Annotated in this window: 195 protein-coding genes, 10 tRNA genes, 6 rRNA genes, 4 pseudogenes and 4 riboswitches (2 of these 219 only partly in view); of the genes and pseudogenes, 153 read left to right on the forward strand and 62 right to left on the reverse strand. The window is 61.1% G+C overall.

What is annotated here, in order from left to right:
- From trpB to nadA, 5 genes are all read right to left on the reverse strand, one after another.
- Positions 1-1,016 carry the 5' portion of a tryptophan synthase subunit beta gene (gene trpB / locus THEVEDRAFT_RS00510; RefSeq protein WP_006582779.1) on the reverse strand. Its footprint begins 193 nt before the window's first position, so 1,016 of the gene's 1,209 nt are visible here — the first part of the coding sequence; the start codon lies at positions 1,014-1,016; the stop codon falls past the left edge of the window.
- 305 nt (positions 1,017-1,321) lie between these two features.
- A complete protein-coding gene (locus THEVEDRAFT_RS09070; RefSeq protein WP_006582780.1) occupies positions 1,322-1,795 on the reverse strand; it encodes a YbjN domain-containing protein in 474 nt (157 codons plus the stop codon).
- 137 nt (positions 1,796-1,932) lie between these two features.
- Positions 1,933-2,796 carry a carboxylating nicotinate-nucleotide diphosphorylase gene (nadC, locus tag THEVEDRAFT_RS00520; protein WP_245522681.1) on the reverse strand — a complete coding sequence of 288 codons (864 nt, stop codon included), beginning with the start codon at positions 2,794-2,796 and terminating at the stop codon, positions 1,933-1,935.
- Positions 2,797-2,803: 7 nt separating this feature from the next.
- Positions 2,804-4,327, reverse strand: a complete 1,524-nt coding sequence (gene nadB / locus THEVEDRAFT_RS00525) for an L-aspartate oxidase (protein WP_006582782.1) — start codon at positions 4,325-4,327, stop codon at positions 2,804-2,806.
- Position 4,328: 1 nt separating this feature from the next.
- Positions 4,329-5,285, reverse strand: a complete 957-nt coding sequence (gene nadA / locus THEVEDRAFT_RS00530) for a quinolinate synthase NadA (protein ID WP_281054555.1) — start codon at positions 5,283-5,285, stop codon at positions 4,329-4,331.
- A gap of 232 nt (positions 5,286-5,517) precedes the next feature.
- Here nadA and THEVEDRAFT_RS00535 point away from each other — a divergent pair, with 232 nt between their 5' ends.
- Positions 5,518-6,744 (forward strand): iron-containing alcohol dehydrogenase, encoded by a 1,227-nt coding sequence (locus THEVEDRAFT_RS00535; RefSeq protein ID WP_006582784.1) that lies wholly within the window; start codon positions 5,518-5,520, stop codon positions 6,742-6,744.
- 106 nt (positions 6,745-6,850) lie between these two features.
- Here THEVEDRAFT_RS00535 and THEVEDRAFT_RS00540 read toward each other — a convergent pair whose 3' ends face one another.
- From THEVEDRAFT_RS00540 to thiD, 10 genes are all read right to left on the reverse strand, one after another.
- Complete coding sequence (locus tag THEVEDRAFT_RS00540) at positions 6,851-8,236, reverse strand: PTS fructose transporter subunit IIC (RefSeq protein WP_006582785.1); 1,386 nt, start codon at positions 8,234-8,236, stop codon at positions 6,851-6,853.
- 138 nt (positions 8,237-8,374) lie between these two features.
- Positions 8,375-8,836, reverse strand: a complete 462-nt coding sequence (locus THEVEDRAFT_RS00545) for a PTS sugar transporter subunit IIA (protein WP_006582786.1) — start codon at positions 8,834-8,836, stop codon at positions 8,375-8,377.
- Positions 8,833-9,774, reverse strand: a complete 942-nt coding sequence (locus THEVEDRAFT_RS00550; RefSeq protein ID WP_006582787.1) for a 1-phosphofructokinase family hexose kinase — start codon at positions 9,772-9,774, stop codon at positions 8,833-8,835. The genes THEVEDRAFT_RS00545 and THEVEDRAFT_RS00550 overlap by 4 nt, the downstream gene beginning before the upstream one ends.
- Entirely contained in the window at positions 9,756-10,535 is a 780-nt protein-coding gene (locus THEVEDRAFT_RS00555; RefSeq protein WP_006582788.1) for a DeoR/GlpR family DNA-binding transcription regulator, read from the reverse strand. The genes THEVEDRAFT_RS00550 and THEVEDRAFT_RS00555 overlap by 19 nt, the downstream gene beginning before the upstream one ends.
- A 171-nt stretch (positions 10,536-10,706) precedes the next feature.
- Positions 10,707-11,570: a DMT family transporter gene (locus THEVEDRAFT_RS00560; protein WP_006582789.1), complete on the reverse strand. Its 864-nt coding sequence runs from the start codon at positions 11,568-11,570 to the stop codon at positions 10,707-10,709.
- Positions 11,571-11,654: 84 nt separating this feature from the next.
- Complete coding sequence (locus tag THEVEDRAFT_RS00565; protein ID WP_156787169.1) at positions 11,655-12,824, reverse strand: putative DNA modification/repair radical SAM protein; 1,170 nt, start codon at positions 12,822-12,824, stop codon at positions 11,655-11,657.
- A 72-nt stretch (positions 12,825-12,896) separates the two neighbouring features.
- Positions 12,897-13,430, reverse strand: coding sequence for an energy coupling factor transporter S component ThiW (gene thiW, locus THEVEDRAFT_RS00570; protein ID WP_006582791.1), 534 nt, complete (start codon positions 13,428-13,430; stop codon positions 12,897-12,899).
- A gap of 38 nt (positions 13,431-13,468) precedes the next feature.
- A complete protein-coding gene (thiE, locus tag THEVEDRAFT_RS00575; RefSeq protein ID WP_006582792.1) occupies positions 13,469-14,113 on the reverse strand; it encodes a thiamine phosphate synthase in 645 nt (214 codons plus the stop codon).
- On the reverse strand, positions 14,107-14,961 hold the full coding sequence (locus tag THEVEDRAFT_RS00580) for a hydroxyethylthiazole kinase (protein ID WP_156787070.1): 855 nt from the start codon (positions 14,959-14,961) through the stop codon (positions 14,107-14,109). The genes thiE and THEVEDRAFT_RS00580 overlap by 7 nt, the downstream gene beginning before the upstream one ends.
- Positions 14,907-15,725, reverse strand: coding sequence for a bifunctional hydroxymethylpyrimidine kinase/phosphomethylpyrimidine kinase (gene thiD / locus THEVEDRAFT_RS00585; protein WP_006582794.1), 819 nt, complete (start codon positions 15,723-15,725; stop codon positions 14,907-14,909). The genes THEVEDRAFT_RS00580 and thiD overlap by 55 nt, the downstream gene beginning before the upstream one ends.
- Before the next feature lie 123 nt (positions 15,726-15,848).
- Positions 15,849-15,954: riboswitch (TPP riboswitch) on the reverse strand.
- Between the two features lie 194 nt (positions 15,955-16,148).
- Between thiD and gmd the strand changes: the two genes are divergently transcribed.
- From gmd to THEVEDRAFT_RS00615, 7 genes are all read left to right on the forward strand, one after another.
- Entirely contained in the window at positions 16,149-17,258 is a 1,110-nt protein-coding gene (gmd, locus tag THEVEDRAFT_RS00590; protein WP_006582795.1) for a GDP-mannose 4,6-dehydratase, read from the forward strand.
- Positions 17,255-18,211, forward strand: a complete 957-nt coding sequence (fcl, locus tag THEVEDRAFT_RS00595) for a GDP-L-fucose synthase (protein WP_006582796.1) — start codon at positions 17,255-17,257, stop codon at positions 18,209-18,211. Before gmd ends, fcl begins: the two co-directional genes overlap by 4 nt.
- Positions 18,208-18,564, forward strand: coding sequence for a hypothetical protein (locus THEVEDRAFT_RS09075; RefSeq protein WP_172634013.1), 357 nt, complete (start codon positions 18,208-18,210; stop codon positions 18,562-18,564). The genes fcl and THEVEDRAFT_RS09075 overlap by 4 nt, the downstream gene beginning before the upstream one ends.
- A gap of 14 nt (positions 18,565-18,578) precedes the next feature.
- Positions 18,579-19,211, forward strand: coding sequence for a glycosyltransferase family 10 domain-containing protein (locus THEVEDRAFT_RS09080; protein ID WP_083830677.1), 633 nt, complete (start codon positions 18,579-18,581; stop codon positions 19,209-19,211).
- Positions 19,208-20,233: a glycosyltransferase family 4 protein gene (locus tag THEVEDRAFT_RS00605; protein WP_006582797.1), complete on the forward strand. Its 1,026-nt coding sequence runs from the start codon at positions 19,208-19,210 to the stop codon at positions 20,231-20,233. Before THEVEDRAFT_RS09080 ends, THEVEDRAFT_RS00605 begins: the two co-directional genes overlap by 4 nt.
- 69 nt (positions 20,234-20,302) lie before the next feature.
- Complete coding sequence (locus tag THEVEDRAFT_RS00610; protein WP_006582798.1) at positions 20,303-21,241, forward strand: glycosyltransferase family 9 protein; 939 nt, start codon at positions 20,303-20,305, stop codon at positions 21,239-21,241.
- A 7-nt stretch (positions 21,242-21,248) separates the two neighbouring features.
- The gene (locus THEVEDRAFT_RS00615) at positions 21,249-21,809 is read left to right on the forward strand and encodes a D-glycero-alpha-D-manno-heptose-1,7-bisphosphate 7-phosphatase (protein ID WP_006582799.1); all 561 of its coding nucleotides are present in this window, start codon (positions 21,249-21,251) and stop codon (positions 21,807-21,809) included.
- Here THEVEDRAFT_RS00615 and rfaD read toward each other — a convergent pair.
- On the reverse strand, positions 21,806-22,774 hold the full coding sequence (gene rfaD / locus THEVEDRAFT_RS00620) for an ADP-glyceromanno-heptose 6-epimerase (protein ID WP_006582800.1): 969 nt from the start codon (positions 22,772-22,774) through the stop codon (positions 21,806-21,808). The genes THEVEDRAFT_RS00615 and rfaD overlap by 4 nt on opposite strands.
- A 123-nt stretch (positions 22,775-22,897) precedes the next feature.
- Between rfaD and THEVEDRAFT_RS00625 the strand changes: the two genes are divergently transcribed.
- From THEVEDRAFT_RS00625 to THEVEDRAFT_RS00635, 3 genes are read left to right on the forward strand one after another with little or no spacing between them, the layout of a single operon-like run.
- A complete protein-coding gene (locus THEVEDRAFT_RS00625) occupies positions 22,898-23,500 on the forward strand; it encodes a D-sedoheptulose-7-phosphate isomerase (RefSeq protein ID WP_006582801.1) in 603 nt (200 codons plus the stop codon).
- On the forward strand, positions 23,497-24,960 hold the full coding sequence (gene rfaE2, locus THEVEDRAFT_RS00630) for a D-glycero-beta-D-manno-heptose 1-phosphate adenylyltransferase (protein ID WP_006582802.1): 1,464 nt from the start codon (positions 23,497-23,499) through the stop codon (positions 24,958-24,960). Before THEVEDRAFT_RS00625 ends, rfaE2 begins: the two co-directional genes overlap by 4 nt.
- Positions 24,953-25,933 carry a glycosyltransferase family 9 protein gene (locus tag THEVEDRAFT_RS00635; protein WP_006582803.1) on the forward strand — a complete coding sequence of 327 codons (981 nt, stop codon included), beginning with the start codon at positions 24,953-24,955 and terminating at the stop codon, positions 25,931-25,933. The genes rfaE2 and THEVEDRAFT_RS00635 overlap by 8 nt, the downstream gene beginning before the upstream one ends.
- An 84-nt stretch (positions 25,934-26,017) precedes the next feature.
- Here the strand turns inward: THEVEDRAFT_RS00635 and THEVEDRAFT_RS00640 are convergent, their stop codons facing one another.
- Both THEVEDRAFT_RS00640 and THEVEDRAFT_RS00645 read right to left on the reverse strand, forming a co-directional pair.
- The gene (locus THEVEDRAFT_RS00640; protein ID WP_006582804.1) at positions 26,018-27,106 is read right to left on the reverse strand and encodes a pyridoxal-phosphate-dependent aminotransferase family protein; all 1,089 of its coding nucleotides are present in this window, start codon (positions 27,104-27,106) and stop codon (positions 26,018-26,020) included.
- A gap of 227 nt (positions 27,107-27,333) precedes the next feature.
- On the reverse strand, positions 27,334-28,767 hold the full coding sequence (locus tag THEVEDRAFT_RS00645; RefSeq protein WP_006582805.1) for a hypothetical protein: 1,434 nt from the start codon (positions 28,765-28,767) through the stop codon (positions 27,334-27,336).
- Positions 28,768-28,884: 117 nt separating this feature from the next.
- On the opposite strand from THEVEDRAFT_RS00645, the gene THEVEDRAFT_RS00650 reads away from it, so the two are divergent.
- From THEVEDRAFT_RS00650 to THEVEDRAFT_RS00670, 5 genes are all read left to right on the forward strand, one after another.
- Positions 28,885-31,638 (forward strand): UPF0182 family protein, encoded by a 2,754-nt coding sequence (locus tag THEVEDRAFT_RS00650; RefSeq protein ID WP_006582806.1) that lies wholly within the window; start codon positions 28,885-28,887, stop codon positions 31,636-31,638.
- A 20-nt stretch (positions 31,639-31,658) separates the two neighbouring features.
- The gene (locus tag THEVEDRAFT_RS00655) at positions 31,659-32,324 is read left to right on the forward strand and encodes a PP2C family protein-serine/threonine phosphatase (RefSeq protein WP_040825068.1); all 666 of its coding nucleotides are present in this window, start codon (positions 31,659-31,661) and stop codon (positions 32,322-32,324) included.
- 48 nt (positions 32,325-32,372) lie between these two features.
- The gene (locus tag THEVEDRAFT_RS00660; RefSeq protein WP_006582808.1) at positions 32,373-33,749 is read left to right on the forward strand and encodes a serine/threonine protein kinase; all 1,377 of its coding nucleotides are present in this window, start codon (positions 32,373-32,375) and stop codon (positions 33,747-33,749) included.
- Positions 33,750-33,793: 44 nt separating this feature from the next.
- Positions 33,794-34,981 carry a hypothetical protein gene (locus tag THEVEDRAFT_RS00665; protein WP_156787072.1) on the forward strand — a complete coding sequence of 396 codons (1,188 nt, stop codon included), beginning with the start codon at positions 33,794-33,796 and terminating at the stop codon, positions 34,979-34,981.
- 100 nt (positions 34,982-35,081) lie between these two features.
- Positions 35,082-35,954, forward strand: coding sequence for a hypothetical protein (locus THEVEDRAFT_RS00670; RefSeq protein ID WP_006582810.1), 873 nt, complete (start codon positions 35,082-35,084; stop codon positions 35,952-35,954).
- A gap of 199 nt (positions 35,955-36,153) precedes the next feature.
- Here THEVEDRAFT_RS00670 and THEVEDRAFT_RS00675 read toward each other — a convergent pair whose 3' ends face one another.
- From THEVEDRAFT_RS00675 to THEVEDRAFT_RS09675, 5 genes are read right to left on the reverse strand one after another with little or no spacing between them, the layout of a single operon-like run.
- Positions 36,154-37,074: a hypothetical protein gene (locus THEVEDRAFT_RS00675; protein WP_006582811.1), complete on the reverse strand. Its 921-nt coding sequence runs from the start codon at positions 37,072-37,074 to the stop codon at positions 36,154-36,156.
- A gap of 35 nt (positions 37,075-37,109) precedes the next feature.
- On the reverse strand, positions 37,110-38,849 hold the full coding sequence (locus THEVEDRAFT_RS00680; RefSeq protein ID WP_006582812.1) for a sensor domain-containing diguanylate cyclase/phosphohydrolase: 1,740 nt from the start codon (positions 38,847-38,849) through the stop codon (positions 37,110-37,112).
- Between the two features lie 33 nt (positions 38,850-38,882).
- Positions 38,883-42,311: a UvrD-helicase domain-containing protein gene (locus tag THEVEDRAFT_RS00685; protein WP_156787073.1), complete on the reverse strand. Its 3,429-nt coding sequence runs from the start codon at positions 42,309-42,311 to the stop codon at positions 38,883-38,885.
- On the reverse strand, positions 42,301-44,331 hold the full coding sequence (locus tag THEVEDRAFT_RS10200; RefSeq protein ID WP_156787074.1) for a PD-(D/E)XK nuclease family protein: 2,031 nt from the start codon (positions 44,329-44,331) through the stop codon (positions 42,301-42,303). The genes THEVEDRAFT_RS00685 and THEVEDRAFT_RS10200 overlap by 11 nt, the downstream gene beginning before the upstream one ends.
- Positions 44,240-45,328 (reverse strand): hypothetical protein, encoded by a 1,089-nt coding sequence (locus tag THEVEDRAFT_RS09675; protein ID WP_156787075.1) that lies wholly within the window; start codon positions 45,326-45,328, stop codon positions 44,240-44,242. The genes THEVEDRAFT_RS10200 and THEVEDRAFT_RS09675 overlap by 92 nt, the downstream gene beginning before the upstream one ends.
- Before the next feature lie 89 nt (positions 45,329-45,417).
- Between THEVEDRAFT_RS09675 and THEVEDRAFT_RS00700 the strand changes: the two genes are divergently transcribed.
- From THEVEDRAFT_RS00700 to THEVEDRAFT_RS00730, 7 genes are all read left to right on the forward strand, one after another.
- On the forward strand, positions 45,418-46,188 hold the full coding sequence (locus tag THEVEDRAFT_RS00700) for a metal ABC transporter ATP-binding protein (RefSeq protein WP_245522682.1): 771 nt from the start codon (positions 45,418-45,420) through the stop codon (positions 46,186-46,188).
- On the forward strand, positions 46,169-46,972 hold the full coding sequence (locus THEVEDRAFT_RS00705) for a metal ABC transporter permease (protein ID WP_006582816.1): 804 nt from the start codon (positions 46,169-46,171) through the stop codon (positions 46,970-46,972). The genes THEVEDRAFT_RS00700 and THEVEDRAFT_RS00705 overlap by 20 nt, the downstream gene beginning before the upstream one ends.
- Positions 46,969-48,021 carry a hypothetical protein gene (locus tag THEVEDRAFT_RS00710; RefSeq protein ID WP_006582817.1) on the forward strand — a complete coding sequence of 351 codons (1,053 nt, stop codon included), beginning with the start codon at positions 46,969-46,971 and terminating at the stop codon, positions 48,019-48,021. Before THEVEDRAFT_RS00705 ends, THEVEDRAFT_RS00710 begins: the two co-directional genes overlap by 4 nt.
- Before the next feature lie 211 nt (positions 48,022-48,232).
- Positions 48,233-49,627 carry a PTS fructose transporter subunit IIC gene (locus THEVEDRAFT_RS00715; protein WP_006582818.1) on the forward strand — a complete coding sequence of 465 codons (1,395 nt, stop codon included), beginning with the start codon at positions 48,233-48,235 and terminating at the stop codon, positions 49,625-49,627.
- A 58-nt stretch (positions 49,628-49,685) separates the two neighbouring features.
- Positions 49,686-51,626, forward strand: a complete 1,941-nt coding sequence (locus tag THEVEDRAFT_RS00720) for a BglG family transcription antiterminator (protein ID WP_006582819.1) — start codon at positions 49,686-49,688, stop codon at positions 51,624-51,626.
- Between the two features lie 2 nt (positions 51,627-51,628).
- Positions 51,629-52,084 (forward strand): PTS sugar transporter subunit IIA, encoded by a 456-nt coding sequence (locus tag THEVEDRAFT_RS00725; protein ID WP_040825526.1) that lies wholly within the window; start codon positions 51,629-51,631, stop codon positions 52,082-52,084.
- 5 nt (positions 52,085-52,089) lie between these two features.
- Complete coding sequence (locus THEVEDRAFT_RS00730) at positions 52,090-53,076, forward strand: type I phosphomannose isomerase catalytic subunit (protein WP_172634014.1); 987 nt, start codon at positions 52,090-52,092, stop codon at positions 53,074-53,076.
- A gap of 124 nt (positions 53,077-53,200) precedes the next feature.
- On the opposite strand, the gene THEVEDRAFT_RS00735 is transcribed toward THEVEDRAFT_RS00730, so the two are convergent.
- The 4 genes from THEVEDRAFT_RS00735 to asnS form a co-directional block, all read right to left on the reverse strand.
- Positions 53,201-54,040 (reverse strand): methyl-accepting chemotaxis protein, encoded by an 840-nt coding sequence (locus THEVEDRAFT_RS00735; protein ID WP_006582823.1) that lies wholly within the window; start codon positions 54,038-54,040, stop codon positions 53,201-53,203.
- Positions 54,041-54,052: 12 nt separating this feature from the next.
- Positions 54,053-54,844, reverse strand: a complete 792-nt coding sequence (locus THEVEDRAFT_RS00740) for an oxygen-binding di-iron domain-containing protein (protein ID WP_006582824.1) — start codon at positions 54,842-54,844, stop codon at positions 54,053-54,055.
- Positions 54,845-54,917: 73 nt separating this feature from the next.
- Positions 54,918-56,660 (reverse strand): PEP/pyruvate-binding domain-containing protein, encoded by a 1,743-nt coding sequence (locus THEVEDRAFT_RS00745; RefSeq protein ID WP_006582825.1) that lies wholly within the window; start codon positions 56,658-56,660, stop codon positions 54,918-54,920.
- Positions 56,627-57,934: an asparagine--tRNA ligase gene (gene asnS, locus THEVEDRAFT_RS00750; protein ID WP_006582826.1), complete on the reverse strand. Its 1,308-nt coding sequence runs from the start codon at positions 57,932-57,934 to the stop codon at positions 56,627-56,629. Before asnS ends, THEVEDRAFT_RS00745 begins: the two co-directional genes overlap by 34 nt.
- 128 nt (positions 57,935-58,062) lie before the next feature.
- On the opposite strand from asnS, the gene THEVEDRAFT_RS00755 reads away from it, so the two are divergent.
- From THEVEDRAFT_RS00755 to THEVEDRAFT_RS00780, 6 genes are all read left to right on the forward strand, one after another.
- Positions 58,063-59,409 (forward strand): hypothetical protein, encoded by a 1,347-nt coding sequence (locus tag THEVEDRAFT_RS00755; RefSeq protein WP_006582827.1) that lies wholly within the window; start codon positions 58,063-58,065, stop codon positions 59,407-59,409.
- A gap of 42 nt (positions 59,410-59,451) precedes the next feature.
- Entirely contained in the window at positions 59,452-60,642 is a 1,191-nt protein-coding gene (locus THEVEDRAFT_RS00760; RefSeq protein ID WP_006582828.1) for a M20 metallopeptidase family protein, read from the forward strand.
- 67 nt (positions 60,643-60,709) lie between these two features.
- Positions 60,710-62,167, forward strand: a complete 1,458-nt coding sequence (locus THEVEDRAFT_RS00765) for an AMP-binding protein (protein WP_006582829.1) — start codon at positions 60,710-60,712, stop codon at positions 62,165-62,167.
- Positions 62,164-63,216 carry a [citrate (pro-3S)-lyase] ligase gene (gene citC / locus THEVEDRAFT_RS00770; RefSeq protein WP_006582830.1) on the forward strand — a complete coding sequence of 351 codons (1,053 nt, stop codon included), beginning with the start codon at positions 62,164-62,166 and terminating at the stop codon, positions 63,214-63,216. The genes THEVEDRAFT_RS00765 and citC overlap by 4 nt, the downstream gene beginning before the upstream one ends.
- Position 63,217: 1 nt before the next feature.
- The gene (locus THEVEDRAFT_RS00775) at positions 63,218-64,579 is read left to right on the forward strand and encodes an aminotransferase-like domain-containing protein (protein WP_006582831.1); all 1,362 of its coding nucleotides are present in this window, start codon (positions 63,218-63,220) and stop codon (positions 64,577-64,579) included.
- Positions 64,551-65,174 (forward strand): citrate lyase holo-[acyl-carrier protein] synthase, encoded by a 624-nt coding sequence (locus THEVEDRAFT_RS00780; protein WP_006582832.1) that lies wholly within the window; start codon positions 64,551-64,553, stop codon positions 65,172-65,174. Before THEVEDRAFT_RS00775 ends, THEVEDRAFT_RS00780 begins: the two co-directional genes overlap by 29 nt.
- A 113-nt stretch (positions 65,175-65,287) precedes the next feature.
- Here THEVEDRAFT_RS00780 and THEVEDRAFT_RS00785 read toward each other — a convergent pair whose 3' ends face one another.
- Positions 65,288-66,487 carry an aminotransferase-like domain-containing protein gene (locus THEVEDRAFT_RS00785; RefSeq protein ID WP_006582834.1) on the reverse strand — a complete coding sequence of 400 codons (1,200 nt, stop codon included), beginning with the start codon at positions 66,485-66,487 and terminating at the stop codon, positions 65,288-65,290.
- A 133-nt stretch (positions 66,488-66,620) separates the two neighbouring features.
- On the opposite strand from THEVEDRAFT_RS00785, the gene THEVEDRAFT_RS00790 reads away from it, so the two are divergent.
- The 25 genes from THEVEDRAFT_RS00790 to aroQ all read left to right on the forward strand — a co-directional run bounded on the left by THEVEDRAFT_RS00790 (position 66,621) and on the right by aroQ (position 95,048).
- Entirely contained in the window at positions 66,621-67,310 is a 690-nt protein-coding gene (locus THEVEDRAFT_RS00790) for a GntR family transcriptional regulator (RefSeq protein ID WP_006582835.1), read from the forward strand.
- Between the two features lie 153 nt (positions 67,311-67,463).
- Positions 67,464-68,594 carry a DegT/DnrJ/EryC1/StrS family aminotransferase gene (locus THEVEDRAFT_RS00795; protein ID WP_006582836.1) on the forward strand — a complete coding sequence of 377 codons (1,131 nt, stop codon included), beginning with the start codon at positions 67,464-67,466 and terminating at the stop codon, positions 68,592-68,594.
- Positions 68,595-68,755: 161 nt separating this feature from the next.
- Positions 68,756-69,451 (forward strand): zinc metallopeptidase, encoded by a 696-nt coding sequence (locus THEVEDRAFT_RS00800; protein WP_040825533.1) that lies wholly within the window; start codon positions 68,756-68,758, stop codon positions 69,449-69,451.
- A 128-nt stretch (positions 69,452-69,579) separates the two neighbouring features.
- On the forward strand, positions 69,580-70,896 hold the full coding sequence (locus THEVEDRAFT_RS00805; protein WP_006582838.1) for an RsmB/NOP family class I SAM-dependent RNA methyltransferase: 1,317 nt from the start codon (positions 69,580-69,582) through the stop codon (positions 70,894-70,896).
- Positions 70,897-70,913: 17 nt separating this feature from the next.
- The gene (locus THEVEDRAFT_RS00810; RefSeq protein WP_006582839.1) at positions 70,914-72,080 is read left to right on the forward strand and encodes a PASTA domain-containing protein; all 1,167 of its coding nucleotides are present in this window, start codon (positions 70,914-70,916) and stop codon (positions 72,078-72,080) included.
- The gene (gene rpe / locus THEVEDRAFT_RS00815) at positions 72,059-72,757 is read left to right on the forward strand and encodes a ribulose-phosphate 3-epimerase (RefSeq protein WP_006582840.1); all 699 of its coding nucleotides are present in this window, start codon (positions 72,059-72,061) and stop codon (positions 72,755-72,757) included. The genes THEVEDRAFT_RS00810 and rpe overlap by 22 nt, the downstream gene beginning before the upstream one ends.
- A gap of 6 nt (positions 72,758-72,763) precedes the next feature.
- Entirely contained in the window at positions 72,764-73,705 is a 942-nt protein-coding gene (locus THEVEDRAFT_RS00820) for a helix-turn-helix domain-containing protein (protein ID WP_006582841.1), read from the forward strand.
- Between the two features lie 119 nt (positions 73,706-73,824).
- Entirely contained in the window at positions 73,825-75,117 is a 1,293-nt protein-coding gene (locus THEVEDRAFT_RS00825; RefSeq protein WP_006582842.1) for a MiaB/RimO family radical SAM methylthiotransferase, read from the forward strand.
- Positions 75,118-75,120: 3 nt separating this feature from the next.
- Entirely contained in the window at positions 75,121-75,606 is a 486-nt protein-coding gene (locus tag THEVEDRAFT_RS00830) for a phosphatidylglycerophosphatase A family protein (protein WP_006582843.1), read from the forward strand.
- Between the two features lie 120 nt (positions 75,607-75,726).
- Positions 75,727-76,260 (forward strand): CinA family protein, encoded by a 534-nt coding sequence (locus THEVEDRAFT_RS00835; RefSeq protein ID WP_006582844.1) that lies wholly within the window; start codon positions 75,727-75,729, stop codon positions 76,258-76,260.
- Positions 76,257-76,862, forward strand: coding sequence for an RNA 2',3'-cyclic phosphodiesterase (thpR, locus tag THEVEDRAFT_RS00840; protein ID WP_006582845.1), 606 nt, complete (start codon positions 76,257-76,259; stop codon positions 76,860-76,862). Before THEVEDRAFT_RS00835 ends, thpR begins: the two co-directional genes overlap by 4 nt.
- A 39-nt stretch (positions 76,863-76,901) precedes the next feature.
- Positions 76,902-78,032, forward strand: coding sequence for a recombinase RecA (gene recA / locus THEVEDRAFT_RS00845; RefSeq protein ID WP_006582846.1), 1,131 nt, complete (start codon positions 76,902-76,904; stop codon positions 78,030-78,032).
- 279 nt (positions 78,033-78,311) lie between these two features.
- Positions 78,312-79,835 (forward strand): 16S ribosomal RNA (locus THEVEDRAFT_RS00850).
- Positions 79,836-79,936: 101 nt separating this feature from the next.
- Positions 79,937-82,914 (forward strand): 23S ribosomal RNA (locus tag THEVEDRAFT_RS00855).
- Positions 82,915-82,950: 36 nt separating this feature from the next.
- Positions 82,951-83,066 (forward strand): 5S ribosomal RNA (gene rrf, locus THEVEDRAFT_RS00860).
- Together the 16S, 23S and 5S rRNA genes form the textbook arrangement of a ribosomal RNA operon.
- 289 nt (positions 83,067-83,355) lie before the next feature.
- Positions 83,356-84,537: an iron-containing alcohol dehydrogenase gene (locus THEVEDRAFT_RS00865; protein WP_006582847.1), complete on the forward strand. Its 1,182-nt coding sequence runs from the start codon at positions 83,356-83,358 to the stop codon at positions 84,535-84,537.
- Between the two features lie 64 nt (positions 84,538-84,601).
- Positions 84,602-85,462, forward strand: coding sequence for an aldo/keto reductase (locus tag THEVEDRAFT_RS00870; RefSeq protein WP_006582848.1), 861 nt, complete (start codon positions 84,602-84,604; stop codon positions 85,460-85,462).
- A gap of 246 nt (positions 85,463-85,708) precedes the next feature.
- A complete protein-coding gene (locus THEVEDRAFT_RS00875; protein ID WP_006582849.1) occupies positions 85,709-87,301 on the forward strand; it encodes a C69 family dipeptidase in 1,593 nt (530 codons plus the stop codon).
- A gap of 535 nt (positions 87,302-87,836) precedes the next feature.
- Positions 87,837-88,880 (forward strand): 3-deoxy-7-phosphoheptulonate synthase, encoded by a 1,044-nt coding sequence (aroF, locus tag THEVEDRAFT_RS00880; protein WP_006582850.1) that lies wholly within the window; start codon positions 87,837-87,839, stop codon positions 88,878-88,880.
- Complete coding sequence (locus tag THEVEDRAFT_RS00885; RefSeq protein ID WP_006582851.1) at positions 88,862-89,716, forward strand: prephenate dehydrogenase; 855 nt, start codon at positions 88,862-88,864, stop codon at positions 89,714-89,716. The genes aroF and THEVEDRAFT_RS00885 overlap by 19 nt, the downstream gene beginning before the upstream one ends.
- Complete coding sequence (aroA, locus tag THEVEDRAFT_RS00890) at positions 89,713-91,026, forward strand: 3-phosphoshikimate 1-carboxyvinyltransferase (protein ID WP_006582852.1); 1,314 nt, start codon at positions 89,713-89,715, stop codon at positions 91,024-91,026. The genes THEVEDRAFT_RS00885 and aroA overlap by 4 nt, the downstream gene beginning before the upstream one ends.
- Positions 91,023-91,895: a shikimate dehydrogenase gene (locus tag THEVEDRAFT_RS00895; protein ID WP_006582853.1), complete on the forward strand. Its 873-nt coding sequence runs from the start codon at positions 91,023-91,025 to the stop codon at positions 91,893-91,895. The genes aroA and THEVEDRAFT_RS00895 overlap by 4 nt, the downstream gene beginning before the upstream one ends.
- Positions 91,867-93,054 (forward strand): chorismate synthase, encoded by a 1,188-nt coding sequence (gene aroC / locus THEVEDRAFT_RS00900; protein ID WP_006582854.1) that lies wholly within the window; start codon positions 91,867-91,869, stop codon positions 93,052-93,054. The genes THEVEDRAFT_RS00895 and aroC overlap by 29 nt, the downstream gene beginning before the upstream one ends.
- Complete coding sequence (locus tag THEVEDRAFT_RS00905; protein ID WP_006582855.1) at positions 93,038-94,612, forward strand: bifunctional shikimate kinase/3-dehydroquinate synthase; 1,575 nt, start codon at positions 93,038-93,040, stop codon at positions 94,610-94,612. The genes aroC and THEVEDRAFT_RS00905 overlap by 17 nt, the downstream gene beginning before the upstream one ends.
- Positions 94,605-95,048 carry a type II 3-dehydroquinate dehydratase gene (aroQ, locus tag THEVEDRAFT_RS00910; protein WP_006582856.1) on the forward strand — a complete coding sequence of 148 codons (444 nt, stop codon included), beginning with the start codon at positions 94,605-94,607 and terminating at the stop codon, positions 95,046-95,048. The genes THEVEDRAFT_RS00905 and aroQ overlap by 8 nt, the downstream gene beginning before the upstream one ends.
- Positions 95,049-95,065: 17 nt before the next feature.
- Here the strand turns inward: aroQ and ilvE are convergent, their stop codons facing one another.
- The 9 genes and pseudogenes from ilvE to ilvN form a co-directional block, all read right to left on the reverse strand.
- Positions 95,066-95,938 (reverse strand): branched-chain-amino-acid transaminase, encoded by an 873-nt coding sequence (ilvE, locus tag THEVEDRAFT_RS00915; protein WP_006582857.1) that lies wholly within the window; start codon positions 95,936-95,938, stop codon positions 95,066-95,068.
- Between the two features lie 49 nt (positions 95,939-95,987).
- Positions 95,988-97,676, reverse strand: coding sequence for a dihydroxy-acid dehydratase (ilvD, locus tag THEVEDRAFT_RS00920; protein ID WP_040825542.1), 1,689 nt, complete (start codon positions 97,674-97,676; stop codon positions 95,988-95,990).
- Between the two features lie 20 nt (positions 97,677-97,696).
- Positions 97,697-100,468 (reverse strand): biosynthetic-type acetolactate synthase large subunit, encoded by a 2,772-nt coding sequence (gene ilvB, locus THEVEDRAFT_RS09680; RefSeq protein ID WP_006582859.1) that lies wholly within the window; start codon positions 100,466-100,468, stop codon positions 97,697-97,699.
- A 4-nt stretch (positions 100,469-100,472) separates the two neighbouring features.
- The gene (locus tag THEVEDRAFT_RS00930; protein ID WP_006582860.1) at positions 100,473-100,988 is read right to left on the reverse strand and encodes a 3-isopropylmalate dehydratase small subunit; all 516 of its coding nucleotides are present in this window, start codon (positions 100,986-100,988) and stop codon (positions 100,473-100,475) included.
- A 28-nt stretch (positions 100,989-101,016) separates the two neighbouring features.
- Entirely contained in the window at positions 101,017-101,466 is a 450-nt protein-coding gene (locus THEVEDRAFT_RS10040) for an aconitase family protein (protein ID WP_342610165.1), read from the reverse strand.
- A gap of 76 nt (positions 101,467-101,542) precedes the next feature.
- A pseudogene (locus tag THEVEDRAFT_RS10045) lies at positions 101,543-102,259 on the reverse strand (aconitase family protein); the annotation flags it as partial.
- A gap of 4 nt (positions 102,260-102,263) precedes the next feature.
- Entirely contained in the window at positions 102,264-103,784 is a 1,521-nt protein-coding gene (locus tag THEVEDRAFT_RS00940; RefSeq protein ID WP_006582862.1) for a 2-isopropylmalate synthase, read from the reverse strand.
- Positions 103,781-104,815 (reverse strand): ketol-acid reductoisomerase, encoded by a 1,035-nt coding sequence (ilvC, locus tag THEVEDRAFT_RS00945; protein WP_006582863.1) that lies wholly within the window; start codon positions 104,813-104,815, stop codon positions 103,781-103,783. The genes THEVEDRAFT_RS00940 and ilvC overlap by 4 nt, the downstream gene beginning before the upstream one ends.
- A gap of 96 nt (positions 104,816-104,911) precedes the next feature.
- Positions 104,912-105,439: an acetolactate synthase small subunit gene (gene ilvN / locus THEVEDRAFT_RS00950; protein WP_006582864.1), complete on the reverse strand. Its 528-nt coding sequence runs from the start codon at positions 105,437-105,439 to the stop codon at positions 104,912-104,914.
- 575 nt (positions 105,440-106,014) lie between these two features.
- On the opposite strand from ilvN, the gene THEVEDRAFT_RS09685 reads away from it, so the two are divergent.
- The 8 genes from THEVEDRAFT_RS09685 to THEVEDRAFT_RS00990 all read left to right on the forward strand — a co-directional run bounded on the left by THEVEDRAFT_RS09685 (position 106,015) and on the right by THEVEDRAFT_RS00990 (position 111,642).
- Positions 106,015-106,398: a hypothetical protein gene (locus THEVEDRAFT_RS09685; protein ID WP_050802085.1), complete on the forward strand. Its 384-nt coding sequence runs from the start codon at positions 106,015-106,017 to the stop codon at positions 106,396-106,398.
- The gene (locus THEVEDRAFT_RS09690) at positions 106,373-106,720 is read left to right on the forward strand and encodes a hypothetical protein (protein WP_050802086.1); all 348 of its coding nucleotides are present in this window, start codon (positions 106,373-106,375) and stop codon (positions 106,718-106,720) included. Before THEVEDRAFT_RS09685 ends, THEVEDRAFT_RS09690 begins: the two co-directional genes overlap by 26 nt.
- A gap of 117 nt (positions 106,721-106,837) precedes the next feature.
- Positions 106,838-107,284, forward strand: coding sequence for a Fur family transcriptional regulator (locus tag THEVEDRAFT_RS00965; protein ID WP_006582867.1), 447 nt, complete (start codon positions 106,838-106,840; stop codon positions 107,282-107,284).
- A 1-nt stretch (position 107,285) separates the two neighbouring features.
- Positions 107,286-108,023 (forward strand): Rossmann-like domain-containing protein, encoded by a 738-nt coding sequence (locus THEVEDRAFT_RS00970; protein WP_006582868.1) that lies wholly within the window; start codon positions 107,286-107,288, stop codon positions 108,021-108,023.
- A 73-nt stretch (positions 108,024-108,096) separates the two neighbouring features.
- The gene (gene modA / locus THEVEDRAFT_RS00975) at positions 108,097-108,846 is read left to right on the forward strand and encodes a molybdate ABC transporter substrate-binding protein (RefSeq protein WP_006582869.1); all 750 of its coding nucleotides are present in this window, start codon (positions 108,097-108,099) and stop codon (positions 108,844-108,846) included.
- Between the two features lie 6 nt (positions 108,847-108,852).
- Complete coding sequence (locus tag THEVEDRAFT_RS00980) at positions 108,853-109,494, forward strand: molybdate ABC transporter permease subunit (RefSeq protein WP_006582870.1); 642 nt, start codon at positions 108,853-108,855, stop codon at positions 109,492-109,494.
- The gene (locus THEVEDRAFT_RS10285) at positions 109,472-110,563 is read left to right on the forward strand and encodes an ABC transporter ATP-binding protein (protein ID WP_006582871.1); all 1,092 of its coding nucleotides are present in this window, start codon (positions 109,472-109,474) and stop codon (positions 110,561-110,563) included. The genes THEVEDRAFT_RS00980 and THEVEDRAFT_RS10285 overlap by 23 nt, the downstream gene beginning before the upstream one ends.
- 59 nt (positions 110,564-110,622) lie before the next feature.
- Positions 110,623-111,642, forward strand: coding sequence for a molybdopterin-binding protein (locus THEVEDRAFT_RS00990; RefSeq protein WP_006582872.1), 1,020 nt, complete (start codon positions 110,623-110,625; stop codon positions 111,640-111,642).
- Between the two features lie 85 nt (positions 111,643-111,727).
- Here the strand turns inward: THEVEDRAFT_RS00990 and THEVEDRAFT_RS00995 are convergent, their stop codons facing one another.
- The 4 genes from THEVEDRAFT_RS00995 to THEVEDRAFT_RS01010 all read right to left on the reverse strand — a co-directional run bounded on the left by THEVEDRAFT_RS00995 (position 111,728) and on the right by THEVEDRAFT_RS01010 (position 117,333).
- Complete coding sequence (locus THEVEDRAFT_RS00995) at positions 111,728-112,900, reverse strand: dicarboxylate/amino acid:cation symporter (protein ID WP_006582873.1); 1,173 nt, start codon at positions 112,898-112,900, stop codon at positions 111,728-111,730.
- Positions 112,901-113,082: 182 nt separating this feature from the next.
- Positions 113,083-114,729, reverse strand: a complete 1,647-nt coding sequence (locus tag THEVEDRAFT_RS01000; protein ID WP_006582874.1) for an HD domain-containing phosphohydrolase — start codon at positions 114,727-114,729, stop codon at positions 113,083-113,085.
- Positions 114,730-114,874: 145 nt separating this feature from the next.
- Positions 114,875-115,324: a 4Fe-4S binding protein gene (locus THEVEDRAFT_RS01005; RefSeq protein WP_006582875.1), complete on the reverse strand. Its 450-nt coding sequence runs from the start codon at positions 115,322-115,324 to the stop codon at positions 114,875-114,877.
- A gap of 287 nt (positions 115,325-115,611) precedes the next feature.
- On the reverse strand, positions 115,612-117,333 hold the full coding sequence (locus THEVEDRAFT_RS01010) for a glutamine--tRNA ligase/YqeY domain fusion protein (protein WP_040825079.1): 1,722 nt from the start codon (positions 117,331-117,333) through the stop codon (positions 115,612-115,614).
- Positions 117,334-117,546: 213 nt separating this feature from the next.
- On the opposite strand from THEVEDRAFT_RS01010, the gene THEVEDRAFT_RS01015 reads away from it, so the two are divergent.
- From THEVEDRAFT_RS01015 to THEVEDRAFT_RS10290, 6 genes and pseudogenes are all read left to right on the forward strand, one after another.
- Positions 117,547-118,470, forward strand: coding sequence for a helix-turn-helix transcriptional regulator (locus THEVEDRAFT_RS01015; RefSeq protein WP_006582877.1), 924 nt, complete (start codon positions 117,547-117,549; stop codon positions 118,468-118,470).
- A gap of 192 nt (positions 118,471-118,662) precedes the next feature.
- Entirely contained in the window at positions 118,663-119,868 is a 1,206-nt protein-coding gene (locus tag THEVEDRAFT_RS01020) for an HD domain-containing protein (protein WP_006582878.1), read from the forward strand.
- Between the two features lie 70 nt (positions 119,869-119,938).
- A complete protein-coding gene (locus THEVEDRAFT_RS01025) occupies positions 119,939-120,736 on the forward strand; it encodes a 4-hydroxy-tetrahydrodipicolinate reductase (RefSeq protein WP_425358264.1) in 798 nt (265 codons plus the stop codon).
- Between the two features lie 114 nt (positions 120,737-120,850).
- Positions 120,851-121,438, forward strand: a complete 588-nt coding sequence (locus THEVEDRAFT_RS01030; RefSeq protein ID WP_006582880.1) for a flavin reductase family protein — start codon at positions 120,851-120,853, stop codon at positions 121,436-121,438.
- Between the two features lie 140 nt (positions 121,439-121,578).
- Entirely contained in the window at positions 121,579-123,756 is a 2,178-nt protein-coding gene (locus tag THEVEDRAFT_RS09535; protein WP_006582881.1) for a methyl-accepting chemotaxis protein, read from the forward strand.
- Positions 123,757-124,159: 403 nt separating this feature from the next.
- Positions 124,160-125,815, forward strand: a pseudogene (locus THEVEDRAFT_RS10290) (methyl-accepting chemotaxis protein); the annotation flags it as partial.
- A gap of 3 nt (positions 125,816-125,818) precedes the next feature.
- Here the strand turns inward: THEVEDRAFT_RS10290 and mnmA are convergent.
- The gene (gene mnmA, locus THEVEDRAFT_RS09705) at positions 125,819-127,156 is read right to left on the reverse strand and encodes a tRNA 2-thiouridine(34) synthase MnmA (protein WP_083830680.1); all 1,338 of its coding nucleotides are present in this window, start codon (positions 127,154-127,156) and stop codon (positions 125,819-125,821) included.
- Positions 127,157-127,261: 105 nt separating this feature from the next.
- On the opposite strand from mnmA, the gene THEVEDRAFT_RS01050 reads away from it, so the two are divergent.
- Positions 127,262-128,047 (forward strand): HesA/MoeB/ThiF family protein, encoded by a 786-nt coding sequence (locus tag THEVEDRAFT_RS01050; RefSeq protein WP_006582883.1) that lies wholly within the window; start codon positions 127,262-127,264, stop codon positions 128,045-128,047.
- A 6-nt stretch (positions 128,048-128,053) separates the two neighbouring features.
- Here the strand turns inward: THEVEDRAFT_RS01050 and THEVEDRAFT_RS01055 are convergent, their stop codons facing one another.
- On the reverse strand, positions 128,054-128,947 hold the full coding sequence (locus THEVEDRAFT_RS01055) for a sensor domain-containing diguanylate cyclase (protein WP_006582884.1): 894 nt from the start codon (positions 128,945-128,947) through the stop codon (positions 128,054-128,056).
- Between the two features lie 310 nt (positions 128,948-129,257).
- Here THEVEDRAFT_RS01055 and THEVEDRAFT_RS01060 point away from each other — a divergent pair, with 310 nt between their 5' ends.
- From THEVEDRAFT_RS01060 to THEVEDRAFT_RS01215, 33 genes and pseudogenes are all read left to right on the forward strand, one after another.
- The gene (locus THEVEDRAFT_RS01060; protein WP_006582885.1) at positions 129,258-130,151 is read left to right on the forward strand and encodes a hypothetical protein; all 894 of its coding nucleotides are present in this window, start codon (positions 129,258-129,260) and stop codon (positions 130,149-130,151) included.
- Between the two features lie 241 nt (positions 130,152-130,392).
- Complete coding sequence (locus THEVEDRAFT_RS01065; RefSeq protein WP_245522683.1) at positions 130,393-130,974, forward strand: glycerol-3-phosphate responsive antiterminator; 582 nt, start codon at positions 130,393-130,395, stop codon at positions 130,972-130,974.
- A 259-nt stretch (positions 130,975-131,233) separates the two neighbouring features.
- Complete coding sequence (locus THEVEDRAFT_RS01070; RefSeq protein ID WP_006582887.1) at positions 131,234-131,962, forward strand: MIP/aquaporin family protein; 729 nt, start codon at positions 131,234-131,236, stop codon at positions 131,960-131,962.
- A 93-nt stretch (positions 131,963-132,055) separates the two neighbouring features.
- Entirely contained in the window at positions 132,056-133,060 is a 1,005-nt protein-coding gene (gene dhaK, locus THEVEDRAFT_RS01075) for a dihydroxyacetone kinase subunit DhaK (protein ID WP_006582888.1), read from the forward strand.
- A complete protein-coding gene (gene dhaL, locus THEVEDRAFT_RS01080) occupies positions 133,048-133,692 on the forward strand; it encodes a dihydroxyacetone kinase subunit DhaL (RefSeq protein WP_245522684.1) in 645 nt (214 codons plus the stop codon). The genes dhaK and dhaL overlap by 13 nt, the downstream gene beginning before the upstream one ends.
- Positions 133,689-134,087 (forward strand): dihydroxyacetone kinase phosphoryl donor subunit DhaM, encoded by a 399-nt coding sequence (gene dhaM, locus THEVEDRAFT_RS01085; RefSeq protein ID WP_006582890.1) that lies wholly within the window; start codon positions 133,689-133,691, stop codon positions 134,085-134,087. The genes dhaL and dhaM overlap by 4 nt, the downstream gene beginning before the upstream one ends.
- Positions 134,088-134,136: 49 nt before the next feature.
- Entirely contained in the window at positions 134,137-135,666 is a 1,530-nt protein-coding gene (gene glpK, locus THEVEDRAFT_RS01090; protein ID WP_006582891.1) for a glycerol kinase GlpK, read from the forward strand.
- A 174-nt stretch (positions 135,667-135,840) separates the two neighbouring features.
- Positions 135,841-137,325: an NAD(P)/FAD-dependent oxidoreductase gene (locus tag THEVEDRAFT_RS01095; protein WP_040825087.1), complete on the forward strand. Its 1,485-nt coding sequence runs from the start codon at positions 135,841-135,843 to the stop codon at positions 137,323-137,325.
- Positions 137,326-137,328: 3 nt separating this feature from the next.
- Positions 137,329-138,585: an NAD(P)/FAD-dependent oxidoreductase gene (locus tag THEVEDRAFT_RS01100; protein WP_006582893.1), complete on the forward strand. Its 1,257-nt coding sequence runs from the start codon at positions 137,329-137,331 to the stop codon at positions 138,583-138,585.
- A gap of 1 nt (position 138,586) precedes the next feature.
- Positions 138,587-138,958: a DUF1667 domain-containing protein gene (locus THEVEDRAFT_RS01105; RefSeq protein ID WP_040825088.1), complete on the forward strand. Its 372-nt coding sequence runs from the start codon at positions 138,587-138,589 to the stop codon at positions 138,956-138,958.
- Positions 138,959-138,961: 3 nt separating this feature from the next.
- A complete protein-coding gene (locus THEVEDRAFT_RS01110; protein WP_006582895.1) occupies positions 138,962-139,222 on the forward strand; it encodes an HPr family phosphocarrier protein in 261 nt (86 codons plus the stop codon).
- A 225-nt stretch (positions 139,223-139,447) separates the two neighbouring features.
- Positions 139,448-140,971, forward strand: a 16S ribosomal RNA gene (locus THEVEDRAFT_RS01115).
- Between the two features lie 101 nt (positions 140,972-141,072).
- Positions 141,073-144,050, forward strand: a 23S ribosomal RNA gene (locus THEVEDRAFT_RS01120).
- Positions 144,051-144,086: 36 nt separating this feature from the next.
- A 5S ribosomal RNA gene (gene rrf / locus THEVEDRAFT_RS01125) occupies positions 144,087-144,202 on the forward strand.
- Positions 144,203-144,592: 390 nt separating this feature from the next.
- Positions 144,593-146,653, forward strand: a complete 2,061-nt coding sequence (locus tag THEVEDRAFT_RS10050; RefSeq protein WP_006582896.1) for a methyl-accepting chemotaxis protein — start codon at positions 144,593-144,595, stop codon at positions 146,651-146,653.
- A gap of 330 nt (positions 146,654-146,983) precedes the next feature.
- The gene (gene yfcE, locus THEVEDRAFT_RS01135; protein ID WP_245522685.1) at positions 146,984-147,571 is read left to right on the forward strand and encodes a phosphodiesterase; all 588 of its coding nucleotides are present in this window, start codon (positions 146,984-146,986) and stop codon (positions 147,569-147,571) included.
- Positions 147,558-148,064 (forward strand): hypothetical protein, encoded by a 507-nt coding sequence (locus THEVEDRAFT_RS09540; RefSeq protein WP_040825090.1) that lies wholly within the window; start codon positions 147,558-147,560, stop codon positions 148,062-148,064. Before yfcE ends, THEVEDRAFT_RS09540 begins: the two co-directional genes overlap by 14 nt.
- Positions 147,991-149,991: a GAF domain-containing protein gene (locus tag THEVEDRAFT_RS01145; protein WP_006582898.1), complete on the forward strand. Its 2,001-nt coding sequence runs from the start codon at positions 147,991-147,993 to the stop codon at positions 149,989-149,991. The genes THEVEDRAFT_RS09540 and THEVEDRAFT_RS01145 overlap by 74 nt, the downstream gene beginning before the upstream one ends.
- Positions 149,984-150,505, forward strand: coding sequence for a chemotaxis protein CheW (locus tag THEVEDRAFT_RS01150; RefSeq protein WP_006582899.1), 522 nt, complete (start codon positions 149,984-149,986; stop codon positions 150,503-150,505). Before THEVEDRAFT_RS01145 ends, THEVEDRAFT_RS01150 begins: the two co-directional genes overlap by 8 nt.
- Before the next feature lie 82 nt (positions 150,506-150,587).
- Positions 150,588-151,412: a PHP domain-containing protein gene (locus tag THEVEDRAFT_RS01155; RefSeq protein WP_006582900.1), complete on the forward strand. Its 825-nt coding sequence runs from the start codon at positions 150,588-150,590 to the stop codon at positions 151,410-151,412.
- A gap of 14 nt (positions 151,413-151,426) precedes the next feature.
- Positions 151,427-152,458 carry a threonine aldolase family protein gene (locus THEVEDRAFT_RS01160; protein WP_006582901.1) on the forward strand — a complete coding sequence of 344 codons (1,032 nt, stop codon included), beginning with the start codon at positions 151,427-151,429 and terminating at the stop codon, positions 152,456-152,458.
- Entirely contained in the window at positions 152,455-154,161 is a 1,707-nt protein-coding gene (locus THEVEDRAFT_RS01165) for an N-acetylmuramoyl-L-alanine amidase (protein WP_006582902.1), read from the forward strand. The genes THEVEDRAFT_RS01160 and THEVEDRAFT_RS01165 overlap by 4 nt, the downstream gene beginning before the upstream one ends.
- 44 nt (positions 154,162-154,205) lie before the next feature.
- Positions 154,206-154,874 (forward strand): GerMN domain-containing protein, encoded by a 669-nt coding sequence (locus THEVEDRAFT_RS01170; RefSeq protein ID WP_006582903.1) that lies wholly within the window; start codon positions 154,206-154,208, stop codon positions 154,872-154,874.
- Positions 154,875-154,885: 11 nt separating this feature from the next.
- Positions 154,886-155,632: a ribonuclease PH gene (gene rph, locus THEVEDRAFT_RS01175; RefSeq protein WP_006582904.1), complete on the forward strand. Its 747-nt coding sequence runs from the start codon at positions 154,886-154,888 to the stop codon at positions 155,630-155,632.
- Complete coding sequence (locus THEVEDRAFT_RS01180; protein ID WP_006582905.1) at positions 155,610-156,224, forward strand: non-canonical purine NTP pyrophosphatase; 615 nt, start codon at positions 155,610-155,612, stop codon at positions 156,222-156,224. Before rph ends, THEVEDRAFT_RS01180 begins: the two co-directional genes overlap by 23 nt.
- 46 nt (positions 156,225-156,270) lie before the next feature.
- Positions 156,271-156,495: a preprotein translocase subunit SecG gene (gene secG / locus THEVEDRAFT_RS01185; protein ID WP_006582906.1), complete on the forward strand. Its 225-nt coding sequence runs from the start codon at positions 156,271-156,273 to the stop codon at positions 156,493-156,495.
- 79 nt (positions 156,496-156,574) lie between these two features.
- A complete protein-coding gene (locus THEVEDRAFT_RS01190) occupies positions 156,575-157,594 on the forward strand; it encodes a nicotinate phosphoribosyltransferase (RefSeq protein ID WP_040825553.1) in 1,020 nt (339 codons plus the stop codon).
- Between the two features lie 130 nt (positions 157,595-157,724).
- Positions 157,725-158,162 (forward strand): 50S ribosomal protein L13, encoded by a 438-nt coding sequence (gene rplM, locus THEVEDRAFT_RS01195; protein ID WP_006582908.1) that lies wholly within the window; start codon positions 157,725-157,727, stop codon positions 158,160-158,162.
- 20 nt (positions 158,163-158,182) lie between these two features.
- Positions 158,183-158,581, forward strand: a complete 399-nt coding sequence (rpsI, locus tag THEVEDRAFT_RS01200) for a 30S ribosomal protein S9 (RefSeq protein WP_006582909.1) — start codon at positions 158,183-158,185, stop codon at positions 158,579-158,581.
- A gap of 74 nt (positions 158,582-158,655) precedes the next feature.
- Positions 158,656-159,276, forward strand: coding sequence for a TetR/AcrR family transcriptional regulator (locus tag THEVEDRAFT_RS10055; RefSeq protein ID WP_281054548.1), 621 nt, complete (start codon positions 158,656-158,658; stop codon positions 159,274-159,276).
- Positions 159,277-159,428: 152 nt separating this feature from the next.
- A pseudogene (locus THEVEDRAFT_RS09730) lies at positions 159,429-159,866 on the forward strand (TolC family protein); the annotation flags it as partial.
- Between the two features lie 127 nt (positions 159,867-159,993).
- Complete coding sequence (locus tag THEVEDRAFT_RS09735; RefSeq protein WP_245522686.1) at positions 159,994-160,638, forward strand: TolC family protein; 645 nt, start codon at positions 159,994-159,996, stop codon at positions 160,636-160,638.
- Between the two features lie 276 nt (positions 160,639-160,914).
- Positions 160,915-161,066: riboswitch (adenosylcobalamin (AdoCbl) riboswitch) on the forward strand.
- Between the two features lie 170 nt (positions 161,067-161,236).
- Positions 161,237-163,132, forward strand: a complete 1,896-nt coding sequence (locus THEVEDRAFT_RS01215) for a TonB-dependent receptor plug domain-containing protein (RefSeq protein WP_425358265.1) — start codon at positions 161,237-161,239, stop codon at positions 163,130-163,132.
- 53 nt (positions 163,133-163,185) lie between these two features.
- On the opposite strand, the gene THEVEDRAFT_RS09095 is transcribed toward THEVEDRAFT_RS01215, so the two are convergent.
- The 7 genes and pseudogenes from THEVEDRAFT_RS09095 to THEVEDRAFT_RS01245 all read right to left on the reverse strand — a co-directional run bounded on the left by THEVEDRAFT_RS09095 (position 163,186) and on the right by THEVEDRAFT_RS01245 (position 167,533).
- Entirely contained in the window at positions 163,186-163,917 is a 732-nt protein-coding gene (locus THEVEDRAFT_RS09095) for an energy transducer TonB (protein WP_006582913.1), read from the reverse strand.
- Positions 163,914-164,303, reverse strand: a complete 390-nt coding sequence (locus THEVEDRAFT_RS01225) for an ExbD/TolR family protein (protein WP_006582914.1) — start codon at positions 164,301-164,303, stop codon at positions 163,914-163,916. The genes THEVEDRAFT_RS09095 and THEVEDRAFT_RS01225 overlap by 4 nt, the downstream gene beginning before the upstream one ends.
- Entirely contained in the window at positions 164,300-164,962 is a 663-nt protein-coding gene (locus THEVEDRAFT_RS01230) for a MotA/TolQ/ExbB proton channel family protein (RefSeq protein WP_040825093.1), read from the reverse strand. Before THEVEDRAFT_RS01230 ends, THEVEDRAFT_RS01225 begins: the two co-directional genes overlap by 4 nt.
- Before the next feature lie 79 nt (positions 164,963-165,041).
- On the reverse strand, positions 165,042-165,485 hold the full coding sequence (locus THEVEDRAFT_RS09740; protein ID WP_050802088.1) for an iron chelate uptake ABC transporter family permease subunit: 444 nt from the start codon (positions 165,483-165,485) through the stop codon (positions 165,042-165,044).
- Between the two features lie 49 nt (positions 165,486-165,534).
- A pseudogene (locus tag THEVEDRAFT_RS09745) lies at positions 165,535-165,984 on the reverse strand (iron chelate uptake ABC transporter family permease subunit); the annotation flags it as partial.
- The gene (locus tag THEVEDRAFT_RS01240; protein WP_006582917.1) at positions 165,981-166,766 is read right to left on the reverse strand and encodes an ABC transporter ATP-binding protein; all 786 of its coding nucleotides are present in this window, start codon (positions 166,764-166,766) and stop codon (positions 165,981-165,983) included. The gene THEVEDRAFT_RS01240 and the pseudogene THEVEDRAFT_RS09745, both read right to left, overlap by 4 nt.
- Positions 166,763-167,533 (reverse strand): heme/hemin ABC transporter substrate-binding protein, encoded by a 771-nt coding sequence (locus THEVEDRAFT_RS01245; RefSeq protein WP_083830721.1) that lies wholly within the window; start codon positions 167,531-167,533, stop codon positions 166,763-166,765. Before THEVEDRAFT_RS01245 ends, THEVEDRAFT_RS01240 begins: the two co-directional genes overlap by 4 nt.
- Here THEVEDRAFT_RS01245 and THEVEDRAFT_RS10060 point away from each other — a divergent pair.
- A complete protein-coding gene (locus tag THEVEDRAFT_RS10060; protein ID WP_281054549.1) occupies positions 167,520-167,654 on the forward strand; it encodes a hypothetical protein in 135 nt (44 codons plus the stop codon). The genes THEVEDRAFT_RS01245 and THEVEDRAFT_RS10060 overlap by 14 nt on opposite strands.
- A gap of 68 nt (positions 167,655-167,722) precedes the next feature.
- Positions 167,723-167,833, reverse strand: a riboswitch (cobalamin riboswitch).
- 31 nt (positions 167,834-167,864) lie between these two features.
- Here THEVEDRAFT_RS10060 and THEVEDRAFT_RS01250 read toward each other — a convergent pair.
- On the reverse strand, positions 167,865-169,739 hold the full coding sequence (locus tag THEVEDRAFT_RS01250) for a heavy metal translocating P-type ATPase (RefSeq protein ID WP_006582919.1): 1,875 nt from the start codon (positions 169,737-169,739) through the stop codon (positions 167,865-167,867).
- Complete coding sequence (locus THEVEDRAFT_RS01255) at positions 169,723-170,058, reverse strand: ArsR/SmtB family transcription factor (RefSeq protein WP_006582920.1); 336 nt, start codon at positions 170,056-170,058, stop codon at positions 169,723-169,725. Before THEVEDRAFT_RS01255 ends, THEVEDRAFT_RS01250 begins: the two co-directional genes overlap by 17 nt.
- Before the next feature lie 123 nt (positions 170,059-170,181).
- Here THEVEDRAFT_RS01255 and THEVEDRAFT_RS01260 point away from each other — a divergent pair.
- The 37 genes from THEVEDRAFT_RS01260 to ptsG all read left to right on the forward strand — a co-directional run bounded on the left by THEVEDRAFT_RS01260 (position 170,182) and on the right by ptsG (position 202,398).
- Positions 170,182-170,257: transfer RNA gene (locus THEVEDRAFT_RS01260), tRNA-Thr, on the forward strand.
- Between the two features lie 20 nt (positions 170,258-170,277).
- A tRNA-Tyr gene (locus tag THEVEDRAFT_RS01265) sits at positions 170,278-170,363 on the forward strand.
- Positions 170,364-170,373: 10 nt separating this feature from the next.
- A tRNA-Thr gene (locus THEVEDRAFT_RS01270) sits at positions 170,374-170,449 on the forward strand.
- A gap of 149 nt (positions 170,450-170,598) precedes the next feature.
- The gene (gene tuf, locus THEVEDRAFT_RS01275) at positions 170,599-171,792 is read left to right on the forward strand and encodes an elongation factor Tu (protein ID WP_006582921.1); all 1,194 of its coding nucleotides are present in this window, start codon (positions 170,599-170,601) and stop codon (positions 171,790-171,792) included.
- A 129-nt stretch (positions 171,793-171,921) separates the two neighbouring features.
- The gene (gene rpmG, locus THEVEDRAFT_RS01280; protein ID WP_006582922.1) at positions 171,922-172,071 is read left to right on the forward strand and encodes a 50S ribosomal protein L33; all 150 of its coding nucleotides are present in this window, start codon (positions 171,922-171,924) and stop codon (positions 172,069-172,071) included.
- Positions 172,072-172,092: 21 nt separating this feature from the next.
- Positions 172,093-172,170, forward strand: a tRNA-Trp gene (locus tag THEVEDRAFT_RS01285).
- Positions 172,171-172,199: 29 nt separating this feature from the next.
- Entirely contained in the window at positions 172,200-172,382 is a 183-nt protein-coding gene (gene secE / locus THEVEDRAFT_RS01290) for a preprotein translocase subunit SecE (protein ID WP_006582923.1), read from the forward strand.
- Positions 172,383-172,432: 50 nt separating this feature from the next.
- Positions 172,433-172,978, forward strand: a complete 546-nt coding sequence (gene nusG / locus THEVEDRAFT_RS01295) for a transcription termination/antitermination protein NusG (RefSeq protein ID WP_006582924.1) — start codon at positions 172,433-172,435, stop codon at positions 172,976-172,978.
- 78 nt (positions 172,979-173,056) lie between these two features.
- Complete coding sequence (gene rplK / locus THEVEDRAFT_RS01300; protein WP_006582925.1) at positions 173,057-173,482, forward strand: 50S ribosomal protein L11; 426 nt, start codon at positions 173,057-173,059, stop codon at positions 173,480-173,482.
- An 81-nt stretch (positions 173,483-173,563) separates the two neighbouring features.
- A complete protein-coding gene (gene rplA, locus THEVEDRAFT_RS01305) occupies positions 173,564-174,268 on the forward strand; it encodes a 50S ribosomal protein L1 (RefSeq protein WP_006582926.1) in 705 nt (234 codons plus the stop codon).
- A 277-nt stretch (positions 174,269-174,545) separates the two neighbouring features.
- Positions 174,546-175,076: a 50S ribosomal protein L10 gene (rplJ, locus tag THEVEDRAFT_RS01310; RefSeq protein WP_040825557.1), complete on the forward strand. Its 531-nt coding sequence runs from the start codon at positions 174,546-174,548 to the stop codon at positions 175,074-175,076.
- A gap of 120 nt (positions 175,077-175,196) precedes the next feature.
- On the forward strand, positions 175,197-175,580 hold the full coding sequence (gene rplL, locus THEVEDRAFT_RS01315) for a 50S ribosomal protein L7/L12 (protein WP_006582928.1): 384 nt from the start codon (positions 175,197-175,199) through the stop codon (positions 175,578-175,580).
- Positions 175,581-175,718: 138 nt separating this feature from the next.
- Positions 175,719-176,591 carry an amidohydrolase family protein gene (locus tag THEVEDRAFT_RS01320; protein WP_006582929.1) on the forward strand — a complete coding sequence of 291 codons (873 nt, stop codon included), beginning with the start codon at positions 175,719-175,721 and terminating at the stop codon, positions 176,589-176,591.
- 94 nt (positions 176,592-176,685) lie between these two features.
- Positions 176,686-176,790: riboswitch (SAM riboswitch) on the forward strand.
- A gap of 130 nt (positions 176,791-176,920) precedes the next feature.
- Positions 176,921-178,228, forward strand: a complete 1,308-nt coding sequence (locus THEVEDRAFT_RS01325; RefSeq protein WP_156787078.1) for an O-acetylhomoserine aminocarboxypropyltransferase/cysteine synthase family protein — start codon at positions 176,921-176,923, stop codon at positions 178,226-178,228.
- The gene (gene metX / locus THEVEDRAFT_RS01330) at positions 178,228-179,328 is read left to right on the forward strand and encodes a homoserine O-acetyltransferase MetX (RefSeq protein ID WP_006582932.1); all 1,101 of its coding nucleotides are present in this window, start codon (positions 178,228-178,230) and stop codon (positions 179,326-179,328) included. Before THEVEDRAFT_RS01325 ends, metX begins: the two co-directional genes overlap by 1 nt.
- 170 nt (positions 179,329-179,498) lie before the next feature.
- Complete coding sequence (locus THEVEDRAFT_RS01335; protein WP_006582933.1) at positions 179,499-181,091, forward strand: ATP-binding protein; 1,593 nt, start codon at positions 179,499-179,501, stop codon at positions 181,089-181,091.
- A 41-nt stretch (positions 181,092-181,132) separates the two neighbouring features.
- Positions 181,133-181,510 carry a fluoride efflux transporter CrcB gene (gene crcB, locus THEVEDRAFT_RS01340; protein ID WP_006582934.1) on the forward strand — a complete coding sequence of 126 codons (378 nt, stop codon included), beginning with the start codon at positions 181,133-181,135 and terminating at the stop codon, positions 181,508-181,510.
- A 172-nt stretch (positions 181,511-181,682) separates the two neighbouring features.
- Positions 181,683-181,757: transfer RNA gene (locus THEVEDRAFT_RS01345), tRNA-Val, on the forward strand.
- Between the two features lie 30 nt (positions 181,758-181,787).
- Positions 181,788-181,865, forward strand: a tRNA-Asp gene (locus THEVEDRAFT_RS01350).
- A gap of 22 nt (positions 181,866-181,887) precedes the next feature.
- Positions 181,888-181,963, forward strand: a tRNA-Phe gene (locus THEVEDRAFT_RS01355).
- Between the two features lie 20 nt (positions 181,964-181,983).
- Positions 181,984-182,058, forward strand: a tRNA-Gly gene (locus THEVEDRAFT_RS01360).
- An 18-nt stretch (positions 182,059-182,076) separates the two neighbouring features.
- Positions 182,077-182,151: transfer RNA gene (locus tag THEVEDRAFT_RS01365), tRNA-Cys, on the forward strand.
- A 37-nt stretch (positions 182,152-182,188) separates the two neighbouring features.
- Positions 182,189-182,264 (forward strand) — tRNA-Asn (locus THEVEDRAFT_RS01370).
- 395 nt (positions 182,265-182,659) lie between these two features.
- On the forward strand, positions 182,660-182,839 hold the full coding sequence (locus THEVEDRAFT_RS01375) for a helix-turn-helix domain-containing protein (protein ID WP_040825562.1): 180 nt from the start codon (positions 182,660-182,662) through the stop codon (positions 182,837-182,839).
- Positions 182,840-182,871: 32 nt separating this feature from the next.
- Complete coding sequence (gene brxF, locus THEVEDRAFT_RS01380; RefSeq protein WP_006582936.1) at positions 182,872-183,348, forward strand: BREX-3 system P-loop-containing protein BrxF; 477 nt, start codon at positions 182,872-182,874, stop codon at positions 183,346-183,348.
- A gap of 34 nt (positions 183,349-183,382) precedes the next feature.
- Complete coding sequence (locus THEVEDRAFT_RS01385; protein WP_006582937.1) at positions 183,383-184,981, forward strand: DUF6079 family protein; 1,599 nt, start codon at positions 183,383-183,385, stop codon at positions 184,979-184,981.
- A gap of 32 nt (positions 184,982-185,013) precedes the next feature.
- Positions 185,014-187,041 carry a type I restriction-modification system subunit M gene (locus THEVEDRAFT_RS01390; protein WP_006582938.1) on the forward strand — a complete coding sequence of 676 codons (2,028 nt, stop codon included), beginning with the start codon at positions 185,014-185,016 and terminating at the stop codon, positions 187,039-187,041.
- Positions 187,038-188,447: an SIR2 family protein gene (locus THEVEDRAFT_RS01395; RefSeq protein ID WP_006582939.1), complete on the forward strand. Its 1,410-nt coding sequence runs from the start codon at positions 187,038-187,040 to the stop codon at positions 188,445-188,447. Before THEVEDRAFT_RS01390 ends, THEVEDRAFT_RS01395 begins: the two co-directional genes overlap by 4 nt.
- A gap of 44 nt (positions 188,448-188,491) precedes the next feature.
- The gene (locus THEVEDRAFT_RS01400) at positions 188,492-190,537 is read left to right on the forward strand and encodes an ATP-binding protein (protein ID WP_245522687.1); all 2,046 of its coding nucleotides are present in this window, start codon (positions 188,492-188,494) and stop codon (positions 190,535-190,537) included.
- The gene (locus tag THEVEDRAFT_RS09105; RefSeq protein WP_006582941.1) at positions 190,534-191,982 is read left to right on the forward strand and encodes a restriction endonuclease subunit S; all 1,449 of its coding nucleotides are present in this window, start codon (positions 190,534-190,536) and stop codon (positions 191,980-191,982) included. Before THEVEDRAFT_RS01400 ends, THEVEDRAFT_RS09105 begins: the two co-directional genes overlap by 4 nt.
- On the forward strand, positions 191,969-193,006 hold the full coding sequence (locus tag THEVEDRAFT_RS01410; protein ID WP_006582942.1) for a virulence RhuM family protein/type II toxin-antitoxin system death-on-curing family toxin: 1,038 nt from the start codon (positions 191,969-191,971) through the stop codon (positions 193,004-193,006). The genes THEVEDRAFT_RS09105 and THEVEDRAFT_RS01410 overlap by 14 nt, the downstream gene beginning before the upstream one ends.
- Positions 193,003-196,002, forward strand: a complete 3,000-nt coding sequence (locus THEVEDRAFT_RS01415; protein ID WP_006582943.1) for a type I restriction endonuclease subunit R — start codon at positions 193,003-193,005, stop codon at positions 196,000-196,002. Before THEVEDRAFT_RS01410 ends, THEVEDRAFT_RS01415 begins: the two co-directional genes overlap by 4 nt.
- Before the next feature lie 22 nt (positions 196,003-196,024).
- Positions 196,025-196,879 carry a BREX-3 system phosphatase PglZ gene (pglZ, locus tag THEVEDRAFT_RS01420; protein ID WP_006582944.1) on the forward strand — a complete coding sequence of 285 codons (855 nt, stop codon included), beginning with the start codon at positions 196,025-196,027 and terminating at the stop codon, positions 196,877-196,879.
- Positions 196,876-197,340 carry a hypothetical protein gene (locus THEVEDRAFT_RS01425; RefSeq protein WP_006582945.1) on the forward strand — a complete coding sequence of 155 codons (465 nt, stop codon included), beginning with the start codon at positions 196,876-196,878 and terminating at the stop codon, positions 197,338-197,340. Before pglZ ends, THEVEDRAFT_RS01425 begins: the two co-directional genes overlap by 4 nt.
- A 541-nt stretch (positions 197,341-197,881) precedes the next feature.
- Positions 197,882-199,273, forward strand: coding sequence for a magnesium transporter (gene mgtE / locus THEVEDRAFT_RS01435; protein ID WP_006582946.1), 1,392 nt, complete (start codon positions 197,882-197,884; stop codon positions 199,271-199,273).
- A 130-nt stretch (positions 199,274-199,403) separates the two neighbouring features.
- Positions 199,404-200,294 carry a PRD domain-containing protein gene (locus THEVEDRAFT_RS01440; RefSeq protein WP_245522689.1) on the forward strand — a complete coding sequence of 297 codons (891 nt, stop codon included), beginning with the start codon at positions 199,404-199,406 and terminating at the stop codon, positions 200,292-200,294.
- Between the two features lie 121 nt (positions 200,295-200,415).
- Positions 200,416-202,398 carry a glucose-specific PTS transporter subunit IIBC gene (gene ptsG / locus THEVEDRAFT_RS01445; RefSeq protein WP_006582948.1) on the forward strand — a complete coding sequence of 661 codons (1,983 nt, stop codon included), beginning with the start codon at positions 200,416-200,418 and terminating at the stop codon, positions 202,396-202,398.
- 86 nt (positions 202,399-202,484) lie between these two features.
- On the opposite strand, the gene arcD (THEVEDRAFT_RS01450) is transcribed toward ptsG, so the two are convergent.
- From arcD (THEVEDRAFT_RS01450) to THEVEDRAFT_RS09545, 7 genes are all read right to left on the reverse strand, one after another.
- Complete coding sequence (arcD, locus tag THEVEDRAFT_RS01450) at positions 202,485-203,903, reverse strand: arginine-ornithine antiporter (protein WP_006582949.1); 1,419 nt, start codon at positions 203,901-203,903, stop codon at positions 202,485-202,487.
- A gap of 102 nt (positions 203,904-204,005) precedes the next feature.
- Positions 204,006-205,238 (reverse strand): arginine deiminase, encoded by a 1,233-nt coding sequence (gene arcA, locus THEVEDRAFT_RS01455; protein ID WP_006582950.1) that lies wholly within the window; start codon positions 205,236-205,238, stop codon positions 204,006-204,008.
- 315 nt (positions 205,239-205,553) lie between these two features.
- Positions 205,554-206,972 carry an arginine-ornithine antiporter gene (gene arcD, locus THEVEDRAFT_RS01460; protein ID WP_006582951.1) on the reverse strand — a complete coding sequence of 473 codons (1,419 nt, stop codon included), beginning with the start codon at positions 206,970-206,972 and terminating at the stop codon, positions 205,554-205,556.
- Positions 206,973-207,549: 577 nt separating this feature from the next.
- Positions 207,550-208,968: an arginine-ornithine antiporter gene (gene arcD / locus THEVEDRAFT_RS01465; RefSeq protein ID WP_006582952.1), complete on the reverse strand. Its 1,419-nt coding sequence runs from the start codon at positions 208,966-208,968 to the stop codon at positions 207,550-207,552.
- 182 nt (positions 208,969-209,150) lie between these two features.
- Positions 209,151-211,406, reverse strand: coding sequence for an ATP-binding cassette domain-containing protein (locus THEVEDRAFT_RS01470; RefSeq protein WP_006582953.1), 2,256 nt, complete (start codon positions 211,404-211,406; stop codon positions 209,151-209,153).
- Positions 211,393-212,934 (reverse strand): radical SAM protein, encoded by a 1,542-nt coding sequence (locus tag THEVEDRAFT_RS01475; protein WP_040825102.1) that lies wholly within the window; start codon positions 212,932-212,934, stop codon positions 211,393-211,395. The genes THEVEDRAFT_RS01470 and THEVEDRAFT_RS01475 overlap by 14 nt, the downstream gene beginning before the upstream one ends.
- A gap of 92 nt (positions 212,935-213,026) precedes the next feature.
- Positions 213,027-213,194 carry a hypothetical protein gene (locus tag THEVEDRAFT_RS09545; RefSeq protein WP_006582955.1) on the reverse strand — a complete coding sequence of 56 codons (168 nt, stop codon included), beginning with the start codon at positions 213,192-213,194 and terminating at the stop codon, positions 213,027-213,029.
- 560 nt (positions 213,195-213,754) lie between these two features.
- On the opposite strand from THEVEDRAFT_RS09545, the gene THEVEDRAFT_RS01485 reads away from it, so the two are divergent.
- The 6 genes from THEVEDRAFT_RS01485 to THEVEDRAFT_RS01510 all read left to right on the forward strand — a co-directional run bounded on the left by THEVEDRAFT_RS01485 (position 213,755) and on the right by THEVEDRAFT_RS01510 (position 222,228).
- Entirely contained in the window at positions 213,755-214,828 is a 1,074-nt protein-coding gene (locus THEVEDRAFT_RS01485) for a TRAP transporter substrate-binding protein (RefSeq protein ID WP_006582956.1), read from the forward strand.
- A 117-nt stretch (positions 214,829-214,945) separates the two neighbouring features.
- On the forward strand, positions 214,946-215,446 hold the full coding sequence (locus tag THEVEDRAFT_RS01490; protein WP_006582957.1) for a TRAP transporter small permease subunit: 501 nt from the start codon (positions 214,946-214,948) through the stop codon (positions 215,444-215,446).
- 5 nt (positions 215,447-215,451) lie between these two features.
- The gene (locus THEVEDRAFT_RS01495; RefSeq protein ID WP_006582958.1) at positions 215,452-216,759 is read left to right on the forward strand and encodes a TRAP transporter large permease; all 1,308 of its coding nucleotides are present in this window, start codon (positions 215,452-215,454) and stop codon (positions 216,757-216,759) included.
- Between the two features lie 155 nt (positions 216,760-216,914).
- Entirely contained in the window at positions 216,915-218,750 is a 1,836-nt protein-coding gene (locus THEVEDRAFT_RS01500; protein ID WP_006582959.1) for a methyl-accepting chemotaxis protein, read from the forward strand.
- A gap of 54 nt (positions 218,751-218,804) precedes the next feature.
- Positions 218,805-219,518 (forward strand): response regulator, encoded by a 714-nt coding sequence (locus tag THEVEDRAFT_RS01505; protein ID WP_245522690.1) that lies wholly within the window; start codon positions 218,805-218,807, stop codon positions 219,516-219,518.
- 43 nt (positions 219,519-219,561) lie between these two features.
- Complete coding sequence (locus THEVEDRAFT_RS01510) at positions 219,562-222,228, forward strand: PAS domain-containing sensor histidine kinase (protein WP_006582961.1); 2,667 nt, start codon at positions 219,562-219,564, stop codon at positions 222,226-222,228.
- Here THEVEDRAFT_RS01510 and THEVEDRAFT_RS01515 read toward each other — a convergent pair.
- Positions 222,225-222,638: a secondary thiamine-phosphate synthase enzyme YjbQ gene (locus THEVEDRAFT_RS01515; RefSeq protein WP_006582962.1), complete on the reverse strand. Its 414-nt coding sequence runs from the start codon at positions 222,636-222,638 to the stop codon at positions 222,225-222,227. The genes THEVEDRAFT_RS01510 and THEVEDRAFT_RS01515 overlap by 4 nt on opposite strands.
- 132 nt (positions 222,639-222,770) lie before the next feature.
- Here THEVEDRAFT_RS01515 and THEVEDRAFT_RS01520 point away from each other — a divergent pair, with 132 nt between their 5' ends.
- Positions 222,771-223,346 (forward strand): manganese efflux pump MntP, encoded by a 576-nt coding sequence (locus THEVEDRAFT_RS01520; RefSeq protein WP_040825576.1) that lies wholly within the window; start codon positions 222,771-222,773, stop codon positions 223,344-223,346.
- Between the two features lie 157 nt (positions 223,347-223,503).
- Positions 223,504-224,442, forward strand: coding sequence for a hypothetical protein (locus tag THEVEDRAFT_RS01525; RefSeq protein ID WP_156787080.1), 939 nt, complete (start codon positions 223,504-223,506; stop codon positions 224,440-224,442).
- A gap of 104 nt (positions 224,443-224,546) precedes the next feature.
- Here THEVEDRAFT_RS01525 and THEVEDRAFT_RS01530 read toward each other — a convergent pair whose 3' ends face one another.
- Together THEVEDRAFT_RS01530 and pncA are read right to left on the reverse strand one after the other, a co-directional pair.
- Positions 224,547-225,392 (reverse strand): LmeA family phospholipid-binding protein, encoded by an 846-nt coding sequence (locus THEVEDRAFT_RS01530; RefSeq protein ID WP_006582965.1) that lies wholly within the window; start codon positions 225,390-225,392, stop codon positions 224,547-224,549.
- A 129-nt stretch (positions 225,393-225,521) separates the two neighbouring features.
- Positions 225,522-226,133 carry a bifunctional nicotinamidase/pyrazinamidase gene (pncA, locus tag THEVEDRAFT_RS01535; protein ID WP_006582966.1) on the reverse strand — a complete coding sequence of 204 codons (612 nt, stop codon included), beginning with the start codon at positions 226,131-226,133 and terminating at the stop codon, positions 225,522-225,524.
- Positions 226,134-226,675: 542 nt separating this feature from the next.
- Between pncA and dctP the strand changes: the two genes are divergently transcribed.
- The 5 genes from dctP to THEVEDRAFT_RS01555 all read left to right on the forward strand — a co-directional run.
- Positions 226,676-227,665 carry a TRAP transporter substrate-binding protein DctP gene (gene dctP / locus THEVEDRAFT_RS01540; protein WP_040825578.1) on the forward strand — a complete coding sequence of 330 codons (990 nt, stop codon included), beginning with the start codon at positions 226,676-226,678 and terminating at the stop codon, positions 227,663-227,665.
- A 167-nt stretch (positions 227,666-227,832) separates the two neighbouring features.
- Entirely contained in the window at positions 227,833-228,435 is a 603-nt protein-coding gene (locus tag THEVEDRAFT_RS01545) for a TRAP transporter small permease (RefSeq protein WP_245522691.1), read from the forward strand.
- Positions 228,432-229,748 carry a TRAP transporter large permease gene (locus THEVEDRAFT_RS01550; protein WP_006582969.1) on the forward strand — a complete coding sequence of 439 codons (1,317 nt, stop codon included), beginning with the start codon at positions 228,432-228,434 and terminating at the stop codon, positions 229,746-229,748. Before THEVEDRAFT_RS01545 ends, THEVEDRAFT_RS01550 begins: the two co-directional genes overlap by 4 nt.
- Complete coding sequence (locus THEVEDRAFT_RS09455; protein WP_006582970.1) at positions 229,748-229,894, forward strand: hypothetical protein; 147 nt, start codon at positions 229,748-229,750, stop codon at positions 229,892-229,894. Before THEVEDRAFT_RS01550 ends, THEVEDRAFT_RS09455 begins: the two co-directional genes overlap by 1 nt.
- 271 nt (positions 229,895-230,165) lie before the next feature.
- Positions 230,166-230,686, forward strand: partial view of a GntR family transcriptional regulator gene (locus THEVEDRAFT_RS01555; protein WP_006582971.1) — the 5' portion only. The gene runs 187 nt beyond the window's last position; 521 of the gene's 708 nt are visible here — the first part of the coding sequence; the start codon lies at positions 230,166-230,168; the stop codon falls past the right edge of the window.

Below are 230,686 nucleotides of genomic sequence, written 5' to 3' on the forward strand. Positions count from 1 at the left end.
TCGGTCACGCTTTCGCAGCGGATCCTTCCCAGGTCCTTCAGGTGTGCCAGCTCGGGTCCCACGCCAGGGTAGTCCAGCCCGGAGGACACGCTGTGAACCTCCGCGGGGCTGCCGTCATGGTCGGTGAGCACGTAGGTCCTGAAGCCGTGGATCACCGCCTCCCGGCCTTTGAGCAGCGAGGCGGCGTGTTTATCCGTGTGGAGCCCCAGCCCCGCGGGCTCCACCGCCACGAGCTGCACCGACGGGTCGCCGAGAAAGCCGCTGAAGAGTCCCATGGCGTTGCTGCCTCCCCCCACGCAGGCTATGGCGTGGCTGGGAAGACAGCCCTCCACCTGGAGGAACTGCTCCCTTGCCTCTTCTCCTATGATCGACTGGAAGTGCCTCACCATGGTGGGGTATGGATGGGGGCCCACCACGGATCCCAATAGGTAAAACGCCCCGGGGTCCGACACGTAGCGGTCCAGGGCGGCGTCCACCGCCTCCTTGAGGGTGCCCGCCCCTTGGGAGACGCTCACCACCTGTGCCCCCAATGCCCTCATGCGGGCCACGTTCGGGGCCTGCTTCTTAACGTCCTGTTCCCCCATGAAGACCGTGCACTGAAGCCCCAAGAGGGCCGCCACGGTGGCGCAAGCGGTGCCGTGCATCCCCGCCCCGGTCTCGGCTATTATCCTGTCCTTGCCCATCCGCCTGGCCAGAAGCCCCTGACCCAGGGCGTTGTTTATCTTGTGGGCCCCCGTGTGGTTCAGGTCCTCCCGCTTGAGGTACATCCTGGCCCCCTTGGGGGACAGGCTGGACAGGTTCAAACACCGTGTTAGGGCGGAGGGACGCCCCACGTAGTGCCTTAGCAGCTCCCGGTACTCCCTCTCAAACTCCGGATCCCCCAATGCCTCTTGGAACGCCCCTTCCAGCTCGGAAAGCCTCTCCGCCACCGCCGAGTCCACGAAGGCCCCGCCGTAACGGCCGAAGTATCCGTCTCCCAAAACCCTCTTGCCCTCCGCCTGGCTCATCTGTCTCATCTTGCCTTCCTCCTCTCAAATGGCACTCACGTGCCGGGTTTCCGCGAAAGAGAGAGGGGCCGCCTGGATATACCAGCGCGGCCCCTCCTCGAAATAGCTTTCCCAAGTGGCTCAAAAGCGCGAGGGGGACCGCAGGATAGCCGCGGCCCCCCTTTAAGGACTTGCTAGAGCAAAGCCCAAGGCGGACGGCGGCCTCAAGGCCACCGCCACCAAAGGGTGCTGTCGATATTGAGGAACGGTTTGAGAGAACTGTGCAATCTGATCATGGGGTGATGATATGTGCCCCTTAAGGTCATGTCAAGGGGTCACATCAGCACCTCCTTGTACCACGTGACGAAGGACTCCCTGCAGGTCTTGAGGAAGTCCCTTATGCGGTCCCGGGTCACCCCGCCTTCCAGGTCTAGATCAAGCTCAAGGCAGGCTTGCTTCTTCTGGTCCATGTAGCTCCTGGAGTACCGGCGGTTCATGTTCCAATCGTTTATCCTCGCCATGGTGGCCTTGCTCTCCGCGAAGGCTATGTAGAACTCTATGCTGTTGTCGTTCGGGGTGAGCACCAGGGCGTTGTAGCCCTCCAGCTTCCATATGATGTCCCCGTCCTTGTCCAGGTCCGCGGAGTACCCGTCCTCCTTTAGGATCTTGACCAGCTCCTTAGTGGTTATTCGGTTAACCACGCTGTCCTGGGCGTTGCCCCCTGCCAAGGCTATGTTAGGGGTAAGGACTGTGCCTGCGGAAACCAACAGCGCCAGGACCAAGATGAGCGGGTAACTGGTCTTTCTCACGGTGCATCACCCCTTACCGGCGGGGCCCCCTTTAGGGTATCGCCGAGTAGAATTGACTTCCTGTGCGAGATTGTATCACGTCATAGATTTTATTAGGAGTATAGTCCCAATATTCCGTGAGCCACAGAGGTTTGGTGTCAAGGGTTCCCCTGCATTATTTCCGTTATGTTCATGCTTATGTCCAGGGCGGTTGCCGAGTGGGTGAGGGATCCCACGGATATAACGTCCACCCCTGCCATGGCGGCCTGAAGGGCCCGCTGGACCGTCATGTTCCCCGAGGCCTCTATGATCGCCCTGCCCTTGGCCAGCTTGACCGCCTGGGCCATCTCCTCGGGGCTCATGTTGTCCAGCATGATGATGTCCGCCCCGGAATTGAGGGCCTCCTCCACCTGCTGAAGGGTCTTGGTCTCCACCTCTATGGTCATGGTGTGGGGTATCCGTTCCCTCGCCATGCGGACCGCTTTCTCGATCCCCCCTGCCAGGGCTATGTGGTTGTCCTTAAGCATCACCCCGTCGGACAGGGAGAACCGGTGGTTCCGGCCTCCTCCGATGAGCACCGCCGCCTTGTCCAGGGTCCTGAGGCCCGGTGCGGTCTTTCGGGTGTCCGTTATGCGCACCGGGAAGCCCGAGAGGGCGTCTACGAAGCCCCTCACCGCGGTGGCTATGCCGCTCATCCGCTGGAGCAGGTTAAGCGCCGTTCGCTCCGCGGAAAGCATGGCCCCCCCGTCCCCTGTTATCTCCATCAGGTCCTCGCCGGGGGTGACGGTGTCCCCGTCTTGCGCGAGGAAACGGATCTTCACGTCCCGGTCCAGGGTTGAGAATACCCGGGCGGCCACATCGAGCCCCGCCACCACCCCCTGGGCCTTGGCGGTGAGCCGCGCCCTTGCGGTCACCGGGCCGGTCACCACGCAGGCGGTGCTCACGTCCCCGTTGGGCATGTCCTCCATGAGGGCCTGCCGGATTATCCTATCAACCTCAAACCAGTTGTAATGCGGTCTCAAAGCCCAATCACCCCTCAATCCAGTGGCTTCCAAGGGACGAGGGCCTACTCAGGGCCCCGTTCACCACCGAGAGGGCCACCTGGATCATGTTTATCACCTCGAAGTGGTCAATTGATGATAGGTCCGCCCCCCCCGCGGAGCTCAGCATCTCGCCCAGTTCCTCCCGGGCCTTGCGAAGCCCTTCGGCGGTGCGGATCACGAAGGCCCGTTCGGTCATGATCCGCCGTATCCTTTCCATGGCCTCCGTTGGATCCCATGGGAACTCCGCGCCCCGGTGCCTGGGCTCCCCGGCGTAAGAGGGAAGTAGGCCAGGCCTTGGGGTGTCCGGTATCACCCGGGCTATCCGTTTGGCGAACACCAAGGCCTCCAGGAGGGAGTTGCTGGCCAGGCGGTTTGCCCCGTGGACCCCGGTCCTGGCGGCCTCCCCGCAGGCGTAGAGCCCTTCCACCGAGCTCCTGCCCCAAAGGTCCGTGGATATGCCACCCATCAGGTAGTGGGCCACGGGACGCACCGGTATCCAGTCCCTTGCTATGTCCAAACCCTCTTCCAGGCACCGGTGGTAGATGTTTGGGAACCGGGTCCTTAGGAAATCCCCTCCCAGGTGTGTAACGTCCAGGTACACGAAGGGGGAGTTGTGTTTAAGCATCTGCCGGGTCACCGCCCGGGCCACGATGTCCCGTGGGGCCAGGTCTTTTAGGGGGTGTTCGTCCCTCATGAAGGGTTCCCCCTTTGGGGAGCGCAGGATGCCCCCCTCTCCCCGCACCGCCTCGGATATGAGGAAGCTCTGCTGGGAGGAGGGGGAGTAGAGCCCCGTGGGGTGGAACTGGACGAACTCCATGTCCAAGACGGAGGCCCCGGCCCTAATGGCCATGGCGATCCCGTCCCCGGAGGAGTAGCGCATGTTGGTGGTGCGCTCGTAGAGCCTGCCTATGCCGCCGGTGGCCACCACCAGGTGCCTGGCGAACAGGCACCTGGTGGCCCCCCCGAGCACGGCCAGCACCCCGGCGGATCCGAATTGGTCGGTTATTATGTCCACCGCGAAGGCGTTGTCGAAGAAGGTGAGGTTATCTCGCCCCCTCGCCGCCTTGGCCAGGGCTCGTACGATCTCCGCCCCTGTGGAGTCCTTGGTGTGGAGTATGCGGTTCTTGGAGTGTCCCCCCTCCCGGGTTAGCTTCAAGGACCCATCGGGGTTCCGGTCGAACTCCACCCCCAAGGCCATAAGGTCCTGGGCGATGTCTGGGCTTTCTTTGACCATGACCCTGACCGCTTCGGGGTCGTTGTGGCGGCATCCCGCCTCCAAGGTGTCCTCCACGTGGGACTCCTGGTCCTCAGGTCCCTGGCATATGGCTATGCCCCCTTGGGCTAGGCCGCTGTTGGTGTCCTTGGGCAGGGCGCTCATAACCACCGCGGTTTTCATGGAGTGGGGCAGGTTCAGGGCTGCGAAGAGCCCTCCAACCCCGGCTCCTATCACGATGACGTCGAAGCGGTTGTGGTCCGAGGGTTCCCCTGCGAAGGATGTGAGGTATCTCAATTTATATCACCTCCAGCATCCTCTCCAGCGAGGCCCTGGCACGGTCTATCGTGTCCCGGGGAAGGATGATCTCGTGGGTTTCCTCCTGCAGGGAGCGCAGGATGGAGTGGAGGGTGGTGCGCTTCATGTTGGGGCACACCGGGGCGGGGGAGATGGTGTAGAAGGTCTTGTGGGGGCATCGTTTTTTAAGCCCGTGCAGCATCCCCTCCTCGGTGCCCACTATGAACTCCGAGGTGCTCGAGGAGGCCGCGAAGTCCAACATCTGGGAGGTGCTGCCCACGAAGTGGGCCATCTTCACCACCTCCTCCTGGCACTCCGGGTGGGCCATGAAGAGGGCGGAGGGGTGCTCCGCCAGGGCGGAGAGGACCTGATCCGGGTCTATGCGCTCGTGGGTGGGGCAGAAGCCGTCCCAGGGGATTACGCGCACCTCCGGCACCGCCCGCTGGACGAAGCGGGCCAGGTTGCGGTCCGGGGCGAAGATAACCTCCTTTGAGTTAAGGGATCGCACCACCTTTGGGGCGTTGGAGGAGGTGCAGCATATGTGGCACTCCCCCTTGACCTCCGCAGAGGTGTTGACGTAGCAGACCACCGGCACGCCCGGGTGTTCGTCCTTCATGCGCCTTAGGTCCTCCGGTGTCACCATGTCCGCCATGGGGCACCCCGCCTGGGGTTCCGGCAGCAGGACCTTCTTGTCCGGCGAGAGGATCTTCGCGCTCTCCGCCATGAATTTGACGCCGCAGAACACGATCATTCGGTGATCCGTACCAGCGGCAGCGCGGCTCAGCTGGAAGGAGTCCCCCACCAGGTCCGCCACGTCCTGCACCTCCGGGATCTGATAGTTGTGGGCCAGGATTACGGCCCCCTTCGCCTCCTTGAGGCGAAGGATCTCGGACCTTACTTCGTTGAGATCCATTTCCTCCGGTCTCCTTTTGGATTTTTTGAGTTTGAGGCTTTTGATCCCCCGCTGCCTTAGTTACAGCCCCGAGGAGATCGTGATTTGCATTACAAATGCTTAAAAAAGGCCCATTTTTGCTACATAATAGCACACCCGGCGGGATTGTCGGATACCCCGAGGGCCTCCTTGGCGGGGTTGACATCTTAGAGAATCGGAGTAGAGTATGGCCCGAAGAGACAGTGAAAAAAAGACACAAACTTTACGATATCGTCAAAAAAGTTTGGAGGTGTCCGGAGTGTGGGAGAAGAACAACTCCATATACGACGTCAAGGAGATAAGGACCAGGACCACCTGCTACCTGGGGGTGGGAGCCATAGACAAGGTGGATCCCATAATGGAGGCCCTGTCCGACATGGGGCACCGGAGGGTTTTGGTGGTGTCCGGCAGATCGTCCTACAGGACCTGCTGGGGCAAGGTGCTCAAGGCCTTTGAGAAGCACGGCGTTTCCTACGTGCACTACGACCGCATAACCCCTAATCCAACGGTGGACTCGGTGGATGAGGCGGCCCAGATGGCCCGGGAGTTCGGGGCCACCGCGGTGGTGGCCATAGGGGGAGGCAGCCCCATAGACTCCGCCAAGAGCGCCGCCATACTGATGGAGTACCCCGACAAGACCGCCAGGGACCTGTATGAGCTCAAGTTCAGCCCCAAGAAGGCCGCCCCGGTGGTGGCCATCAACCTCACCCACGGGACCGGCACGGAGGTGGACCGTTTCGCGGTGGTGAGCATACCGGAGAAGGAGTACAAGCCCGCCATAGCCTACGACTGCATCTATCCCCTGTTCGCCATCGACGATCCTTCCCTCATGACCGGGCTTCCGGAGGATCAGACCCGGTACGTGTCCGTCGATGCCCTAAACCACGTCATAGAGGCCTGCACCACCGTGGCGGCGAGCCCTTACTCCATCCTGCTGGCCAAGGAGACCGTGAGGCTCATCGCCAAGTACCTGCCTAAGGCCCTTCGGGATCCCAAGGACCTGGAGGCCCGGTACTACCTGCTCTACGCCTCCATGATAGCCGGCGTGGCCTTTGACAACGGCCTTTTGCACTACACCCACGCCCTTGAGCATCCCCTGTCGGCGGTGAAGCCGGAGCTTCCCCACGGCCTTGGGCTTGCCATGATAGTCCCCGGGGTGGTCAAGAACATCTACCCCGCAAGGCCCGAGGTCTTGGCGGACGTGCTGTCCCCGATAATCCCGGGCCTCGAGGGTACCCCCGAGGAGGCCTTGGGGGCCGCGGAGGCCTTGGAGGAGTGGCTGTTCTCCGTGGGCGTGACCCAGAAGCTCTCCGACCAGGGCTTCGGTGAGGAGCACGTGTCCAAACTGGTGCACCTTGCCAAGACCACCCCGTCCCTTGACACCCTGCTGAGCCTCGCCCCGGTCACGGCCACGGACCAGGTCATAGAGGACATCTACAGGTGCTCCCTGAAACCCCTCAAGGCCTCCGCGGCCGTAAGGGGTTAGGCAACAAGCCCTACAGCCCCTCGTCTCCTCCTTAAACGCCGTGGGGCACCGGGATCACCGGTGCCCCACGGGCTTCTGGAGGGTCACATCTTCCCTTGTCCCAGCCCTAATCCCTCCGGGGCTTTAAAAACCCCAGCATTAGGGCCGTGAGCCCTGCCCCCAGGGCTATCGAGAGGGCGTACATCCCAAGGTTCCCCACCGCACCGGGTATGGGGAGCACGAAGATCCCCCCGTGAGGGGCCCGCAGGGTGCAGTGGAACCCCATGGACATGGCCCCCGCCAGGGCGGAACCCGCCACGATGGAGGGTATGACCCTTATGGGGTCCGACGCTGCGAAGGGTATGGCTCCCTCGGTTATGAAGGATATGCCCAGCACCCCCGCCGCCTTGGCGGCCTCGCGCTCCTCCTCGGAGAACTTGCGGGGGAACGCCATGGAAGCCAGGGCTATCCCAAGCGGAGGGGTCATGCCCGCCGCCATAACCGCCGCCATGGGCTCGAAGGAACCGCTGCCCAAAAGCCCCACCGCGAAGGTGTAGGCCGCCTTGTTCACGGGGCCTCCCATGTCGAAGGCCATCATGGCCCCTAGCAGCAGCCCCAACACCGCCGCGTTGGAGGAGCTCATGCCATTTAACGCCCCGGTGGTGGCGTCCATGAGGGCCTTCACCGGGGTCCCCACCACGTAGAGCATGAGGAAACCGGTTATGAGGGAGGAGAGAAGGGGTATCACCAGCACCGGCATCAGCCCCTGCAGCCCCTTGGGCAGCCGTACCTTTTGGGATATGAACAGGGCGCTGTATCCCGCGATGAAGCCCGAGGCGATACCTCCAAGGAACCCGGAGCCTATCTGGCTTGCCAGCATGCCCCCTATGAACCCCGGGGCAAGGCCCGGCCGGTCCGCTATGGAGTAGGCCATGTAGGCGGAGAGCACCGGCACCATGAGGGCGAAAGCGGCTCCCCCGCCGATCTTCATCAGCCCCCATGCCAAGGACCCCTCTTGTTCAAAGGCCTTTATGCCGAAGGCAAAGGACATGGCTATCGACAGCCCCCCCGCCACCACCAGGGGTATCATGTAGGAAACCCCGGTCATCAGGTGCTTGTAGACCCCCCTGCCGGAAGGACCCGCGGGTTTCTCCTTCTGGGCGGGAAAGCCGCTCTTCGCCTCCCCGACGGTCCCGGCGGCCTGATAGACCGGCTCCTGGAGCACCCGCTCTATCAGGGATTTGGAGTCCTTTATGGCCTCCCCGGTGGACACCGACAGCACCCGCTTGCCCTGGAACCGGTCCTTCTCAACCTTGGTGTCCGCCGCTATGATCACCCCGTCCGCAAGGGATATGTCCTCCTGGGTGAGCAGGTTGTCCGCCCCTCCGGCCCCCCGGGTCTCCACCTTTATCTCGTGTCCCATCTCCTTCGCCGCCAGCTTTAACGCCTCCGCCGCCATGTAGGTGTGGGCTATGCCGGTGGGGCAAGAGGTTACCGCCACTATCTTAGCCATGAAAGGCACCTCCTGTTCGTCTGTGGGTACCAAAACGCCGCTACGCCCTTCAACACTTGGGACCCGCGGCGGAACAACCCCTTAGGGAAAGTCAAATGCCTCCGGGGGCCTAAACTCCTCTGGAGCCCCAGGGTCCGCCTAGTCCAGCTGAGATTCCATCTCAACTATCAAACGGTGGGCCTCCTCGGGGGATGAGGCGGAAAGCAGCCCCTCTCGGAAGCGATCGTGCATCAGAAGCCTTGCTATGTTGGACAGGGCCTTGAGGTGCTCCCCGTGCTCCCCCTGGGGTACCGCGATGAGGAAGAATATCCTGGCCTTCGTGCCGTCCATGGAGCCCACCTCCACCCCCTCCCGGGTCCTCCCCATGGCAATCCCAGGCTGCGCCACGTGGGAGGACTTGGCGTGGGGTATTGCCACCCCGTGTCCCACCCCGGTGGTCCCTAAGGCCTCCCGGGACGCAACGTCCGCAAGGTAGCCCTGGAGGTCCGTGACTATCCCGTCCCTCAACAGGGTCTCCCCAAGACGTTCCAGGACCAGCTCCTTCCCGGTCTCCTCCAGGTCAAGCAGGATCCTTCCGGCAGTTAACAGCTCCCCAATCATGCTTCCACCTCCGATATCTTTATCCGTTTCACCAGCTCCGCGACCCTCTCCGGGTCCACCCTCGGGGGGTCCAGCTTGGTTATGGCGCAGATGGCGAAGGCGGCCCCCAGGGATGCCACCTCCCTTAAACTCATCCCCCGCTCCATCCCGAGCGCCATGGCGGCCACCATGGCATCCCCGGCACCCACGGTGGTGAGGGCCTCCACCTTGGGGGGCCTCACGAGGAGAAGCTCCTCCGCGGAGAAGAACAAAGCCCCATCCGCCCCAAGAGACAGGGCCCCCATGATGATCCCCGCCTCCCGGAGGCTCACCGCCGCCTCAACGATTCCCCCGGGCCCCTCCCGGAGCCTTAAAACCTCCGACAGCTCCCGCAGGTTGGGTTTGACCCCGTCCGGACGAGCCTCAATGGCCAGCCTCAAGGGCTCGCCGCTGGTGTCCACGATCACCTTCTTTCCCAGGGCCTTCGCGAAATCCACCAAACGGGCCCAGGTGTCCAGGGGACAACCGGGGGGCAGACTGCCGGACAAGACCACCACCTTGGCCCCGCTCTCCCTTACGGCGTCCTCCACGGATCCCATCATCCAGGGCCTCCAATTTAGCCCCGGGAGGTTGATGTCCGTTACGATGCGGCTTCCAAGGTCGGAGATCTTTATGTTCTCCCTCACCCTGCCAGGGACCGGGGTGAAACATCCCCTTACCCCGCGCCTTCTAAGGGACTCCAGGAAGAACCCCAGGTCCTCCTCCCCGATGATCCCAAGGGCCCTCACGTTTCGATGCCCGTAGTCCCCGAGGAACGAGGCCACGTTTATGCCCTTCCCAGCGGCCCCCACGTGGTCCCCCTGGGCCCGGTTCACATCCCCCACCTTGAACCCCTCCAGGAACACGGTCCTGTCCTTCGCGGGGTTCAAGGTCACGGTGGCTATCCCCATCTCTTCCATGTCAAGTCCTCCGTCGCTTGGATCACCGGCACCAGCTCGGCGATGTCCTTTATGTCCTCATCCCGGGCACCCCAATCGGTTATGAGCCCCGTGAGCTCATCAAGGGGGAACATGCGGCAGGCGGTCTGAACCCTCAGCTTCGTGTGGTCCGCCAACAGGTAAGAACGCCCCGCCGCCTTGAGCATGAGGCGTTTGGTGTTAGCCTCCTCGTGGTTCGGGGTGCTGGCGCCGAAGGAGGGATCCACCCCGTTGGCCCCTATGAGGGCCACGTCGAACCTCAGGTTCTCAAGCCCCAAGTCCGCCAGGAACCCCACCAGCGACCGAGGCCCCTTCCTCATGATCCCCCCTATAACCCAGAGCTCCACCGCCGGGTCCGACATGAAGAGCTGCGCCACGTCCAGGGAGTTGGTGGCCACCGTCACCGGCCGACCTGCAAGGCCGCGGGCCGCCTGAAGGGTGGTGGTGCCGGAATCTATGAAAACCCGCTCCCCGTCCCGAACGAACTCCGCCGCCACCTTCCCTATGGCCCGCTTCTCCTCCAGGTTCCTTATGCGCTTCTCCTTGAAAGACAGCTCCGCCCCGTATCCCGCGGGCAGCGCACCCCCGTGGGTCCGCCTTATGAGCCCCCGCTCCTCGAGCTCCCGGAGGTCCCGCCTCACCGTGGCCTCCGAGGCCCCTATCTCGCTTGCTATCCGGGCCACCGACGTGGTCCCCCGGTTCACCCGGGCCAGCACCGCCGCCCGGCGCTCCTCCGGAAGCATGACACCGCCCCCTTGGTGATTGAATTTGATTGATGTTGAACGGTTTTGATTATTTTATCCTCCCCGGAGGATAAATCAATAGGGGAGGAGGGGTTTTTTAAGGGGCCCCTGGGCCCCTTACTCCCTCCCGGGGTTGCTGAGGCTGCATATGGAGTGAGTAGTCCTTGTCTTTTATTGCCCTTTGTTTGACTCCGGCGCGGTGGCCATTGCGGCGAAGACCAGGACCATGGCCCCCCCTATGGCCTCTCCAAGGGAGGGCATCTGCCCCAATAGGACCATGGCGAGCCCGGTGGCGTACACCGGCTCCAGCCCGGAGACCAGGGCGGCCCTCGAGGGGCTCACGGTTCTCATGGAGGCGATGAAAAGCCCGTGGGCCAGGGCGGTGAAGAGGATCCCCATGGAGACGAGCCCCAGGACCTTTGGGAGCGTAACCGCCGGCATGGGCTGGGTTAGGAACCCAGGCGAGAGGAAGACGAAAGCCCACCACTGCTGTACTAAAGCCACCGAGAAGGGGTTGTTGGCCCTCACCAGCCTGGAGTTTAAGACCGCAAGGCCCGCAAAGGTCGCGCTGGAGACCAGCCCCCATAGGACCCCGGAGAGGCTCAGCCCCCCTAAGCCCCGGCTCATCGTCATTACCCCTATGCCGGCCAGTATCCCCCCTCCCAGTGCCAGATCCCTTAGGGAGGGCCTCTGGATCCTCAGCAGGGCTTCCAACCCCATGGTGAAAAGTGGAAAGGAGGCGAACGCAAAGGTCCCCACCGCCACGGAGGAGACCCGTATGGACTGGAAGAAGCTCCACCAGTGCAGCGCCAAGACCCCGCCGCCCGCCGCGGCGAGGAGATGATCCCGTCCACCCAATGAGGGGATCTTCAATATCTTCAGGGCCGGGAACAGACAGGCGGATGATATAAGGCACCGGCTGGCCGCAACGAACCAGGAGGGCATGTCAAGCCAGGAGGACGCTACGCCGCTCATGCCGAACAGCGCCACCGCTAAGTTCAGCCATAAGATCCCCCGAAGCCCCGACGATCCCACGAGAACACCCCCTTAAACAAAGGTCCCAAGGGTCCATGGGGATTCGATCCCGCCGGACGGCTTGAAGACCCGATTGGGGGAATTCTAAGCCATTTCGGTCTCCCCGGGGAACAGCCTGCCCGAGGACGCCCTGGACTCGATTATGAGCCTCCGGATGGCCTCGGGACGGTCCAACGGGGGGATGCCGCCCCGGCCGTGAAAGGATAGGAAAAACCTGGGAAGCCACGAGCGGATGCCCAGCCTTGGCAGGTCTTCCCAGCGCAGATTCTGCTTGGTCCTTGCCCTTACCATGGCCGTGGCCCCCTTGGGGCCTATGCCGGGGACTTTCATGAGCTCCTCCAGGGACGCCCGGTTGGCGTCCAACGGGAACAGATGGTAGTTCCTCAAGGCCCAGCCGGTCTTGGGGTCCAGATCCCGCTCGAGGAAGTCCTGGTCCCCAAGCATATCCCGGGGGGTGAAACCGTATAGCCGGATGAGAAAGTCCCCCTGATATGCCCTCAGTTCCCGCAGCCTGTCCGGGGGTGACGATGGAAGCCGGGGGTCCTCGTTCACCGGCACGTAGGCGGAGTAGTACACCCGGCGGAGGTTGAAACGGCGGTAAAGGGCGTAGGATACCGACAGCACCTCCCGGTCGGTCTCGTCCCGGGCCCCAAGGATTATCTGGGTGGTATGACCGCCCTTGAGAGCACCCCGGAGGGCCAGCTCCTCCCCCATGGACGCCACCTCCCCCATGGGGCCCAAGATGGCCCGGGCCTCCTTCTGGGGGGCAAGGAGCTTCAACATGTCGTCCCTTGGCACCTCCAGGTTGACGCTCACCCGGGTCGCCAGGGAACATAGCTGCCTTATAAGGCCAGAGGACGCGCCGGGTATAACCTTGGCATGCACGTAACCCTTGAACATCAGCTCGTGCCTTATGATCCTAAGGGCCTCCACCATCCGCTCCATGGTCCTGTCGGGGGATACCTCCACCGCGGAGCTAAGGAACAACCCCTCCGCCAGGTTTGCCCTAAGCATGTCCCCGAAGACCTGGGCGAGCTCCCGGGGCTCAAAGGAGGCCCTTGCGACCGGGGCACTTGCCCGGTTCACGCAGTAGGCGCAGTCGTACATGCAGCGGTTGCTCATCAAAACCTTCAGCAACCGACAGGGACCAGCGATCCAGACCCCGGGAACCGGCCCGGCCGAATGCCTCTCCCGGAAGGGGGCGCAGGAGGCGTCGAACCGGGCGGACTCGCCAAGGATCTTAAGCTTCTCCATCCTGTCCAACCACCGCACCTCCCGCCCCTGTTTGTTATCCCTATGTGATTATATTCCCTTTGTTGCTGTCAATCAATTGTCTTCGCACACCCCATGTGGCCTTCTGAGATCCCCCAGGACCTCCTTTTTGCGGGCCCTATGGGCCGTTAAAGCCCCAAGCAGGGAGCCCGGCACGCTGCTTGCGGCGAACCCTAGGGCAAGGAAGGGGAATGAGACGTCCTTCCCAATGGCGGGCCCCACCACCGCGGAGGCTAAGTAAGCTCCGACCATGCAGGTGCCGATGACCTCCCCCGCCGCGGCCCCCAGGGGCTGCCTTGAGGACGAGAAAAGCCTCGCCCCTAGGCCCGCCATGAGGGCCCCGGGGATGCTCCCCGGAAAGGCGAAAAGCGTTCCAGTCCCCATCGCCACCCTTATGGCGCTCCCGGCGGCGGCGCATCCCGCCGCCCACCAGGGGCCCAGGAGCACCCCCGCCAAAACGTTCACCCCGTGCTGAATCGGGTAGCACTTGGCGGGCCCCAGGGGAAACCAAAACCCCGAAAGCCCCACGGCTATCCCCACCATCAGCCCCGCAAGGGCTAGCTTCTTCGTCGTTTCATGGATCATCATGTCCCGTCCCTCCTCGCAATACACCGATCTTGCCGGCCTCAGCGGTGCCCCAGGACCTCAAGGGCCCCCGCTATGGCCTCTCCCCTCATGCCGCCGGCACCGAAGAGCCCGCCGCACATGGCTATCCCAGCGATGCCCGTTCCCTCGAGGGCTCGCAAGTTATCCTCGTTTATCCCCCCTATGGCCACGCAGGGGATCCTAACCGCCCTGGCCACCCGGGCTATCCCCGAGGGGCCTATTAGCACCGTGTCGTTCTTGGTGGAAGATGGGAATGCGGCGCCGGATCCGATGTAGGACGCCCCGTCCGCCTCTGCCCTTGCGGCCTCCTCCGGGGTCCTCGCGGTGGCCCCTATGATGAAGCCTTCCGGGGCTATCCGCCGGGCCTCCCCTATGGGGATGTCCCTATGCCCCAGGTGTACCCCGTGGGCCTTGGCCGCCAGCGCCACGTCCAACCGGTCGTTCACCAGGATCAGGCACCCGAAGGGACCGCACGCCTCCACCAGATCCCGGGCGATCCGGTACATGTCCATCCCGTCAAACCCCTTGCATCGAAGCTGGAGCGCCTTAACCCCCTTGGCGGCCCCGAGGGCCCCAAGGCGTACCAGCTCTTCCGCCCCCCCTAGGGACGAGTCAAGGATCCCGTAGACCGCAAGCCGCCTCCCAAGGTCGCCGCGGTTCAGCATTCCACCACCTCCAGACAGTCGAAGACATCCCCCATGGGCCTCTTCCGGCAAAGGGAGAGAAAGTCCAGCACGTGCCCTAGGAACCCCTCGGGGCCCAGATCTGGATCCTTCGCCTCAGCCCAAATGGCGGCCCCCTTTAACAGCCCACATCCCCATATGGCCGCCCTGTGGGGTTCAACGCCAGCTCCCATGGCACAGGCCATGATGGATCCAAGGGCACAGCCAAGGCCCGGCACCGCGGCCCCCATGGGGCTGCCTCCGGTTATTGCCGTGGCCCTCCCGTCAAATGCCACCAGGTCCACCCGGCCGGTGGCCACCACGCAGCACCGGAGCTTCTCCGACAGCCCCAAAGCCAGCTTCGCCACCTCCCGGGGCTCCATCTCACCTAGCGCCCCCGCGTCAACCCCAGAGGCCTCCAAACACCTTCTCCACGCCAGGGAAATGACCTCCCCGTAGTTCCCCTTGACCAAATGGGGCCCCATGCCGCATATGCTAAGCCCCCGACGGAGCCGGCCCTCGAAGGAGGAGCACCCCACCGGGTCCAGGAGAAACGGTTTACCCTGGGCGGAGAACAGCTTGGCCATGAGGTCATATGCCCGTTCGGACTGTTCGCCGGGGGTGCCTAGGTTGATAACCCCCGCCTGGGCCATGGCGGAGGCCTCCGGCAGCTCAGACGGGAGATCCGTCATTATGGCCCTCCCGTTGAGGGCGTAACAGGCCTTCGCCTGCAGCGTGCAGGCAACCCGGTTGGTGACGTGATGGACCAAGGGGGACCGTCTGGCTGCCTCTTGGGCTATTCGCTGGATCTCCCGGCCGTCCATGGCATCCTCACATGGTGCCCCAGGCACCCGTGTCCCTTCCCAAGGGCGGCGCCGGACAGTATCGCGTTCCTAACGAACTCCCTACCCCTGGTCACCGCGGTCTTCATGTCGCTACCCGCCGCAAGCTCCGCCGCGATGGCGCTGCTCAAGGCGCAGCCGGTCCCGTGGTCGTTAACGGTGTCTATGCGCAGGTCCTCGAAGAGCACCTCCTCCTGAGATGTCACCAGCACGTCCAGTATCCGGTCCCCGTTTAGATGACCCCCCTTGAGCAGGACCCCCCTTGCCCCCAGCTCCAGAAGGCGCGATGCCGCCTCGGGCATCTCCCGGGCCGTGAGGCTTCCCTTAGGGAGGTTCAGCAGCCGCTCCCCCTCCGGAAGGTTCGGGGTTATGAGCTCCGCCATGGGGATGAGACACCCCTTGAGGGCCTCCTGGGCCCCTTCCTCCATGAGGCTGTGCCCGCTCTGGGAAACCATCACCGGGTCCAGCACTATGGGCCCCCTGAAACCAAGGAGTTCCTCCGCCACCGCCTCTATGATCCCCTTGGATGAGAGCATGCCTATCTTCACCGCCCCCACCGGGAAGTCGTCCAGCACGGCCCGGATCTGCTCCCTTACGGATTTCTCCGACAGGTTCTCCACGTGGAACACCCCGGTGGAGTTCTGGGCGGTCACCGCGGTTACGACGCAGGTTCCGAAAACCCCAAGGGACATGAAGGTCTTAAGGTCCCCCTGGATGCCCGCCCCGCCGCCGGAGTCGCTTCCCGCTATGGTCAAAGCCGTTCCCCTGTACAACTCAAGGCTCCCCCCTTCAGAGAGATTTGCGCCCTAGCTCCCGGGGGACCTGATTGAAAGGCTGGATATGCCATTGGAGGCTGAAGAGGATGGATAAAGGGGCTGCAACACCCCAGCGTGTGAAACACTAAATCCTTCGCTCCCTACGCCGGCATTACCCGGATCAGGTTCATGGGGTCGAGGGCCCTTGCCCTCCTCTCAGCCCCTTGGGGCTCCCCCGGAAAGCTTGCGTCTTAGTGAGAATGAAAGCTCTTCTGCTCATGTAAATTAATACCCCTTAAGGAGTCTAAGGTCAAGGCCCCGGGCCCCGTTCATTCCGATCCCCCTTTTTGCCGCTTTTTCCCGTTGGACAGGGGCTTCGTGGGTATGGACTTGCCCTCCCCACAGGACGTATCATGAGAGAGACTTTAGCAGGAAATTGGAGTGTGGACATTGAACCCTAAGAAGGCTTTGATAACCGGTATAACCGGGCAGGATGGGGCGTACCTGGCGGAGTTCCTCCTCTCCAAGGGGTACCAGGTGCACGGGATCAAACGCCGGTCATCCCTCTTCAACACCGCGAGGATAGACCACCTCTACGAGGATCCCCACGTGGAGAACCGGAATCTCATCCTTCACTACGGGGACCTCACCGATTCTTCCAGCATAATAAGGGTCCTTCAGGAGGTGCAGCCCCATGAGATATACAACCTGGGGGCCCAGAGCCACGTGAAGGTCTCCTTTGAGACCCCGGAGTACACCGCCAACGGCGACGGCATAGGGGTGTTAAGGATACTGGAGGCCATGAGGATACTGGGCATGGAGCGCTCGTGCCGCTTTTACCAGGCCTCCACGAGCGAGCTTTATGGCAAGGCCTGTGAGGTCCCCCAGAGGGAGACCACCCCGTTTTACCCCCGGAGCCCCTATGGGGTGGCCAAGCTTTACGGGTACTGGATAACCGTGAACTACCGGGAGGCCTACGGTATCTTCGCGTGCAACGGGATCCTGTTCAATCACGAATCCCCCTTGAGGGGAGAGACCTTCGTGACCAGGAAGATAACCCGGGGGGCGGCGAGGATAGCCCTTGGGCTCGAGGAGAAGCTGTACCTTGGTAACCTGGAGGCCAAACGGGACTGGGGGCACGCCAGGGACTACGTGGAGGCCATGTGGCTCATGCTCCAGCAGGACCGGCCGGATGATTACGTCATAGCCACCGGTAAGACCTATACGGTTAGGGAGTTCGCCACCCTTGCGTTCGCCGAGGCGGGTATACCCCTAAAGTGGGAGGGCCGGGGCCCGGAGGAGAAGGGGGTTCACGCCAAGACCGGCAGGGTCCTGGTGGAGGTGGATCCAAGGTACTTCCGTCCCACCGAGGTGGACATCCTCCAGGGGGATCCGTCAAAGGCCATGCGGGTCCTTGGATGGCGTCCCCGTACGACCCTTGAGGAGCTCGTCCGGGAGATGGTGGCCCATGACATGGAGGCCGCCCGGCGGGACTTGGTGTGCCGGGACGCGGGCTACTCGGTGAGGCGTTCCGCGGAGGACGTGCTGTGATCGGCTCGAGGATACCGGAACCCATATTCGTGGCAGGCCACCGGGGGTTGGTGGGCTCCGCCATAGTCAGGGCCCTTGCCGCAAGGGGGTACGAGCAGATAATCACCGCAACCCGGGAGGAGCTGGACCTCACAGACCAGGGGGAGGTAAGGCGATTCTTGGAGGCCCAGAGGCCCGCATCGGTCTTCCTGGCCGCCGCCAAGGTTGGGGGTATAATGGCCAACGCCACCCATCCCGCGGAGTTCATATATGAGAACCTGGCCATTGAGGTAAACGTGATCCACCAGGCCTGGGAGGCGGGGGTGAAGAAGCTGCTGTTCCTGGGCAGCTCCTGCATATACCCAAGGCTTGCCCCACAGCCCATCAAGGAGGAGTACCTGCTGACAGGCCCCCTGGAGACCACCAACGAGGCTTATGCGGTGGCCAAGATAGCGGGGCTTAAGATGTGCGAGTACTATAACCGGCAGTACCGGGTGCCCTTCATATCCGTCATGCCCACTAACCTCTACGGACCGGGGGATAACTTCGACCTTGAGACCTCCCACGTGCTCCCCGCCATGATAAGACGGTTCCACGAGGCCAAGGAGTCGGGGCTGACAGAGGTGGTCCTGTGGGGGACCGGCAATCCCAGGAGGGAGTTCCTGCACGTGGATGACCTGGCCGGGGCATGTGTGTTTTTGATGGAAAGGTACGAGGCCCCAGAGACGGTGAACGTGGGTTCCGGGGAGGACATCCCCATATCAGAGCTGGCGGAGATGGTGAAGCGGGTGGTGGGCTTTAGGGGGGCCATATGGTGGGATACCTCCAAGCCGGACGGCACGCCCCGTAAGCTGCTGGACGTGTCCAAGATCCGATCCATGGGTTGGGAACCGTCGATAAAACTTGAAGATGGCCTGAGGGACACCTACAGCTGGTTCTTGGAGAACATCCACGTGATACGGGGGCGCCGATGATGATAGTAAAAGTCAGCACTCAGTTCCCAGACTGGCCCCTGGGGCTTCAAAGTCCATCGGGGCTTTGTGAGTGGGATGGGGTTAAGTTCTTCATAGACGACGACACCTCCGAGGCGGATGCTTGGGTGGTTTTCGATAACGTTAAATCCACATGTTCCGCCCTGTGCCCCCCGGATAGGGTGGTCCTGGTTACCTTTGACGCCCCCGGCGATAAAGTCCTACACCCCCGCGTACGTCAGGCAGTTCTCCCGGGTGGTCACGTGTCATCCGATCGAGCATCCCGGGGTCATCCGCTGGCAGCAGAGCCTCCCCTGGCATTACGGACGCAACCTGGCCGGGGAGGGGACGGATAGGTTCGTTGAGAGCTATGACTCCCTGGTGGCGGACGATCCCTTCCAGGCGAAGGAGAGGCGGGCCTCGGTGGTATGTTCCGCCAAGAGGAGCAGGGATTGCCACAGGGCGAGACACCATTTCGTGTCGCTCCTGGAGGGGGCGGGGGGTAGAGGGGCTGGAATTCTTCGGCCGGGGGCGTCCCGTGGAGGTTTCTTGCAAGAGGGACGCCATACGCCCCTATCGGTACCACGTGGTGCTGGAGAACTCCTCCTGCCGGGACTACTGGTCGGAGAAGCTGGCGGACGCATACCTGGGCGGGGCCTTCCCAATATACTGGGGTTGCCCTAACCTGGCGGACTACTTCCCCGAGGGGTCCTTTGCGATGATAGACATACAAAGGCCCGAGGAGGCGGTGGAGCGCATAAGGCAGATAACCGCAAGCTCCATCTACGAGGAGTCCCTGGATGCCCTTCGGAAGGCCCGGGATCTGGTGCTTAACCGCTACAACTTCTTCCCCGCCGTGGCATCCCTGCTCAAGGGGATCCCCGCCGGGGAGCCCAGGAGGGTGACCATAAAGCCCGAGGAGCTTTTCACCCTGAGGGGCATGATCCGGCGGGTTAGGCTTAACGTGAAGCGGATGTTCGGGGTAGAGTGTGACCTTAGATGAGACTTAAGGTGCTCCAGATCTTGCCGGAGTTTCAGGAGGGAGGGGTTGAACGGCACGTGCTCAACCTCTCCAACGCCCTTCACACCATGGGGCACTCGGTCACCGTGGTGTCTGCGGGGGGGGCCTTGCAGCATCTCCTGGACGGACCGTCTCACATTTCCATGGAGGTTCACCGGAAGAACCCCGTGACGGGCTTCCTCTGCGCCCTAAGGCTCGCCCGGGAGGCGCGGGAGGGTGGATTTCATATCATCCACGCCCACTCCAGGGTCCCTGCTTGGATAGCCTGGTGGGCCTCCGAGATGTCCCGCATCCCCTGGATGGCCACCTGTCACAGTTTCTACAGCAGGAACCTGGGGCTTATCCCCTACAGCAGGGCTGGACGGCTCATCTGCGTGAGCGCTGCGGTGCGGGATTTCTTCGACTCCGTGGCGCCCGGCGTCCCCAAGGACGTGATATACAACGGGCTTCCCAAGTCCCCCTTCTCGTGGACTGGGAGCGGTGAAGATGTGAAGCAGATGGTCTTCGTGGGGCGCCTCACCCCGATCAAGGGCCTTCAGGTCCTGCTGGCCGCCCTGGACAGGGTCCGCGACTTGCCCTGGTTCTTGCACGTCTTGGGGGATGGCCCCAAGATGGGGGAGTACAGGGCCCTGGTGGAGGAGCTCTGTCTAACCGATAGGGTTAGGTTCTGGGGGTTTGTCAAAGAGCCCGAGGAGATCATGGCTCGGTGCGACTGTCTCGTGTTCCCCTCCCTCAGCGAGGGGATGGGGCTTGTCCTCATGAGGGCCGTATCAATGGGCATGCCGGTTTTGGCCTCCGACATACCGGCGGTCCGGGAGCTGGCCCAGGATATCCCCCATCTCGTACCTCCCGGGGACGCTGACGCCTGGGGCAAGGCGCTCCAGGAGTTCCTGCTCCGTCAGCGGGCCTCGGCCCTCCTGCCATCCCGAATACCATCCATGGAGAGGATGGCGGCGGAGGTGGAGGAGTCCTACACGAGGCTTATCCGGGGCCGATGCAGATGAGACTGCGGTTGGCCCGTCCGCTGTATGTGTGTACGTGTTCGATATGGAGTTCGCAGGGGGAGCGGTGATATGAGGATAGACCCTTCAAAGGTCAACAGGGTTTTGGTCATAGGCCTTTCTTGTCTTGGAGACATGTTGCTTGCCTCCGCGGCGCTGTGGAACCTTAGGCTCTTCCTGCCCGGAAGAGACTTCCGCATCCTCGTGGGCCCCAGGGCCCTGGAGGCGGTTAAGGAGGACCCCATGTGGGACCAGGTGGTGGTCTACGACCGCCCGAAGGACTTCCCGGGCCTCCGCGGCAGGATAAAGTTCATCTCCCATATGAGGAGCTTCTCTCCGGATCTTGTGGTGGACCTTAGGTCCGGCCTTAACCCCTTGTTCTCCGGCGCCAAGTACGCCCCCCTTTGGGGGCTCCGGGAGCTCTTGCTTCACAGGGATCTCCATGAGGCGGAGCGTAACCTGTGGTGCATGTCCACCCTGGGGGTGCCATTGGTCACCAGGGGCATGAGGTTCCACGTGACGCCGGACGCCCAAGGGAAGGCAGAGGAGGTCCTGGCGGGCCGGCTCCCCCTGGCGGTGATAAACCCCGGGGCCAGCTCTAAGTTCAACCGCTGGCCCGGCGAGAGGTTCCTTGAGGTGGCGAAGTGGCTGGCCCGTGAGGGGTACTTCGTGGGGGTGATAGGCAAGGCCCCGGATGAGCGCCCCATAGGGGAGGGGATACTCTCCATCCTTGGGGATAGGGGTATAGACATGAGGTCCCTCCCTTCGCTGGGGGTGCTTGGGGCCATGCTTAAGAGGGCCTCCATCTTCATCTCCAACGATACGGGCCCCTTGCATCTGGCCAGCGCTGTGGGGACTCCCACGGTGGGGATCTACGCGGGCCGCAGCCTGGCGAGACGGTACGGCCCGTGGTGCAACAGGCATGTATGCGTGCTGCCCCCCGGGAGCCCGCAAGCTTTGACGACCGGGGCAGGTTTGAGGCCCTCACGTCCATCCCGGTGGAGGCGGTGATCCAGGGGTGCTCAAACCTTCTGATGGGGAACGGGGCATGAGCAAGGCGGTGTTCTTGGACCGGGATGGGGTGATAATAAGGGACACCGGGTACCTGGGGGACCCAAGGGGGGTTCTGGTGCTCCCGGGCGTGCCTGAGGCGCTGACGCTGCTTAGGGCGGCGGGATGGAAGCTCGTGGTGGTGACCAACCAGTCCGGGATAGCCCGGGGCTTCTTCTCCGAGGAGGACCATCTTAAGGTGCGGATGAGGATGGAAGAGCTCCTGGCCGCCCATGGGGTGGGGTTGGACGGATACTTCCACTGCCCCCACGGACCTTGGGAGCAGTGCTCTTGCAGGAAGCCAAGGCCCGGGATGGTGTTTAGGGCCCGGGATGAGCTGGGGATCCAGCTGGAGGGCTCCTTCGTGGTGGGGGACAAGATGAGCGACCTGGAGCTCGCATGGAACGTGGGGATCCAGGGCATACTGGTGGGAACTTCAGTCCCTGAAGCACTGGATGCGGGGGCCCGGGGGGCCATGATGCGGGCCCAAGACCTCCTTCATGCGTCTAAGCTCATATTGGGCGGTTAAGCCCCTGCCCTGTCTTGGTTCTCCGCGAGAAACCGGCAGTAATCCTCCAGCGCCTCCTCCAGCGGGGTGAATCGGTGGGGGCAACCCGCCTCCCTCAGCCTTGTGAGGTCCGCTTCGGTGTGGTTCTGGTACCTGCCCCTCAGGGAGTCCGGGAAGTCCACGTATTGAACCTCCCCCCGTCCCAGGACCCTTATCAACCCCTGGGCCACGTGGTTGAACGTGCGGGATGTGCCGGTACCGCAGTTGTAGATCCCGCTTGGGCCTCCGTTGGTCCAAAACCATAGGTTCACCCTCACCACGTCTTTAACGTATACGAAGTCCCTGCGCTGTTCCCCGTGGCCGTACCCATCGGTGCCCTTGAAGAGCCTCGCCTTGCCGGTGGCGGTCAGCTGGTTGTAGAAGTGATAGGCCACGGAGGCCATCTTGCCCTTGTGGAACTCGTTGGGGCCGAACACGTTGAAGTATCTTAGCCCCACCACTGGGCTGGAAGCGGATTTAAGGCGGCTCCTTACGTGGTTGTCAAATATGAGCTTGGACAGACCGTAGGGGTTCAGGGGCCCCTCGCAGGAGCGCTCCTCCCGGAAGCCCATCCGTCCGCTGCCGTAAACCGCGGCGCTGGAGGCGTATATGAACGGTATCCGCCTCTCAAGGCAGAAGTCCAGGAGCTCCACGCTGTAGGACAGGTTGTTGTCCATCATGTAGTCCCCGTCCATCTCCATGGTGTTGGAGCAGGCCCCTTGGTGAAAGACCACCTGGATGTCCTCGTGGGCTAATCGGTTTTCCCGTAGCATCTGGCGGAACCTGTCCTTGTTGAGGTAGTTGTTGAACTTGAGGTCCGTGAGGTTGCGGTATTTATCGGAGCTCCCGAGACGGTCCACCACCAGGATGTCCTCAAAGCCCATTTGGTTAAGTCCCTTTATAATGTTGCTTCCGATGAACCCGGCGCCGCCGGTAACTATTATCATATCTGCCACTCCCGAGGTTTTGTTTTGTCCTTGAAGTATTTTAAACCTTAGGGTATGCTACCCTGCCCTCTCTGTTATTATAGCCAATGTGCGATGATTAAACGGCAGCTTTCTTGGAAGGGAATGATATTTGTGATGACCCATGTGGTTTTGGGGCAGCTTGGGGCCACCGCGGAAGAGCTTCGCCGCTGGGCCTCCCCGGAGGGGGTTAAGGCCCTCGAGGACGCGGCGGGTCTTATCGCCGGCTCCGTGCTAAAAGGGGGCAAGCTCTTGATCTGCGGCAACGGGGGCAGCGCGGCGGACTGCCAGCACTTGGCCGCGGAGTTCACCTGCAGGCTTTCGGCGGCCCGGCCGAGGGGGCCGATACCCGCCTTGGCGTTGACAACCGATACGTCCTTCATCACCGCCTGTTCGAACGACTACTCCTTCGAGATGGTTTTCGCAAGACAGGTTAGGGCCCTGGGCAGGCCTGGAGACGTGTTGATGGGCATAAGCACCAGCGGGACCTCCCGCAACGTGGTGTCCGCGGTGGAGGAGGCAAGGGGGATGGGTATCGCCACCTTGGCGCTCACCGGCGAGGGGGGGGACCCTGGCGTCCCTTGCGGACATGGCCCTGCGGGTCCTCTCAGAGGATACCGCGGTGATACAGAACGTGCATATCTCTCTGGAGCACGCTATCTGCTGCATGGTGGAGGATCTTCTGATCCAAGGGGGATTTTTCGGTGAACCTAGGCCTTAAGGAACTTCTTTCCCGCTGCTCGGGCAGGAGGGTTTTCGTGATCGGGGACATGATGTTGGACCGGGTCATAAGGGGGGATGTGGAGCGGGTCTCCCCGGAGGCGCCCGTGCCGGTGTTGCGTCATAGGTGGGAGGAGGCCATCCCCGGCGGGGCGTGCAACGTGGCCCACAACATGGCGAGGCTCGGATGCCAGGCGGTTATGTTTGGCCTGTTGGGGCAGGATCCTCAAGGGGACGAGCTTCTGGGGCTGCTGGATCATAAGGGGATCCGCTTTTCGGGGGTCCGGTGCGGCAGGCCCACCACCACCAAGACCCGGGTGGTGGCCCAAAGGCATCAGCTTCTCCGGGTTGACCGGGAGGAATCTCGCCCGCTATCCCCGAAGGAGGAGGCGGATCTGCTCAAGGCGGTTGAGGTTGAGGCTGCCATGGGGTGTCCCTCCGTGGTGGTGCTGTCCGACTATGCCAAGGGGGTTTGTTCCCCGGGGCTTTGTGGGAAGGTGATATCCCTCTTCTCGTCCCTTGGTGTCCCGGTCCTGGTGGACCCCAAGGGGATCGATTGGGGGAGGTACCGGGGGGCGTCCCTGATCACCCCTAACCTCAAGGAGCTTGGGATGGCCCTTGGGAGGCCCGTTCCGAACGATGACTCGGCGGTGGAGGCGGCGGCTAAGGAGCTCATGGAGCGTTTTGGGTTGGATATGGTAATGGTGACAAGATCCGAGATGGGGCTGTCCCTTTTTGGGGGGCCTGTGCCCCTGCATGAGCGTTCCTCCGCCCGGGAGGTCTACGACGTTACCGGGGCTGGGGACACCGTGGTGGCGGTGCTGGCGTCCCTGCTGGCCGCAGGGGCGGACATGGCCGTGGCGGCCCACTGGGCTAACCGGGCGGCGGGCTATGTGGTGGGCAAGGAGGGGACCTATGCCATAGGGGCCGAGGAGCTTCTATCCCTAGCCGATGGCTTGGCGGATAAGCTGGTTTTGGATTCCTTCGCGGAGGCCGCCGGGGTGGTCGAAAGGTGGCGCCGGTCCGGGGATACCGTGGTCTTCACCAACGGCTGTTTCGACGTGCTGCATCCGGGGCACGTGAGGTGCCTCCGGGCGGCTCGGTCCATGGGGGACCGCCTGGTGGTGGGGCTCAACTCCGATGACTCGGTCCGCCGGCTTAAGGGGCCCGGACGGCCCTTGAACAACCATTGGATGAGGGCCGAGGTCTTGGCGGCCCTGGATTCGGTGGACCTGGTGGTCATATTCGACCAGGATACCCCCTTGGAGCTCATAAAGGAGCTGAGGCCCCATGTGCTTGTAAAGGGAGGGGACTACCGGGAGGACCAGATAGTGGGAGCTTCGGAGGTCAGGGAATGGGGGGGGAGGGTCGCGGTGGTACCCCTGCTCGAGGGGTTGAGCACCACCGGGATAATAGAGAGGGCCAGGAGGTACTGCGGGGATGACTAAAGAGGTGTCATGCCCTTCGGAGGGGGACCGGGTCTTGTTCGTTCGCTTCAGCTCCCTGGGGGACGTGGTGTTGGCCATGAAGGAGGCCAAGGCGCTTAAGGAGCGCTTCCCCCACGTGGAGCTTTGGTGGCTCTGCTGCAAGGAGTACGAGGGGCTTTTGCTGCCCCAGCCTTACGTGGACGGGGTGATAGGCTGGGACAGAGGGGAGGGGAGGCTTAGCGTATTCAAGCTCGTAGATCGCATAAGGGGCATGGGTTTCAAATGGCTTTACAGCGTTCACGACAACGACAGGACCGCCCTCATAGCCCTTCTGTCCCGCATACCGTTTCGGGTGGGCAGGCACCGGCACTTCAGCTTCCCCTTTCATGCCTCCAGGGAGGAGGCTTGGTCCGCCTGGGGTGGCAAGACCAGGCCCCTTAAGTCCCTCTACGGCGATACGGACAGAACCGATGCCCTGAGGAGAGATCTGCCCCCAGGTGGGCTTGTGATGTGCATCCTCGGCACCAGCAAGCCCTACAAGACCTGGCCGGTGGACAGATGGATCGAGATGATCTCGCGGCTTCCCAGTGACCTTACGGCGGTGCTAACCGGGAGCGGACCGGAGGAGTCCGCCATGGCCGGGGCCATAGAGTCTTCTGTTGGGCCGGGGAGGGTTGTAAACCTGGTGGATCGGCTGGATTTGTTGGACCTGGTGTCGCTTTGTGAGCTGGCGGCCTGTGCCGTAGGGGGGGACACGGGACCTATGCACATGGCAAGGGAGGCGGGGATCCCCTGCGTCGGCCTTTTCGCCGTTAAGGACCCGGTGAAGTGCGCTTCTCAAGAGGGACCGAACCTGACGACCCTCATCTCCCCCTTGGCGGTGGACAGCTACGACGCCCTCAAGGTAAGCGCTGACCCTGCCGCGGTGATGGGGGCCATAGACCCGGGTGAGGTGTTGTCCAACGTCATAAAGGCCGTTGGAGGGGCGGCATAGGGCCCTTAGACCCGGGGCGGTCTTTGGCTGCCCCGGGTCATGGATCCTCCGCCCCGGGTGATGTTCCCCGTGCCTATGGAGGTGTCAGCGGAGGCTGCAGAGGACCTCGGATAGGGCGTCCAGGACGAAACGGACCAGGTGTTCCCTCGCCTGGTTGCCCATGTGGCCTATCCGGAAGACCTTGCCCGCCAGGGGGCCGTAGCTCCCGCCAAGCGCTACCCCCCGTGCCCGGAGGCGCTGATCCAGTTCCCTCCAGGTAATGCCATCGGGCACCACCGCGGCGGTCACGGTGGGGGAACAGTACTCCTGGCGCTCCGGGAATATCTCAACCCCCATCTCCTGGAGCCCCTCGATGCACATCTTGGAACACCTGCGGTGTCGGGCTATGACCTCCTCAAGACCCTCGGATTCTATGAGTTCCAGGGAGACGGACAGGGCCTTAAGGGCCCTCCAGTTGTGGGTGTACGGGAAGCCGCCCGCCTCCGGGGCGGACAGGAATGGCAGAAGCGCATCGTACCCCTGGTGGTTCCTCTGCCTCACGGCCCTTGCGGCCCTGGGGCTTACGGTGGTTATGCACAGGTCCGGTGGGAGGGAAAGGCACTTTTGGCTGCCCAGAAGGCCCAGGTCTATGTGACTTCCCTCCACGTCAAGCCAGGTCCCGAAGGCGCTGGAGACGAGGTCCACGCAGAACAGGGCGTCCACCTCCCGGGCTATCAGCCCAAGGGGTTCCAGGGAGGAGATGGTGCCGCTTGGGGTCTCGCAGTGAACCGCGGTTATCATCTTGGGCCTGAAGCTGAGCGCCCGGGCCCTTACCCTTTCCGGGTCCGGCACGGAGTTGAACGGGAACTCCAGCAGATCCACCTCAAGCCCCAGGGCCCGGCCCATCTGGGCGAAGCCGCTGCCGAAGACCCCGGATGAAACCGCCAGCAGCCTGTCCCCCGGGGAGGTGACGCTGTTCAAAGCCCCCCAAAGGGCCAACATGCCCTCTCCGCTCTGGATGGCCACGGTCCCTTGGGCGTTGAGCAGCCTGCCTATGCGGAAGGCACAGTGTCTGTACAGGGAGACGAAATCCTCCTCCAGGTCAGGGCTTCCAAAGTCCTCGCCGTAGGGGATCAGCACCTCTTCCGGGCAGCGGACGGGGCCTGGGATCATTCCTACCGGGTACCTTTCCATGCTAGCACCTCCAAATGTAGGTCTTACTCTTATGCCATTTTAATACCCTTGAGGCTCCCCGTTAGCCGCAGCCGAGGGCTCCCGGGCTCCTCATCTGTGCCCCGCTGCAACGCACTATCCCCATCCGCTTGCCCTTTCCCGCGTGGTGCCCTGGGCTTGAGCTTAAGGGATCTTGGGAGCTTGCCCCAGTAAGGTCTTGAACGGTCCTCGCCGCCCCGGGGACATGGCTATTCGGGCTTCTTGAAGTGAACCCTGAACCACTTGGAGGTCTCCTTGGGGAGCACCCGGTAGCCCTTCCTTTCCTTGGTCATCCAGATGAAGTAGTCCTGGGAGAACGACTCCTGGAGCGCCCTTATCCCCTTGTCCCGGTTCTCCTTGATGAGGGAGTAGGAGTCCTTGAGGGTCCTGTCCTCGTCGTTGTCCCATCTAAACGCCGCCAAGGCGTAGCAGAAGCTCTTGTGCTCCCCGCCGAAGGGGGCGAACTGGGGGATTATCAAGGAGTTGTCGGTCCAGTCGTAGACCCCAAGCCCCCTTCCGGGGGTTATGATGACCTTGGGTATCCCGTACATGCGCACCCTGGGCACCCTTAAGAGATCCGGGTCTAGGGGGGTGAGGTCCATCATGATCTCCCCGGCCCGCTGAAAACCTATGGGACGCCCGGTTTCGTTGTTCAGCGGTGACGTGTCCATCCGGCCTATCCGGGCCGCTAAGGTCATGAACTCCTTCTTGTGGTTCACGCAGTCCCGGAGCTCCCCCTTTAGGGCCGGCACACCCTTGCCCTTGAACTTGCGCCGGAACATCTCCACCCGGGTGGACCGTCTTTGTTCCTCGTTCCTCAGGTGTACCTCCAGGTTGGCCAGGAACTTGGTCCTGTCGTGGAGCCCCAATATCTTCTGCAGCTCCCCTTCCCCGAACTCCGGCAGCTCCTTCTCCGCCCTGCTCAGGTACCCCATGAAGTCCCTCTCCGCTATCTCATACCGCTTGTTCTGCTCTATGTAGCCCTCCAGTTCGCTCCCCTGGGCCTCCCTTATACGGCGGGTCCTCATCTGGAACTCCGTGTGGATCCTTAGGTATGACTCCAGGTCGGAGAGGATCTCCTGAACCTCGTCGCAGGTTACGAAACTGCAGCGGCAAAGCACCATGGAGGCCGCCATCCGGCGCCGGCTCTCCGTGGCGGCCAGCTCTTCCCCGAACCTCCGGATCTTCTCCTCCAGGCTGCAGCCCCCCTGGGGACCCTCGTAGGGCTTGTCGAACATGAGCGCGTAGGTCTCGGCTATGAAGTCCGTTAGCCTCATGTATTGGTATATGTCAAGCCTGGCGGAGGCCTCAAGCTCCTCCGCGAAATGGGGGTTCTCCTGGGTGATCCCCTCCCCAAGGTGTCCGAAGTCCACGACCAGCCTCTCCTCCGGTGAGAACGAAAGCCCCTCCGGCGGCTCCTTGGAGGCGTCTATCTTGGCCTCCACTATCCCCCATGCGAGGTCCACGTAAAGGCTTGATGCCCTCTGCCATAGGGTCCTGTAGGCCTTCCGGTCCTCCGCCTCCTCAGAGGCCGCCAGGGACGACGTCTCCGGGCCCATGGCCTTGAGCTCCGCCGCAGGGCCTACCACCCCCTGGTTACCCTTGTAAGCCTCCAGAAGATACTTCAACGGTTCGTAGGACACCTCTAATCCCCCTCTTAAAAGATCCCCTGTATTATCGGACCTTCTGGACCTGGGACTTTAGGATTATAATAACATATCTTAATCGGAATTTTTGGTCCATATGGAGGTGTTTGCGGGTTGAGCTTCTTTCGTTTTGGCCCCTTTGGCCCCTTCAGGGGGTTTAAAAAGAACGAATGGATCCCCGGAGATGGGGACAACCAGTGGAGTCCCCTGGAGGAAGGGGGGGAGGTCTTCGACTCCCGTCCCGTGAGGCCCTTGAAGCCCAAGGGCTTGATCCCCCTGGGATTGATTGTTGGTGGTGTGGTGCTTCTGCTGCTGGTGCCGTGGCTCTTCACGGAGCTATGGTGGTTCCGGTCCGTAGGCTTCGAGGAGGTCTTCATAAGGCGCATTTTAGCAAGGGCCGGGTTATTCGCCCTGGGGTTTCTCGTCGCGGCGTTGGCCCTGTGGAGATCCGTGGGGGGGCGTAAGGTCTCTTCGGGCCTTTTGGCCGGTGTCCTCCTGGGGGCCCTTTTCAAGGGTGTGCAGCTCTCCTCCCTTTGGCTCACCCTCCTCTCAGGGGTGCTTTGGTCCCCCTTAGGGGTGAAAGACCCCCTGTTCGGGTTGGATGCGGGGTTTTACCTTTTCGCCATGCCCGCCTTGGATGGGCTGCTCAAGTGGCTTTGGGGGCTTTGGGCCCTTGGGGTTTTAGGGTCCCTTGCGTCCATGAGGCTTGATGGGGGGCTCCAAGGGCTGCATTTCAGACTCCTGTCCCTTAGATGGATACCTTCCCTGGGCCTCGTGCTGTGGACCGGGTCGGTGGCCTTGGACGTGCTGTCCCTGGTGTGGGCCCCCGGCAGGGTGGTGTACGGTGCTTCGTTTGCGGATGTGAAGGTCAGGCTTCCCCTGATGCTGCTGCAGGGGACGGTTCTGGCCGTCTCTGCCGTGCTGTTGGCCCTGGGGCGGGTTAAGCCTTCGGTTAAGCTTGCCAAGCCGATGGTGGTGCTCTTCGCGGGGCTTTGGTTTTTGCGGGCTTTCCTGCCCGGTGTGATCCAGCAGCTCGTGGTGCGTCCCAACGAGTTCCAGATGGAGAGGCCTTACATAGGGGCCCACGTGGACATGACCCTGAAGGCCTACGGCCTACAGGATGTGAAGACCGTCCAGGTGGACCCGGCCCCCAAGGTTGGCAGGGCGGACCTTACGGACAGGGCCCTTAAGAACATAAGGCTTTGGGACTACGAACCCCTCCTCACCGCCTACAAACAGCTGCAGGAGATAAGGTCTTACTACGAGTTCCTGGGGGCCGACGTGGACCGTTACCCCTGGGAGGGGGGTAGGATGAGGCAGGTGATGCTGGCGGTCCGGGAGCTGGATCACCGAAAGCTTCAAAGTCAAACCTGGGTTAACCGCCATTTGGAGTTCACCCACGGCTACGGACTGGTCATGAACTACGTCAACCAGGTGGCCCCCGGGGGGATGCCGGACCTGATAATCAAGGACATCCCCCCCTCCGGAGGCCCGGTGGAGCTCAAGACCCCCGCGGTTTACTACGGTGAGATGAACTACCCCTATGCGCTGGTGAGGACCAAGGTGCGGGAGTTCGACTACCCAAGCGGGGACTCCAACGTGAGGTCCGTCTACTCCGGCGAGGGGGGAGTCCCGGTGGGTTCCTGGATCCGGAGGCTCGCCTTCGCCCTGCGTTTCAGGGATATGGAGCTCCTGTTTACTCAGGCCTTGACTAATGATAGCAAGATTATGTTTAATAGGAACATAATTGCCATGGCAAGTCGTGTGGCCCCGTTCCTGGTTTACGATTCGGACCCCTACCCGGTGGTTCACCGGGGCAGGTTGCTCTGGATGTTGGATGGCTACCTGGTCAGTCGGTACTTCCCTTACTCAAGGCCCATGGATGCTCCGTTGGGTGGGGGAGAGGTCCGGCTCAACTACGTTAGGAACAGCGTTAAGGTGACGGTGGACGCCTTTGACGGGGAGATCCGGTTTTACGGCACCGGTGATCCCGCTTTGGAGCCCTACAGGAGGCTCTTCCCTGGCTTGTTCCGGTCCCTTTCGGAGATGCCTGGGGAACTCAAGGGGCACCTGAGGTATCCGAAGGACCTTTTTGCGGTGCAGGCCGAGGCGTTCCGGCTTTATCACATGGGGGATCCGAACACCTTCTACAACCGGGAGGACCTCTGGCAGATATCTCCGCCGGAGTCCAGGCGGCCCATAAGGCCGAACTACGTGACCATGGACATGGGGGATCCTGGTGGGGAGGAGTTCGTCCTCATGCTGCCCTTCATGCCCGCCGGGAGGAACAACCTGGTGGGGTGGATGGCGGCCCGCTGCGACGGGGAGCATTACGGGGAGCTGGTGGTGTACAAGTATCCCAAGCGCAACCTGGTATTCGGTCCCACCCAGGTGGAAGCCCTTATAGACCAGAACCCGGAGATATCCGCCCAGCTCTCCCTTTGGAGCCAGAGGGGGTCCGACGTGATAAGGGGGGATCTCTTGGTCTTGCCCATGGGAAGGTCGATCCTCTACGTTCAGCCCGTGTACCTCAAGGCGGAACGGGGGGAGCTGCCGGAGCTGAAGAGGGTGGTCCTCTCCTCGGGAGGGCAGGTGGTTTGGGGTGAGACCCTCCAGGAGGCGGTGGGCCGGCTGGTTGGTGGAGAGAGGGCCTCATCTTCCACCGAGGATTCCCCTCCCGGGGCGGATGGGCCCCGGTCCGATGGAGGGGAGGTCAAGAACGTCCTCTTGAGGGCCCGGGAGGCCTTAAAGAGGTCCCGGGAGGCCCTTAAGCTTTACGATTTCGCTGCTTACGGCAGGGCGATGAGGGATTTGGAGGAGGCGCTCGAGGAGATGTCCAGGTATTTATCCGGCGGTGATGGTCCCTGAGGTGTGGGGGCTCCCAGATAGTGGGAGCTAGAAGATATCAGGAGGATGCCTTCGGCTACGGAGAGGGGCCGAACCTCTACGGGGCCGTGGCGGACGGCATGGGGGGCATGCTTATGGGTGCGGAGGCCTCCAGGATAGCGGTTGAGGCCGCCATGGGGGCCTTGCGGGGCGGAGGCACCCCCCTTCAAGCGGTGATGCGGGCCCAGGAGGATGTACAGTCCTGGGCCAGGGGGCTTGGCATCTTGGGGCTCACCGGCACCACCCTTTCGGTGGCTGCGGTGGACCTCTCGTGCGGCCTGCTCGACTGGGCCTCCGTGGGGGACAGCCGGATATACCTCTTCCGACGAGGAGGCAGCATGGAACTGCTATCACGGGATCACACGGTGGCGGAGGCCGTTCGGGCCTCCGGGGGCGACCCCGCGTCCCTGGGGGCCGAGGGGGATCTCATAACCAGCTTCATAGGGATAGAGGAGCTGGCGGAGATCTCCATTCCCGAAGAACCCGTCAGGCTGGAGAAGGGGGATGTGGTGTTGTTGGTGTCCGACGGGGTCCACCGGGTGCTCTCCCCTGCGGAGATGGCGGCGTTGATGGACCGGGAGGACCCTGCCTCGGCGCTGATGTGGGCGGTGTCTTCCAAGGGTATCAAGAGACAGGACAACGCCACCGCGGTGGTGTTGGCCATTTGAGATGCCATGCGGGATCGTAAAGGCGTTAAGACTGGGGGTGCTTTCGAGGTGGCCCATAGAGACATAAGGCTTCCTTCCGGTTCGGTGCTCATGGAGCGCTACCGGGTAGGTACCCTTTTGGGCCGCGGGGGCTTCGGCATGACGTACCTAGCCTGGGACAGGGTGCTGGAGCTGAAGCTGGCGGTGAAGGAGTACTTCCCCATGGGCCTTGCGTTCAGGGCACCCGACGGTTCCGTTTACTGCCCCCCCGGGGAGGAGGAGACCTTCGAGGATGGGCTGGAGCGGTTCCTGGAGGAGGCCAGGACCCTGGCCAGGCTTGACCGCATAGACGGGGTAGTGCCCGTTAGGGACTACTTCAAGGCCAATGGCACCGCCTACATGGTGATGAACTACGTGGAGGGCAAGACGTTGAAGGATTACCTGGAGGAGAGGGGGGGGATGATAGACTTCGAGGAGGCCGTGGACCTGCTCATCCCCCTGATGGAGGCCCTCCACAGGGTACATCGGGAGGGATGCCTGCACCGGGACGTGAGCCCCGACAACATCCTGGTCTCCCCGGACGGACGATGTACCCTGATAGACTTCGGCGCCGCCCGGGGGAGCTTCCGCAGCACCGTCAGCGTATCCGCGGTCCTTAAGCCCGGTTACGCCCCGGAGGAACAGTACCGGGGAGGAGGTGATCAGGGCCCCTGGACGGACGTGTACGCCATGGGGGCCACCCTCTACAGGTGCGTCGCCGGGTTCCCGCCACCGGACCCCATGGAGCGCCTCAAGGGCCAAAGGCTTCCGGTGCCCAAGGGCGTCCCCAGGGGAGCCTTCAAGTCCTTGGAAAAGGCCTTGGCGGTGAACCGGGAGGATCGTTTCCAGGACATGATGTCCCTCATAGAAGCCCTTCATCCCCACTTGGGGGCCGGGATGGCGGTGAACATGCGGGCCATCAGCGCGGCACTGCTCCTGGGGATGTTCTTCGCCCTGGGGGCAGCGGTGGCGGTGGGCAGCCGCCTCCTCAGCCTTGGGGCCCCATACTTGAGACAAGCGGCTTTCTTCCACCAGGAGGAGCCGAGGCATAAGCCCCCGGATGAGAGATCCGCTGGGACCGTTGACGAGGCCCCTTTGAAGAAACCAGCGGTAAGCCTTCCCGCGGATGGGCAGGGCGCCCCGGTTAAGGCCTCGGAGGATCCTCTGGCGGAGGCTAGGAGGATGTTGAACCGGGGGGACTTCGAGGGGGCTTTAAGGCTTTCCGAGGAGGCCCAGCGGGGGAGCCGAGACAAGAGGGGCCCCCTACTGGTGGGGATAAAGGCCGCCTTGGGGCTCGGCAGGACCGACATAGCAAGGTCCAAGCTGGAGGCCCTAATGGCCCTGGACCCCCTTTATCCCGGGGCGTCTGAACTGGCGGAGCAGCTTAACCTGAAGCGGACAAATTAGAGAGAGGAGGATTGATGAACTTGTTCCCCCCGTTTTCATGTATCATGAAGAGGATTAGGGTTGTAACGGCCCTTGCGGTCGGAAGCGTTGTGGTCCTTTGGGGGTCTGCGGGAGTGGCGTTGGCTGACTTCCGGGGGTATTTCCCCGCCATCCCGGCCCTTCCAGGGGCGGTTAACCGGATGACCTTCGTGGCCCCTGAGGATGGCAAGTACGTGCTCTACAGCGCCTCCGGTCTTGGAACCTTAGGTGCCCGGGGTGTTAAGGGTGAGGCCCTTGAGATAACCGCCGCCAAGGGGGAGACCCTTGAGGTGCTGTACCGCTACGAGGGAGATGTGCCCGATGGAGTCATGGACGAGGCGGTGATAGCTGAGATGTCCGGCACGGAGGTCTTCAGGGCGGCTTTCCAGCTGGGCATGCGCCCCGTGGCGAGACGGATTGAGGTGCCCCTGGCGGTGAAGGGGTTGCCAAGGCTCGTAAGGGTGGATTTGGCGGACCAACTTCACCCGTCCCTGGATTTGAAGAGGGTTCTAAAGTCCCAAGGGGGGGCCATAACCCTCACCGGTTCGGTGGAGCACCGAGGCAAGTCCTATCCCCTTGATCCTGAGGGATGGGCGGTACTGCCACCGGAGGCCGTTTCGGGGGACATCACGGTGCTCTCCGGCCTGGTCTCCAACAAGGTTGGGGGAGCCCTGACACCGGTGCAGTTCCACCTGGACCTGCGGGAGGTGGAGCTTCCGGGGGAGTGGGCCTTTCTCCACTCCCTGGCGGGACGGTTCGATGACCCGTCGCTTGGGTTCGCCCTGACCATGCTGCCCAAGGGGGCAGTGGAGGCGGGGGAGGCCCTGGGGATCAGGGCCAAGGCGTCGGAGCAGAGGCTGTTCGCCCTTGGAGAACTGCTCCACGGTTCCGATGCCGCCAAGGCCTTCCTTAGGGGGTACCTGAAGGGGACGGACATGGCCATGGTGGCGGTGAGCCCCGGGGCGGATGTGGTGGTGAGCTCCCCAGTCGGGGGCCCCCAGGGATGGAAGGAGGTCCGGGGCAGCGGCTGGGCCTACGTGTTCTTCCCAAGGAAGGGACGGGTGCTCCTGAACCTCAGGGGGAACGGGTCCTCCGCCGTGGAGATAGTCAAGGTCCTCAAGGAGGGAGAGGTCCGGCGGTCCTACCCGGCGGGGACCTGGGAACGGGACGTGGAGGTCATCGGGGACAGGCTTAACGTCTCCAGCGGAAGTTGAGGGGCTGAAAGATGGACCTCACCTTAAACGCTCGGCCCGGGCAAGCGGATCTGGCTTGGGTGTGAGGTTAACCCTTAGCCGCCTTAGGGGGGGATGAGAGGTGTCCTTGGAGTCGGTGCTCTTGCTGTTCGACTTTTACCACCCAGCGTGGGACTTCTCCACGGTGGAAAGGGCTGGGGAGGATCCATCCTTTCTGGCGGAGCTGGTGGAGTGCGGCCTTGTGAAGGAGCGGGAAGGGGCCTTCGTGCTCACTGAATCGGGGGTCCAGGAGTTTGAGCGGCTTAGGGATGAGTGTTTCTTGGACAGCCTGCCCGGGGGAGCGCCTTCGGACCCGGTGAGGTGGCTCAGGCGGAACCGTTTGGAGCTGGCGTTCAAAGGGGCTTTCGCGGGGCGATGGGGTAACAAGAGGACCTATCCCGGACTTAAGCTTAACTTCCTGGCCCCGGAGATGGAAATGATCTTCAATGGGCGGGACTTCGTAGGCTGGCGGATCTTGGATGCCCCGAGCCCGGGCACCCTGGAGCTGGATCTCATGCTGCTCTTTGACTACGACTTCTCCTGCTACGTTGGTATGCCCAGGCACCCGGAGGACCTCGAGGGGGTTCTAAACTCCGACAGGGTGCTCATGGTGATGGTGGACCCGGAGGATATCCCCGGGGCCCTGTCAAAGCTTGGAGGGGCTCACCGGTGGCTTTGGGACCGTCGTAGGGTTTTCGGAGGTTCCTTTGATCTGGACTGCCAGGGGCAGGATTCCGTTACCTGGTGGGTATGGGTAACCGAGGAAGAGACCGGTGCGGCGGCGCTGTGCCGCCGCCTAGAACCCTTTGGGGAGGCCCTTTGCGGTCCCTCTAAGCCCCTGGACCTTTGGGTGTTGAGCCAAGAGGCGCTGGAGGACTCCCGTGGGGAGGAGACCTTCTACGACCTGTTCCACCGGTGGGGACACCGGGTCTTCGCCTCCAAGGCCGTGGGGTGAGTGGCCCAGGGGACTTCCAGGGGACTTAGGCATTAAGGCCGTGTAATGGGGAGCGGGGGATCGGCAAACTAAAAGGAACACAAGCCCCCTTGGTTTTTCAGGGAACGGCCGATGGGGAATAGGACGGGCTTCTAAAAACCTATTGGAAATCAACAAGGGAGCGTTGAGCTCCCTTGATCTTCTGTGGTCCCTCTATTCGTCAGTCCCCCAGGATCTCCATTAGCTTGCCGATGGCCCACTGGTCCAGCTCGGAGGGTTCGTCGGGCCTAGGGCCTCCGTAGGTGAGCAGGTTCCTTATGAGATCCCCCTTCTCCTTGGGGAGGTGGTCCAGCATCTCGTCGATCTCCTCGGTCTCATCCTGGTCCAGCCGGCCGGTGAGGCGCCCCACCACCATGGCGGGCAGGTATAGGTAGAAGAGCCTGTCGTCCGACTCTGTCCAGGGGCCCTCCAGGTAAGCGGCCTCGTGGAATATCTGGTCGTAGTAGAACTCCTCATCCTGGTCCTCCTCATCCGGCAGGGCCTCCAGCCCCAGGATGACGAAGGGCAGTTCCGGCGACAGAGAGAAGGCGTCGAGCACCGCCTCCCATATCTCCCCCTCCGGGGCGTCCTTCTCGATGAGGGCTATGGCCCTGGCGTGGGCCCCCGAGGGGCTGTCAAGGGGATCTTGGTCGTAGGTCTCAAGTATGGCGGAGAAGTCCTTCTTGTCCAAGAGGGTCCTGTAGAGCAGGAGCCTGGCGGGGAAGATCTCCTCGTCCGCATCGAACTCCATGAGCTTCCTGGCGTAGGCCTCCGCATCGTCAAGCCTTCCCAGCGAATGGGAGGCGGAGGATAGGTGCATCAGGGCCTCCCCGTAGGTCTGGACCAGGGGCCGCTCGTCGTAGAGCCCCTTTGGCTCCTCTCCGCCCAGGCGGCGCACCGTCTCCGCAAGGGCCTCCCTCAGGTCCCCTACGCTTCGCAGGGCCTCCTCCTCGTCCTTCAACGTCCAAAGGGCCACCTTGGCGGCGGGGTTTGATGGGTCCTCTTTCAGCACGGCCTTTGCCGCCCGCTGTATCTCCTCTTCGTCAGAGGCCTCGTAGAGCCTTTCAAGCATCTCCTCTATCTTCTCGCTGTCAAATGCCATTCTTAAAGTCCCCCTTCAAGGTCTAGGTGGGAGCATTATAGCCTAACATGCTCCTCCTGACACCTCAGGAGCAGCTCTCGGACGGCTTCCAATATGGCGGGATCGTAAAGGCGTCCCTTATCCCTTGCCATCACATCCCACGCGGCATGAGGCTCCATGGCGCATCCGTCCGGGTTGGTGAGGGACTCATAGCGGTCAAGGACCTGGAATACCCGAACCGGCAGGGGTATGTCGGTGCCCTTGAGCCGTTGGGGATAGCCACCGCCGTCCCAGCGCTCGTGATGGGACAGTATCAGGTCCGCCGCGGGCAGCAGCTCCGGGATGCTCTTGGCTATGCGGTATCCCGTGACCGGGTGGTCCTGGTCCGCCTCCAGGGCTTCTTCGTCAACCGGGGGCTCCCGGTCGATCAGGTCCTTGCAGGCCACCACGCCGATGTCGTGATAGGAACAGAGGAGCTTTAGGGACTTGCTGTCCTCCTCCCCCATGCCCAGCTGCATGTCCAGGAACTCGCAGAGGTTTACAAGGCGCTTGAGGTGGAGCCCCATGTGCCCCCCAAAGGCCTGGTGCAGCTTCCCCTCCAGGTGGGCCAGTATCCTAAGCCTCGCCCGGCGGCCCTCCTTCATCTTCATCTTGTACATGAGGTCCTCCGCCGGCTTGAGCATGGCGTCCCGCCAGTCCTCGTCCGGGTGCTCCTTCACCCCGAACCCAAGGGATATGCTGGGTCTAACCAACCCGCTGCCCTTCCAGGAGGAACACATCTGATGGATCCGGTTCACCCGGTCGACCGCCTTGTCAACCCCCGTCCTGGGAAGCAGGAGGATGAACTCGTCTCCCCCCCAGCGGAATATCAGATCCCCGGGACGGCCGCTCTCCCGGAGTATCTTGGCTATGGTGGTGAGCAAGAGATCCCCTTCCGGATGTCCGAAGGCGTCGTTGGCTAGCTTGAGCCCGTTCACGTCCCCCATTATGAGGCAAAGGGGCAGGTGCTCCGGGGTGTCCAGCCGCTTCAACTCCTCGTCGAAACAGCGGCGGTTGAGGAGCCCCGTCAGGGGGTCGTGCATGTTGAGGAACCTTATCTGCTCCTCCGCCTCCCGCCTCTCCGATATGTCCTCCACCACTCCCACGACACCCAGGAACGTGCCCTTCAAGGAGGTCATGGGGCGGAACTGGGCCTTTATCCAGCTGGTCCTGTTGCCCGAGAAGGGGGTGTAGCGGCCCTCGTACATCCCGGGGGTTCCGGACAGGGCCTGCAGGATCGCCTTCTTCATCCACGGGTCCTTCATGTTGTCTATCACGTTGATCCCTATGAGCCGTTCCCTGGTGGTGCCCATTATCTCAAGGAAGTGCTCGTTCATGTCGGTTATGATCCCGTCGTGGTCTATGTGCACTATTCCTAGGGGGGAGTGGTCGAAGATGGTGTGGTACCGCTCCTCGCTCCTCTCCAGCGTCTCCTCCGCCCGTTTGATCCGGCTTATGTCCCGGCAGGAGAGGACGAAAAGATCCCTCCCCCCTTCGGAGGTCCTGCCCAGCAGGGCCTCCGTGGGTATCTCAGCGGAGCCCTTCTTCAAGGGGATGTCCATGGGGGGGTATTGGGGCTTGCCGGAGACCATGAGGTTTCGCAACCTTCCCCAGTAAACCGGGGGGAGGATCTCCTTTATGCTCTGTTTCCCCTTCAGCAAAGCCCATGCCTTGGGAGAGGACATCAAAACCCTTCCCTCCGGATCGATCACGAAGATGTAGTCCTCGAATCCTGCCATCAGGCTAACAGCGTCCAAACGGGCTACCCCCTGAACATTCGATATTCCCTATTATCCTATGATTTTTTTGTAGCCGCAACTCTTACCCCATCGGCAGACGGAGCACATATGGGTCTTAGGTTCGTAGGGGCCCAATGCCTTTTTGGCTATATCCAAGAGCTGAGACTCCATCTCCTGCCAGTTTCCCCCCTCTACCGGTATCCTCTCGTACCTCCCGTTCACCGGCCTCAGCCGCCAAAGCGCCATGTCCGGTTCCTGGCCGGTGATGAGCCATGCGGCCAGGCCGTAGAAGCGCATCTGATCCGTGTAAAGCTCCTGGAGGGGATTCTCCTCATGGGTTATCTTGTAGTCCCTTATTATGGGGCCCTCCGGGGCGTGGAGGAACAGGTCCATGGAGCCCACCATGCGAAACCGTCCCGCCACCGGGATCCTGAAGGGGACCTCCCGCTTTGCTCCCCTTCTCAGGAGGTCCCGGAACTCCTCCCCGGTCTCCGAGAGGGCGAATCCGTAAAGCCAGTCTAACAGGGTGTCCTTCCAGCGGGTCTTCCTCGATGCCATCAGGACCTCCATGGGCATGGAGGCGGTGTCATCCATCATGCCCTTCAGCCTATCCGGGTTACCGTCCCAGTGCCTCATGACCCAGTGGGCCAGGGTGCCTAGATCGGAGCCGCCGGGTCCCATGTCCCCGAGCTCACTGTCCCACCTGGGCACCAAACCCTGCCTGAAGGTGATCCGATAAGCCACTGGGCAGAACCGGAAGACGCTGTAGGAGGTGGCGGACATCTGAAGCATCGCCCCCTCCCTTGGGGGAAGATCCACCGGGGAGGGAAGGGAAGACTCCTTCTGGGACCCCGGATCCACCCGTCCTTCCGGAGGGCTGGTGTTGATGTAGATCCCCTCCCCCAGGCTGCTAAGGGCCTCCATGGTCTTCTGCACCCACAGGTTCTTATTATTCATAGAGGGAGCCACCAGGATTAGCTTTTCCTTGGCCCTGGTGCAGGCCACGTAGAAGATCCTAAGGCTCTCCTCATTCAGGGCGGAGCTCTCCAGCCGCCGGTGGGCATTTGACAGTACCCCTTCCTGACCGCACATCCTCTTCACGAGAGAGCTGGACGGCACCGCCCCCAGGTGTTTGGATACGACGATCTTCTCCTGGCTGCCTCCGTTCTTTGCGGGGATCAGGATCACCGCCGTTATGGGGAACTCAAGCCCCTTCGCGGCGTGCACGGTCATCACGTTGACCGCCTGAGACCTGGATGCCGGCGGTTCCTCCATGGATGAGCCGCTCATGACGGATCGCAGGTGCTCCGCCGCCCCGATTAGGCTTTGCCCCATGACCTTTTGATAGTCCCGCAGGATCTCCCGGGCCCTCCTGAGGTTGAGCACCACCCGTTCCCTGTCCTGAGGACGCACATCATCAAGCCAGCTTTGGTCCTTCAGTATGTGATCCACCACCGCCCAGGCCCCGGCGGTCCTGGCGATGTCCGCCAGGCGTGATATGGCAAGCCGTCCCGCCTCAAGGGCCTCCTCAAGGCGGTCGTTGCGGATCGGGTTGCCTAGGAAGCGCCCCAGGAATGGGGAGGACGCGGCGGTGAGGACCGTGAGGTCAGATCTATCCCCCCCTATGGCCGCCATGAGGGCCATAAGGTCCCGGATCTCGAACCGATTCCCGTACTCCCTGGAGCTGTGCAGCACGTGGGGTATCCCAAGCTCCTGGAAACTTCTGCTCACCCGGGGGTACTGGGTCCTGGAGGACACCAGGACCGCGAAGTCATCCCAGCGGCAGCTTCTGGGCCCCTCCGCGTCCTTGACCTCAAAGCCCATTTCCATCATCCTCAGGAACTCCATGCCCAGGATGCGGCTTGCCCGGGCTACCTTTCTATCCAAGGTCTTGTCTGTTTCCTCCTCGTCTTCCTCATCCAGCGCTATGAGGACCCCTTTGGGCACCGCGTCCGGATGCTCCGGGTGAACCAGGGGCTCATACCCCTCCTCTATGCCGGTGCCGATGGAGGGGTGGAAGGCCTTGGAGAATATCCGGTTCACCGTGCCGATGACCTCTGGGGAGCTCCTCCGGGACTCGGTGAGGCTCACCTCCCCCCCGATGGGCCTCGCCTCCGATATGAGCCGCTGGAACAGCGAAAGGTCCGTGTCCCGGAAACGGTATATGGACTGCTTGAGATCCCCCACCACGAAGACGGTGGCCCCGCCCTCGGCGAAGGACTTCACCAGCTCGAACTGAAGCCAGTCGGTGTCCTGGAACTCGTCCACCAGCACGTGCCTGAAGCGGCTCTTAAGGGGCTCCTCCCTCACCGCCTTGCCCGCCAGGTTTATGAGGTCCTGAAAGGACAGCTGCCCGGACGAGAGCCTCCGGCGGTTCCATACCTCCCATCCCAGGGCACAGATCCGGTTGCACAGTCCAAGGAGCTCCTCCTCCCCAGGGGGGCCATTCTCCCGACGACGCTCCCGCATGTTCTTTACGTCCAGCACGGGTTTTAAGACTTCCTCCATGGCCTTTCGAACATTGCTGACCGGTGCATCATCCTTAAGGCCCAGCCAGCGGAGGTCTAAGCAGCCGAGCCGTTCGTTCATGGCGTCCTTCTTTTTGCCCCTTGCCCCCTTGGATTCGTTGATGAAGCGTTTGATGACCTCCAGCATCCCGTGGCGGTCCGAGGGATCTGGTGGCTCCACCTCTATGGAGATCGCCTGCAGCGTCTCCGCCGCCAAGCTTGAGCCCATCACCAGCCAATGGGCCATGGAGGATAGCATCTTGTCCAGGAGCTCATCGAGCCAGCCCGAGCCCTCCTGGAGGTTCCAAAGGCGCTCGGGGGAGAAACCCTCGGTGTTCCCCAGCCTGTCCGCCGCGTCGATCGCCATCCCCGCCAGCTGCTGATCCCCCACCCGGGTTACCAGCTCTTGGACCTTGGAGGCCCCGGTGATGAGGAGATCCTCCGCCCTCTGGACCCACACATCCCCGTCATCGCCCCCCGCAAGGCGCCGGGTGAACCATTGGGCCTCCGTCCCGTCCAGGGCAATGGCCAACTCCCGCCGAAACTCGTCCTTATGAAACTCCGACAGGATCGAGCAGTTCAGGGGGAGCCCCATCTCCATCGAGGACTCCCGGATCATCCGCAGGGAGAACGAGTGTATGGTGGATATGTAAGCCTCGCCTATCCGGTTGGACAGCTCCGTAAGACGCGGGTCGTTAAGCTCCTCCCCCCAGGCCTTTAAGATCACCTCTATCCGCTCCCGCATCTCCTGGGCGGCCTTGTCGGTGAACGTGAGCACCGCCAGCTGATCCAGCGACAGGCTCCGGTCGGTTGCCAGCAGGTAGGCCACCCGTCCGCTCAGGGTGTGGGTCTTCCCAGTCCCCGCCCCGGCCTTCACGGCGGTTATCTTCGATTCGGAGGTTATGGCCCGCCGTTGGTTGGGAGAGTAGCGGGACCTCAGGATCCTATCGATAGCTTCCCTGTTAGAGCTCATCCCCTTCTCCCCCCTCCTGCTCCTCTTCAAAGTCGTGGCCCGCCTCAAGCCTCCTGCAAAGGTCTCCGTAGGGGCATTTGGAACAGACGTCCCTTCTTATCGTGTAATACCGGTGTTTCGCTTCGAAACTGCCGTTTCGGAGTGCCTCGTCCAGGTCTTCCATGGCCTGGGAGGCCTTGGAAATCATGTCCTCCGCGTAGATCGGATCCCTACCGGCCTTGGAGCCCCCGGAGCCCTCCTCGGCGTTATCCCCTGTGGTACCCTTTGGCTGATACAACCTGTAGGCCCCTTGGATGAGATTGGGGGTGCCCAACCCGTCCCGGGAGGTCCACATTATGCCTATGCAGTTGTCTTTGTTGGGTGATTTCGATTTCTCGGAGGTAAAACTATTCCAACGTAAATGATCAAGCATGTCCGAAAAGGACAGGAAGCCGAATCCCAGTAGTTTTGCCCCCTTAAGTTCCTTTATCCCCTCCCCGCTGGAGGCCGCCTTTAGGGCCTTGGCGTACGCTGCCACCTGCAGGGAGTCCTTGTAGTCGGAGCTGAAGCCGGTCTTGAAGTCCAGTATCACGTATCCCCTGACGCCCTGGCATTCTATCACGTCCACCAGGTCCGCCCTGCCGGTCCCTATGTGGTTATCCATCTCGATCCCCGGCAGCGTTGCCTCGGTGATGCTGCATATGAGCCTGAGGCCGTTCTCCTCGAGCCCCTTTTTCCGGGCCCCAAGCCAATCAATTCCCCTGCCTATCATGTCACTGAGCCTCTGTAAGTATCTTCCCCTGCCGGGCTTCAAGATCGGTTCTGCGGAGGGCAGGGCCTTCACCTTATCGAGTATTTCTTCCGGGGAGGACATGTTGGGGCGCGAAGATGCGATCTTCATGGCCTCGTGGGCCAGTTCCCCCAAGAGGAACCTGGGTACCGGCTTGCGCTCGGGGGGCTTGATCTTCAACAGGTTCTCGCAGGCGTACCGGAAGGGGCACTTCACGAAGGAGTCAAGGCCGCTCAAGGGAAGGCGGCGTTTGCCTCCCCCCTCATCAGGGGATACCTTGACCACATAGGTGGTGGTCCCGGCCTCCTCCCAGCTTGGGGCTGGATGCCGGGGGAACTCTACGCCCCGGATGAACCGTTCCGACGGTAACAGGTCCCCGGGGCCGTTGACGTCCTCCGCCGGAGCTCCCATCTCCCGGAGGGACCTTGCGAAGGGGGTAGGAGGAACGGGCCTGCCGTCCTTATCCGTCGCCCCTTGGGTTAACACGAAGGCATCCCTGCCCGCCAGGGCCATGCGGATGAACATGGCCTCCTTGGCCTTGCGCCGCTCGTGCAGGCTCACCAGGTGGGTGGGCGTCAGGTCCGGCCGTTCTAGGAACGAGCTGTTCACCCGTTCCCTGTAGGGTTCTCCCATCATGGGGGATTCGCTCAGCTTGCCGGGCCACCGGGACTGGTCCGCCCCGCACAGCACGAACAGCCGGTGTTCCGCCAGGACCGGCGGGGCATCCCGGTATACTCGCACCGCCCCATCCAGTGGCTGGTCCTGGACGGTGTAGGACGAGGACCCCCATATCCCAAGGAACTCCATGGCATCCCGGAGGTTCAGGGGATCCTGGAACGCCTGGCCCAAGAGATCAAGCCCCTCCGAAAGGGAGAATATCTTCTTCTCCATCTCCTCTATGGAGGACGTGACGGCCCTCACGGTCCAGTCCAGGTTATGCATGTCCTTCACGGCCTCGGACATCCGTTCCGGGTCCGCCGCCTTCATCACCGCCAGGGCCTCCTCAAGCAGCCTCATGGGTGTCGCCCCCTTGAGGAGGAGGGCCCCGAAATCCGCCAGCCTTCGGAACCTCCTCTCCGCATCCTCCCCGCACTGGGACCTTATGAACTCCCGCCACGGGGCTAATCCCCTGGGCTGTTGGGTCATGAGCTTCTCCAAGTCAATTTCCATGACGGAGGACACGAGCCTCATGGTAGGGAGGAACTCCCATCCGGAGGACGCCGCCTCCCCGCACAACCTGAGGAGCCCCATGGGCTGGGTGTCCGTGATGGGGCTTCCACCCTGGATCCAGAAGGGGACGCGGTATCTCTCCAGCTGGGAGGCAAGGGCCCGCAGGTCCTCGGTGGGCACCGATATGGCCACCTGGTCCAGCGGGATGTCCAGGGGGAACGATGAATCCTTGGTCCCCAAGAGGGATATCTCCCTTGCCAGCAGCTCGTACTGGTGCTTCGGGTCGATCCCCGTGAGTTGGAATACCCGTGGGGGGACGGAGGGGTTCTGGGGGGTGGTTCGGGCTAAGGCCAAGCTGGCTTGCCCCGTCGTTGAAGCCCTCAAGGGATATCCATGGGAAGAGGAAGTGAAGCTCCATCCCCAGGGCGATCATCTTGCGCAGCAGGTTGAGCTGCCCGTGGGTGAAGGACATGAACCCCACCACCGCCAGCTTGACAGGGGGAGGGGAAGCGGCGGCCTCAAGGGCCTGCCTCGTGAGGGTCGGTATCTCCGTCTCGTCCGCCATTCGGGCGTTCCGCAAGTACTCCTGATAGGAGCAGAACAGGCGACAGAGGACCCTTTCGGGGCTGTCCAGGGGACAGCTCTCGCAGGATTCGCATCCGTTGGCGACGAAGAGATGCTTTTGTGTAACCTCTTCCCTCATGAACTCCACCATGTGCGACGCCGCAAGCTCCGGGAAAAGCGGGTCCCCTATCCAGGAAGGACAGCGGTCCTTTTGCTTCGGAAGCCCTGCGGTGAGCCAGCGGACCACCAGGTATCGATCCGCCGGGTCCAGGATGCGGCTGACCCGGGGGATCCCGGGCGCTGGGGCCTCCCTCTGGATTATCCGGTAAAGGTCCTTCCAGCGAAGTACCCGCGGGCGTTCGTCCAGAGCCGGTTTTGCATCCAACAATATTTCCAGCAGCATCTCCTCATCGGGTCCGGATGGCACCAGGAACATAAAACCCTGGTCCAAGAGGTCCCGAAGGGTGCCTAGGGCATCGGATATCCTAAAGTACACTTCTGCCGAAACCGCCAACGGATCACCCCCCAAGACTGTCCAGACGGCAAATACATTTTAGCCTTAAATCGAGTCCCGTGTGTTAAAATAAGACCATGTCATATGACGTGGAAATAAAAGACCTGTGTTTCGCCTATGAAGGGGAGATGGTGCTGAGGGATGTTAACTTGTCCCTCAGGAGGGGAGAGCTTTTGGCTCTCATAGGGCCCAACGGCGGCGGCAAGAGCACTTTGATAAAGCTGCTTCTGGGTCTTTTGCGTCCCACCTGCGGGGAGATCCGGGTTTTGGGGAGGCTTCCCGGGGAGAGCCTCGAGGTGGGTTACGTTCCCCAGGACACGTCGGTCCGGAGGTTCTTCCCCATAAGGGCCGTTGACGTGGTGGCCCTGGGGTGCAAGCTGCCCGGCCGAAGGCTTCGGGGGGAGGACTACGCCAGGGCCCTGGAGGCCATGGAGCGGTTCGGGGTTGGGGAGTGTCGGGACATGAAGATGAGCCGCCTTTCCGGCGGGCAGCGGCAGAAGGTGTTGATAGCCAGGGCCTTTGCCTCTTCCCCTCGGGTGCTGTTCATGGATGAGCCCACCGCCAACCTGGATCCCGCATCGCAGAAGCATCTCTATGGGGAGCTCAAGAGGTTCTGCGACGAGGGGGGTACGGTGGTGGTGGCGAGCCACGACCTCATGGCGGTGTCCGCCATGGCCACGTCGGTGGCATGCATAAGGGGTACCTTGCATTACCACCCATCCCCAGAGGTGGACAAGGCGTCCGTGTCCCTGGCCTACGGTGAGTGCCCTGTGGAGCTTGTGGCCCACGGGATCCCTCACCGGGTGCTGTCGGTTCACGATGATCTCAAGGAGGAAGACCATGGATCCGTTTCTTCTTAACGCCCTCTTGGGGGGGCTTGTGTCCTCCGTCATGGCTGGGGTGGTGGGGACCGTGGTGGTCACCTTCAGGATGTCCATGCTGGCGGGTGGGCTTGCCCACATAGCCTACGGAGGTGTGGGGCTTGGCTACTTCATGGGTTTCTCCCCATTCCTGGGTGCCATGGGGGCCGCGTTGGCTTCCGCTGGGCTGTTGTCCCGGATGGATCAGGGACGGCAGGAGCGTTTCGACTCCGCGGTTGGTGCGTTATGGGCCTTCGCCATGGCCTGCGGGGTGATACTCATGTCCCTTTCCCAGGGGTACGGGAAGGACCTTTCCAGCCCCCTCTTCGGCAACCTGCTGGCCATATCCCGGGAGGACCTCTGGGTCATGTCCCTCCTCACCGGGGTGTGCCTTTTGGCGGTGTCGATCATGTACCCGGACCTTCTGTTGGTGGCCTACGACGAGGACTTCGCCCGGGTGAGGGGCATTAACCCCGGCAGTATAAGGTTCGCGGTGTTGGTTCTGACCGCGGTGGCGGTGGTGGTGTTGATGCGGTCCGTGGGATTGGTGCTCTGTATGGCCCTCATGACCATCCCCCCCTATGCGGCCGAGGGGTTCAGCAGGTCCATGAGGGGCATGATGTTGCTATCCTCCATTTACGGATCCCTCTGTGTGCTGGCAGGACTTTGGATGTCTTGGCGGCTGGACCTGCCTTCCGGGGCTTGTATAGTGATGGCCGCCAGCGGGCTTTTTGCAACCCTGGGACTGGCGAGAGGTCTTATTAGGAGGTTCTCAAGGCCATGATAAAGTACTCCATGCGGAAGAGCCTTTGGGTGGTGCTGCCCATAGTGGGTCTGGTGATTTGGTGGACCTTTAGGTCTTTGGTGTCCGTGGACCTGGTTAAAATGCTCCCCAAATCCAGGGGTGTTGTGGTGGGCCTGGAGGACGGATGGGCCGTGGCGGATTTCATGGGCTCCCGGGGGCTTATGGGGTTTGCGCCTAAGGATGTATGGAAGATGGAGGAGATCTTTCCCTACATGGGCCGATGTGCCTTCGTGGTGGAGGAGGGAGACGTCCTTGGGGTTTTCATGGCCAGCAGGGGGAACACCAAGGCCTTGAGGGAGGGGTTGGTTAGGGGGGTTAAGCTGGAGCTCCTATCCAAGGTCCCGATCCCCATATGGGGTTTCGCTACCAGCCAGGTGGGGCTTGAACGGGTCAGGAGCGCCTACCTGGATCCTGGTTCGAGGATGGTCTCAGCGAGGAAGACCAAGGGGCCCAACGTTATCATAGACAAGCTTCCCACCGGGGAGAGGGTGGAGGTGTCCTGGTCCATGGACCCCGATGAAGGTGTTGTGGGTTTCTCCGTATATGCACCCTTTGAGAGGTTCCTTGGGGACTTCAAGCAGCGGGAGCTCATGGCCCCGGAGATGCTTGGGAAGGGAAGCTTGCACGGTTTTCTCGCCATGGAAGGTCCCATGGGGCCCGCGGTGCTTAAGGCCTTCCCCCGCCTCGGGGAGCTCCTAGGGGGCGGCATGAAGGCCCGTCTGGGCCAGGGGTTGGGAGAGGGCAAGCGGGTCATGGTCCTCCTCTCCGATCAGGGTTTGGATCTGTTCCTGGAGGGGGAGGGCTACGTGACGGGAGGGGAAAGTCTTGCGATCCCGGAGGAGCTGAAGGAGCTCCCGCTTCCCCGGGAGGTCCTGTCCATGGCCTTGGACGCTAAGGGGGTAGAAGAGGTGGCCCCGTACCTTGGGGATAGGAACCGCCGGCTTTTAGAGCTGTTGGAGCCGAGGGCGTTTTTCTTCCGGGTGCTGTCCCCCAACCGGGCGGAGGGCAGGGTGTTGCTTGGGCAGTAGGGGCATCTAGGTGCTTTGATGTGTCATGCTGTGCCAGTCCCGAAGGGATCGAGGGCGCATCCCCAAGTGCCTCGGTCCCTTCGGGCATTTTGTTATGGCCTTTTAGGCTAAATGTTCCGTTTTTTTGCAGCATCCTGGGAATCGGGCCGATCCATTGGCGGTTCGATTGGGGGTTAAAATCCTCCTATCCTTTAGGTGGGAGGTGTTGTGGATGAGGTTTGTGGCGGTTACATCGTGTCCTACCGGCATAGCTCATACCTACATGGCGGCGGAGAAGCTCAGCAGGGCGGCTCAGGCCAGAGGTCATGAGATAAAGGTGGAGACCCAGGGTTCCATAGGGGTGGAGAACCGGCTCACCGAGGAGGATATCCGGCTTGCGGATGGGGTGATAATAGCCGCGGGCAAGGGGGTTGATAAGGAGCGTTTCAGGGGTAAGCGATTGATAGAGGTGTCCGTGGCGGAGGGCATCAAGATGGCGGAGGGGATCATAGAGCGGCTTGAGAAGGGGGAAGCTCCGGTCTTCACGGGCTCCCTTGAGGGCAGGGAGGAAGCCTCGGAGACGGCGGTCGTCAAGGGCAAGGGGATGCCGGTTTACCAGAACCTGATGAACGGCGTGTCATACATGATCCCCTTCGTGGTCATAGGGGGCCTTCTGATCGCCCTGTCCCTGGCCATAGGAGGTAAGCCAACCTCCAAGGGGTTAGTGATACCGGAGGGCTCCATGTGGAACACGGTGTTGAGCGTAGGAGTTGCCAGCTTTACTTTCATGGTGCCCATCCTTTCGGGCTTCATCGCCTACAGCATAGCGGACCGCCCCGGACTTGCCCCCGGCATGGTGGGAGGATACGTGGCGGCCAACGGGGCTTTTTACGGCAGCTCCGCCGGTACCGGCTTCATAGGCGGCATAGTGGCGGGTTTCATCGCCGGCTACGTGGTCCGTTATATAAAGGGGATAAGGGTTCCCAAGATTATCCAGCCGGTGATGCCAATACTGGTCATACCGGTGGTGTCCTCTTTGGTGGTTTCGTCGGTGTTCATATTCGGCATAGGCAAGCCCATAGCGGGGATCATGGAGGGCTTAACCAGTTGGTTAAACGGCATGCAGGACTCCAGCCGGGTGGCCTTGGCCATGGTTCTTGGGGGGATGATAGCCTTTGACATGGGAGGCCCTGTGAACAAGGTGGCGTTCCTCTTCGGGTCCGCCATGATAGGGGAGGGGCATCCGGAGATCATGGGCCCCATAGCGGTGGCCATATGCGTTCCCCCGCTTGGGCTGGGGGTAGCCACCATGTTAGCTAGGTCTCGGTACTCCAAGGAGGAGGTGGAGGCCGGTAAGGCGGCGTTTGCCATGGGGCTGGTGGGCATCACCGAGGGGGCCATACCCTTTGCCGCCAAGGACCCGGTTAGGGTGATCCCGAGCATAATGGTGGGCTCCATGTGCGGGGCTGTGGTGGCCATGCTGAGCGGGGTGACGGATCATGTCCCCCACGGGGGTCCCATAGTGGCGGTCCTTCAGGCGGTGGATAACGTCCCCATGTTCTTCGCCGCTGTGGCGGTGGGTGTGGCTGTTACGGCGGTGATGGTTAACTTCCTGAAGAGCAGGTAGATGCCCATGGGTTTTTCTCACCCAGGGGTTCCCGGTGTGCCCGGGATGGAGGGGTTCCATGGAGCCAAGGCATCGGAGGATCCTCAAGCTGCTTATTGAAGCGGATGACTACGTTCCCTTGTCGATGGTTGCGGATCGGCTGGGGTGCTCGGAGAGGACCGTCAGGAACCACCTTAAGGCGATGGACGAAATGCTCCGCCGGGAATACCGCCTGTCTTTGGATCGACGCCCTGGCCGTGGTGTGGCCCTGGTGGGGGAAGGACAGAGCCGGGGTGGTCTTCTAAGGGATCTATTCGCTCAGCCCGACCCCCGCTTGGGGGACCTAGAGAAGGCGGTCTTGTCAGAGCTGCTGGACCCCCATGGGGAGATTACGGTTGGCAGGCTGTCGGAGCGGCTCCGCTTAAGCCGATCTACGGTGACGGGTATCCTGGACAGGGTTGAGTCCTGGCTGTCCCAGATGGGCCTTAGACTTTCCAGGAAGCCCAACGTGGGGGTGCAGGTTCAGGGGGATGAGAGGGCCAAGAGGCTTGCCATATCAAGGCTTCACAGGCTTCTTCTGTCACCAGGCCCCCGGTGCGGAGCTGTGGATCCGGGCGGTCTTCTTCACCAGGGGGAGCTTGGTTTCCTGCTAGTTAAGATCCGGGAGGTCCTTGAGGGGATGGGTATAGCCCTGACGGAAGACGCCTTGCAGGGTCTCGCGGTTCACCTGGCGGTGGCGGTAAAGCGGGTGAGACAGGGGTGTCCCATAAGGGTTGCCCCTAACGAGGTTTCCATGGTGGAAGACCGCAGGGAGCTGACCGCCGCAAGGCGGATAATAGAGCGCCTGGAGGAGGGGCTTTGTCTTAGGATGCCCAAGGATGAGGCGATCTACCTGGCCCTCCACATCAGGAGCTCCAGGCTTCTTACGAAGGGGGATATATCTGCTTCACTGGATGTTAGCGAGGAGGCGCTTAGGTTAAGCGGCTTCTTGATAGGGGAGTTCGCAAGCCGACTTGATTCAAGGCTCGGGTCCGATGAGAGGTTGCTGGCGGATCTTGCCACGCACCTTACGTCCTCCTTGAACCGAATCCGCTGCGGGTTCCCGGTTGTTAACCCCATATTGGGGCAGATAAAGAGGGCCTTCTTCTACGCCTTTGAGGTGGGGTTAGAATGTGCCTCTAAGTGCGAGGGACGGATGGGCATAAGGCTGCCCGAGGACGAGGTGGGATACGTGGTCCTCCATGTGCAGGCGGCGTTAGAGCGGCTTAGGGGACTCAACGGGGGAGAGTGCAAGGTGGTGATCTTCTGTCCCCAGGGGATCGGCATAATGCGCCTGATGGAGGCCAAGATATCCTCCGCGTTCCCGGGTTTAAGGGTTAAGGGGGCCGGATCATTGAAGTGCCTCGTGGAGGAGACAAAGGACCCTTACTCGGTGGTGATAGGAACGTCTCCGCCCCCTGGAGGCCTCAACTGTCCGTACCTGGAGGTAACACCTCTGCTCAAAGATGGTGAGATAAGGAGGATTGAGGAGCTAATCCGCAAGGAGAGTCAGGGGGGGCTGTCCCGTTCATCCCGCTATCCTTTCATCCTAAGTCTGCTGCGGGAGGACCTTTTGCTTCTGAACCACAGCGGAAGGGACAGATGGGAGGTTATAGAAACCATGGCATCAATCCTGCACAGGGTTGGCCTGGTTCGCGGGGACTACTCCGAAGCAGTAAAGGCCAGGGAGATGATCTCGTCCACCTGCATAGGAGGGGGCCTTGCTATACCACATGGCGATCCCCATATGGCCGTTGGCAACGCCGCGTCGGTTGCCTGCCTTATGAGGCCGGTGGACTGGGGGGGCGAGGAGGTCCAGGTGGTGATCATGATAGCTGGTTGTCCCGGAGATGGACAGGATCTAAAACGCCTCTTCGGGGAGTTGGCGGCCTTGTCGGAGGATGGAGAAACCTTGGAGAAGTTAAAGGCTGCTAAATCCGTCCAGGAGTTCTGCAGCGTTCTTAAGGGGGATTTATTTTGACCGTGAATTTGATGGATCTGATGCCTATGAGCCTTGTAAAGTTGGACCTTAAAGGATGTACCAGGGAAGAGGTCATCGAGGAGATGGCCGAGATGATCTGCTGCGAGGGCTTTCTTGGCGACCGCGATGCCTACGTTAGGGACGTGATGGCCCGGGAGGCCCTGGGCACCACCGGCGTAGGCATGGGCATAGCAATACCTCACGGCAAGAGCTCGGGGGTAAAGAAGCCCTGTGTTGCCTTTGGTAGGAAGGCCTCGGGGATTGAATGGGGCAGCCTGGACGGAGAGCCCGCTCGTCTTGTGTTCATGATAGCAGTCCCCGCAGAGGGGGCTTTGGACCAGCACCTGAAGATCCTGCAGTCCCTTTCCCGGCGTCTCATGGATGATCCGTTGCGGGAGGGGCTCATGCGCGCGACGAGCCCCTCCGACGCGATCGCCCTATTGTGCCGGGAGGATTAATGGCGGTGGAGAACCTGTTGTTCAAACTGCGTCCGGTCCTTAAGGAGAGGATCTGGGGAGGCCGTAGGTTGTCGAAGCTTTTCGGCCCCGCGGAAGGGACCCTTGTCGGGCCCGTGGGGGAGTGCTGGGCCCTTTCGGGGCATCCGGACGGGGAGAGCCTGGTGGACTCCGGCCCCTTTAAGGGCATGGGGCTCTATGAACTCTTCAAGCTCCGTCCCGAGCTTTTCGGGGACTTCAGCCCCTCGGACCGGTTCCCAATCATGGTGAAGCTCATAGACGCCAACGAAGACCTCTCCATACAGGTACATCCGGACGATCGGTTGGCCGGGGAGCTGGGTGAGCCTGATCCGGGCAAGGCGGAGTGCTGGTATGTATTGGACTGTCCAGAGGGAGCATCCATAGTGCTGGGGCATAACGGGGACACGGTGGGACAGGTGACCGAATGGATCCTGGAGGGGATGTGGGATCGGTTGGTAAGACGGGTGCCTATACGTCCCGGGGACTTCGTCTTCATCCCCCCCGGCACGGTTCACTCCCTGTGCGCCGGGGCTTTCGTGGCGGAGGTGCAGATCAGCTCTGACGTCACGTACAGGCTGTATGACTACCAGCGCTTGGGTCCCGACGGATCTCCCCGGCAGCTTCACGTGGACAAGGCCCTTAGGGCCCTTCAAGCGCCCCAAAGGCCCCTGCCAAAGGGGCCTATGAAGGTCCACAGGGGAGACGGATGGGAGGAACGGGTTTTCCTTAGGGGCAGTCCGTTCTCCGTCTCCGTGGTGAAGTCCAAGCGGTCTATAAGCCTTTCGGCATTGGAGTCTTTCCTGTGCGTGGGGGTAATGTCCGGGGAGGGGCGGATAAGGTGGGATTCCCAAGAGATCTCGGTGTCGACCGGGGACCACTTGGTGGCGTGCAGGGGGACGAGGTTCGTCCTGGAGGGGGCCGTTGAGGTCCTCCTGTCCTCCCCGGAGGGGAAGCCCGCCGTGGTATGTCCATAGGGGCGGTGGGTTCCATAAAGCATGAAGGACAAGGGCGTGGGGATCGCTGCACCCCACGCCCTAATTCACTTGTGATGTGCTCCAGCCGTAAACGACCACGCAAACGCTATCCCTGCGGCCCTCTCTATAGCTTCACGTCGTTCAGGTTCTTCTGGGCCTTTACTATGGAGGATATGATGGATGCCATGGACTTGAAGCGGTTCGTGGCCTCCTCCATGACCCGCACCGACTGGTTCATCTCCTGGGCGCCGCCGGATATCTTGGTGCTGGCGTCCTCCAGTATCTGGTCCACCCGGCCCAGGAAGTCCTTGTTGGTGGCCAGGAACTCCATGAAGCCCGACAGGGAGCCCCGGATGACCGAGAACATCTCGCTCACCCGCCGAACGTTCTCCATGGCCCCCTGGACCTGGGCGGAGATGGAGAAGACCCGGCTTGAGATCTTCTCCGACGCCTCCTTGGTCTCTATGGCCAGCTTCTGAACCTCCTGGGCCACAACCGCGAAGCCCTTGCCGTGCTCCCCCGCCCGGGCGGCCTCGATGGAGGCGTTGAGGGCCAAAAGGTTGGTCTGCTTGGCGATCTTCTGGATCTCCTTGGAGATCTTCTCTATCTCCAGGAAGGAGTTGAGGGTCTCGAACGTGGAGTCCACGGTCCTTGCCACGTCGGAGTTCATGCTCTCCAGGTCCGTGCCGGACTTCCTGAGCTCCTCCTCCAGCCTGACGTTCATCTGGTTTATGGTCTCCACGTTATTTCGGGCTTCCCGGCTGCTTCTCTCGAACTCGTGGACTATATCGTTGAACAGCCTCTCCAGATTCTGAAACTTGTCCGCTATGTCTCCCAGCTCCCGCTGGACATCCAGCACCCGCCTGACAAGCACGTCGTCCAGCTGGGACATGAAGGAGTTCATTATGGTGCTGCTGAAGTGGGACGCGGAGAGGGCTTTTATGACCTGAGGAGTATCGCTCATGAGAAAACCCCCTTAGCGGGCGGAGAGCTTGCCCTGGGCGTTGTAGAAGTTATCCAGGATGTCGCTGCCGCACTTGAGGTCCCTGAACCAGTTGAGGAACCGCCTTGCGGCCTCTCCCTTCATCACCGCCCCGTGCTGAGGGGCTATCACATCCACGTCGAACCGGGAGACCATGTCCACCCACTTGCGGCACGCCGTGTTGGACGCCATGTAGCGCTTGTGGAACCCCTCCATGTACTGCACGTGGCTGTCGAAGTCCTTGACCTCCGGATACCTCTTCCCCGGGGGGAACACCGCGGCCCCTATGTCCCCGCTGAAGAGTATCCGGCTTGAGGGGTCGTAGAGGGAGAAGCAGCCGGTGGAGTGCAGGAAGTGGCTCGGGATGAAGTGCACCTGGTTCCCGGAGGAGAAGGATAGGGTGCCGCCCCCGTCCGGTATGGGCACTATGCGGCGCTGATCGTAAACCCCGAAGTGTGGCAGGAACCTCGTCCACAGCCCGGATATGTAGACCTTCGCCCGCTCCGCTATGGGCAACCACAGGGTGACCCCGGAGGACACGTCCGGGTCCTGGTGGGTGTAGAAGATGTACCTTACCTTGCTTAAGTCCACCACTTCCGCCACGTTGGCCAGCACCCGGGGGAACACGTGAGCCCCCCCGGGATCAAGCAGCATGACCTCGTCTCCGTCCTGTATCATGTACTGGTTGGTTTGGACGAACCCTTCCTCTTCCTGTTCCTCCCAGCCGAGGTGAAAGAACTTGTGAGAGGGGCTCTCATATAACACGGTGGTGCTGAAAAGGCCCATCTTGAATCCCCCTTCCATGTCTATGGCTGACTCATATTCTATCATCTTTAGTGGTTTCAATGCCCCAGCTGGTTTAATCGGCGGATGCGAGGGCCACAATCCCCCTCTCCCCCTGGCCGTCCAAGTAGACGTTGAACGAGCCGGTGTAAAGCCTCACCGCCCGGTGGAGCCCCTGCTCGAATGGGGCGGAGTTGAACCACCGGCGGTTGAAGCGGTTGCCCTCCTGACCGTCGAAGACCGGCAGGTAAAGAATCCCGTCGCTGTCCATGTCCAGGAAGAAGTGGGTGCCGTAGGAAAGCTCCGGGCTCATGCCGTAGGATGGGAGGCTCAGCTCCACAAGGCACCCGCAGTTGCATATCTGGGCGTAAGAGGCCGGCACCCCCAGGGACGGGTTGCTGCTTCCCCATCTGCCAGGTCCCACCAGGATGTAGGGCTCTCCCTTAAGCCTTGCGTTCATCTCCCCCACCGCGTGGGCCACCCTGGCGGGGTCCCAATTGGACATGTAGGCCTCCGCGTCCACGTATACCAGGTGGCGAACCCCTTCGAGGACCCCGTTGCTCACCATCCGGTCTCCCTTGAGGAGTACCACGTCATCCCTAATGGAAGGTATCTCCACGTGGGCCATCTCGTCGAAGGACGCCAAGGGCCGCATCTGCAGGAGGTGCATGTCGCCCCCTTCGGTCTCGTAGGTGAACTCCATGTCCACCGGGCACCCCATCCGGGCCTCCATGAGCCCCATGAGCCTCCGTACAGTGTCGAAGAGATCCCGGAACCGCACCGGAAGACCGTGGAAAGAGAATATGGGCCTTGAGGGGCCGTCGGTCTCCGACAGGGTGGAAAGCAGCATCCCGTCCGAGTACTTCTCGATGAAGGCCCCGGCGTTGCGGTGGTTCTTGAGTATGGACTTAAGGAACAGGTTGTTCAGGGACCCGGTGAGGAAGGCCCTTCTGGCCACGTCGATGTAATCGAAGTCCCACTGGCTTGACTGGGCTATCTGCTCCGGGGTGTTCCCCTCGGGTCTCAAGTTGGGGTTCGTGAGGTAGAAGACCCTGGCGTTGCCCCTTTCCACGGTCCTGGTGCCCAGGCCGAAGCAGATCCTCATGACCCCGTCCTCCTTGCGGACCCTTGGGGTGGGGCGCCGGAAGACCCTTGAGAAGACGGTGCCTGACAGCTCCGGGTAGTAGAGGTCTCCCCGCCGACGACCCACCACCGGCTGTATCAGCACCCCCATGGCCTCCATCCGGTCCCCCATGCCGTGCTTGGCCCGGTAGGCCTTGGCGGAGGGGTTGAACAGGGAGAGCCACACCCGCTTGATGGCCCCCTCCAGGGCGTTGAGCCCCTCCTGGTCGGGGGTGCCGGCGGCGACGAAACAGGTCTCGTACTTGCCGGCGAAGGAGAGGGAGAGCGAGTCCTCCAGGAGGGAGCTGGACCGGACCGCCAAGGGCAGTCCCCCGGCCCTCTCGAGCACTCGCATCAGGTCCCGCTTCAATCCCTCGCCCACGGAGAGGGCCTCCGCCATGCTCTCAAGGTCCGCCCCGGAGGGGTCGTCGTAAAGCCAGTCCAGGCGGTTGTCCTCCACGAAGTCGAAGAAGGCCTCGGTGGTGATGGAGAACGAGAAGCCCGGGAAGGACACCAGATCCCGCAGGGACGAGGACTCCACCACCGCCCTGGCGAAGGCAAGGCCCTTGGCCTTGCCCCCGCACTTCCCGTCGCCTATGAGCTCACCCCGGTCCTTGTAAAGGGGTTCCGGGTCGAACCGTATGAAGTCGGACCGATGAAACTTCAGGGGTTCAAGCGGTAGATCGTCCGGGGCCACGGTATTGCCTCCCTTATGTGCTTAAGGCCGCATATCCATGCCACCGCCCGCTCTATGCCCATGCCGAAACCGCTGTGGGGGAAGGAGCCGTAGCGGCGCAGGTCCAGATACCAGGAGTATGAGTCCTCCGGGAGGGAGTGACTCCTTATGCTGGATAGCAGAAGTTCCAGGTCGTCCTCCCTCTGGGAGCCCCCGATTATCTCCCCGTAACCCTCCGGGGCGAGGAGGTCGTCGCAAAGCACCAGGTCCTCCCGCTCCGGATGCTGTTTCATGTAGAAGGCCTTCACCTTCTTGGGATAGCACTCCACGAAAACGGGGCGCTGGAACTGCTGGGTGAGCATGGTCTCGTCATCGCCCCCGAAGTCGTCGCCGTAGGGGATGTCGCTGCCCAGCTTCTGAAGCAGCTTCACCGCATCGTCATAGGTTATGTGGTGGAAGGGCCCGTCCACCGCCTTGGCCAGCTGGTCCACGTCCCGCTCCAGGAACAGGAGGTCCTTCTCGTGGTGCTCCAGCACCTCCTTGACTATGAAGGATACCATCTCCTCCTGCAGGGCCATGTTGTCCTGGTGCTCGAAGAACGCCGCCTCGGGCTCTATCATCCAGAACTCCGTGAGGTGCCGGCGGGTCTTGGACTTCTCCGCCCGGAAGGTGGGGCCGAAGCAGTAGACCCTCCCGTAGGCCGCCGCGGCGGCCTCCAGGTACAGCTGGCCGGTCTGGGCCAGGTACGCCTTCCCCATGTCGAAGTAGTCCAGCTCGAACAGCCCATCTGCCCCCTCGCCGATGGAGCCGGTGAGTATCGGGCTGTCCACCAGCATGAACCCCTTGCGGTGCAGGAAGTTACGGCAGGACAGGATGACCCGGTCCCTTATGGACATGATGCACCTCTGCCGCCGGCTCCGGAGCCACAGGTGCCGGTGGTCCAGCAGAAAGTCTATCCCGTGCTCCTTCTTGGATATGGGGTACTCCACCGTGGGGTTTGAGATGATCTTGAGGTCCGTGACCCCTAGCTCGTACCCCGAAGGGGCCCTGTCATCCCGCCTTACGGTCCCCTCCACCTCCACGGAGGCCTCGATCCAAAGGCCCTTGGCGGCGGAGAAGAGGTCCTCGCTCACGGAGCTCCGCTCCATGACCGCCTGTATGAACCCGGACCCATCCCTCACCTGGAGGAAGTGGATCTTGCCGGAACTCCTCTTGTTGTAGACCCAGCCCTTGATGGTCACCGTCTTACCCTCGTAGGGGGCCAGGTCGCATATCCTTATCCATGGGGCGCTCATGACTCATTACCTCCCGTCGAAAAGGGCGTTATCGTTGGCTTGGGATATATAAATGTATAATACACTAACGGGGCCCTGTCGTCCCCGTTGGATTCATACTTTCTTGGATCAAGGGGAACTTATTGGACATGGATATACCGCGTCTTATCCTGGCGGAAGAGGCAACCGGATCCCTCCCGGTGGGGGTCATGCTGGCGGGGGCCCTGAAGCAGCGGGGTTACAAGCTGAGGCTCTTCTCGTCCTATCGGGACGAGAGGGTGCTGCGCCTTGTGGAGCTGGTCTGCTCCCAGCGGTGTCATCATCTGGATGCGGAGGCCTTGGGTACCGTTTCAAGGCTGAAGGCCCTTTTCGAGGCCGCCTCGGCGGAGGGGGAGCTGAGCTTGGTGCTGAGCCCCCTGGGGCATAGGGGGAAGAACGATCGGTTCTTCCCGGCGGACAGCACCTTGAAGCTCATGGAAGCCCTGGAGTGCCCGGTGCTGCCGATACTGCGGGCCGACACGTCCGCCTTCGCCGCCGCCGGCGTGCTGGCTCAGGTCATGGGGGCTATCCCCCCGAATTGGGCCCCCATGGGGCTTTTCTTGGGGGTCCCTAACCCGAGGGAGTATCAGCTGCTGGACCGGGAGGTGGGCCGGCGGCTGCCGTTCCTGAGCCTTGGATACCTGCCCAGGGACTTCATCCGGGACATGCCCTCGGTGGAAGAGCTTTGCTCCTCCAAGTCCCCGGCGCTGCTGGCGGGCCTTAAGGCGGCGGTGGCCAGGCTCCAGTCCATGGAGCACCAAGTGCTTTGGCCCGCCTTCGGCGCCCTTGGGACCATGGCGGAGCCTTGGAGGCCCCAGGATATGCCGGAGTTGCTCCCTTCCAAACCCATGGTGGGCATCTTGAAGCACCATTCCATGTCCCTCGGAGGGGGCAATGGGGAGGCCCTGCTCGCCGCCATGGGTTGTTCCGTGGTACCAGTGCCGGTGGAGGATGGGGACCTGCCCCAGGGCCTTGACGGGCTTTTAATCCCCCATGGCCCCGCGTATCTGGGTCTGTTAGAATTGCGTAACAACCGGTCCCTTGTGGCTTCCATAGGCAGGATGTTCCTGTCCGGCAAACCGGTTTTGGCGGACGGCGGGTCCGCGGTCATCCTGGGCCGGGAGGTGCTGGCCCCGTCCGGAAGCGTAAGGGGGCTTGCCATGTTCCCCTACGACGGCATCGCCCCCGGGTCAGATGGGGAGCTGGAGCCGAGGGTCATTAGGGCGGTGGAGGACGGCCCCCTTCTCAAAAAGGGGGAGACGTCCCTGGGATTGAAGAGCCCCTGGTCCGGCTTCCTCAGGAGCCGGGAGACCCAAGGGGAGTGGCAGGTGGAGTACGTTAAGGGCGGCCTTGAGGGCATGGACGGCTGGAGCCTTCGAAAAGGGGTGGCCTGTTCGGTTCGGTTGGAGCTTTGGAGCTGTTACAGCCGGGTGCGTCGCTGGCTTGGGGGGCTATAGATCCCGTCGGCCTCGGGGGCCTGGGTGCAAGGGGGGGTTAGCTTGAAGGAAGACGACATGTGTGGCTTGGGGCCGGAGTTGTTGGCGGAGGCCCAAGGTCTCGGGGAGATGCTGATATCCTGGAGGAGGGAGTTCCACCAGTTCCCGGAGCTGGCGTTTGAGGAGAACATAACCGCTTCGAGGATAACCCAGGCCTTGTCCTCCATGAAGGGGATGCGGGTTTTCACTGGCTTTGGGACCCCCACGTCGGTCATAGGGGTTTTGAGAGGGGATATCGATCGGCCCGCCCTGGTGCTCCGGGCGGAGATGGACGCCTTGCCGCTGGAGGAGGAGACGGGGCTTCCCTTCTCGTCCTGCATGCCGGGGGTGATGCATGCCTGTGGTCACGATGCTCACATGGCATCCCTCCTGGGCTGTGCCATGGTCCTTGCAAACCGGGCGGAGCAGTTGGAACGGCCGGTGATATTCCTGTTCCAGCCCGCGGAGGAGGGCCGGGGTGGCGCCAAGGCCCTCGTGGAGGGAGGGTTCTTCAGGCGCTTCAAGGTGGATAACGTTATAGGTGTTCTCATGTGGCCCCATCTGCCCTACGGGTACCTGGCCACCAGGAGGGGAGTCATGACTGCCCTGTCGGACCGGGTACACATTGAGATCCGCGGCGTCGGAGGCCATGCGGCCACCCCGCATGCCACGGTGGACCCGGTTTTGGTGGCCTCCCACGCGGTGATCGGGGTTCAGAGCCTCATATCCCGGGAGGTGGACCCCTTGGAAGGGGCGGTAATATCCTTCGGTCAGATGGAGGCCGGGTACGCCTACAACGTCATCCCCGAGAGCGCCCATCTATGGGGGACCTTAAGGGCCTTTAACACCGAGGTGAGGGACAGGCTGAAGGAGCGCCTGGAGGAGATGGTGCCCCTCATCGCCAGGGCCCACAGGGCCAGAGCTTCGGTGGAGTACGTGAAGAACTACCCGTCGGTGTACAACGATCCCGACTGCGTGGAAAGGGTTTTGAGGGCCGCGGACCGGTTCTTCGGGGCCGACTCGGTAAGCGAGTTGGAGCATCCGCTGTTGTCCGGCGAGGATTTCTCGTTCTACTCCATGGAGGTGCCCTCTTGCCTCATGCTGCTCGGCACCGGCATGGAGTGCGGTCTGCACCATCCCAGGTATGACATACCGGAGGAGCTGATGCCTCTCATGTCCGCCTGGGAGGCCTTCTTGGCCATCACCATGGGGTAGTATGCGCTGAGCCGGAGGTGCATGCCTTTGCACAATAAATTCCCTTATCGTTTCTGGAGGCGACGACGTGAACCATAGACTGGAAGAAGCTATCTTAGAGAGGCTTGGCACCGGAGAAGGGGAGCACTGTCTTTGGTGGCGCGGCACCTGGTGGTCTAGGGGGGCGTTCCTCGGGATGTTCGAGGACTGTCTTGAGGTGCTTGAGGCCAGCGGCTTTGGGGAGGGCATGAGGTTGGGTCTCCTTCTGCCCAACAGCCCGCTGTTCTGGGCCCTGACCCTCGCGGTTTGGCGCCTCAGGGGTGCGGTGGTTCCCCTCAACTGGCGGGGTGTGTTGGATCGGAGGACCTTGGAGCACCTGGACCTCTTCGCCCTGGTGGAGGAGGAGGGATCTGGTGTGGAGCTTCCATCCTCCTTGCCTCGGACCGTGGGGAGCCTCGACGGGGGCATTCAGCGGTTCACCGGGCGGGAGTGCGTCCCGGACAGCCCGGACGTGGCGGTGGTGTTTCTGACCTCCGGCACCACCGGCACGCCCAAGGCGGTTCCGCTCACCCACCGGAACCTTGTTTCCAACGCGGAGGCCTGTGTGAGGCATGTGGCGGACCTTCGGGAGGACGATGTGTTCCTCAACGCCCTGCCCAATTTCCATGCCCTGGGGTTCACCGTGTGCGGTCTCATACCGCTCCTCTTCGGCTTTCCCCAGGTGGTGATGCCCTCTTTCATGCCCCCCGAGGGGACCGCAGAGGCCATCCGCAAGGGGGACGTGACGGTATTGCCGGCGGTGCCCATAATGATCTCCATGCTCATCGGGGCCTTCATGAGGAAGGGTATATCCCCCAGCTCCCTTCGGATGGTCATATCCGGCGGGGACCGGCTGCCCCCTAAGCTAGACCAGCGGTGCCAGAAGGTCTTGGGGGTGCCGGTGCTGGAGGGTTACGGTCTCACCGAGACCTCCCCGGTGTTGGCGGTGAACCCCTCTAAGGCCTTAAGGCGCCCTGGTACCGTGGGGACCTTCATCCCCGGGGTGGAGTACATGGTACTGCGCCGGGATGGGCAGCCCGCCGGGGAGGGCGAGGAGGGGCGTCTCCTGGTTAAGGGGCCTTCGGTGTTCGATGGGTACTTCAGGAATCCGGGGCTCAACCTGACCAGGTTCAAAGACGGGTGGTTCGACACGGAGGACCTGGTGAAGGTGGACCGGGATGGCTACGTGACGCTTGTGGCCCGGGTTAGCGACCTCATAATCGTAGGGGGCTTCAACGTTTACCCCCAGGAGGTTGAGGCGGTGCTCTTGGAGCACCCCAAGATCAAGGAGGTGGCGGTGGTTGGGGTGCCTAACCCCTTGAGCGGTCAGGCGGTTAAGGCCTTCGTGATACCCCGCAACGGGGAGATACCCACCTTGAGGGAGATCGCGGAGTTCTGCAAGGGCAGGCTTCCTCATTACAAGATCCCAAGGTCCCTGGCGGTGGTGGATCAGTTTCCCCGCTCCAGCATAGGGGAGGTAGTGAAGAGGGAGTTGAGGAGCATATGAGCTTTGGGGTTGAGACGGAGTTCTTCCATCCTTCAAGGCATGGGATGCCGGAGGAGGCGGAGGAGCTCCTGCTGTCCCAGGGGCTGCGTCCCGAGGGGGCCCCGGACGTCACGGTGGTTTTGAGGATGGGATCTCGCCCGGCCGCCACCGCGTCCCTGGAGGGGGACGTGATAAAGATGGTGGCGGTGGCGGAGGAGTTCCAGGAGATGGGGCTTGCCGCCCAGGCGGTGTCCCGGGTGATCGAGTGGGCTCGATCGAAGGGGCTCGGGCACCTGTTCATATACACCAAGCCGACGGAGGCGGATAAGTTCGTGTCCCTGGGTTTTACGGAGATCGCCAGGTCCCACGGGGCGGTGCTGCTGGAGATGGGGCGTCCTAACGTGGAGGACTTCGGGGGCTCCTTAAGGGCACTCCGAGAGGCTCTTGGGGTGACCGAGTCCGGGGCGGTGGTTATGAACGCCAATCCGTTCACCCTTGGTCACCGTTACCTTGCCAAGACCGCTTCCGCCATGTCGGAGCACCTTTTCGTGGTGGTGGTGAGGGCGGATAGGTCGTCGTTCCCCTTTGAGGACCGGTTTGAGATGGTGAAGCTGGGGGTTGCGGACCTGTCGAACGTCACCGTGCTTGACAGCGGTCCCTATGCGGTGTCCTCCGCCACGTTCCCCACCTACTTCCTGCGGGATCCCTCCATGGAGGACCTCATAGGGGTCCAGACCCGGCTGGACTCAGACCTGTTCGGCCGGTTGTTCGTCCCCTCCCTGGGGGTTAAGAGGCGTTTTGTGGGCACCGAGCCCTACTGCCCGGTCACGGCGGCGTACAACCGGGCGATGAGGGAGGTGCTTCCCCGGTACGGGGTGGAGGTGGTGGAGGTACCCCGTCTTGAGGTGTCCGGAAGGCCCGTGTCCGCCTCCGAGGTCCGCTCCGCCATGGCGGAGGGGCGTCTTGAGGACCTGAGGGGGCTTTTGCCGGACAGCACATTGAACTACCTGTTCTCCGAGCGGGGGAGGTACCTTTTCGAACGGGTGGCGGCGTCGAAGGGAGGGCACTGAGTTGCTGGAGATACCCCTGGACAGGGGGTCCGGTGTGCCCCTTCACCGGCAGGTGAGCCGCCACATAAGGCGTCTCATCCTGTCCGGTGCCCTCCCTCCGGGTAGTCAGCTGCCGTCCTTCCGGGAGATGTCCTGGTCCTTGAAGGTGAGCCGCAGCACCGTAGAGGAGGCCTACTCGGATCTGGAGGGGGAGGGGCTTGTGTGTCTTGTCCCCCGAAAGGGGGTTTTCGTGGCCCTTGGGGATGGGGACGGCGGATGCGGTTTAGATGATGAAGACCGCTGCATCGGGGCTTGCTCCGCCCCCGGGGATACGTTGGACCTGGCGTCGGAGGTGCCCTTTGAGGACCTGGTGCCAAGGCGGGAGGTTCGGAGGGCCCTTAGGTGGGTCATGGGGACTCTCGGCACCCCCGGTTGGAACGCACCGTTGGATGGGCTGCCGGAGCTCAAGTGTCACCTGGCGGGTCACTCCGCCCTGAGGGGGGTGCCGGCGCTGAAGGAGCAGATGATAGTCACCTCCGGCGGCAGGGAGGGGCTTGCCCTGTGCCTTTGGGCCCTTTCGCAGCGGGGGACTAAGAGGCTTTGGGTGGATCGGCTCACCTATCCGCTAGCCTTCCTTCAGGCGGAGGCGATGGGCATGGAGGTGCGGACCTTTGGGAGTCCCCGGGAGCTCCAGGGGGCCCGCAGGGGGGACGCGGTGTACCTGATCCCCAGCTTCCACAACCCCACCGGGAGGACCATGGGGGCGGAGGAGAGGAGCTGGGTCCTTGAGGCGGGCCGGGACAGGGGGCTTGTGATCCTGGAGGACGACACCTACGGAGAGCTGCGCTACGGTCCCAGGAGCGTGCCCGCCCTCAAGGCCCTGGAGCTTAGTGGGGACGTTCTCTACCTGGGATCCTTTTCCCAGGGGTTGTTCCTGGAGGTTAAGCTTGGCTACCTGCTGTGTCCCCAGGGCATGATGGAGCCCCTCTTAAGGGCTAAGGAGATGTTCTTCGGGGCCACCAACCTCTTCTCCCAGCTCGTGGCGCTGCGACTTTTCGATGACGGGGCGGTGCCGCGCATACTGGATAGGAACCGTTGCATCGTAAGGCAGCGCATGGAGGTCCTGTGCCGCGTTCTTGGGATCCCGATGCCCGAGGGTGGCGTTTTCGCATGGCTCGACGTTCCCTTGGGAGGTGACGAGTTCGCCCGGCGGCTTAGGGGTCTAGGGGTGGAGGTGGTGCCCGGGGGCCGTTTCTCCCCGGTGGGTGAGGACGTGCGGGCGGTCAGGATCTCCGTGGCTTCCGCCTCATCATCGGGCGTGCGCCGGGCCGCCAGGATTATAAGGGGGCTTGCGGATGAGCTGTCTTCGGGGGAGGAACGGTAAGGGGCCATCACCTCTCGAGGAGGTCTTGAGGGCCCGGGAGGAGAGGACAGATCTCCGGAGGGCCCTGGGCTTGGAGCTGCTCGATCCCCGCCGTTACCTGGCGGGGCCCTTGGCCTTGGTTCAAGGGGGCCTCAACGTCCCCGGGTGGCCAAAGGGGCTTAAAGGTGGGATGGAGCGACTTGAGGAGGCCCTTTCCCTGGCCCTTGAGGGGCTTAGGTGGCAGAGGCTGGCGATCCGCCAGGACCCCTTGGGTCCCTTCCTCTTGGCGGCGGTGGAGCGGGACCCCATGGAGGTTAAGGGCCGGTGTGTGGCGGCGGAGGAGGGTCTTCCCTGGGGGAGGCTCGTGGACCTGGACGTTTTCTTCCCCCTGGATCTTTCAAGGCCCATAAAGAGGCATGCCCTGGGATCCCCGGAGCGCCGGTGCCTCATGTGCCGCAGGCCCGCCAAGGAGTGTGCCCAGGCTGCCCGTCACCACCCGGAGGCTTTACGACGAAGGGCCTTGCTGCTTTGGGGTTTCCCCGAACACTTCCTTCAGGTATTCCCTCCAGAGCTTGAGGGCCAAAAGGGCACACCCGGTGCCCCCCGCGAGGCCTAGAACCACGTAGGTAACGCTGCCTCGGCCAAGCAGGAAACCCCCAAGGCCCCCCAGGGCGTATCCGTAGGCTGCGACGCTGGAGATTGAGAGGACTAGCACCAGAAGCCGCTTGTTCATCCCCGCACCCCTTCCGAGGCCAGCTCCCCTATGATGTCCGCCGCCCTTTGGAGCTCCTCTGGGGAACACCAGGAGAAGGAGAGCCTGAGGAACCGGTCCTTGGCCTCCGGAACGTGGGGCCAGAAGGCCCTTTCCGGCACCGTGGCAACCCCCCTGTGGGTTACCAGTTCCATGGCCATGGCGGAGGGCTGGTCCACGAACAGGTTGATGAAGCACCCCCCGGAGGGTACCCGGACGTTGAGTTTCCATCTTGCGAGCCCCTCTTTTAAGGCGTCCCGCCGGACCTTGAGGAAACGGCGCACCCGCTGGAGCTGTTCCGCCATCAGCCCCTGCTTGAGGAACTCCAACACCAGCAGGGAGTCCGCGGCGGGCATGGAGATCATGGTCATCTCCTGCAGCCTTGCCAGGGACTCCACCATGGCGGGATGTCCCAGTATCCATCCAAGCCTAAGCCCCGGCGCCAATACCTTGGAGAAGGATCCCAGGTACAGCACCAGCCCCGACTGGAAGCCCACCAGGGGGATGGAGGCCCCGTGGTCCCTCGGGCCGTCCAGGTTGAGGAGCCTGTAGGGGTCGTCTGCCACGATGAGGAAGCGGTAGCGGTCCGCCATCTTGAGGAGCCGTGCCTGCCTTTCGGGGCTCATGGAACACCCGGAGGGGTTTTGGTGATTTAAGATGGTGTATACTAATTTGGGGATGTCTCCCCGGGTGCACCGTTCCTCCAGGACGTCCAGGTCCATGCCGTCCTGGTCCACCGGTATCGGCATGAGGCGGGCTTTATGGCGGATGAGGGTGCACCAGGTGTCCGGGTAGCATGGGGCGTCTAACGCCACCGGGTCATTGGGTTTTACGGTGCCCTGGCAGATTAGGTCGAAGGCGTACTGGGAGCCCAATGTCAGCATGAGGTGTTCCTCTCCGGCCTCTTCCGGGGCGCAGCCCTCGGTCTTCTGCCAGTGGAGCACCGCCTCCCTCAGGGCCCCAAGACCTCGGTTGCTCCCGTACAGCAGCCCCTTGGGGTGGGAGAGGATCCCTTTCATGGCGCACTCCGCCATGGCTTCCACGTCCATGGCGTCGAGGTATGGCTGGCCGGAAGTCAAGGGAAGCGCCCCGTTGGCGAGGCCCAGGCGTATGTACTTCACCAGCGGTGAAGGGTGGAGCGGGAACTGGGAGGCAAGCTCCTCCGCGGGATGCAGCATAAGACGCACCTCCGGTTGTGAGTCAATGGTTTTATGCACCAGGGGCCCCTCTTCTTGCGTAATAGTTTGACTGGCGCTACAATGCCAAATAATAGTTTATATTGGAAAAAATTCCCCTGTGGGAGGGGCGCCCATGTTAGAGCCGTCGCTTAATGAACCAGTTCAGGAGCATAGACTTTATACCACTTCTGCGGAGTATGTCTACTCTACCCTGAGGCGGGAGATAATAACCAAGCAGCTTACCTCTGGGACAAGGCTGCCGGAGGTGGCTATAGCCACCAGGTTGAAGGTGAGCCGCACGCCGGTGCGGGAGGCCTTGAGGAGGCTGGCAAGCGAGGGTTTGGTGCTAATAATCCCGAACAGCGGAGCCAGGGTGGCGGCCCCCAGGAGGAAGGAGATGGAGGACGCGTACGTGGTGAGGGAGGAGCTGGAGTGTCTTGCGGCCCGGCTCGCCTGCGCCAACGTGACGGAGAAGCACTTGAGGCGTCTTGAGGAGTGCGTGGCGGATGAGGAGCGGGCCTTTGGGGAGCGGAACCTGGAGGCGTACCTTGAGATCAACGAGGCGTTTCACCGGATAATAGCGGATGCCTCGGGGAACCGGGTTCTTAGGGAGTACGTGGAGAACATCCTGGCCCGGACGAACGTGTACATAGTGTTCTACGACCCGTTCTACGTGGTGGAGAGCAACCCCAGCGTTCAGGAGCACCGTCTCATAATCGAGGCCCTGAGGGCAAGGGATGCTCAGGAGGCGGTGGAGAGGATGAGGAGCCACATAAGGCTCTCCAAGGGGAGCTTGAGCGAAGGGGAGCTGAAGGCCCTCTGAGGTGCGGTCCCATGGGGGGTGATGGACCCTTGGGGTGGCGATGCCGAAGGGCCCGGGAAGCGAAAAAGTGAAAAAGTCCACGTTGCGCCGATCCCCGGGGATAACTAAAATGGCCCCCGGGGTCAATCTTTTTTGAAAAGGGGTAGAGCCGTTTTGAGTTCAATACCTTCGTTCGATCTAAAGAGGAACTACGAAAGGGTCCGCCAGGAGGTTAGGGATGCGGTGGACAAGGTGCTGGAGAGCCAGCATTTCGTACTGGGGCCGGAGGTCAAGGCCTTCGAGGATGAGTTCGCGTCGTACCTTGGGGTGCCCCATGCGGTGGGCTGTGCCTCCGGGAGCGATGCGCTGCTCCTGGCCCTAATGGCCATAGGGGTAGGTCCCGGGGACGAGGTCATAACCACGCCGTTCACGTTCTTCGCCAGCACCAGCTGCATATCCCGCCTTGGGGCCCGGGCGGTATACGTTGACGTGGACATGGACACGTACAACATGAGGATGGACATGGTGATGGACGCGGTGACCCCAAGGACAAAGGCGGTGCTTCCGGTCCACATCTTCGGGCAGATGTGTCCCCTGGAGGAGATAGCCTCCGAGTTGAAGGACCGGGGCATAGCTTTGGTGGAGGATTGCGCCCAGTCCTTCGGGGCGGTTCGGCGGGTGGATGGGAACCTCATGAGGGGCGGTGCGGTGGGGGACGTGTCGTGTTTCTCCTTCTTCCCCACCAAAAACCTGGGCTGCTACGGGGACGGTGGTCTTGTGGCCTCCGCGGATCCCGAGATGGATAAGCGGCTCAGGTCCCTTCGGGTGCACGGTTCCAGCGCCACCTACTTCCACGACGAGGTGGGGCTCAACAGCCGGCTTGACGAGATCCAGGCGGCCATCCTTAGGGTTAGGCTGCGGCACGCGGAGCAGTGGAACGAGGAGAGGCGGGCCATAGCGGAGCGGTACAGGCTCCTCTTCGCCGCCCATGACCTGTTGGAGTTCGTGACGCCCCCCGTGGAGCTGGAGGGCAACCGGCACGTGTTCCACCAGTACGTGGTGAGGGCGAAGGACCGGGACGAGCTGCAGAGGTTCCTGGCCCAGCGGGGCATAACCACTAGGGTATACTATCCCCTTTCCCTGCACCTGCAGCCCTGTTTCCGCTACCTGGGCTACAAGGAGGGGGACTTCCCGGCCAGCGAGGCCTTGACCCGACAGGTGCTGGCGCTGCCCATGTTCCCGGAGCTCACCCCGGAGGAGCAGGAGACGGTGGTGTTGGCCATGAAGGATTTCTATCGCCGCTGATTTGACCATTATTGCTCTTTTGGTGAAAATAGGTTAGACTACTGAGGAGGGGGTTGTCCCCTCCTCAGTATGATTATGTGTGTCCGGATAAGGGGTCCCTGGGGTTTTCCCCGGGGGCAAGGTATAAGACGGGGGATGTAAAGAAGGGGGAGGGATTGCAGATGTTCTATCCGTTTTTTGATCCCACCATGCTATTTCTGATACCGGCGGTCATCCTTGGCATCTGGGCCCAGATGAGGGTTCAGAGCACCTATGCCCGGTATGCGGCGGTGTGGGCCCGGCGGGGGGTGACGGCGGAGCAGGTGGCCCATGGGCTGTTGGGTCGTTTTGGGCTCCGGATCCCGGTGGAGCGGGTGCCTGGGAGCCTCACGGATCACTACGATCCCCGGGCCAAGGTGCTCCGGCTTTCGGACAGCGTGTGGGGCAACTACAGCATAGCCGCCATAGGCGTGGCGGCCCATGAGGTTGGTCATGCGGTGCAGGACCTGGAGGGTTATTCGCCGCTGAAGATAAGGAACGCCATAGTGCCGGTGGTGAACCTGGGATCCATGGCGGCGCTGCCCTTGTTCTTCATAGGGTTCCTGTTTAGGTCTCCGTCTATGATGGACCTGGGGATACTGTTCTTCCTGGGGGTCATATTGTTCCACCTGGTGACCCTGCCGGTGGAGTTCGACGCCTCCAGCAGGGCGTTGAGGCTTCTTGCGGACACCGGGTACCTTGCCCCGGACGAGATAAGGGGGGCCAGGGAGGTGCTCAACGCCGCGGCCCTCACCTACGTGGCCGCCACGGTGATGGCGGTTTCCCAGCTGCTCAGGCTCCTATTCTTGAGGGGCATGGTGGGGGGCCGGGACGAGTAAGACCTTTTGCAGTGGGGTGGTTTGTTATAAACTCGTGGGGGCTTCCCCCGCGGGTTTTGTTTTTTGTATTCCCTTATTAGGGATTTCGCGTTCCCGGGAGGAACCCGACTGGAGGAGATGTTTGCGATATGAAGGGGATAGAGGCTGCGCTTTTGGTTTGGAAAGAGGTGGGGGAGGGGGCCTTTGCGTCCGAGGCCCTTCGCAGGGTTTCGGGGCAGCTTTCTCCGGGGGACAGGAAGCTGGCGGCCCTTTTGGTTTACAGTGCCTTGAGGCGCCGCAGCCTGTGGCGCTTCATGTTGGAGAAACGGCTCCGGCGGCCCTTCAAGGAGCTGAAGCCGATCACCCGGGACGCCCTGATGCTGGGTCTTGCGGGCTTGATGGAGCTTAAGCGGTTTAACCCCGGGCCCCTTTACAACGGGCTTGCCCAGGTGATGAAGGCCCAGGGGGCGGATGACGAGGTGCCCCTTTTCCACGGGGTGTTGAAGCGTCTGGAGCGGGAGGGGCAGGAGCTCCTGGATCGTCTTAGGGTCAGCTCCTCCCCCAGGGACGTGGCCATGTACCATGGGCTTCCCCTGTGGGGGCTGAGCTTGTTCATGGACCAGTGGGGGCCCAAGAAGGGCAGGGAGCTTGCCAGGCTGATGGGCATGACCCGTTACTCCTCGTTCTTCGTCCCCCCCTCGGAGAGGGAGGGGTTGATGGACGCCATGAGGTCCGCGGGGATCCGCTGCTGGCCGTCGGACGAGCTGGATTTCTCCGTGAGGACCTGTTCCCACGGCTTTCCCCCGGAGGTGCCCGGTTATCGGGAGGGGCTTCTGCGTCCCATGAGCGAGTCGTCCATGTGGGTGGTACGCTGTGCCGTTCACCTCGCCAAGGGGGGCCGGGTTCTTGACATGTGCTGCGGCAGGGGAGTTAAGGGGTCCGCGCTGCTGTCCTTGGATGACCGGGTGACTTTGGAGGGCTGGGACATATCGGAGGGGAAGGTGAGGGCTGCCAGGGGTGATCTGGACCTTCGGGGGCTTTCCGATCGGGGGGTCATAAGGGCCGGGGACGCGTTGGATCTGATCCCGGAGGAGGAGCCTCATCTTGTGCTTCTGGACGCCCCTTGCAGCGGCAGCGGCACCTGGGGCAGGCATCCGGAGGGCAAGTGGCGCATGTCCCCGGAGGAGGTGGATCGCCTCTCGGGCCTTCAGCGTAGGCTGTTGGACCGGGCCTTGAGCCTTGTGCCTAAGGGGGGCCGGGTCATCTACTCCACCTGCAGCCTCTTCAGGGAGGAGAACGAGCGGGTGGTGGGAGAGGTGTTGTCTTCTCGGCGGGACGTGGTGGAGGAGCCGTTTCCGTTCCGGGGGGCGGACATTGTAAAGGGGCGTCCTTTCGGCGTCTACGTGTGGCCCAGGCTCCCCTGGGCGGACGGATTTTACTGCGCGGTGCTCTACCGGCGCGGTTAGCGGGGGGATATCAGGATATGGGTCGTTTTCTGAAGCTTGGGGTTCTTGTCTCCCTTCTGGTCATAGTGGGCTCCGCCTACATGGCCCTTAAGCTTGTATTCTTCGAGAGCCCGGAGGTGCAGGTGCCTGCGGTGGTGGGCATGGACGCGGTTAAGGCGGTGGAGGCGCTGCGGTCTCAGGGGCTGTTGGTCCGGATAGACCAGGTGGACTCCTCGCAGCCCCAGGGGATGGTGGTGTCCCAGTGGCCGGATCCGGGGGAGAAGGTGGAGCGTGGCAAGGTGGTGATCCTCAAGGCCAGCCGGGGAGGCCGGGTCGTCACGGTGCCGGACGTGAGGGGCCTTGAGATGGGAGAGGCGGTCAAGCGGCTTTCCGACGCGGGGTTGAAGGTGTCCGAGGTGCTCAAGGTCCGGGACCAGGTTACCCCCTCCGGGAAGGTCATAGCCCAGAACCCCGCGTCCCCCGCGGCGGTTCCCAGCACCGCTTCGGTGAGCCTTTTGGTGAGCCAGGGGCTTGGGGGAGAGGACCTGGTGGAGATCCCAGATCTCACTGGACAGCCGGTGGACCAGGCGATGCTCATGGTGTCCCAGATGGGGCTGAAGGGTGAGGTGGGGGCTAGGGTGAAGACCCAGGCGTTCCCGGAGGGGGTCGTGGTGTCCCACGTGCCCCGGATGGGGGCCAAGGTCCCGCCGGGCAGTGTGGTGTCCCTGCGGGTGGCGGCGGCGGGCAGTACCGGCCAGGGTGCCTCTGCCCCATCTGGGGAGGTCCAGCCCCAGGGAGCGGCGGGTGTTGCGGAAGGGACCCCTAAGGCCGAGACGGCCCCGGTGAACCCCGCGCCCTCCAGCTCTGGCAAGCCGCAGAAGGAGAAAGAAGAGCCCAAGCCCCAGGAGGCGCCTAAGCTCAGTGTGCCGCCAGGGGGCTCCTCCGGGGGCAAGGTGGAGCCCAAGGAGGGGGCTAAGGTGCTGAGCGGTCCCTTGAGGACCGCCAAGATAAGGTATCAGGTGCCGCCGCTCACCCAGCCCATGGCCCTTAAGATAGAGCTGGTGGACGACGACGGCACCAGGGTGGTTAAGGAGACCCAGGTCAAGGGCGGGGAGTACGTGTCCGTGGACGCGCCCTTCCGTGGAGAGGCCCGGGTGGTCATATATCTGGGAGGCGAGTTCGTATGGCAGGACCGGTATCGGTAGGAGCCGTTAGGGGCATGGGCAGGGCGCTTCTCGCCCCGTCGCTCCTCTCCGCAGACCTTATGAACGTCAAGGGCTCCGTGGAGGCGTTGGGCGGGGCTTGGGACTGGCTGCACGTGGACGTGATGGATGGGCACTTCGTCCCCAACATAACCTTCGGCCCCGGTTTCGTGAGGTCCCTCCGGCGCGGGTTCCCCGACGCCTTCCTGGACGTCCACCTCATGGCGGATGCCCCGGAGGACTTCGTGGAGGACTTCGCTTCCGCCGGGGCGGATCTCATGTGCGTGCACGTGGAGGCCTCCAGGCACCTGCACAGGCTTTTGAGTTCCATCCGGGAGGCGGGGGTCATGGTGGGGCTTGCGGTTAACCCCGCGACCCCGGTGGAGTGGACGTTCCCGGTGCTCCACATGGTGGACCTGGTGTTGGTGATGTCCGTGAACCCCGGTTTTGGCGGGCAGAAGTTCATCCCCGAGACGATGAACAAGACCCTGGAGCTCTTCCGCAGGAGGGAGGCGGAAAAGCTGGAGTTTCTCATAGAGATGGATGGTGGCATCGGGGAGGACAACTGCCGGGAGCTGGTGAGGAACGGGTGTGACGTGCTGGTGGCAGGTAGCGCGGTGCTTGGCGCCAAGGATCCCGGGGAGGCGGCAAGTCGCATCATGTCCATGCTGGGGAGGTGATGAGCGGTGGCTAGCTTCCCTGAGGGCGGGGATGTGAGCCGGGAGGACCTTAAGGGTCTTGGCGAGGCCCTTAGGGCCATGAGGGAGGGACAGGGGCTCTCCCTGGAGGACGTTGAACGGGACACCAAGATAAGGAAGGCCTTCATCGAGGCCATAGAGGCCGGGGATTACGGTGCCATACCTGGCATGGCTTATGCAAGGGGGTTCGTCAAGTCCTACTGCGAATACCTCAAGGCCCCGGACCTGTGGCCCCGGTTTCAGGGGCTTTTGAGGGGGGAGGAGCCCTCCCTGGGCACCTACGCCCCTCCCAGGACCGCTTTCCGCCGCACGTCCCACTGGTGGCTTTACGCCATATTGATAGGGGCGGTGGGGTTCGCATCGTACCTCATATTTCAGCAGTGGCAGGACTTCAAGCTTCGCATGAAGGACTCGGTGATAACCAAGCCCGCGGAGGTGACGCCTCCGTCGGAAGAGACGGTTCGTTCCCCCTATTCCGAGGATATCGTACCCCTCTCTCGGGATGAGGCGGGGGCGGTTGAAGCGTCCGGGGACAAGGGGGTCGTTTCCGCCGACGGGTCCGGCCCGGTGAGCGGGGAGATTGCTTCTGACGACCTTTCCTGGATGACCGGTGCTGCCCCGGCGCCTCGTCCAGCCGATGTGGTGCCCTCCGCGGGGTTCACCGTCACGGCCCGAAAGCCCTGCTGGATAAAGGTCACCGACCTGGGGGATAAGGGGCGGGTTGTCTTTCAGGGGGTCCTCAAGGAGGGGGAGAGCAAGTCCTTCAGCTCCCAGGGGGTGCTTCGGCTGAGGGTTGGGAACGCCGGGGCCGCGTCGCTTAAGACCCCATCGGGGGAGATGGATCCTTTGGGCCCCTTGGGGATACCGAAGACCTATTACGTGCTGCCGGATGGAACGGTTAGCAAGGATCGTCTAAAGGCCCCCCGCTGAGGCTGGGGGTGCTGCTGCAGTGCGGGGGATATGCCTAGGGATCCCCCGGTTTAATTTTGTTGGGGCCCTTTGCCCCAGGGTGAGGTCGTAAGAGGGATATGAATGCTGGAACTGAGGGTTTGAAGGAGAAGACGGTTTTCGTTCTGAGCTTGGGTTGCGCGAAGAACCGGGTGGACAGCGAGAGGTTTCTGGGTGTTGCCCTCTCGAGGGGTTACCGCCGGGTGCAACGGCCGGAGGGTGCGGGTCTTTGCGTAATCAACACCTGCGGATTTTTGGAGAGCGCGGTGAGGGAGAACCTGGACTCCATCCTTGAGGCGGAGGAGATGAGGCGGAGGGGGCTTATAGGTTCCCTGGCGGTGGTGGGTTGCCTGGTGAACCGATACGGGGAAGATCTGAAGGAGCTTGAAGTGGATTTCCTAGGGCCCACCGAATGCTATCGGGAGTTTGGGGCTTTTCTGGATAGGGGGGAGCTGGAGTCCCGCATCACCCCGGGCCGTGCTCCCATGGGAGATGGGGAGGCGGTTCGGTACCTCAAGGTGGCGGAGGGCTGCTCCAACCGGTGTTCTTACTGTGCCATACCCATGATAAGGGGTCCCCTTAGGAGCTCGCCGGTGAGGGAGCTGGTGGCCGAGGCGGAGGAGCTTTTGGACCAGGGGGCCAAGGAGATATGCCTCGTGGCCCAGGACCTCACCCGGTACGGGGAGGACCTGGGAGTGGGGCTGATGGATCTGCTGGGGCCTCTGGAGAGCACCGTGGCGGGCAGGGCCAAGCTTAGGCTTCTGTACCTTCACCCGTCCCGGGTGACCCGGGAGCTCATTGAGCGGGTGGCATCGTCCCCGGTGATCCATAGTTACCTTGACGTGCCGGTTCAGCACGCTTCCCCGGGGATACTCGCCTCCATGGGGCGTCCCATGGGTTTTGAGGATGTGGTGGGGGTTTTCAAGATGGCCCGTCAGGTGGACCCGCTGTTCGCCATGAGGACCACCTTGATGGTGGGCTACCCGGGGGAGGGGGCGGAGGATTTTCAAATGCTCCTCCGGTTTCTGGACGAGGCCCAGCCGGATCGGGTGGGGGCTTTCGTGTTCTCCCCCGAGGAGGGGACCGGGGCGTTCCACCTGGCGGGAAGGGTGGGTATTAGGACCGCCCAGGCTCGTCTTAAGGCCCTGATGGATAGGGCGGCCCAGGTGTCCCTGGCCCGTCAGCGGCTGTTTGAAGGCCGGGAACTGGAGGTGCTGCTGGAGGATATTGAGGACGGGATGGGGGTTGGCCGTTCCTATCGGGAGGCCCCAGAGGTGGACGGATCGGTGCTCATCCCGGATGGCTCGGGGCTCATGGTCGGCAGGACTTACCGGGTCCTGGTGGACGAGGCCCTGGAGCATGACCTTATAGGGTCGGTAATCGAGGAGGTGTGACGAGTGCGGGACAGGGAGGCCTTCATGACCTGGTACGGCATGGTATCCACGTGCTTCGGCCTGGGGTTGTCAAAGTGGGCCCCCGGTACGGTGGGATCCTTTGGGGCCTTCGTGCTGGCGCTTCTCATGGGGCGCATACCTCTGGCGGCGCTGGTGGGGGTTATAGTGGTCGGCACCGCGGCATCCCACAGGTACTCTCATAGGGTCAGGGTTGAGGACCCCCCCGAGGTGGTGATAGACGAGGTCGCGGGGTATTGGGCCGCCCAGTATGCCCTCCCGATGGAGATGGCCTTGGGGACCCTGCTGCTCTTCCGCATAGTTGACATAGCCAAGCCGTTCCCCATAAGGCGCTTTGAGGCGCTCCCCGGAGGGGTTGGGATCATGGCGGACGACCTGGCGGGGGGGATAATGGTGAACCTGATCGTGCGGTTCACCTATTACCTGCTCTTCCAAGGCGGCCTTGCGGGCTTGTACGCCTTCTTCTCCTGATATTGATGGGGTTGGAGCTCCTCGGGGTGGGATTTGGATCGGGTGTGGCGTCCTCTGGGCCAGGGGTTGGTGGTCGGGGATGCCTAAGCGGTGTGGCAGCGTGTTTCTGGAGGTGGTTCCTTGTCCTGTTATGAGGATCCCGCGGTGGTCATGGCGAGAGATCTGCTGAGGGAGCTGGAGTCATCGGGGCTCACCCTTTCGGCGGCGGAGTCCTGTACCGGAGGCAGGCTTTGTGCCGCGGTGACGTCGGTCCCCGGTTCTTCGGCCTCGTTCCTAGGGGGGGTTGTGGCCTACTCGAACCAGGCGAAGGTCAGGATGCTGGAGGTTCCGGAGGACGTCATTGCCCTTCACGGGGCGGTCAGCCGGGAGTGTGCGCTCAAGATGGCGGAGGGCTGTGCCCGGGTGTTTGGTGCCTCCGTGGGGGTTTCCATCACCGGGGTGGCGGGCCCCTCCGGTGGAAGTCCGGAGAAGCCCGTGGGGACCGTGTGGTTCGGCTTCAAGCTTCCCTGGGGGCTGGCGGCGGAGATGCGGCTCTTCCCGGGTTCCCGGGAGGAGGTGCAGCGGTCCTCCGTGGCCTTTGCCCTTTGCAGGTTGTTGGAGGAGCTGCGGGGGGCCAAGGGCGTTGCGGCAGGGGCAGAGGGGGCGATCCCGTGAGGTGTTTCGTGTGCCTGGTGCCGCCGGCGCCGGTGAGGCGTCTTTTGTGCGAGCGGCTTTCCCGGGTGAGAAGGGAGCATGGGGGTGTCAAGTGGGTACGGGAGGACCTGCTGCACGTGACGCTGATGTTCCTCGGTGAGGTTGCCCCCAGGGTGCCTTCGGAGCTTGAGCTGAGGTTGAAGCCCCTTTTGGCGGGGATCCCGCCCTTCCGGCTGGGGCTTGGCGGGATGGGGGTGTTTCCGTCCGCGTCCTCCCCTAGGGTGCTTTGGGTGGGCCTGGAGGGGGACGGCGGGAGCATGGAGCGGCTTAAGGCCCTTGCGGAGGCGGTGGAGGAGGCGTCCCGTGGGGTCCTCATAGCTCGGGGGGAGCCCTTCGTGCCCCACATGACGCTGGGCCGGGTCCGGCGGGGGGAGACGGTTGGGGCTGGGCTGATGGATGCCCTTGAGGGGGTTAGGTTCAGGCCCGGGGAGGGGGATTTCCTGGTGGACCAGGTGGTTGTGATGGAGAGCCGTCTAGGCCCCGGGGGTCCTTCGTACGTTCCATTGAAGAGGATTCCCCTTGGGGTAGACGGGGGTTTGGGTGGTTTGCCCGGTGGTCTTTAGGGGGTTTTTAGGTCTTTTGTTGGAGAGGAGGGTTTTGGGGTGGCCAAGAAGAAGGAGGCTCTTACCCGGGAGGACATTTTAGATCAGGCCATAGATGAGATCCGGTCCAAGTTTGGCGAAGGGGCCATAATGAGGCTTGGGGACAGGGCTTTGGGGCAGGTGGAGGTCATTCCCACGGGGATACTTCCTTTGGACGTGGCGTTGGGCATAGGTGGTCTTCCCCGGGGGCGTATAGTGGAGATATTCGGTCCCGAGGGCACTGGCAAGACCACCATAGCCTTGCATGCGGTGGCGGAGGCCCAGAAGGCGGGGGGCGTGGCGGCGTTCATAGACGCGGAGCACGCTTTGGACCCTAGGCTTGCCTCGGCGGTGGGGGTTAACACCGAGGCCCTTTACCTTTCCCAGCCGGACAGTGGGGAGCAGGCGCTTTACATCCTGGACACCCTGGTCAGGAGCGGTGCGGTGGACATAATAGTGGTTGACTCCGTGGCGGCCTTGACCCCCCAGGCGGAGATAGACGGGAAGATGGGGGAGGGGACCCAGGTGGGTCTTCAGGCCAGGCTGATGTCCTATGCGTTGAGGCGTCTTACCGCTGCCATATCCAAGAGCAAGACCACGGTGGTGTTCATAAACCAGCTGAGGGCCCAGATAAGCACCGGTTACGGCCAGGGGCCCCAGGAGACCACCACTGGGGGTCGGGCGCTTAAGTTCTACAGTTCCGTGAGGATAGAGGTTAAGAGGGGTAAGGCGGTGACCCAGGGGGAGGACACCATAGGGCATGAGCTTTGGATGAAGGTCGTTAAGAACAAGCAGGCTCCGCCTTTCAGGTCTGCCCACGCCACGTTGATATATGGCAAGGGGGTGCCCCGTGCGATGGCGGTGCTGGACATGGCGCTGGACTATGAGGTGGTGAAGCGCAAGGGATCCTGGCTTGCGTATGGGGGGGAGACCTTGGCGCAGGGTAAGGAGGGCACCGCCCAGTACATATCGGAGCATCCGGAGCTTTTAGAGGAGCTCACCCAGGAGGTGCTCAAGCTGGTGGTGCCTGGTTACGGGGAGCCCATGAGGGAGTCGGAGGGGGAAGAGGTTGGGGAGCGGGTGGATCTGGAGCCCTTGGAAGATGTCCCTCCGGGAATTTTGGACATAGATCTGGGGGATGGTTCTATTTAAATGAAGCCCGGGGATTGACATAAAGCCTTAACGCAGTCGAAGTTAAAACATAACAAGACTTTAAGCACTCCATCGAGCCTTTGTGGTAAACTATTTGTCTGTGTTGACTCTCAAGGCTTTCTGGAGTACACTACGCCTTGTCCCGCGGGGGCGAGCCTGATGGCGGCCTGGTAGGGTCGGCGGTGGTGAGCTTGGCGGGGGAACCGATGACAGGTGGATAAGGGAGACGGGCCTGAGGCGTAGTGTCTCGGGTAGAGAACGGGCTCTTGATAGAAGAATTGCTAGGAGAGTTTGATCCTGGCTCAGGACGAACGCTGGCGGCGTGCTTAACACATGCAAGTCGAACGGGCCGATGGGTGAAAGTTCGCTGGATCCTATTGGTTAGTGGCGGACGGGTGAGTAACACGTGAGAACCTGGCCTGCACAGGGGGACAACTGTTGGAAACGGCAGCTAATACCCCATAGGCGCGAGAGCGTTAAAGGAGAGATCCGGTGCGGGGTGGGCTCGCGGCCTATCAGCTAGTTGGTGGGGTAATGGCCTACCAAGGCGATGACGGGTAGCCGGCCTGAGAGGGTGTACGGCCACACTGGAACTGAGATACGGTCCAGACTCCTACGGGAGGCAGCAGTGGGGAATATTGGGCAATGGGCGGAAGCCTGACCCAGCGACGCCGCGTGAGGGAAGAAGTCCTTCGGGATGTAAACCTCTGTTGTAAGGGAAGAAGGAAGTGACGGTACCTTACGAGGAAGCCCCGGCAAACTACGTGCCAGCAGCCGCGGTAATACGTAGGGGGCGAGCGTTGTCCGGAATTACTGGGCGTAAAGAGCGCGTAGGCGGCTGGATAAGTCGGCTGTGAAAGATGCGGGCTCAACCTGCGGATTGCGGTCGATACTGTTTGGCTGGAGTGCGGGAGAGGGAAGTGGAATTCCCGGTGTAGCGGTGAAATGCGTAGATATCGGGAGGAACACCAGTGGCGAAGGCGGCTTCCTGGACCGCGACTGACGCTCAAGCGCGAAAGCTGGGGGAGCGAACGGGATTAGATACCCCGGTAGTCCCAGCTGTAAACGATGGATGCTAGGTGTGGGGGTCGTATGGCTTCCGTGCCGGAGTTAACGCGATAAGCATCCCGCCTGGGGAGTACGGCCGCAAGGCTGAAACTCAAAGGAATTGACGGGGGCCCGCACAAGCGGTGGAGCACGTGGTTTAATTCGATGCAAACCGAAGGACCTTACCTGGGTTTGACATGTACGTGGTAGGGAGATGAAAGTCGAACGACCTTGGGGAGACTCGAGGAGCGTACACAGGTGCTGCATGGCTGTCGTCAGCTCGTGTCGTGAGATGTTGGGTTAAGTCCCGCAACGAGCGCAACCCCTATTGCCAGTTACTAACGGGAGAGCCGAGGACTCTGGCGAGACTGCCGTCGACAAGGCGGAGGAAGGTGGGGACGACGTCAAGTCATCATGGCCTTTATGCCCAGGGCGACACACGTGCTACAATGGCCGGCACAGAGGGAAGCGAAGCTGCGAGGTGGAGCGGATCCCAGAAAGCCGGTCCCAGTTCGGATTGCAGTCTGCAACTCGACTGCATGAAGCCGGAATCGCTAGTAATCGCGGATCAGCCAAGCCGCGGTGAATACGTTCCCGGGCCTTGTACACACCGCCCGTCACACCACCCGAGTTGGGTGTACCCGAAGTCGCCGGCCTAACCCGCGAGGGGAGGAGGCGCCTAAGGTATGCTTGGTGAGGGGGGTGAAGTCGTAACAAGGTAGCCGTACCGGAAGGTGCGGCTGGATCACCTCCTTTCTAAGGAGAATATGTTATGTGGTTCGTTCTCACGTCTCCCTGTCCGTCGTGGTTTTAGGACAATGACAAAGGCCCTTTTTGGGGTTATATGAGGAAGATGGGGTTAAGGTAGTAAGGGCACGCGGGGGATGCCTAGGCGCCAGATGCCGAGGAAGGACGCGGCAAGCTGCGAAAAGCCACGGGGAGGCGCAAGCGGCCATTGATCCGTGGGTATCCGAATGGGGCAACCTGCCGGGAGCAGTCCCGGCGCCTCTGAGAGAGGCGGGCACTCGGCGAAGTGAAACATCTCAGTAGCCGAAGGTAGGAGAAATCGAAGAGATTCCCTGAGTAGTGGTGAGCGAAAGGGGAGCAGCCTAAACACGGTGCGTGTAAGCGTGCGGGCGTTGCGTACTGTGGGTAGTGGGACGTGTTGGGGGCGAGCCGCATCTTGCCCGGTCAGTGAGAAAGGTACACTTTAGCGGAACCGTGTTGGGAAAGCGGGCCGCAGAGGGTGATAGCCCCGTACGCGAAAGGGTGTACTCTGGCTAGACGCGATCCCGAGTAGGGCGGAGCACGTGGAATTCCGTCTGAATCAGGGCCGACCACGGTCTAAGGCTAAATACATCTGGCGACCGATAGTGGAGCAGTACCGAGAGGGAAAGGTGAAAAGCACCCCTGGCGGGGAGTGAAATAGACCTGAAACCGCGTGCTTACAAGCAATCGGAGCCACGTTAGTGGTGACGGTGTGCCTCTTGGAAAATGAGCCGTCGAGTTATGGTGTGTGGCGAGGTTAAGGTCTTTAGAGGACTGGAGCCGCAGGGAAACCGAGTCTGAATAGGGCGTAAGTCGCATGCCATAGACCCGAAGCCGTACGATCTATCCATGTCCAGGTTGAAGTCCGGGTAACACCGGATGGAGGACCGAACCAGGGCCTGTTGAAAAAGGCTTGGATGAGGTGTGGATAGGAGTGAAAAGCTAATCGAGTACGGTGATAGCTGGTTCTCCCCGAAATGCATTGAGGTGCAGCCTCGACGAAAGGTGTAACGGGGGTAGAGCTACTGGATGGGTGAGGGGGCCGATGGGTCTACCGAGCTCAACCAAACTCCGAATACCGTTACATGTAGTTGGGAGTGAGACTACGGGTGAGAAGATCCGTGGTCGAGAGGGAAAGAGCCCAGACATCCGGCTAAGGTCCCGAAGCCCGCGCTAAGTGTTACAAGGATGTGGGGGAGCTGAGACAGCCAGGAGGTTGGCTTAGAAGCAGCCATCCTTGAAAGAGTGCGTAACAGCTCACTGGTCGAGCGCCCCTGCGCCGAAAATGTGGGGGGCTAAGCGCGGCACCGAAGCCGATGCATGTGCAGCAAGGCTGTACATGGGTAGGGGAGCGTTCTGTACGGGGTGAAGTCGTTCTGTGAAGCGCGGTGGACTGTACGGAAGTGAGAATGACGGCATGAGTAGCGTTAGGCAGGTGTAAACCCTGCCCGCCGGAAGCCCAAGGATTCCTGGGGAAGGTCAGTCCGCCCAGGGTTAGGCGGGACCTAAGCCGAGGCCGAAAGGCGTAGGCGATGGACAGCCGGTAGACAATCCGGCCCCACTGAGGGCGCGTTATTACCGATGGGGTGACGCAGGAGGCTAGGTGCGCCGGGTGATGGAAGTCCCGGTCTAAGGAGGTAGGGGGACAGGATAGGCAAATCCGTTCTGTCGTAACTCTGAGATCTGATGGGGACTGCGTTTATACGCGGGAAGGCATTGAAGCCATGCTGCCGAGAAAAGCCTCTAGGGAGTGCTCTTGGTGCCCGTACTGCAAACCGACACAGGTGGGCAAGCTGAGAAGGCAAAGGTGAACGGGAGAACCCTCGTTAAGGAACTCTGCAAGTTGACCCCGTAACTTCGGGAGAAGGGGTGCCCTGGTTGGTGAAGTTATAAGCTGACGGAGCTGACTGGGGTCGCAGAAACCAGGCTCAGGCGACTGTTTAATTAAAACACAGGACTCTGCTGAAGGCGTAAGCCGAGGTATAGGGTCTGACACCTGCCCGGTGCTGGAAGGTTAAGGGGAGAGGTTAGCCGCAAGGCGAAGCTTTGAACCGAAGCCCCAGTAAACGGCGGCCGTAACTATAACGGTCCTAAGGTAGCGAAATTCCTTGTCGGGTAAGTTCCGACCTGCACGAATGGTGTAACGATCTGAGCGCTGTCTCGACGAGGGACCCGGCGAAATTGTGGTACTGGTAAAGACGCCAGTTACCCGTGGTGGGACGGAAAGACCCCGTGGAGCTTTACTGTAGCCTGATATTGGATTTTGGCAATCTCTGTACAGGATAGGTGGGAGGCTTTGAAGTCATGCCGCCAGGTGTGATGGAGCCGTCGTTGGGATACCACCCTTAGGTTGCCGGGATTCTAACCGCTAGAGCTGAACCGCTAAGCGGGACACTGTCAGGTGGGCAGTTTGACTGGGGCGGTCGCCTCCTAAAGAGTAACGGAGGCGCGCGAAGGTCACCTCATCGCGAATGGAAATCGCGAGTTGAGCGCAAGGGTATAAGGTGGCTTAACTGTGAGAGCGACAGTTCGAGCAGAGACGAAAGTCGGTCCTAGTGATCCGGTGGTACCGAGTGGAAGGGCCATCGCTCATCGGATAAAAGCTACCCCGGGGATAACAGGCTGATCTCCCCCGAGAGTTCCCATCGACGGGGAGGTTTGGCACCTCGATGTCGGCTCGTCGCATCCTGGGGCTGGAGAAGGTCCCAAGGGTTGGTCTGTTCGCCCATTAAAGCGGTACGTGAGCTGGGTTTAGAACGTCGTGAGACAGTTCGGTCCCTATCCACCACGGGCGTAGGGGATTTGAGGCGATCTGCTCCTAGTACGAGAGGACCGGAGTGGACGAACCGCTGGTGTACCGGTTGTGGCGCCAGCCGCATAAGCCGGGTAGCCATGTTCGGATCGGATAACCGCTGAAGGCATCTAAGCGGGAAACCGGCCCCGAGATGAGATCCCCCACTGGGAAACCAGGTAAGGCATCCTGAAGATGACAGGATTGATAGGCCGGAGGTGTAAGCGGTGTGAGCCGTTGAGCTGACCGGTACTAATATGCCGAGGCCTTAACCCCATCTTCCTCATGTAACCCAAAGGGTTGCACAAGATTTCCGGTGGCCATAGCGGAGGGGAAACACCCGGTTCCATGCCGAACCCGGCAGTTAAGACCTCCAGCGCCGATGGTACTGCGGGGGGTACCCGTGGGAGAGTAGGTCGCCGCCGGTCCTTTCTTAAAACGGCCTTCCTGACAAACAGGAAGGCCGTGGTTTTTTTTCCCCGCCCAAGAACATACCAATGCCCCCTTATATACAAATGCCCGCAGAACAAACCCCAAGGCCATCACAAATCACCGAACCCCTCATCCAAAGTCCGATGGCGGATGGCGGAAGCGCCCTAGGCGTCAGGATGCGGTACGCCCAGGACATCCCTGGTTCTTTGCCCTGCTCGATCGATATGGTGTAGCATATCATTGAAGCCCTTAAACTCCCCTTTTATCCTTACAGGAGGTGTCCCTATGAAGTTCAGCTTTTACAACCCCACTCGGCTCATATTCGGCGCCAGATGTGTTTCCAAGCTTGGGGAGGCGGCGGCCTCTTACGGCTCCATGGCGCTTCTGGTCACCGGCCGGGGCAGCGTTAAGCGGAGCGGTGCCTTTGAGAGGGCCGTAGAATCCCTCAAAACCGCGGGGGTGTCCTTTGTGGAGTGCGAAGGGGTCGAGCCGAACCCCAGGATAAGCACCGTTCGCCGCGGTGCGGAGATGATAAGGCGCCACAGGTGTGACCTGGTGGTGGCCCTAGGGGGCGGCAGCGTCATGGACGCCGCGAAGGTGATGGCCGCCGCGGCCCTTTACGAGGGGGACCCTTGGGACATGATGTACGTGAGGGGCAGGAAGCCCCGGCTGCCCGACAAGGCTCTGCCCGTAATCACCGTTCCAACCCTGGCGGCCACCGGTTCGGAGATGAACGAGGGGGCGGTCATAAGCTCCGATGAGCTCAAGGTGAAGACCTTTGTGGAGGCGGAGTGTCTCTTCCCAAGGGTGGCGGTGGTGGACCCGGAGCTCACCCTTTCCGTGCCCAGGGACCACACTGCCTACGGGGTGAGCGACATAATAGCCCATTTGACGGAGGGGTACTTCAACGGGGTTGATGGTACCCCCATACAGGACGGCTTTGCGGAGGCGGCGCTGCGGACCGTGATACGATGGGGCAGGGTGGCGGTGGAGGACGGTTCATCCTTGGAGGCCCGAACCCAGGTCCAGTGGGCGTCGGTGGTGGCCCTCAACGGTTGGGTTCAAGTGGGTACCAGGGCCTATTTCCCGGTGCACATGATGGAGCACACCCTGTCGGCGCTTCATGACGTTCCCCACGGGGCGGGCCTTGCGGTTCTTAACCCCGCCTGGATGTCCTTCGCCGCCCCTTCAAGGGTTGAGAAGTTCGCCGCCTTCGCTAGAAACGTCATGGAGGTTCAGGACCGGGACGACGGATCCGCCGCGGAGGAGGGGATAAGAAGGCTTAGGGAGTTCCTTGCCTCAATAGGCTGTCCCTCCAGGATAAGCGATATGGTGGACTCCCCGCTGGAGCCTGTGGACTATGCGAGGGCCACGTTGGACGTGGCGGGGGATGAGAGGGGGCTGCTTCGGGGCAGGCCCCACATGGACCTTTCGGATCTAGAGGGGATATTTAAGTCTGTCGTTTAGCGCCCTGTCGTTTGGCAGGGTTGGGGATCGGCCTTTTTATGTTGTCGCCGGAGGTGCTTACCTGATGAACAAGGTATTGCTGAACAACCGGGTGGAGATGCCCATTCTGGGGCTTGGGGTTTACGAGGCGGGTACGCTGGAGGAGTGCGAGCGCTGTGTCCTGGAGGCCTTGGACGCGGGTTACCGCATGGTGGACACCGCGGCGGTGTACGGTAACGAGGAGGCGGTGGGACGGGCCATCCGCCGGAGCTCTGTTCCAAGGGAGCAGGTCTTCGTGATAACCAAGCTATGGTTTAAGGACAGCGGTTACGAGAGGGCCATAGCGGCGTTCTTCGGGTCATTGAAGAGGCTGGGGCTGGACTACGTGGATCTGTATCTGATCCACCAGCCCTACGGGGACGTATACGGTTCCTGGCGGGCCATGGAGGAGCTTTATCGGAGGGGCTATGTAAGGGCCATTGGGGTCAGCAACTTCTACGCCGACAGGCTTATGGACCTTTCCGTTCACTGCGAGGTTATGCCGGCGGTGGATCAGATAGAGCTGCATCCCATGCACCAGAGGCCCGAGGAGCTTAGGGTGATGCGCCGCCTTGGGGTGATCCCCCAGGCCTGGGGGCCTTTGGCCAGGGGCAGGGACGGCATATTGGAACACCCCGTTCTCAGGGGTTTAGCGGATAAACACCACCGCACGGTGCCCCAGGTTATACTCCGTTGGCTTGTGCAGCAGGGCATATCGGCGGTGCCAAAGACCGTAAGGCCCGAGAGGATGCGGGAGAACCTGGATGTGTTCGACTTTCACCTGGATGAGGAGGACATGAGGTTGATTGCCTCCGCGGACACCGGCAGGAGCTCCTTCGGAGATCACCGGGACGTGGCCCTGCTGGAGAAGCTCCTTGCATTTGACCCCGCGGGGCTTTGGTCGTGACCGTCACCACCAGCCGGTTCGCTCCCCGCTTAAGGGGACACGCGGGACTTTAAGCTCTTTTAGTGTGTTTTTGGAGTGTTTCGTAGGGGGTAGAGATGGGATGTCCCGTGGGGTATCTGGGGTGAACTTGGGGACAGCTGCTGTTGTGTCATCCCCTTAAATGGTACATAATGTTCCCGTGACATTTTAGTAACCATTAAGTGTCACGGGGACTTTTATTTCCGATGTCTTAAGGAGGGGAGTTTAATGTATGGTGGCAAGAAGAGGCAGTGGTTGCGAGGTGTTCTCCTGGGGATTGGCTTCGTCTTTGTCATGGCCTTTCAAGCCCTGGGTTGTACCTCCGTGTTCGTGGGTAAGGATGCTTCCGCCACGGGGCACATCCTCATAGCCCGTAACGAGGACTACAAGGAGGGGTGGGCCAAGCATTTCGTGATAAACCAGCCCCGGCGGGTGTCCAAGGGGGAGGTCCAGCGCTTCTGGAGCGGCATGGAGCTGGGTTACCCGGAGGACATGACCTGGACCCTAAAGTACTTTTCGGTGCCCGACTGGACCCATGGCAATCCCGATGAGACCTACGTCCCCATGGACGAGGTGGGCATAAACTCCGCGGGGGTTGCGGTGTCCGCCACGGAGACCCAGGGTCTTAATCCCCGGGCGGAGCTTTTGATCCCCCTTGACGGGCTTATAGAGGAGTCCCAGATACCCTCCATAATACTCCCACGGGCCAGGACCGCCCTGGAGGGGGTCAAGATCTTCGGGGAGGCCATAGAGAAGTTCGGTTCCGAGGAGTGCGGCGGTTTCGCGGTGGCGGACAAGGACAACCTGTGGTACATCGAGTACAGCGGCAACCGGTGGGCCGCCGCCAGGATCCCGAACGACAAGTACATAGTGGTCCCCAACGCCAAGGTGTTGAGCAACTACAACCCCTATGACAAGGAGAACTTCATGGGCTCCAAGGACTGGGTTGAGTTCATCCGGAAGAACCAGCTGCTCCCCCCGGAGGAGACCACGTCCTCCTACATCCATGCCCACGGTCTTAACCTGGCGAAGGCCCTGGGGGACATGGACTGGAAGAACAACGCGGTCAGGGTATGGTGGGGTCACAAGCTCTTCACCCCCTCGAAGCCGGAGCAGCCTGGGAAGGACTCGTACCCCTTCCTAATGTCCCCGGACGTGAAGATCACCAAGAACATGATCATGGAGTTCTTGAGGTCCGACAACTACCCCGGCACTCCCTATGAGAACCGTCGTCCCGGGGTTACCGAGGTCACCCGTCCCATAGCGAAGAGGACCAACCTGGAGTCCCACATAGTGGAGCTTGGGGAGGGGCCTGGGGTGCCCGGTGAGATAGGCAACGTGCTGTGGCTTGCCCTGGGGAACGTGGCGGACAGCGTTTACCTGCCCTTCTGTCAGGGCATAACCAGGCTGCCGGAGGCTTACAGCATGGGCACCAACAAGAGGGACTACCGGTCTGCCTACTGGGCCTTCTACGGCCTAGCTGCCAGGGCCCAATCCCAAGACGACGCCCACGGCACGAGCTTCGAGAAGGGGGTTAAGGGGTACTGGGCCCCCTTCCAGGATCAGCTGCTGAAGTCCTTCGAGGAGTTCCAGGCCTTTGCGCTCGCGAAGTACCGCAAAGAGGGGATGGCTTCGGCGGTGGAGTACCTTAACCGCCAGGCGGAGGCCTTCTCCACGAAGACCATAGCCAAGGCCTGGGAGCTGCAGTATGACCTTGCGCTTGCGGCGTCAAAGGGTCCTAAGGCGGTCTTCGAGCCGGTCTACAGGCCGGGAGACGCTCCGGTCCCCCAGGACGTGGAGGGGTACGTGCCGGCCCGGTAGATCCGTTCTCAGGGGAATAAATTCCCGTAAGTTCATGGTCTAAGAAGCCCCCCGATGTCTCACCGGAGTGAGACATCGGGGGGTTGTTTTACCATCCGACCTTGCACGGAGCAGGTGGGGCCTCTTCTAGATCTAATCACCGGGGGCTTGACAAAAAAACGATAGACTGTATCATCCCGTACCAATAACCTCAGACGGTTTGGAAAGGAGGGTGCATCAGGGTGGCCGCAAAAGGGGATTCTCTCCGGGGCATGGTTAAGGGCTTTTACTTTTACTTTATCCAGGGGCAGTGGCGTTTTTATTACTACGCCAGTGCCCCGTTTCCCCATGGAGATCCCCCGACCCAGGGTCCCTGGTGCAGCCTTAACTTAACGCCAAACCTTTAAGGGACCCGAGCATCCTGAGAGAGGGTGATTTTCAGCCTCCCAAGGGACGATACAGAGGGCCGGAGCCGGATTTCCAGGGGCTCCGGCCCTCTTCGTATTCCGAACTTTCCAGGGTTCCCCGATCATTTGCTCAAGAGGAGGTATGGAGGATGATGTCGGTTTTGGAGCTTTCTGAGCGTTGTTCCGGGGTTTTGCAGGCGGATCTAATGGAGTCCTTATGGGACAAGGGGCTGGAGGCCCGCATGGTGTCGGCGGGAGGTTCCAGGTACGTGGTGGTAGACGGCCCCATCGAGCTCGCGGACCTTCGTCCCTTTGGTGTGAGGTCCGTGCGCACCACCTCCCATCCGTTCCCCCTGGTGAGCCGGGATGCGGGGATAGCCTCGAGCCCCGTCATGGTGGGGGATGTGGAGGTGGGAGGAGGGGACTTTGTGGTCATGGCGGGCCCTTGTTCCGTGGAGAGCCGGGAGCAGATAGTGAGGACCGCCATGGCGGTTAAGTCCGCGGGGGCTTCGATCCTTAGGGGCGGGGCCTTCAAGCCCCGGTCGAACCCCTACAGTTTCCAGGGGCTTGGGGGGATTGGGATATCTCTTCTGGAGGAGGCCTCAAGGGCGGCGGGCATCCCAGTGGTGACCGAGGTCATGGATCCCCAGGACGTGGAGGTCGTATCCCGGTGGGCTCACATGCTCCAGATAGGCACCAGGAACATGCAGAACTTTCCCCTCCTGAAGGAGGTGGGCAGGTCTCACCGGCCGGTGCTGCTTAAGCGGGGGATGATGGCCACCGTGGATGAGTGGCTGCAGGCGGCGGAGTACGTGGTCTCATCGGGGAACCCGAACGTGGTGCTCTGCGAGAGGGGGATAAGGGGTTTTGACCGGGCGGTGAGGAACGTGCTGGACCTCTCCGCGGTGCCTTTGGTCAAGGGGCTCTCGGGTCTTCCTGTGGTGGTGGATCCCAGCCACGGGACCGGCAGGAGGGATCTCGTAATCCCCATGAGCATGGCGGCGGCGGCAGCGGGAGCGGACGGTCTCATCGTGGAAGTTCACCCATCCCCGGAGGAGGCGCTGTGCGATGGGGAGCAGTCCCTGGACTTCAACGGTTTCAGGGTGCTCATGGACTCGCTGTCAGCCCTTCTTGAGGCGGTCAAGCTGAGCCAAAGGCAGGGGGATTTGAAGAGATGCTCCGCCGTCATGTAGGGATACTGGGGCTTGGCCTAATAGGGGGCTCCATGGCCATGAGGCTAAAGGGCCGGTGTCTGCGCCTCTCCGGATGGGACGGGGATCCTAGGGTTTTGTCCTGTGCGATCTCCATGGGGATCCTGGACAGGGCCTCGTCGGGGCTGGAGGACCTGGCGGTGGGATGCGACCTGCTGGTCCTGGCAGTTCCCTCTTCCTGCATAGTGCCCCTTGGGCTCAAAGCGGTCCGTCATCTTAAGGATGGGGCGGTTCTTATGGACACCGGCAGCGTCAAGGTCCCGGTGGTTGAGCGGCTGGATCCCGCTTTGTCCGGGGGATACCTGGGTTTCCATCCCATGGCGGGTCGGGAGAGGGGAGGACTTGGAAACGCCTCGAAGGATCTCTTCGAAGGGGCCCTTTGTGCTTTGGTCCCCGGTCCCAGTTCTTCCCCGGAAACGGTGGAGCTTGGCAAGGAGCTTGCGGAGGAGCTTGGGGGACGGTGGGCGGTGATGGGGCCTGAGGAGCATGATCGAGGAGTGGGCTTCGTTAGCCACCTTCCCATGCTGTTGTCCGCCGCTTTGGCGGGATCTGCCATGGAGGCCTCTAAGGGCGGCTCGGAGGTAGAGCTTCTGGCCGCCTCGGGATTCCGGGATGTAACGAGGCTGAGCCTTGGTGGGCCGGACCTGCTTCAGCCCCTTAGAAGGATGAACCGGCGGTACATAGATGAAGCCCTTTCGGAGTTCCTTCGACAGGTCAGGGAGATCTTGTCTCAGGAGGACGGTGCCCTTGGGGACCGGCTTCAGCGAATAGCCCGGTGGCGTGAGGAACTGGGCAGGGGAAAGGGGTGGCTTAATTGAATCGTTGCGGCGCTATTAACGACTCGGTGGCCCTTAGGGTCCCGGGGGATGGCAAGGGGCTTCGAGGGGAGGTCACGGTGCCGGGGGACAAGTCCATCTCTCACAGGGCGGCCTTCCTGGGGGCCTTGTCATCCAGGGGGATAAGGGTGAGCAACTTCGCCCCCGGGGATGATTGTTCTTCCACCCTGAGGTGCCTTTCGGACCTTGGGTTTGAGGTTCAAAGGGATGGGGAAACCGTGGAGGTCCGGACTGGGTCCGGCCCCGTTGATCCGATCGGCATCTTGGACGCCGGGAACTCCGGCACCACCGCAAGGCTTCTTTGCGGTCTTTTGGCCCCGAGGCCCGGGCTTTTTGGGGTCGTAACCGGGGACCCAAGCCTCTTGAGGCGTCCCATGGACAGGGTGGTGGAGCCCCTTAGGAGTTTGGGGGCTAGGATAGAGGGCCCCCAGGGGGGGCGTAGGCTCCCGCTGGCGATAAGGGGTTCCCGTCTCTCCGGCGGTAGGGTGGAGCTGAAGGTCAAGAGCGCCCAGGTGAAGACCGCGTTGATCTTGAGCGCTCTCAGCGGCTCCCATGTGGTGGTGGTTCAGGAGTCGGCCCCCACCAGGGACCACACGGAGGTGATGCTCCAGCACCTGGGGGTGCCCCTTAAGAGGGAGGGGGGGTGCATAACCGTCTATCCGTGTCACGACCTGCCCGGGGGTAGCTGGAGGATCCCGTCGGACCCTTCATCGGCGGCCTTTTGGGCGGTGGGCTCGGCGGTGCTGCCCGCCTCGGATCTTATGATACCCGCTGTGGGGGTTAACCCCGGCAGGGTGGGCTTTATAAAGGTGCTTCAGAGGATGGGGTGTCCCGTTGAGGTGGCCTTCAGGGACCCCCAGGGGGGAGAGGTGGTGGGGGATATAAGGGTCCGCCACTCCTCCCTCAGGGCTGTTGAGGTGGAGCCCCATGAGGTGCCGGGGATGGTGGACGAGCTGCCGGTGCTGGCGGTGGCGGCCGCTCTGGCGGAGGGGGTTAGCCGAATAAGGGGGGCTCAAGAGCTTCGCCACAAGGAGTGCGACCGCATAAGGGCCGTGGCGGAGTGCCTTAACGCCATCGGCGGGAGGGTGAGGGAGCTGGAGGACGGTTGGGAGATGGAGGGGGTTGAGATGTTCGACGGAGGAGATGTGGACTCCTTCGGGGACCACCGGATCGCCATGGCCATGGGGATAGCGGCGCTGAGGTGCCGTTCCACGGTGACGATACGGGGGGCCCAGTGCGTCTCGGTCTCCTACCCGGGGTTCTTCGAAAGGCTTGAGGAGATGATCCGATGATTGGGTCTGGGACCTTTCTAATCGCTCTTTTGGGGGCCCCGGTGTCCCACAGCCTGTCCCCCCGGATGCAGAACCGGGGTCTTAGGGTTCGAGGGATAGACGGGGTGTACCTGGCGTTTCACGTCCTTGGGGCCTTTGAGGATGCGGTTAAGGGTCTCACGTCCCTTGGGGCCCTTGGGGCCAACGTGACGATCCCTTTCAAGGAGGAGGCCTTCCTTCTGAGTGAGCCCCAAGGGAACGCATGCATGGTGCGGGCGGTCAACACGTTGGTGTTTCGGGGCCCCGGCTTTAGGCCTTTGGGTTACAACACCGACGTGGAGGGGGTTCTTTTCGCGCTTAAGCGGATGGGGAGGCCCTTTAAGAGGGGGCTGCTCATCGGGTCCGGGGGTGCCGCCAGGGGTTGTGCCTTGGGTATGGCGCTTGGGGGAGTGGAGGAGCTAGTTGTGGCGGCCAGGGATCCGGCTAAGGGCAGGTTCTTGTGTGAGCTGGCATCCGGTTGGGGACTCTTCCGGCGGGTGGAGCTGCTGCCTTTGAGGGATTTAGGGGCCGTCCGAGGCGCCGGGAGGTTCGATCTGGCGGTGAACGCCACGTCCCTTGGTCTTGCGGGTTCCCCGTGGGCAAGTTCCCTTTTGGATGAGGTGGTTTCTGCGGTGGATCCCCCGGGGGGGTTCGTAGACATGGTATACCGTGCAGGTCCCACCGAAGCGGTCGAGCGCTTTAGGGCCCAGGGGATAGAAGGGGTTGACGGGCGGGTGCCCTTGTTGGGGCAGGGGGCTGAGTCCTTCCGGCTCTTCACCGGAGAGGAGCCCCCTTTGGATGAGATGGAGGCCGAGCTCTTCGATGCGGGAGGTGATCCCCTTGGGGCTTAGGATGCTCACCGCTGGGGAGTCCCACGGCAGGGGCCTGGTGGTGGTCTTGGAGGGGCTTCCCTCGGGTTTGGATGTGGACGTTCCCCGCCTTGAGGGGGAGCTTAAGAGGCGGCGCAGGGGCTTTGGCAGGGGGGGCAGGATGGAGGTTGAGCAGGATCGGCTCACCCTGTGGGGAGGTATAAGGGGTGGGCGCACCACCGGTTCCCCGGTGGGGATCACCGTTGAGAACTCCGAGTGGGAGTCCTGGCGGGACGTGATGGATCCCGTGGAGGTTCGGTCTTCTCGCGGTGTGTTCACCTGTCCAAGGCCCGGCCATGCGGATCTTGCGGGGGGTATGAAGCACGGTTTCCATGACCTGAGGGACGTGCTTGAGCGGGCCAGCGCGAGGCAGACCGCCGGGTGGACCGCAGCGGGCGCGTTGTGCCGGGTTTTTCTTGAGAGGCTTGGGATAGGGGTCTTTGGGGCGGTCCTGTCCATTGGAGGGGAGAGGGCCAAGGTCCCCGGTACGGAGGACCAGTGGTTGCAGGCCATGGCAAGTCCCATGGGTTGTTGGGACCTTGAGGATGCAGCGCGTCTTGAGGCCGTGGTGGCGGAGGCCATGAAAGAGGGGGTAAGCCTTGGTGGTTCGTTTGCGGTCATGGTTAGGGGCCTTCCGCCTGGGGTGGGGTCCTACTCGGAGTGGGACCTCAGGCTTGACGGACGACTTTGCGGGGCCCTCATGGCAATCCCGTCGGTTAAGGCGGTGGAGGTGGGTGACGGGGTGGAGCTTGGGAGTCTCAAGGGTTCCGTGGCCCAGGACGAGATACTGCTGGGTCCCCGTGGTGTGGTTCGTCCCACCAACAGGGCTGGAGGCATAGAAGGGGGCATGAGCAACGGGGAGGACGTGGTGCTCAAGGCGGTGATGAAGCCCATCCCCACCATGAGGACCCCCTTAAGATCCTTGGACCTGGCTACGAAGGAGCCCGCCTTGGCGCATCGGGAGAGGTGTGACACCTGTGCGGTTCCCGCGGGCTGCGTGGTGGGGGAGGCCATGACGGCCTTTGTCGTGGCCTCGGCGGTGCTTGAGCAGTTCGGTGGCGGGGGGCTGAATGACATTTTGGAGCGGGTGTCCCTTTACCGGGAGAGGGTTCGGAGGTACTTAAATGAGAGGTTTGAATGATATGTGCCCGGTGTTCCTCACCGGTTTCATGGGGTCTGGGAAGACCACGGTGGGGAGGGAGCTGGCGCGCCTTATGGGGGTGCCCTTCCTGGACCTGGACCGTATGGTGGAGATGGGTTCCCGCTTGACGGTGGAGGAGATATTCCGTCGTGGTGGGGAGGAGTCCTTCAGGGCTCTGGAGCGGGAGGCGCTCCTGCAGACCCTGGGGCTTGGGAGATGCGTGGTTGCCCTTGGTGGGGGGACCCTGATGGACCCCCGCAACCTGGAGGCGGTGCGCTCCTCCGGGCGGCTGGTGGCCCTGAAGGTCCCTTTGGACGTGGCGTCCCGACGGATAGGGGGTGATGTGAGGCCCCCCATGGAGAGCTCCTCGTTGGAGGAGCTCTTCGAGGCCAGGCGGCGGGGCTATGAGGCCGCGGAGATCGAGGTGGGAACTCATAGGACCGGGGCCCGGGAGGCTGCGAGGCTGATAGCCTCGGCTTTAAAACTTGAGATCCGCTCCCCCGGGGCGCCGAGGGAGGTCAGATCCGAGGTCCTGGGGCTCACGGTGAGGATAACCGATGGGGAGTTTGTCCCGTGGGGGATCTCCAGGGTGGTGCCCGCAGGCTCGGCGGGGGAGATATTCGCCGTAGGGGATTGCCTCACGGGACCGCTTTTCGTGGACCCAGCTGTCAAGGGGGTTCATCTTCTACCCCGGGGGGAGGCCGCCAAGGATCTCAAGCGGGTGGAGGAGCTTTACGATGCCTTCTGGGAAGCGGGGGTGCGCCGGAGCTCCACGGTGGCGGCGGTGGGGGGCGGTACCGTGGGGGATGCGGCGGCCTTCGCCGCCTCCACTTACCTCAGGGGGGTGGGGATCGTCCATTTCCCCACCACCTTGCTGGCCCAGGTGGATAGCTCGGTGGGTGGTAAGTGCGGGGTGAACATGCCCCAGGGCAAGAACCTGGTGGGGTCTTTTGTCTTCCCGTCCCTTACGGTGTGCGACGTGGGCTGTCTTATGTCCTTGAGTGAGCACGGCTACCGTCAGGGCCTAGGGGAGGTGGCCAAGTACGCCATGATGGACCGAGAGTTCTTCCGGTGGCTGGAGGCCCACGGTGCCTCCCTCTTGGCCCGGGATAGGGATGTCTTGATGGAGTGCGTTTTTAGGTGCTTGAGGCTCAAGCTGTCGGTGGTGGAGAAAGACCCCTTTGAGACCCGTGGGGGCAGGGAGGCGTTGAACTTGGGCCACACCGTAGGTCACGCCCTGGAGGCCTTGAGGGGCTTCAAGATGGGGCACGGGGATGCGGTGGCGTCGTCTTTGATGGTGGACCTGGCCCTTTCGGTCCGGTTAGGGGTGGGGGAGCCAGCCATGATGGACCGTCTTGGGGGACTGTTAAGCGCTTTGAGGCTTCCGGTCTCCCCTGGGGTCCCGTGGGGTGATTTGGAGGGCTTCGTTATGGGGGACAAGAAGTGGAGGAACGGCTCGCTCATGATGCCCCTCCCAGGGCCTAATGGTGTTGTGGTGAGGCCGGTGGGGCTGGAGGATCTCAGGAGGGCCTATTCGGAGGTGGTGGGCGGTGCTTAGGTTTCTGGTGATAAACGGTCCCAACATGGACGTTTTGGGACGCCGGGAGAGGGGGATTTACGGTTCCGCCACCCTTGAAGACCTGGAGGCTTTGTGTGTCCGGTGGGGGGAGACCAACGGGGTTTACGTGGAGTGCCTTCAGAGCAACCACGAGGGGGATCTAATCGAGATGGTGCACCGGGGAAGCGAAGAGTTTCAGGGTGTTGTGATGAACGCCGCTGGCTACGGGCACACCAGCGTGGCCTTGAGGGATGCGGTCAGCGCCTGTTCCGTGCCGGTGGTGGAGGTCCACATGACCAACGTGGCGTCTCGGGAGACCTTCAGGCATCGGAGTCTGTTGACGCCGGTGGTGAGGGGTTTGGTGATGGGGCTTGGAATCAAAGGCTACGTCCTGGCCCTTCAGGCCCTTAAGGACATGGCGGAGGGGGGCGTTTGAGCCCCCCTGGGGCCTTGCTAGTCGTATATGGGGTGTCCCTCTCGGGCCACCAGCTGGGAGAAGGCCTGTTTAAGGCGCAGGGTCATCTCCCCGGGCTTGCCGTCCCCGATGATCCTGCCGTCTATCCTGGTCACCGGCACCACCTCCGCGGCGGTTCCGGTGAGGAACACCTCATCGGCGGTGTATAGGTCGAACCGGGTGAACAGCCCCTCCTCGGTTGGGATGCCCATCCCCCGGGCCAGCTCCAGCACCGCGTTTCTGGTTATGCCCTTGAGGATACCGCAGGAGGGGTGGGGGGTTTTTAGAACCCCTTCCCGCACCAGGAATACGTTGTCCCCGGTGCACTCCGCCACGTAGCCCTCCCGGCTCATGCACACCGCCTCCTGGGCACCCGCGTTTATGGCCTCTATCACCGCCATGATGTTGGGAAGGTAGTTGCAGCTCTTTATGTGGGGGGACAGGACCTCCCCGTAGGACCTCCTGGTGGCGGCGGTGATCACGTTGAGCCCCCGCTCGGTGAGCTCCGGCGGGTACATCTGGATCCGGTCGGCGATGCACACCACCGTGGGCTCCTTCGCCTTGTTGGGGTTGAGCCCAAGGTCACCTTCCCCCCGGGAGACCACCAGCCTTATGTAGCCGTCGCTTATCTGGTTGGCCCTGCAGGTCTCAACGCATACCCGGGTCATCTCCTCCATGGAGAGGGGTATCTCAAGGCATATGGCCCTGGCGGAGTCGTAAAGCCGCCGGAGGTGTTCCGAGAGCCTGAATATCCTGCCCGAGTAGGCCCTTATCCCCTCGAACACCCCGTCGCCGTACAGGTATCCGTGATCGAACACCGACACCTTGGCCTCTTCCTTCGGCACCAGTTTCCCGTTTAAGTACACCAGCATTTTTCCGACCCTCCTTGATCTGAGGCCCCGGGCCTTGTCTTAGGCCCTCTTAGGGCTTAGGAGTTTCCCCATTTACCCAAAGGTCCTTCATGGCCGCCCCCTGGGCCCCCGAGGAGGCTAGGGCGGCGAAGCGCCGAAGTGCCGGGGAGCTTAGCAGGTCCTGGTCCCCCGGCCTTGGGGCACGCCTCTTGGCGAGCTCCTCCGGGGGAACTAGGAGCTCCAGCCGGCCGTTGGGGATGTCCAGCTCTATGAGGTCCCCCTCCTCCACCAGCCCTATAGGACCCCCTTCCGCCGCTTCGGGGGACACGTGTCCCACCGAGGCCCCCCTGGTGGCCCCGGAGAACCTGCCGTCGGTTACAAGTGCCACGGACTTGTCCAGCCCTTGCCCCGCCAGGGCGGCGGTGACCTGAAGCATCTCCCGCATCCCAGGCCCCCCCTTGGGGCCCTCCCATCGGATCACCACCACGTCACCTTCCCTTATCCTTCCCTTCATCACCGCCTCCATGGCCGCCTCCTCCCGGTCGAACACCCGGGCGGGGCCTCGGTGTTTCAGCATGGAGGAGTCCACCGCGGAGCTCTTCACCACCGAGCCCATTGGGGCGAGGGAACCCTTTAGCACCCGAAGCCCCCCTTCCGAGGAGTAGGGGTTGCTGATCGGGCGTATGACCCTGCCGTCCGCCCCGGGGCCTGAACAGCGCTCCCCCAGGGTACGCCCCTCCGCCATGATCCTCTGTGGGTGCAGAAGACCGCCCTTCATGAGCTCCCCCATAACCGCGGTAATCCCCCCCGCCAGATGGAGGTCCTCTATGTGGTGGGATCCCGCAGGGCTCAGCCTGCAAAGGTTTGGGGTGGAGCGGGAGATCCGGTCCAGGTGCTCCAGGGTTAACCCAATCCCCGCCTCCGCCGCTATGGCCAGGAGGTGCAGGGCCGAGTTGGTGGAGCCTCCCAGTGCAACGTCCACCGCCACGGCGTCCTCGAAGGCCTCCAGGGTCAGGATGTCCAAGGGCCTTATGGATCTCCTCACCATATCCATGAGGCACAGCGCCGATTCCTTGGCCAGCATCAGCCTCCTCGATTGGACCGCCGGGATCGTGCCGTTGCCGGGGAGGGAAAGCCCCAGGACCTCCATGAGGCAGTTCATGGTGTTGGCGGTGAACATCCCAGCGCAGGACCCCACCCCGGGACAGCAGCTGTTTTCCAGCTCCTCGAGATCCTCCTCTTTCATGCTACCCTTGGAGAAGCTCCCCACCCCCTCGAAGGCCTGGGAGAGGTCCACCTTCCGGCCCCTGAAGCTCCCGGCTTCCATGGGACCGCCGCTCACCATCACCGACGGGATGTTGAGCCTCGCGGCCCCCATGGCCATTCCGGGGATCACCTTGTCGCAGCTGCCTATCAAGATCAGCCCGTCCAGCCGGTGGGCCTGGGCCATTATCTCGATGGAGTCCGCTATCACCTCCCGGCTCGGGAGGGAGAACTTCATGCCCCGGTGTCCCATGGCTATGCCGTCGCAAACCCCTATCACCGGGAACTCCAGGGGCAGCCCACCGGCGGCGTATACGGCGCCCTTCACCGCCTCGGTTATCTCCCTGAGGTGTCTGTGCCCTGGTACGATTGAGTTGTAGGAGTTGACCACCCCTATCCAGGGACGGTCCATCTCCCATCTGGTGTAGCCGGAGGCCCTCATTAGCGCCCGGTGGGGCGCCCTGGTGGGGCCCTCCTTGGCCTCGGAGCTTCTCATCTTAGATTCCCCCACGTCCCTCATGACTCCATCATCATCTCCTCCAAAGATCTTCCAGGGGGCACCATGGGCATCACCAGCTCCTCCTTGGGTATCCATATGTCCACCAGGGCGGGTCCTGGGTGCTCAAAGGCCCGCTCCAGGGTCCCAATAAGCTGATCTCCCCTCTCCGCCCTGAAGCCCTTTACCCCCATGGCCTCCGCTATCCCCACGAAGTCCGGGGAGCGGTGGTAAATGGTGTTGGAGTACCTCTTATCGAAGAAGAGCTCCTGCCACTGGCGCACCATCCCAAGACACCGGTTGTTAAGCAGCACCACCTTGACCGGCAGGTCGTACCGGGCCAATGTGTCCAGCTCCTGGATGTTCATCATGAGGCTACCGTCCCCGGCTATGCAAACCGCCGGGAGCCCCGTATCCGCCGCGGCGATCCCCATGGCGGCGGGGAGCCCGAAGCCCATGGTGCCGAGCCCGCCGGAGGTTATGAAGGTGCCCGGGCGCTTGATCTTAAGGTGCAGGGCCGCCCACATCTGGTTCTGTCCCACCTCGGTGGTGAACACCGCATCCCCCTTGGTGATCTCCCTCAGGGCCCGCATCACCTCCCGGGGGCGGATGGCTCCGTCAGCGGAGTTCCCCTCCTGCGAATCCCAGGGGGCCATGAGGGGTGCCCAGTCCCTGCTCCTCCACCCCCCGAGGCGTTCCCTTAGGGCCCCAAGGGCCCTGCGGGCGGACACGGTGCCGTGAACGAAGGCCCTCACGTTCTTCCGGTGCTCCGAGGGATCTATGTCCAGGTGGACTATGGCGGCGTCCTTGGCGAAGGCTTCCCTGTCCCCGGTGGTCCTGTCGCTGAACCGGACTCCCACGGCGATGATGAGGTCCGACTCCACCATGGCCCGGTTGGCGCTCGGGGTCCCGTGCATCCCCGCCAGGCCCAAGCTTAAGGGGTGGTCCTCCGGGATAGATCCCTTCCCCATGAGCGTGGTGGCCACCGGAAGGTTAGAGGCTTCTGCAAGGTCCATCAGCTGCTGGAAAGCGAAGTCCCGCACCACTCCTCCTCCCGCGAGGATCAGGGGCCTTTGGGATTTCATCAGCAGTTCCACCGCCTGGTCCGTCCAAGAGAGGTCCTCCTGAGGAGGCTGGTAGCCCCTGAAGGTGACCTCCCGGGGCATGGAGTACTCCCCTTCCGCCCGCTGCACGTCCAGGGGCAGTTCCACTAGCACCGGGCCCGGCCGTCCGGTGGAGGCCAGGTAAAAGGCCCCCTTGAGGATGCCCGGTATCTCCCTTGGGGCCGAGGCCCTAAAGGAGTGCTTCACCATAGATAGGGTGGCCCCCATCACGTCCGCCTCTTGGAAGGCATCGGAGCCTATTGCCCACCGGGGCACCTGTCCTACCAGGGCGACCATGGGAGATGAGTCCAGGTAGGCGTTGGCGATCCCGGTCATCAGGTTGGTTGCCCCAGGGCCTGATGTGGCTACGCATACCCCGGGCCGCCCGGTTATCCTCCCGTAAGCGTCCGCCCCGTGGGCGGCGGCCTGCTCGTGTCGGGTCAGCACGTGTCTTATGGAGCTGTGATAAAGGCCGTCGTAGAGGGGGATCACCGGGCCCCCGGGGATCCCAAAGGCCATCTTCACCCCCAGCTCCTCCAGGGCCCTTACGGTCATCGAAGCCCCGTTCATGGGGAACCCTCCAGCAGCCCCAGTATCCGTTCCCCAACCCTTCTCGTCCCCCAAGTGCCCCCCCATCTCCAGGGGTAACTCCTCCGGGGTGCTTTGGGACATGTAGATCCTCACCGCTTCCCTTGCGGCCCTGGCGGCCTCTCCCTCTCCCAGGTGCTCCAACATCATGGCGGAGGACAGGATGGATCCCAGGGGGTTGGCCCGGTCCTTCCCCGCTATGTCCGGGGCGGAACCGTGCACCGGCTCGAACATGCACAGCCCTTCCCCTATGTTCCCCGACGGGGCCATGCCCATGCCGCCGCCCAGGGCGGCCAGGAGGTCGCTTACTATGTCTCCGAACATGTTGGGGCACAGGATTATCCCGTAGCTCCCGGGGGATCGGACCAGCCGATAGCACAGGGCGTCCACGTTCTCCACCTTGAGGGACACGCTTTCGTACTCCTCGGCCACGGACCTGCAGGCCTCCTCGAACAGGCCGTACAGATCCTTTACCGCGTTGGACTTGCTGGCCAGGACCACCTGGTCTACCCCCATGTCCAGGGCCATGTCGAAGGCGTAGCGGCATATCCTCTCCGCCGCCTCGAAGGTATGCCATGCCACCTGCAGGCTGAACCTCTTAGGTGGACTGGTGAAGGCGGATATCTGACCCTTCATATCGTAAGAACCCCTTTGGACCCCCATTGATAGGTTCACCGCCCCGTCCCCGGTGCCGCCGATCCCAACGTACAGGTCCTCGGTGTTCTCCCTTACCACCACCGCCTCCACCGGGCCCAGAGGTCCTGGCCGCCCGTAGGATTCCACCGGCCGTAGGTTGACGTACTGGTTGAAGTGGAACCGCAGCTGCAGCAGTATGCCCCTCTCCAGAACCCCAGGCGGAACCCTTGGGTCCCCTATGGCGCCCAGAAGCAGGGCGTCCAGGCTACCAATCTCCTCAAGGGCGTCCTGGGGCACCGTTTCACCCGTGGCGAGGTAGTGCTCCGCCCCGAAGGGATAGGTTGTCCACAGCACGTCAAAGCCGAACCGTTTCGAAAGGGCTTCCACCACCAGCTTGGATTGTTCCGTGACCTCCGGCCCAATCCCGTCCCCCGGGATCAGGCCTATTCGGTAGCTTCGAGACATCCCATCACCTCCTTGAGGTTCCATGGACGATGATACCTTTGACGTAGTTGACCAGCCCCCCGGCGGAGACGATCTTTTCCGCCATACCCCTGATCGGGGGGAACTTCCGCTCGGTCCCCTTAGTGAGGTTGCTCACCCTGCCGTGGTCTAGGTTTACGCTTAGAAGGTCCCCCTGGGACGTGAACTCCAGTGGGTCGGGTATCTCCAATATGGGAAGCCCCAGGTTTATGGCGTTTCTGTAGAATATCCTGGCGAACGAAGCGGCTATGACGCAGGAGATCCCGCAACCCATTATCGCCAGGGGGGCGTGTTCCCTGCTGGAGCCGCAGCCGAAGTTCTCCCCCGCCACGATGATGTCCCCTCTCTTGACCTCCCCTGGGAAGTTGGGGGATGCGTCCTCCATGCAGTGCCTTCCAAGCTCCACCGGGTCGTGGGTGGTGAGGTATCTGGCGGGGATTATCACGTCCGTGTCCACGTGGTCCCCGAAGACCCAGGCGTTACCCCTTATGATGCGGGTCATCGTGAAGTCCCCCTCTCCTCTCAAGCCCTTAATCCAGATCCGCCGGGTCGGTTATCCTGCCGGTTACCCCGCTTGCGGCGGCCACCGCCGGGTTTGCCAGGTACACGAGGCTGTCCCGGTGTCCCATGCGGCCCGTGAAGTTTCGGTTGCTGGTGGATATGCACACCTCTCCCTTGCCGAGTATGCCCAGGTGTCCCCCAAGGCATGGCCCGCAGCTGGGGGTGCAGATCGAGAAGCCCGCCTCAATGAAGACGTCCAGCAGCCCTTCCTTCGCGGCGGCGCTGAAGACCCTGCGGGAAGCGGGGATCAAGACCCCCCGGACGGAAGGTGCCAGCTGTCGGCCCTGGAGCACCGATGCGGCGGCCCTTATGTCCTCCAGGCGGCCGTTGGTGCAGGAGCCTATGAAGACCTGGTGGACCTTCACTTCCCGGAGCTCCCTTGCGGGCTTTACGTTGGAGGGCAGGTTGGGGCACGCCACCAGGGGGCGTCAGGTGCTGAAGCTGGACCGTCAGCTCCCGGTGGTATTGGGCTCCCGCCTCCGGGTAGGCGGGTTCAAAGGGCCTTTTGGGGTTTCGGCGGGCGTACTCCAGGACTGTCTCGTCCGGGACGAACAGGGCGGCCTTGGCCCCGCACTCGATCCCCATGTTGGCCATGGTGAACCGGGAGTCCAGGGAGAGGTTTTTAACTCCCTCCCCGTGGAACTCGAGGGCCATGTACCTGGCCCCGTCCACCCCGATCTCACCTATGATGTTCAGGATCACGTCCTTGCCGGATACGAAGGGCCCCGGTATCCCTTCCAGGGTCACTTTTATTGAGGGAGGCACCTTGAACCAGGTCTTGCCGAGCGCCCAGATGGCCGCCAGGTCGGTGGATCCCATGCCGGTGCCCAAGGTCCCCAGGGCCCCCATGGTGCAGGTGTGGCTGTCCGCCCCCACTGCTATCTCCCCGGGCAGGACGTAGCCCTCCTCGGGGAGGAACGCGTGTTCCACCCCGCACTTCCCAGGTTCGAAGAAGAGAATGCCCTGCTCGGCGGCGAAGTCCCGGCATATCCTAAGCTGCTCCGCGGACTGGATGTCCTTAGGGGGGGTGAAGTGGTCGGGCACGATGGCGCATCTTGCCGGGTCGAACACCCTTTTAGCTCCCATCCGAAGGAACTCCTCTATCGCCGGGGGGGCGGTTATGTCGTTGGCGAAGCCGAAGTCCACCTGGGCTTCCACGATGCTTCCGATGTCGCCGTCTCCCCCGTGCCGGGCAAGGATGGTCTGTATCATTGTCCTAGGCACGGTCCACCACCCTCTCCCTCGCGGTGAGCCGGTTTAGGGCGTTCACGTAGGCCCCGATGGCGGAGCCTATGACGTCCGTGGATGCCCATCTGCCGAGGGCGGAGAGGCCGTTGAGGGAGAGCTCCACCGAGGCCTCCCCAAGGGAATCGGCGCTGCCGCTCACCGCGGTTATGCGGAACTCCTTGAGCTCCGGGCTGAGGCCGGTTATCCGGTCTATGGCCCTGTAGGCCGCCTCCACCGGGCCGTTCCCCGCCGCCGCGTCGGTCTTCTCCTCCCCGTCCACCTTTAGGGTCACGCTGGCGTGAGCGGTGTCCGACGAGGCTTGGACGGAGAAGCTCAGGAGCTCGTAGCGGCAGCCCTCCATGGTGCTCATCACCCGGTCCTCGAGGATGGCCTCGATGTCCTCGTTGGTGACCGATTTCTTCCGGTCGCAGAGGTCCTTGAAGAGCTTGAAGGCCTCCTTGAGCTCCTGGTCGCTGAGGTGATAGCCCATCTCCTTCACCCGTTCTCTAAAGGCATGGCTCCCCGAGTGCTTGCCCAGCACGAGGGAAGAGGAGGGTGCCCCCACGTCCTCGGGGCTCATGATCTCGTAGGTGTTCCGGTTCGACAGCATGCCGTGCTGGTGTATGCCCGATTCGTGGGCGAAGGCGTTGTCCCCCACCACCGCCTTGTTGGGAGGCACGGGGAGGCCGGTGAGGCGGCTCACCAGTCGGCTCATGGGGTAAAGGTGCCTTGTGTTCACCCCGGTGTCCAGGCGGAAGAAGTCCCGTCGGGTCTTGAGGGCCATGACGATCTCCTCCAGGGAGGCGTTCCCCGCCCGTTCTCCTATGCCGTTCACGGTGCACTCCACTTGTCTTGCCCCTGCCGCCACCGCCGCCAGGGAGTTGGCCGCCGCGAGCCCCAGGTCGTCGTGACAGTGGACGGACCAGATCAGTGAGCTTGTCCCCATGGAGTCGATGAGGGCCTTGACGAAGGCCCCGAACTCCTCCGGCTGGGCGTATCCCACGGTGTCAGGCACGTTGAGGGTGGATGCCCCCATCTCCGCGGCGGTCATGTAGGCCTCTTTGAGGAAATCGATCTCCGAGCGGGAGGCGTCTTCGGCGGAGAACTCCACGTCTTCCGCCAGGCTTTTGGCGAGCCTTACCCCCTTCCGGATCTCCGCCAGCACCTCTTGGGGGGTCATCTTCAGCTTGTACTCCATGTGTATGGGGCTGGTGGCTATGAACACGTGTATCCTTGGGCGGGCCGCCCCCTTGAGGGCCTCGAAGGCCCTCAGTATGTCCTGTTCCCTGGTCCTGGCGAGCCCCGCCACGGTACAGGACACCGCCTCCCCCACGGCTTTCACCGCCTGGAAGTCCCCGTCCGATGCGGCGGGGAACCCGGCTTCTATCACGTCTACCCCCATCTGATCCAGTCTCTGGGCTATCCGGAGCTTTTCTTGGAGGTTGAGGTTTACCCCCGCGGCCTGCTCCCCGTCCCTAAGGGTGGTGTCGAATATTCGAACCCTATTCAACGGCCCCGCCCCCCCTTTCCGGTATCCTGCTTCGGAGGCTCCTTCGACTCCATCCAGGGCATCATGGAGCGGAGATCGCGCCCCACCTTTTCTATGGGGTGTTCCGATTCATCCCGTATCCAGCGGGACATGTTGGGTCGGCCGGAGTGGTTTTCGTCGATCCAACGTCTGGCGAACTCCCCGGATTGGATGTCCGATAGGAGCTCCTTCATGGCCTCCCGGGAGGAGTGGTTGACCACCCGGTGTCCTGCGATCATGTCCCCGTACTTGGCGGTGTCGCTCACCGAGTACCTCATCCATGAGAGGCCCCCCTCGAACATCATGTCCACGATGAGCTTTAGCTCGTTGAGGCATTCGAAGTAGGCTATCTCCGGTTGGTATCCCGCCTCCACCAGGGTTTCGAAGCCCGCCTTTGCCAGCTCCGTCACGCCCCCGCAGAGCACCGCCTGCTCCCCGAACAGGTCCGTCTCGGTCTCCTCCGCGAAGGTGGTCTCTATGATGCCCGCCCTGCCGCATCCCAGGGCGCAGCCGTAGGCCAGGGCTACGGAGCGACAATCCCCGGATCTGTCCTGGTGGATCGCCATGAGGGCCGGCACTCCTTTGCCCTCCTGGTACATCCGTCGCACCAGGTGTCCCGGGCTCTTGGGGGCGATCATGAACACGTCCGCATCCTCCGGTGGGGTGACCGTGCCGTAGCGGATGGCAAAGCCGTGGGCGAACGCCAGGGTTGCCCTGGGTTTTAGGGCATCCCGAATGGACTGGAACACCGCCCCCTGTATGTGGTCTGGCATGAGGAACATCACCACGTCCGCCCTGGCCGCCGCCTCCCGGGTGGGGAAGACCTCAAGGCCGTGGGACCTGGCCAGCGGGGCGGAGGGGCTGTCTTCCCGGAGCCCCACCACCACGGATACGCCGGAGTCCTTGAGGTTCTGGGCGTGGGCGTGTCCTTGGCTTCCGTATCCAAGGATCGCCACCGTCTTGTCCTTAAGAAAGCCCATGTCCCCGTGATGATCGTAGAAAACCCTTGCCATAGCTGGATTCCTCCTTTGGTTTTTGGTTCTTTAGCCTTATCCCCCAAGCCCTGGTGGATCTTGGGGCGGGCGTTTGATTTTGTTGGTTGAGGCGGTTTAGCAGGCCACCGCCTCCCGGGGCAGGAGGTTTTGTTCCGCCTCCTGTGGAGAGGTCTCCCGGTTCATGCATACGGAGCCGGAGGATGCGGTTTCAAGGACTCCGTACGGCATGAGGGCCCTGATGCAGGCCTCTATCTTGTCCTTGTCACCGGTGACCTCGAAGGTTACGGTGCTGTCACCCAGGTCCACCACTCGGCACCGGAATATCTCCCCCAGCCTTAGGATCTCCTGTCTCATGGGGACGGGGCATCTTACCTTGATCAGGGCTATGCGGCGGTCCACGGAGTTCTCATCCTGGAGCTCCTGGACCCAGAGCACCTCTATGAGTTTCCTGAGCTGTCCCATGAGGGGGAATATCTCTCGTCGGTCCGATTGGATGACCACGGTGAAGCGGGATATGCCCTCTTCGTGGGTTGGGCCCACGCTGAGGCTTTGAATGTTGTAGCCCCGTCGGTAGATGAGTCCTGCTATGCGCATGAGGACCCCCGGGTGGTCCTCCGCCAGGATGCTGAGGGTGTGTCCCATGTTTTTCTACTCCTCCTCTCCTTCGAATGCGAAAGGGGCGGGACCTTTTCTTAAGGTCCCGCCCCGGTGAGCCGCTTGAGATCCCCTTTTTACGCTGCCTTGGGGTGCGCCCTTACCGGACAGGACCTGGGTCCTATGAGAAGCACCAGCAGGGATATGAGCAGGCATAGTAGTACCAGTACCAAAATGGACAGGCTGCTGATGGGGGATATGGAGATAGAAATCGAAGAGGACGCGGCGAGACATTCTAAGGCCGCGTCCTCTCCAAGGCGGAAGGGAACTGAGAGGCCATGAGGGTGGCCGCAACGGCCGTTTGGGTTGGAAGCGTAACCGTTGGAGCAAGAGATTTCACACGATTTTGCGGTCCTGTTCCAAACCATGGGCCTCACCTCCTCGTTCGTCCCGATTCCCTGCGTTTCTGGGTATAAATTGCGGAGGATTTTACAGGTCAGCTCCGCTTATGTCAAGCGGTTTGTGTTGGTTTTTGAACCTGGGGTTTACGTTGGTTTTTTGCCGTTACCGGGCATCCGCTTATGTTGTAAAATCCCATCTGACCTTTAGGGAGGTGGATTGAAGTGGAGTACCGGATATGGGAAGCGGTGTTTCGGGTTTTGCCGGATTTTAGGAGGGCGGTGGTGGTTATCCGTGGGGCGCGGAACCAGGGCCCGGTTCCGGAGCTGGAGAGGCGGTTTGAGGAGCTGGTGCGGGGGATAAGGGATGATTCGTCGGTGGATGGGGATCCTAGGTTGTTGGACCTGGAGGAGGCGTTCCGGTCCATGGGTTTCAATCCCAAGCGAATGCCCCCTTCGGTGGTGAACCTGGTCCGTCGGATTCGCAAGGGCGGGGAGATCCCCTTTGTGAATCCCTTGGTGGGGATGTTCAACTGCGTGAGCCTGATGGGTTTGATCCCCTGCGGGGGGGACGGATCTGGGGGTGGTGGAGGGGGATCTGGAGCTTAGGCCCGCCGTTGGGGATGAGATCTACGTTCCCCTTGGGAGGCCCGATGAGTTGGAGCATCCCAGGGAGGGGGAGATAGTGTACCTGGACTCGAAGACCCGTCGGGTCTTCTGCCGCTGTTGGTGCTGGAAGAACGGGGACACGAGCAAGATCACCCAAGGCACCACGGACTGTGCTATCAACGTGGACACCCTGGGGCACCTGTCCCGGGAGGAGCTTTCGGGTTTGGCGTCCTGGGTGGCGGGGTCGGCGGAGCGGCATCTTGGGGCCGAAGCCCGGATCTTCTTTTTGGACAGGGATAACAGGTCCTTTGTGATGCCTTGACATACTTTCCCTTAATATGTGCAACTTCGTTGCATTTATGCCCATGGGGGCTTACAATGCCCCTTGGAATTTCAGATTTGCAACGAAGTTGCATTTTTTGCCCTTGGGGGGGATGGAATGGATTTTGAGAGCCTTTTCAAGCTTCGTGGCATCCGGGTGACCCGGTTCCGGTTAAAGCTTTTGGCGGCCCTTAGGGAGGCGGGACGTCCCTTGTCCTACCAGGAGATGAAGGGGCTCATGGGGCGGGAGGCGGACAAGGTGACCTTCTACAGGAACCTTGAGGCCCTTTGCCGGGCCCAAGTGGTTCATCGGGTTCTGGGGCTGGATGGGGCCTTTCGGTATTGTGCCAACGACGTGTCGTCCCATCGGTGTCCTGGCAACCATCCTCATGCCCTTTGCCTTCGGTGTGGCAGGATGTGGTGTCTTAAGGGGGAGGAGATGCCCCGGCTGGAGGTTCCGGAGGGGTTCCGGGTGGAGGGTAAGCAGCTGGTGGTCTTCGGGGTCTGCCCGGACTGTGAGGGGGAGGGCAGGATGGATGGTGTGATGAGCGGGAGGTGCCTTTAGGGTGCTCGAGGAGGTTCTTCGGAGGGCTATGGATCTTGCTTGGGGCCGGATTGGGGAGGATACCCCTGTGACGGTGCGGGTTCTCACTCCCAAGGAGGCCATTGGGGATGCGGAATGGGATTTTCCCCTTCTGAGGGGTAAGGAGCGCCTCTTGGAGGCGGACGTCTTAGGGGCCAGGGGGCAGGCTTTTTCGCCTTTCGCCAGGGATTTTCAGGGCACCGTGGGGGAGCTTTTGGCCCTTGATAGCTCCGACCCCTTTGCCAGGGCCCTCAAGGTGGCGTTTGCGAACGGGGTTGTGCGGCTCATGGGGATGGAGGAACGGACGGTTCACTGCCGGGACGGGGCTCCGACGAAGTGCGCCCTGGAGTTCAAGGCCAGGCTTGCGGAGCGGGCAGGTCATGATGGGAACGTGGTTGTGGTGGGGCTTCAGCCGGCGATACTCTGGGGTGCCGTGGAGGCATTGGGGGCCCATAGGGTTAAGGTCCTGGACCTTCAGCGGGAGAACATAGGGCTGGAGGTCCATGGGGTGACGGTTTTGGACGGTTCCTCGGAGCTTGAGGCGGCGCTTGAGGGTGCCAGGGTCGCCCTGGTTACCGGCTCGTCCTTCGCCAACGGCACCTTCGAGGGGATATCCGATGCCTGCAGGCTGGCGGGCTGCGATGTCATACTTTACGGAACCACCGGTGCGGCCCTTTCAGCCCTAATGGGGGTGGAGCGCTGGTGTTTCTTCGGGGAGTGATGGGGATTTCGCTCGTCTCGCCGCGGGGTTGTCATTAAAATTTAAAATTAATTTTAAGCGGAGGTGTTCTTCCATGTTCAAGGGGGCTTTCAGGTTCTTGTCCCGGGCTGTCTTGGTCGCCGCATTTCTCTCGCTGTCTCCTTCGGTTTCCCTGGGGGCCGGGGGAGGGGATCTCATGGTGGCGGTGGTCTTTGGCTTCAAACCCCCCATGGAGAGGATCGTAGAGAAGTACAATGAGAGCGGAGTTAAGCTGAGCGTCTCTTACGGCACTTCCGGTGAGATAGCAAGACAGATCAGCATGGGGGCTCCCTATCAGGTCTTCATCTGTTCCGACCGGCGTTGGGAGGATTTCGTTAAGTCCAAGGGGCTTGTTAAGCATGGCTTTGAGATTGCCTCCAACCCGGTGGTCCTTTGGACCCCCAAGGGCAAGAAGCCCCTTGAGTTGAAGGACCTGCCGAACTCCAAGATCGCCATACCGGACCCCAACACTGCGGCGTACGGAATTAAGGCAAGGGAGTACCTTGAGAAGGTGGGCCTTTGGAATTCCATGGTTTCCAAGGGGATGGTGATAATGGGGGGAGGTCCCCAGAGGGCTGCGCTGGTGGCCAAGACCGGGATGGCCGATGGGGCCATCATAGGCTGCAGCGTGGCGAAGGACATGAAGGAGGGGAGCTTCGTGGAGGTGCCGGTGAAGGCGCCGGTGTTCACCGTCCTGGTCTTAAAGGGGGCGTCAAGGGAGGCGGAGGCCCTGGCGGAGTTCTTGAGGAGCCGGGATTCGGTGAAGGGTATCCTGGAGGACTGCGGGTTCATCCCCTTGAGGTGATCTTAGTTGCTGGACGCGCTTCTCATAAGCTTGAAGGTGCTTGCCATAGATGCCCCGATCCTGGCGCTCCTGGGGGCAGCCCTCGGATGGGTCTTGTCCCGGTGGAGCTTCCGGGGTAGGGAGCTGTTGGGGCTTATGCTTCAGCTCCCGGTGATCATGCCTCCTTCAGTGCTTGGCTTTTACCTTTTGTTTGTAATCGCCAAGACTCCGGGGCTTAGGGACATGGGGGTGTTGTTCTCCTTTCCCGCGGCGGTGATTGGGTCTATAGCGCCATCGCTGCCCCTGATGATTCAATCCGCCAGGGGGGCCTTTGGATCCGTGGACAGGACGTTGGAGGAGGCCGCCAGGGTCCTTGGGGCCTCGAGGCTAAGGGTCTTTTTCTCCGTCACCCTTCCCCTTTGCAGGCGCCAGTTGGGGGTGGGCCTTGCTTTAGCCTGTGCCAGGGCCCTTGGGGACTTTGGGGTCACCTTGATGCTGGCGGGGAACGTGCCGGGTTCAACCCAGACCCTGCCGCTCTACATATACAGCCAGGTGGAGACCCTGGACTTCGGAGCTGCCCACTTGGCCTCCGGGCTTCTTGCCCTGGTGGGCGTAGGATGTCTTTTTCTGATTAGGGTGATGGAGAATGGCCGGGGAACTCTTCATTGACTTCAGGATGGTTCATCCCCTGGGGAGTTTTCGAATTGACGCCTCGTTCGGCATGGATCGGGAGTCCTGCGTCCTATTCGGTCCCAGCGGCTCTGGGAAGTCCAGCCTCTTGAGGGCCATGGCGGGGCTGATATCCCCGAGGGATGGTTACATGAGGCTTGGGGATAGGGTGTTGATGGACACCTCCAGGGGGATATTCGTGCCTTCGGAGCTTCGCAGGACGTCCCTGTGCTTTCAGTCCCTGGCGCTTTTCCCCCACATGACTGCATTGGAGAACGTGGGATACGGGGTAAGGGGTGGTGGGGAGGTTAAGCGCCGGAGGGCTCTGGAGTGGCTCGAGCGGGTTCACATGAGGGGGCTTGAGAACCGGTATCCCCACCAGCTCTCCGGGGGACAGCGTCAGAGGGTGGCGATCGCCAGGGCCCTTGCAGCGGATCCGGAGCTCCTATTGTTGGACGAACCGTTCAGTGCCCTGGACGGTCCTTTGAGGAGGAATTTGAGGAAGGAGCTTCGGGATCTGCAGCGACAGACCCGGATCCCCATGGTGTACGTGACCCATAACATGGACGACGTGTGCGCCCTTGGGGACAGGGTTGTAATCATGAGGGACGGACAGGTCCGGGGGGTGTTCTCCGGCCGAAGCATGTGGGAGGCGGGCAGGGCCGGCGAGGTCTTCAGCGCCCTGGGCTGGGGCAACCTCCTTGAGGGGCGTTTCATCCGCTCCGAGGGGGGGTGGGCCATGGTCGGCCCCTTTGGGGAGGTGTTCCTGGGGATCCGGGAGGGGCTGAAGGAGGGTCCGGGAAGGGCCTTCGTGTCTCCCGAGGCGGTTAAACCGGTTTATCAGGACGTGCCCATACAGGAGGATCTGCGCCGCAACGTCTTTGAGGGAACGGTGGAGGAGGTGCTTCCCCTGCCTTCGTTCGTCAGGCTGGAGGTGTCGGTTGGGGAGGGTCGGATTTGGCAGGTGGACGTGCCTAGGTCATCGTCATTCGCCTTGACCGTCCGGGAGGGCATGGCCGCTTTATTTACTATACCGCCCTGGTCGGTGGAGGTTGTAGGCTGTGGGTAAGCCTTAGGACGTATCATTTGATAGCGGACCTGGAGTGATAAGAGCCGGAGGTGGTGGCTGTGGAGGTAAGGATAGTGAAGGCAGAGGAGGCGGTGGGGCACCAGCTGGCCCACGATCTCACCCAGATAGACCCAAAGAGCGGCTACAAGGGGGCCCGGTTCAAGCGGGGGCATGTGGTGGTCCCGGAGGACCTGCCGGTCTTGCTTTCCATGGGACGGGAGCACCTTCAGGTGCTCACATTGGAGGCCGACGAGGTGCACGAGGACGACGCGGCCTTGATGATGGCCCGGTTGGTGGCGGGGGAGGGGCTCACCGTGGAGGGCCCCGACGAGGGGCGCTGCACCTTGAGGGCGGCCCACAACGGGCTTTTGCTTTTCAACGGGGCCTTCGTGGACCGGATAAACCAGGACGGGGACTGGATTTTTTCCACCCTTCAGGAGGGCCGTCCTGTTAAGGCCTCCCAGCCGGTGGCGGCCTTTAGGATAAGGCCCTTGGTGGTTAAAAGGCGCCAGGTGGACAGGGCCTTGGCTGCGGCGGAGCCCATTCGGGTGCTACCCTTCAGGCCCCTCAAGGTGGGGCTTGTGACCACCGGTTCGGAGTTTAGAAAGGGCCTTGCGGAGGATGCCTTCCGGCCCCGGCTTCAGCGCAAGCTGGACTTCTTCGGTGGCGTCATGGTGGGTCAGTGGTTCGCGTCGGACCGGATGGAGGAGATCGCTGAATCCGTGAGGGAGGCACTGGATGCCGGGGCGGAGCTGGTGATATGCACTGGCGGCATGAGCGTGGACGTGGACGACCGCACCCCCGGGGCCATAAGGACCGTTTGCGATCGGATATCCTTCCAGGGGGTTCCGTCCCTGCCGGGCAGCATGCTGATGCTCGGCTGGGCGGGTGAGGTCCCTGTGGTGGGGGCTCCTGCCTGCGTGGTGCACGATGAGCGGACCACCCTGGACAGGCTTTTGCCGTACCTCTTCGCCGGGCTGGACGTGCCGGAGGGGCAGGTTCGCAAGTGGGGGGTAGGAGGGTTGTGCTGCCGGTGTGAGGCGTGCTTCTTCCCCAACTGTTCTTTCTCGTGGGGATAGGAGCTTAGGTTTTCCCAGATCTCCAGGATCCCACGGGGCCTGGGGGGCTTGAAGCCCCAGGCCCCGTGGTCTTTGGACCCCGTTTTTATGCCTTGGCGGTCCCGATCAAGGACCCCTTCAGCTTGTCCACCAGGATGGCGATGGCCCCGTCGCCGGTGACGTTGCAGGCGGTGCCGAAGCTGTCCTGGGCTATGTAGAGGGCTATCATGAGGGCCTGCATGTCCGGTCCGAAGCCCAGCATGGACTGGAGTATGCCAAGGGCCGCCATTATCGCCCCTCCGGGGACGCCGGGGGCGGCCACCATCATGAGTCCCAGCATCATGATGAAGGGGAACATGGTGGAGAAGGAGAAGTTAACCCCGTGCATCATCATGACCGCTATGGAGCAGCTGGTTATGGTGATGGTGCTGCCGGACAGGTGTATGGTGGCGCAGAGGGGTATCACGAAGTCCGCCACGTCCTCGGAGACGTTGTTCTCCTTGGTCTGCCTTAGGGTCACCGGTATGGTGGCTGCGGAGGACTGGGTGCCTATGGCGGTGACGTATGCGGGCACCATGTTGAGCAGGGCCTTTATGGGGTTCTTGCCTGCCACGGTGCAGGCCACGGTGTACTGGATGGCGATGACCGTGAGGTGAAGCCCTATTACCACCATGTAGACCTTGGCGAAGGTCTTGAGGAGCACCTGTACCTCCCCCACATAGGTGAGGTTGGCGAAGGTCCCGCATATGAGCAGCGGGAGCAGGGGGATTATGAAGTTCCCCAGGATGTTCTCGATGATGTTCTGGAACTCCTTCATGCCGTTCATTAGGGAGCGGCTCTTGGTCTGGGCCATCCCCACGCCGAGCACGAAGGCAAGCACCAGGGCGCTCATGACCCCCATTATCTGGGGCATCTCGATCACGAAGAAGGGTTTGAGGAGCGCCTCCTCCGGGTTGCCCCCCGCATGGGATGCCGCGTGGACCAGGTGGGGGAAGAGGGAGCTGTCCACCAGGAAGGCCAGGGATCCGGCGAACAGCGTGGAGGCGTAGGCTATGATGACCGTGAGGGCCAAGAGCTTTCCTGCCCCATGCCCCAGGTCACCTATGCCGGGGGCCACAAAGCCTACGATTATCAAGGGAATCATGAAGCTGAGGAAACTTCCGAAGATGGAGCTTAGGGTCACGAGCCCCCTCACCGCCCACTCCGGTGCCACCGAGCCGATGACTATTCCCAGCACGATGGCGATCACAAGGCGAGACAACAGACCGAGCTTCTTCACATCCTAGACCTCCTGACAAACAAATTACGGGCCCTGGGACCCGCATGATTAGCATGGCCAGATGCTCGGATTTTGTCAATGGAATATGAGCTATGTTAAGTATATTATAAATTTTCGCCGGATGATATATGTAATGCCCGGGCCCTCATGGGGCTTAGCAGGGGTGTGGGGTTAAGGGCTTATCAGGATCGGTCCATCATGTTCAGGAAGTGGGCCACCACATCCGGGTCCAGGTGGTAGCCCTTGAGGGAGGCGATGTACTCCATGGTGCGCTGTCTCTCCCAGGCTTTCCGGTAGGGCCTGTCGGAGGTTAGGGCATCCCATATGTCCACCACCGCGAACATCCTGGCGGAGAGGGGTATTGCGGTGCCCTTTAGCCCCTGGGGGTAGCCGGTGCCGTCCCACTTCTCGTGGTGGCAGTAGGGGATTGGTATGGCGGGGTGCAGGTACTGTATGGGGGTGAGCATGTCGTAGGCGTACAAGGGGTGCCGTTTCATTATCTCCCATTCTTCATCGGTGAGGGGGCCCTGTTTGAGCAGGATGGAGTCTGGTATCCCTAGTTTGCCTATGTCGTGCAGGATGGCACCCCGCCGGAGGTGGATTATCCGGTCCTCGGGGTATCCCATCCGCTCCGCCAGGGCCACCGTGAGCTCCGTTACCCGCCGGGTATGCCCTTCGGTCTCCTTGTCCCTCAGGTCCAGCGCAAGAGACCACCCTTCGATGGTCTTCTCGTAGGCCTCCGCCAGCTCCAGGTGGGCGAGCCTTGCGTCCATCTCCGCCTTCTCCCGCTCCCGGAAGTTCTCCCGGATGGCGTTTAGGGCCTCGTTCAAGGTCTTCCCCAGGGCGCTTATCTCGTCCTCGCAGTCGTCCACTGGGACGGTTTCGTCGGAGTAGAATTTTATATCCTGTATCGTGCGGTGCAGGTTTTCCACCCGGGAGAGGATGAACCGGTCCAGCACCCAGAGGGCTAGTATGCCGAGGGTGGTGGCCATGAAGAGCATCATGGCGCCGTTGCGTAGCATCTCCCCCATCGCCCTCTGGTACCTGTCCCTTTTCGCCTTCACCGCCACCCAGAAGGCCCCTTTGTCGTCGAAGTTCCGGAGCATCACATACCCCTCGTGTTCCGAGGGGTCCAGGATCCATCGTCCCATGGGGACGTCATCGTCGGGGTTGAACTTAAGCCCCTGGGGGATCTCATGGTTCGGGACTATGCGGATGTTAAGCTGGGTGATGTCGGCTATCTTGCGAAGCCGTTCCCCCTGGAGGCTTCTTGATACGAAGAAGAGTCCCGTGCGGGGCATCTGCTCCTTGGAGTCCCTTATGGGGTAAGCGGCCACGATGGCGGGGTATCTGCCGAGCCACATGAACCCCACTCGGCCTTCGTCGGGCACGGTGGGGGGGAACAGGGGCCCTTGGGGCTTAAAGAGCCCTGGCAGGTTGTACGGCGTCTCCCGGGGCTTGAGGGTGCCCGGCATAAGGGACCGGGTGAACAGGATGTGTCCCGACTGCATTGCCACCGCCAGGTCGTCCACCTGTATGGTGAGAGCCATCTTCTCCGGGGAGAGGCTGGCGTCCAGGAACCTGAAGGTTCCGTTTTGCACGAAGTCGTAGGTGTCGTCCCAGTTGGCCCAGTCCCGGGTTATGCGCAGAAGCTCCCGCTGTTCCTGCTTGAGGGTCATGTATATGCGGTTTAGGTCTTGCCCCAGGCTGATCTGGTCCGCCCGGTCCGCCTCCTGCAGCATTGACCAGCGGTACGTGAGAGCGAATACGGCGAAGAAGAGGACGCAGAACGAAATCATTGCCCACAGTGCTTTAGAGCGAACCGTCAAGAGGGCACCCCCGAATACCCGACTTGGATGATGAATAAGATTTTATACTATCCGGGGGCTTTGGTAAGCCCCCGGAGGGGTATTTTGAACCCTCCTGAGGGGCCGCGCCAGAAGAGCCTGGTGATTTATCCCGTCCTGGCTTTGACTAGAGCCTGATGAGCTTGCCGACCGGGCAGAAGGAGCACCAGGTCCTGTGGTTCGCCCAAAGCCCAAGGGGCAGGGCCACCAGGGATGATATGACGCACATGCGCCAGAATATGAAGCCCAAAGACCTTGCATCCAATCCCCCTGCCCTATGGGCCAGGAGGAGCTGGGTCCCGAAGAGGATGAGGAAGGTGCTAAGGGCAACCCCGTAGAACTTCCAGGAGCTTAGCCACTTGGGGGCCTGGCGCCTGGGGCTCAGCTTGGACCATACCACGTCAAGGAAGCTGCCTCGGGGGCACGCGGAGGCGCACCACTTCTTCCTCCCCCCGAGCAGCACGAAGGCCCCCATGAACGCGAAGACCAAGGTGCCAAGTAGTGGGTACCTCCAACCAAGGGCCAGCATGACCACGTATGCTGCGGCAGAGGCCCATTTGACCCACCGAGCGCTCATCTCTGAATTCCCCCTTTGAGGATGTGTTTTTGCAACATATACCTAACAGGGGTATATAATACACCAGGGGGGTATTTTGTCAAGGGGGGATAAAAGGGGGCAGCAGCCCCCGTGGATAAAAGACACATATGACGAGCGGTCCTTTGGGAGGCCCTAAGTCCAAGCCCTGGGGGCCCCGGATCCCTCGGCCTGGCCTGTCCCCCAGGCTTTCCCTGGCCGGTCTCCTGCCCGGCGGCGTCCCCGTCGGTTGATGAGGGGCACCGCGGGCAGGGTCGTCTCGCTTCCGGTCAGCCCTTCTTCTGTGCCTTCGCCCAGGAGTCCTTTAGTGACACCGAGCGGTTGAAGATCAGGTGGTCCTTCGAGGAGTCCGGGTCCAGGCAGAAGTACCCGTGCCGCAGGAACTGGATGCCCTTGAGGGGCTCCGCGTCCCTCAGGGCTTCCTCGCCGAAGCCCTTGACCTCCACCAGGGAGTTGGGGTTCAAGTAGTCCTTGTAGTCCTTGCCCTCCTCCATCTTGGACATGTCCCTGAGGGTGAACAGATGGTCGTAGAGCCTTGCGGTTATGGGGACGCAGCGGCGGGCGTTGACCCAGTGCAGGGTGCCCTTGACCCGCCTTCCGTCCGGGGCCTCTCCTCCCCGGCTTTGGAGGTCCGCCTCCACCAGGACCTCCGTCACCCGGCCGTCCTCCTCCCGGTGGGAGACGTATCTCACCAGGTAGCCGTGCTTAAGGCGAACTTCCCCGCCGGGCTGCAGGCGGAAGTAGCCCTTGGGGGGATCCACCATGAAGTCCTCCGCCTCTATGAGCAGGTCCCTGCCGAAGGGGATGAGCCTCGTGCCCGCGGAGGGATCCTCTGGGTTGTTCTCCCCCGGCACCATGTCCACCTGGTCCTCCGGCCAGTTGAGGATCGTGAGCCTTATGGGGTTGAGCACCGCCATCCGCCTTGGGGCGGTCTTGTTGAGCTCCTCCCGGAGGCAGTGCTGAAGCAGCTCCACGTCCACCAGGCTGTCCGCCTTGGATACCCCTATCTCCTCGCAGAAGCGCCTTATGGAGGATGGGGTGTAGCCCCGGCGCCTCAGGCCGCTTACGGTGGGCATCCGTGGATCGTCCCACCCAGACACGATCTTGGACTCCACCAGCTCCAGGAGCTTCCGCTTGCTCATCACCGTGTGGCTCAGGTTCAGACGGGCGAACTCGTACTGCCGCGGCCTGTGGGGGACCGACACGTTATCCAGGAACCAGTCGTAAAGGGGCCGGTGGTCCTGGAACTCCAGGGTGCATATGGAATGGGTGACCCCCTCTATGGCGTCCTCGTAGCCATGGGCGAAGTCGTACATGGGGTATATGCACCACTTGTCGCCGGTCCTGTGGTGGGACCTCTTGAGGATCCGGTATATCACCGGGTCCCGCATGTTGAGGTTGGGGCTCTTCATGTCTATCTTGGCCCTTAATACGCACTGGCCCTCCTCGAACTCCCCGCTGCGCATGCGCTCAAGGAGCTTCAGGTTCTCCTCCGGCGGGGTGTCCCTATAGGGGGACTCGATCCCCGGCTCGGTCAGGGTGCCCCTGGTGCGCCTTATCTCCTCCGGGGACTGGAAGTCCACGTACGCCAGGCCCTTAGATGTGAGCTCCACCGCCCACTGGTAGAACTGCTCGAAGTAGTCGGAGGCGAAGCAGAGCCTGTCCCATTTGAACCCCAGCCAGCGCACGTCCTCCTCTATGGACCTTACGTATTCGTCGTCCTCCTTGGCGGGGTTGGTGTCGTCGAACCTGAGATTGCAACGCCCGCCGAACTTCTCCGCCAGCCCGAAGTTTAGGCATATGGACTTGGCATGTCCTATGTGAAGGTAGCCGTTGGGTTCCGGGGGAAAGCGGGTCACTACCTCCCGGACCACCCCCTGGTCCAGGTCCCTCTGTATTATCTCCTCAAGGAAGTTGGCCCCCTTCTCGGGGGACCTCTTCTCCGGCTTTTCAGGCTTCTCTAGGTCCGTCACGGTCCACCATCCCTTCATGGCCTTCGTATATTGAGCATTTGATAATTATCCCACCCATCCGGTGCCCTAGCAAGGCTGGTTCACATGACGAGGCTAAGCTTAAAAGGGACGCACTTTAATAATAACGACCATAAAAATTCTGTTATTTTGGTAAACAAAGCTCATTGAGCGCTCTATTTGAATTAAATATAATCAAATTCTATCAATTAGGTGGTAAGTGGAGGTGGTCCGGTGGCTAGGGATCTAAGCTCCGGAAGGCTGGAGCGTCTCAAGGGGCTTGTGGCGTTGTTTGACCGCAAGGGCGGGTACCACAAGGGGGAGCTCATGGCCAGCATGGGCTATCGTTGCGCCAGGACCATGGAGAGGGACCTTAAGCTGCTTAGGGAGCAGCTTGGGGTGGACATCCGCTTCGACAACGCCTCAAGGCGCTACAGGATAGCCCGGATAGATCGGATGCCGGTTTCGCTCTCGCTCTCTCCAAACGAAGCCTCCGCCCTTTCCTTTGCCCTTGAGATAGCTCAACGGCTCACCCCCCAGATGTCCCACTTATTCCAGGGGGTCCAACAGATGCTTGAGGGGCAGGTGCCCTCTAGGATCCTAGCGGTGGGGCGGGACGTGGGCAGAAGCGCCGTGTCATGCCCGGTGGTGCCGCCGGACGGAGGGGTTTTCCTCTCCCTTGTGGAGGCCATGCGGGACAGGAAGCGGACCAATATCACCCTAAAGGGGCCCGCTGGGAAGCCTGGTAAACGGTTCCTGCTGGACCCCTGGGGATTCTCCCTTTCCGGGGTTTTGTGGCTGGTTAGGGGATACGATCCGCTAGCCGGGTCCGTGATTTCTTATATCGTGAATTCGATAACTTCGGTTGAACAGCTGGGAACCGGGGATTTCGTTTCCCCCGGTGAGATCCCCAGCGGGGGGGTCAGCTTCCGTTTCAAGGTGACCCTTCCGGTTGGACAGGCCCTCCCGGAGGCACGGTTGTTCCTGGAGGAAGGGGAGGGCGACGGGGTCATGGGATGGGCCCCGGATCACGATGACGTGGTCCGGTGGGCTTTGGCATCCGCTCCTTACGTTAAGCTTGTGGACCCTCCGGAGCTTTTGAACCGGGTGGATAAGATGCTTGGGGCCTTCGGGCTTAAGGGCTTTCTCCCCAGATAGATCTAAGCTCCTTCCATTATGCCCCTTGGGCCTGTGGGCACCTAAGCTTTAAAGGCCTGGTGGCGACTTGCCGCGTCATGCCCGAGGAGATCCATCCCCGGGTTTTCACATTCCTTTCGCTTCCCCCCTCACGGGCCATGGGCACCCGGGGCACCATCGTCTATAATCCCCTTAAGATGGAGGTGAATTGCCTTGATATCCTTTGACCTTTTGGAGACCCTCTTCGGCGCCTTCAGCATGGAGAGGTGGAACGATCATCCACGGCCAATGGGGCTCTTCGAGATGGACAAGCAGGGCCATAAGGCGGTGATAGCCCTTCTGATGGCCCGGATGGAAGGAGAGCTCAACGCCGCTTACCTCGCCATGGGGCTGGTCTTCCAGTTCCTCAAGAGGGTGGTGCTCACGGACCTCAAACCCCCGGTTTACCACCGGATAGTGGGTATAGGGGGGGATAGGGTGGACCAATGGGTTGCATCCCAGTGGGAGGTGGGCCTTGCGGAGATAGCCCCCGAGCTGCCGGGGCTCTTCCGGGATCATCTGGCGGGTGAAGGGGACATGCGGTTAACCCGCATCCTAGAGGCCGCCAACGCCGTTGCCACCGGCTGGGAGCACTTCCTGATGGAACCTCTCGCCAAGGACCTTTACGGCTTCAAGCGAACCAGGCGGGAGGTGCTGGAGCGCCTTGGAAGCCACCGGGACGTGCCGCTGGTTCAGGAGTTCCTCTTCAAACTGTCCGGTTCTCACGCCTCCCCTCTCTGCGACTTCGTGGACCTCACCGCCCAGCTGAGGTTTCAGAAGCGCTGGACCAGGGTCCCAAGGATACCGGAGACCTCCGTGTTGGGGCACATGTTCTTCGTGGCCCTCATGGGTTTCTTCCTGTCTGCCCTGTGTGGCTTGCCCCGGGAGAGGTGGGGTTGGAACTTCTTCGGCGGCCTCCTGCACGACCTGCCGGAGGCCCTAACCAGGGACGTAATATCCCCCCTTAAACGCCAGATGGGCCTTCAGGACCTTTTGGCCCAGGTGGAACGGGAGATGATGGAGGATCAGGTCTATCCGCTTTTGCCGGAACCTTTGGGGCCCCTTGTGAAGTTCCTGGTGGAGGACGAGTTCTCCCTCAGGGCCATGGAGGGGGACAGGGCCTTTCTGCTCGAATCCCTTGAAGAGGCGGACCGGATCTCCGCCATGGGGCTCCCGGTGGTGGACGGGCCGCTCCTCGACCTGGCGGACAAGTACTCCGCCTTCCTGGAGGCGGAGTTCTCCATGTACTACGGGGTGTCAAACCGGGTTCTCCAAGAGGCCTCCTCGGCCATAAGGGGCAGATACTGCTCTGTGGAGTATAATGGCGTAAAACTCAGCGGTCTTTTTGACCTGATGTCGAGGCACCCCTCTATCGGTTGAATTGGACGCATGGGGACCTCGGGATCTCCGGGACTTAGGGCCGCTCCCAAATTTCAGAAAACCGCTGGAGGTGTTCCCTTTGAACCTGCCTTTGAGGGTCTTCATGTCAGGTGTTTCCGGCAGCGTGGGGCGTCTTGTGGCCTTGAGGATCCTGGACGAAGGGTGCCGCATAGAGGGGGCCTTCGGCCTGGAGGAAGGATCAGATGTGGGAAGCCTCCTTGGGCTGCCCCCAATGGGGGTCAAGGTCCGTTCCAGTTTGCGGGAGGCCTTGGGATCCTGCGCCCCTGAGGCGGCGGTGGATTTCACCTCCGCGGAGGTGCTCTGGGACAACCTCATGGCCTACCTGGACGCTGGAGTGCCCGCGGTGGTGGGCACCACGGGCCTTTCTTTGGATCAGCAGGAGCTGCTGCCCCGCCTGGTGGCGGAGAAGGGTGGGCGGATCGCCCTTATACCGAACTTCAGCCTGGGGGTGAACCTGGTCATGGACTTCTTGGACAAGGCCTCCCGGTTCTTCCCCTGGGCCTCGGTCACGGATCGGCACCACGAGGCCATGGCCAACGCCCCCAGCGGCACCGCGGTGTCCCTGGCGGGTCTCCTTGGGGGCGGAGGGGAGGTCAAGAGCTGTGAGGTGGTACCCAATGTGCTGGGCGGCTCCGTGGGAGGTGTAAGGGTCCACTCGGAGCGGATGCCCTTCCCAAAGGACTTCTCGGAGCACCAGATAGACCTTGGAAGGCCCGGTGAGCTGATAAGGATAACCGTCACCGACTTCTCAAGCCGCGTCTACGTGGACGGGGTGATCCTGGCCCTTTCAAGGGTGAGGGATCTCCGGGAGGGCTCCCTAGTTACCTCCCTGGGGGAGTTCATGTAGGTGCCCCTTGGCTTATGCCGCCCCGTTGGCCTCCGCCCCCAGGGCCGCAGGGGTACACCGGGGCGGGTGGGTTCGTCTTGGATCTGATCTACATGTGTGAAGGAGGTATCGCCGATGGAGGACGCTGAAAGGGTTAGCGTGAGGCTTAACCGGTTCTTCTTCCCCGCCATGCCGGTGGTGTTGGTGGGGGCACTGGTGGGGGGGCGCCCTAACTTCATGGCCGCCGCGTTCGCCGGGCAGGTGAACTTCTCGCCCCCCATGTTCATGGTCTCCATCGGAGACCACGCCACCCGGGACGGCATACTCAGCTCCCGCCGCTTCAGCATCTGCGTTCCGAGCAGGCCCCTTCTGCCCCGGGTGGATCTTGCGGGCTTGGTCAGCGCCAGGGACAAGGACAAGTCCAACCTGTTCCGGGTCTTCTGCGGCAGCGTGCCGGATGCACCTTACGCCTTAGAGTGCCCGGTGAACGTGGGTCTGTCGGTTCACGCCACCGTGGACCTGCCGGGGGACGTGCTCATAGTGGGCCGGGTGGAGGAGGTCCTGGCGTCCAAGGACGTGCTCTCCCACGATGGGTTGGTGGACATATCTAAAGTGGATCCCTTCTTCCTCTCCATGCCGGACAACATCTATTGGTCCCTTGGAACCCCCTGCGGGGCCGCATGGCACGAGGGGCTCCCGCTTAAGAGAGAGCTCTTCCCCTGAGATAGTGTTTAAAAAAGACGCTTTGTGTTTGTTTTGTAACTAAATTTTTATGAAAAACATAGCCTTGTGTAGCCTTTGCTCCGTTGAACGGCTCCTCGTTTTCCTGTTACCATGGGTCCAACGGCATGCGGAGGGGAGTGGTGCAAGTGGTGAAGGGTGGCATAAGGGGCAAGATGCTTTTCTACATCCTGGTGCCGTTGTTCCTGGGGCTGGGGCTCCTGGCGGTCTTCGTGGGTTACAGTTCAATGAAGATGGTGGAGCGCAAGACCTACCAGATGGCGGAGGCCTCCGCGGCGGGGGCTGCAAACGGGGTTTCCGCGTACCTTGGGGACCTTATGGCCTCGGCGCGAAGCATGATAATGGCGGTGGAGGCCCAGGATGTCTCGAATCCCTCCGCCAGGGACCAGGTTTTGGGGATACTGAAGCACATGCTGGATAGGACCAATTTGGTCATGTCCGCCTGGGTGGTGTTCGAGCCCGACGGCTTCGACCGAAGGGATCAGGAGTTCGTCAATAAGGATGGCTACAAGGAGAAGGGGCGCTTCATGGGGACCTTCTTGAAGGCCGGTGGGAAGATAAGTCGAAGCTTCGACATAACCGAACAGATGCTCGCCAACGAATCGGAGTCGGGGAGCTGGTATTGGGAGCCCCTCAGAAGCCGCAAGCTGACCGTTACGGATCCCTACTTCTACAACTACACCGGTGTTCAGGGGGATGAGAAGTTCATAGCCAGCATATGCGTGCCCGTGGAGATCCAAGGCAAGGTTGTTGGGGTGGGCGGCATGGACGTGGACCTCTCGGCCTTGAAGGATGTGGTGACCAGCTTGGGCGGTTCAGGAGGTGGTATGCCCACCCTGGTTTCCCCCGGCGGTGTGGTGGCGGGGTCCTACGATGGGGCCGTCATAGGGAAGGGTGTGAAGGAGTCCGCGAAGGGCAAGGAGGCCTTGGAGGCCCTTGAGGGGGCCTTGAAGGGCCGGCGGGCTGTTCCGTTCCGGGGGTTGTCCCTTTTCGGGGCCGGGGAGGTGCTGGGGGTGGCCTCCCCGGTGGTAATAGGCACCCAGACCTGGGTGCTGCTGGTGGAGGTGCCGGTCTCCATTGCCTTCGCCGACGTGTACCGGATCATTCGCAGCATAGCCTTGGTATCCCTGATGACCATTTTGTCCCTAGGAGCCGTGGTCTGGGTGGCCTCGGGAAGGCTCAGCATGCCCATAGTGGAGGCCATGAGGGCGGTGGATAGGTTTTCGAACCTCGACCTTCGTTACGACCCTTCCAGTGATTGGATAGCCGAGAGGGACGACGAGATAGGCGCCATGGGTCGGGCGCTTGGGAAGATGCGCCGTACCATAGGGGAGACGGTTATGGAGATCTTCAGGGAGGCGGAGATGTTCGCCTCGTCGGCGGAGTCTTTGGCGGCCCTTTCGGAGGAGTCGGTGGCCTCCATGGAGGAGGTAAAGGCCTCGGTGGATCAGTCCCTGGGGTTGAGCCAGGCCAGTTCATGCGCCCTGGAGCAGACCAACTCGGGCATAGGGGAGGTCGTTGAGGGAGCCCAGATGGCCGCTAGGGCGGTGGCGGAGGGGGCGGAGGAGGCCTCCGCAACGGTCAAGGTGTCCGAGGAAGTGGCCAAGAGGATAAAGGGCCTGGTAGAGGAGATGGGCACCATAAGCAAGAGGGCGGACGAGTCTTTGGACAAGCTGGCCAAGGTCTCTCAGTCGGTGTCCAACATAGGGACCTTCGTAAGCGCCATCAAGAGCATCGCGGACCAGACGAACCTTTTGGCCTTGAACGCCGCCATAGAGGCCGCCCGGGCAGGAGAGGCGGGAAGGGGCTTCGCGGTGGTGGCGGAGGAGGTCCGTAAGCTTGCGGAGGAGTCCAACGTGGCGGCCCGGGAAGTGGAGAACATAATAGCCCCTCTGGTCAGCTACACCGGTGAGACCCTGGAGGTGACCAAGCTGACTTCCGATACGGCCAGGAGGCTTGCGGAGGACGCCATGGGAGCGGCGGACGAGCTTATGGGGGTGTTGGACAGGATAAAGCGGGTGAGCCTTGCCCTGGAGAGCGTGGCGGCCACATCAGAGGAGCAGGCGGCGGCGTCCCAGGAGATAGGCCGGGCGGTGGATCAGGCGGCCCGATCTACCGTGGAGGTGGTGAGCACCCTTGGGGTGATCCAGCATTCCGCGGAGGAGACCGCCAAGGCGGCGGAGGCGGTGGCCCAGGAGTCCGAACGGCTCACCGCAGGGGCCGTAAAGCTGAAGGATGCCCTGGCCAGGTTCTCGGTGGACAGCCACCACGTCTCCGGTCCCCTGTCCCTTAAGGGATGAGGGGGCCCATGGGAAGCCCTCCGGTGCCGATGGCCAGCATCAATTGATCCTCTTTACGTCCCAAGCCCGGGGTTGGGGTGCCCCATCCCCGGGCTTTTCTTTTCCTTAACCTCATCTTGTCACGCTTAAAAGCCTCTTCCGCTATATTCCACTCCGGCATGGGAAGCGTTTCAGATTTTCCTTTCCGGAGGTGTCTTTCATGGTGATGGGCATAAGGGGAAAGATGATGGTGATGACACTCCTGCCCCTTGCGGTGGTGATGCTCGCCCTTTCCGGCTATCTGGGCTTCCGGGCCCGCTCCATGGCCATGGAGGATGGCATAAGGGGGGTCACCTCCGAGGCGGTTGGCGGTGCCTCCGAGGCGGGGGCTTACATGAGGGAGCTTGTGTCCTCCGCGCAGTCCATGGGGGCTGCCATCGGAGGAGTATCCGCCCAGTGGTCCGGTGCCGCCGGGGAGAAGGGGGTTCTCGGGATCCTGGAGCATACCCTTGCCTCCAATCCCCTGGCAGCCTCCTGTTGGGTGGTGTTGGAGCCGGAGGGAGGAGCCAAGGAGCATTTTATGGCCACCTTCTTCAAAGACCCCGACGGGAAGATCCAAAGGGGATATGACCTCAACGAGGCCATGCTGGAGGATCAAGGGGAGGAGAACTGGTACTGGGACGTATTCCGCAGCGGAAGAGCCAAGGTCTCGGACCCTTACTTCTACAGCTACACCGGGATGGGAAACGACGAGAGGTTTGTTTGCGCCATATCGGTGCCGGTGTTAAGGGGGGGTAGGGTGGTTGGAGTCGCCGGGATGGACGTGGACGCCAAGGGTCTAGGTGAGGCGGTGATGTCCCGTGGAATGCTGGTTTCCAAGTGGACCTTGATAATATCCTCCGGCGGGGTGCTCGCGGCGGGAAGGGAGGATCTATTGGGCAAGAGCGTCAAGGATGCCCCCAAGGGGGCCTATCCAAAGGGTTTGTCAGATCTTATAGGGGGTATATCGGGTCCCAAGTGGTGGTTTGGAGGTGCCCCTTCAGGAGCTGGGGAATGGCTTTTCGTGGCTGCCCCGGTGTGGATCTCCGAGGATATCAAATGGACCATAGTTGCGGGGCTCCCGAAGGAACAGGTGATGTCAAAGGCCAGGGACATGACATTGGGTGCCGTGGTGAGCGCCGGGTTGGCCCTGGTGTTGATAGCCCTGGGGGTGGCCATGGTGTCTCATCGAATAACCCGCCCCATGTTGGTGGCACTGGAGGCGGTGGAGAGGTTCTCCAAGTTGGACCTGCGATACGATCCGTCCAGCGACTGGGTGGCCATGATCAGGGACGAGGTGGGGCATATGGCATCATCCCTGGGTTGCATGAGGAGGTCTTTGTGTTCCACCATAGGAGATGTGGCTCGGTTCGCCGGGGAGATATCCCGGGAGGCCGTAGGCCTGGCGGACGCCTCCTCGGAGTGCCTGTCCTCCGCGGAAGGAGCTAGGAGACGAGCCGCCGAGGCGGCATCCGCCTGTGAGCGAGGGGTGAGCATGATCTCCCAGGTGGAGGATCTGTCGGAGGAGCTTTTGGGTGCCTCAAAGGGTTTGATGGAGGATGCGTCCTCCTGCGAAGCCGCCATGGGGGCCGCCAGGGAGAGCCTCGAAGGGGCGGTTGAATCCATGAGGAAATGTGCCGAGGGGGCTTCCCATGCCTTAGAGGCCAACCGGGAGATGGCTAACCGCCTGTCGGAGATGTCGAAGGTGGTGGAGCGCATGGGGGACATGATATCCCGCATAGTGGACGTGGCGGATCGAACGGAGCTTTTGGCCTTCAACGCCGCCATAGAGGCCGCCCGTGCCGGGGAGGCTGGGCGAGGGTTCTCCGTGGTGGCCATGGAAGTGCGGAAGCTGGCGGAGGAGAGCCGGGAACTCTCCTCTATGACCCAGCGGTTCAGCGAGTCCATAATGGAGGGGATGCGAAGCACCTTGGATTCTACGGAGGAGTCTTCCGTTTCCCTATCCTCCGCGGCGTCCATGGCGGAGGGGGCCATGGACGCCGTGGGAGATGCCGCCAAGGGGTTCTCCGCCGCTATGGAGATGTCAAAGCGGGTGAGGGTATCCGCCTGTCGGCAGGAGGAGCTGAGCCGTAAGGGCAGTGATACCGCATCGGAGGTGTCCCGGGTCCTCCGAGGGGTAATGGAGGATGTTCGTGATCTGGGGGATGTGGTGGATGGGGTGTCCCGGTTTGCCTCCGCTTCCCACCGCAAGGCGGACAGCTTTAAGGATTTGGCAGGCCGTCTCATGGAGGAGATGGGGCGTTTCAAGATCCATGGGGTGGTCGAAGAGGAGGGACCGGCGGAGGCCCTGGCGGATCAGCCGGCTATGATCCCCCCCACGTGCCACCGTCCCGTCCTCGTGATACAGCACCAGCCTCTGCCCCGGACACGGGGCGAAGACCGGCTGGTGGAATAGGACGCTTATTCGGTCCCCTTGGAACTCCAGCACCTCACAGGGCGTGGCTTCCCCCTGTGAGCGGGTCTTGCCGAGAAAGGGCATCCCTTGGGTTACGGGGGTCCGGGTGAGCACGTTGCAGCCCCGGGCCGATACCCTTCGGGCTAAAAGCTCCTCCCGGGGAGCCACCACTACCACCGGCGGTCTTAGGGCCTTGACGTACAGGGGGGTTGGGGATGATAGCCCAAGCCCCTTTCTCTGTCCCACCGTGAAGAGCCCCACTCCCCTGTGGCGCCCAATCTCGTTCCCCTGGCAGTCAACTATTGGTCCCTCCCTAAAGGCCTCTTCCCCAAGGACGTCTTCGTAACGTCCGCTTTGGGCGAAGCACACGTCCATGCTGTCAACCTCCCGGGCGGCGGGGAGCCCCGCCTCCTCGGCGGCCTTGCGCACCGCCTCCTTGGACTCCATGTCCCCCAGGGGGAATATGAGCCTCTCAAGCACCATCCTTGGAACGTCCGCCAGGAAGTAGCTCTGGTCCCGCCTTCGGTCCCTACCAGTCATGAGCCTTGCGAAGCCCTGGGGGTCCTCCCGCACTATCCTTGCGTAGTGCCCCGTGGCGATCCAGATCCCCGCGAGCCCTTGGGTGCGGTCCAGAATTTCCGCGACCCCTCCTAGCTTCACCCCCCGGTTGCAGTCCGAACAGGGATTGGGGGTCCTGCCATTGGCGTACTGCTCCCGAAAGGGACGCAGCACCTCCTTCTCGAAGAGGTCCCGCAGGTCCAGAACCAGGTGTTCCATGTTGAGCCTTTTGGCGGTTTCCCTTGCCCTGATGACAGATGGGGAGTCCTCGGCGTTCCATGGGGCCATCAGTAGGGTTATGCCTATGGGTCGGTGCCCCATTTCCAATAGCCTTAGGGCCGCCACGGAGCTGTCCACCCCGCCGCTCATGAGGACCGCGCAGGTGGGTCTAGCGGTCTTGAAGTTCATGCCGTCTCCTTTGCTTTATAATCCAGTCTATAAAGGGTTTTGATTCCCTGTCCCATAGGAAGGGATTTTGGCCTTCCGTGCCTGGGATGTCAAGGAGGGTTGAGCGTGGAGGGAGAGGTCCGTTTTTACAGCCTCCGAGAGGTGGAGGAGATGGCCGAGGCCCGGGGGGTTACCCGGCGGGAGGCGGAGGAGGCTATCCTGGAGGCCGGGGGATGTCCTGAGCGGTACCGCCGTAACCTGGGGACCTTGGGGGTCCAAGGGCAGCTCCGGCTTCTTAGGTCCAAGGCCCTGGTGGTGGGTTGCGGCGGCCTTGGGGGATACGTGGCGGAGATGCTGGCCCGGGCTGGGGTTGGGAGCTTGATCTTGGCGGACGGGGATGTGTTCTCCGATAACAACCTGAACAGGCAGCTCCTGTGCCGTGAGGAGGACCTGGGACGCCCTAAGGCACAGGTGGCGGCGGAGAGGGTGGCGGCGGTGAACCGGGCGGTGGACGTTCGGGCTTTCTGCGGTTACGTCCGGGAGGATAACGCGGATTCCCTGGTGGCGGGCTGCCAGGTGGTGGTGGACTGCCTTGATAATGGTTCCTCCCGCCGGATCCTTAGGGATGCCTGTTCGCGGAACCTTGTCCCCATGGTTCACGGGGCCATAGGTGGGTTCTATGCCCAGGTGGGGGTTGTGACGGGGGAAGGGGGACTTGGGGCCTTCATAGAGGCCATGCCGGACCGGGGTGAAGAGGTTCGGCTTGGGAATCCCCCCTTCACCCCGGCCTTTGCGGCGGCCCTTGAGGTGTGTGAAGCCCTTAAGGTCCTAACTGGTCTTGGGGGCTCTCTCCAGGGGAAGCTGCTTTGGGCGGACCTTGGGGCCCATCAGTTCATGCGGCTAGAGCCATGATCAGCATCAGCCAGGGGTTATCCGGTTGCGCCCCCCCTGTTTGCTTCGATAGAGCAGATCGTCCGCCCGTTTGATCAGGCTCTCCGGCGTGTCGTTGGGATCCGCCATGGTGGCGCCACCTGAGATGGTGACGGTTATGATCTCCCGGCCTGCATCGGTCCATGTGGCCTCCACGAGGACCCGGAGCTTCTCGGCGATCCGCAGGAGTTCCTGCGGGTCCACGTTTCGGAGGATCACCAGGAACTCCTCCCCCCCGTAGCGTCCCAGGGAGTCGAAGCTCCTGAGCGAGGAGAGTATGGTGTTGGCCACGTTCCTTAGCACATCGTCCCCCGCCTGGTGGCCGTACGTGTCGTTCACCTTCTTGAAGTGATCTATGTCCATCATCACCACCCCGAAGGGCCATCCGATCTCCTTGAGGTCCCTCAGGTGGTCCTCCAGGGTGTCATAGATGAAGCGCCGGTTCCCCACCCTGGTTAGCTCGTCAAGGTACGCAAGGCGTTCCAGTATGGACACCTTTTCCTCCTGGGACACCAGGTTCGAGGCGTCCTCGAATATCTCAACCCCTCCTACGATTTTCCCCTCCTCGTCCCTAAGGGGAGTGGCCCTCACCTGAACCGGCACCCGGTGCCCGTCCTTGTGTTTAAGGTACACCAGCGTCTCCCTGGCGCTGCCGTCCCCCATGGATAATGCCAGGGGACACATGCCAAGGCAAAGGTTGTTCCCCTCCCCGTCCACGTGGACCAAGATGTTGTCCGCGCAGCGTTTGCCCACAACCTCGTCGGCGGAGTAGCCGGTTATCTTCTCCGCCGCCCTGTTCCAGTAGGTGATGACCCGGTTAAGGTCTGTGGTGTAAACCCCGTTGATGAGCTGGTCCAGGATGTCCTTGTATCGCCGATCCATCCGAAATCCCCTCCCCGATTTGAGAGCCCCACTTGGAGTTGGATTGTGCTGCATTCATTGGACCTATTATATTTTATATCGCAAGAAATATGCATAGGCGTGGTTGAACGCTGAGGGAGCCTTGTACAAGGCCGTGGGCAACGGTTTTTCAGATCCCGTTCTGCCTGGGGCCTTGCGGTCCCCCGGTCTTGGTTTCAGCATCTCGGTCCTTGGCATTTCAGGGTTGGTTACGCGGTTATTTAGAAAGGTTATCCACTTGTTCGGTGCGGTATAAAGCGGTAAACTCATGAAACGGAGGGGGGGATGCGGGATGAGACGTTTCGAGCTGATGTCTTTTGGGTCCCTTGCGCCCCTTCCGGACGTGGAAGGGGAAGCGTTCCTGCCTTCATCGTGGGACGTCAGGGTTTTGGCGTATCTCCCCAGGAACCACGTTCTGGCGGGGGTTATCGAGGACGGGGCTTTTGACTGCTGGCGCCTTTTAAGCATCCGGGACGGAAGCTGGACCCCGGTGGGTCTTTCATGCGACTCCCCCAAGGAGCTGTTCTGCGGCGGTCAGATCGTTAAGCTAGAGCCCCAGAGCGTGAACCTTCTGCTGTCGGAGCTGCAGGGTCAGATCCCTCCGCCCTATGACGCGGAAAGGGCTATGGCGTTCCTGAGGGACTGCCTTAGTCGGAGCAGGTCTCCGCTGTCCAATACCGATTCTGAGAGGCGCAGGCTCCTTTGGGCCTTTTGCGGGACCGGGGCGGCGATGATGTGCGGCGACATGGCGTCCCTTTCTCGTATAGGGCTTTGGTTCAGGGACTGCCGGGAGGCCTTCGAGGGGTTTGACCTTAAGCTTTGGCGCTTCATAGTGCCCTCCTTCCCGGAGGACTTCCTGCAGGAGGTGGAGGCGCTGGGGTTCCCCAAGGACCGGGTGAGGCAGCTGGACCTGGAGGACTCCAACCCCAGCGTGATGAGGTCCCGGAAGGGGTACCTGATCCACTATTGGAACGGCGTGGCGGACGGGTACAGCGACATTGCGCCGGTCAGGTTGCTCCTGTACGCCCCGCCAGGCCTTTGGAGCCAGATGCGGGGGCTGTTCGGCCTTACCCTCAAGGAGATGATTTACGCCGCCTGGGGGTACAGCGACTGCCAGGAGGCGTGGCGCAACTTCCGGTTCTACCGGTTCGGCGACATGGTCCTCAAGGAGCTGAGCCCCGTATAGCCATCCCGAGGGGCCCTGGGTCTTTTGCCGGGGCCCCTTTCTCATCCGTCTTGTCCGGTGCTGGCTGCCCCGTCCGATTGATTCCATGGTCCTTTTTTTGTAGGGCTTTCGCGCGATCCTTGGGGTTGCACGACCATGCTGAATAGGCTAACATAAATGCAGTTTTTTAGGATATTATGTTTATGGTATATAGTTGTAGTTGACCGCAGTTAACCTCAGCTTTTCCCGGTAGACCGTGGAGGTGCTTCCGTTGGACAAGGTCCGTATATTTAAAGAGCGCCTTGCATCGAGGCCGGTGATATGTTCGGTGCGCTCCGAAGAAGGCTTGAGGGAGGTCTTGTCCTTCCAGGATCCTCGTTGCGTGTTCCTTTTGGGGTTTTCAATACAAGATGTGGTTAGATCCGTATCCTCGTTGACCTCCCGGGGGCATATGCCCTTCGTTCACATGGATTTGGTGGAGGGGCTTAAGTCCGATCAGTCCGGCATTAGATATTTGGTGGACAACGCCCGCCCCTGGGGGATCATAAGCACCCACAAGGGGGTTATAGAGATCGCCAAGGGCATGGGGCTCATGACGGTTCTGCGGGTGTTTCTTTTGGATTCCGACGCCCTTCGGAAGGGAAGGAGCATGGTTAGCTCTGTGAAGCCGGACTTCCTTGAGGTGCTCCCGGGGGTTGCGGTGGTGGGGATGGAGAGGACGAGGCTCTCCGATCTTGGCTGTCCCATAATAGCGGGGGGTCTTGTGGACAGCCCTAGCCAGGTGCAGGTCATCCTTTCCAGGGGGGTTCTTGGGGTGTCCTCCAGCGAGAGGTCTCTATGGTAGGTCTTATGGGCTGATCCCTAGGTCCATGGGGTACCTCCCTTTGGGGCGGTCAGTCGTATCGTGCAAGTGAATATGTGGCTCCAGAGAACTAGAGAGCGGCGTGGCCAGTTGAGATGGTTGCAGCTGCTCTCTTTTTTGCAAGGTCAGGAGGAGGGGGGTGATTTTAGGGCAGGCCGTGTCTTTGGTGGTGTCCGTAGGGTGAATTGGGCCGGGCGTGGAGATGTCCGGGTTGGTGGTGAAGAAAGAGGGGGTATAGGATATGCAGGGACCGGTCGTAGGAGAGTTCTTGGGTACCATGGTTCTTCTCGCTTTTGGTTGCGGGTGTGTGGCCAACGTCCTTCTCAACAGGTCCAAGGGGCAGGGGGCTGGATGGGTATCGATAAACCTGGGCTGGGCTATGGGGGTGCTCTTTGGGGTGTTCACCGCCATAGCCACGGGGTCGCCTCAGGCGGATCTTAACCCGGCGGTCACCCTTTTCAAGACCCTTGCGGGGGTCTACAGTTTCCCAACCGCTTTTACCCTGATGATTGCCCAGCTTGCAGGGGCTTTCTGCGGCGCCGTGGTGGTGTACCTAGTTTATCTCCCCCACTGGGAGATAACCGAGGACAAGGGGGCCAAGCTCGGCATCTTCTCCACCGGGCCTGCGGTTAGGAACATCCCCGCCAACTTCCTTACCGAGTTCATCGCAACGCTTTTCCTGATACTTCCCATAATGTTCGTCTTCTCCAAGAACGTGGGCGGCGTGGCCCCGGGCTTCGGCCCCTATCTGGTGGCCATGCTGGTCTACGGCATAGGCGCTTCCCTTGGAGGCCCCACCGGATACGCCATCAACCCCGCCCGTGACCTGGGCCCACGCATCGCCCATGCCATACTGCCCATACCTGGCAAGGGGGATTCCGACTGGGGTTACTCCTGGGTCCCAGTGGCGGCTCCCCTTGCGGGTGGAGCGGTTGCGTTCTTCATCGCCAAGGCGCTGGGGGTCGTGTAGACGGGGTTGCGTGCTAGGTCCCTTAAACCCGTTGTCCCCTTTGCATGGGATTGCTGAGGTTTGTCCGTGAAGATTTGCATTCGAGGGGGAGTGATGCCTTTGAAGAAGCTCATCAACCAGGTTGACCAGGTGGTAACCGAGTCCTTGGCGGGCCTTGGGGCCGCCTTTGGGGATCTCGTTAGGATCCATCCAACGGTTAAGGCGGTGCTCAGGGCGGATGCCCCGCGGCCCAAGGTGGTTTTGATATCCGGAGGTGGCAGCGGTCACGAGCCGCTCCACGGGGGTTACGTGGGCTATGGGATGTTGGACGCGGCCTGCCCCGGCGAGGTGTTTACGTCCCCTACCCCGGATCAGATGTATGAGGCCGCCAAGACGGTGCACGGCGGCAAGGGGGTTCTCTTCATCGTCAAGAACTACACCGGGGACGTCATGAACTTCCAGATGGCCCAGGACATGCTGGTTTCCGAGGGCATCAAGGTGGAGAGCGTGGTCATAGACGACGACGTGGCGGTGAAGGACAGCCTTTACACCGCGGGGCGCCGCGGGGTGGGGGGTACCGTGCTGGCGGAGAAGATCGCCGGCGCCATGGCGGAGCTTGGCGGCAGCCTGGAGGAAGTGCGGGACGTGTGTGCCAAGGTTAACGCCAACGTGCGCAGCATGGGGGTAGCTCTTACCAGCTGCACCGTTCCCGCCGCGGGGAAGCCCACGTTTGACCTGCCGGAGGACCAGTTCGAGCTTGGCATAGGGATTCACGGGGAGCCCGGAAGGGAGAGGCGCCCCATGACCCAGGTGCGGGAGATGGTCCGTACCATGGGGGAGGCCATAGTGTCGGACCTTCCCTTCCAGAGCGGTGATCAGGTGTTGGCCTTCGTGAACGGCATGGGCGGTACCCCTCTGATGGAGCTGTTCATAGCGTACAAGGACCTCAAGGACTTTTTGGATGAGAGGGGCATAGAGATTTCCCGAAGCCTGGTGGGGAACTACATAACAAGCCTTGAGATGCAGGGCTTCTCCATAACCCTGCTGAAGCTAGACAGCCAGCTGAAGGCCCTTTGGGACTATCCGGTGCACACCCCGGCCTTAAGGTGGGGAAGGTAGTCATGCCGCTTACCGTTGAAGGGGCCCGGGATTTCATAGCCCGGGCCAAGGAGGCCATGGACTCCCACAAGGACTACCTGACCCAGCTGGACTCCGCCATAGGGGATGCGGATCACGGCATAAACATGAGCCGGGGCTTCGGCAAGGCCCACGAGAAGGTCTCCTCCGGTTCCTACGGGGATCTGGGCGGGCTTTTCAAGGACGTGGCCATGGTGCTCATGGGCAGCGTGGGTGGCGCATCGGGGCCTCTGTACGGGACGTTTTTCATGAAGATCTCCATGAAGCTGGCGGGGAAGACTGAGGCGTCTGTTGAGGACTTGAGGGAGGCAGCGCTGGAGGGGCTAAACGGCGTATTGGCCCTGGGGAAGGCGCAGCCTGGCGACAAGACCATGGTGGACGCGCTGCAGCCCGCCCTCGAGGCCATGAAGGGGCGAGCTGGTGAGGCGGAGGCCCTGGAGGCGGCGGTGAAGGCGGCGGAGGAAGGGATGCTTGCCACGGTGCCAATGCTGGCCAAGAAGGGCCGGGCTAGCTACCTTGGGGAGCGGTCCGTGGGGCATCAGGACCCGGGGGCCACATCGTCGTACCTATTGTTGACCTGTCTTAGGGATGCGGTCCTGGGGGTGAGCTCATGATAGGCATCCTGGTGGTGTCCCACAGCTCCAAGGCGGCGGAGGGGATAGCGGAGATAGCCTCCGCCATGAGTCAGGGGGCGGTGCCGGTACTCGGGGTAGGGGGGAACGACGACGGGGGGCTTGGGACCTGTGTTCCCGCCATATACGAGGCCCTTCTGGACCTATTGGGGCGCTGTGACGGGGTGGTGGTGGTCCCGGACCTGGGGAGTGCGGTCCTATCCGCCCGGGCGGCTATAGGGATGTTGGGGGATGAGGCCTCCCGGGTGGTAATAGCGGATGGTCCTGTGCTGGAGGGGGCCATGATGGGGGCGGTTCAAGCCAGCGTGGGGTCCTCTCTGGCGGAGGTGGAGCGCACGGTCCGGGAAGCGAGGGACCTTGAGAAGGAGCGCAGGTAAGCACTGGCGAGGGACGAGGAAAAAGAGCCTAGCAAAGGGGGAGATGAGGTTGTCCAAGAAGTACGTGGTGGCCATCGATCAGGGTACTACCAGCACCAGGTGCATGGTTTTCGATGACAAGGGGCTTCCGGTGTGTTCCCATCAGATGGAGCATGCTCAGATATACCCCAAGCCCGGCTGGGTGGAGCACGACCCCTTGGAGATATGGTCCAGGACCAAGGACGTGATACGCGGGGCCCTCGACAAGGGTGGGATAAACCCCGAGGAGATAGCCTCCATAGGGATAACCAACCAGCGGGAGACCACCGTGGTGTGGGAGAAGGCCACGGGCAAGCCCATATACAACGCCATAGTCTGGCAGTGCATGAGGACCCAGGAGTTCTGCTCCGAGTGGCAGAAGACCCCCGGATGGGAGCAGGCGGCCAATGGGGAGGGCAAGGTGAAGGACATAACCGGTCTTCTCATAAGCCCCTACTTCTCGGGCACCAAGATAAAGTGGATACTGGATCACGTGCCCGGTGCCCGTGAGAAGGCCGCCAAGGGGGAGATCCTCTTTGGGAACATCGACACCTGGCTCATATGGAACCTCACCGGCGGGCCCGACGGGGGGGTGCACGTCACCGACGTGTCCAACGCCTCAAGGACGCTCCTCATGGACATAAAGACCCTCAAGTGGAGCGAGGAGATGGCGTCGTTCCTGGACGTTCCCCTTGCCATGATGCCCGCCATAAAGCCCTCCAGCTTCGTCTATGGCTGTACCAAGAAGGACGGTCCCTTTGGGGCGGAGATACCGGTGGCGGGGGACCTGGGGGACCAGCAGGCGGCGCTCTTCGGCCAGGCTTGTTTCGGCAAGGGGGATACAAAGAACACCTACGGAACCGGCTGCTTCATGCTGATGAACATAGGGGAGACCCCATCGCCATCTAAGAACGGGCTTCTCACAACCGCGGGCTACAGCCTGGAGGAGGGCAAGTGCGTTTACGCCCTGGAGGGCTCCATAGCCATAACCGGAGCGGCGGTTCAGTGGCTGAGGGACAACCTGCGTCTCTTCGACGAGGCGCCGGACAGTGAGTACTTCGCCCGGAAGGTGGAGGATTCCGGCGGTATTTACTTCGTGCCCGCCTTCTCCGGGCTCTACGCCCCTTATTGGGACATGAGCGCCCGGGGGGCCATAGTGGGTCTCACCAGGTACATCCGCAAGGAGCACATAATAAGGGCCACCCTTGAGAGCATATGCTACCAGACCCGTGACGTGGTGGAGGCCATGAACAAGGACTCCGGGGTGTCCCTGGCGGAGCTGAAGGTGGACGGTGGGGCGGTTAAGAACGACCTGCTCATGCAGATGCAGGCGGACATACTTGGGGCCAAGGTGGTCCGTCCCCAGGTGAACGAGACCACCGCCCTTGGGGCTGCCTATGCGGCGGGGCTTGCGGTGGGCTTCTGGAAGTCCACCGATGAGCTCAAGGAGCACTGGGCGGAGGACCGGCGGTTCGACCCCATCATGTCCGAGGAGAGGCGGGAGCACGCCTACAAGGGCTGGAAGAAGGCGGTGTCGAAGGCCCAGAGCTGGATCGAATAAGAAGTTATCTGAGGAACTAAGTTGCGGAAGCCCCTAATTGGGGTTACGATTAAATGTTGGGAATAGGCGGAATAAAGGCCTAGTTTCGTGCGGACAGAGCTGAGAGAGGGAAGCACGGCAAGCATGTGCATTCCCTCTCTCCTTTTTTTTGGGGGGAGGGGCGGGGGTGAAGCGATGAGTCAATGCAGGAGGTACGATGTAGTGGTGGTTGGAGCCGGGATAGTTGGGGCCTCCATTGCCAGGGAGCTGTCCCGATACAAGCTTCGGGTGGCGGTCTTGGAGAAGGCTCATGATATCCCCTCCGGGGCCAGCCGGGCCAACAGCTCCATGGTGCACGGCGGTTTCGACGACAAGCCCGGCACGGTGAAGGCGTCCTTTTGTGCCAAGGGGAACCGGCTGTACCACCAGCTTCACGAGGAGCTGGACTTTCAGCTGGACCCTTGCGGGTCCTACGTGTGCGCCTTCAACGGTGATGAGATAGGTCACCTGGAGATGCTCCTCGAGCAGGGCCGCACCAACGGGGTTGTGGGGTTGGAGATAATAACCGGTGACCAGCTCAGGGAGAGGGAGCCCAACGCGTCGAAGGGCATAGTGGCGGCCCTTTGGTGTTCCTCCGCCGCGATGGTTAACAACTTCGAGGCGGTGTTGGCCTTCATGGACAACGCCCAGGCCAACGGGGTGGAGCTTTTCCTCGGCACCCAGGTGACGGGGCTCATAAAGGACCCTTCCGGCCGGTCCGTTATGGGTGTGTCCTCCAGCGGGGGGGATTTCATGGCCCCGGTGGTGGTGAACGCCGCGGGGGTGTACAGCGACGAGCTGTCCCGCATGGCGGGGGATGACAGCTTCACCATAACCCCTGTGAGGGGGGAGTACTTCATCTTCGACAAGTCCGTGGGGAACCTGGTGAGGAGTTTCTTCTTCCCCTGTCCCTCCAAGAAGGGAAAGGGCATAACGGTGGCCAGGACAGTGGACGGGAACCTGCTTATAGGTCCCAACTCGGTTCCGCAGGCTTCTAAGGAGGACACCTCCACCACCGGTGAGGGCCTTATGGAGGTCTTTGAGGGGGCCCTGAAGCTCATCCCCTCCATTCCGCGCAACATGAGCATAACCACCTTTGCGGGGCTTAGGGCCAACTCTGACAGCGGGGATTTCCACATAGGGCCTGTGGAGTCCATGCGGGGCTTCTTCAACGTGGCGGGTATAAAGTCCCCGGGGCTCACCAGCGCTCCCGCCATCGCGGTGAGGGTGGTGGAGATGCTGAAGGACTGCTACGGGGACATCTTGACCTTTGAGGAGGACCCGTCTTTCGTGCCGGTGCGCCGCCACATACCCCGGTTTTCGGAGCTGCCCATGGAGGAGCGGATAAGGCTTGCGGCGGGGGATCCTCGCTACGGCCAGATAGTATGCCGCTGCGAGACCGTCACGGAGGCCCAGGTGGTGGAGGCCATAAGGCGTGGGGCCAGGACCGTGGCGGCGGTGAAGATATGGACCAGGGCCGGGGCGGGCCGCTGTCAGGGGGGGTTCTGCGGGCCTAGGGTTGTGGAGATATTAGCCCGGGAGCTGGGCATAAGCCCTGAGGAGGTCACGCGGCACGGGGGGCACTCGAGGCTTTTGACCGGTCCTACGAAGGCCCCTTGGCTTGAGAGGGAGGGGGCTTAAACCATGCTCAAGGACATAGACGTGGCCATAATAGGCGCCGGCCCTGCGGGGATAGCCGCCGGTGTGGGGGCCAGGGAAGCGGGGGCCGAGCGGGTGGTGGTCTTCGAGAGGGATTGGGACCTTGGTGGTATTCTTCAGCAGTGCATTCACCCGGGCTTTGGGCTTCACACGTTTAAGGAGGAGCTAACCGGTCCTGAGTACGTGCATCGGTATCTTGAGAGGGCCCATCGGGCGGGGGTTCAGTTCGTGACCAACACCATGGTGTTCCACATGGAGGAGGACGGGTCCTTCTGGACCATGAACCCGGAGCGGGGGATAGAGCACGTGACTCCTAAGGCCACGGTTTTGGCCATGGGATGCCGGGAGCGTCCCCTTGGGGCCCTTGGGATACCCGGCTCCAGGCCCGCGGGGATCTACACCGCCGGCACCGCCCAGCGTTTTGTGAACATGGAGGGCTACATGCCGGGCAAGCGCGTGGTGGTGCTGGGATCTGGTGACATAGGGCTGATAATGGTGCGCCGGATGATCCTTGAGGGGGCTAAGGTGGAGGGGGTCTTCGAGCTCATGTCCTGGCCCGGGGGGCTTAGGCGGAACATAGCCCAGTGCTTGGACGATTACGGGGTTCCCTTCTACCTGGACCATACGGTCACGAAGGTGCACGGCAAGGACCGGCTTGAGGCGGTTACGGTGGCCCAGGTGGACCAGTGTAAGCGTCCCATACCTGGCACCGAGCGGACCATAGAGTGCGACACGCTGCTTTTGGCGGTGGGGCTCATACCGGAGAACGAGCTGTCCCGCATGGCGGGGGTGGAGATACACCCCATGACCGGGGGTCCCAGGGTTAACCAGTTCCTTCAGACCTCCAAGCCAAACGTGTTCGCCGCGGGCAACGTGGTGGTGGTTTACGACCTGGTGGACTGGGTGAGCGCCGAGGGTGTGAGGGCCGGGGAGAACGCCGCCCGGTACGCCCTGGGCCGTCTTGGGGCCCCCGAGAGGGCGTTCCAGGTGGTGCCGGGCAAGGGTGTTAGGCTGCTATCCCCCCAGGTGGTAGGGGATCAGGAGGACTCCACGGTGTTTCTTAGGGTGAGTGAGCCGGTGGAGCGGCGCTGCCGGATAGTCACGAAGCCCCACGTGGGGGCCACCAACTTGAGGTACGCCAGGCCCGGGGAGATGAACGAGGTGGTGCTGCGGGCCAAGGCCCTTAGGGAGCTGCCTTTGGACGTCACGACCGTAGAGGTTTCTGTGGAGGAGGTGCGCTGACGTGGAGGTCCGGAAGATGATATGCGTTTCCTGTCCCGTGGGCTGCACCTTGTCCGTCACCCTTGAGGGGGCGGAGGTCGTGAAGGTGGAGGGGAACCAGTGTCCCCGGGGGGAGACCTATGCGGTGGCGGAGGTGAGGAATCCCGTGAGGGTCTTCACCTCCACGGTGAGGGTGGAGGGCGGGGCTCTCCCAGTGTGTCCGGTGAGGAGCAGGAGGCCCATACCGCTCGACAAGGTCTTTGATGTGGCCCGGGAGCTTGCCCGGGTGAAGCTTGTTGCACCGGTTGAGATAGGACAGGTTATAATTGCTGATGTATGCGGAACTGGAGTTGACATCGTGGCCAGCCGCTCACTAAAGCGAAAGGAGTCCTGATCAATGCCGAGCATCGAAGTTGTGGTGAAGAACCCTCATGGGCTTCACGCCCGTCCCGCTGCCCTGTTCGTACAGAAGGCCTCGTCGTTTCCCTGTGCTGTGAAGGTGACCAAGAAGGACAGGACCGTGGACGCCAAGAGCATCCTTGGGATCATGTCCTTGGGCATAGAGCCTGGGGAGACCATAAGGATCGAGGCGGAGGGGGAGGGGGCGGAGGAGGCCCTCAAGGCCCTCCAGGAGGTGGCGGAGGACACCTCGGTGTGATGCTTTTGCACTAGCCCTAGTGTCCTAAAAAGTATTCATCGCCCCGGGTGTTGACGTAACGCCCGGGGCGTATTACACTACGCCTTGTCCCGCGGGGGCGAGCCTGATGGCGGCCTGGTAGGGTCGGCGGTGGTGAGCTTGGCGGGGGAACCATGACAGGTGGATAAGGGAGACGGGCCTGAGGCGTAGTGTCTCGGGTAGAGAACGGGCTCTTGATAGAAGAATTGCTAGGAGAGTTTGATCCTGGCTCAGGACGAACGCTGGCGGCGTGCTTAACACATGCAAGTCGAACGGGCCGATGGGTGAAAGTTCGCTGGATCCTATTGGTTAGTGGCGGACGGGTGAGTAACACGTGAGAACCTGGCCTGCACAGGGGGACAACTGTTGGAAACGGCAGCTAATACCCCATAGGCGCGAGAGCGTTAAAGGAGAGATCCGGTGCGGGGTGGGCTCGCGGCCTATCAGCTAGTTGGTGGGGTAATGGCCTACCAAGGCGATGACGGGTAGCCGGCCTGAGAGGGTGTACGGCCACACTGGAACTGAGATACGGTCCAGACTCCTACGGGAGGCAGCAGTGGGGAATATTGGGCAATGGGCGGAAGCCTGACCCAGCGACGCCGCGTGAGGGAAGAAGTCCTTCGGGATGTAAACCTCTGTTGTAAGGGAAGAAGGAAGTGACGGTACCTTACGAGGAAGCCCCGGCAAACTACGTGCCAGCAGCCGCGGTAATACGTAGGGGGCGAGCGTTGTCCGGAATTACTGGGCGTAAAGAGCGCGTAGGCGGCTGGATAAGTCGGCTGTGAAAGATGCGGGCTCAACCTGCGGATTGCGGTCGATACTGTTTGGCTGGAGTGCGGGAGAGGGAAGTGGAATTCCCGGTGTAGCGGTGAAATGCGTAGATATCGGGAGGAACACCAGTGGCGAAGGCGGCTTCCTGGACCGCGACTGACGCTCAAGCGCGAAAGCTGGGGGAGCGAACGGGATTAGATACCCCGGTAGTCCCAGCTGTAAACGATGGATGCTAGGTGTGGGGGTCGTATGGCTTCCGTGCCGGAGTTAACGCGATAAGCATCCCGCCTGGGGAGTACGGCCGCAAGGCTGAAACTCAAAGGAATTGACGGGGGCCCGCACAAGCGGTGGAGCACGTGGTTTAATTCGATGCAAACCGAAGGACCTTACCTGGGTTTGACATGTACGTGGTAGGGAGATGAAAGTCGAACGACCTTGGGGAGACTCGAGGAGCGTACACAGGTGCTGCATGGCTGTCGTCAGCTCGTGTCGTGAGATGTTGGGTTAAGTCCCGCAACGAGCGCAACCCCTATTGCCAGTTACTAACGGGAGAGCCGAGGACTCTGGCGAGACTGCCGTCGACAAGGCGGAGGAAGGTGGGGACGACGTCAAGTCATCATGGCCTTTATGCCCAGGGCGACACACGTGCTACAATGGCCGGCACAGAGGGAAGCGAAGCTGCGAGGTGGAGCGGATCCCAGAAAGCCGGTCCCAGTTCGGATTGCAGTCTGCAACTCGACTGCATGAAGCCGGAATCGCTAGTAATCGCGGATCAGCCAAGCCGCGGTGAATACGTTCCCGGGCCTTGTACACACCGCCCGTCACACCACCCGAGTTGGGTGTACCCGAAGTCGCCGGCCTAACCCGCGAGGGGAGGAGGCGCCTAAGGTATGCTTGGTGAGGGGGGTGAAGTCGTAACAAGGTAGCCGTACCGGAAGGTGCGGCTGGATCACCTCCTTTCTAAGGAGAATATGTTATGTGGTTCGTTCTCACGTCTCCCTGTCCGTCGTGGTTTTAGGACAATGACAAAGGCCCTTTTTGGGGTTATATGAGGAAGATGGGGTTAAGGTAGTAAGGGCACGCGGGGGATGCCTAGGCGCCAGATGCCGAGGAAGGACGCGGCAAGCTGCGAAAAGCCACGGGGAGGCGCAAGCGGCCATTGATCCGTGGGTATCCGAATGGGGCAACCTGCCGGGAGCAGTCCCGGCGCCTCTGAGAGAGGCGGGCACTCGGCGAAGTGAAACATCTCAGTAGCCGAAGGTAGGAGAAATCGAAGAGATTCCCTGAGTAGTGGTGAGCGAAAGGGGAGCAGCCTAAACACGGTGCGTGTAAGCGTGCGGGCGTTGCGTACTGTGGGTAGTGGGACGTGTTGGGGGCGAGCCGCATCTTGCCCGGTCAGTGAGAAAGGTACACTTTAGCGGAACCGTGTTGGGAAAGCGGGCCGCAGAGGGTGATAGCCCCGTACGCGAAAGGGTGTACTCTGGCTAGACGCGATCCCGAGTAGGGCGGAGCACGTGGAATTCCGTCTGAATCAGGGCCGACCACGGTCTAAGGCTAAATACATCTGGCGACCGATAGTGGAGCAGTACCGAGAGGGAAAGGTGAAAAGCACCCCTGGCGGGGAGTGAAATAGACCTGAAACCGCGTGCTTACAAGCAATCGGAGCCACGTTAGTGGTGACGGTGTGCCTCTTGGAAAATGAGCCGTCGAGTTATGGTGTGTGGCGAGGTTAAGGTCTTTAGAGGACTGGAGCCGCAGGGAAACCGAGTCTGAATAGGGCGTAAGTCGCATGCCATAGACCCGAAGCCGTACGATCTATCCATGTCCAGGTTGAAGTCCGGGTAACACCGGATGGAGGACCGAACCAGGGCCTGTTGAAAAAGGCTTGGATGAGGTGTGGATAGGAGTGAAAAGCTAATCGAGTACGGTGATAGCTGGTTCTCCCCGAAATGCATTGAGGTGCAGCCTCGACGAAAGGTGTAACGGGGGTAGAGCTACTGGATGGGTGAGGGGGCCGATGGGTCTACCGAGCTCAACCAAACTCCGAATACCGTTACATGTAGTTGGGAGTGAGACTACGGGTGAGAAGATCCGTGGTCGAGAGGGAAAGAGCCCAGACATCCGGCTAAGGTCCCGAAGCCCGCGCTAAGTGTTACAAGGATGTGGGGGAGCTGAGACAGCCAGGAGGTTGGCTTAGAAGCAGCCATCCTTGAAAGAGTGCGTAACAGCTCACTGGTCGAGCGCCCCTGCGCCGAAAATGTGGGGGGCTAAGCGCGGCACCGAAGCCGATGCATGTGCAGCAAGGCTGTACATGGGTAGGGGAGCGTTCTGTACGGGGTGAAGTCGTTCTGTGAAGCGCGGTGGACTGTACGGAAGTGAGAATGACGGCATGAGTAGCGTTAGGCAGGTGTAAACCCTGCCCGCCGGAAGCCCAAGGATTCCTGGGGAAGGTCAGTCCGCCCAGGGTTAGGCGGGACCTAAGCCGAGGCCGAAAGGCGTAGGCGATGGACAGCCGGTAGACAATCCGGCCCCACTGAGGGCGCGTTATTACCGATGGGGTGACGCAGGAGGCTAGGTGCGCCGGGTGATGGAAGTCCCGGTCTAAGGAGGTAGGGGGACAGGATAGGCAAATCCGTTCTGTCGTAACTCTGAGATCTGATGGGGACTGCGTTTATACGCGGGAAGGCATTGAAGCCATGCTGCCGAGAAAAGCCTCTAGGGAGTGCTCTTGGTGCCCGTACTGCAAACCGACACAGGTGGGCAAGCTGAGAAGGCAAAGGTGAACGGGAGAACCCTCGTTAAGGAACTCTGCAAGTTGACCCCGTAACTTCGGGAGAAGGGGTGCCCTGGTTGGTGAAGTTATAAGCTGACGGAGCTGACTGGGGTCGCAGAAACCAGGCTCAGGCGACTGTTTAATTAAAACACAGGACTCTGCTGAAGGCGTAAGCCGAGGTATAGGGTCTGACACCTGCCCGGTGCTGGAAGGTTAAGGGGAGAGGTTAGCCGCAAGGCGAAGCTTTGAACCGAAGCCCCAGTAAACGGCGGCCGTAACTATAACGGTCCTAAGGTAGCGAAATTCCTTGTCGGGTAAGTTCCGACCTGCACGAATGGTGTAACGATCTGAGCGCTGTCTCGACGAGGGACCCGGCGAAATTGTGGTACTGGTAAAGACGCCAGTTACCCGTGGTGGGACGGAAAGACCCCGTGGAGCTTTACTGTAGCCTGATATTGGATTTTGGCAATCTCTGTACAGGATAGGTGGGAGGCTTTGAAGTCATGCCGCCAGGTGTGATGGAGCCGTCGTTGGGATACCACCCTTAGGTTGCCGGGATTCTAACCGCTAGAGCTGAACCGCTAAGCGGGACACTGTCAGGTGGGCAGTTTGACTGGGGCGGTCGCCTCCTAAAGAGTAACGGAGGCGCGCGAAGGTCACCTCATCGCGAATGGAAATCGCGAGTTGAGCGCAAGGGTATAAGGTGGCTTAACTGTGAGAGCGACAGTTCGAGCAGAGACGAAAGTCGGTCCTAGTGATCCGGTGGTACCGAGTGGAAGGGCCATCGCTCATCGGATAAAAGCTACCCCGGGGATAACAGGCTGATCTCCCCCGAGAGTTCCCATCGACGGGGAGGTTTGGCACCTCGATGTCGGCTCGTCGCATCCTGGGGCTGGAGAAGGTCCCAAGGGTTGGTCTGTTCGCCCATTAAAGCGGTACGTGAGCTGGGTTTAGAACGTCGTGAGACAGTTCGGTCCCTATCCACCACGGGCGTAGGGGATTTGAGGCGATCTGCTCCTAGTACGAGAGGACCGGAGTGGACGAACCGCTGGTGTACCGGTTGTGGCGCCAGCCGCATAAGCCGGGTAGCCATGTTCGGATCGGATAACCGCTGAAGGCATCTAAGCGGGAAACCGGCCCCGAGATGAGATCCCCCACTGGGAAACCAGGTAAGGCATCCTGAAGATGACAGGATTGATAGGCCGGAGGTGTAAGCGGTGTGAGCCGTTGAGCTGACCGGTACTAATATGCCGAGGCCTTAACCCCATCTTCCTCATGTAACCCAAAGGGTTGCACAAGATTTCCGGTGGCCATAGCGGAGGGGAAACACCCGGTTCCATGCCGAACCCGGCAGTTAAGACCTCCAGCGCCGATGGTACTGCGGGGGGTACCCGTGGGAGAGTAGGTCGCCGCCGGTCCTTTCTTAAAACGGCCTTCCTGACAAACAGGAAGGCCGTGGTTTTTTTTCCCCGCCCAAGAACACGGGGCGCTGGTTTGGTAAAGAAACCCTTGGAATATAATTCCCAAGCCCGGTGGCTAAACCGATGTATTTGTTATGTAAACATCATATAAACGTACCCTTTGGTTTTTAGTTCAATAACCTCTTTAATGGTTAAAACAACCTTCTGTTTTTAGAGATGTTACGGGGATATAAATCCGTTGGCCGAGGATAGACGATCCTTGAGTAGGATTTAAGATTAATCCATTCACTCCTTTATGTTTATTTACTATAATTCACTGGGTGCCCACATAAACTAACTGTTAAGGCGAGTGTCTTGGGTTGAGATTTGCTTAGGAGGTTGGTTGTGATGTCCATAAGGAGGAAGCTGTTCCTTTTGGCCCTTGGTGCTGCGGCGCTAATGGCATTGATGGTGGCGGTGGTGGCCTTCAACAGCTACCGGGTGCTGAACCAACAGGTGAACGAGACGGGGTTGGAGACCATAAAGGACCGGGCGGAGCAGATAGACCTGTACTTCGACCGGCTCGCCGCCGTAGCACAGACCGCAGCCCAGGCGGCGGCCCATGAGATCGAGAAGGGCTCCAGCACCGACGACGCTTTGGAGCCCCTGATGATGCGTATTTTCAGCAGGGTATCAAAGGATCCCAACATCTTCGAGGTTTACGTAGGGTTTGAGTCCGACGGGAGGCTCGCCAGCGGCGTGGGGTGGAAGGAGCCCGGGGATTACGATGCAAGGAAGCGGGACTGGTATGTAGGGGCCCTGGCGGCGGGTAAGACCACCCTCTCGGCCCCCTACGTGGATGCTGGGACCGGGGACCTTCTAATCACCGTTTCCACCCCGGTGAAGGGGAGCGACGGCCGGCTTCTGGGTGTTGCGGCGGTGGACGTGAAGCTCAACAGCCTGTCCGACCAGGTGACCCAGTACAAGATAATGGGCAGGGGGCTTGGGCTTTTGACCACCGAGGACGGGGTGTTCCTGGCGAACCCCAAGAAGGAGATGATCATGAAGGAGAACATCTCCAAGCCCAGCTCCCTGGTCAGCGAGGAGTACGCCCGGGCGGGGCAGGTGATACTGTCAACTAAGCCCGGGGGCTTCGTGGACTACAAGTTCCTGGGAGCGGGCCGGAGGAACTTCTTCTACCACTCCCGGTGGGGTTTCGTGGTGTGCGTGGTGTTCCCCACCGCGGACCTCAACCGGATGGTCATGTCCGTGGCGCTGAAGCAGCTTGTCCTTGGGCTCTTCACCCTCCTTGGGCTGGTGGGCATGCTGTGGTGGCTGTGCCGGGGGATAATAACCCCCATAGACCGGATAAGCCGGGCCATAGGGCGCCTTGGGGAGCTGGACTTGAGGAGGGGGGAGGACGAGGAGTGGCTCCGGAAGGAGGCGGGAAGCGACACCGAGATAGGGCACATGGCGAGGTCCATGATGCACCTTTTGGATAACCTGAGGCACACCATAGGGGAGATCCGCCGGGAGTCGGACCGGGCGGCGTCGTCGGCGGAGAATTTGGCGGCCCTGTCGGAGGAGCAGGTGGCGTCGGTGGAGGAGGTAAAGGCGTCGGTGGACCGGGTGTCGTCGCTGATGCAGGAGAACTCCGCGGCGCTGCAGGAGACCAACGCGGGGATAGAGGAAGTGTCCAGCGGCGCCCAGCAGGCGGCGAACTCCGCCACGGAGGGAGCGGAGGCCACGAGCCAGATGTCGGTTCTTTCCGAGAGGGCCATAGGTCAGGTGGAGGAGGTGGTGAGGGCCATAACCGCCCTGGGATCCGAGTCCGAGAGGACCTATGAGAGGATCCGGAAGGTGGCGGAGTCCGTGAGCTCCATATCCGGTTTTGTGAGCACCATAAGGTCCATAGCGGACCAGACGAACCTTTTGGCGCTGAACGCGGCGATAGAGGCGGCCAGGGCAGGCGAGGCGGGCCGGGGCTTTGCGGTGGTGGCGGAGGAGGTGCGCAAGCTTGCGGAGGAGTCCGGGATGGCGGCGAAGGAGGTTGAGGACCTCATAGGGCCGCTGCAGGCGAACACCGAGGAGTCCCTGAGGGCCACGGAGCAGTCGAAGAGGTCCATGGAGGAGACGGTGCGCCGGGCCCACGATTCGTCGGAGGGATTAAGGCGTGTGCTTGAGCACATAAAGACGGTGAACGACGTGATGCAGAACATAGCGGCCACGTCGGAGGAGCAGGCGGCGGCGGCGCAGGAGATAGCCCGTGGGATAGACAGCGCCACCCAGGGCACGTTGGAGACCACCAGCGCGGTGGAGCTCATAAAGAGCTCCAGCGAGGAGACCGCCAGGGCCAGCGAGGCGGTGGCCCAGGAGGCCCAGGCCTTGAGCCAGACCGCGGAGAAGCTGGAGACCCTGGTGGCCAAGTTCAAGCACGACCAAGGGGAGACGCTGGCCATCAAGGGGTAGTTGGAGCGTAGGCCTCCCCTGTACCCCTGTGGACATTCACAACAGCTGAAAGCACGGCAAGGCAGCTGGAACGGTGACCGGTTCCGGCTGCCTTGTGTTTTTCCTCCCTCCCTCTTGAAACTAGGTGTTCAGTTGGCACCTACAGGGTTTGGGGATCATCGATCAATCCACTTTGGAGCCCCTTGCGGGTCGAACGGCGGCGGGTTTCATGGGATTGTTAATATCTTCTGGTGAGGCTCCTTTCTTGAGATCTTTCCTTCCAAAGGGAAGGGGGTGACTTTATAATCTTTAAGGAGATTAGGGTCATAAGTCCTGCGATCATGCGCAGACATGGGGGGTGCTGGGATGTCCGCGGCCTTAGGAGTTCCGTGGGGGGAAAGGTTCTTTGTGGTGTGCAGCGATGTTCACGGGAGCGCCAAGGCATGGCGCCGTCTTGAGGCCTATCTTGGTGGGGCGTCGTTTCTCCTTCACTGCGGGGACCTGTTCTACCACGGTCCGAGGAACCCTTTGCCGGAGGGATATGATCCCAAGGGTCTTGGAGAGCTCGTCCGCTCCGCTCCGGTCCCCGTGGTTTTGGTGCGCGGCAATTGCGATGCCCCGGTTGATCAGTTGATGTCCTCTCCTAGGGTGATGGTGGATCGCTTTGCCTTTTGGTGGGACCGTTTGACGGGCATAGCGGCCCACGGGGACGATTTCTCATCCTTCCGGCAGGAGGCGTTGGCCGGGGGTTTTCGCCTTGCCCTGTCCGGGCACACCCATGTGGCTTCGGTGGTGAGGGAGGGGGATACGGTGTTCGTGAACCCCGGCTCTCTAAGCCTTCCAAAGGGCAAGGACCCCGCGAGCTTTGGGGTGGTCGCTTCGTCCGCGGTCTTTATAGTCAATCTTGACGGAGAGGTCATTCATAGTGAGCCCCTCTAGCTGGCGTTCCCCCCTCAAAAGCCGATTCTCTAGGGCGACCGGTTCTAAGCTTTTCCTGAGGCTTCATTGGCTTCTGGACTGGCTCATCCTGTTGGTGCTCCTGGTGGGTTTTGGCGTTGCCTTTTGGAAGGGGCAGCCGTCCCTGTTGGGGTTCTTCGGCGTGGCGATGGTGGTCCTCCTATGGGATCGCTGTGGGATTCCCGGCTGGATATGGTTCTTGCTCACGGTGGGGATGGTTTCCTTCCTGTCCGCCACGAGGGGGCTTCCCCTTGGTGATCTGACGGCTTTGTTGGGCACCGTAGTGCTCCCGGTCCTTTGGCGTTTGAGGATGGGGGTGTTCAACGACAGGCTCATAAAGGTGTTGAGCGACTCTTGCCACCAGCTGTCCTCCGGCGGGGGACCCGGAGGAGGCCTGCAGGGTGGCGGTGCGGTCCTTATCCTGTATATCCCGCTACCGCTACGTCTCCGTGTTCATTTACAAGAAGGATATTGATGTGTTGGTTCAGGTGGCGGGGTCTGGGAACTTCGAGATCGGGCTTCAGCTGCCCCGTGGGACCGGGGTGGTTTGGCGGGCTTTCACCGGAGGCAAGGGGACGTTGGTGAAGGACGTGAGGTCCGACCGGGACTACGTTCCCAGCGATGCGGAGGTGAGATCCGAGGTCTCGGTTCCCCTGCAGCTTGGGGGCAAGAGGATAGGGGTTTTGAACGTGGAGTCCCCGTTTATCTTGGAGCGTCGGGATCTTTGGTTCGTATCCGTCATAGGTTCGCTTCTATCCTACGTCCTCTCCGGTATCGAGGACCGGATGGAGCTGGAGAACGCCCTCCGGCGTGAGAGGGACGCCTCCGGTTCCGATGCCCAGCGGATAAAGGCCTTGGACAGGGCGGTTCTGCAGCGGGAGAGGGCCCTCAAGGAGGCGAGGCGCAACGCCAAGGTGGCGGAGGCCCTGCTCTCCATAATGAGGGGGCATTCGGCCTTCATGGACCTAGAGGGGCTCTGTTCGTGCATAGTGGAGGCCGTATCCTCCCTCGGTTACCCCAACGTCTATCTTCTGGTCCGTTCTGACAACCGGGAGGATCCGGCGTTTGAGCTCAAGGCCTTCAGGGGGCTTCCGCAGGACAGCTCGGTGTGGAGGCTCCCCATGTCAAAGTTGGAGGGTATATGGGGGTGGGTCCTGGAGAACCGGAGGACCTACCTCTGCAATGACACATCCCGGGATCCCCTATACCGGACCGGCCACAGCGCCATTCGATCGGAGATGTCCACGCCCATAACCTCCTCTTCCGGGGAGGTTCTGGGGCTTCTGGACCTCCAGGACGAGAGGCCCTTCCGCTTCAACGCCGAGGACGTCAAGCTGATGGAGGGGGTGGCGAGGTACCTTGGGTTCATGCTGGAGCACTCCTACCACCTGAGGGATCTGGACCTCAGGATGAGGGAGATCCGGATGCTGCACGACATCGTCCAGGAGATGGCCTTCTGCGGCAGCCTGGATGAGATGGTTAGGTCCGTGGTGTACATGGTGGCGGAGCGGCTCGGTTACCGGGCGGTGACGGTTTTCAAGCTGGAGACCCCCGAAGGCGGTGTGTCGGTGATGGCCTCATCCCACAGTTATGAGGACCCGGAGGCGGTTAACCGGGTTTTGAGCCAGGGTACTTCACTGGTGTCCCGATCGGCCAGGAACGGGGTCCTTCAGAACACCCCGGACGTGGCGAAGACGAAGGAGTGGATCCCCTTGATCCCCACGGTTAGGAGCCAGCTGGACGTCCCCATCGCCATTCACGGTAAGATCTACGGGGTCCTCTGCATAGAGGACGAGGCGGAGGCCGCGTTCGGTCCCAAGGAGGAGGAGCTCTTCACCATACTGGCGGGGCACATGGCGACGGTGTGGCGCTTGTTGGAGCTGGTGGAACGGGTGAAGGTGGAGTCCATGAGGGACGTGCTCACCGGGGTGCCCAACATAAGGAGCTTCAAGATCCGTTTGGCGGAGATGCTTCACCGGGCGAGATCCAGGGGGGTTAAGTTTGCGGTGGTGATGATGGACCTCGGAAACTTCAAGGGTATTAACGACCGTTTCGGCCACTCCACCGGGGACGAGGTGCTGAAGAGGTTCGCCAAGGCGGTGGACCGCAGGACCTGTGACGTGGATTTCTTCGCCCGCTACGGGGGAGACGAGTTCGTGATGTTGGTTTGGGATGTGGACGAGGCCAAGGTGGCCAGGTTATGCCTGATGTTGAAGGATTTGGTGGCTTCCCTGGACCTTGGTATAGAATATAATCTTTATGTGGATTTGGGTTATTCAGTTTTCCCCGATGACGGTTCCGATGGGGATCAGCTGATACGCCTTGCGGACGAAAGGATGTACAATGATAAGCGGGAGCGCAAAGGACAGGATAGAAAACAGGGAGGGATGACCCATGACTGAGGCAGGAACCCTTAGCAGGGGGGCCGTTAAGACTGATGCGGAGTCCCGAGGGGCCGAGAGGATCCTCTTGGTGTTCGATCTTGTTGGGGAGTATTGCGGTTTGGATGTGAACATGGTTAGGGAGATCGTGCACGTTCCCCCTTCCATAACCAGGGTCCCCAACGCTCCTTCCTACGTGCGGGGGGTCATAAACCTCCGGGGCACCGTAATACCGGTGTTGGACATGGCGGTGAAGATGGGTAATGCCCCCTCTCAGAAGACCAGTGACTCCAGGATAGTGGTGGCGGAGTACCAGGACATACTCTTTGGGGTTTTGGTCGATGCGGTTCGGGAGGTCCGTACCATCCACGACGGTCAGGTGGAGTCCGGAGTTGGCACCGATGTGGGTATAGGCAGGGACTACGTCCAGGGGGTGGCCAAGCTGGAGGACGGTCGTCTCATAGTCCTTCTTGACCTGGCTGGTCTTTTCGACATAGACGACCTGGTCCAGGAGGAGGAGGAAGGGGAGGAGTGAGATCTCCGAAGGCCCCGTTGGCCCTCCTTCGGGGGGGCTTTTTGATTGTCCGGGGGTTGACCATCATCCCGCTTGTCCCATCATGATATGGGTTGACCTTCACCTGCACAGCACCTGTTCCGATGGGACCGTTAAGCCCTCGGATCTGCCGAAGCTAGGCCGTAGACTTGGCTTGTCGGTTATGGCCCTTACGGATCACGACACCACCGATGGCAACGAGGAGTTCCTGAGGTCCTGCAGGAGGCACAGGGTTAAGGGCATCCCTGGGGTTGAGGTGTCTGCGGAGGCCCCTTACACGTTGCACGTGCTTGGTTATCGGGTGAGCTCCGGCGGCCCTTTGGAGGAGGCCTTGGCTTGGGTTCGGGAGGGTCGGGAGGAGAGGAACCACAGGATATGCAGTAAGCTTAGTGCCCTGGGGGTCCCGGTCAGCATGGAGGAGGCCAGGAGTGAGGCCGGGTCGGACCTAGTCGGCAGGCCCCACATAGCCCGTGTGCTTGTTAGAAAGGGTTATGCATCGGACCCCATGGATGCCTTCAACCGGTTTTTGGGGCGTGGTGCCCCCGCTTACGTGTCCCGGCGCCGGCTCTCCCCTGGGGATGCCATAGATCTCATAAGGCAGTCCGGGGGGCTTGCGGTCATGGCCCATCCCCTTCAGACCGGCCTTGGTTGGGACGACCTGTATCGGCTAGTGGTGGAGATGCGTTCCATGGGTCTTTGGGGGGTGGAGTGTTTTCACTCCTCCGCGTCCCGGGAGGACTCGTTGAGGCTGTTCCAGATGTGTGCGGAGCTCTCGTTGGTGCCCACCGGAGGATCCGACTTTCACGGGGAAAACAAGCCCTGGGTGTCCATGGGGGTTCCCGTGGAGCCCACCTGGATCCCCTGGGCAAGGCTTGGTGTGGACCTTTAGGGGGGTATTTGTTCATGCCCATGGATTTCAGGAGCGACACGGTTACCCGGCCCACGCCGGAGATGAGGCGGGCCATGGCGGAGGCGGAGGTGGGGGATGACGTATACGGGGAGGACCCCACGGTTCGGAGGCTGGAGGAGGAGTGTGCCTCCATGCTGGGTACTCAGGATGCCCTTTTCGTATGTTCCGGCACCATGGGGAACCTCACCGCGGCGCTCACCTGGTGTCCAAGGGGCACCTCCGCCATAGTGGGGTCCATGTCCCACATGTACAACTACGAGGCGGGGGGCATGTCCGCCCTGGGTGGTGTCTTCCCCGCGGTGGTGGATGACTCGTCGGGGTGCCCTGCCCTTGAGGACGTGAAGGCGGCGGTGCGGGGTTCCGGGAACGTGCACTTCTCCCCAACTAGGTTGTTGTGCCTGGAGAACACCCACAACTCCTGCGGCGGGGTGGCGGTTGAGATCGAGCGTTTTAGGTCCCTGGCGCTTAAGGCCCGGGAGGAGGGGCTTTACGTGCACCTGGACGGGGCTAGGCTTTTTAACGCCTGTGTCGCTTTGGGCTGCGAGGCCAGGCTTTACGGTGAGGCTGTGACCTCCGTCATGATATGTCTTTCCAAGGGCCTTGGGGCCCCGATGGGGTCCGTGTTGTGCGGCCCGTCGGACTTCATAGCCGAGGCCAGGGGTTGGAGGAAGCGCTTGGGTGGAGGGCTCAGGCAGTCGGGGGTTGTGGCCGCCGCGGGGCTGGTGGCTTTGAGGAGCATCGACAGGCTGCATGAGGATCATGAGAACGCGGCGCTCCTATCCAGGGGGCTTGAAGACGGCGGGTTGAAGGTGCATAGGGTGCCGAACCCCACCAACATGGTCTACTTCTCCCTGCCTGGCTCGGTTTCCCCTGGCGGTTTTGTGAGGGCCCTGGCGGGCAAGGGGGTTTTTGTGGGGGCTTTGCCGGACGGAAGGATCCGGATGGTGACCCACCGGGACGTATCCCGGGAGGACGTGTTGGCGGCGGTGCCGGTGGTCTTAAAGGAGGCGGGTCTTAGAAGTTGAGTCGCGGGTTATCTGGTTTTGTCCTTTTAGCGGTTCTTTTGAGCATCATGGCCTGTGCTTTCCCGTCGGAGGTCCATGCCCGGGAAGAGGGTTTCATGGTGCTGTGGAACGGTGAGGCCCGGAAGGGGGATGTGCCCTACAAGCGGCAGGGAGGTCTTACTCTGGTGGCGGCGGATGTGATGCTCTCCTCCCTGGGCCTTTCGTGGCAGCCCCGGTCCGACGGGCTGGTGGTGGTGATGGGGGGCCGCAAGCTGGAGTTCTGGGCGAACTCGCCGGTGGCAAGGCTCAACGGCTCAGTGGTGCCCCTGGAGCACCCGGTCTTTGGGGAAGGGGGGCACTGGTGGGTTGAGCAGAAGGGGGCCCTTGGGATCGTCAACGGGTTCCTCAAGTCCGGTGGTCTCAAGGGGGACCTGGCCTTCCGGGGTTTTTCGGATGGTCCTGCGGCGGTGTCCGCTTCTCCTGTCCGGAAGGAGGCGGAGAAAGAACCTGGGGCCGGGAATGCCAAGGCCTCCAATCCCCCGTCCCCGGGGGGTATGGAGGTCCCCCAGGCCCTAAAGAGCTTCCGGTGGGGGGTCCAGAAGGGCTTCGTGAGGGCGGTGTTGGAGCTTGGGTCCACGGAGAACGTAAGGGTCTCCCATACCCCGAGGGGTGTTGAGGTCTCACTGCCCTTTGGGGTTCCCCAGTCGCTGATCCCCCCGTCTCCCAGGCAGGAGGTGGTGAGCTGTTCGATCCTTTCCTACGGATCGTCCACCACTTTGACGTTTAAGGCCTCCCGGCTGCCGGTCAAGGAGTTCACGCTGGATTCGCCGGTGAGGCTTGTCCTGGACTTCCCGGACGGGAGCGTCGCTTCCCCTCAGGGTGGTGATGAGGTGGTGAGCGGGGTCTCTCGTCCTTCCCCGTCCGGTTCCTCCGATGACCGGGGGGTGGAGAAGAAGGCCTCAAAGGAGGGGCAGGCCGGCAGGGGGGACGAGGCGCCCGTTCAGTCCTTCATATCGGTGGAGCGGGTGTTCAAGGGGAAGGACAGGCCCGTGGTGGCGGTGGATCCGGGGCACGGGGGGAAGGACCCGGGGGCCATGGGCAACGGTCTTAAGGAGAAGGACATAAACCTTCAGGTGGCGTTGAGGCTCAAGGAGGTGCTTGGCGCCTACGGTGTGGACGTGAGGCTCACCAGGGAGGACGACCGGTACCTCAAGCTTTCGGAGCGGACCCAGCTGGCGAACCAGTGGAAGGCGGACCTGTTCTTGAGCTTGCACTGCAACTCCCTTCCTCCGGGGCGTCACTCCCGGGGGGTGGAGCTGTATCTCATGTCCCTTCCCACGGACCGGGACGCCATGAGGCTAGCCCTCTTTGAGAACCGGGAGATAGGGGACTCCTCTGGGTCCGAGGGCGGGATGGATAGGAAGACCCGGCTACTCATGCAGATACTGGGGGACATGCAGCAGAACCAGAAGATAGACGTGAGCACCTCCTTTGCGGAGGCCCTTTTCGGCAGCGGCAAGGCCTCGGGGCTCAACATGAAGCGGGTCGCCCAGGCGCCGTTTTACGTGCTTAAAGGGGCTGCCATGCCGGCGGTGCTGGTGGAGATGGGGTTCATATCGGAGCCCTCTGACGCGGCGCTGCTAAGGGACCCGGCTTTCCAGGGACGGATGGCATCCGCCCTGGCCAAGGGGATTGTGGATTACCTTAAGACAGGCCGCCGTTGAGGCGTGGAGGTTAGTTCTGCAGACTAGCGATGGGGGATCGGCATATGTGGAGGGAAGACAGCCAAAGGGATAGGGATCGATACGGAAGGGACCGGTACAGGGGGAGGGAGCCCGAGGAGGGACGGGAGGGGCGAAAGGCCCCGCTGCCGTTCCGGGTCATCGCTTGGGCGTCCCTGGTGGCCATATTCTTTGGGGTGGGGTACGGAGTCACGTCCCTGGCCTTCAAGTACCTGGACTCCGGGGGCAGGAACGTTAGGGGCACGGTTAACTCCCCGGAGGAGGTATCCGTTGAGGGCGTTTCGGAGGATTCGGCGTCCAAGTCCGACAGGTACGAGGTGTACCTGCCTTCCGGGACGTCCCTGGAGGGCAAGGAGTTCAAGGTGTCCGGGGTGGCCACCGATGAGGAGGCCATGAAGGGGGTCTTGGAGTTCTTCATGGCGGAGCTTACCAGCTCCGGTTGGATGAAGGGTTCGGTTCAGGTGCTGCACCTTTTTAGGAGCGGGGAGTGGCTCTACCTTGATCTAAGCTCGTCTTTCCTGGAGGGGCTCAAGGCGCTTGGGAAGGACAGGGCCCAGCTGGTGATGACCGGCATAGTGAAGACCGTGGCGGAGAACTTTCCCCCCATAAGGAAGGTAAAGGTTTACGTGGATGGTCAGGACGTGTCGGACAAGTCCGTGGTGGACCTGTCTAAGCCCTGGGCCTTGAAACAATAGGGGGCTGAGGCATGGAAAGGATAGACGGAAGGGGCTGTATGGATCTAAGGCCCGTGGAGATAGACCGGGGGTGCAACCGGTACGCGGAGGGGTCGGCGCTCATAAGGTGGGGCAACACCCACGTGCTTTGCACCGCCTCGGTGGAGGAGAAGGTGCCTCAGTTCCTGAGGGGCACTGGTCAGGGGTGGGTGAGCGCCGAGTACGCCATGCTTCCCCGGTCGACCCATCAGAGGACCCAGCGGGAGATAAGCCGGGGTCGGCCGAACGCCAGGGGTCAGGAGATCCAGCGCCTCATAGGCAGGTCCCTGCGGGCCTCGGTGGACCTTGAAGCCCTGGGTGAGAGGACCGTGTGGATCGACTGTGACGTGCTTCAGGCCGACGGGGGTACCAGGACCGCGGCGATAACCGCCTCTTTCGTGGCGCTGGTGGATGCGTGCCGGTGGTTGTTGGACCGGAGCGTGGTGAAGGGTTTCCCGGTGGTGCATCAGGTTGCGGCGGTGAGCGCCGGCCTTGTGGACGGGGAGGTGCTCTTGGACCTTTGCTACGAGGAGGATTCGGCCGCTCAGGTGGACTGCAACGTGGTCATGGCGGAGGACGGCCGGTTCGTGGAGCTTCAGGCCACCGGGGAGGATGCTCTTTTCCCTCGGCAGACCTTTGATCGCATGCTTTCGGCGGCGGAGGAGGGCATAAGGCGTCTTCACCGGCTTCAGTTGGAGGTGCTGGGGGTGGCTAGCTTTGAAGAGCTCGTGGGCCGCTGAGTTGGTCCTCGCCACCGGTAACCCCGGTAAGGTGAGGGAATGGGAGGGGCTTCTTCGGGGGCGGGGGATACGTCTTAGGCTGCCGGGTGAGAGGTTGGAGGTGGAGGAGGACGGGGCCTCTTACCTTGAGAACGCCCTTAAGAAGGCCAGGTCTTACGCGGAGGTATCCCCGGGGCTTCCGGTCTTGGCGGAGGACTCCGGCTTGGAGGTGAGGGCCTTGGACATGGGGCCCGGGGTGTTTTCCGCCCGGGTGGGTTCCTGCGATGAGGACCGGATAAGGTGGCTTTTGGGTCGTCTTGCCGGGGAGGCTGATCGGTGGGCCCGGTTTGTGTGCGTGGCGGTGCTGCTGTTGCCGGATGGCAGGGCATTTTCGTTCCGTGGGGAGCTGGAGGGTGCTATAGCCTGTGCTCCTGAGGGGGAGGGCGGTTTCGGGTACGATCCGGTCTTCATCCCCCGGGGGGTAGATGTCACCCTGGCTCAGGCGGGGGATCTTAAGGACCGGATATCCCACCGGGCAAGGGCGGCGGCAAAGCTGGCCCTATTTGCCCCCCTTGTGATAGAATCCATGGTTGAGCCGTCCGCTGGGCGGTAGGTTGTATTTTTGCTTTTTAAATCGCGGGTTTTCGGGGGTGCTGGACGTGAAGGTCCTTTTGGTTTTGTTGCAGTTGGTGGTATGTGTGGCCCTTGGGGGGTCCATATTGATGCAGCAGCGGAAGAACGGAGGTTTCGCCGGCATGTTCGGTGGAGGGACCCAGCAGGACAACTCTGGGGCCTGGCAGCGGATGAGTGGTCTTACCAAGATATCGGCGGTCTTGATGGGGCTCTTCATGCTGTTGTCTTTGGTGTTGGTGGCCATATCCTAGCTTTTTTCTTTTGTTCCGCCGGCCCCTTTGGGCGGCGTTCAGGAGGGGGTTTTGAGCCTTGTCTTCCCGGGTTGACCGGATGGAGGACGTTCTTGAGTTCAGTGTTAGCGGTGACCGGCTTTTCTCCGCGGATCACGGGGAGGTAGTGGAGGGCTGGACGTCGGACGTTTACTTCGTCAAGACCAGGGACGTTCTGCGGGAGCTTGGTAGGCTGGACGCGGAGGTCTGTGCGGAGGTTTTCGCCCGGGAGGGCGGGGTCTTCTGCGGGGTTGAGGAGGTGCGGCGTCTTTTCCTCAAGGCGGGGGCCAGGGTTTCCGTGGAGGCCCTTGAGGAGGGTGAGGAGTTTGCCCCCCGGGAGGTGGTGATGAGGATCCGGGGTCCCTATGGGGAGTTCGGCCTTTACGAGACCACCCTGCTGGGGATGCTGTCCAGTGCCAGCGGCTGGGCCACCGCCGCCCGGCGTTGCGTGGAGGCCGCTGGGGGGTTGCCGGTCCTGTGTTTTGGTGCCCGGCACGTGCATCCCTCCTGTGCTCCTGTGATGGAGAGGTCCGCTTTGATCGGCGGCTGTTCCGATGCGAGCTGCATTCTAGGGGCGAAGCTGGGCGGCAGGGAGCCCCGGGGTACCATCCCTCACGCCGCCATATTGATAGCCGGAGACACCGTGAAGGTCGCCATGGCCTATGACAGGGTGTTGCCGGAGCAGGAGAAGCGTTCCATCCTGGTGGACACCTTCCGGGATGAGGCGGAGGAGGCCCTTTCCGTGGCGGAGGCCTTGAAAGAAAGGCTTTTCGCTGTTAGACTTGATACTCCTGGGGAGCGAGGAGGGGTGACCCCTGATCTCGTCCGGGAGGTACGGTGCCGGCTTTCCATGGCCGGCTATGGTCATGTAGGGGTGTTCGTGTCCGGCGGTTTGAACCCCGACAGGATAAGGGCCCTTGCGGATGCCGGGGCCTGTGGTTTTGGGGTTGGCAGTTACATAGCCCACGGCACGCCGAGGGACATGACCATGGACATAAAGGAGGTGGACGGGAGGCCCGTGGCCAAGAGGGGCCGGATCCCCGGTGTTACCGACAATCCAAGGCTTAAGCGCGTGATCTAGTGGTTTTTCCGGTTTTTGTGCCGCGCCACCCCCCACGGCGGGCATGGGGCTGGGTTGACGCTGGGTTGCGCTTTTGAGTAGATGTGAAGAAAAGAAGATGCTGTCTTTTTTCAGCGAAGGAGGAGAATCCATGATCGGCACCAGATCGTTCATGGCTAAGAAGGAAGCCGTGGAGCGCAAGTGGTATGTGATTGACGCCACGGACAAGCATCTGGGTCGTCTTGCGTCCCGGATAGCGTTGGTCTTGTCCGGCAAGCACAGGCCCACCTACACCCCCCATGTGGACACCGGGGATTTCGTGGTGGTCATCAACGCCGAGAAGGTGGGGCTCACGGGGAAGAAGCGTGAGCAGTCCATGGTTCATCGGTTCAGCGGTTACTCCGGGGGTCTTAAGTCCGTGTCCTACGGCAAGATACTGGACAGCAACCCCGAGAGGCTCATCGAGCGGGTGGTGAAGGGCATGCTGCCCAAGAACCGGCTTGGCAGGGCCATGTTCAAGAAGCTTAAGGTCTACGCGGGTCCCACCCATCCCCACGGGGCCCAGAAGCCTGAGACCTTGGAACTTTAAGGAAGAGGGGGGAATAGAAGGTGCAGGCTTCCAACATGTACTTCTGGGGCACCGGCAGGCGTAAGAACGCGGTGGCCCGCGTGAGGATCCGTCCCGGTCAGGGGCTGGTGAAGGTTAACAACCGTGAGATCGGGGACTACCTGCCTCGGTTCACCTGGCAGCTTCACGCCCTCGAGGCGTTGAAGGTGGCGGGCGTGGAGGGCAAGGTTGACGTGTTGGTGAGGGCCCATGGGGGCGGTCTCACCGGCCAGGCGGGGGCCATCAGGCTTGGGATTGCCCGGGCCATATTGAAGATGAACCCCCAGGCTCGTCCGGCGCTGAAGAAGGCGGGGCTCCTTACCAGGGATCCCAGGATGGTGGAGAGGAAGAAGTTCGGTCAGGCGGGAGCCCGGGCTCGGTTCCAGTACTCCAAGCGTTAGTGGACTTGGGCCTCGCTGGCCTGGGTCTTCAAGTTCCTTCGGGGCCCTTCGGGGCCCCTTTGTCTTTGCGGTACTTGACAGACCGGTCGGTCTTTGAGAACATCCTAGCCGGATTTTGGAAGGAGGGAGTCTATTTGGTCTCCGATGCCAAGGACGCCATAATGAGCAGCGCGAGGATCATCTTCGCCCAGAGGGGTTACGAGGGGGCGGGGGTGGACTCCATAGTAAGGTCCGCCGGGGTTAGCAAGGGGGCCTTCTATTGGCACTTTCACAGCAAGTTCGACCTGTTCAAGCGGGTCATGGAGGACGAGGTGGACAGGATCGTATCCTACCTGGCGGATGGATCGGCCCAGGGGGAGGACGTGATTGCCATGTCGGTCCGGAAGGGGGAGGGTTTTCTCCAGCTGCTTTGGAAGGAGCGGGACTCCCTGTCCCTCTGGTTGGAGCTCCGGCTCTTGGCCCACCGGGGGGTTGAGGGCATGCGGGACCTGACGGGGTCCCTTCGCAGCCGCATGATGGGGGAGATGCGCCGGGTCCTCGCCGAGGCGGGAGGGCTCCCTGACGGTATGGAGGAGGTTCTTTGCATATTGTTCGACGGGATCATGTTCAACCTATGGGTGTGGTTTGACGTGGAGGACGCGGTGGCCCTTTGGAGGAGGAGCTGCGGGGTCCTTTTTGGGGGTGAGGCCCTTTGATGCCCGTGTATCGCCTCGGCAGGGGGTGCCTTTTGGCCCTTCTATCCCTTATTATCCTAGGCTCATCCTCGTCCGCCTTCGCCGGCGTGGTTCGGCTTGAGGACCTGGAGTCCAGGATGCTCGGATCTCACCCGGCGGTGAGGGCTCTTGATATGGCGGTGAGGAGGGCAGAGCTTGAGGTTCAGCAGGCCAGGGCGGGGCTTTCCCCCAAGTTGGACTTGGTGCTATACGGTTCAAAGGCCCAGGAGGCCCCCAAGGGGAAGGTGTACGATTTCGACAACGTCCCCATAGGTATAGCCATAACGGGCTACGAGGAGACATACAGGGCCTCGGTTGCGTTGACCCACCTCCTTTACTCCGGGGGTACCGTGACGAGCCAGGTTAGGGCCGCTCAAGCGGGGTTGGAGGCGGCGAAGGCGGACAGGGATCGGGGGGTCGAGGGGCTTCTCTACCGCCTCAGGGCCTCTTATCTTGCCCTGGTGAGGGCCAAGGGCAAGGCCCAGGTGGCCCAGAGGGTGGTGGAGCTGTCCGAGGCGTATCTGACCAGGGTTCAGGCCTTCTTCCGGGTGGGCATGGTGCCTAAGGCGGAGGTGTTAAGGGCTCAGGTGGCCCTTTCCAACGCCAGGTTGAACCTGATGAGGGCTCGAGGGGGCGGTTCAAAGGGCATACGCTGCCCTGGACAGGGCGGCAGGTTTCCCCGTCCCCAGGGACGGGGAGATGGAACAGCCGGCCTCGTTGCTGCCCGAGGAGCTGCCCCAGGATCTCCCGGATCTGGCGGCGGAGAGCCGGGCGGAGATCCGTTCCTTGGAGGAGTCCTACCGCCAGGCCAAGGCCCTTGCGGACGCCGCCGCAGGCCAGGACAGGCCTCAGCTGCTGTTCAAGGGGGAGGCTTACAGGGTGGGTTCCCATTTCTTCCCCTCCGATAAGGACGACTACCTCCTTTCCCTTACCCTGCAGTGGCGGTCATGGGACGGGGGGGAGAACCGGGCCAAGGCCCGTCAGTCCCTGGCTTTGGCGGAATCCCTGCTGTCCCGGGTGGAGGACATGAAGCTGGAGATACGCCGGGAGACCGTGGAGGCCCTGGAGTCCCTGAGGGAGGCCCGGGAGAGGGTTAAGACCGCGGAGGTCATGGTGGAGCAGGCCACGGAGGACCACCGGATATCCCTCAGGCGCTACGAGGCCCGGGTGGGCACCAACCTGGACGTGATGGATGCCCGGGTGAGGCTGGAACAGGCCATGAACGACCTCGTGGACGCCCGATGTGACCTGTTGTCCTCCCAGGCGGCCCTGAGGTACGCCCTGGGGGAGGACGGATGGGGGCAGATCGCGGCGACTGGTAAGCCGGTGAGCAAGGGCAACTAGACCAGCCTTTAGGGGGGCCGGATCTTCCCGGCCCCCTTTAGCGTTGCAGCCTTTAGATCCTTGGGGCAGGGGCCGGGATCCGCTCCGCCCATGGAGTAGGGCCTTGGGTTTTCGGGTGGGTTGAACCCTGCGGTTCCCAAGGGCGGGACTTATTCAGAAGATACTTAATATTATCCCATGCCCATCGAGTGTTAACATAGAAGTAACCGTTTCCCCCTGTGGCCCTATGGTGGTATGGCCATCCCAAGGGGTGCCGAGGGGGTAGCGGTTGTAAAAAACAAAGCTTAAAGGCCCGGCTGTTTCAGGAAGTCCGGTGAGAATCCGGCGCAGCCCCGCTACGGTGTGGGCGCCCTTTGGCGTCCAAGCCCGACACTGGCACCGGTGCCTTGAGTTGCGTCCACCCCTCGAGGGCGGGGGAGGACGCATGTTTCGTGTTCGGAGCCCTTGGGCTCCTTTTTTTATGAGGCCTGTCCGTTGGATCTAAGCTCTTGGGGAGGTGATGGCATGTAGGGGGTCATCAGCCTTAAGCTTGCCCTCTTGTGTGTCATGGCGTTCTAGTTTGATTTTAAGTCAGGGAGTTGCTTGCGTGTGTTGAGGAGTGATCCGGTTGATCAGGTTTAGATGTTCATCCCATGTTTTGGTTCGTTTGGGTCTTGGGGCTCTGCTCCTTGCCCTCTTATCGTCCCCTCTCCCCGTTCGGGGGATGGAGGTCCCGGTGGTGGAGGTCACCGGTTCCAGGTTGGCGGATCAGCTGGCGGACCTGCCCTCCCAGGGGTACGTCATAACCTCCGCCGACATGGCCTCCCGGGGTTTCCAGAACCTTCAGGAGGCCCTGGACTCCCTGCCCGGGGTGTCTGGGCTTGTGAACGGCGCGGGCATGGCCCAGTCCAAGGGCATCTCCATAAGGGGGATGACCACCGAGACGCTGCTTCTGGTGGACGGGGTGCCGTTCATGACATCCAGCTATGGCGCCGGTGCGGTGTTGGGGGCCCCCTTTGACCTGAGGTCCATACCCATAAGCTCCGTGGAGAGGGTGGAGGTGGTTAAGGGGGCCTCATCCGCCCTGTACGGTTCCCACGGTGCCGCGGGGGTCATAAACGTAATAACCGTGAAGGGGGCTTCCGGCCCTGGCGGCCCCTTCCAGGCACGTTTCACCGCCGGTTCCGGCGGTTACGGCATGGGGTCCTTCAGCGCCGCCGCCGCATCCAGCTCCATGTGGGCAAGGGTATCTTACTCCAGGGAGGAGGAGGGGGAGCGGGAGATAAGGCTTAGGGGCAACGGCCTCAGGGACTTCTCCAAGGACTACCGGTCGAACCACTACGGCCTTTCCGCCGGGTCGGCCTCCGGTAGGGGGTGGGAGTTTTCCAGCCAATGGGGGGATTATTCATCCCGTTGGACCTACGATGGAGCCGATAACCACCAGGATAACAGCTACTCCCGGGTGGCCTTGACGGTTCCGTTGGGTGGGATGAAGCTCAAGGGCTATTACGGGGAGTCCGCCAAGAAGGTCTTTGACAGCAGCGGCAGGAGCGACTACCGGGACCGCAACATGGGTTTGTCCCTGGAGGGACGGGGGCGGCTTTGGGGCAATGGGGCCGCCTATGGGCTTGAGGTAAGGCGTGATGACTCGGATTACCTGAACGTGGACAACCCGTGGGGCAACAACGACCCTTACGACCTCAAGCGGGACGGGATCATAGCCTACGGGGAGACCACCGTTCCGCTGGGGGATCTCACCGCGGATCTTGGGCTTAGGTACGAGAGGTGGCACGTGGAGGAGGGGGAGGACCAGTCGGAGCTGGCCCCGAAGGTCTCCCTTTACCGGGAGGATTCCACTGGGAGGCTCTGGTATCTTTCCGCCGGGAGGTTCTTCGTGATGCCCAGCTTCTTTCAGATTTACATGCCCATGAGGAGCTTCGGCGAGCCCAACTACTCCCTAAGACCCGAGAAGGGTTGGAGTTACGAGGGGGGCGTCAAGGGCAAAGACCGTTCCTGGAGCCTTGGTGTCTTCTACACCGATGTGGAGGACAAGATAAAGTACTGGTCAGATCCGGTTACCTGGATGGGTAAGTACGTTAACCTGGACGAGTACAGGGCATACGGGGTTGAGGGTATGTTTCGGGTGAACCTCTCCGGGGAGATGTACTACCAGCAGGGGATTTCCTGGACCTACGGGGAGGAGCTCAGCGGGGGCACCTGGTCCAGGTCCGGGGATCCAAGGTGGGACGTGACCGGCTCCCTCAACTGGGCCAGGGGGTCGTGGGGGGCCGGGGTAACCGGTCGCTTCTACGGTGACCGGGCCATAGCCAACAATAGCCGCGGATACTCCGACGAGGACCTGTTCCTGGTGGATGCCTTTATGTCCTACACGTCCAAGGACGTGACCTTTAGGTTGGGTGCTAGCAACCTGTTCGATCGCAGGTACGTGCTGGACCGGAACGGATACCTTACCCCGGAGCGCAGGCTTTACATATCCCTGGACGCCAGGTTCTAGCCCTTAGGGGCTGGGGGAGAGGGTAGGTTCGGGTTCTTCTTCCCTTCAGCCCCTCAGTCCTTCAGGCTGAAGCGGAAGGGGACCAAAACCCGGTCGTTAAGGTCCTCGGGGAACCTCCAGAGAAGCGCTGCCGTTAGGGCCGCCTGGTCCAGCCCCCTGTAACCGCTGGACCTGTAGATCTCCCCCTTTTGTGGCAACCCCTGTCTTACGATAAGGGATATCACAACGGTGCCCTCCTCCCCCCGTTTCCTTGAGGAAAGGGGGTAGGGGGGCACCGCCTTGATTATCGCCTCATCCCCCCTGTAGCGTCCCTCTTCGCCTCGGATCCCCTTGGGGGGGTCATCCTGGGTGCTCCTCCCGGTGGTCCCCCCTCCCTCGAAGGGGGATGCAACATCCTTCTGCTCCGCCGGGCTGCTGTCCCCGGTGCTGAGGGAATCCGAGGAGGATCTAGCCTGCCTCGTCCAGCCAGACCCCGGGGCGGGGCCGCCGATCGACTTGCCACCGGTTTTGCCATCGTCCACCTTCGTTTCCGTTGGCCTCCTTGGAGCGTCGGTGGAGTCCTCCTTGGCGGTTTTATGGGGTGTTGACCACGCAGCAGCCCCGCGGGGTTTGTGGGTCACCGGGGGCTGCGGGGGGATCGCCGGGGCTATGTATACCGTGATAGCCCTTGGGGTGCTGCCCTGCTTCCATCGGTGGGACCCGTTAATCCCCAGCCCGGATGCGGCGACGGCGATCGCTGCCCCGTGCAGCAGGAGGCTTAGGAAGATCCCCATGGGGCGTCTCATCTTGGTTCCTCCGTGAGTAGCCCCGGGGATGAGACCCCCGCCTCCTGAAGGGCCCACAGCACCCCTATCACCTTCCCGTAGGGGACGTCCCTGTGGGCCCCGATCAGCACCGGTCTTGCCTTGTCCATGGATCGCGCCATACCCTTGAGTTCCTCCAGGGTGACCTCTTTCCCCTCCGCGGTTATCGTCCCGTTCGCCAGGATTGTGACCACCATGGGGATTTTGAAGTTCCCCGCCTTTTCAGCTGGTGTGCCCTTGGCGTGAGGGAGGAGGACCTCCTGAAGGTTTAGGTGGCTGAACGAGGAGGTGATCACGAAGAATATTATGAGGATGAACAGCACGTCCAGCAGGGGTGTCATGTCTATGTCCAGTCGTTTGCGCCTCACCCCAAGCTGGCCGCCTCCTCCCGGTCCGTGGGGAGCGGTCCCCCCGCCTTAATTCGAGCCAGCACCAGCAGGTCGGCCAGACGGTTCATGGCCTCCTGGGACCATTCGATCATGTGCTGAAGGGTCATGAGCCCCACCAGGGATGGTATGGCGCAGGAGAGTCCCGCCACGGTGGTGAAGAGCGCCACCCTTATCCCCCCCGCCACCTCTGACGAGTTGGCCCCCGCGGCGTCTATGGCCCCGAACATCCGAACCATCCCGATAACGGTGCCGAGGAGCCCCAGCATGGGGGAGAGCCGAATGGACAGCTCCAGCCATCCAAGCCCCCTCTGCTGGCTGAACAGCTCCCCCCTTATGAAGACCTTCCCCGCCTCCCTCATGGCCGGGGCCCCGGCGTTCCAAAGGCTCATCAGCTCCCTCATGAGCCTTTGGGGCAGGGTACCCTCCCCCGCGGACCGGATCGTCCGGTCCAGCTGATCCGGGGATGATGGGTTGGATAGGCCCCTGAGCAGCCCGTCCGCCCTTTTGAGCTGCCCTCGAAGGGACCACATGAGCAGGAACCTCTCCAGGAACACCCCCGTGGAGCAGATGGACATCCCAAGGATCACCCACATTATGGGTCCCCCCTCGTTCATGAACCACAGGATGGATTCCAACACCTTATCAACCTCCCTGCTGTTTGGTTTATTGGGGTTATTCGGGTCTTGTGCGGCCTCGTCCTTCGGACCTGGCGGCAAGTCAGCTCCTCCTCAGGAGCAGCCACAGGAAGAAGAGGGCCCCCACCCCGGAGGTGATTATGCCCACCGGTATCTCCGACGGGGCCCACAGGGTCCTTGCCGCCACGTCACAGAGGGTCAGCATGGAGCCCCCTATCATGGTGCTGGCAAAGAGCACCTCCCCCTCTCCCCTTGCCCCGGTCATCCGGGCCATGTGAGGGCCGAAGAGGCCCACAAAGCCTATGGGGCCGCAGATGGAGACGCTTGAGGCTACCGCCAGGGATATGAGGGAGAACAGGATGAGGCGCACCGATTGCACCGGTACCCCCCGGCTTTGGGCCAAGAGGGTGCCGCAGCGTATGAGCTTGAGGTCTTGCAGAAAGAAACGGCAGACCAGGAGGGTGCCCCCCAGGGTGATGAGGGCGGGGAGCAGGGGGTCCCATCCTATGATCTGTATGCCCCCCACTGGCCCACCTCATCATCCTGAAGGAGTCCGAGTAGCCCCCGCTGTATTGGATTATCATGTTTAGGCTCCCGAACAGGAAGCTGGCGGCAACACCTGCCAGCATTAACCCCTCCCCGGAGGGGTTGCGCCTTTGAGTGGCCGCCCCCGCTGCCTGGATGAGGCCTATGGCCAGGGCGGAGCCCAGGAACGCCCCCGCTCCCAGGGGGATCTGGATGCCGAACCTGATGGCGCAAACCGCTCCAAGGGCGGCCCCCGATGACACCCCCATCACGTCCGGGGAGGCCAGGCTGTTCTTGAGGAGCACCTGAAACACCGCTCCGCAGACGCTGAGGGTGGCTCCGGTGGCGTAGCCCAGCAGAACTCGAGGAAGCCTCATCTCCATGAAGACCGGGTTGTTGAGCATGTTCCCCAGCGGAACGTCCGCGGGACCGATCATGGGGCTTGCGACGAGTATCGCAATGGATGCCAGGGCCAGACAGAGGTTCCGGCGGTTTCTCATCGGAGCATCACCTCCGGCATGAGGCAGCCCCTGCCCCGTGGGTCCGTCAGTTTGGCGAAGGGAACGTTGAAGACCCCCTCAAGCTCCGCGGGGCCTATGAGGTGCGGGGGGAGGTCAAAGAGCAGCTCCCCGTTCTTTATGGCTAAGACCCGGTCCGCCCAGGCCAACGCCAGGTTTACGTCGTGGGTGACCATGAGCATGCCCTTTCTGCCCCCCAACCCGTCATCCTTGAGTGCCATTAGGAGGTTGAACACCTCCTGCTGGTGGAGGTGGTCCAGGAACGCGGTGGGCTCGTCAAGGAGTAGGCATCGGGTACCTTGGGCCAGGGCTGCGGCTATCAGTCCCCTCTGGGCCTCGCCGCCGCTCAGCTCCTCCATGGGGGTGTCCGCCAGGTCCTTGAGCCCCACCGCGGCGAGGGCCCTCCGGACCGTATCGAGGTCCTCCGGCCCCAGGGGGTCAAAGGGCCCGTGCCAGGGGTACCTGGATAGCTCCGCCAACTCCCTGGGGGTCACCGGGGGACGCCCCTCGGAGGGCTGGGGCACCATGGCGATGTGCCGGCCGATCTCCCTGGGCCTCATGGCCCTTAAGGGCCTGCCCAGGATCCACGCCTCACCGTCGAAGGGCACCAGTCCCATGAGGGCTTTGAGGAGGGTGCTCTTCCCCGCCCCGTTGGGGCCTATCACCGCCAGGGCCTCCCGGGGCCTAAGGTCCAGGTTCACGTCCCGGAGGATGGTCCTTCCCCCCATCTGGACCGTCAGGTCCCTCACGGAGACGATGCTCATCGGGACGCCTCCCGGATGGCCCGCTGGAAGGCGTCGATCACCACGGGTATCCTGGGCCCGGGCCGGAGGTAAACGGTGCCCTCCAGTACCTGGAGCTTGAAAGTGGAGTTGGGGAACGACCGGCGCCACTTGCGGCGGATCTCGTTCAGGTCGAACAGCTCGTCCCGGTTGAGCCTTGAGGAGGAGTGGTAGAAGTTCCTGTCCCCCACCAGGTCTATCACCACCTGGGGTCTCATGGCTAGGAGCCCCTCGGCGAAGACCATGGGGTAGGGGGGTGATGAGGGGGGAAGGCAGTTCTCTCCCCCCGCCAGCCTCACCAGCTCCCCGTAGAAGCTCCTGGGCCCAGCGGCGTAGAAGGAGGTTATGCGCCCCGCCTCCATCTCCCGGGAGACGCAGACCAGCACCCGGGGGCGCTTCCCCTTGGTTCTGGAGGATATGGCCCTTATCTGGGACTCGGTTCGCCTGGCTAGGGCCTGCCCCCGGTCCGGCACGCCGCAGGCCCTCCCCAGGGCCCGCATGGAGTCCAGCACCTGGGCAACGCTGTCCTGGCGCAGCATGATCCACCGGATCCCTGCCCGGGTGAGCTGCTGGGTCATTGGGGAGTGGATGTCCTGGAGCACCACCAGGTCCGCCCCCATGGATATCAGGGCCTCGATGCTCACGTCCGCGAAGCCCCCCACCTTGGGCTTCGATAGGGCCTCCCGGGGGTGGTCGCAGAAGGTGGTGACCGCCGCGACCCGGTCCCCGAGTCCCATGGCGAAGAGCATCTCGGTCCCCGCCGGGGAGAGGGACACGATCCGTTTGGGGGATGGGAGGGCGTCGGAAGTAGACGGGGAGATCAGGAGGAGCGCCGCCAGCAGGAGGATGGGCCAGCCAGCGAAGGAATAAAGGGGACCGCCGGTCCCCTTCGGAAGACGAACGTGAAAAGCTATCCGGATGATACATGCCCTCGCACAACATCCTTCCCGGCCCCGTCGGGTTTTCTGGCTTGGACGTAAGGTCCTCACAGTAGCGGGGCTGCCCCGGACTTTCACCGGAGTTGCCCCGAGGGGGCCCAGTTTGTTTACCGGGTGATTATAGGTTCTTTGCATGGGGGGGTCAACGGACCGACCGGAGGACCCGGCAGGAGTTCAGCGTGGCCAGCAGGGCCATCCCCACGTCGGCGAAGACCGCCTCCCACATGTTGGCCGCCCCCAGGGTGCCCAGGATCAGCACCGCCGCCTTTACCGAGAGGGCCATGGCGATGTTCTGTCCCACCACCCGGCGGCTCATCCTGGCTACGGTCACCGCTTCCGCCACCGGGGAGAGCCGGTCCGACAGGAGGACCCCGTCGGAGGCCTCCACGGTCACGTCCGCTCCCAGGCCCCCCACGGCGATCCCCACGTGGGAGGCGGCCATAACCGCCGCGTCGTTGATCCCGTCCCCCACGAAGAGGCTTAAGGGTCGGGCCTTGAGCACCTCCACCTTGTCGGCGGGGAGCAGATCCCCCAGGCGGATGTCCAGGGGGAGCTGGCCGGTGAGCTCCTCCACCCGGTGGGGCCTGTCCCCGGAGATGACCCCCAGGGGTTTGAGCCCCAGCCGGCGGAGGGAGTCCAGGGCGGTTTGGGCGTCCTCCCTCAGCTGATCCCCCAGCTGGATGGACCCCAGGTACCTCTGGTTCTCCGCCACGTGGACCGCGCCGGACTCCAGAGCCTCCTCCGGGGCTTCAACCCCCCTGGACTCCATGAGGCGCCGGTTGCCCACCAGGATGGAGGAGCCATCCACGGTGGCCTCCACCCCCATGCCTGGCAGCTCCTTGGTGTCCTCCGGGGAGAGGTGGGACCCCTGGGCGGCGATGGCCCGGGCGGCCGGGTGGTTGGATCCCATCTCCGCCGCGGCGGCGAGGTTCATCAGCCGGGCGGGGTCCACCCCCGGGGCGGGGGTCACGTTCAGCACCCGCAGGGTCCCCTTGGTGAGGGTCCCGGTCTTGTCCAGGAAGGCGCTTCGGACCTGCCATAGCCTTTCCAGCGCGTCCCCCCCCTTGAGGAGGAGTCCCCGGCGGGCGGAGGCGCCTAGCCCCGCCAGGACCGCCAGGGGGACGGAGATCATGAGGGCGCAGGGGCAGGAGACCACCAGGAAGACCAGCCCCCGGTAGGCCCACTGTCTGAAGCTGCCCATGCCGAGGGCGGGTGGTACGGTGGAGATGAGGGCCGCCAGGATCATGACCGCCGGGGTGTAGCGGCGGGCGAAGGCGGAGATGAACCGCTCGGTCCTGGTGCGGCTCCCCTCCTGTTGGGCCAGCAGCTGGAGTCCCCGGGCCATGGCGGACTGGTCGAAGGGGCGGGTCACCCGGATCTTCAGGTGCCCGTCCAGGTTCATGGTCCCCGCCTGGACCGGGTCCCCCTCCGCCACGTCCACCGGTAGCCCCTCGCCGGTGAGGGATGAGGTGTCCACCGATGCCCTGCCCTGGGTGACCTGTCCGTCCAGGGGGATCATCTCCCCGGGCCTCACGATGATCGTGGATCCGGTCTCCACCTGGTCGGGGGGGATGTCCGCCTCCCCCTGGGGGGTCATGAGGTGAGCCATCTTGGGCCTCAGGTCCATGGCGGCCTCTATGGCTCGCCGGGACCTCTCGGCGGTCATGTCCTGGAGCAGTTCCCCCGCCTCGTAGAAGAGCATCACCGCCGCCCCTTCGGCCAGTTCCCCTATGGCGATGGCCCCCAGGGTGGCGATGGACATGAGGGAGAACTCGTTGAACAGGTCCCCCTTGAGGGCGTTCCTCAGGGCGGAGGCCATCACGTTGGTCCCCAGGATGAGGTAGGCGGCGATGAGGCCCAGGGGTCTTATGTGGTTGGGAAGGAGCAGGGACCCCGCCAGGGCGGCGGCCCCCAGGACGAGTCGCAGTCCCCTTGGGATTCGGGTGGTTCCGTGGTGGTCGTGGTGGTGTTCGTCGGCGCAGCACCGGCAGGACCGGCATTCAGCGGTCTGGCTCATTTTTGTTCTCCCTTCCCATGGATGTGTGGCTCACGTGTTGGAGGGCCTGGTCGAAGATGGCCTTAACGTGTTGGTCGTCCAGGCCGTAGATGGCGTTCCGTCCCTGTCGTGTGACCCGGACCAGCCGGGCGGACTTGAGGATCCTCAGTTGGTGGGACACCGCCGACTGGCTCATGCGAAGCCGCTCCGCCAGGTGGGAGACGCACATGCCCGACTGGGCCAGGCACCAGAGGATCCTGACCCGGGTTGTATCTCCGAAGACCCTGAATAGTTCCGCCAGGTCGTACAGGAGCTGATTGTCCCCGTCTAGGTCTGCCACTTTCTCGCCCCCTTAAGCATGAATGATTGTTCAAGTGAGCATATATCACAATTTTTTGGTCCTGGCAAGGGGGCGGGGGTGGTTGACAGGCGGGCGGAGGCTGGTATAATTCCAGTTCGTAACGCCGGTGTAGCTCAGTTGGCAGAGCGGCTGACTTGTAATCAGCAGGTCGGGGGTTCGAACCCTCTCACCGGCTCCAGGGCAACCAAGCTACCACGTGGTGGGATGGCCGAGTGGTCAAAGGCAGCAGACTGTAAATCTGCCGGCTAGCGCCTACGTAGGTTCAAATCCTACTCCCACCACCACTTTTCGGAAGCCGACTTAGCTCAGCAGGTAGAGCACATCCATGGTAAGGATGGGGTCTCCGGTTCGAGTCCGGAAGTCGGCTCCAGGTTTAAAAAAGAGATCCGGGCTTGAAGTCCCGGGTCTCTTTTGGTATGGTTGCGCTTATGGTAGAATCGCCGCGGACGGAGTCTGCCGTCGGGCTGAAGGACCCTTCTTGAAAGGGTGACAAAAGCATACCAGGGAGGTATGGGTAAGATGGCGAAGGAGAAGTTTACCAGGTCTAAGCCGCACCTTAACATTGGCACCATAGGTCACATAGACCACGGCAAGACCACGTTGACGGCGGCGATAACGAAGACGCTGTCGAAGAAGGGTTATGCGGACTTTACGCCCTTTGATCAGATAGACAAGGCGCCGGAGGAGCGGGAGCGCGGCATAACCATCAACATAGCGCACGTGGAGTATCAGACGGACAATCGTCACTATGCGCACATTGACTGCCCTGGGCACGCGGACTACATAAAGAACATGATAACCGGTGCGGCTCAGATGGACGGTGCTATTTTGGTGGTTTCTGCGGCGGATGGTCCGATGCCTCAGACCCGTGAGCACGTGTTGTTGGCCCGCCAGGTTAACGTTCCTGCGTTGGTGGTGTTCATGAACAAGTGCGACATGGTGGACGATCCGGAGCTTTTGGATCTGGTGGAGATGGAGATCCGGGATCTTTTGAACAAGTACAACTTCCCTGGGGACGAGGTTCCCATCGTTCGGGGTTCTGCGTTGAAGGCGTTGGAGGCGGAGGGCGAGGACGAGTGGACCGACAAGATCTGGGAGTTGATGAAGGCTTGCGACGAGTACATCCCGACTCCTGTTCGTGAGACCGACAAGCCGTTCCTGATGCCCATAGAGGACGTGTTCACGATCACCGGGCGCGGCACGGTTGTTACCGGTCGTGTGGAGCGTGGCATAATCAAGCCCGGCGATGAGGTTGAGATAGTGGGTATGAGGGACACCCAGAAGACGGTGGCCACGAGCCTTGAGATGTTCCGGAAGATATTGGACGAGGCAGTGGCTGGGGACAACGTGGGTGTTCTTTTGAGGGGGACTGGGAAGGACGAGGTTGAGCGTGGTCAGGTGTTGGCGAAGCCTGGCAGCATCAAGCCGCACAAGCACTTCAAGGCGGAGGTTTACGTGTTGAAGAAGGAGGAGGGTGGTCGTCACACGCCGTTCTTCTCTGGTTACAAGCCCCAGTTCTACTTCAGGACCACGGACGTGACGGGAGAGATAAAGCTTCCGGATGGTGTTGAGATGGTCATGCCTGGGGACAACAGCCAGTTTGAGGTGAAGTTGATAGTGCCGGTGGCTCTTGAGCCGGGTCTTAGGTTTGCGGTTCGCGAGGGCGGCCGCACCGTGGGCGCCGGGGTGGTCACCGAGATACTGGACAAGTAGGCCTTAGTCACAGGAGGTTCCGTCGCGGCCCGGGGGGTGCCTTGGGCCGCGGCTTTCTTGAGGCCGGTTCCCGCGGGCTTTCATGCGGGGTATGATCCATAAAAATCTGTATTTTGGAGTGAGCTAAAGATGGCGGACATCATTGGTCTTCAGTGCACCGAGTGCAAGCGTCGTAACTACGTGACCACGGTTAACAAGCGGAAGATGCAGAAGAAGTTGGAGAAGAAGAAGTACTGCAAGTGGTGTGACAAACACACCTTGCACAAGGAGACGAAGTAGTGTAAAATACACCGTGCGTGCAGGTCCGTAGCTCGAACTGGCTAGAGCACCGCACTCCAAATGCGGGGGTTGAAGGTTCGAATCCTTCCGGGCCTGCCACTTTTTTGCTTGATCAGGGGGGCGGAGGTGTGGAAAGGGTTTTAGATTTCTTGAGGGAGGCCAGGGGTGAGTTGAAGCGGGTCTCTTGGCCCACCAGGCAGCAGGTCTGGTATTCCACCTTGGTTGTTCTTTTTGTTACCTTCTCTGTTTCCGCGTATCTTGGTTTGGTGGATGCGGTTTTGGCCGCTCTTCTGCGCGGAGTGGTCCGCTAGTTTTCATAAAATCACGGGAGGAGGGGGCGGTGTAGGCCCCCTTTTGGCTGATGAAAGACTACAAGAGACGCTGGTACATAGTTCAGACCTACTCGGGTTACGAGAATAAGGTGAAGGCCAATCTGGAGCAGCGGATAGCCACCATGGGGATGGGGGACAGGATCTTCAATGTGTTGATCCCCGTGGAGGAGAAGGTCTTCATAAAAGAGGGAAAGACCAAGCATGTGAAGCGCAAGGTCTTCCCTAGTTATGTGTTGGTTGAGATGATAATGGACGACCAGTCCTGGTACGTGGTCCGTCATACCCCTGGGGTGACTGGTTTTGTGGGTTCCGGCAACCATCCCATACCCCTTACTGAGCGGGAAGTGGCGGAGATAATGGGGAAGATAGGCCTTGCGGGGGTTCAGAAGGGCAAGGTGGAGATGGACATAGTGCCCGGGGACACCGTGAGGGTTAAAACCGGTCCCTTTGAAGGTCAGGTTGGGCCGGTGGTGGAGGTGGTCCCTGAGAAGGGGAAGGTCAAGTTCTCCGTCACCGTGTTTGGCCGGGAGACCGTGGCGGAGGCGGACTACGAGGACTTGGAGAAGGTTCTTTAGTGAATAAAACGGGCGGGCTCGCAGGGGTTCCGCCCTTCAGGGCTTTAGGGCCCTTATCTTAAGGAGGTAGTGAGGTAAATGGCAAAGAAGGTTGTAGGGGAGATCAAGCTGCAGCTGCCGGCAGGCAAGGCTACGCCGGCACCACCCGTAGGGCCCGCTTTGGGTCAGAGGGGTGTCAACATAATGGAGTTCGTGAAGCAGTTCAACGCGAAGACCGCGGATCAGGTGGGGCTCATAATCCCTGTGGTGATCACGGTTTACGCGGACCGGAGCTTCAGCTTCATTCTGAAGACCCCTCCCGCCAGCGTGTTGATCAAGAAGGCGGCGAACCTGGAGAAGGGTTCTGCGGCGCCCAACAAGACCAAGGTGGCCAAGATAACCAAGAGCCAGGTGAGGGAGATCGCCCAGCTCAAGATGGTGGACCTCAACGCCAACGACGTGGAGGCCGCCATGAGGATGATCGAGGGCACCGCCCGGTCCATGGGCGTGGAAGTGGTCAACTAGGGACTTGGGTTTTTAGGTATCTTAAGGGATTTGAGTTTGTGGCAGGGCTTTTGCCCGCTATGACCACGGGAGGTATTGAAGATGGCTAAGAAGAGCAAGAGGTATCGGGCTATTGCGGAGAAGGTGGAGGACCGGCTTTACGGGCTGTCCGAGGCGGTCAAGCTGGTTAAGGAGATCGCCACCGCCAAGTTTGATGAGAGCGTGGAGCTTCATGTCCGGTTGGGCGTAGATCCCCGCCACGCGGACCAGCAGGTGCGCAGCACCGTGGTCCTTCCTCACGGCACCGGCAAGACCAAGAGGGTGCTTGTCATCGCCGGTGGCGAGAAGGTGAAGGAGGCCGAGGAGGCTGGCGCGGACTTCGTCGGCGGCGAGGACATGGTGCAGAAGATAGAGGGCGGTTGGCTGGACTTCGACGCGGTCATAGCCACCCCGGATGTGATGAGGGCGGTTGGCCGTCTCGGTAAGATCTTGGGTCCCAGGGGACTCATGCCCAGCGCCAAGACCAACACGGTCACCTTCGACGTGGCGGACGCGGTCAGGGACATCAAGGCCGGTAGGGTTGAGTTCCGGGTTGACAAGACCGGTATAACCCACAACGCCATAGGCAAGGCCTCCTTCGGGGAGCAGCAGCTGTTTGAGAACGCATCCACCTTGCTCAGGGCGATAATCAAGGCTCGTCCCGCCGCTGCCAAGGGGCAGTACCTCAAGAGCGTCACCATGACCACCACCATGGGTGTTGGGATTCCCATAGATCCGGTGGAGGTGCAGAAGGAAGTCGCCGAGTAGTCTTTGGGCCCTTTCGGCGGTCCCTTGTGGATTTTCTTCCCCCTGGGTTGCGTTTGTCCCAAGGGGGATGGTATACTGAGCTTTGGGCTTGTGACAGCGGGGGCGCTCTGCGCTTAATGTTGAAAACCCCGCCGAGGTCCGGGGAAGCGGTGGCTTAGGCTGTCGCATGGTGCTTGTGTTCGTGCGCTCCCGGTCCTTGTTGGCCGGGGGCGTTTCTCTTTGTGCCCCGGGCGTTGCGGTGCAGGCCGATCAGTCCAGGGCGGAAGGAGGTGAGGTAATGCCGACTAAGGCGAAGGAGCAGAACATCGAGCAGTTGGTTGAGATGCTGGGCCGCAGTGAGGCGGTTTTCATCTGCGAGTACCGGGGTCTTACGGTCAAGAAGATGACCGACGTGCGTTCCCGTGTCCGCAAGGCGGGCGGGGAGATAAAGGTGGCCAAGAACACCCTCATGAGGATAGCCCTTGAGAGGGCTGGGCTTCCCACGGTGGATCCCTATGAGCAGGGGCCCAACGCCTACGTGTTCGCCTACGGTGACGTGGCGGCGGTGGCCAAGGAGCTTCGTGACTACTCCAAGGAGAAGGGCAACGAGGCCCTGGTCATAAAGGGCGGAGTGATGGGCAAGGACCTGCTCAGCAAGGATCAGGTCATGGCTCTGGCGGATCTTCCCTCCAGGGAGGTCCTCATCGCCCAGGTGGTGGGTACAATGGCGGCCCCGCTCCGGGGACTCGTCACGGTGCTCTCCGGCCCTGCCAGGGGGCTCGTCACTTGTCTGTCCCAGATCAAGGACAAGAAGGAGAACGCTGCGTAGTTCCCGTTTCTTCGCGCCGTCATGTGGCGCTGGGACGGGCTTCAGGGCGCCCTCGTTTTAAACGTGAGGTTTTGGGGCGTCGCAAAGAGATTTTAAAAACAACCTGAGGAGGAGTATCAGATGACCCGCGAGGACATAATCAAGGCTATTGAGGAGATGTCGGTCCTCGAGCTGTCCCAGCTCGTGAAGGATCTGGAGGAGAAGTTCGGCGTGTCCGCCGCTGCCCCTGCCATGGCCATGCCCATGATGGCCATGCCCGGTGCCGGCGCCGCTGCCGCCGCTGAGGAGGAGAAGACCGAGTTCGACGTGGTCCTGGCCGACGCGGGCTCCAACAAGATCAACGTCATCAAGGTGGTCCGGGAGCTCACCGGCCTTGGCCTTAAGGAGGCCAAGGACCTGGTGGACGGCGCCCCTAAGACCGTGAAGGAAGGGGCCGCCAAGGAAGAGGCGGAGGAGATGAAGAAGAAGCTCGAGGAGGCGGGGGCGAAGGTGGAGCTGAAGTAAGCTCCCTTTTAACCCTACAAATCCCATCTCTTGGGTTTCAGGGCGGGGTCCTTCGGGGCCCCGCCCTTTCTTGTGTTCGGTTTTATGTTACAATCTCCAAAAGGTAAGTGAATTTAAGTGCGAACGGGGGCTTTCCGATTGATCCTGGACTTTCACGTTCACATCTATCCCCCCGAGGTGATCCGGGATGCGCGCCGCATTGCGGAGAGGGAGGATTACTTCGCCCTTTTGTCCTCGTCGAAGGTGCATCGGTGGGCCACGGTGGAGGACCTCATCGAGGCGATGGACCGGGACGGGGTGGACCGGGCGGTGGTTTTCGGCTTTGCCTTCAAGGACCTGGGGCTCTGCAGGCTTTGCAACGACTATGTGTTGGAGGCCGCCAGGGCTCATCCGGACAGGATAGTCCCCATGGCGGTGGTGCCGCCCTTTGCCAAGGGGGCCCTCCAAGAGGTTGAGCGGGCCCGTTCCCTTGGGGCCGTGGGGGTTGGGGAGCTCTTCCCGGAGGGGCAGGGCTTCGACATTGACGATGTGCGCCAGACCTGGCGCCTTGCGGGGCTCTGCCACGAGCTTGGCATGTTCCTCATGTTCCACTGTGCCGAGCCGGTGGGGCACCGGTACCCGGGCAAGGGGACCGTGGGTGTCAAGGAGGCGGCGGGGTTCTGCGAGAACCACCCGGAGGTTAAGGTGGTGTTCTCTCACTTCGGGGGAGGCCTTTTCCTTTACGAGTCCATGGAGGAGATGAGGCTGATCCTGTCAAACGCCTACTACGACACCGCCGCCATGCCCTTTCTTTACGACCATTCCATGCTGAAGGCGGCGATGGCGGTGGCGCCCCACAAGATGCTTTTTGGCACCGACTTCCCGATACTTGACGTGAGCCGCTACGTTTCCCGCTTTGACCGGGCGGGGCTTGGGGCGGAAACGGCGGGGGCATTGCTGGGCCTTAACGGGGAGGGCTTCCTAAACTCCCTGGGGGAATGGGCATGGCCCATGGGTGGGGGCTGTGGTTGAGCTATTGACATGGCGGCGCTGGGGAGGTTAACATCTCCCACAACGGATTAAATGCTCCAGCCCCTTGGGGGCGGTTTAGAAAATTTAATATAGACTCTTATCCAGAGTGGCGGAGGGACTGGCCCGATGAAGCCCGGCAACCTGTCTCCCTTGGGGGGCGTGGTGCCAACACCTGCGGCGTTTTGCCGGATGATAAGAGAGGCGCAGCGGCTGTTTTAAAGGCGACAAGGCCCCTCCTCTCGGAGGGGCCTTAACTTTAATCCCTTTGAGGAAATTTGGGGGACCAGCGCCGTCCTAGGGGGACGGCGGTAAGACGGGGGGATGAGCGGATGTCTTCAGGGTTGAATCGGGGTTTTAGAGGGGATGGGGGTATGGGGTTGAGTACCCGGGCGCTTCACGCCGGGTGGAGTCATGACCCCGCCACGGGGGCTTTTGGGCTTCCCATATACGCCACCGCGGCATACCGGTTTGAGGACTCGGAGCAGGCCTGCCGGCTTTTCCTGTTGGACCAGGATGGGCACATATACTCCAGGATATCGAATCCCACGGTGAAGGCCTACGAGGACTGCGTGGCCTCCTTGGAGGTAGGAGTGGGGGCGGTGGCCTTCTCCTCCGGCCAGGCGGCCTTCACCCACGTGATAGGGACCTTGTGTTCCGCCGGGGACCACCTGGTGCTGTCGAGGAAGCTTTACGGCGGCACCCTTACCCTGATAAGGAACACCTTCGGTCGCTTTGGGGTGGAGAGCTCCCTGGTGGACTCCAATAGTTTGGAGGAGGTGGAGTCCGCCATGAGGCCCAACACCAAGGCCATAGTGGTGGAGACCGTGGGGAACCCCTTGCTGGACGTAGCTCCTCTGGAGGAGCTGGCGAAGCTGGCGGATAGGCACGACGCGGCGCTCATAGTGGACAACACCTTTGCCACCCCGGTGCTGTGCCGTCCCATAGAGCATGGGGCCCACGTGGTTATTCACTCCGCCACCAAGTACATATCCGGCTTCGGCAACGTGCTGGGGGGCATAGCGGTGGACGGGGGCAACAAGGATTGGGGCAGTCCTAAGTGGCCCCTTCTCTCCACCCCCGACCCGGGCTACGGGGGCAAGGTGTTCGCCGAGGCCTTTGGCAATAAGGCCTTCTCGGCGAAGCTTAGGGCCACGCTGCTGCGGGACCTGGGGGGGTGCCCGTCTCCCTTTGACTCGTACCTCCTTAAGCTCAGCTGCGGGACGCTGCCCCTTAGGATGCGGCGGCACTCGGAGAACGGCATGGCGGTGGCCCGGTACCTTAAGGGGCACCCTAAGGTCCGGTGGGTCCGGTATCCAGGCCTTGAGGACCATCCTACCCATGACCTGGCGGTGCGGTACTTGGACGGGCTGTACGGGGGTATGGTGGCGTTTTGCCTGGATGGTGGGGTTGAGGAGGGGCGTCGTTTCCTCGAGGGGCTAGGGCTTTTCGGCCACATGGCGAACCTGGGGGACTCTAGGAGCCTTGCGATACACCCTGCCAGCACCACCCACTCCCAGCTTTCCCCGGAGGACCGCAGGGCCGCGGGGATAGATGATGGGCTCATCCGTTTGAGCGTGGGTCTGGAGGACCCGGAGGACCTGCTTGAGGACCTGGAGAGGGCCTTGAGGGGGGTGTGATGGTGGAGGAGCGGTACCTCAAGGTTCGGATAGGGGACCTGCCCCTTGACTCCGGGGAGACCCTGCCGGGGGTGGAGCTGGCCTGTTCGGTCACCGGCCGATTGAGACCCGACGGGTCTAACCTGGTGGTGGTTTGCCATGCCCTGACCGGGAGCCACCACCTTTGGGGCCCTTCGGTGGAGGGGCTGCCGGAGGGTTGGTGGAACGGGGTGGTAGGTCCTGGAATGGCCATAGACACCGACCGGTTCTGCGTGGTGTGTTTTAACAACCTTTGCAGCCCCTACGGGAGCACTGCACCGTCGAGCCTGGGGCCGGAGGGAAGGCCCTGGGGTATGAGGTTTCCCCTGGTGTCCTGTAGGGACGTGGCGAGGAGCCAGGTGATGGGTTTGAGGGCCCTTGGGGTTGAGAGGGCCCTGGCGGTGGTGGGGGGGTCCATGGGGGGCATGGTGGCCCTGGAGATGGCCCTGTCGTTCCCCAAGGTCTTTGAGCGCTGTGTGGTGATAGCGGCCCCCATGAGGCTTTATCCCCAGGCAATAGCGTACAACGAGGTTCAGCGGCAGGCCATAATGTGGGACCCGGACTGGCGAGAGGGGGATTATTATCCCGATCCTGGGCCTGTTAGGGGTTTGGCCACCGCCAGGATGTTGGCCATGATAACCTACAGGAGCGAGAACTCCTTCGTGTCCCGGTGGATGAGGGAGGTGGCCCACGGGGACCCCTGGCGTTGGGACGGCAAGTTTCAGGTGGAGACGTACCTTCATCATCACGGCCAGGAGCTGGTGAAGCGTTTCGACGCGAACTGTTACCTTTATCTCACCAGGGCCATGGACCTTCACGACGTCTTGGCTGGGCGCGGAGGCTCTCCCGAGGAGGCCTTCGGGGGATTTTCGGGCAGGGACATCCTTGGGGTTGGCATATCCAGCGACATGCTTTTCCCCAATTGGCAGGTGGAGGAGGTGGTGTCCTCCGCCAAGCGGGCGGGGGTCAACGGGTGGTACGAGGAGATAGAGAGCCCCAACGGGCACGACGCTTTCCTCATAGACCTTGACCAGGTGGACGACATCCTGAGGACCTTCTGGCGCAGGACCGGCATGGGTTGATGCCGGATCTTTGGGGGGGACGTTCTTCATGGTTGGGTCCGGTGCCGGGGCGCCGGACCTTTAAATTTAGGTTCACAAAAATATTTATAAATAAACCACTTGCCATATCGCTGGGGCTATTATAAACTTCCGTTTCAAATAAATTCCAAAGAAAGCGGAGGTTGATTTGGTTGCCCTTGGATGCGGGTTTGCGGAAGGTGTTGGTGATAGGTTCCGGTCCCATAGTGATAGGGCAGGCGGCGGAGTTCGATTACGCGGGTACCCAGGCGTGCCGGGCCCTTAGGGAGGAGGGGGTTGAGGTGGTTTTAGTTAACACCAACCCTGCCACCATAATGACCGATTCGGACACCGCCGATGCGGTTTACTTTGAGCCCTTGGACCTGGAGGGGTTGTGCCGGGTTATAGAGGTTGAGAGGCCTGAGGGCATTATAGGCACCCTTGGGGGGCAGGTGGGTCTTAACCTGTCCCTTGGCCTTTTTGACTCCGGTGTTTTGCGGCGCTTGGGGGTAAGGCTTCTTGGCACCGGGGCTGAGGCCATCCGCCGTGGGGAGGACAGGGGGCTGTTCCGGGATCTCATGCAGTCCATAGGGGAGGAGGTCCCCTTGAGCGCGGCGGTTAAGTCCCTGGAGGAGGCCCTTTCTTTTGCTGGTTTTGCGGGTTTCCCCTTGGTGGTGCGTCCTGCCTTTACCCTTGGGGGAACCGGGGGAGGTATGGCGAGGGATCAGGGGGAGCTTGTGGAGCTGGTGTCCTCGGCCCTTGGGCTTAGTCCCGCGGGGCAGGCCCTGGTGGAGGTAAGCGTTGAGGGGTGGAAGGAGATAGAGTTTGAGGTGATCCGGGACGGGGAGGGTGGTAAGGTCCTGGTCTGTGGCATGGAGAACCTTGATCCCATGGGGGTGCACACTGGGGACAGCGTGGTGGTGTCGCCCATAATGACCCTTGGGAAGTCCGTTGTGGAGGACCTTAGGGAGGCGTGCTTCAGGATAGTTGATGCCATAGGGGTTGAGGGGGCCTGCAACATCCAGTTCGCGGTGCGGGATGACGGGAAGCGGTACGTCATAGAGGTTAATCCACGGGCAAGCCGTTCCAGTGCGCTGGCCTCCAAAGCCACCGCGTATCCCATAGCCCGGGTGGCCGCCAAGGTGGCCCTTGGGTATCGTCTTGGGGAGATAGGTCTTTGGGAAGGAGGTCCTAGGGCATCGGAGGAGCCGGTGATATCCCACGTGGCCCTTAAGTTTCCCCGGTGGCCCTTTGACAAGTTCCCTCGGGCGGATAGGCGCCTTGGGACCAGGATGAGGTCCACCGGGGAGGTCATGGCCCGGGGGGACTCCTTTGAGGAGGCGCTCCTTAAGGGGTTCCGGTGTGCGGGGCATCCCATTAAGGTGCCCTTTGGGGTTTTGCTGTCCCTGTCCCCATGGAGCAGGGCGGAGGCCCTTGATGCGGTGGGGATCCTTTCCCGGGCGGGGTGCGCCATCTACTGTACCCCGGGGACCGCCAGCTTCTTCATGTCAAAGGGGATTGCCTGCGATGCGGTGTCCCCGGAGGATGCCCTGGAGTTGGCCGGGGAGGGCGTGAAGCTGGTGGTCAACACCGTAAGCCCCGGTTGGGGAAGCGGTTACGGTTTTAAGCTACGGCGCAGGGCGATGGAGCGCGGCGTCCTTTGCCTTACCTCCTGCGATACCTTAAAGGGTTTGGCGGAGGCCCTGGTTTTTAGAGGTGATTTAGGGGAAGCCCTTGCAAGTGGGGAAAGGTGGTATAATCTATAATCATCACCGAAGGTGGTGAGCCTATTTGGGGGGGTCGAAAGGTGAGAGTTGAAGCCCTTTATTTGATGTTGGCCGGTGGGGTGGGTGCCATCTGTAGGTACTATCTTGCCTCCACGGTTCAGCGTCTTAACTCCGGTTCCTTCCCGTGGGGCACCTTTGTGGTGAACGTGGTGGGGTGCCTGCTGGCGGGTTTCCTGGTGACCTTCTTTGCCCATCGTTTCCACGTTTCCCCGGCGGTGAGAAATGCGGTGTTGGTGGGTTTCATAGGGGCTTTCACCACCTTTTCTTCCTTCATGGTGGACACGTTGAACTTAGTTCGCCACTCCCATTGGGTCGCCGGTTTTATTAACCTGTTTATGCAGAACCTGGCGGGCATGGGAGCGGTGGTCTTGGGTACCTTGGCGGCCAGCAACATGTGATGTAGCGGCGGGTTCCCCGGTGCTGAAGTTTTTTGGGGCGGGTCCTGTTGAAGCGGGGCCCGCCGATTTATTTGTTCCTCCCCGGTGGTCCTTGGGGTTGAAGTGGGATTTTAGGCGTCATGGGTGTTGACAGTTTTTGGGACCCTTGCTATACTTCCTCTCGTGCTGATCGGGGCGGATAGCTCAGTGGGAGAGCACCTGCCTTACAAGCAGGGGGTCGTAGGTTCGAACCCTATTCCGCCCACCATGAGGACAATGACACAGCCAGTTTAGAGGTGGGGTTGTAGCTCAGTACGGTTAGAGCGCCGGCCTGTCACGCCGGAGGCCGCGGGTTCAAGTCCCGTCAGCCCCGCCATCTTGTTTGGACGTCGTGTGTCGGCGGGATAGCTCAGTTGGTAGAGCAACGGACTGAAAATCCGTGTGTCCCCAGTTCAATTCTGGGTCCCGCCACCACTTGTGAAGGTTCTTGTCGGGCGGAAGTAGCTCAGGGGTAGAGCACAACCTTGCCAAGGTTGGGGTCGCGGGTTCAAATCCCGTCTTCCGCTCCATCTTTAGAGTGAGAATTGGGCGGCATAGCCAAGTGGTAAGGCAGAGGACTGCAAATCCTTTATTCCCCGGTTCGAATCCGGGTGCCGCCTCCAGCTTTTCGCCCAATTTCGTGTTATAATAAAGGCGCGTTCCTCGGTAGCTCAATCGGCAGAGCGGGTGGCTGTTAACCACTAGGTTCCAGGTTCAAGTCCTGGCCGAGGAGCCAGATTTCAATCCGCCGGCTTCGGCGGTTCTCTTTTTAAGGCCTCAGGGGTAGATCCTCCTGGGGCCTTTTCCCTTTGGCCTGGCCGTTTCCGCTTGCGCCCGTCCGCAAGTTTACCCCTATCCTAGTTTACATCGAGGCTCTATCGGTCCAGGCTTGCCACCGCTCGGCGGGTCCCGCGGGCTTAGGAAGCCTTGGCTGGGGTGCACCTGGCAAAATGACAAATACAACCGGACAAAACACATTGAAGTAGGTTTAGAGCTTGATATATCGTAAGCTGGTTCGTCATGTCGTATTGGCATCTAAAGGCCAAAGGCTGGGAGTGGTACGCCTATCAACCAAGAGAAAGAGGCCGTTGGAAGGCAGCTAATGGGGCCAAAGGCGGCTGGAGTGGTATGATGGAAGGCCGATGGCTCTTACCATCCATAGTAGATGAGATCGCTGATCATCTAGACCTTAAGCGGGATACGGTCCACAAGTGGATCGGTGAGCGGCAGGTACGGGGTCGCAAGGTCGGTCGGCTTTGGAAGTTCAACAGGAAAGAATTGGACGAGTGGGTGAAGTCTGGGGGAGCCTAAGATAACGAACCTGGATCAAAGGTAGATCGCAAATGGTGGATTCGCTGGCCGATAGGGTCATAAAGAGGATTTACGAGGCTGCCGAGCTCTACCACCGGCTGGTCATGCTGGTGGCGCCGGCCGGTGCGGGCAAGACCGCCGCGCTCCAGGAGGTTCAAGGACGCATTGGAGCCCCATTGATCAATGTGAACCTTGAGCTTTCCCGGTGCATGCTCGACCTCACGGAGCGCCAGCGGGCCTTGCAGCTACCACGGCTTCTCGGTAAAATTGTGGGCGAAGCCGTATCCGACGTGGTTCTTCTGGACAACGTCGAGATCCTCTTCGATGTGTCGCTCAAGCAGGACCCGTTGCGGCTCCTGCAGGGGCTCTCCCGAAACAAAACGGTGGTTGCGGCCTGGAGCGGCTCCATCGACGGAGAGTACATGGTCTATGCGACGCCGGACCACCCCGAATACAAACGATATCCCTTACGAGATTTCCTGGTAGTGAATCCGGAGGCCGTTGCATGAAGACAAGGAACGAAAGCGCGGTAGGGCAGACGCGATGAGATACGGAGACCTGATCCAATTTGAGCCTATCGAGTCCGTGGTCCAGCTGCGGGACGCCGACGAGGCCGATGCTGCCCGACAGCTTGTCCAGACCTATGTCATCTCCGAGGAGATGGCCGAGAGGCTGATCCATCTGGTCTTTCCACAGCTTCAGTTCCACCAGCCCATGGACAACAAGGGGCTGCTGGTCGTGGGTAACTATGGCACCGGTAAATCGCACCTCATGTCCGTGATCTCCGCCCTGGCCGAAAACGGCGATCTCGCAGCGCATCTGAACGACAAGAGCGTGGCCAGCGCCGCGGGCAAGATCAGCGGGCGGTTCAAGGTAGTCCGAACCGAGATCGGCGCGACTACCATGTCCCTGCGCGACATCCTCGTCGCCGAACTAGAGGAGCACCTGGCCGCAATGGGCGTGTCCTATTCCTTCCCGCCCGCGGATAAGGTGTCCAATAACAAACGTTCTTTCGAAGAGATGATGACCGCCTTCCACCAGGAGTATCCCGACCACGGTCTGCTCCTGGTGGTGGACGAACTGCTCGATTACCTGCGCACCCGTAAGGACCAGGAACTCATTCTCGATCTCAACTTCCTGCGCGAGATCGGCGAGTCTTGCCGCGATCTGAGGTTTCGCTTCATCGCCGGTGTCCAGGAAGCCATTTTCGACAGCCATCGATTTTCTTGCGTGGCCGACAGTATCCGCCGGGTGAAGGACCGCTTCGAGCAAATCCTCATCGCCCGCAAGGATGTCAAGTTCGTGGTGGCCGAGCGTCTGCTCAAGAAGACCGCCGACCAGCAGGTGAAAATCCGGGAGTACCTGACCCCCTTTGCCAAGTTCTACGGCCGGATGAACGAGCGCATGGACGAGTTCGTGCGCCTCTTCCCCGTGCATCCCGACTACATTGACACCTTCGAGCGAGTCACCGCGGTGGAAAAGCGTGAGGTGCTCAAGACCCTGTCCCTGGCCATGAAGAAGCTTCTCAACCAGAATGTGCCTGACGACAGGCCCGGGGTCATCGTCTATGACGGCTACTGGACGACCCTGCGTGAGAATCCCTCCTTCCGCGCTGTCCCGGACATCAAGGCGGTCATCGATTGCAGCCAGGTGCTCGAATCCCGTATCCAGCAGGCCTTCACCCGCCCGCATTACAAACCGATGGCCTTGCGGATCATCCACGGGTTGTCGGTCCATCGGCTCACGACGGGCGACATTTACGCCCCCCTGGGTGCGACGGCGGAGGAGCTGCGCGACGGGTTGTGCCTCTTCCAGCCGGGCATTGAGGAACTGGGCGGCGATCCGGCCGATGACCTGCTCTCCCAGGTGGAGACCGTCCTGCGGGAAATCCACAAAACAGTCAGCGGCCAGTTCATCTCGTCCAACCCGGACAACCGCCAGTATTACCTGGACCTCAAGAAGACCGACGATTTCGACGCGCTGATCGAGAAGCGGGCCGAAAGCCTCGATTCCTCGCAGCTCGACCGCTGCTACTACGAAGCGCTCCGGCGAGTCATGGAGTGCACGGACCAGACCTATGTGACGGGCTACAAGATCTGGCAGCACGAGATCGAATGGCTGGAACGTATAGCGATGGCGTAAGGTAATATCCACATGTCGCGAAAGGATTGCTCATGGAAAACGGACAACTCACTTGGATCGCCAACTTCATTTGGGGCATAGCCAACGACGTACTACGAGATCTCTACGTACGCGGCAAGTACCGGGACGTCATTCTCCCGATGACCGTCCTCCGCAGATTGGACGCGGTGCTGGAGCCCACCAAGCAGGCGGTGCTCGACATGAAGGCCTCGCTCGACAAAGCGGGCATCGTGCATCAGGACGCTGCCCTGCGTCAAGCAGCCAAACAGGCGTTTTACAACACCTCAAAATTCACCCTGCGTGACCTCAAGGCTCGCGCAAGCCGCCAGCAACTGGAGACCGATTTTCGCGCCTACCTCGATGGCTTCTCACCCAACGTCCAAGAGATCATCGACAACTTCGAGTTCCGCAACCAGATCCCACGCCTAGCCAAAGCCGACGCACTGGGTGCACTAATCGAGAAGTTCCTCGACCCCTCAATCAACCTGAGCCCGCACCCCTTTCTCAACAGCGACGGCAGCGTTCGCCTGGAGGGACTCGATAATCACGCGATGGGCACCATCTTCGAAGAACTGGTGCGCCGCTTCAACGAGGAAAACAACGAAGAAGCCGGCGAGCACTGGACGCCGCGCGATGCCGTCCGGCTGATGGCTCGGCTGATCTTCGAACCGATCGCCGACCAGATTACCGACGGTACCTACCTTCTTTACGACGGCGCCTGCGGCACCGGCGGAATGCTCACGGTGGCCGAGGAAACATTACTCCATCTGGCGAAAGAGCGTGGCAAACAAGTCTCGGTGCACCTTTTCGGCCAGGAGATTAACGCCGAAACCTACGCCATCTGCAAAGCGGACTTGCTGCTCAAGGGCGAAGGCGACGCCGCTGACAACATCGTTGGCGGTCCCGAGCACTCCACGCTCTCCAACGACGCCTTCCCCGGCCGCGAGTTCGACTTCATGCTCTCCAATCCGCCCTATGGCAAGAGCTGGAAGAGCGACCTGGAACGCATGGGCGGCAAGAACGGTATCAAGGATCCGCGCTTTGTCGTGCAGCACCGGGGCGAGGAGCTTTCGCTCGTTACCCGCTCAAGCGACGGTCAGATGCTCTTTTTAGCCAACATGCTCTCCAAGATGAAGCACGGCACCCCGCTTGGAAGCCGCATTGCCGAAGTGCACAACGGCTCGTCGCTGTTTACGGGGGACGCCGGCCAGGGGGAGAGCAACATCCGCCGCTGGATCATCGAGAACGACTGGCTCGAGGCGATCGTCGCCCTGCCGCTCAACATGTTCTACAACACCGGCATCGCCACCTACGTCTGGGTACTCACCAACAGGAAGCCTGAGCACCGCAAAGGTCGCGTGCAGCTCATTGACGCCACGCAGTGGTACAAGCCCCTGCGCAAGAACCTCGGCAAGAAGAACTGCGAGCTTTCCGAAGAGGACATCCGCCGCATCGTGGATACCTTCCTCCGATTCGAGGAGACCGAGCAGTCCAAGATTTTCCCCAACGCGGCATTTGGCTACTGGAAGGTGACGGTGGAACGCCCCCTGCGCCTGAAAGGCATCGATCCCGAGCGGGCTTATACTCCCAAAGAAATCAAGAAGCTGCGGGAAGAGGCCGAGCGCGCTGATGACGCACCGCCGGTCATCAAGAGGATTCACAAGCCAGGCACCGCGCCCGATCCGCTGCGCGGCCTGTTCGAGGCCACCATCCACGGCAAGTCCCGCGTAGTGGAGTACGAGCCGGACACGGAGCTGCGTGATACCGAGCAGATCCCCTTCCTGGAATGCTCAGCTTGCCGCGAGCCCGGCTACCTCCCCAGCAAGGAGGACGAGCGCGACGCGATCGAAACCTTCCTGCGCCGCGAGGTGCTGCCCTACGCGCCGGACGCCTGGTACGACCCCGAAAGCGTCAAGATCGGCTACGAGATCAACTTCAACCGCTACTTCTACAAACCCAAAGCCCTGCGCTCGCTGGAAGAAATCCGCGCCGACCTGCTGGCGGTGGCGAAGGAAGCAGAAGGGTTGTTAGATGAAATTATAGGAGGACAGACGCGATGAGCCCTCAAGATGGACAACAGATCATCAAGACCCGGGATGACCCCATCCCGGTTATTCTTGACCGATCGGATGTACCCCAAGACGCTAACAAGCCCTTCAAACTGTCAGCCAACATGACGTGCTCTTGGGTAAAGGCCGGAGAGGAGTTCGGTCCCGAGAAGCTACGACCCCGCATAGAGCCGTGGCTGACGGCGCTGGTCCAATCCGAGCATTTGTCCTTGCTCGTAGGGTCGGGTCTCACCCAGGCTGTTCACGGACTGGCAACGGATAGGGCGCTTCCCGGAATGCGTGCTAAAGAATTTCAGACCCTGCAGGCGGAGATCGCGGCTGAGGCGAAGCGCGCAGCGAAAGCAGCCGGGCGCGACAGTGGAAACTTTGAGGACGAAATACGTGCCGTGAATGAACTGCTTCGTGGTTTGGAGATCATCGCCTCCACAAAAACGGAGGATGCCCCAGAGCGCAAGCAGATTGACCGCTTGCGACAAGAGTTAAATGAGGCCCTTAGATCCTTCGCTGCCTCAATCCTGGAAGCCGAGCGAAACCTGGCTTCTGCACCCGGTGAGAAACGCGAGAACGCCTTCAACTACCTCGTGAGCTTTCTCATGAGTTTCGCAAGCCGGTCGGGCACACGTGACCGCCTTCATCTCTTCACAACCAACTATGACCGCTATATCGAAGCCGGTGCGGATATCGCGGGATTGCGCCTGATCGACCGTTTCGTAGGCACGCTCGCACCAGTGTTCCGTGCTTCCCGGCTTGATGTGGATATGCATTACAACCCACCCGGAATTCGGGGCGAGCCCCGCTACCTCGAAGGTGTTGCGCGTTTCACAAAGCTCCACGGGTCGATTGACTGGGTCGATTGTCATCAGGCAATTCGCCGATTCGGGCTTCCCTTCGGCGCTAAAGACATAAATCCTTACCTTCGCGCACCGGGTTTGGAAGGGGCCGACGCCATGAAGCTCATGATTTACCCGAACGCCGCCAAGGACCGCGAAACAGCCGAATACCCTTATGTGGAGCTGTTCCGCGACTTTGCTGCCGCTATCTGCCGCCCTAATAGCACGCTGGTAACGTATGGTTACAGTTTCGGCGACGAGCACATCAACCGCGTGATCGAGGATATGCTTACGATTCCATCAGCACACCTTGTGATCATTTCATACAGCGATCCTCTCGGTCGGATCATGCACTTTTACGAAAGACTGGGACGCCCCGCCCAGCTTACTCTCCTCCTTGGAGATCACTTGGGGGATCTGAAAGCGCTGGTGGACCATTACCTGCCCAAACCAGCCATCGACCGCACGACTTTCCGAATGGCTGAGCTGCTGAGAAAACGTTTCGGTGGGCAGGCGGCGCAAGATCAGGACGGTGGTACTACAGATATCGGAGGACAGTCGCTATGAGCCGAACTCCCTTCGAGTTAGCAGGAAGTTTTCGAGTAGGTACGGTGGAGTTCGTTGCTCCGGATGAGATCAGAGTCAGTCTTGACATCGAGGCACCGGAGTCTCACGCCCTAAACACCGGCGGACCAAGACCCTTTCCAAGGGTGAACGGCTACCTCCTCATCCCGGTCGACGAAGCATTTCTCGTCGGACAGGTGGAATGGGTCATAGTCGAACCAGCGCCCTTCCCGAAGCGCCGCGGCCTGCAGGACTTCGGGTTGGTGGATTTGCCATATCCGCTTCGGCGCCTCCGTCTCAACCCGATGGGCACTTTGCGTGCAAAGTCAGCCGCCGGCGAATTCTCATTCCGTCGAGGTACTGATGCGTTGCCTTCGATTGGCGCTCCTGTTCTCCTTCCTACCGATTCCCAACTAGGATCCATCGTTGAGTGTGGCGAAAAGAAGCGTGTCTGCATCGGTACAAGCCCTGTGGCGAACGATGCAAAGGTATATGTCGATCCCGATCGGCTCTTCGGGCGTCATCTCGCCGTGCTGGGGAACACCGGCAGCGGCAAGTCCTGCACCGTCGCCGGGCTGATCCGCTGGAGCCTTGAAGCGGCAAAGCAGACCTGCTCGGATGGCCCGCCCAATGCACGCTTCATTATCCTTGACCCGAACGGCGAATACTCCCATGCCTTCCCTGCGGATGACCCCACGGTCAAAACACGAGTCTTCAAAGTGAAACCTGGCAATGGAGAAAAACCTCTGAAGGTGCCGCTATGGTTCTGGAACAGTGCGGAGTGGTGCTCGTTCACACAGGCGAGCGCGAAGACACAACGCCCCGCCCTTATTCACGCCTTACGTTGGGTTCGCGAAGGCCTTACTGAGCCGGCGCCCGATACGTGCCACGAGATGTGGCGATTCCTCAGAACGCTTGTGACCATCATACGTGCAGAGAAGAACGCAGGTACTCCATGGGGACAATTCCCTAGGCCAAAGTCGTTTTTCGAAAAACTCGAAAAGTGGAAGACTGCTCTTGAATCCGAAATAGATTCGTTCGACGGTGATCAGAAAACTCGCCTTCAAAAGCTTGTGGAAAAAATCGAGTCTCTTTGTGCGCCCCGTCGCAAACAGCATGCGCACTACGACTTTATCCATTCGGAAGTTGAAGAACTTCTTGCTGAAACAAGTACGGCTCACTCGGCTTTCGGGGGTAGCGAATCCGAGACCTTTCCTGCTGACGTGGACGCGCCCCGACCTTTCGAAGGAGCATCCCTTGTTCGGGCGCTCGAAGCCTCAGCAGAAATGTTGGGTGTATTGGAGCATGTCGATACGCTGCTGGTAAGGATCCGGGCGCTACTTGCCGACGCGCGCATGAAGCCCATTATGGACAGAGCAACCGACACGACGTTAGAAGGGTGGCTGACGGATTGCATTGGCATGGAAGGCGCCGAGAATGGTTGCGTGTCGGTGCTCGATTTGTCTCTTGTACCGAGTGACGTAGTACACATTATTACGGCTGTAATCGCTCGGATGGTCTTCGAGGCGCTGCAACGGTACGCCAAGCTCAATGGCAAGCCTCTCCCAACGGTCCTCGTTATGGAGGAGGCACACACGTTCATCAAACGGTACAAGGAGGACCTTGACTCGCCCGATGCCGCGGCCGTGTGCTGTCAGGTCTTCGATCGGATCGCCCGCGAAGGTCGGAAGTTTGGCCTGGGCCTCGTTCTATCATCTCAGCGCCCCTCTGAACTCTCTCCTACGGTCCTATCGCAATGCAATACCTTTTTGCTTCATCGAATCAGCAACGACCGGGACCAGGAGCTGGTTCATCGTCTCGTACCGGACAACCTCCGAGGATTGTTGCGCGACCTTCCGTCGCTGCCTTCCCAACACGCGATTCTATTGGGATGGGCGTCAGAACTACCGGTTTTAGTCAAGATGCACGATTTGCCTGAATCCCAGCGGCCGCGCTCCGACGATCCGGACTTCTGGGATGTGTGGACTGGTAAGAATGAGAAAGGCGAAATTGTAAAGCGCGAGATTGACTGGAAGACGGTTGCAGAGGCCTGGCAGCAAGGTTCTACTGAAAGAAGTGAGGAAGAGTCATGATCGACGGACTCCCCCCCTACCCCGCCTACAAAGACTCCGGCGTGCCGTGGCTGGGCAAGGTGCCGGAGCATTGGGAGGTTGTTCCTCTGAAGCGATTAGCCTGGTTCAAGAGCGGCGCGGGCTTTCCGGTTCATTACCAAGGTGAAACGAGCGCAGAGATTCCATTCTTCAAGGTCTCCGACATGAATATCCGGGGCAACGAGAAGTATCTTCATGTTTGCGCTAACACGGTTTCGATGGCCGTTGCGCAGGACCTCGGAGCGACGGTGTTGCCAGCAGGAACGATTGTGTTTCCAAAGGTGGGCGGCGCACTCTTAACGAACAAACGACGCATCGCTGCAAACCAATGTTGCATTGATAACAATATGATGGGCTGCGTTGTGCGGAACGGCAATCGAGACTTCTTGTTCTTAATAATGAACTACATCGACCTCGGGCAGATTGCGAAACCAGGGCCAGTACCTGCTATTAGCGAAGGGGAAGTGCGGGAGATACGAGTTGCCCTGCCCTCGGCGCCCGAGCAAACCGCCATTGTCCGCTTCCTTGATTACAAAGACCGGCGGATCCGGCGCTCCATCCGCGCCAAGCAGAAGCTGATTAAGCTGCTCGAAGAGTACCGGCAGGCCCTTATCCACCAAGCCGTCACCGGCAAGATTGACGTCCGCACCGGCAAGCCCTATTCGGCCTACAAGGACTCCGGCGTCCCCTGGCTGGGCCACGTGCTGGAGCATTGGGAACTCAAGCCGCTCAAACGGTTCGTACGGTTAAATGCGAGTGTCCTGGCAGAAACTACTCCTGCTGACTATGAATTCCGGTACATTGACATAGGTACGGTGGGCACAGGTTTTCTAACCAGAGAGCCACAACGGCTCCGATTTGGTAACGCCCCCTCACGCGCCAGACGAGTTCTTCATCAGGGAGATACCATTATCTCAACCGTTCGAACTTACCTGAAGGCGGTCTATTTTGTGGACAAAGATCCAGAGGCTCTAGTGTGTTCGACCGGCTTTGCTGTTTTGACGCCAGGACCCAGCACACAGCCGAAATACGTGAGCTACTTGGTGCAGAGCAATACTTTCACTGATCGTGTAACTGCCGAATCGGTTGGCACGGCTTACCCGGCAATTGCCGAGGGGCGACTTGGATCATTCTATGTCCCCGTTCCACCCCTCCCCGAACAAACCGCCATCGTCGAGTACCTCGACGCCGAGACGGCCAAGCTCGATGCCGCCATCGCCGCCGCACGCCGGGAAATCGAACTGCTGCGTGAATACCGCGAGCGGCTCATCGCCGACGTGGTCACCGGCAAGGTGAATGTGCGCGAGGTCGCGGCGCAGTTGCCCGAGGAGCCGCCTGAGGAGGAGGCTGGAACCGACGAAGAAGAGCCTGTTGCCGAAGAGCTCGCAACCGTAGATTCGCAGGAAGAGTCCAATGGCGAAGAGTAAATCAACATCGAAGCATCAGGTGATTCGAGAACCGCTGGCTGCCCGGGGCGGCGAGATTGTCTTCTATCAGGCGCCCGATGGCCCGGTCAAGCTGGACGTCCGGCTGGAAAGAGACACCATCTGGCTCAGCTTAAACCAGATGGCGGCGCTCTTTGATCGGGATAAGTCTGTGATATCAAGGCACTTGCGCAATGTGTTCCGGGAAGGCGAGCTGGACCGGGAGTCAGTTGTTGCATTTTTTGCAACAACTGCCGCAGACGGGAAAACCTACCAGGTCGAATACTACAACCTCGACGCCATCATCTCGGTCGGTTACCGGGTCAACTCCAAGCGCGGCACCCAATTCCGTATCTGGGCTACTCAGGTGCTGCGCGACCACATCCTTCGGGGCTACACGGTCAATGAGCGCCGCCTCAGGGAACTGCAACAGACGATCCGGTTGGTCTCCACGCTGGCGGACCGGCGAGCACTCAGCGGCGAGGAGGCAACAGGTCTGTTGCGGGTGGTGCATGACTATTCCGTTGCGCTCAAGCTTCTGGACGACTACGACCATGGCCGGATTCTGCCCGTACGAGGTGACCGCGAAACTGCTGAGCCCATTTCGCTGGAAGAAGCTTGGAGAGTAATTGGCGAGTTGAAGGAGCGATATTCCGCTGGAGAGTTGTTCGGCGTGGAACAAGGAAACAGGCTCGGCGGGATTTTAGTTGGCGTCTTTCAGACTGTCGGCGGCGCAGACGTGTATCCGACGATCGCGGATAAGGCGGCGCACCTACTGTATTTTCTCGTGAAAGACCATCCGTTCGTTGATGGCAAAAAACGGATTGGGGCCACCTTATTCCTTCGGTTTCTCGAGAAAAACGGACTCTTGTACCGAAGCGACGGGAGCCGTCTCCTCTCCAAGGAGGAGCTTGTTGCACTCACGCTTCTCCTGGCGGAAAGCTCCCCGAAGGACAAGGAATCCCTTGTTCGATTGACGACATACCTGTTGAGCAGTAAGCACGATGAGGTGGTGAGGAATGTATGAATCCGACTGACACCAGCGAAGCCGGGCTTGAGACCCTGATCTGCCGGGCGCTGACTGGCAGTGACTGCATGCCCCGACCTGCGGGCACTCCGGCGGTCGTTGCCGAGCCGCCAGCACCCTACGGCGGTGTGGGCTGGCTCCCGGGTGACCCGGCCGATTACGACCGCGAGTACTGCGTGGATTTGGTTCAGCTTACCAAGTTTCTCCACTCGACGCAACCTGAGGTCGCCGAGGCGCTCGATCTCGACAGCGACAGCCCCAGGCGGCGCAAATTTTTAGCGCGCCTTCAGGGCGAGGTGAGCAAGCGCGGGGTGGTGGACGTGTTGCGCAATGGCATCCAACATGGGCCGCACCGCATTGAGCTTTTCTACGCCACCCCTTCGCCCGGAAACGACAAGGCTCGGGCGCTCTTTGAGCAAAACCGCTTTAGCGTCACGCGCCAACTTCGCTACTCGCGTGATGAGATGCAGCGGGCATTGGACTTGGTGCTCTTCATCAACGGCCTGCCGGTCTTCACCTTCGAGCTCAAAAACAGTCTAACCAAACAGACGGTGCACGATGCCATCGAGCAGTACAAGCGCGACCGCAACCCGCACGAGAAGCTCTTCGAGCTGGGTCGCTGCATCGCGCATTTCGCGGTGGACGACAGCGAGGTGTGGTTCTGCACTCATCTCCGGGGCAAGGCCTCGTGGTTTTTGCCCTTCAACAAGGGATGGAACGACGGCGCCGGCAACCCACCCAACCCCCAGGGACTGAAGACCGATTACCTTTGGCGGGAGGTCCTCACCCGTGAGAGCCTGACCGACATCCTCGAAAACTACGCACAGCTCGTTGAGGAGAAAGACCCCAGGACCGGAAAGAAGCGGCGAAGGCAAATCTTCCCCCGTTACCACCAGCTCGACGTGGTGCGCAAACTGCTCGCAGATGCACGGGAGCACGGCGCGGGACGGCGGTACCTCATCCAGCACTCGGCCGGCAGTGGCAAGTCCAACTCCATCGCCTGGCTGGCGCATCAGTTGATCGGCGTTGTGAACAACGGCAAGCCTGTCTTCGATTCCATCATCGTGGTGACCGACCGTCGCATCCTGGACCAGCAGATTCGCGACACGGTCAAGCAGTTCGCCCAGGTGAGCGCCACGGTTGGGCACGCCGAGCACTCAGGAGACCTGCGGCGCTTCATCTCGAGCGGCAAAAAGATCATCATCACGACGCTCCAGAAGTTTCCCTTCATCCTTGATGAAATCGGCAGCGAGCACCGCGGGCGGCGCTTTGCCATCATCATTGACGAGGCGCACTCAAGTCAGGGAGGCCGTACGGCAGCGAAGATGCACCAGGCTTTGGCAGGGGTGGATGACGAGGAGGATGAGACATTCGAAGACCGCCTCAACCGACTGATCGAAGCGAAAAAACTGCTCCCCAACGCCGGCTACTTTGCGTTCACCGCGACGCCCAAGAACAAGACGCTGGAAATTTTCGGATCGCCCGAGCCGCAGCCCGATGGCACGGTCAAACATCGGCCGTTTCATAGCTACACGATGAAACAAGCCATCCAGGAAGGGTTCATCCTGGATGTGCTGGCCCACTACACGCCGGTCAAGAGCTACTATAAGCTCATCAAGAAGATCGATGACGACCCGGAGTTCGATGTGAAGAAGGCACAGAAGAAGCTGCGCCGCTTCGTCGAGGGCCACGAGCACGCCATCCGGCTCAAGGCCGAGATCATGGTGGACCACTTCCACGAGCAGGTAATTGCCAAGGGCAAGATTGGCGGCCAGGCGCGGGCGATGGTGGTGACCGGCAGCATCGAGCGCGCCATCCAGTACTTTCATGCTTTTCAAGCCTACCTTCAAGAGCGCAAAAGCCCCTATCGGGCGATTGTGGCCTTCTCGGGTGAGCACGAGCATGGCGGCGTCAAAGTCACTGAAGCGAGTTTGAACGGCTTTCCTTCGAATCAAATCGCCGACAAAATCCGGGAAGACCCCTATCGGTTTCTGATCTGTGCCGATAAGTTCCAGACCGGCTACGACGAGCCGCTCCTGCACACGATGTACGTGGACAAGGCGCTCTCCGGCGTCAAGGCGGTGCAGACCCTTTCGCGCCTCAACCGCGCCCACCCCCAGAAGCACGATACGTTCGTGCTCGACTTCGTGAACGACCCGGAAACGATCCGCAAGGCTTTCGAACCATACTACCGGACGACGATCCTTGCGGATGAGACCGACCCGAATAAGCTCCACGACCTCAAGGCTGACCTCGACAGTTACGAGGTGTACGCGCCCGAACAGGTGGAAGAGCTGGTGCGTCTCTACCTGGGGGGCGCCGACCGCGACCAGCTCGACCCGATTCTCGACGCCTGCGTGGCCGTCTATGTCGAGCATCTCGACGAAGACGGGCAGGTGGACTTCAAGGGCAAAGCCAAGGCGTTTCTGCGGACATACCACTTTCTTTCTTCAGTCCTCCCATACTCTCACGCTCCATGGGAGAAGCTTTCCATCTTCCTTGAGTTCCTGGTGCCCAAGCTACCGGCGCCAAAAGAGGAAGACCTTTCAAAGGGCATCCTCGAGGCGATTGACATGGATAGCTACCGAGTCGAAAAGCAGGCGAGCATGCGGATAGCGCTTCCCGATGCCGATGCCGAGATCGAACCGATACCCACTGCGGGTGGTGGGCACAAGCCTGAACCAGAACTCGAACGGCTTTCCAACATCATTAAGGCGTTCAACGATCAGTTCGGCAACATTCCGTGGACTGATGCCGATCGGGTGCGCAAACTCATTACTGAGGAAATTCCGGCGCGTGTTGCTGCTGACTCCGCCTATCAGAACGCTCGGAAGTTCTCGGACAAACAAAACGCCCGCATCGAACACGACAAGGCGCTCGTTCGCGTGATGACAGCGCTGCTTCAGGACGATACAGAGCTATTCAAACAGTTCAGCGATAACGACGGCTTCCGTCGCTGGCTGACCGATACGGTGTTTGCGTTAACTTACGAGTAAAGCGGCTCTCTTAGCGCAGCCGATGATTTTGCATCACCTCCCGCGGTTTCTTGCCCGCCAAATGGGAGAAGACCGCACCGCCAAGATCGCACTGATCGTGGTGGACGGCCTTGCCATGGACCAATGGCTGGTGGTCCGGGATGCCCTTGCCTCACGTCGGCCCGGTTTTGGATTCCGGGAGCAGGCGGTCTTTGCTTGGGTGCCTTCGCTTACCTCAGTGTCGCGCCAGGCCACCTTCGCCGGCAAGGCTCCCATCTTTTTTCCGAGCAGCATTCAGACGACGGACAAGGAACCTGCGTTATGGGCCCAGTTCTGGGCGGATAATGGCCTTACGCCAAACGAGGTGGTCTACCTCAAGGGGCTGGGCGACGGTAATCTGGAAACCGTTTCCGAAGCGCTTTCTCATCCCAAGGCAAGGTTCGCCGGGCTGGTGGTGGACAAGGTCGACAAGATCATGCACGGGATGGAAATGGGCACTGCCGGGATGCACAACCAGGTGCGCCAGTGGGCCAAGCAGCCGTACCTGAACACACTCATTGATCTGCTCTTGGATCGGGGCTTCCGTGTCTATCTGACCTCTGATCATGGCAACATCGAGGCGGAAGGTTGCGGTCGTCCATCCGAAGGGGCTGTGGCGGACCTGCGCGGCGAACGAGTCCGCATCTATCCCACCCCGGCCCTTCGCGGAAAGGTGAAAGAACGCTTTCCAGCCGCGTTGGAATGGGGTACCGTTGGCCTCCCGGAGGACTTCCTCGCCCTGCTGGCCCCTGCGCGGCAGGCGTTTGTCCAAGAAAAGCAGCGCACTGTGAGCCACGGCGGCGTTTCGGTGGAGGAACTCATCGTCTCTCTGATCCAAATTGACAGGACGGGGGAATGACCAGACGGACCGACCAGATCGGATTTAGTCAGCGAGTGCGTCTGGAATGGCTTGAGCAGACGGCCAACCTGGTCTTGGCAGGGAATGCCAAGGCTGCGGTCAACGAAGCCCTGCAGGAGTTGCTGAAGGACAAGGTGTCCGTTGCCGGACAGGCCGAGCGTGGCAATCGTGAGAAGATAATCACGATTCTCCTGAAGACGTGGCTGACGGTTCCGAGCGAACTCGAGTCGTTGCGCATCGAAGGACTGGAACTACTCAAACGTGTTCCTCGACGCGATCATCTGGCCATCCACTGGGGGATGGTCATGGCGGTCTACCCGTTCTGGTCGAACGTAGCCACCCAGACTGGCCGTCTCCTGAGGCTTCAGGGTTCCGCTGCGGTGGCTCATGTTCAGCGCCGGGTTCGGGAGCAATACGGCGAGCGGTTTAACAAGGAACCTGAGGGCTGGAAGAAACGTTAGAAGGGCCGGATACAGGATTTCCCGCCAGGAGACATATTGGATCATCCCCGCTGCAGCAGGTCAAAAGGAGGTATGGGGACGGAAAGGGGCGATGAGTTTTTTTAAGGCCTCATCCATCCCCTCAAAGGCCATCCAGCCAATTGATCGCCCCCATCGGTGAGCTGCGGTGAGTTGATTTGCTCTTCGGTTTTAACCTTGCGGTCTTGACGAATGGCATAAGATGCGATAACGTCAATCGGGTCAAAAATAGCCCGACCAGGGGCTGAGATGTTGTCGTGCCTAGAGGATTGGGTCCGGTTGGGCGGCTGTAAGACCAGAGACAGGGAAAGGAGGTCCCGGTAGGGTATGGAAGATCCCAGTAGTAGATCCTGCGTGCCCTTATGCAGCAAGTCTTCATGCCAAAACTACATACCCCCCTCCGGGACACCTGCTTCCGTGGGTTTCAGGGGCTTTGTAGGGGTCAGTTAACCCTTTATGCGCCTTGCCTGAGCCCTGCGGCGCCTTGCTGGCTCCCGGATAGGGTAGACAGGAGGTGTTTCCCATGGGAAGGGCGGAGGCCAAGACCCTGGAGAGAATCGACGACATAGCTTCTTTCCTGGATAGGAATCCCAATCAGTTCTTGACGGTTATAAGAGAGGCCCACCCGGCGGCGGTGGCGGAGTATCTGTCGGAGCTTCCTTTCGAGGAGGCATTGGGGATACTGCGAGGACTTGACGTGTCCCGTATGGGGGAGATATTCAGCCACCTGGACGAGGACATGCAGCTCCGGGTGTTTCAGTCCTTCAGCCGGGAGGAGAGGGTTAACCTACTCCTTGAGATGTCCCCCGATGACCGGGCGGACCTCTTCAAGGCCCTGCCGGAGGAGAGCCAGACGGCCCTTCTGCCCGCCCTGGCGCAGGTGGAGAGGGAGGACATAAGGCGCCTTGCCTCCTACGAGGAGGGCACCGCTGGGGCGGTCATGACCTCCGACTACGCCACCATATCGCCCGAGATGACCGCTCAGGAGGCGATCGAACACCTTCGGGAGATAGCCCCGGACAGCGAGACCATATACTACACCTACGTGGTGGATGACCAGCACCGGCTGCAGGGGTTCGTCTCCCTTAGGGAGCTCATCCTGGCCCCCAAGGACGCTAAAGTGAAGGACTTCATGAAGAAGGACCCCATATTCGTCCGGGTGGATGACGACCAGGAGGAGGCGGCAAGGAAGATACAGAAGTACGACCTCATAGCCCTCCCGGTGCTCAACGACGACGACGTCATGGTGGGCATAATAACCCACGACGATGCGTTGGACATAATAACCCAGGAGCAGACGGAGGACATAGAGAAGCTCATGGCCATAGGGGGTGCTCACGGGGAGATGCCGTACCTCAAAACCCCAGCTTGGGTACACTTCAAGAACCGGGCCGCCTGGATTGTGGCCCTTGCCGCCTTGGGCTTCGTTTCGGGGATGATAATCCATTCCTTCGAGTCCACCTTGATGAGCCTCATGATACTGGCCCTTTACATGCCCATGGTGGCGGACACGGGAGGCAACACCGGAAGCCAGGCGGCCACCGTGGTGGTTCGGGCGCTGGCGCTGGGGGAGATAACCTACGAGGACTTTTTCAAGGTGCTGTTCAAGGAGTTCAAGATATCCTTGATGTTGGCCCTGGTCCTTGGGATCATATCCTGGATCAAGGTCATGTACCTGTCCCAGGGTAGCACGATCCCTGCGGGCTTCTCCCTCTTCAACATAGCGGTGGCCATAGCCCTGGCGCTGGCCATTCAGGTGGTTAGCGCCACCCTGGTGGGGGCGGTTCTCCCCATGCTGGTCCATCGGCTAGGACAGGACCCGGCGGTGGTGGCAAGCCCGGCTCTTACCACCATAGTGGACATAACGGGGCTTATAATATACTTCAGCACCGCCAAAATAATCCTGGGATTGTGATGACCGGCCTGGAGATTTCATCTAGGAGGGGCCCCCAAGGGGCCCCTTTGACCTTTCAATGTAGGGGATATACCATTAACTTGGGCTGAGATATCCCCAGCCCCTGCCCTAACGGTGGTTTTTGACTTCCATGGACCTTAAAGTTCCGAAACCATGTCCCTTGGGTGGTGGTCAAGTGCTCAAGATCCAGAAGGTGCTCAACAACAACGTGGTGATAGCCCTGCACCGTTCGGGGTACGAGGCGGTGCTGGTAGGTCGCGGATTGGGGTTTGGCAAGCATCCAGGGGACGGGGTGGAGGAGGACTCGGCAGAGAAGGTCTTCGTCCTTAAGGACCCAAGGGAACGCATAAGGTATGCCCGGGTTCTGGAGGAGGTGGATAAACCCTTCGCCGCCCTGGTGACCCAGGGCATAGCCATGATGGAGGACCTGCTTGGAACCACCCTGGGGGAGAGGATCCACTGGAGCTTGACGGACCACCTTTTCTTCGCGGTGAAGCGCCTCAAGGAGGGCATAGCGGTTAAGAACCCTTTCCTAAGGGAAGTGGAGGTGCTGTATCCAAAGGAGTACGCCGCCGCCCAGGCCATGATCCGCTGGCTCTCCGAGGAGATAGACCTTCCCATGCCGGAGGACGAGACCGCCTTTGTGGCGTTGCACGTGCACAGCGCCATGGGGGGAGAGAGCCTAAGCCAGGTGTCCCGGAAGAACAACATAATATCCCAGATGATAAAGATCACCGAAGAATCCCTTGGCTTCACCCTAAATCGCAAATCCCCCCAGTACATGAGACTCATAAGGCACTTAAGCTTCTTCATAGACCGTATAGAGGGCTCCATGGAGGGAGACCCCATGGATTCGGTGGAGGAGATGATGCGAAAGGAACACCCCATCCCCTACGGCATAGCGGCTAAGCTGTGCCTCTTCCTTCAGAACGCCCTGGGCAAACCCGTTCCCAGGGCGGAGACCGTATACTTGACCATCCACATTCAAAGGCTATATAATTCCACAAAACATAGCGAATAGTCACACGTTACCAGTTCCGTTATCGCGTGTTACCGGCTTTTCGGGCATGAGCGAGGCGGTGCCGAATAAGGCGCTGTTTCGCTCATGCCCGTTTTTATATCCTTATTTGGGGGGATGTGAAGTGTTAAAGGGATCGTTTGGTAAGCTTCAGCGGATAGGTCAGGCACTGATGTTGCCGGTGGCCATCCTTCCCGCCGCGGGGTTCCTCCTGGCGGTTGGGTTCAGCCTCAAGAGCCCCACGGTGCTGGAGATGGCACCGTTCCTGGCGGGGCCGGGGTGGAGCAAGCTTGCCACCATGATGGCCTCCGCGGGAGGAGTGGTGTTCGATAACCTGGCGCTGCTCTTTGCGGTGGGCGTGGCGGTGGGTTTGGCGGGACTCTCTGGGGTTGCCGCCCTGGCTTCGATCGTGTGCTATCTGGTTATGAACGCCACCATGAGCGCCGTGGGGGGCTTCACGGTGGAGATGGTTCTCAAGGGGGGCAACCCATCTTACGCCCTGGTGATGGGCATACCGACCCTGCAGACCGGCGTTTTTGGCGGCATCCTGTGCGGCCTCGTGGGTGCCTGGTGCTACGAGAGGTTCTACAAGATAGAGCTGCCCCAGTTCCTGGGCTTCTTCGCGGGCAAGAGGTTCGTCCCCATAGCCAGCGCCTTTGCGGGTTTCCTCCTGGGAGTGGCCATGTTCTTCCTGTGGCCCTTCGCCCAGAAGGGGCTTAACAGCTTCTCCAACGCCATAATGGGCTCCGCCATGCCGGTGGCGGTGTTCCTCTTCGGCATGATCAAGCGGCTTCTCATACCCTTTGGGCTCCACCACATCTTCTACGCCCCCTTCTGGTTCGAGTTCGGGGAGTACAAGAACCTGGCGGGGGAGATAATCCGGGGGGACATAAGGATATTCTTCGCCCAGCTTAAGGACGGTGTGCCCCTTACGGCAGGCTTCTTCCTGGGGGGTGAGTTCCCCATAATGATGTTCGGCCTTCCCGCTGCGGCGCTGGCCATGTACCACAACGCCAAGCCGGAGAACAAGAAGATGGTGGCGGGGCTGCTGGCCTCCGCGGCTTTGACCTCCTTCCTCACCGGCATAACCGAGCCCATAGAGTTCGCCTTCCTCTTCGCCTCCCCGCTGCTCTACTTCATCCACGCGGCGCTTGACGGGCTCTCCTTCCTCTTGCTCTACATATTCAAGGTACACCTGGGCTACACCTTCTCCGGCGGTGCCATAGACTTCGTGCTCTTCGGCATCGTGCCCGGCAAGGAGAAGTGGTGGCTCGCGGTGCTTCTGGGGCTTGGCTTCGCCGTGGCCTATTACGTGATCTTCACGTTCTTCATCCGTTTCTTCGACCTCAAGACCCCCGGCAGGGAAGATGTCTCCCTGGACTCCAACAACGGTTCGTCCTCCAAGGCCCCCACGGAGCTTGCCGCCAAGGTCCTGGAGGCCCTGGGAGGAGCGGGGAACCTGGAGAGGCTGGACGCCTGCATAACCAGGCTCAGGATATCCGTCAAGGATCCCAAGGTGGTGGACAAGGAGGCCCTGAAGGCCCTTGGGGCCACCGGGGTTATGCAGGTGGACCGCAACTTCCAGGCCATCTTCGGCACCGCCTCGGAGGCCATCAAGGAGGAGATACTGCACATAGCGGGCCGCAGCGAGGGTCGTAGGGTCAAGGTGGCCTCCCCCATGTCCGGCAAGGTGGTGGACCTGTCGGAGGTGCCGGACAAGACCTTCAGCGAGAGGATGGTGGGTGAGGGCTTTGCGGTGATCCCCACCGACGGACTGGTGGTCTCCCCGGTGGACGGCAAGGTAACCCTGGTGTTCCCCACCATGCACGCCGTGGGCATAACCTCCAACGAGGGCCTGGAGGTGCTGGTTCACGTGGGCATAGACACGGTGAAGCTCAACGGTGAGGGTTTTAAGGCCCTGGTCTCCCAGGGGGATGAGGTTAAGAAGGGACAGCCCATACTGGAGGCGGACCTCAAGGTCATATCCGCCAAGGCGCCGTCCATAGTCACCCCGGTGGTCTTCACCAACCTCAAGGGAGCTGGTATGGTCACCCCCTTCAAGGGAGAGGTCAAGGCCGGGGAGGATGGGGCCAACGTGGTCCTTTAACCCCTAACCCTAAAGGTAAAGAAGATGAGGGGCCCCCGAACTTGGGGGCCCCTCGCATATGCGTTCCCTTGGGGAACGGTCTTGGTTTAAAGGGGGCTTATGACACCCTTGGCCATGAGGTAGACCGCGGTCACCGCGGCGGCGCAAAGTCCAAGGAGCAGCGCCGTCTCCACGGCGCCGAAGGCCTTGGCGTTGTTCTCCCTCTTGGCCTTCCAGTAGAAGACGGCACCGGGGGCGTAGAGGATGGCGCACATGAGAAGATATTCAAGGCCCGCAGCGTAGATTAGCCACAGGGCGTAGACCGAGGCCACAAGGCTTATGAGGAGCTCGAAGCTTTTGGACTCATCCTGGCTGTACCCCTCGCCGGTGGAGGAGAGCTTGAGCTGGTACAGGGCGCTGAAGAGGTAGGGCACCAGTATGGCGGCGCTGGCTATGGTGTAAAGCGCCTGGTAGGTGCTCTCGGACACCAGGGTTATGAGAAGGAAGAGCTGGATGAGCCCGTTGGTGATCCAAAGGGAGTTCACCGGGGCCTTGTTCTCGTTCTCCTTGGCGAAGAAGGAGGGAAGCACCTTGTCCTTGGCGGCCACGTAGGGGATCTCCGCCGCCAGCATGGTCCAGCCCAGGGTGGCCCCGGAGAGGGATATGATGAGCCCAAGGTTGATTATGGTGGCGCCCCAGCTGCCCACCATCCTCTCCAGGATGTAGGCGGTGGTGGGGTTTTGCAGCTTGATGAGCTCCTCCCGAGGCATGACGCCCAGCGATGCCAGGGAGATCACCACGTACAGGGCCAGGGTGCCAAGGAGCCCTATCACCGTGGCCTTGCCCACGTCGGACTTCTTCTCCGCCCTTCCGGAGAGCACCACCGCCCCCTCCACGCCGATGAAGACCCACAGGGTTACCATCATGGTGCTGCGAACCTGCTCAAGCACCTTGCCCCAGTCCAGGGCGCCGCCGGTACCCCAGAAGTCGGCGTTGAAGATGTCCGCCTTGAAGCCCAAGACCGCCATCAGAGCGAAGAGGATTATGGGCACCAGCTTGCCCACGGTGGTTATGAGGTTCACTATGGCGGCGTCCCTAACGCCCCGGAGCACCAGGAAGTGGATGCCCCAGAGGATCACCGAGGCCCCCGCCACCGCCATGGTCTTGTTGCCGAAGGCGGGGATGAAGTAGGCGATGGCCTCGAAGAGCAGCACCAGGAACGCCACGTTGCCAAGCCAGGCGCTGAGCCAGTATCCCCAGGCGGAGTTGAAGCCGATGAAGTCCCCGAAGCCCGCCTTGGCGTAGCTGTAGATACCGCCGTCCAGCTCGGGCTTGCGGTTGGCCAGGCTCTGGTAGGTAAGTGCCAGGGCTATCATCCCTATGCCGGTTATGAGCCATCCCAGTGCTATGGCCCCGGGTCCGGCGTTTCGCGCTATGTCGGAGGGCAGGGAGAAGACCCCTGCCCCTATCATGGAGCCTATGACCAGGGCCACCAGGGAGAACAGGCCCAACTTCTTATCTGACATTTGTATCACCTTTCCCTTATGTAGGTTTATTCGTTTAGATTTTTATTTCACAAAGCCAGGGGAGCCCCAAGGGCCCCCCGCGGTTGAAGGCAGTGCCTTTGCTTATATGTCCTCCCTGACCAGGGGCATGCTCATGCACCTGGGGCCGCCGCGGCCCCTGGAGAGCTCGGAGCTGGGGACGATGTGGGTCACGATGCCGTGGTCCTGGAGGATCTGGTTGGTGACGTAGTTCCTGGAGTAGACCACCACCTTGCCGGGGGCGATGGCCAGGGTGTTGGACCCGTCGTTCCACTGCTCCCGGGGGGCGTCGATGGGATCGCCGCCGGCGCAGCGGATCAGGGTGACCTTGTCAAGCCCCAAGGCCTTGGCAAGGATGGTCTCCAGGGTGGAGCGCTCCTCCTCTATGTGAATGCCGCTGCTGTTGGGGGTGATGGAGAACACCTGCAGCGGGCCCTCGATTTCGGGATGGATGGTGAACTTGTCCCGGTCCACCATGGTGAACACGGTGTCCAGGTGCATGAACGCCCTCTTCTTAGGTATGTTGAAGGCAAGCACCTGCTTGTAGGTGCTGCGCTCATCGCTGAAGAGCTTCCTCGCCAGCTTCTCCACGGAAGCGGCGTCGGTCCTCTCGGATATGCCTATGGCGAGGACGGAGGGACTTAATACCAGCTCGTCGCCGCCCTCGATGGAAGTGGTCTCGGTCCTGTCGTACCAGAAGGGGACGTCGCAGTCCTTGAAACGGGGGTGGTGCTGGAAGATGTACTTGGCGTAAAGGGTCTCCCGGTTGCGGGTCTCGGTGCGCATGTGGTTCAAGGTGATGCCGGTGCCGATGGTGGCGAAGGGATCCCTGGTGAAGTAGAGGTTGGGCATGGGATCCACCACCAGGGGATTGTCGGTGTCCAACCTGTCAGCCAGGGACAAAAACTTGAGCTCCTCCCTGGGGAGCTCGGTTCGTCGCACCCCCGCCATGGTCTGGGCCACCATGGCCTTCACATCCATGGAGAGGAAGAACTCCCGAAGCATCTCCCGGGTGCCGTCTCCAGGGATCTTGGCTTCCTTGAGGTACTCGTCGATGAAGGACTCCCTTACCGCCTTGTCCTCCAACGCCTCCGCCGCCAGGTCCTCCAGGTACAGCACCTCCGCGCCGTTGTCCTTGAGCACTTTGGCGAAGGCGTCGTGCTCCTCCTGGGCTATCTTGAGGTAGGGGATGTCGTCGAAGAGCAGACGGGCCATGAGGTCCGGGGTGAGGTTCTCAACCTCCTTGCCTGGACGGTGCAGAAGCACCGAACGAAGGCGCCCTATTTCCGATGTTACCTTGAGGGGTGAGGGCTTCAATTTTATTCCTCCTTACTTAAAATTATCGGGTCTTTACAAGGTTTTTCACCCTTAAAAGCCCACGACCATTACCTTACCAAATAAACCGCTATTGTCAATCGGTTCATGATAGTGGTTGCAATGATTCTAAAATTGATTTAGATATAGGTCGCTGGTGTTTGTAGGGGGTGGTTTGCCTCGTGGATCCCCATCCCCTGTTGGGGGTTGATTGGTCGATAGCCCATAGGATGATAAAAATCAAGGGCCCAAAGGGCCCCTGGAAGCTTACGCTGTTTTAGCGATTAGTGATTATGGTTTAGCAGAGATCCCCGGCTGTTAGAGGGGTTTGATGATGCCGAGGGCCATAAGCACGATGGCCGCTATGGCGGCGATGCACAGGGCGGTGAGCACCACGATCTCAAATGTGCCGAAGGCCTTCTCGTTATTCTCCCTCTTGGCCTGCCAGTAGAAGATGGCCCCTGGGGCGTAGAGGATGGCGCACATGAGCAGGTACTGCAGCCCCGCCCCGTAGAGGAGCCAAAGGGAGTATATGGATGCTATGGTCCCTATGGTGAAGTCGAAGGCGGTGGACTCCCTTCTCCCGTACCCCTCGCCGGTGCTGGCGATCTTGAGGAGGTACAGGGCACTGAAGATGTAGGGCACCAGTATGGCGGCGCTCGCCACGGTGTAGAGGGCCTGGTAGGTGCTTTCGGATACCAGGGTTATTATGAGGAAGAGCTGCACGAGTCCATTCGTTATCCAAAGGGAGCTTGCGGGGGCTCCGTTGTCGTTCTCGAGGGAGAAGAAGTAGGGGAACACCTCGTCCTCGGAGGCAACGTAAGGTATCTCCGCCGCCAATAGGGTCCAGCCCAAGCTTGCCCCTGCCAGGGACACTATGAGCCCCAGGTTTATGATGACTGCACCACCGCTTCCTATGAGCCTTTCGAGGATGTATGCGGTGCTGGGGTTCTTAAGCTGTATCAGCTCCTCCCGGGGCATTATCCCCAAGGATGCAAGGGATATGATTACGTACAGGACCAGGGTGCCGAGCAACCCTATAACCGTGGCCTTACCAACGTCGGTCTTCTTAGCCGCCCGTCCTGAGAGCACCACCGCACCCTCCACGCCGATGAAGACCCACAGGGTTACCATCATGGTGCTGCGCACCTGCTCAAACACAGGTCCGAACTGGAAAGGACCACCGGTTCCCCAGAAGTCTGTCTTGAAAAGGTCCAAATTGAAGCCCAAAAGGGCTATGAAGGCGAAGAAGATTATGGGCACCAGCTTACCAACGGTGGTGATAAGGTTAACGATGGCGGCCTCCCTTACGCCGCTTAAGACCAGGAAGTGGATGGCCCACAGCACCACCGAGGCTCCGATGACCGCTGCCACCCGGCTCTCGAATAGGGGCACGAAGTAGGACACCGCGTCGAATAGCAGGATTAGGTAGGCCACGGTGCCGAGCCAAGCGCTGAGCCAATAGCCCCATGCGGAGTTGAAACCTATGAAGTCCCCGAACCCCGCCTTGGCGTAGCTGTATATACCACCGTCCAGCTCGGGCTTTCGGTTCGCCAGGCTCTGGTAAGTGAGCGCCAGGGCTATCATCCCTATGCCGGTTATGAGCCAACCAAGGGTGATTGCACCGGCGCTGGCGTTCTGAGCTATGTCGGAGGGCAGGGAGAACGCCCCCGCCCCTATCATGGACCCTATGACCAGGGCCACAAGGGGGAAAAGGCCCAACTTCTTCTTAGACATTGCTACCACCTTTCTTTTTCGGACCAGCGCGTGTTGTGAGGTTCTAAGCCCTATGGTTAGAGGCTGATTGACCCTACTTAACTATATACCATTAACCGGCGTAAATGGCCACCAACCAAACGTATCATTAGCCCCTCGGGAGGCGTTAACTTCTCTGTGACGGCTAAGGCCCTCGCCTCCACTCCTGCGGGACATGTGGTTTTTTTGTTGACATGGTGGTAACACCGCCTTTTCATAGGGCGATCACCCAAAAACTAAAAAACTGCACGGGGACGTAGAAGCCCTCCCCGCACCGCCGCTCCAAGACAAACCCAAATCCCCACGCATCTCGGTCAATGTAATAGTCGCCGTAACACATGAGGATTTAGATTTGCACTATTATTTTTTATTATACTGAACAAGCGCCATTAGGTCTACATGTATTACCACGTTTGCTCTTTTTCGCTGCCCTGTCTTAAGGGCTTGGGGCCGGTGGTTTTGGGGGAGGGTTGGATGTTTTGGATTGGAGGCGGTTGTCCCCCGGGAACCTTGGGGTCTTGAAGGGGTTCCCGGGGGTTGTGCCCTATGGGCTTGGGTTTTATAGCGGTTTTATTATCCCCTTGGCCATGAGGTATATGGCTATGATTGCGGCGGTGCATAGGAACAGGAAGAAGGTGATCTCGGTGGGGCGGAAGGGCTTCTCCCCCACCTCCCTTTTGGCCTGCCAGTAGAAGATGGCCCCTGGGGCGTAGAGGATGGCGCACATGAGCAGGTACTGCAGCCCCGCCGCGTAGAGAAGCCACAGGGAGTACAAGGAGGCCACTAGGCTTATGATGAAGTCGAAGGCGGTGGACTCCCGTCTTCCGTAGGTCTCCCCGGAGGTGGCGAGCTTTAGCAGATAGAGGGCGCTGAACAGGTACGGGACCAGTATCGCCGCGGTGGCTATGGTGTACAGCGCCTGATAGGTGCTTTCAGATACAAGGGTTATAAGAAGGAAGATCTGTATGAGCCCGTTGGTGATCCAAAGGGAGCTCACCGGGGAGCCGTTGCTGTTCTCCCAGGAGAAGAAGTAGGGGAACACCTCGTCCTCCGCCGCCACATAGGGTATCTCCGCTGCAAGCAGGGTCCAGCCCAGCGTGGCCCCGGACAGGGATATGATGAGCCCCATGTTTATGAGCGCCGCGCCCCCCGCCCCGACCAGCCTCTCCAGGATGTAGGCGGTGGTGGGGTTCTTGAGTTGTATCAGCTCCTCCCGGGGCATGACCCCAAGGGATACCAGGGATATGAGTATGTAAAGCCCCAGGGTGCAAAGAAGGCCTATCACCGTGGCCTTCCCAACGTCCGTCTTCTTTGCCGCCCGGCCGGATAGGACCACCGCGCCCTCCACGCCGATGAAGACCCAAAGGGTCACCATCATGGTGCTGCGCACCTGCTCAAGCACCGATCCGAACTGGAAGGGGCCCCCGGTCCCCCAGAAGTCCGCTTTGAAGAGGTCCGAATTGAAGCCTATGAAAGCCATGGCGGTGAAGAAGATTATGGGAACCAGCTTGCCAACGGTGGTTATCAGGTTAACTATGGCGGCCTCCCGGATGCCGCTCAGGACCAACAGGTGGATGGACCAAAGCACCACCGATGCCCCCGCCACCGCTATGGCCCGGTTCTCGAACACCGGGAAGAAGTAGGCCACCGCCTCGAATAGCAACACCAGGTACGCCACGTTCCCAAGCCAAGAGCTTATCCAGTAACCCCAGGCGGAGTTGAAACCTATGAAGTCCCCGAAGCCAGCCTTGGCGTAGCTGTAGATGCCGCCGTCCAGCTCGGGCTTCCGGTTGGACAGGCTGTGGTAAGTGAGGGCCAGGGCTATCATGCCTATGCCGGTTATGAGCCATCCTATTAATATGGCCCCAGGACCTGCGTTACGGGCTATGTCGGAGGGCAGGGAGAAGACCCCCGCCCCTATCATGGACCCTATGACCAGGGCCACCAGGGATAAAAGACCCAGTTTCTTCTTGGACATTCCCATCCACCGTCCCTTGGTGAGTTTTATGCGACCGCGGGGCCTGTGGCCTCCACGCCTCCTTTGTATTGAAGCGCGAAACGACCAACGTTTTTGTGTTTTTAGCCCATTGCACTGCCAGGATGAACGCGAGTCAACTTTCACCCGTTCTGGATACCATCGTGTCGATTTATGTTAGCATGCTACTTATCTTGGGTCAATGATGAGATGCTTCCAATCTGGCTATCCAGGCAGATCGTGCGGTGGAACAGGTGCTGCAGCTCCTTCTTGTGGGAGCACATGATCACCGTGGGAGTGTTGGGTAGTCCCATGAGGTTTGAGAGCACCCTCTTCTCCGTGGCATCATCCAGGGAAGCGGTGGCCTCGTCCAGGATTACTATGTCCGGTAAATCGTATATGCAGCGGGCGATCATGAGCCGCTGGGTCTCACCGCGGCTTAAGGTCACCCCCTTAGGCCCTATGGGGGTCCTAAGGCCTTCGGGAAGGGAAACCACGAGGTCCGAAAGCCCTGCTATCTCAAGGGCCCATAGGACTCTTTCCTCCGAGGCCTCCTTCCCAAGGGATACATTCCATCCCAGGGAGCCCCACAAGGGCCTTGATTCCTGCAGGACCCATCCCACCCGCTTCCTGAAGGCCCTTAGGGTTCGTCCCGTCAGCTCCAGGCCACCCAAAAGGACCTGGCCTTCCGTGGGCATCAGGAGTCCCGCCGCAAGCTTGAGCAGCGTTGACTTGCCGCAGCCACTCGGGCCGGTGACGAGAAGCCATTCCCCCGGCTCGATCCTTAGGCTCAGCCCCCTTATGACATCCCTGCGGTGGTACCTGAACCGCACGTCCTGAAAGACCAGCGGTCCCTTGGGCAGGGTGCTTTCGCCGTCCTCTTCCTCCTCGGCGTTGGAGATATTGGACAATCGTCTTGCCCCAGAGGATGCCTCCCCCGCCTCCAAGAGGGATCCCAGGGCGGTTTCAAGGGGTACCGACAGCTGCCCCGCCGCGAACTGAACCGCCATCAGCCTGCCGATGGACATGTCCCCCGAGGCGGCCGCCGCGGCGGTGAGATACGACGCCAGAAGGTACTGCCCCTCCCTTATCACGGAAGATCCGAACCTCATAAGGACCCAGGCGGCGTGTCTCTTGACCGACCACGATGAAGCCTCCTTGTCCGCTGCCTCCCACCTGGAGAGGAGCGCGCTCCCAACCCTTGGGTGTCTTGAGTCCCAAATGGACAGCCCGGTCTCCGAGGCCTGTTCTCGGTACCTTATGAATGCCTCCTGGGCAATGCGGTCCGATTCTTCCGTGAAGCTCCTCATCCGCCAGCTCCAGATCACCGTTATCGCGGAGCCCGCCGTGAAGGCCAGGCTCGATGGGGCCGACAGGACCCAAACCGCCCCCAGAATCCCCAGGAAACCAAGGATCCCCAGGAGGGCCGATGGGATGGATCTGCCGATGACCCGCCCCAGCCGAGCGGAGTCCTCCATCAGCTGCATCAGGTCCCCGGGGGAGAAGCTCCACGGGGGAACCCCACGGGGCGTGCCGCGGGTGACCTTGCGGGCCAAAAGGAGGTCTAGGGCGGACCTCTTGGCCTCCTCTATCCGCTTGGACGCCAGGTCCTTCGCGGCGTTGAACGTGTGGCGTCCAGCCATCAGTGCCCCCTGGGCCAGGAGCAGGAGGGCCGCCGTTGGGATGCCGTCATGCCCCTTTTTGAGGCTCAACCTCATGTCCAGCAGTGCCTTTGATATGATCGGGTAGCACCACTGGAGGGCCAGTAAGATCGCCCCCGCGGCGCCCAGGACCGCCCACGCCCCCGGGGGACCGCTGGGACCTAGGACCTTCTGCGGTCCATTTGCGTGCTTAGCGTGCTCCGGGTGGAGGAGACCTCTCATGGACCCCGCAAGCCATGAGGTGAGGTTCTCCCCGGTGGGGCGGCTTGGCTCGCAGCAGCCTTGGATCCCCACCGAAAGGGCATAGCCCGCTCCCCCAGGCTGGGCCGCTTCGCTTGGACCGTCCGGCTCATGGAAGCGGAACCGGAACTGCTGATATGTCATCAGGGTCCTTCCCTCTGCCGGATCCGACAGGATGAACCATGCTTCATCTCCAACGTGCGCCACCTCCCATAGAACCGCGAAGTGGCATCCGTCAAGGCGCACCACCGCCGGGGTCTTGACCTGGTCCCCCAGGGAGTCCGCAGGGCACCTGTACAGCCCGCATGCAATGCCCGCGTCCTCCAGGACGTCCCAGATGTCACCCATGGACTTAAGCCCCTTGGGGACCTTGGGCTTCATCTCCTCCAGCCCCGCGGCCTCAAGGAGCATGGCGGCGCACGCGTCCCCGCACCCGTCCCGTCCTACCTGGAGCTCCAGGGGGAAACTCTTGAGCTTCCTCTTTATGCGCAGGAGGGCCAGGATGTTCCAGGGCGTATTAGAAAATTTAAATCCCCTCATCCTCCGCGGCCCTCTCGATGGAGTCAACGGTGAGCACCCCCACGTTGACGCTGGGGTCTTTGGCGAGCTCCTCTATCCTCCTTGCAACCCCCGGAAGCTCTATGGACAGGGCGAGGAAGCACCTCATCCGGAAGGCGGTCTCGGCCCTTATGGCCCGGCACTCCGCCGGGGAGGGGTTGATGAAATCCCAGCGCTCTTCGGAGCCCGTGATCCTCGATGCGGCGCACACCGGGCAGAGCCTAACCGCCCAGCAGGAGGAGCAGTGACGGGTGACCGTTTCCCCGTAGGATAGGTATAGGTTTGCCAGGGCCATCCTGTCTATGCCCCCTTCCACGTGTCCTATGGAGGGAACCTCCGCCTTGTGGCAGATGGAAAGGTTGCCGTCCGGGAGCACCATCAGGTTGTCCACCCCCATGGGGCAGGTGAGGGTTAGCTTTAGGGGGTCGTAAGGAAGCGGCCTTTGAAAGGACATCCTGGCAAATGGATAAAGCGGCGCCGCCTTGGGGCTTGCGGGGAAGGACCGGTCGTCTTTCGCCGTTTCCAGCATCTCTTCGATCATCCGCTCCCCCTGAAGGCGTACCCTTTCGATCACCCCCTGGGGGTCCCGCACGAAGACCCCTTCCCGCCTTTCCGGGAAGTGCACGCTTCTAAGGGCCCCTAGGGACTCGGTGAAGGAGCGGCATCTTTGGACGTCGTGCCGGTCCGTGAGAACCCCGAAAATCGATACCCGCCGGGAGAAGTATCTGGGGTACAGCTCCTTTATCCTCATCAGGTTCCGGAATGCGGTGTCAAAGGTGCCGGTTTGGTCCTCGAGGACCCGGCAGAGGTCGTGCTGGTCCTTGGGGCCGTCCAGGCTTGCGAAAAGGGTGATGTCGTGCCGTACCAGGAAGTCGATCATGTCATCGGTCATGATTGACAGGTTGGTGTTCATGGAGAACCGCAGGGATTCCCTTGGGATGCCCAGCTCCCCCCAGGGAAGGTTTAGGAATGCCTCGGCGGAAAGCCTTACGGTTTGGAAGTTCAAAAGCGGTTCCCCGCCGTACCAGGAGAGCCCCGGGGGGCATACCCTGAGCGCCCAGGCCCTTGCCCTTTGCGAGAGCTTTAGGAACACCCGAGAGTACATGCCGAAGTAGAGCTCCAGTCCCTTTCGGGCGGTGTGGATGTCCATGTGGCGCAGCGGCCCCGGGGAGGTCATGTGGGTTCCCCGGCAGTAGGTGCACCGGAAGTTGCAGCGGTCCGTGACCTTGAGGCAGAACTTGCGGATCAGCACTTGGGATGTGTAGCGGTCCACCAGGGCCGCCGCCTCCGCAAGGGAAGAGGGGCCTATACTGGGGAGCGGCCCTTTGGGCAGGAACCCCCGGTCCACTAGATCCCTCAAGCTGCGGCCTGCTTGGTCCTTGGGGGTTTTAGAGGGATCCTGGAGGAAGCTGCGTGCCGATTCCAGCTCCTCCTTGGACATGAGCACCCCCATGTGGGAAGCGCCGTCGTAGACCAGCCGGATTCCCCTGTGATTTATCGCTATCCCCATTGGGTGATGGGGCGACAGTTTTTCGAAGCCTTCAAAGCCCTCAAGGGGAGGCGGGGGAGCTGCCCCCTCCTCCCCTGCGCCGTGGAGGTGGGTCATGACGCGAAGGTGCTCAGCATGTTGCTGTCCCTGGTGGAGGTCATGGTGTCGTCGGTTACGGAGTCCATGGAGCAGGTGCATTCGCACTCGCAGTCGCAGGTCTTGCCTCCGGTTATGCGGTCTCCCTCATCCCGGCCCAGCTCGGTTATCCTCCTCAAAGGCATCTTAAAACGCCCCCTTTCGGGAAGTTTATTAATATTATCCGCCCCCGGGAAGGCTAAGTAAAGAGCGCTCAACCCCTTGGGCGAAGGCCCCGCGTGGTGCGCCCCCCGGTGGGCCTTTGGGTGCCCCTTGGGCGGCCCAGCTTGCCCTTCGGGGAAGAAGGTGTTTTCCCCGGGGAGTATGGCGCTCACCGCTGGAGGTGTTGTACCGCGGTCCCTGGGCTTCCCCCATGGGCCCCCGTGGTTCCCGCCCTCGGCGGACGCCGGGCGCTAAAGGGTCTGCCCATGAGTCCCTTGGAGGGGTGGAGAGGATTTGGTGCTCTGGGCCTTCCATGGGGACTGCGGCCTTAGGGGCCTTGGGGTTAACTTTAATCTTAGAGTGCATTATATCACTTGACCTGCGTCATCTCCCTGTGGTAATTCGATGAACAAGAGGTGCAGTTTTTGTAATATTTTATAAAAAATAGAAGAGGTGGTCTTTGGCCCCAGGGGATCCTGGTTTTGAGAATCTTTGCATCGTCGGTTGAAAATCCCGTGTTTGCGTTGAAGGGGGAGTGATTCGTATGAGCCGTTTAAGGAACCTTTTGTTTTTTGTTCTTGCCGTTCCGTTCGTATGTGGGATTACCGTGCCGGCCATGGGGGCGGAGCAGTACAAGTTCAAGATGGCCACCTTCTATCTTAAGGGTGACTCGGCCTTTGACGTTATCGATCACTTCCGTCAGCTGGTTTGGAAGAAGACCAACGGCAATGTGCGCATAGATGCCTTTCAGGCGGGGGAGCTTGGTTTCCCGGTGACGGAGATACTGGAGGCCACCTCCAGGGGTGTGGTGGAGATGGCCATATTCTACCCCAACTACAAGGCCGCCCAGGATCCGGTGATGGCCCTGGCGGGTGGCAGGCCAGGCCCGGTGTACAACTTCAAGGAGCAGCAGGCCCAGGTCAACGCCACCAAGGACCTCATAGAGAAGAGCTTCGGGCGCTTCGGGGTTAAGTACGTGGGCCCCATGATATATGGGGAGCCGGAGATACTGGTGACCCGAAAGCCCGTGGCTGCCCTTAAGGACCTGAGGGGCAAGATGCTGAGGGCCTCCGGGATGGCGGCGGAGTTCTACACCGCCATGGGGGCTCAGGCCATGATGATGTCCTCCGGAGAGCTGTACCAGGCGCTGCAGCTTGGGACCATAGACGGCCTTGAGTGGACCGACTACACCGCCAACTACAAGCTGGGATTCCACGAGGTGGCCAAGAACGTGCTGGAGCCCTCCAAGGGGGTAAACCTCCACAGCGAGGCGGCGGTGCACGCCTTCCTGGTGGTGAACCCGGCGGTGTGGGGTAAGCTTCCGAAGGAGTACCAGAAGGCCATACAGGAGGCCTGTGACGAGGCCTACCGCTGGAGCGACTCCCATATGGCTAAGCTCAACAGGGACTACAAGCAGAAGTGGATAGCCTCCGGCGCCAAGGTCTACCAGCTTCCCAAGGCGGATCAGGATAAGGTCATAGAGGTCAGCACCAACATCTTGGCGGGCTACGCCTCCAAGTCCCCGGACGCCAGGGATTTCTGCGTGAGGCTAGTTAAGTTCTGGAAGGACATGGGCTATCAAAATTGGAGCAAGGCCCTGGAGGGCAAGATGAAGTGATCCAAGGCCCTTAATGGGGGTCATAGATGTCCGGGGCCGCGGGTTGCCGGTCCGCGCCCCCGGCTTTTATTACCCTATAAGGCCCGGTTTAAACCCATGAAGCTGGAGGGTGATAGGTTGAGCTTGATAGACCGCATCAGCGCTTTGGTGGGAAAGGTGCTCATGTACATCACCTTGGCCATAGTGGCGGTGGTGGTGTACGGGGTTGCGGTGAGGTACTTCGTCGGAAGGGCCGATGTTAGGGCCATGTTCCTATCCGTTTGGATGTATGGGACCCTCTTCGTGATGGGGGGAGCTTATACTCTCCTTGAGAAGGGGCACGTTTCGGTGGACATAGTCTACACCAGGCTTCCTTCGGGGGCTAAGCGGTTTTTGGATCTCATCAACCTGGTCATAATATTGGCTTGCTGCGGTGTGATCCTGTACGTCAACTTCCCCATAGCCCATCAGTCGTTCCTGCTCCGGGAGGTGGACTCCAGCCTTGGGGTGGTGTTCGCCCCCCCCATATGGTGGTTTAAGTGGGTCCCGGTGGTGGGAGTTGTCCTAATGGGGCTTCAAGCTTTGTCGCTTTTCATCCGGCGTTTGAAATCCAAGGACGTCCCCGAAGGAGGTATGTAGAGCCCATGTCAGAGTCTTACGCCCCCATAGTGATGTTCGCCGCCCTCTTCGGGATGATACTCATCAACCTCCCGGTGGCCTTCGCCCTCTTCGTAACTTCAATGGTCTTTGGGGTTGTCTACTGGGGATGGGGCGGGCTTTACGTGGTCTTCCAGGGCATATGGACCCTCATGAACAACTGGGCCCTGGTGTCCCTGCCGCTTTTCGTGTTCATGTCCGCCATACTGGAGAAGAGCGGGGTGGCGGAGGAGCTCTTTACCACCCTCTATGACCTCTTCGGAAAGGTGAGGGGTTCTCTTGCCATCGTGGCGGTGCTCTTCGGTTACCTCATAGGGGCCATGTCGGGAGTGATCGCCGCGGCGGTTTCCGCCATGGCGCTCATCCTCTTCCCGGTCATGGAGAAGAACCGCTACGACAGGCGCCTTTCCATTGGCTCCCTCCTGGCGGCGGGATGTCTTCCCCAGGTGGTCCCCCCAAGCTTCAACATGATAGTCTACGGCTCCGTGGCGGGGGTTTCGGTGGGCAAGCTCTTCGCCGGGGGCCTTGGAGTTGGCCTGGTGATGGCGTTGGTCTTCATCGCCTACATATGGGTATACAGCACCTTGAACAAGGACAGGGTGCCGGTCATAGCGGAGGAGATCCCCTTAAGGGAGAAGATGGCCTCCCTCCGGTTCATAGTGGGCCCCTTCCTAATAATAATCGGCGTGCTGGGATCCATATTCTCCGGAATGGCCACCCCCACCGAGGCCTCGGGGGTCGGGGCTTTCCTGAGCCTTTCTTACGTGGCCTTGAGAAGACGCCTTAAGGGGGATGTGCTCAAGGACTCCCTGTTGGTGACCCTCAAGGTCACATCCATGGCCTGCTGGATAATGGCCGCCGGTTCCGCCTTCAGCTCCGTGTTCAGCGGGATAGGCGGAAGAGCCCTGATGGTGGGCTTTCTAACCTCCATGCCGGCGGCTAAGTTCTCGGTCTTGGCCTTCTCAATGGCCATAATCTTCGTTCTAGGCATGTTCATAGACCCGGTGTCCATAATAATGATCATGACCCCGATCCTCACCCCTGCGGTGGTGGAGCTGGGCTACGACCCAATCTGGTGGGGCATCGTCTTCTGCTCCCTCCTGCTTCTCTCCTATATAACCCCCCCGGTGGGGTTGGGGCTCTACTACTTCAAGGGGGTCGCCCAGGATGTGCCCATGGATGAGATCTGCAAAAGCGTTCTTCCCTTCGTGATCCTCATGTTCCTTGCGGTGGTGATCATCGTCCTGTTCCCCGACAGCGCCATGTGGTTCGTGAGGAACCTGGGCAGGAGCTGATACAGGCATAGGCCGCGGCGGGCATCTTCTCCTAACTTCAGCTACCAAACAACCCCGTGGGGCATTACAAAACCCCCGCGGGGTTGTTTTTATGGCATAAAATGTTGATTTTTAGTTACAATAAATTATCATCATCGTAACTCTAGGGGGATTTTATGGATGGATACCTGCTGAAGATGAGGGGGGTGTTAAGAATGGAAAGGGTGCTCAGAGGTTTCTCCATAAGGGCCAGGCTTTGGTTCCTGCTCATCGGTTTGGTGATAGCCATGGGGGGTGTTTCCGCCTTCCTCCTGTCAAGACTGGATATGGCCAAGGGGGAGGCAGACAAGATGTACTCCTTTGGGGCCTCGGGGATGCGCTGGGCCATGTCCGCCATGGCAAGCGGGGAGATGTCGGTCATAAACAGCTACCGGTCTTTGAACTCCCGTACCCCCGAGGACCGGGAGAAGTGGGCAAAGGAGTCGGTAACGTCCATAGAGGAGGCCTTGGAGTACCTGGACCGTTACAAGGCCACCCTCAGGGCAGGGGATCTTGGGAGCCTTAAGGCCTACGAGGAGGCAAGGGCGGCCCTGGAGGCTATGAGGGAGGTTAACATAAGGGTAGAGGAGATGACCTCTTCCGGAGCTTCCGAGGAGGAGATAAAGGCCTTCCTTGGGGCATCAAGGGAGAAGACCCAGAGGGCCATAGGCGCGTTGGAGGAGCTGGTGGGGGTTTCCCAGCGGGTGATGTCCTCTTCAAAGGAGGGACTTGATCGCTCGGTGGGCAATGCCAAAAGAGTGGCGGTGTCTATCTCCCTGCTGGTGGCCCTTCTGGCGCTGCTGGTAGGGATTGGGGTAACCCTCTCCATATCAAGGCCCTTGACAGCCATGGTGAAGAAGATCGAGGACATGGCAACCAACCTGGACCTCAGGTTCGGTGATCCCGGCAGCTACGGGGACGAGATAGGGATCCTGGGGGTGTCCTTGGCTAAGATGTTCCGCCACTTCGAGGAGATAATCCACCAGGTGCGGTCCATATCCCAGAGCGTGAGCGATCAGGCGGAGACCTTCTCCGCCACCGCCGAGGAGGCCAACGCTTCGGTGCAGGAGGTCCGCTCCCAGCTGGAGCTCACGGTTTCCCGCATAGATGACCTGGCCTCCGGCTCCGAGGAGGTATCCGCCAGCGTGGGTGAGGTGGCCTCCGCGTCGTCCACCGCCGCCCAGCGGAGCACCGAGGTGGCGGAGCAGGTGGTGAAGGCCAAGGAGCAGCAGGACGCGGGGATGGCCTTCGTAAGGCAGGCGGTTGAGTCCATAGGCAGCGTGGCGGAGAAGGCCAGAAGCTCCATGGAGATGGTGGAGAAGCTGCACGAGAGGGCCAACACCATACAGGCCATAGTGGCCCAGATAGGGGGCATAGCGGACCAGACGAACCTCTTGGCGTTGAACGCCGCCATAGAGGCCGCCCGGGCGGGTGAGCACGGCCGGGGCTTCGCGGTGGTGGCGGAGGAGGTGCGCAAGCTGGCGGAGGAGTCCGCCCATGCGGCCAAGAGCATATCGGACATAGCGGAGGCCATATCCCAAGACCTCAACGTGGTGGTGGAGTCCGTGGAGGACAACGCCAAGGGGGCGGACCAGGTAAGGGAGCTGTCCCAGAAGGTGCTGGAGGTCTTTGAGCGGATAAGCGAGAGCTTGAGCGGCATATCCATGGCGGCCCAGGACATGGCGGCCACGGCGGAGGAGGAGGCGGCAAGCGCGGAGGAGATAGCCTCGGTGATCCAGGGCATGGCGGACAAGACGAGGGACGTGCACGACGCCACCTCGGTGGTGGCGTCCCAGATAAGGGACGTCTCCCAGGTGGCGGAGCAGGTGGCTCAGGGGGCTACGGAACTTGCGGCCATAGCGGAGAAGCTGGACCGGGAGATATCCCGCTTCAAGGTGAGCGGGAAGGAAGGGGCGGGCCGTCTATCCCCTTCCTACAGCCCTTACCCGGCCCTTGACGCCTCAGCCTCTTGATGGGGCCCAGGTGCCGATGTGGAATAAGGTCCCCCTTTCGTCTATCATTTAAACATGGTCTTAGACGAAAGGGGGGCTTCCATGGTTCCCTACGGGGCGGTGATAGCCGAGGACGACCGTTCCATGGTGAGGCTCTACAGGGCCTTCATGGAGGGGGTGGAGGGGATAAGGCTAATTGGGGTGGCCTCTTCCGGGGATGAGCTGCTCGATTACTTCCGAAGGGGCGGCAGGGCGGACCTTTTAATCCTTGACATATACCTTGAGGGGGCCAATGGACTGGCGGCGTTAAGGCAGATCCGAGCCCTTAGGGCGGAGGTGGACGCCATAGTGGTGTCCTCCGAGGGGGCCCCCAGGGTGGTTGGGGAGGCCATGAGGCTTGGTATCTTCGACTACCTGATAAAGCCCTTCGGGGCATCCCGGTTCAGAAAGGCCATGGAGGACTTCGTGGCCTTCCGGCGCCGGCTTGAGAGGCTTGACCAGAGGCTTTCCCAGGACGACCTGGACAGGCTCTTCCCCCGGGGGGACTCGGGGGAGGAGTTGCCCAAGGGCCTTCACAGGGCCACGCTGAAGGGAATATTATCCTGCCTGTCCTCCAAGGGGGAGATGACCAGTGAGGATTTGGCGGAGGAGCTTGGACTTTCTAAGTCCACGGTGCGCCGATACCTGGACTACCTGATCCGGGAGGGGGAGGTGGAGCTTAAGCTGAAGCACGCGGGCAGGGGCAGGCCCGTTAACCTCTACGTCCCGGTGGTGGGAAATGCCGGTTGATCTGGCTGGATCTCGTCGGTGAAGCTGGAAGGAGTGGATCGATATGCCCTTTGGTTATGAGGGGTCGGGTTTCCTGGACTTTCCGCTGTTGGATCTTTTGCACTCCTGCCCTGACCCCATATGGTGCATCAGGACATCGGACCGCAAGTGGATGTTCCTAACCCTTGGCATGGAGGAACTCCTCAGGATGCCCATTCCGGATTTCCTGGTCCGTTTCAGCCTGGGCATGGTGATACATCCCGATGACATGGGCGCGTTCAACTCCTTTTTAGAAGAGGCCCAATCGGACGGCAGTGCCTCCGTGGAGATCCGGATGATCCGGGGGGATCAGAGCGAGGTATGGGTTGCCCTGCGGGCGGTGGGGCATCGTGACGATAGCGGGGTCTGCAAGTACCTGGTGGGGATAGCCCGGGACGTGTCGGAGCTGAGGCGCTACCAACAAGAGCTCAGGAAGTCCGAGCTCAAGTGGAAGACCGTGCTTGACAATGCCGGGGAGGCGTTCCTCACGGTGGACCGCTCCGGCAGGATAACCTACGTCAATAAATCCTTCGAGACCATTCTGGGGTACGACAGGAATAAGGTAGTTGGGGAGTCCCTTTGGGCGCTGGTACCGGAGGATCAGAGGTCCATCATAGATTACCAGTGGAGCTTAAGGAACATACGGTGGCAGAGAAGGTATGAGATAGAGCTCCTAAGATCTGATGGTTCCAGGATCCCGGTGAGGATAATAGCTACCGTGGTCAAGGGGTTCTCGAGCGATCCGGAGGACTACCTGCATTTCGGCTTTATAGATGACCTTACCCAGGAGAAGCGCATATACAGGGAGCAGAAGGACCAGCTGAAGTTCCTTAAGACCCTTCTTGACACCATACCCAACCCAGTCTTTTACAAGGACGCAAAGGGGCGCTATCAGGGGTTCAACAGGGCGTTTCAGGAGCTGTTTGGGCTTGGGGACGGGGATTTCCAGATGGAGCCCGAGGTCCTGCCTGAGGAGTTTGTGGCCCGGGACGTCAGCTCCGACATGGAGCTGCTTAAGAACCCTGGCACCATGAGCTTCGACTTCTCCATGGGGTCCGACGATGACCGGAGGGACTTCGTGATACGGAAGGCGTCTTTCTTTGACCACTGCGGCAGGGTGGGCGGCTTCGTGGGGGTCATGACCGAGATCACTTCGATGAAGAGGATGGAGAGGGTGCTAAGGGAGGCTAAGGAGAGGGCGGAGGCTTCCTCCAGGGCCAAGATGGCCTTCGTGTCCCACATAAGCCACGAGATAAGGACCCCCATGAACGCGGTGGTGGGGCTGTCGGAGGTGCTCCTGGAGGAATGCAGGGATCCGGATATGAGGAGGGATCTGGAGCTCATCCACCAGGCCTCTTCGTCCCTCATGGACATACTGGGGGACATCCTGGACATCGCCGCCGTGGAGGCTGGGAAGCTTAAGCTGGAGATGGTCCCCTTCTCCATAGAGGAGGTGTGTTCCCCCATCTTCAGCCTCATGGGTGCCGAGGCGGAGCGCAAGGGGCTTGACTTCGTGCAGCGCATAGATCGATCCGCCCGGGGTTTCTTCCTGGGGGACCCGTTGAGGGTGAGGCAGCTTTTATGGAACCTTTTGAGCAACGCGGTGAAGTTCACCGAGCGAGGTACTGTGTCCACCCGGATAACCTGGAAGGACGGGGGAGTTCTGTTCGTGGTGTCCGACACGGGGGTTGGGATAGACGAGGAGCACCTGGACCGGATATTCGGTTACTTTGAACGTGGAGAGGACCTTTTAACCCGCCGGCTCCCGGGCACTGGGCTTGGTCTTGCGCTTTGCAAGAGCTTGGTGTTTCTAATGGGTGGCACCATAGAGGTTAGGAGTAGCAAGGGGGAGGGGAGTGAGTTCTCCTTCTGGCTGCCCCTTGAGAGGGCGTCGGAAGCGGCCTTGCCGAAGAAGGACCAGGAACCGGAAGTGCCGGAGCTCCCGAAGGGGCTCAAGGTGCTTTTGGCGGAGGATAACTGGGCCAACCAGCGTCTCATGACCACCGTGCTTCGCCGGATGGGACTTGACGTCCTATGCGCCTCCGACGGGAAGGAGGCCTTGGGGATATTTGAGCAGGAAGGGCCCTTTGACATGGTGCTCATGGATGTCCAGATGCCCGTGATGGATGGCCTTGAGGTGACCCGCCGTATAAGGGGGATGGAGAAGGGCTCCGGCCGGAGGACCCTGATAGTGGGGCTTACCGCCTTCTCATCCCCTGAGGACCGGAAGGCCTGCGTGGAGGCCGGGATGGACCGTTTCCTGGCCAAGCCGGTCTCACCCTCAAGGCTCCGCAAGGAGCTTGGCCGTATTTGGGCCTTCACTTCCAAGGAGAAGTCCCTGATAGATCCAGCGGTTCTGCTGGAGATGGCGGACGGCTCAAAGGAACTGGCCAAGGACTTTGCAAGCGACGTGCTCAAGATGATCCCTTCCTACGTGAGCTCCCTCGAGAGCGCCGTGGAGTCCGGGTTATCCGCCGAGGGGGTGGCGGATAAGGTGGAGAAGTCCCTCCACCGGCTCAAGGGCACCGCAGGATACCTTGGGGCGTTGTCCCTGGAAAAGGACCTGGCGGATATGCTCCACCGGTGGAGGGATAGGGGAAATCTTCAGGTTTTGGAGGGCCTCCCGGACCTGATCGATAAGCTTAAGGGACTTGAGGAGGAGCTTAAACGTTACCTGGGAGATGACGCCTAGATGCCTATTACCTTCACCACCACCCGCTTGCGCCTTTGGCCGTCGAACTCGGCGTAGAAGACCCTTTCCCAGGGTCCTAGGTCAAGCTTGCCATCCGTAACGGGGATGACCGCCTGATGGTGCACCAGGATCCGCTTTAGGTGAGCATCCCCGTTGTCCTCCCCCGTGAGGTGGTGCTGGTAAGAGGGGTCCTCCGGGGCCAGGCGCTCCAGCCACTCCATTATGTCCTTGTGAAGCCCTGACTCGTTGTCGTTTACGATTATCCCAGACGTTATATGCATTGCGGAGACCAGCATGAAGCCGTCGGATATGCCGCTGCGCTCGAGGATCTCGTCGAGAAGCGGGGTTATGTGAACCAGCTCCTTCCGCCTTGGGGTGTTCATCCATAGGTACTCGGTGTGGCTCTTCAACTTCTCATCCCTCCTATGGGAATCCGTGGCTGTTCAGGGCTTGTCCCTGGGCTTGTCGCCGACCCAGCGGGTTTTTATCTTCCCGTGGTATGGTAGTAGAATATGCGAGTTTTTGTTATCTCATCAAGCCGGATGGGGGTATGTTTTTTGGATCTCCTATTCTCGTTGGCCCTTGGGCTCAGCCTCTCCATGGACGCCTTTGCTGTGTCCTGCGCCATGGGGGTTTGCGGACTGTCGGACATGAAGGGGGCGCTGAAGCTTTCCCTTAGCTTCGGGTTCTTCCAGGCCATCATGCCTTTATTGGGTTGGCTGGGGGCAAGCTCCTTCGGTAAATATCTTGGGAGGGTGGACCACTGGGTTGCCCTTGGGGCCTTGTCCTTTGTTGGAGTGAAGATGATCTTGGAGGGCCGGGAGAAGCTGAGGGGAGAGACTTGCCCCGCCAGCCTAGATCTTGGACCTGGCCGGCTCTTGACCCTTTCCATAGGCACCAGCATCGACGCCCTGGCGGTGGGGGTTGGGTTCATTGGGATGAGGCTTAACGTCCCCTTCACCTCTGCTGTCATAGGCCTTGTCACCTTCCTGGTCTGTCTTTTGGGGGTGCTGGGATCCGGACGGCTCTTCAAACCCCGGGGAGGGGCTTTTGAGATAGCCGGTGGAGCGGTGCTCATCATCATAGGGGTGAAGATCATGCTGGAACACCTCGGGTAGTGACCGGAGGACTATTTTAAAATAAACATTAATAGGATATAATAATTCCTCATGAGGGCTTTGTTGAGATCTTTGTTGGTTTTTGGGCTGGCCCTGTGGGGCCTTCTGTGGGTCGGTTACTTACTTAGGAGTCGTGCCTGCCGGGTGGTGTGGAGAGTTGCTCTACAGCTTGAAGCTTCCCCTTGAGCCAAGGGCGCCGGTGGAGGCGGTATATCCCGACGGTAGGCGGGTTTTCTTGGGTACCGTTCGGCTCATCCCGTGGAAGACCCGCTATCCGGGCTTCACCGCCAGTCGGAACGGCAGCGGTGGGGAGGTGATAGCCTCCGGGGCCAATGCGCTCCACCTGCTGTTGGATGTTGAGAAGGGGAAGGGCAGGACCCTTAGCATAATACCGTCCAGCACGTTTGTGGCGGTGGCGGGCACCGGTTCAAGCCTGGTGGTTGAGGGTGTGGGAGGCATAGGGCTGTTTGGCCGTTACGCCCCCCCGGTGGGTTCCAGGGTCTATGTGGTGAACCGGTTGGGTTATAGGATACCCTTCAGGTCCAAGGACCTGCTCAAATATGGGGCATCCCTGGAGATAGACGTGGAGGCCCCGGCGGAGGATGCGTCGTACATAAGGTTTGAGAACTGGGAGGGGGGGCATGTTTATCTGGCGGTTAACGGGGAGGAGTGCCCCGTGGCGGTGGTGGAGAAGCCCTTCGACAGCTCCGGGCGATTCCTGGGCACCCTGTATCAGGTTCAAGGAGGGGTTAGGGCCAATCACCCGGGGGTGATATGCGTGAGCACCAGCCCCCTGGGGGAGATAGGGGGATTCCAGATAGTCCCTTTGGGTCACGTTTACGACCATGAGATGAGAAAGGTTAGGAACATGGGGCAGTGGATGATCGTGAGAGGGTTGTCGTTTGAGCGATTGGAGGGAACGTATCCCCTCTTCTCCGGCCTCATAAGGCCCTTTGACAGGAGCTACGGCGGGAATGTCGGGAGGGTGCTGTGCATGATGGGGGATAGCTCGGAATGGCAGGACCTCCCGGAGGCACTGGGCGTTCAGCCCGGGGTCTTCAGTGACGTGAAAGAGATAAAAATACTCCTTAAGTAGGGCAAGGGTAAAAATCAAGAGGGCAGGGGTTTCCTGCCCTCTTGTCTTGTGTCTAGATCTTCTTAGCGTCTAGACGGGTGTCCCCCTCCCCCTGGGGTACTCCGTCACCGTTGATAGACGTATCTTATGCCCTGGAACTCCGCCGGTTCCTTCTCGGTCCCCAGTGTGAGCGCCCCCTGGGCGGCGGATATGCGCTTGAGCTTCACCGGGAAGGGCATCCCGGACAGGTCCAGCAGGGGCTGGGCGTCGCGGATGGCCTTCCGGATCTCCTCCATTTGGGTCTCCGAGCCGTTCACCTTCACGGTGTAGTCCTTGAGCTCCACCGCGGACTGGTCCTTGATCGAGAGAGCCCCGTCCAGCCGGACCACCGCGGATATCCCCTTGGAGCAGAAGGTCCCGGAGGCCCTGAGCCTTCCGTCCTGGAACTCCACGTTCAGCCCCTTCCATGAATTTTCGCCGGAGCCCATGATCGCGTCCTTGAGGAAACGGTTCACGTCTTGATCGGTAACGGAACACTGGAACAGTCCCTCTATGGCGGTGAAGGGATACCCGCCCTCATCCCCTTTGGGGTTTATCTTCACGAAGAAGGCCTCCATGGCTATCTGGTCCACCCTGACCCCTGCCGCCTTGGCCCCCCGGGCTAAAATGTACATATGCCTTGCTTCCCCGTTGGTCGGTTCTTGGTCTAAGACCACCACCATCTCCTCGGGCAAGAGGGATCTTACGAGGTCCTTCAACAGGGCCTCCCCTTGGGAGGAGGGGGAGAAGTCCCCTGAGAGGATCCTATCCTCCCCTGCCAGGGCCTGGGATCCCCAGGGGCTCAAGTGGATCGTTCCGAAGAGGACGGCGATGATCCCCGCGGTGAGCAACATGTAAGCCCTTTTCACGGAGCTCTTGGGGTTTTCGAGTCCTCCCTGTTGGTTTTTAAACTTTAACTTTAGTGGGTTCAACCTAATCCGCCTCCCTCGTGGTCTTGGGTCCCCTGTGGGTGAGCCCTGTTCGGGGCCTTGCGGCCCCTTTAGGGGTTAGGGGTGTGGGTGTTCGCGTAGATATTCCAGGTGCTTTGCGATAGTCAATGATCAATGGTCCAGCTGGCTGGATGTGACGATCTTTATCCACCTTTGGATCATGGCCTCCTTGGCCCTTTCGAACCCCTCTGGGCTTATGGGTCTTACGCCGTCCTCGAGGAAGAAGACGGAGAAGCCCGCTTCGGCAGCGTCCATGGCGGAGTAGAAGGCGCAGTAGTCTCCCGCCAGCCCCGCCACCCAGACCTCCGTCACCCCCCGTTCCCTCAGGTAGCCCGCGAGCCCGGTGGGCCTGATCTTGAGGTTGTCGAAGAAGGCGCTGTAGCTGTCCACCTTGGGATCGGTGCCCTTGCGGATTATGAGTTGGATCGGCTCCTGCCTAAGTTCATTGGAGATCATGGCCCCCTCGGTGCCCTGCACGCAGTGGTCTGGCCACAGGGTCTGGGGTTGTCCGTTCAGGTGGATCGACTGGAAGGCATCCTTCCCCTCATGGCTGGAGGCGAAGCTGAGGTGCCCCTTGGGGTGCCAGTCCTGGGTGGCCACTACCAGGGGGAAGCGGTCCATGATCTTGTTTATGACCGGTATCACCAGGTCCCCATGGGGCACCGGAAGGGCGCCGCCGGGCAGGAAGTCGTACTGCACGTCCACCACCAGTAGGGCTCTCATGGGATCACCTCTTTTCGAGTTTTTGGGTCAATTTGAATCATTTGAGTCAAGAGATTCCGCCCGCGTGAATCCGCGGCGGTGTCTCAATGTTACGCGTTTGAAAAAGCTATCACAATAGGGCAATGGGGAAATTGGGAAATTGGGCAGACGGTGCATTTTGTTTATACATTTTATGCGTTTGCTCGTTCATGCCCTTGCACCTTCGTGCTGATCCTCTTTGTCGGCGTTGTCCTTTGGGGCCTGGGGGCAAACTACTTGATGTTTGCCTTGGGGTGGGTGGAAGGTTCGGAGCACTTGACGTATCAGTCAAGCCAATGTATGGTTTTCTTGTAATATCTGAAATATCAATCGTTATTTAAAATAAATTCGATTTAGTTTTATTCCCCGCGTATTCTGGGGGGATTAGGTTATTTTTTGTCTTTGTTAGCGAGTATGGTGGATTTTTTATTCGTTTGGACTTGGATGAGGGGGTGGTACATGGCCTGGTGGTTGATTTCGTCTGCAGTTTGATATTTTACATTTCAAAGGGAGGGGTTGTGGCTATGAAGAGATTGATAATGGGGCTTCTGGCGTTCCTGGCCTTCGCGCCCGCCGCGTTCGGGGCGGAGATCACCCTTAAGTTCGCCGGCCAGTACCCGGCGGACCACCCGGGAAGCAGACTCATGAGAGACATAGCCTCGGAGATACTGAAGCGAACCAACGGCAGGATTGCCGTGAGGGTGTACCCCGGGAACCAGCTGGGGGACTACACGCTGGTTTACGAGGAGCTCATAAAGGGCACCATAGACATGGCCCTCATATCGGTTCCCAGTCAGTTCGATCCTAGGCTTGAGCTCATGTACGTGAACGGCTACGTCCGGGGTTACGACTCCGCCAAGAAGATATTCGCCCCCAATGGATGGCTCTTCAAGAAGATGGACGAGCTCAACGGACGGCTTGGGGTCAAGCTCCTGGGATTCTACGTGGAGGGAATGATAGGGACCGGAACCACCAAGCCCGCCAAGGACCCCTTAAATCCCAAGGTGGACAAGGGCATCCTCTGCCGGGTTCCCAACATGGACGTGTACAAGCTAGGGGCCGAAGCTATGGGTTACAGGACCATAACCATACCCTACGCGGACGTCTATCAGGCCATGCAGACCGGGGTCTGCGACGGGGTCAACGGCTTTGCCACCACCGCGGCCCTCACCGCACTGGGCGACGTGATCAAGTACTGGTACGCCACCAACTACTCCATGGAGTGCATCAACTTCTTCATGAGCAAGAAGGTGTGGGACAGGCTCAAGCCCGAGGACCGGAAGGTCATAGCGGACGTTATGACCAAGGCCACTATAAAGAGCATCGACGAGGCCAAAGCCCTGGACGAGGCCTCCATGAAGGCCATGGAGAAGAAGGGCATAAAGGTCTTCCGCTACAGCGAGGCCCAGCTGCTCCCCATATCCAAGGCCATAGCGGAGAGCTGGCCCAAGCTGGAGAAGAAGATGACCCGGGAGCTCATGGACGAGTTCAGGAAGAACCTGGCCCCCAGGTAATGGATCCAGGTCCCAGGGGCCCCGCCTTGTCCTTTGCCCCGCGGGGTCCCTGGGGCAGACCTGATTGATCCGTCCTATGGATCCGCCGGCGGCGCCTTCTCCCGCGAAAGTTATCTGGGCCGCTCGGCGGTCATTGGGTCTACGGTATAGGGAAGGGAGTGTTAGGCTTGGAAGATTTGAACCCGGTGGTCCTGGATCCTCCCGCTGCTCCTTGCGGGGCATCTGAGAATGAGAGGAGATCTCGTGGGTGGCCTTTGTTGGAGGCCTTGGGGCAGAGGTTTTTCGGCACCATATGCATGGTCATGTCGATTATCTTGGCCCTCATGATAGGGGCCGCCACCCTTATGAGGTACGTCTTCAGGACGGACCTTTACGGCTACGAGGAATGGGTTAAGCTCTTCGCCTTCTGGCTCTACTTCTCCGGCGCCGCCTACGGGGCCCTCAACGGCACCCACGTGTCCGCCGACATAGTGAACTCCTACGTGCCCGATGGGGTTTTCAAGCGCACGCTGGTGCTCCTTAAGAACCTCATAACCGTAGGGGTGTCGTCCCTGTTCCTCTACTACGGTTACGACTTCTTCATGTTTGGCTTCAGGGGGCCCCTTGGGAACGGGATAGCGGTTCCCATGACCACCGTTTGGCGGATACCCCTCTGGACCTCTTACGTCGCCATATTCGGCGGTATGGCTTTCATGGTCCTCTATTTCGTAAGGGACCTATGGTGCAGCCTGGTTAATCTCGTGGAGGCTTGGGGAGGAATGAATAAATGATATACGTTGCCCTCGTTGTCCTCATGTTCTGCCTGCTCATCGGCGTCCCCGTGCCGGTGAGCTTCATGGCCTCCGCCGCCTGGCTCATCTTCTTCGGAGGCCCCGACGGCTCCGGGTACGATCCGAGCCAGCTGCTGCCCTACGGCTTTGCCCAGATGAACTCCGTGTCCCTCATCGCCATCGCGATGTTTATAATGGCGGGGGGCATAATGGAGAGGGGCCGCATAGGGGAGAGGCTCATAGACCTGGTGGATGTTTTCGTTGGACACCTCAAAGGGGGGCTTGGGATAGTGGGCACCATATCCTGCGCGGTCTTCGGCTCCATATCCGGCGCCGCCTGCGCCACCCTGTCCTGCATAGGCAGCATAATGTTCCCCCGGTTTGAGGCCGGAGGGTATCCCAAGGGACACGCGGCGGCGTTGATGTCCAACGCGTCCCTCCTGGGTCTGCTGATACCCCCTAACGCCACGCTCATAATATTCGCCTGGATAAGCGGGCAGTCCATACTGGCCTGTTTCCTTGCCACCGTGGTGCCCGGGTTGCTTGCCACCACCTTGATATGTCTTGTCAACCTGTACATACTTAAGGATAACCCATCAGTCCTGGTCTCCCAGCGCAGGAGCCTGCCGGAGAGGTTTAAGCTCCTTAAGGTCCGCTCCAAGGGGGCGATCCCGGCGCTGCTATTGCCCGTGATAGTGCTGGGCGGGGTCTACGGGGGGATAATGACCACCACCGAGGCCTCCGCCGTGGCGGTCCTGTACTCCATACCGGTGGCCCTTTGGGTTTACCGGGGCACCGACTGGAGGGGGCTTGCGGGGGTTATCGTGGAGTCCGCCATAACCACCGGCGTCATAATGGCCATGTTGTATTCGGTGTCCATGTTGTCCCGGCTCTACGTCCTCGAGGACCTGCCCAGCAAGATGCTTTACCTCTTCGAGTCCATATCCACCAACAAGTGGGTAATAATGGGAATGATAAACGTGTTCCTGGTCATAATGGGCATGCTTATGGACGACATAAGCGTGGTGGTGCTGACCACCCCCATAATGATGCCCATAATAGCCAAGCTGGGGTTCAACCCCATACACTACGCGGCGGTGGTGGGGGTCAACACCGCCCTGGGCTGCATAACCCCCCCGGCGGCGCCGGTGCTTTACCTGGGGGGGCGGCTTGCCAAGGCCCCCATAAACGAGATGATGGGGCCCGCTCTTAAATTCATGCTCCTCTGCTGGGTACCGGTCCTCCTCTTCACCGCCTACGCGCCCAAGCTGGTGCTGTTTCTTCCTCACCTGCTTCTGGGGGTGCCGTGGTGATGGTGAAGCCCAATCCCTCCACCTTCGCAGGGCTGGCCTGCATCGGCTTCCTCGGCGCCGCGGTGCTCACGGACCTTCCATGGCTTTACGCCCTCTCCGCCGGGGTCGGAACAGTATCAAGGGTGCTGAGGAAGAGAGGGCTTTGACCTGTCCTCCCTTTGATAAACAAAACTTGAAGCCCCTGACCGCTAAATTTATAATCCTGTAATCCTAAGGTGGGATGGGGCTTGGATTTTTCTGGATCCTGATGTATCAGACTCCCCGTCTCTTCCGAGGGAGTCTGATATTTATAGGGCAGCCTGGGGTGGCTTCCATCGGTTTTATCGGCTGTTTAGGCGGGAGTAACGCCCCTTTGTTCCCTCGGTTGCCCTTGATATCTGATATATCTATGTTAGAATACACAAGGGGGGCTTTCCATTGGAGCTTAACCTCAAGTCGCTCCGGGAGCAGGTGTACGAGTATTTGAAAAGGGAGATGAACGAGGGGCGGCTCAAGCAGGGCTCGTTCCTCGATCTCAACGAGATAAGCAGGAACCTTGGCATGAGCAAGACCCCTTTGAGGGACGCCCTGTTTCAGCTGGAGGCGGAGGGGTTCGTCACCATATACCCAAGGCGGGGAATCATGGTGAACCCATTGGATCTCAAGAAGATAAAGAACATCTATGAGATCCTTGGGGCCCTGGAGGGGGCGGTGGTGGTCAACGAGGCCCTGAAGTTCACGGACCAGCACGTTAGAAGGATGGAGGCCCTCAACGAGGAGATGAAGGAGGCCCTTGGGGGCGACGACTTCAACCGCTTTTACAAGCTGAACCTTGAGTTCCACAACACCTATCTTGGGCTGTCGGACAACCAGGACCTGCTTCACACGGTGCGGATCCTCAAGGAACGGCTTTACGACTTCCCCAGGAGCAAGGGGTTCGTGAAGGAGTGGGAGCTCAA

Source organism: Thermanaerovibrio velox DSM 12556 (assembly GCF_000237825.1).
GTDB classification, from domain to species: Bacteria; Synergistota; Synergistia; order Synergistales; family Synergistaceae; genus Thermanaerovibrio; species Thermanaerovibrio velox.

Bases quoted from the DNA above. Each gene is read 5' to 3' on its own strand.
- THEVEDRAFT_RS01505 (WP_245522690.1), top strand. From the start codon at position 218,805: ATGGTCTTAGACGAAAGGGGGGCTTCCATGGTTCCCTACGGGGCGGTG.
- nusG (WP_006582924.1), top strand. From the start codon at position 172,433: ATGAAAGACTACAAGAGACGCTGGTACATAGTTCAGACCTACTCGGGT.
- THEVEDRAFT_RS01055 (WP_006582884.1), bottom strand. From the start codon at position 128,947: ATGGATCGGCGATACAAGGACATCCTGGACCAGCTCATCAACGGGGTT.
- THEVEDRAFT_RS00640 (WP_006582804.1), bottom strand. From the start codon at position 27,106: ATGGAAAGGTACCCGGTAGGAATGATCCCAGGCCCCGTCCGCTGCCCG.
- THEVEDRAFT_RS00710 (WP_006582817.1), top strand. From the start codon at position 46,969: ATGATAAAGTACTCCATGCGGAAGAGCCTTTGGGTGGTGCTGCCCATA.
- THEVEDRAFT_RS01060 (WP_006582885.1), top strand. From the start codon at position 129,258: ATGAGACGTTTCGAGCTGATGTCTTTTGGGTCCCTTGCGCCCCTTCCG.
- THEVEDRAFT_RS00895 (WP_006582853.1), top strand. From the start codon at position 91,023: ATGATTGGGTCTGGGACCTTTCTAATCGCTCTTTTGGGGGCCCCGGTG.
- THEVEDRAFT_RS00885 (WP_006582851.1), top strand. From the start codon at position 88,862: ATGCTCCGCCGTCATGTAGGGATACTGGGGCTTGGCCTAATAGGGGGC.
- THEVEDRAFT_RS01375 (WP_040825562.1), top strand. From the start codon at position 182,660: ATGGAAGGCCGATGGCTCTTACCATCCATAGTAGATGAGATCGCTGAT.
- THEVEDRAFT_RS00865 (WP_006582847.1), top strand. From the start codon at position 83,356: ATGAAGTTCAGCTTTTACAACCCCACTCGGCTCATATTCGGCGCCAGA.
- citC (WP_006582830.1), top strand. From the start codon at position 62,164: ATGAGCTTTGGGGTTGAGACGGAGTTCTTCCATCCTTCAAGGCATGGG.
- THEVEDRAFT_RS10285 (WP_006582871.1), top strand. From the start codon at position 109,472: ATGGCCGGGGAACTCTTCATTGACTTCAGGATGGTTCATCCCCTGGGG.
- THEVEDRAFT_RS00565 (WP_156787169.1), bottom strand. From the start codon at position 12,824: ATGGAGAAGCTTAAGATCCTTGGCGAGTCCGCCCGGTTCGACGCCTCC.
- yfcE (WP_245522685.1), top strand. From the start codon at position 146,984: ATGGGGGGTGCTGGGATGTCCGCGGCCTTAGGAGTTCCGTGGGGGGAA.
- THEVEDRAFT_RS01415 (WP_006582943.1), top strand. From the start codon at position 193,003: ATGAATCCGACTGACACCAGCGAAGCCGGGCTTGAGACCCTGATCTGC.
- modA (WP_006582869.1), top strand. From the start codon at position 108,097: ATGTTCAAGGGGGCTTTCAGGTTCTTGTCCCGGGCTGTCTTGGTCGCC.
- THEVEDRAFT_RS00635 (WP_006582803.1), top strand. From the start codon at position 24,953: ATGACTAAAGAGGTGTCATGCCCTTCGGAGGGGGACCGGGTCTTGTTC.
- mnmA (WP_083830680.1), bottom strand. From the start codon at position 127,156: ATGAACTTCAAGACCGCTAGACCCACCTGCGCGGTCCTCATGAGCGGC.
- tuf (WP_006582921.1), top strand. From the start codon at position 170,599: ATGGCGAAGGAGAAGTTTACCAGGTCTAAGCCGCACCTTAACATTGGC.
- brxF (WP_006582936.1), top strand. From the start codon at position 182,872: ATGGTGGATTCGCTGGCCGATAGGGTCATAAAGAGGATTTACGAGGCT.
- THEVEDRAFT_RS00755 (WP_006582827.1), top strand. From the start codon at position 58,063: ATGGATATACCGCGTCTTATCCTGGCGGAAGAGGCAACCGGATCCCTC.
- THEVEDRAFT_RS01170 (WP_006582903.1), top strand. From the start codon at position 154,206: ATGTGGAGGGAAGACAGCCAAAGGGATAGGGATCGATACGGAAGGGAC.
- rplM (WP_006582908.1), top strand. From the start codon at position 157,725: ATGATCGGCACCAGATCGTTCATGGCTAAGAAGGAAGCCGTGGAGCGC.
- THEVEDRAFT_RS01440 (WP_245522689.1), top strand. From the start codon at position 199,404: ATGGACCTTAAAGTTCCGAAACCATGTCCCTTGGGTGGTGGTCAAGTG.
- THEVEDRAFT_RS00610 (WP_006582798.1), top strand. From the start codon at position 20,303: ATGAGGATAGACCCTTCAAAGGTCAACAGGGTTTTGGTCATAGGCCTT.
- THEVEDRAFT_RS10050 (WP_006582896.1), top strand. From the start codon at position 144,593: ATGTCCATAAGGAGGAAGCTGTTCCTTTTGGCCCTTGGTGCTGCGGCG.
- THEVEDRAFT_RS01395 (WP_006582939.1), top strand. From the start codon at position 187,038: ATGAGCCCTCAAGATGGACAACAGATCATCAAGACCCGGGATGACCCC.
- THEVEDRAFT_RS01030 (WP_006582880.1), top strand. From the start codon at position 120,851: ATGGAGGACGCTGAAAGGGTTAGCGTGAGGCTTAACCGGTTCTTCTTC.
- dctP (WP_040825578.1), top strand. From the start codon at position 226,676: ATGAAGAGATTGATAATGGGGCTTCTGGCGTTCCTGGCCTTCGCGCCC.
- THEVEDRAFT_RS01470 (WP_006582953.1), bottom strand. From the start codon at position 211,406: ATGAGGGGATTTAAATTTTCTAATACGCCCTGGAACATCCTGGCCCTC.
- THEVEDRAFT_RS01155 (WP_006582900.1), top strand. From the start codon at position 150,588: ATGATATGGGTTGACCTTCACCTGCACAGCACCTGTTCCGATGGGACC.
- THEVEDRAFT_RS00720 (WP_006582819.1), top strand. From the start codon at position 49,686: ATGGAGCCAAGGCATCGGAGGATCCTCAAGCTGCTTATTGAAGCGGAT.
- THEVEDRAFT_RS01500 (WP_006582959.1), top strand. From the start codon at position 216,915: ATGGATGGATACCTGCTGAAGATGAGGGGGGTGTTAAGAATGGAAAGG.
- THEVEDRAFT_RS00800 (WP_040825533.1), top strand. From the start codon at position 68,756: ATGTTCTATCCGTTTTTTGATCCCACCATGCTATTTCTGATACCGGCG.
- THEVEDRAFT_RS09455 (WP_006582970.1), top strand. From the start codon at position 229,748: ATGGTGAAGCCCAATCCCTCCACCTTCGCAGGGCTGGCCTGCATCGGC.
- thiW (WP_006582791.1), bottom strand. From the start codon at position 13,430: ATGATGATCCATGAAACGACGAAGAAGCTAGCCCTTGCGGGGCTGATG.
- rplL (WP_006582928.1), top strand. From the start codon at position 175,197: ATGACCCGCGAGGACATAATCAAGGCTATTGAGGAGATGTCGGTCCTC.
- metX (WP_006582932.1), top strand. From the start codon at position 178,228: ATGGTGGAGGAGCGGTACCTCAAGGTTCGGATAGGGGACCTGCCCCTT.
- THEVEDRAFT_RS09075 (WP_172634013.1), top strand. From the start codon at position 18,208: ATGATGATAGTAAAAGTCAGCACTCAGTTCCCAGACTGGCCCCTGGGG.
- arcD (WP_006582952.1), bottom strand. From the start codon at position 208,968: ATGTCCAAGAAGAAACTGGGTCTTTTATCCCTGGTGGCCCTGGTCATA.
- THEVEDRAFT_RS09080 (WP_083830677.1), top strand. From the start codon at position 18,579: ATGACTCCCTGGTGGCGGACGATCCCTTCCAGGCGAAGGAGAGGCGGG.
- arcD (WP_006582951.1), bottom strand. From the start codon at position 206,972: ATGTCTAAGAAGAAGTTGGGCCTTTTCCCCCTTGTGGCCCTGGTCATA.
- THEVEDRAFT_RS00780 (WP_006582832.1), top strand. From the start codon at position 64,551: ATGAGCTGTCTTCGGGGGAGGAACGGTAAGGGGCCATCACCTCTCGAG.
- THEVEDRAFT_RS00785 (WP_006582834.1), bottom strand. From the start codon at position 66,487: ATGCTGCATCCCGCGGAGGAGCTTGCCTCCCAGTTCCCGCTCCACCCT.
- THEVEDRAFT_RS10200 (WP_156787074.1), bottom strand. From the start codon at position 44,331: ATGGGGCTCCTCAGGTTGTGCGGGGAGGCGGCGTCCTCCGGATGGGAG.
- THEVEDRAFT_RS00675 (WP_006582811.1), bottom strand. From the start codon at position 37,074: ATGGCATTTGACAGCGAGAAGATAGAGGAGATGCTTGAAAGGCTCTAC.
- THEVEDRAFT_RS01510 (WP_006582961.1), top strand. From the start codon at position 219,562: ATGCCCTTTGGTTATGAGGGGTCGGGTTTCCTGGACTTTCCGCTGTTG.
- THEVEDRAFT_RS00605 (WP_006582797.1), top strand. From the start codon at position 19,208: ATGAGACTTAAGGTGCTCCAGATCTTGCCGGAGTTTCAGGAGGGAGGG.
- THEVEDRAFT_RS00705 (WP_006582816.1), top strand. From the start codon at position 46,169: ATGGATCCGTTTCTTCTTAACGCCCTCTTGGGGGGGCTTGTGTCCTCC.
- aroF (WP_006582850.1), top strand. From the start codon at position 87,837: ATGATGTCGGTTTTGGAGCTTTCTGAGCGTTGTTCCGGGGTTTTGCAG.
- ilvC (WP_006582863.1), bottom strand. From the start codon at position 104,815: ATGGCAAGGGTTTTCTACGATCATCACGGGGACATGGGCTTTCTTAAG.
- THEVEDRAFT_RS00555 (WP_006582788.1), bottom strand. From the start codon at position 10,535: ATGCTTCCGGAGGAGCGCCGGGCGGCGGTGCTGGCCCGGGTGAACCGG.
- arcD (WP_006582949.1), bottom strand. From the start codon at position 203,903: ATGTCAGATAAGAAGTTGGGCCTGTTCTCCCTGGTGGCCCTGGTCATA.
- pncA (WP_006582966.1), bottom strand. From the start codon at position 226,133: ATGAGAGCCCTACTGGTGGTGGACGTGCAGTACGACTTCCTGCCCGGC.
- THEVEDRAFT_RS01410 (WP_006582942.1), top strand. From the start codon at position 191,969: ATGGCGAAGAGTAAATCAACATCGAAGCATCAGGTGATTCGAGAACCG.
- THEVEDRAFT_RS01070 (WP_006582887.1), top strand. From the start codon at position 131,234: ATGCAGGGACCGGTCGTAGGAGAGTTCTTGGGTACCATGGTTCTTCTC.
- THEVEDRAFT_RS01240 (WP_006582917.1), bottom strand. From the start codon at position 166,766: ATGAGCATCGTCTCCGTGAGGGACCTGACGGTCCAGATGGGGGGAAGG.
- THEVEDRAFT_RS01550 (WP_006582969.1), top strand. From the start codon at position 228,432: ATGATATACGTTGCCCTCGTTGTCCTCATGTTCTGCCTGCTCATCGGC.
- THEVEDRAFT_RS09545 (WP_006582955.1), bottom strand. From the start codon at position 213,194: ATGCCTTTGAGGAGGATAACCGAGCTGGGCCGGGATGAGGGAGACCGC.
- dhaM (WP_006582890.1), top strand. From the start codon at position 133,689: ATGATAGGCATCCTGGTGGTGTCCCACAGCTCCAAGGCGGCGGAGGGG.
- THEVEDRAFT_RS01190 (WP_040825553.1), top strand. From the start codon at position 156,575: ATGGAGGACGTTCTTGAGTTCAGTGTTAGCGGTGACCGGCTTTTCTCC.
- THEVEDRAFT_RS01095 (WP_040825087.1), top strand. From the start codon at position 135,841: ATGAGTCAATGCAGGAGGTACGATGTAGTGGTGGTTGGAGCCGGGATA.
- THEVEDRAFT_RS00930 (WP_006582860.1), bottom strand. From the start codon at position 100,988: ATGACCCGCATCATAAGGGGTAACGCCTGGGTCTTCGGGGACCACGTG.
- THEVEDRAFT_RS01390 (WP_006582938.1), top strand. From the start codon at position 185,014: ATGGAAAACGGACAACTCACTTGGATCGCCAACTTCATTTGGGGCATA.
- THEVEDRAFT_RS09095 (WP_006582913.1), bottom strand. From the start codon at position 163,917: ATGAGACGCCCCATGGGGATCTTCCTAAGCCTCCTGCTGCACGGGGCA.
- THEVEDRAFT_RS01485 (WP_006582956.1), top strand. From the start codon at position 213,755: ATGAGCCGTTTAAGGAACCTTTTGTTTTTTGTTCTTGCCGTTCCGTTC.
- rplA (WP_006582926.1), top strand. From the start codon at position 173,564: ATGGCTAAGAAGAGCAAGAGGTATCGGGCTATTGCGGAGAAGGTGGAG.
- THEVEDRAFT_RS01385 (WP_006582937.1), top strand. From the start codon at position 183,383: ATGAGATACGGAGACCTGATCCAATTTGAGCCTATCGAGTCCGTGGTC.
- thiE (WP_006582792.1), bottom strand. From the start codon at position 14,113: ATGCTGAACCGCGGCGACCTTGGGAGGCGGCTTGCGGTCTACGGGATC.
- THEVEDRAFT_RS00715 (WP_006582818.1), top strand. From the start codon at position 48,233: ATGAGGTTTGTGGCGGTTACATCGTGTCCTACCGGCATAGCTCATACC.
- THEVEDRAFT_RS00875 (WP_006582849.1), top strand. From the start codon at position 85,709: ATGTATGGTGGCAAGAAGAGGCAGTGGTTGCGAGGTGTTCTCCTGGGG.
- ilvB (WP_006582859.1), bottom strand. From the start codon at position 100,468: ATGTCTCGAAGCTACCGAATAGGCCTGATCCCGGGGGACGGGATTGGG.
- THEVEDRAFT_RS01520 (WP_040825576.1), top strand. From the start codon at position 222,771: ATGGGGGTATGTTTTTTGGATCTCCTATTCTCGTTGGCCCTTGGGCTC.
- THEVEDRAFT_RS01475 (WP_040825102.1), bottom strand. From the start codon at position 212,934: ATGGGGATAGCGATAAATCACAGGGGAATCCGGCTGGTCTACGACGGC.
- THEVEDRAFT_RS01005 (WP_006582875.1), bottom strand. From the start codon at position 115,324: ATGAGCGCTCGGTGGGTCAAATGGGCCTCTGCCGCAGCATACGTGGTC.
- THEVEDRAFT_RS01495 (WP_006582958.1), top strand. From the start codon at position 215,452: ATGTCAGAGTCTTACGCCCCCATAGTGATGTTCGCCGCCCTCTTCGGG.
- THEVEDRAFT_RS10060 (WP_281054549.1), top strand. From the start codon at position 167,520: ATGGCGAAGAGCATCTCGGTCCCCGCCGGGGAGAGGGACACGATCCGT.
- ilvE (WP_006582857.1), bottom strand. From the start codon at position 95,938: ATGCTGGTGTACTTAAACGGGAAACTGGTGCCGAAGGAAGAGGCCAAG.
- THEVEDRAFT_RS01010 (WP_040825079.1), bottom strand. From the start codon at position 117,333: ATGAAGGGATGGTGGACCGTGACGGACCTAGAGAAGCCTGAAAAGCCG.
- THEVEDRAFT_RS00540 (WP_006582785.1), bottom strand. From the start codon at position 8,236: ATGGCTAAGATAGTGGCGGTAACCTCTTGCCCCACCGGCATAGCCCAC.
- rplJ (WP_040825557.1), top strand. From the start codon at position 174,546: ATGCCGACTAAGGCGAAGGAGCAGAACATCGAGCAGTTGGTTGAGATG.
- THEVEDRAFT_RS00550 (WP_006582787.1), bottom strand. From the start codon at position 9,774: ATGGAAGAGATGGGGATAGCCACCGTGACCTTGAACCCCGCGAAGGAC.
- rpe (WP_006582840.1), top strand. From the start codon at position 72,059: ATGGCAGGACCGGTATCGGTAGGAGCCGTTAGGGGCATGGGCAGGGCG.
- THEVEDRAFT_RS00810 (WP_006582839.1), top strand. From the start codon at position 70,914: ATGGGTCGTTTTCTGAAGCTTGGGGTTCTTGTCTCCCTTCTGGTCATA.
- THEVEDRAFT_RS00665 (WP_156787072.1), top strand. From the start codon at position 33,794: ATGAAGAGGATTAGGGTTGTAACGGCCCTTGCGGTCGGAAGCGTTGTG.
- THEVEDRAFT_RS00905 (WP_006582855.1), top strand. From the start codon at position 93,038: ATGAGAGGTTTGAATGATATGTGCCCGGTGTTCCTCACCGGTTTCATG.
- THEVEDRAFT_RS00740 (WP_006582824.1), bottom strand. From the start codon at position 54,844: ATGGGCCTTTTCAGCACCACCGTGTTATATGAGAGCCCCTCTCACAAG.
- mgtE (WP_006582946.1), top strand. From the start codon at position 197,882: ATGGGAAGGGCGGAGGCCAAGACCCTGGAGAGAATCGACGACATAGCT.
- THEVEDRAFT_RS01325 (WP_156787078.1), top strand. From the start codon at position 176,921: ATGTCTTCAGGGTTGAATCGGGGTTTTAGAGGGGATGGGGGTATGGGG.
- THEVEDRAFT_RS01425 (WP_006582945.1), top strand. From the start codon at position 196,876: ATGACCAGACGGACCGACCAGATCGGATTTAGTCAGCGAGTGCGTCTG.
- dhaK (WP_006582888.1), top strand. From the start codon at position 132,056: ATGCCTTTGAAGAAGCTCATCAACCAGGTTGACCAGGTGGTAACCGAG.
- THEVEDRAFT_RS01110 (WP_006582895.1), top strand. From the start codon at position 138,962: ATGCCGAGCATCGAAGTTGTGGTGAAGAACCCTCATGGGCTTCACGCC.
- pglZ (WP_006582944.1), top strand. From the start codon at position 196,025: ATGATTTTGCATCACCTCCCGCGGTTTCTTGCCCGCCAAATGGGAGAA.
- THEVEDRAFT_RS01100 (WP_006582893.1), top strand. From the start codon at position 137,329: ATGCTCAAGGACATAGACGTGGCCATAATAGGCGCCGGCCCTGCGGGG.
- THEVEDRAFT_RS00545 (WP_006582786.1), bottom strand. From the start codon at position 8,836: ATGATTGGGGAGCTGTTAACTGCCGGAAGGATCCTGCTTGACCTGGAG.
- rpmG (WP_006582922.1), top strand. From the start codon at position 171,922: ATGGCGGACATCATTGGTCTTCAGTGCACCGAGTGCAAGCGTCGTAAC.
- THEVEDRAFT_RS01160 (WP_006582901.1), top strand. From the start codon at position 151,427: ATGCCCATGGATTTCAGGAGCGACACGGTTACCCGGCCCACGCCGGAG.
- aroC (WP_006582854.1), top strand. From the start codon at position 91,867: ATGCGGGAGGTGATCCCCTTGGGGCTTAGGATGCTCACCGCTGGGGAG.
- THEVEDRAFT_RS09735 (WP_245522686.1), top strand. From the start codon at position 159,994: ATGGAACAGCCGGCCTCGTTGCTGCCCGAGGAGCTGCCCCAGGATCTC.
- rplK (WP_006582925.1), top strand. From the start codon at position 173,057: ATGGCAAAGAAGGTTGTAGGGGAGATCAAGCTGCAGCTGCCGGCAGGC.
- THEVEDRAFT_RS00735 (WP_006582823.1), bottom strand. From the start codon at position 54,040: ATGAGCGATACTCCTCAGGTCATAAAAGCCCTCTCCGCGTCCCACTTC.
- THEVEDRAFT_RS01150 (WP_006582899.1), top strand. From the start codon at position 149,984: ATGACTGAGGCAGGAACCCTTAGCAGGGGGGCCGTTAAGACTGATGCG.
- THEVEDRAFT_RS00625 (WP_006582801.1), top strand. From the start codon at position 22,898: ATGATATTTGTGATGACCCATGTGGTTTTGGGGCAGCTTGGGGCCACC.
- THEVEDRAFT_RS00965 (WP_006582867.1), top strand. From the start codon at position 106,838: ATGGATTTTGAGAGCCTTTTCAAGCTTCGTGGCATCCGGGTGACCCGG.
- THEVEDRAFT_RS00805 (WP_006582838.1), top strand. From the start codon at position 69,580: ATGAAGGGGATAGAGGCTGCGCTTTTGGTTTGGAAAGAGGTGGGGGAG.
- THEVEDRAFT_RS01245 (WP_083830721.1), bottom strand. From the start codon at position 167,533: ATGCTCTTCGCCATGGGACTCGGGGACCGGGTCGCGGCGGTCACCACC.
- rph (WP_006582904.1), top strand. From the start codon at position 154,886: ATGGAAAGGATAGACGGAAGGGGCTGTATGGATCTAAGGCCCGTGGAG.
- THEVEDRAFT_RS00870 (WP_006582848.1), top strand. From the start codon at position 84,602: ATGAACAAGGTATTGCTGAACAACCGGGTGGAGATGCCCATTCTGGGG.
- asnS (WP_006582826.1), bottom strand. From the start codon at position 57,934: ATGAGCGCCCCATGGATAAGGATATGCGACCTGGCCCCCTACGAGGGT.
- ilvN (WP_006582864.1), bottom strand. From the start codon at position 105,439: ATGGGACACACCCTCAGCATCCTGGCGGAGGACCACCCGGGGGTCCTC.
- THEVEDRAFT_RS09105 (WP_006582941.1), top strand. From the start codon at position 190,534: ATGATCGACGGACTCCCCCCCTACCCCGCCTACAAAGACTCCGGCGTG.
- ilvD (WP_040825542.1), bottom strand. From the start codon at position 97,676: ATGAGAAGCTCCGAGGCCAAGGAGGGCCCCACCAGGGCGCCCCACCGG.
- THEVEDRAFT_RS00790 (WP_006582835.1), top strand. From the start codon at position 66,621: ATGTTAGAGCCGTCGCTTAATGAACCAGTTCAGGAGCATAGACTTTAT.
- THEVEDRAFT_RS01250 (WP_006582919.1), bottom strand. From the start codon at position 169,739: ATGAGCCAGACCGCTGAATGCCGGTCCTGCCGGTGCTGCGCCGACGAA.
- rfaD (WP_006582800.1), bottom strand. From the start codon at position 22,774: ATGATAATAGTTACCGGCGGCGCCGGGTTCATCGGAAGCAACATTATA.
- THEVEDRAFT_RS00685 (WP_156787073.1), bottom strand. From the start codon at position 42,311: ATGAGCTCTAACAGGGAAGCTATCGATAGGATCCTGAGGTCCCGCTAC.